Origin of the sequence: Longitalea arenae (assembly GCF_016924755.1) — a bacterium.
Classification (GTDB): Bacteria; Bacteroidota; Bacteroidia; order Chitinophagales; family Chitinophagaceae; genus Niastella; species Niastella arenae.
In genome coordinates, this window is the sequence record NZ_JAFFJX010000002.1 from 519,042 (window position 1) to 749,727 (window position 230,686).

Annotated in this window: 154 protein-coding genes and 1 riboswitch (1 of these 155 running past the window's edge); of the genes, 81 read left to right on the forward strand and 73 right to left on the reverse strand. The window is 47.1% G+C overall.

The features are described 5' to 3' along the window. Both JT717_RS07065 and JT717_RS07070 read left to right on the forward strand, forming a co-directional pair. Nucleotides 1-1,305 carry the 3' portion of a DUF1800 domain-containing protein gene (locus tag JT717_RS07065; protein WP_205509497.1) on the forward strand. It extends 150 nt beyond the left edge of the window, so 1,305 of the gene's 1,455 nt are visible here — the last part of the coding sequence; its start codon lies off the left edge, out of view; it ends in the stop codon at nt 1,303-1,305. A 140-nt stretch (nt 1,306-1,445) separates the two neighbouring features. Continuing rightward, a complete protein-coding gene (locus JT717_RS07070; RefSeq protein WP_205509498.1) occupies nt 1,446-2,645 on the forward strand; it encodes a DUF1501 domain-containing protein in 1,200 nt (399 codons plus the stop codon). Nucleotides 2,646-2,718: 73 nt separating this feature from the next. Here the strand turns inward: JT717_RS07070 and JT717_RS07075 are convergent, their stop codons facing one another. Next, nucleotides 2,719-2,925: a hypothetical protein gene (locus JT717_RS07075; RefSeq protein ID WP_081145914.1), complete on the reverse strand. Its 207-nt coding sequence runs from the start codon at nt 2,923-2,925 to the stop codon at nt 2,719-2,721. 299 nt (nt 2,926-3,224) lie between these two features. Then, entirely contained in the window at nt 3,225-5,204 is a 1,980-nt protein-coding gene (gyrB, locus tag JT717_RS07080) for a DNA topoisomerase (ATP-hydrolyzing) subunit B (protein ID WP_205509499.1), read from the reverse strand. 278 nt (nt 5,205-5,482) lie between these two features. Here gyrB and JT717_RS07085 point away from each other — a divergent pair, with 278 nt between their 5' ends. Together JT717_RS07085 and JT717_RS07090 are read left to right on the forward strand one after the other, a co-directional pair. Continuing rightward, nucleotides 5,483-6,079 (forward strand): MerR family transcriptional regulator, encoded by a 597-nt coding sequence (locus JT717_RS07085; RefSeq protein ID WP_205509500.1) that lies wholly within the window; start codon nt 5,483-5,485, stop codon nt 6,077-6,079. 108 nt (nt 6,080-6,187) lie between these two features. Further along, nucleotides 6,188-6,715: a hypothetical protein gene (locus JT717_RS07090; RefSeq protein ID WP_205509501.1), complete on the forward strand. Its 528-nt coding sequence runs from the start codon at nt 6,188-6,190 to the stop codon at nt 6,713-6,715. Nucleotides 6,716-6,730: 15 nt separating this feature from the next. On the opposite strand, the gene JT717_RS07095 is transcribed toward JT717_RS07090, so the two are convergent. The 7 genes from JT717_RS07095 to rsfS all read right to left on the reverse strand — a co-directional run bounded on the left by JT717_RS07095 (nt 6,731) and on the right by rsfS (nt 13,431). Continuing rightward, a complete protein-coding gene (locus JT717_RS07095; RefSeq protein WP_205509502.1) occupies nt 6,731-7,831 on the reverse strand; it encodes a mechanosensitive ion channel family protein in 1,101 nt (366 codons plus the stop codon). 90 nt (nt 7,832-7,921) lie between these two features. Beyond that, on the reverse strand, nt 7,922-8,749 hold the full coding sequence (locus JT717_RS07100; protein ID WP_205509503.1) for a hypothetical protein: 828 nt from the start codon (nt 8,747-8,749) through the stop codon (nt 7,922-7,924). Further along, nucleotides 8,749-9,528, reverse strand: a complete 780-nt coding sequence (locus JT717_RS07105) for a UDP-2,3-diacylglucosamine diphosphatase (RefSeq protein WP_205509504.1) — start codon at nt 9,526-9,528, stop codon at nt 8,749-8,751. Before JT717_RS07105 ends, JT717_RS07100 begins: the two co-directional genes overlap by 1 nt. A 163-nt stretch (nt 9,529-9,691) precedes the next feature. Then, nucleotides 9,692-10,117, reverse strand: a complete 426-nt coding sequence (locus JT717_RS07110; protein WP_205509505.1) for a gamma-glutamylcyclotransferase family protein — start codon at nt 10,115-10,117, stop codon at nt 9,692-9,694. Between the two features lie 74 nt (nt 10,118-10,191). After that, nucleotides 10,192-10,827, reverse strand: a complete 636-nt coding sequence (locus JT717_RS07115; RefSeq protein WP_205509506.1) for a LutC/YkgG family protein — start codon at nt 10,825-10,827, stop codon at nt 10,192-10,194. Between the two features lie 5 nt (nt 10,828-10,832). Beyond that, on the reverse strand, nt 10,833-12,893 hold the full coding sequence (gene ftsH, locus JT717_RS07120; RefSeq protein WP_205509507.1) for an ATP-dependent zinc metalloprotease FtsH: 2,061 nt from the start codon (nt 12,891-12,893) through the stop codon (nt 10,833-10,835). Nucleotides 12,894-13,029: 136 nt separating this feature from the next. Next, nucleotides 13,030-13,431, reverse strand: a complete 402-nt coding sequence (gene rsfS / locus JT717_RS07125; RefSeq protein ID WP_205509508.1) for a ribosome silencing factor — start codon at nt 13,429-13,431, stop codon at nt 13,030-13,032. A 193-nt stretch (nt 13,432-13,624) separates the two neighbouring features. Here rsfS and JT717_RS07130 point away from each other — a divergent pair, with 193 nt between their 5' ends. Beyond that, nucleotides 13,625-14,383 carry a biotin--[acetyl-CoA-carboxylase] ligase gene (locus JT717_RS07130; protein WP_240347875.1) on the forward strand — a complete coding sequence of 253 codons (759 nt, stop codon included), beginning with the start codon at nt 13,625-13,627 and terminating at the stop codon, nt 14,381-14,383. Between the two features lie 92 nt (nt 14,384-14,475). Here JT717_RS07130 and JT717_RS07135 read toward each other — a convergent pair whose 3' ends face one another. The 4 genes from JT717_RS07135 to JT717_RS07150 are packed head-to-tail and all read right to left on the reverse strand — an operon-like array spanning nt 14,476 to nt 16,797. Then, the gene (locus JT717_RS07135; protein WP_205509509.1) at nt 14,476-15,366 is read right to left on the reverse strand and encodes a DUF5777 family beta-barrel protein; all 891 of its coding nucleotides are present in this window, start codon (nt 15,364-15,366) and stop codon (nt 14,476-14,478) included. 34 nt (nt 15,367-15,400) lie between these two features. After that, the gene (locus JT717_RS07140; RefSeq protein WP_205509510.1) at nt 15,401-15,967 is read right to left on the reverse strand and encodes a YceI family protein; all 567 of its coding nucleotides are present in this window, start codon (nt 15,965-15,967) and stop codon (nt 15,401-15,403) included. 28 nt (nt 15,968-15,995) lie between these two features. After that, nucleotides 15,996-16,439, reverse strand: coding sequence for an OB-fold protein (locus tag JT717_RS07145; RefSeq protein WP_205509511.1), 444 nt, complete (start codon nt 16,437-16,439; stop codon nt 15,996-15,998). A 13-nt stretch (nt 16,440-16,452) separates the two neighbouring features. After that, nucleotides 16,453-16,797, reverse strand: coding sequence for a hypothetical protein (locus tag JT717_RS07150; RefSeq protein ID WP_205509512.1), 345 nt, complete (start codon nt 16,795-16,797; stop codon nt 16,453-16,455). Between the two features lie 733 nt (nt 16,798-17,530). Here JT717_RS07150 and JT717_RS07155 point away from each other — a divergent pair. Further along, complete coding sequence (locus JT717_RS07155; protein ID WP_205509513.1) at nt 17,531-18,748, forward strand: ROK family transcriptional regulator; 1,218 nt, start codon at nt 17,531-17,533, stop codon at nt 18,746-18,748. A 130-nt stretch (nt 18,749-18,878) separates the two neighbouring features. Here JT717_RS07155 and bcp read toward each other — a convergent pair whose 3' ends face one another. After that, complete coding sequence (bcp, locus tag JT717_RS07160) at nt 18,879-19,340, reverse strand: thioredoxin-dependent thiol peroxidase (protein ID WP_205509514.1); 462 nt, start codon at nt 19,338-19,340, stop codon at nt 18,879-18,881. 12 nt (nt 19,341-19,352) lie between these two features. Further along, on the reverse strand, nt 19,353-21,059 hold the full coding sequence (locus JT717_RS07165; RefSeq protein ID WP_205509515.1) for a M23 family metallopeptidase: 1,707 nt from the start codon (nt 21,057-21,059) through the stop codon (nt 19,353-19,355). A gap of 369 nt (nt 21,060-21,428) precedes the next feature. On the opposite strand from JT717_RS07165, the gene JT717_RS07170 reads away from it, so the two are divergent. Together JT717_RS07170 and carB are read left to right on the forward strand one after the other, a co-directional pair. Next, nucleotides 21,429-21,644, forward strand: a complete 216-nt coding sequence (locus JT717_RS07170) for a hypothetical protein (protein WP_205509516.1) — start codon at nt 21,429-21,431, stop codon at nt 21,642-21,644. Between the two features lie 563 nt (nt 21,645-22,207). Then, entirely contained in the window at nt 22,208-25,030 is a 2,823-nt protein-coding gene (gene carB / locus JT717_RS07175; RefSeq protein ID WP_205509517.1) for a carbamoyl-phosphate synthase large subunit, read from the forward strand. A gap of 98 nt (nt 25,031-25,128) precedes the next feature. Here carB and JT717_RS07180 read toward each other — a convergent pair whose 3' ends face one another. The 5 genes from JT717_RS07180 to JT717_RS07200 all read right to left on the reverse strand — a co-directional run bounded on the left by JT717_RS07180 (nt 25,129) and on the right by JT717_RS07200 (nt 28,561). After that, nucleotides 25,129-25,785, reverse strand: a complete 657-nt coding sequence (locus JT717_RS07180) for a response regulator transcription factor (RefSeq protein WP_205509518.1) — start codon at nt 25,783-25,785, stop codon at nt 25,129-25,131. Further along, complete coding sequence (locus JT717_RS07185; RefSeq protein WP_205509519.1) at nt 25,775-26,581, reverse strand: sensor histidine kinase; 807 nt, start codon at nt 26,579-26,581, stop codon at nt 25,775-25,777. The genes JT717_RS07180 and JT717_RS07185 overlap by 11 nt, the downstream gene beginning before the upstream one ends. 87 nt (nt 26,582-26,668) lie before the next feature. Then, on the reverse strand, nt 26,669-27,334 hold the full coding sequence (locus JT717_RS07190; RefSeq protein WP_205509520.1) for a hypothetical protein: 666 nt from the start codon (nt 27,332-27,334) through the stop codon (nt 26,669-26,671). Nucleotides 27,335-27,343: 9 nt separating this feature from the next. Then, on the reverse strand, nt 27,344-27,997 hold the full coding sequence (locus JT717_RS07195; RefSeq protein WP_205509521.1) for a hypothetical protein: 654 nt from the start codon (nt 27,995-27,997) through the stop codon (nt 27,344-27,346). A 90-nt stretch (nt 27,998-28,087) separates the two neighbouring features. After that, nucleotides 28,088-28,561 carry a hypothetical protein gene (locus JT717_RS07200; RefSeq protein ID WP_205509522.1) on the reverse strand — a complete coding sequence of 158 codons (474 nt, stop codon included), beginning with the start codon at nt 28,559-28,561 and terminating at the stop codon, nt 28,088-28,090. 590 nt (nt 28,562-29,151) lie between these two features. Here JT717_RS07200 and JT717_RS07205 point away from each other — a divergent pair. From JT717_RS07205 to JT717_RS07275, 16 genes are all read left to right on the forward strand, one after another. Continuing rightward, nucleotides 29,152-31,251 carry a ComEC/Rec2 family competence protein gene (locus JT717_RS07205; protein WP_205509523.1) on the forward strand — a complete coding sequence of 700 codons (2,100 nt, stop codon included), beginning with the start codon at nt 29,152-29,154 and terminating at the stop codon, nt 31,249-31,251. Between the two features lie 30 nt (nt 31,252-31,281). After that, entirely contained in the window at nt 31,282-31,404 is a 123-nt protein-coding gene (locus JT717_RS28570; RefSeq protein ID WP_255552923.1) for a hypothetical protein, read from the forward strand. 135 nt (nt 31,405-31,539) lie between these two features. Beyond that, nucleotides 31,540-34,626: a SusC/RagA family TonB-linked outer membrane protein gene (locus tag JT717_RS07210; protein ID WP_205509524.1), complete on the forward strand. Its 3,087-nt coding sequence runs from the start codon at nt 31,540-31,542 to the stop codon at nt 34,624-34,626. 15 nt (nt 34,627-34,641) lie between these two features. Then, nucleotides 34,642-36,411 carry a RagB/SusD family nutrient uptake outer membrane protein gene (locus JT717_RS07215; protein ID WP_205509525.1) on the forward strand — a complete coding sequence of 590 codons (1,770 nt, stop codon included), beginning with the start codon at nt 34,642-34,644 and terminating at the stop codon, nt 36,409-36,411. Between the two features lie 156 nt (nt 36,412-36,567). Further along, nucleotides 36,568-37,053, forward strand: a complete 486-nt coding sequence (locus JT717_RS07220) for a CHRD domain-containing protein (protein ID WP_205509526.1) — start codon at nt 36,568-36,570, stop codon at nt 37,051-37,053. Between the two features lie 26 nt (nt 37,054-37,079). Beyond that, nucleotides 37,080-38,561 (forward strand): glycosyl hydrolase family 28 protein, encoded by a 1,482-nt coding sequence (locus tag JT717_RS07225; RefSeq protein ID WP_205509527.1) that lies wholly within the window; start codon nt 37,080-37,082, stop codon nt 38,559-38,561. Then, nucleotides 38,509-41,319: an RICIN domain-containing protein gene (locus tag JT717_RS07230; protein ID WP_205509528.1), complete on the forward strand. Its 2,811-nt coding sequence runs from the start codon at nt 38,509-38,511 to the stop codon at nt 41,317-41,319. The genes JT717_RS07225 and JT717_RS07230 overlap by 53 nt, the downstream gene beginning before the upstream one ends. Nucleotides 41,320-41,386: 67 nt before the next feature. Continuing rightward, nucleotides 41,387-46,348 (forward strand): LamG-like jellyroll fold domain-containing protein, encoded by a 4,962-nt coding sequence (locus JT717_RS07235; protein ID WP_205509529.1) that lies wholly within the window; start codon nt 41,387-41,389, stop codon nt 46,346-46,348. 127 nt (nt 46,349-46,475) lie between these two features. After that, a complete protein-coding gene (locus tag JT717_RS07240) occupies nt 46,476-47,864 on the forward strand; it encodes a family 43 glycosylhydrolase (RefSeq protein WP_205509530.1) in 1,389 nt (462 codons plus the stop codon). Between the two features lie 12 nt (nt 47,865-47,876). Then, entirely contained in the window at nt 47,877-49,484 is a 1,608-nt protein-coding gene (locus JT717_RS07245) for a glycoside hydrolase family 43 protein (protein ID WP_205509531.1), read from the forward strand. Between the two features lie 138 nt (nt 49,485-49,622). After that, a complete protein-coding gene (locus tag JT717_RS07250) occupies nt 49,623-52,043 on the forward strand; it encodes a glycoside hydrolase family 31 protein (RefSeq protein WP_205509532.1) in 2,421 nt (806 codons plus the stop codon). A gap of 19 nt (nt 52,044-52,062) precedes the next feature. Next, on the forward strand, nt 52,063-52,257 hold the full coding sequence (locus tag JT717_RS07255; protein ID WP_205509533.1) for a glycoside hydrolase family 97 C-terminal domain-containing protein: 195 nt from the start codon (nt 52,063-52,065) through the stop codon (nt 52,255-52,257). A gap of 100 nt (nt 52,258-52,357) precedes the next feature. After that, complete coding sequence (locus JT717_RS07260) at nt 52,358-54,829, forward strand: glycoside hydrolase family 95 protein (protein WP_205509534.1); 2,472 nt, start codon at nt 52,358-52,360, stop codon at nt 54,827-54,829. Nucleotides 54,830-54,970: 141 nt separating this feature from the next. Then, nucleotides 54,971-56,764 (forward strand): glycoside hydrolase family 2 protein, encoded by a 1,794-nt coding sequence (locus JT717_RS07265; protein WP_240347876.1) that lies wholly within the window; start codon nt 54,971-54,973, stop codon nt 56,762-56,764. Between the two features lie 434 nt (nt 56,765-57,198). After that, nucleotides 57,199-57,732, forward strand: a complete 534-nt coding sequence (locus JT717_RS07270) for a MauE/DoxX family redox-associated membrane protein (RefSeq protein WP_205509535.1) — start codon at nt 57,199-57,201, stop codon at nt 57,730-57,732. A gap of 136 nt (nt 57,733-57,868) precedes the next feature. Continuing rightward, nucleotides 57,869-58,252 carry a DUF6520 family protein gene (locus JT717_RS07275; protein WP_205509536.1) on the forward strand — a complete coding sequence of 128 codons (384 nt, stop codon included), beginning with the start codon at nt 57,869-57,871 and terminating at the stop codon, nt 58,250-58,252. 66 nt (nt 58,253-58,318) lie between these two features. Here JT717_RS07275 and JT717_RS07280 read toward each other — a convergent pair whose 3' ends face one another. Next, on the reverse strand, nt 58,319-59,974 hold the full coding sequence (locus JT717_RS07280; RefSeq protein WP_205509537.1) for a T9SS type A sorting domain-containing protein: 1,656 nt from the start codon (nt 59,972-59,974) through the stop codon (nt 58,319-58,321). Nucleotides 59,975-60,332: 358 nt separating this feature from the next. Between JT717_RS07280 and JT717_RS07285 the strand changes: the two genes are divergently transcribed. Beyond that, entirely contained in the window at nt 60,333-61,061 is a 729-nt protein-coding gene (locus JT717_RS07285; RefSeq protein WP_205509538.1) for an FRG domain-containing protein, read from the forward strand. Between the two features lie 93 nt (nt 61,062-61,154). On the opposite strand, the gene JT717_RS07290 is transcribed toward JT717_RS07285, so the two are convergent. Beyond that, nucleotides 61,155-62,387 carry a polysaccharide lyase family 20 protein gene (locus JT717_RS07290; protein WP_205509539.1) on the reverse strand — a complete coding sequence of 411 codons (1,233 nt, stop codon included), beginning with the start codon at nt 62,385-62,387 and terminating at the stop codon, nt 61,155-61,157. 560 nt (nt 62,388-62,947) lie between these two features. Between JT717_RS07290 and JT717_RS07295 the strand changes: the two genes are divergently transcribed. Continuing rightward, nucleotides 62,948-63,709, forward strand: a complete 762-nt coding sequence (locus JT717_RS07295) for an SDR family NAD(P)-dependent oxidoreductase (RefSeq protein ID WP_205509540.1) — start codon at nt 62,948-62,950, stop codon at nt 63,707-63,709. A 91-nt stretch (nt 63,710-63,800) separates the two neighbouring features. Here JT717_RS07295 and ligD read toward each other — a convergent pair whose 3' ends face one another. After that, nucleotides 63,801-65,882: a DNA ligase D gene (gene ligD / locus JT717_RS07300; RefSeq protein WP_205509541.1), complete on the reverse strand. Its 2,082-nt coding sequence runs from the start codon at nt 65,880-65,882 to the stop codon at nt 63,801-63,803. 90 nt (nt 65,883-65,972) lie between these two features. Here ligD and JT717_RS07305 point away from each other — a divergent pair, with 90 nt between their 5' ends. After that, nucleotides 65,973-66,788, forward strand: a complete 816-nt coding sequence (locus JT717_RS07305) for an ion transporter (protein ID WP_205509542.1) — start codon at nt 65,973-65,975, stop codon at nt 66,786-66,788. Between the two features lie 26 nt (nt 66,789-66,814). Here the strand turns inward: JT717_RS07305 and JT717_RS07310 are convergent, their stop codons facing one another. Further along, nucleotides 66,815-67,435, reverse strand: a complete 621-nt coding sequence (locus JT717_RS07310) for a hypothetical protein (protein ID WP_205509543.1) — start codon at nt 67,433-67,435, stop codon at nt 66,815-66,817. Nucleotides 67,436-67,672: 237 nt separating this feature from the next. Here JT717_RS07310 and JT717_RS28770 point away from each other — a divergent pair, with 237 nt between their 5' ends. Both JT717_RS28770 and JT717_RS07320 read left to right on the forward strand, forming a co-directional pair. Continuing rightward, nucleotides 67,673-68,365: a response regulator transcription factor gene (locus tag JT717_RS28770; protein ID WP_205509544.1), complete on the forward strand. Its 693-nt coding sequence runs from the start codon at nt 67,673-67,675 to the stop codon at nt 68,363-68,365. 11 nt (nt 68,366-68,376) lie between these two features. Next, nucleotides 68,377-69,759: a HAMP domain-containing sensor histidine kinase gene (locus tag JT717_RS07320; protein ID WP_205509545.1), complete on the forward strand. Its 1,383-nt coding sequence runs from the start codon at nt 68,377-68,379 to the stop codon at nt 69,757-69,759. A gap of 38 nt (nt 69,760-69,797) precedes the next feature. On the opposite strand, the gene JT717_RS07325 is transcribed toward JT717_RS07320, so the two are convergent. After that, nucleotides 69,798-70,328, reverse strand: coding sequence for a YciE/YciF ferroxidase family protein (locus tag JT717_RS07325; RefSeq protein ID WP_205509546.1), 531 nt, complete (start codon nt 70,326-70,328; stop codon nt 69,798-69,800). Between the two features lie 172 nt (nt 70,329-70,500). On the opposite strand from JT717_RS07325, the gene JT717_RS07330 reads away from it, so the two are divergent. Then, complete coding sequence (locus tag JT717_RS07330; protein ID WP_240347877.1) at nt 70,501-70,758, forward strand: hypothetical protein; 258 nt, start codon at nt 70,501-70,503, stop codon at nt 70,756-70,758. 75 nt (nt 70,759-70,833) lie between these two features. Here the strand turns inward: JT717_RS07330 and glgX are convergent, their stop codons facing one another. Together glgX and JT717_RS28585 are read right to left on the reverse strand one after the other, a co-directional pair. Next, nucleotides 70,834-73,020, reverse strand: coding sequence for a glycogen debranching protein GlgX (gene glgX, locus JT717_RS07335; RefSeq protein ID WP_205509547.1), 2,187 nt, complete (start codon nt 73,018-73,020; stop codon nt 70,834-70,836). Nucleotides 73,021-73,332: 312 nt separating this feature from the next. Beyond that, entirely contained in the window at nt 73,333-73,464 is a 132-nt protein-coding gene (locus JT717_RS28585) for a hypothetical protein (protein WP_255552924.1), read from the reverse strand. 169 nt (nt 73,465-73,633) lie between these two features. Between JT717_RS28585 and JT717_RS07340 the strand changes: the two genes are divergently transcribed. Both JT717_RS07340 and JT717_RS07345 read left to right on the forward strand, forming a co-directional pair. Beyond that, entirely contained in the window at nt 73,634-73,981 is a 348-nt protein-coding gene (locus JT717_RS07340; RefSeq protein WP_205509548.1) for a hypothetical protein, read from the forward strand. A gap of 4 nt (nt 73,982-73,985) precedes the next feature. Beyond that, nucleotides 73,986-74,777, forward strand: coding sequence for an OBAP family protein (locus JT717_RS07345; protein WP_205509549.1), 792 nt, complete (start codon nt 73,986-73,988; stop codon nt 74,775-74,777). Nucleotides 74,778-74,796: 19 nt separating this feature from the next. On the opposite strand, the gene JT717_RS07350 is transcribed toward JT717_RS07345, so the two are convergent. Next, entirely contained in the window at nt 74,797-75,660 is an 864-nt protein-coding gene (locus JT717_RS07350; protein WP_205509550.1) for a cyanophycinase, read from the reverse strand. A 106-nt stretch (nt 75,661-75,766) separates the two neighbouring features. On the opposite strand from JT717_RS07350, the gene JT717_RS07355 reads away from it, so the two are divergent. Next, nucleotides 75,767-76,681: an isoaspartyl peptidase/L-asparaginase family protein gene (locus JT717_RS07355; RefSeq protein ID WP_205509551.1), complete on the forward strand. Its 915-nt coding sequence runs from the start codon at nt 75,767-75,769 to the stop codon at nt 76,679-76,681. A 180-nt stretch (nt 76,682-76,861) separates the two neighbouring features. Continuing rightward, entirely contained in the window at nt 76,862-79,492 is a 2,631-nt protein-coding gene (gene cphA / locus JT717_RS07360; protein WP_205509552.1) for a cyanophycin synthetase, read from the forward strand. Between the two features lie 24 nt (nt 79,493-79,516). On the opposite strand, the gene JT717_RS07365 is transcribed toward cphA, so the two are convergent. The 3 genes from JT717_RS07365 to JT717_RS07375 all read right to left on the reverse strand — a co-directional run bounded on the left by JT717_RS07365 (nt 79,517) and on the right by JT717_RS07375 (nt 82,172). Then, nucleotides 79,517-80,422 carry a cyanophycinase gene (locus JT717_RS07365; RefSeq protein ID WP_205509553.1) on the reverse strand — a complete coding sequence of 302 codons (906 nt, stop codon included), beginning with the start codon at nt 80,420-80,422 and terminating at the stop codon, nt 79,517-79,519. Between the two features lie 72 nt (nt 80,423-80,494). Beyond that, on the reverse strand, nt 80,495-81,088 hold the full coding sequence (locus JT717_RS07370; protein WP_205509554.1) for a YciE/YciF ferroxidase family protein: 594 nt from the start codon (nt 81,086-81,088) through the stop codon (nt 80,495-80,497). 85 nt (nt 81,089-81,173) lie between these two features. After that, nucleotides 81,174-82,172, reverse strand: a complete 999-nt coding sequence (locus tag JT717_RS07375; protein ID WP_205509555.1) for a Gfo/Idh/MocA family protein — start codon at nt 82,170-82,172, stop codon at nt 81,174-81,176. Between the two features lie 177 nt (nt 82,173-82,349). Between JT717_RS07375 and JT717_RS07380 the strand changes: the two genes are divergently transcribed. The 6 genes from JT717_RS07380 (at nt 82,350) to JT717_RS07405 (ending at nt 86,634) form a co-directional block, all read left to right on the forward strand. Continuing rightward, on the forward strand, nt 82,350-83,069 hold the full coding sequence (locus JT717_RS07380) for a DUF421 domain-containing protein (protein ID WP_205509556.1): 720 nt from the start codon (nt 82,350-82,352) through the stop codon (nt 83,067-83,069). A gap of 15 nt (nt 83,070-83,084) precedes the next feature. Then, nucleotides 83,085-83,780 (forward strand): DUF421 domain-containing protein, encoded by a 696-nt coding sequence (locus JT717_RS07385; protein ID WP_205509557.1) that lies wholly within the window; start codon nt 83,085-83,087, stop codon nt 83,778-83,780. Between the two features lie 107 nt (nt 83,781-83,887). Then, nucleotides 83,888-84,409 carry a DUF4142 domain-containing protein gene (locus JT717_RS07390; protein WP_205509558.1) on the forward strand — a complete coding sequence of 174 codons (522 nt, stop codon included), beginning with the start codon at nt 83,888-83,890 and terminating at the stop codon, nt 84,407-84,409. 250 nt (nt 84,410-84,659) lie between these two features. Next, nucleotides 84,660-85,646: a manganese catalase family protein gene (locus tag JT717_RS07395; RefSeq protein ID WP_205509559.1), complete on the forward strand. Its 987-nt coding sequence runs from the start codon at nt 84,660-84,662 to the stop codon at nt 85,644-85,646. A gap of 5 nt (nt 85,647-85,651) precedes the next feature. Further along, nucleotides 85,652-86,347 (forward strand): DsbA family oxidoreductase, encoded by a 696-nt coding sequence (locus JT717_RS07400; protein WP_205509560.1) that lies wholly within the window; start codon nt 85,652-85,654, stop codon nt 86,345-86,347. Between the two features lie 5 nt (nt 86,348-86,352). Beyond that, nucleotides 86,353-86,634 (forward strand): hypothetical protein, encoded by a 282-nt coding sequence (locus JT717_RS07405; RefSeq protein WP_205509561.1) that lies wholly within the window; start codon nt 86,353-86,355, stop codon nt 86,632-86,634. 80 nt (nt 86,635-86,714) lie between these two features. Here the strand turns inward: JT717_RS07405 and otsB are convergent, their stop codons facing one another. Next, nucleotides 86,715-87,485 (reverse strand): trehalose-phosphatase, encoded by a 771-nt coding sequence (otsB, locus tag JT717_RS07410; protein WP_205509562.1) that lies wholly within the window; start codon nt 87,483-87,485, stop codon nt 86,715-86,717. A gap of 279 nt (nt 87,486-87,764) precedes the next feature. Between otsB and JT717_RS07415 the strand changes: the two genes are divergently transcribed. Next, complete coding sequence (locus tag JT717_RS07415; protein WP_205509563.1) at nt 87,765-89,993, forward strand: trehalose-6-phosphate synthase; 2,229 nt, start codon at nt 87,765-87,767, stop codon at nt 89,991-89,993. Between the two features lie 34 nt (nt 89,994-90,027). On the opposite strand, the gene JT717_RS07420 is transcribed toward JT717_RS07415, so the two are convergent. The 7 genes from JT717_RS07420 to JT717_RS07450 all read right to left on the reverse strand — a co-directional run bounded on the left by JT717_RS07420 (nt 90,028) and on the right by JT717_RS07450 (nt 102,481). Continuing rightward, nucleotides 90,028-91,047, reverse strand: a complete 1,020-nt coding sequence (locus tag JT717_RS07420; protein ID WP_205509564.1) for a T9SS type A sorting domain-containing protein — start codon at nt 91,045-91,047, stop codon at nt 90,028-90,030. A gap of 639 nt (nt 91,048-91,686) precedes the next feature. Next, complete coding sequence (locus JT717_RS07425; protein ID WP_205509565.1) at nt 91,687-92,700, reverse strand: ABC transporter ATP-binding protein; 1,014 nt, start codon at nt 92,698-92,700, stop codon at nt 91,687-91,689. Continuing rightward, the gene (locus tag JT717_RS07430) at nt 92,700-93,776 is read right to left on the reverse strand and encodes a FecCD family ABC transporter permease (protein ID WP_205509566.1); all 1,077 of its coding nucleotides are present in this window, start codon (nt 93,774-93,776) and stop codon (nt 92,700-92,702) included. Before JT717_RS07430 ends, JT717_RS07425 begins: the two co-directional genes overlap by 1 nt. Nucleotides 93,777-93,815: 39 nt before the next feature. Then, a complete protein-coding gene (locus JT717_RS07435) occupies nt 93,816-95,033 on the reverse strand; it encodes an ABC transporter substrate-binding protein (RefSeq protein ID WP_205509567.1) in 1,218 nt (405 codons plus the stop codon). 32 nt (nt 95,034-95,065) lie between these two features. Further along, a riboswitch (cobalamin riboswitch) is annotated at nt 95,066-95,309 on the reverse strand. Between the two features lie 79 nt (nt 95,310-95,388). Continuing rightward, nucleotides 95,389-96,858: a cobyric acid synthase gene (locus tag JT717_RS07440; protein ID WP_240347879.1), complete on the reverse strand. Its 1,470-nt coding sequence runs from the start codon at nt 96,856-96,858 to the stop codon at nt 95,389-95,391. Nucleotides 96,859-97,030: 172 nt separating this feature from the next. Further along, nucleotides 97,031-98,254 (reverse strand): hypothetical protein, encoded by a 1,224-nt coding sequence (locus JT717_RS07445; RefSeq protein WP_205509568.1) that lies wholly within the window; start codon nt 98,252-98,254, stop codon nt 97,031-97,033. Between the two features lie 123 nt (nt 98,255-98,377). Further along, the gene (locus tag JT717_RS07450; protein WP_205509569.1) at nt 98,378-102,481 is read right to left on the reverse strand and encodes a hybrid sensor histidine kinase/response regulator transcription factor; all 4,104 of its coding nucleotides are present in this window, start codon (nt 102,479-102,481) and stop codon (nt 98,378-98,380) included. A gap of 357 nt (nt 102,482-102,838) precedes the next feature. Here JT717_RS07450 and JT717_RS07455 point away from each other — a divergent pair, with 357 nt between their 5' ends. The 8 genes from JT717_RS07455 (at nt 102,839) to JT717_RS07490 (ending at nt 117,645) form a co-directional block, all read left to right on the forward strand. Continuing rightward, the gene (locus JT717_RS07455) at nt 102,839-104,395 is read left to right on the forward strand and encodes a fasciclin domain-containing protein (protein ID WP_205509570.1); all 1,557 of its coding nucleotides are present in this window, start codon (nt 102,839-102,841) and stop codon (nt 104,393-104,395) included. 41 nt (nt 104,396-104,436) lie between these two features. After that, nucleotides 104,437-107,703 (forward strand): SusC/RagA family TonB-linked outer membrane protein, encoded by a 3,267-nt coding sequence (locus JT717_RS07460; RefSeq protein WP_205509571.1) that lies wholly within the window; start codon nt 104,437-104,439, stop codon nt 107,701-107,703. Between the two features lie 34 nt (nt 107,704-107,737). Next, nucleotides 107,738-109,183, forward strand: a complete 1,446-nt coding sequence (locus JT717_RS07465; RefSeq protein WP_205509572.1) for a RagB/SusD family nutrient uptake outer membrane protein — start codon at nt 107,738-107,740, stop codon at nt 109,181-109,183. A 44-nt stretch (nt 109,184-109,227) separates the two neighbouring features. Further along, nucleotides 109,228-110,712: a fasciclin domain-containing protein gene (locus tag JT717_RS07470; protein WP_205509573.1), complete on the forward strand. Its 1,485-nt coding sequence runs from the start codon at nt 109,228-109,230 to the stop codon at nt 110,710-110,712. A 64-nt stretch (nt 110,713-110,776) separates the two neighbouring features. Continuing rightward, nucleotides 110,777-113,707 carry a SusC/RagA family TonB-linked outer membrane protein gene (locus tag JT717_RS07475; RefSeq protein WP_205509574.1) on the forward strand — a complete coding sequence of 977 codons (2,931 nt, stop codon included), beginning with the start codon at nt 110,777-110,779 and terminating at the stop codon, nt 113,705-113,707. A gap of 85 nt (nt 113,708-113,792) precedes the next feature. Further along, nucleotides 113,793-115,364, forward strand: coding sequence for a RagB/SusD family nutrient uptake outer membrane protein (locus tag JT717_RS07480; protein ID WP_205509575.1), 1,572 nt, complete (start codon nt 113,793-113,795; stop codon nt 115,362-115,364). A 65-nt stretch (nt 115,365-115,429) separates the two neighbouring features. Beyond that, entirely contained in the window at nt 115,430-117,004 is a 1,575-nt protein-coding gene (locus JT717_RS07485) for a glycoside hydrolase family 43 protein (protein WP_205509576.1), read from the forward strand. A 41-nt stretch (nt 117,005-117,045) separates the two neighbouring features. Beyond that, nucleotides 117,046-117,645: a helix-turn-helix domain-containing protein gene (locus tag JT717_RS07490; protein ID WP_205509577.1), complete on the forward strand. Its 600-nt coding sequence runs from the start codon at nt 117,046-117,048 to the stop codon at nt 117,643-117,645. On the opposite strand, the gene JT717_RS07495 is transcribed toward JT717_RS07490, so the two are convergent. Next, the gene (locus JT717_RS07495) at nt 117,646-119,604 is read right to left on the reverse strand and encodes a family 43 glycosylhydrolase (protein ID WP_205509578.1); all 1,959 of its coding nucleotides are present in this window, start codon (nt 119,602-119,604) and stop codon (nt 117,646-117,648) included. Nucleotides 119,605-119,807: 203 nt separating this feature from the next. Here JT717_RS07495 and JT717_RS07500 point away from each other — a divergent pair, with 203 nt between their 5' ends. After that, nucleotides 119,808-120,194, forward strand: coding sequence for a winged helix-turn-helix transcriptional regulator (locus JT717_RS07500; RefSeq protein ID WP_205509579.1), 387 nt, complete (start codon nt 119,808-119,810; stop codon nt 120,192-120,194). A gap of 152 nt (nt 120,195-120,346) precedes the next feature. Here JT717_RS07500 and JT717_RS07505 read toward each other — a convergent pair whose 3' ends face one another. Continuing rightward, nucleotides 120,347-121,237 carry an NAD(P)-dependent oxidoreductase gene (locus tag JT717_RS07505; protein WP_205509580.1) on the reverse strand — a complete coding sequence of 297 codons (891 nt, stop codon included), beginning with the start codon at nt 121,235-121,237 and terminating at the stop codon, nt 120,347-120,349. A 179-nt stretch (nt 121,238-121,416) separates the two neighbouring features. Here JT717_RS07505 and JT717_RS07510 point away from each other — a divergent pair, with 179 nt between their 5' ends. Then, nucleotides 121,417-122,235, forward strand: a complete 819-nt coding sequence (locus tag JT717_RS07510; protein WP_205509581.1) for a helix-turn-helix domain-containing protein — start codon at nt 121,417-121,419, stop codon at nt 122,233-122,235. Between the two features lie 78 nt (nt 122,236-122,313). Continuing rightward, on the forward strand, nt 122,314-123,183 hold the full coding sequence (locus JT717_RS07515) for an SDR family oxidoreductase (RefSeq protein ID WP_205509582.1): 870 nt from the start codon (nt 122,314-122,316) through the stop codon (nt 123,181-123,183). Between the two features lie 633 nt (nt 123,184-123,816). Here JT717_RS07515 and JT717_RS07520 read toward each other — a convergent pair. The 3 genes from JT717_RS07520 to JT717_RS07530 form a co-directional block, all read right to left on the reverse strand. Beyond that, the gene (locus JT717_RS07520; RefSeq protein ID WP_205509583.1) at nt 123,817-125,538 is read right to left on the reverse strand and encodes an IlvD/Edd family dehydratase; all 1,722 of its coding nucleotides are present in this window, start codon (nt 125,536-125,538) and stop codon (nt 123,817-123,819) included. A 355-nt stretch (nt 125,539-125,893) separates the two neighbouring features. Then, nucleotides 125,894-127,432 (reverse strand): SusD/RagB family nutrient-binding outer membrane lipoprotein, encoded by a 1,539-nt coding sequence (locus JT717_RS07525; RefSeq protein WP_205509584.1) that lies wholly within the window; start codon nt 127,430-127,432, stop codon nt 125,894-125,896. 11 nt (nt 127,433-127,443) lie between these two features. Further along, entirely contained in the window at nt 127,444-130,614 is a 3,171-nt protein-coding gene (locus tag JT717_RS07530; protein ID WP_205509585.1) for a SusC/RagA family TonB-linked outer membrane protein, read from the reverse strand. A gap of 176 nt (nt 130,615-130,790) precedes the next feature. On the opposite strand from JT717_RS07530, the gene JT717_RS07535 reads away from it, so the two are divergent. From JT717_RS07535 to JT717_RS07630, 20 genes are all read left to right on the forward strand, one after another. Beyond that, on the forward strand, nt 130,791-131,678 hold the full coding sequence (locus tag JT717_RS07535; RefSeq protein WP_205509586.1) for a helix-turn-helix domain-containing protein: 888 nt from the start codon (nt 130,791-130,793) through the stop codon (nt 131,676-131,678). Nucleotides 131,679-131,689: 11 nt separating this feature from the next. Then, nucleotides 131,690-133,219, forward strand: coding sequence for a gluconokinase (locus JT717_RS07540; RefSeq protein WP_205509587.1), 1,530 nt, complete (start codon nt 131,690-131,692; stop codon nt 133,217-133,219). Between the two features lie 110 nt (nt 133,220-133,329). Further along, the gene (locus tag JT717_RS07545) at nt 133,330-134,253 is read left to right on the forward strand and encodes an RraA family protein (protein ID WP_205509588.1); all 924 of its coding nucleotides are present in this window, start codon (nt 133,330-133,332) and stop codon (nt 134,251-134,253) included. A 101-nt stretch (nt 134,254-134,354) separates the two neighbouring features. Beyond that, on the forward strand, nt 134,355-135,833 hold the full coding sequence (locus JT717_RS07550; protein WP_205509589.1) for a mandelate racemase/muconate lactonizing enzyme family protein: 1,479 nt from the start codon (nt 134,355-134,357) through the stop codon (nt 135,831-135,833). 159 nt (nt 135,834-135,992) lie between these two features. After that, nucleotides 135,993-137,072, forward strand: a complete 1,080-nt coding sequence (locus JT717_RS07555; protein ID WP_240347880.1) for a bile acid:sodium symporter family protein — start codon at nt 135,993-135,995, stop codon at nt 137,070-137,072. A 97-nt stretch (nt 137,073-137,169) separates the two neighbouring features. Further along, the gene (locus JT717_RS07560) at nt 137,170-138,108 is read left to right on the forward strand and encodes an RraA family protein (protein ID WP_205509590.1); all 939 of its coding nucleotides are present in this window, start codon (nt 137,170-137,172) and stop codon (nt 138,106-138,108) included. A gap of 135 nt (nt 138,109-138,243) precedes the next feature. Continuing rightward, a complete protein-coding gene (locus JT717_RS07565; protein WP_205509591.1) occupies nt 138,244-139,524 on the forward strand; it encodes a mandelate racemase/muconate lactonizing enzyme family protein in 1,281 nt (426 codons plus the stop codon). Between the two features lie 197 nt (nt 139,525-139,721). Beyond that, nucleotides 139,722-140,612 (forward strand): hypothetical protein, encoded by an 891-nt coding sequence (locus JT717_RS07570; protein ID WP_205509592.1) that lies wholly within the window; start codon nt 139,722-139,724, stop codon nt 140,610-140,612. 144 nt (nt 140,613-140,756) lie between these two features. Then, nucleotides 140,757-141,332, forward strand: coding sequence for an RNA polymerase sigma factor (locus JT717_RS07575; RefSeq protein WP_205509593.1), 576 nt, complete (start codon nt 140,757-140,759; stop codon nt 141,330-141,332). Between the two features lie 64 nt (nt 141,333-141,396). Next, on the forward strand, nt 141,397-142,623 hold the full coding sequence (locus JT717_RS07580) for a FecR family protein (RefSeq protein ID WP_205509594.1): 1,227 nt from the start codon (nt 141,397-141,399) through the stop codon (nt 142,621-142,623). 309 nt (nt 142,624-142,932) lie between these two features. Then, nucleotides 142,933-146,466, forward strand: a complete 3,534-nt coding sequence (locus JT717_RS07585) for a SusC/RagA family TonB-linked outer membrane protein (RefSeq protein ID WP_205509595.1) — start codon at nt 142,933-142,935, stop codon at nt 146,464-146,466. A gap of 55 nt (nt 146,467-146,521) precedes the next feature. Further along, on the forward strand, nt 146,522-148,672 hold the full coding sequence (locus JT717_RS07590; protein WP_205509596.1) for a RagB/SusD family nutrient uptake outer membrane protein: 2,151 nt from the start codon (nt 146,522-146,524) through the stop codon (nt 148,670-148,672). Nucleotides 148,673-148,894: 222 nt separating this feature from the next. After that, nucleotides 148,895-151,132 carry a fasciclin domain-containing protein gene (locus JT717_RS07595; protein ID WP_205509597.1) on the forward strand — a complete coding sequence of 746 codons (2,238 nt, stop codon included), beginning with the start codon at nt 148,895-148,897 and terminating at the stop codon, nt 151,130-151,132. Nucleotides 151,133-151,141: 9 nt separating this feature from the next. Continuing rightward, nucleotides 151,142-154,420, forward strand: a complete 3,279-nt coding sequence (locus JT717_RS07600) for a SusC/RagA family TonB-linked outer membrane protein (protein WP_205509598.1) — start codon at nt 151,142-151,144, stop codon at nt 154,418-154,420. Between the two features lie 39 nt (nt 154,421-154,459). Beyond that, a complete protein-coding gene (locus JT717_RS07605; protein ID WP_205509599.1) occupies nt 154,460-155,929 on the forward strand; it encodes a RagB/SusD family nutrient uptake outer membrane protein in 1,470 nt (489 codons plus the stop codon). Nucleotides 155,930-155,945: 16 nt separating this feature from the next. After that, nucleotides 155,946-157,604: a fasciclin domain-containing protein gene (locus tag JT717_RS07610; RefSeq protein ID WP_205509600.1), complete on the forward strand. Its 1,659-nt coding sequence runs from the start codon at nt 155,946-155,948 to the stop codon at nt 157,602-157,604. Nucleotides 157,605-157,628: 24 nt separating this feature from the next. Next, entirely contained in the window at nt 157,629-158,996 is a 1,368-nt protein-coding gene (locus JT717_RS07615) for a fasciclin domain-containing protein (RefSeq protein WP_205509601.1), read from the forward strand. Nucleotides 158,997-159,023: 27 nt separating this feature from the next. After that, the gene (locus tag JT717_RS07620) at nt 159,024-162,197 is read left to right on the forward strand and encodes a SusC/RagA family TonB-linked outer membrane protein (protein WP_205509602.1); all 3,174 of its coding nucleotides are present in this window, start codon (nt 159,024-159,026) and stop codon (nt 162,195-162,197) included. 26 nt (nt 162,198-162,223) lie between these two features. Next, nucleotides 162,224-163,996 (forward strand): RagB/SusD family nutrient uptake outer membrane protein, encoded by a 1,773-nt coding sequence (locus JT717_RS07625; RefSeq protein ID WP_205509603.1) that lies wholly within the window; start codon nt 162,224-162,226, stop codon nt 163,994-163,996. Between the two features lie 57 nt (nt 163,997-164,053). Next, nucleotides 164,054-166,150 carry a rhamnogalacturonan lyase family protein gene (locus JT717_RS07630; RefSeq protein WP_205509604.1) on the forward strand — a complete coding sequence of 699 codons (2,097 nt, stop codon included), beginning with the start codon at nt 164,054-164,056 and terminating at the stop codon, nt 166,148-166,150. A 222-nt stretch (nt 166,151-166,372) separates the two neighbouring features. Here JT717_RS07630 and JT717_RS07635 read toward each other — a convergent pair whose 3' ends face one another. The 5 genes from JT717_RS07635 to JT717_RS07655 all read right to left on the reverse strand — a co-directional run bounded on the left by JT717_RS07635 (nt 166,373) and on the right by JT717_RS07655 (nt 173,027). Next, the gene (locus JT717_RS07635; protein WP_205509605.1) at nt 166,373-167,389 is read right to left on the reverse strand and encodes a pectate lyase family protein; all 1,017 of its coding nucleotides are present in this window, start codon (nt 167,387-167,389) and stop codon (nt 166,373-166,375) included. A gap of 430 nt (nt 167,390-167,819) precedes the next feature. After that, complete coding sequence (locus tag JT717_RS07640) at nt 167,820-168,803, reverse strand: GlxA family transcriptional regulator (protein WP_205509606.1); 984 nt, start codon at nt 168,801-168,803, stop codon at nt 167,820-167,822. A 172-nt stretch (nt 168,804-168,975) separates the two neighbouring features. Beyond that, nucleotides 168,976-170,064 (reverse strand): glycoside hydrolase family 43 protein, encoded by a 1,089-nt coding sequence (locus JT717_RS07645; protein ID WP_205509607.1) that lies wholly within the window; start codon nt 170,062-170,064, stop codon nt 168,976-168,978. 30 nt (nt 170,065-170,094) lie between these two features. Next, a complete protein-coding gene (gene galB, locus JT717_RS07650) occupies nt 170,095-172,848 on the reverse strand; it encodes a beta-galactosidase GalB (protein ID WP_205509608.1) in 2,754 nt (917 codons plus the stop codon). Continuing rightward, nucleotides 172,839-173,027 carry a hypothetical protein gene (locus tag JT717_RS07655; protein WP_205509609.1) on the reverse strand — a complete coding sequence of 63 codons (189 nt, stop codon included), beginning with the start codon at nt 173,025-173,027 and terminating at the stop codon, nt 172,839-172,841. The genes galB and JT717_RS07655 overlap by 10 nt, the downstream gene beginning before the upstream one ends. A 382-nt stretch (nt 173,028-173,409) precedes the next feature. Here JT717_RS07655 and JT717_RS07660 point away from each other — a divergent pair, with 382 nt between their 5' ends. Both JT717_RS07660 and JT717_RS07665 read left to right on the forward strand, forming a co-directional pair. Further along, nucleotides 173,410-174,876, forward strand: coding sequence for an RICIN domain-containing protein (locus JT717_RS07660; protein ID WP_205509610.1), 1,467 nt, complete (start codon nt 173,410-173,412; stop codon nt 174,874-174,876). Nucleotides 174,877-174,992: 116 nt separating this feature from the next. Continuing rightward, nucleotides 174,993-175,673 carry a hypothetical protein gene (locus JT717_RS07665; RefSeq protein ID WP_205509611.1) on the forward strand — a complete coding sequence of 227 codons (681 nt, stop codon included), beginning with the start codon at nt 174,993-174,995 and terminating at the stop codon, nt 175,671-175,673. A gap of 148 nt (nt 175,674-175,821) precedes the next feature. Here the strand turns inward: JT717_RS07665 and JT717_RS07670 are convergent, their stop codons facing one another. From JT717_RS07670 to JT717_RS07705, 8 genes are all read right to left on the reverse strand, one after another. Continuing rightward, entirely contained in the window at nt 175,822-178,983 is a 3,162-nt protein-coding gene (locus JT717_RS07670) for an efflux RND transporter permease subunit (RefSeq protein ID WP_205509612.1), read from the reverse strand. A 25-nt stretch (nt 178,984-179,008) separates the two neighbouring features. Next, nucleotides 179,009-180,094: an efflux RND transporter periplasmic adaptor subunit gene (locus JT717_RS07675; RefSeq protein WP_205509613.1), complete on the reverse strand. Its 1,086-nt coding sequence runs from the start codon at nt 180,092-180,094 to the stop codon at nt 179,009-179,011. A 217-nt stretch (nt 180,095-180,311) separates the two neighbouring features. Next, nucleotides 180,312-182,747: a TonB-dependent receptor gene (locus JT717_RS07680; RefSeq protein WP_205509614.1), complete on the reverse strand. Its 2,436-nt coding sequence runs from the start codon at nt 182,745-182,747 to the stop codon at nt 180,312-180,314. Nucleotides 182,748-182,897: 150 nt separating this feature from the next. Further along, on the reverse strand, nt 182,898-183,764 hold the full coding sequence (bla, locus tag JT717_RS07685; protein ID WP_439650910.1) for a subclass B3 metallo-beta-lactamase: 867 nt from the start codon (nt 183,762-183,764) through the stop codon (nt 182,898-182,900). Nucleotides 183,765-183,892: 128 nt separating this feature from the next. Next, nucleotides 183,893-186,316, reverse strand: coding sequence for a glycoside hydrolase family 2 TIM barrel-domain containing protein (locus JT717_RS07690; RefSeq protein WP_205509616.1), 2,424 nt, complete (start codon nt 186,314-186,316; stop codon nt 183,893-183,895). 130 nt (nt 186,317-186,446) lie between these two features. After that, nucleotides 186,447-188,141, reverse strand: coding sequence for a RagB/SusD family nutrient uptake outer membrane protein (locus tag JT717_RS07695; RefSeq protein ID WP_205509617.1), 1,695 nt, complete (start codon nt 188,139-188,141; stop codon nt 186,447-186,449). A gap of 19 nt (nt 188,142-188,160) precedes the next feature. Beyond that, a complete protein-coding gene (locus JT717_RS07700; protein ID WP_205509618.1) occupies nt 188,161-191,268 on the reverse strand; it encodes a SusC/RagA family TonB-linked outer membrane protein in 3,108 nt (1,035 codons plus the stop codon). 356 nt (nt 191,269-191,624) lie between these two features. Continuing rightward, nucleotides 191,625-195,701 carry a two-component regulator propeller domain-containing protein gene (locus tag JT717_RS07705; protein WP_205509619.1) on the reverse strand — a complete coding sequence of 1,359 codons (4,077 nt, stop codon included), beginning with the start codon at nt 195,699-195,701 and terminating at the stop codon, nt 191,625-191,627. A 124-nt stretch (nt 195,702-195,825) separates the two neighbouring features. Here JT717_RS07705 and JT717_RS28590 point away from each other — a divergent pair, with 124 nt between their 5' ends. From JT717_RS28590 to JT717_RS07730, 6 genes are all read left to right on the forward strand, one after another. After that, nucleotides 195,826-195,948, forward strand: a complete 123-nt coding sequence (locus JT717_RS28590) for a hypothetical protein (RefSeq protein WP_255552926.1) — start codon at nt 195,826-195,828, stop codon at nt 195,946-195,948. A 1,049-nt stretch (nt 195,949-196,997) separates the two neighbouring features. After that, on the forward strand, nt 196,998-197,561 hold the full coding sequence (locus JT717_RS07710; protein WP_205509620.1) for a hypothetical protein: 564 nt from the start codon (nt 196,998-197,000) through the stop codon (nt 197,559-197,561). Between the two features lie 322 nt (nt 197,562-197,883). Continuing rightward, nucleotides 197,884-198,441 (forward strand): hypothetical protein, encoded by a 558-nt coding sequence (locus tag JT717_RS07715; protein WP_205509621.1) that lies wholly within the window; start codon nt 197,884-197,886, stop codon nt 198,439-198,441. Nucleotides 198,442-198,866: 425 nt separating this feature from the next. After that, nucleotides 198,867-201,992: a SusC/RagA family TonB-linked outer membrane protein gene (locus tag JT717_RS07720; RefSeq protein ID WP_205509622.1), complete on the forward strand. Its 3,126-nt coding sequence runs from the start codon at nt 198,867-198,869 to the stop codon at nt 201,990-201,992. A gap of 59 nt (nt 201,993-202,051) precedes the next feature. After that, a complete protein-coding gene (locus tag JT717_RS07725; RefSeq protein ID WP_205509623.1) occupies nt 202,052-203,866 on the forward strand; it encodes a RagB/SusD family nutrient uptake outer membrane protein in 1,815 nt (604 codons plus the stop codon). A 101-nt stretch (nt 203,867-203,967) separates the two neighbouring features. Then, entirely contained in the window at nt 203,968-205,590 is a 1,623-nt protein-coding gene (locus JT717_RS07730; RefSeq protein ID WP_240347909.1) for a sialidase family protein, read from the forward strand. A 74-nt stretch (nt 205,591-205,664) separates the two neighbouring features. Here the strand turns inward: JT717_RS07730 and JT717_RS07735 are convergent, their stop codons facing one another. The 11 genes from JT717_RS07735 to JT717_RS07785 form a co-directional block, all read right to left on the reverse strand. Next, a complete protein-coding gene (locus tag JT717_RS07735) occupies nt 205,665-207,008 on the reverse strand; it encodes an alkaline phosphatase family protein (RefSeq protein ID WP_205509625.1) in 1,344 nt (447 codons plus the stop codon). A 168-nt stretch (nt 207,009-207,176) separates the two neighbouring features. Then, complete coding sequence (locus JT717_RS07740) at nt 207,177-207,548, reverse strand: DUF4870 domain-containing protein (RefSeq protein WP_205509626.1); 372 nt, start codon at nt 207,546-207,548, stop codon at nt 207,177-207,179. A gap of 202 nt (nt 207,549-207,750) precedes the next feature. Then, complete coding sequence (locus JT717_RS07745) at nt 207,751-209,121, reverse strand: AMP-binding protein (protein ID WP_205509627.1); 1,371 nt, start codon at nt 209,119-209,121, stop codon at nt 207,751-207,753. Nucleotides 209,122-209,145: 24 nt separating this feature from the next. After that, nucleotides 209,146-209,391 (reverse strand): acyl carrier protein, encoded by a 246-nt coding sequence (locus JT717_RS07750; RefSeq protein ID WP_205509628.1) that lies wholly within the window; start codon nt 209,389-209,391, stop codon nt 209,146-209,148. Between the two features lie 32 nt (nt 209,392-209,423). Continuing rightward, on the reverse strand, nt 209,424-210,851 hold the full coding sequence (locus JT717_RS07755; protein ID WP_240347881.1) for an MATE family efflux transporter: 1,428 nt from the start codon (nt 210,849-210,851) through the stop codon (nt 209,424-209,426). 13 nt (nt 210,852-210,864) lie between these two features. Continuing rightward, nucleotides 210,865-212,682: an IucA/IucC family protein gene (locus tag JT717_RS07760; RefSeq protein WP_205509629.1), complete on the reverse strand. Its 1,818-nt coding sequence runs from the start codon at nt 212,680-212,682 to the stop codon at nt 210,865-210,867. Nucleotides 212,683-212,701: 19 nt separating this feature from the next. Further along, entirely contained in the window at nt 212,702-214,024 is a 1,323-nt protein-coding gene (locus tag JT717_RS07765) for a lysine N(6)-hydroxylase/L-ornithine N(5)-oxygenase family protein (protein WP_205509630.1), read from the reverse strand. Between the two features lie 22 nt (nt 214,025-214,046). Further along, the gene (locus tag JT717_RS07770; RefSeq protein WP_205509631.1) at nt 214,047-216,470 is read right to left on the reverse strand and encodes a GNAT family N-acetyltransferase; all 2,424 of its coding nucleotides are present in this window, start codon (nt 216,468-216,470) and stop codon (nt 214,047-214,049) included. Further along, complete coding sequence (locus JT717_RS07775) at nt 216,424-217,974, reverse strand: pyridoxal phosphate-dependent decarboxylase family protein (RefSeq protein ID WP_205509632.1); 1,551 nt, start codon at nt 217,972-217,974, stop codon at nt 216,424-216,426. Before JT717_RS07775 ends, JT717_RS07770 begins: the two co-directional genes overlap by 47 nt. A 9-nt stretch (nt 217,975-217,983) precedes the next feature. Further along, nucleotides 217,984-219,144 carry a Fe(II)-2OG oxygenase family protein gene (locus JT717_RS07780; RefSeq protein ID WP_240347882.1) on the reverse strand — a complete coding sequence of 387 codons (1,161 nt, stop codon included), beginning with the start codon at nt 219,142-219,144 and terminating at the stop codon, nt 217,984-217,986. Nucleotides 219,145-219,666: 522 nt separating this feature from the next. Next, the gene (locus JT717_RS07785) at nt 219,667-222,084 is read right to left on the reverse strand and encodes a TonB-dependent receptor (protein ID WP_205509633.1); all 2,418 of its coding nucleotides are present in this window, start codon (nt 222,082-222,084) and stop codon (nt 219,667-219,669) included. 574 nt (nt 222,085-222,658) lie between these two features. On the opposite strand from JT717_RS07785, the gene JT717_RS07790 reads away from it, so the two are divergent. Then, a complete protein-coding gene (locus JT717_RS07790; RefSeq protein WP_205509634.1) occupies nt 222,659-223,564 on the forward strand; it encodes an NAD(P)/FAD-dependent oxidoreductase in 906 nt (301 codons plus the stop codon). Between the two features lie 52 nt (nt 223,565-223,616). On the opposite strand, the gene JT717_RS07795 is transcribed toward JT717_RS07790, so the two are convergent. The 5 genes from JT717_RS07795 to JT717_RS07815 are packed head-to-tail and all read right to left on the reverse strand — an operon-like array spanning nt 223,617 to nt 230,382. Then, the gene (locus JT717_RS07795) at nt 223,617-224,207 is read right to left on the reverse strand and encodes a chemotaxis protein CheB (protein ID WP_205509635.1); all 591 of its coding nucleotides are present in this window, start codon (nt 224,205-224,207) and stop codon (nt 223,617-223,619) included. Next, the gene (locus JT717_RS07800) at nt 224,189-225,001 is read right to left on the reverse strand and encodes a CheR family methyltransferase (protein ID WP_205509636.1); all 813 of its coding nucleotides are present in this window, start codon (nt 224,999-225,001) and stop codon (nt 224,189-224,191) included. The genes JT717_RS07795 and JT717_RS07800 overlap by 19 nt, the downstream gene beginning before the upstream one ends. Before the next feature lie 32 nt (nt 225,002-225,033). Beyond that, a complete protein-coding gene (locus tag JT717_RS07805) occupies nt 225,034-228,624 on the reverse strand; it encodes a response regulator (protein WP_205509637.1) in 3,591 nt (1,196 codons plus the stop codon). Nucleotides 228,625-228,654: 30 nt separating this feature from the next. Continuing rightward, complete coding sequence (locus tag JT717_RS07810; protein ID WP_205509638.1) at nt 228,655-229,902, reverse strand: sensor histidine kinase; 1,248 nt, start codon at nt 229,900-229,902, stop codon at nt 228,655-228,657. Between the two features lie 24 nt (nt 229,903-229,926). Continuing rightward, the gene (locus JT717_RS07815; RefSeq protein ID WP_205509639.1) at nt 229,927-230,382 is read right to left on the reverse strand and encodes a response regulator; all 456 of its coding nucleotides are present in this window, start codon (nt 230,380-230,382) and stop codon (nt 229,927-229,929) included. Between the last annotated feature and the right edge of the window lie 304 nt (nt 230,383-230,686).

A 230,686-nucleotide genomic window follows, 5' to 3' on the forward strand; every position in this document is an offset into this window, starting at 1 on the left:
ATCGATGTGGCCGATAATGCCATTAAAGGACTGGTTATGGGCATTCAGGAAGTGGGGAAAACAAACCGTAATCCCGATGAAAACCAGCGCAGAAAGATCCGCCAGCAGTCACGCGAAGACCTGAAAAGCCTCAATATTACCTGGCTGAACCTGATGGTGAACAGTGAACAGCAATTACGAGAAAAAATGGCCTTGTTCTGGCACGGACACTTCGCCAGCCGCAACCTTAATATCCTGTATCAGCAACAGCTATTGGATATCATCCGGCAAAATGCGCTGGGCAATTTTAGAGACCTGCTCAGGGAAGTGAGTAAAAGCGCTGCCATGATCAACTTCCTCAACAATAATCAAAACAGGAAAGGCCATCCCAATGAGAACTTTGCCCGTGAAGTGATGGAACTATTTACAATGGGCCGCGGCAATTATACCGAGAACGACATTAAAGAAGCCGCCCGGGCTTTTACCGGCTGGAGCGCTAACCTGGCCGGTGAATTTATTTTCAGAAAAAACCAGCACGACGAAGGGCAAAAGACAGTGCTGGGTAAAACAGGCAACTTCGATGGCGATGATGTTTTAAATATTTTACTTGAACACAAAGAAACAGCTATCTATATCACCCGTAAAATATATCGTTTTTACGTAAACGATGTACCCGATGAAGCACAGGTAAGCCGGCTGGCCGAACGCTTCTATCAAAGCGGCTATGATATTAAGGAATTAATGAAAGAGATCTTCACCAGCGACTGGTTCTATGATGCAAAAAATATTGGCTGCCGGATAAAATCACCCGTAGAACTGCTCGTCGGCATCCGCCGGGCTCTGCCCATGCAACTTGACAATGAACAAGTGCAGCTCTTGTTACAGAGATTGCTGGGCCAGGTCTTGTTTTACCCACCCAATGTAGCAGGATGGCCGGGCGGTAAAAACTGGATCGACAGCTCTTCTCTGATGTTCCGCCTGCGTATACCGCAATTAATTGTCGACAACCATGAAGTTGCTCTCACGCCCAAAGATGATGATGACCAGATGATGGGCATGAAAGAGATGGACAGGATGAAAATGAAGATGGGTAAAAAAGGCGGTCAGCTTATTTCGGCTGCAGTGGATTGGGAAAGCTACCAGAAAAAATTTGAGAAGGTCCCGCGTGAAAAATTACTGAACGCGATTGCGGGCATCCTGATCCAGGGCGGAACGGCGGTCGATGAAAAAATACTGAATAAATACATCGATGCATCGAGCCGTGAAAACTATATTAAGACTGCTACCATTCAATTAATGAGTACTCCCGAATATCAATTATGTTAAACGGCAGCGGCAATCTGTTTCAGACAGCGCCAGATCAGTTATTAACTGTAAAATTCGCGAGCTGTTCACCATCGACCAGGTAAACGGTACCTGCAACGAAGAATCCAAAACGGAACATGTAGAATTAAAGATCTTCTTATATGTACATAAAACGTAAAGAATTTTTACAGATAGGTTCGCTGGCAACCGCATCGATGATGCTGCCCAAATTTTTAAAAGCGTTTGAAAGACCAGCCTTTGTGCCGCCTGGCAACAAAGTACTCGTGGTACTACAATTAAGCGGCGGCAATGACGGTTTGAATACGGTAATACCGGTTCGAAACGATATCTATTACAGGTCGAGGCCCCGCTTAGGTATTACCAAAGAGCAGGCTTTGTTATTAACAGATGAAGTGGGTTTACACCCGGCATTAACCGGTTTAAAAGACCTGTATGCCGACGGCAGCCTGGGCATTTTGAACAGCGTAGGATACCCGAATCCCGACAGATCGCATTTCAGAAGCATGGACATCTGGCACAGCGCCAGCAAGAGCAATGAGTATGTATACACCGGTTGGGTAGGCCGCTATCTCGATGCGCAATGTGCCGGTTGTGATAAACCAACACAGGCATTGGAAATAGATGATGTATTGAGCCTGGCCATGAAAGGCGAACATGTAAAAGGCCTGGCGATGAAAGACCCCAGGCGATTGTTCAATTCTTCGAATGATAAATATTTTAAGGAAGTGGCAGCCAGCCACCGTATACATGGGGATGAAAAACCGGTTGATTATCTATATAAAACAATGGCCGAAACCGTTAGCAGCGCAGATTATATCTTCAAACAAAGCCGTGTTCATCCAACGAGTACAGAATACCCGAAAACAGAGATCGGCAACAGCCTGAAAACAATTGCGAGCCTCATCTTCTCTGACATCAACACCAAGGTATACTATTTGTCATTAGGCAGTTTTGATACGCATGTAGCGCAGGAAGGGCAACAAAAAAGATTGTTTACGGAAATGAATGCGGCTATTACGGCTTTTGTAAAAGACCTCAAAAGCAACAATAGGTTTCAGGATGTAATGTTGATGAGCTTTTCAGAATTCGGCCGGCGTGTATCGCAAAATGCCAGCGGTGGCACCGATCATGGAACAGCTAACAATATGTTTTTAATAAGTGGTGGTTTGCAACAAAAAGGCGTGTTGAACGCTATGCCTGATCTGGCAGATCTTCAGGAAGGTGATCTGAAATATAAAGTAGATTTTAAAAGTGTGTACGCTACTATCCTCAATAAATGGCTGCAGGCAGATGACAAAAAAATATTAGGCAGCCAGTACGATCATCTCAATTTCATTTAGGTGATAGATCAATCAGTCAAATGAATCAACTAACCTCGATGAGTAATTGATGCATTTGACTGATTGACTGAATTTATTCCCAACCTTGTTTGGCAACACCGGCTTTAATTGCGGCCAGCGCTTTTTCTTCGCCCAATAAAGTAGTTAATTTATTTCCCTTCCCATCATGCCCCTGTGCCATATAAGCTCCTTTTGCAGTTTTAGTGATTACCGCATCCTGAATAGGCACATTCTTTTCTTTTGTTTTTACGTTGTATGCTGTAAGTGTGATTTCAGACATAATTAGTTCGTTTATGTGGTTAGTAGATTTAAAAATTGCAACTTGTCTTACAAAATCTTAGCCAGAACATTGAAATGGCGTTTAAATATACGAAAATCCAATGTGCTAATGTGATAATGTGCTAATATGCTAATTGAAATGTTATAATTCCCATCAACAATGAGATATGTTGTGATTATTACATAGTAAAATACAATCGCTTAAACAGTAAAGGCACATTAAAAAAAATGTGCTAATGCAAATCCTGATCTGATTTCCATTAGCACATTAACTAATTAGCAAATTATCACATTATGCTTTTATACATCCAGTCGTGCATATTTCGCATGACTTTCTATGAATTCGCGGCGCGGAGCTACTTCATCACCCATCAGCATGCTGAAGATGCGATCGGCTTCAGCAGCGCTTTCAATAGTAACTCTCTTCAACGTGCGGCTATCAGGATTCATGGTTGTTTCCCATAGTTGTTCTGCGTTCATTTCACCCAAACCTTTGTATCGTTGTACAGTAACGCTTTCATCTTTTCCGGCGCCGATTCTTTCTACCAAAGCTTTGCGTTGTTCTTCATTCCATGCATAAGCCTGTTCCTTCCCTTTCTTAACGAGGTACAGGGGTGGTTGTGCAATGTAAACATATCCCTGCTCAACCATTTCTTTCATGTAACGGTAAATGAAAGTAAGGATCAGTGTGGCGATATGGCTACCATCCACATCGGCATCGGTCATGATGATAAGTTTGTGATAGCGGAGCTTGGTTAAATTGAGTGCTTTCGGATCATCTGGCGTGCCCACGGTTACACCCAGCGCCGTATACATATTCCTGATCTCTTCGTTCTCATAGATCTTGTGTTCCATGGCTTTTTCTACGTTCAGGATCTTTCCCCTAAGCGGCAGAATAGCCTGGAAGCTGCGTTCACGGCCTTGTTTGGCAGTACCACCGGCCGAGTCACCCTCAACCAGGAAGAGCTCGCAACGCTCCGGATCGCGGTCGCTACAGTCGGCCAGTTTACCAGGTAAACCACCACCGGTCAACACCGATTTACGTTGCACCAGCTCGCGGGCTTTACGGGCAGCAGCCCTTGCCTGTGCGGCCAGAATAACTTTAGAGATGATATTTTTAGCTTCCTTGGGATTCTCTTCCAGGAATGCTTCGAGTACTTTCGAAACCGTTGAATCAACAACCCCACTTACCTCACTGTTACCCAGTTTGGTTTTTGTTTGTCCTTCAAACTGCGGCTCAGGTACCTTTACCGATACAATAGCGCTTAACCCTTCCCGGAAATCATCGCCTTCAATTTCAACCTTTGCTTTTTCAAAGAGGTTCTGACGGTCGCCATATCCTTTGAATACACGGGTCAATGCCCTGCGAAAACCAGCCACGTGTGTACCACCTTCGATAGTGTTAATGTTATTCACATACGAATAGATATGTTCACTATAACTATCATTGTAGGTGAGTGCAACTTCCACCGCAACGTTGGTAGCCTCATCCCTTCCCTCCACATAAATTATGTTGGGAATTAAAGCGGTGCGGCCGGCATTCTTATCAAGCATCTCTACAAACTCGGTAATACCGCCTTCGCTGTAGAATGTTTTGCTGTAAGTAGTATCGTCTTCCCCTTTTTCACGCAGATCGTTCAGGGTAATCCGGATACCGCGGTTGAGGTATGCCAGTTCGCGCAAACGGCCTTCCAGAATATCTGTTTTATAAACCGATGTAGTAAAAATGGTTGTATCGGGCCAGAAATGCGTGAGTGTACCGGTTGTAGAGCTGGCGCCAATTTCACGTACAGGATATTGTGGTATACCGATATGATATTCCTGTTCGAAGATCTTTCCTTCACGTTGTACAGTAACATGCAGTTTTGTACTTAATGCGTTTACGCAACTCACACCCACCCCGTGCAAACCACCGGAAACTTTGTAGGTATTTTTATCGAATTTACCACCGGCGTGCAGTACTGTCATTACCACCTCCAAAGCACTTTTTTTCTCTTTAGGATGAATACCGGTAGGAATACCGCGTCCATCATCCTGAACAGAAATAGAGTTGTCTTCATGGATGGTAACCACAATGTTTTTACAGTAACCTGCCAGGGCTTCGTCAATTGAGTTATCTACAACCTCATATACCAGGTGATGCAGACCTTTCTCGCCAATGTCACCAATATACATCGCAGGACGCTTGCGTACTGCTTCCAAACCTTCTAAAACCTGAATGCTATCTGCTCCGTAACCGTTACTGGCAGTGATAGGGATTTCCGTAGTTTCTGTAGCCATAGATTCGTGTGGAATGCTCTTGCAGTTTATAAAAAATTAATCCCGCAAATTTACTAAAAATTAAAGGGTTTGCCGTCATTTAAGGCCCCTTTTTATGAACTTTTTTCCCTGGCTGAAAAGCCCCAACAGCCTGGCTTTTAAGGCATAAAGTAATAGGTTTTCCACATTATTCAACAGATGGTTAATAAGTTGTCAAAACAGCCCTTTTCCACCCTTTGTATCTTTACTGCACGATATTTGATAGCTTAAAGAATTTTCACCAGGTTATCAGTTGAATTATGGACAACCGCAATTACTCCCAGATCACTTTTGAGTTCAATGATACGCCTTCCTCACCCGAAAATGAGGCAGCTATCGGAATTCGAATAAAATCGATCAAATCAGAAACAGAGCAGGTTAAAAACGACATTCCGGAAACGGCTGTAGTGGAAGAACCATTGACGGAAAAAGCCATCACGGAAGCAGTAACTGCGCCGGCTAAAAAATCGACGCGGGGCCGAAAATCATTGAAAGCCCTGGATGCCGAAGCCGACCTGGTAAACATTCCCGACGATGAAACATTGTTTCAACGCCAGTACTACTCTATTGGTGAAGTAGCCGACATGTTTGGCGTAAATCAATCCTTACTGCGTTTTTGGGAAAATGAATTTGATATCATTCAACCCCGCAAAAACCGAAAAGGCGACCGCCATTTCCGGCCTGTAGATATCAAAAACCTGGAACTGATCTACGACCTGCTGCGTCGCCGCAAGCTCACCATCGAAGGCGCAAAAGATTTTTTGAAGAAGAACTCCAAAGCAGCTGCACATTTCGAAATGATCCAGTCGCTGCAATCACTGAAAGGATTTTTACTGGAAATAAAAGCCGCATTGTAGGGCAAAAAATCATTATGTAACTGGTACTCTTTGGTACTGCTTTGGTGCGGAAAGTTTTATTTCACTTGTTTGAAAAATCTGTAAATTCCATGTAACAATTCTACTCCTATGTGGAAATATATGTCCATAGCTCTTTGCCTCATCTCTCAGTATCACACGCATGCACAAACTGTAAATGAAAGCAGCTTAACCGGCAACTGGTATGTGGTTCGCTGGGAAACAACCGATCGCCTGCTCGATTTTCAGGATACGCTCGCCAGCCTTAAATACATGGTAGAAAATTTTAAACAGAAGAACAAACTGCAGGCAGTTCTAAGAGAAGACAGTTTACGCATCCGCCATGAATTGAGAAAAGTAATGTCTATAGCAGACGCCATTCGCTTTAATTTATTATTGAATAAAGACAAATCCTTCGTCTGGAGCGGCAATGGCCAAAACAGTGCCCAGTTCAAAGGCACCTATTCCCTGGGCGCCAGCAATCAAACATTGGTGTTAACTTCTTTCGATGGGCTTACCAAAGCTTATCGTACCATGGTTCTAAAAGTGCATGCGCTGCAGCCCACTTCAATGACGATAGAGATCCCTTCTGATGAACCGGGTTTCAAACAAAGCAAGTTTACCCTCAAAAAGATCTAAGAAAGCAGTTGACCATTACACGATCTGTTTGGTTTCTACCTTGCCGCTGTCTTCTTTGGTGGCCAGCTTGATATTCATGTCTTCCATGAGATTGATGAGTGATAAATTCACCTGTTGGCGCAGCTCATTAAAATCAGCTACAGGAATGGGCGCAGTAAAGAACTCAACGTGAATGATAAACGCATTCTTAAGAATATCTGAAAGGAATACGGTATTACTTTCTATATGCTCTTTTCTTTGGCTCAATATATTCTTGACCCGTTGTACGAACTGGTTCACCACATCGTGTGGCGTTTCGGCATGCAGCTCCAACTGAACAAATGCCCGCCGCTGGGTACGCAGGGATAAATTGTCGAGGATGCTGTCTACCATTTGTTTATTAGGCACCGTAACATAAGTTTTGTGATCGGTGCGAATGCGTGTGCTCCTCAATCCTATACGTTCTACAGTGCCGGTAATATCATGCACTTTTACCTGGTCGCCCATCGTAAATGGCCTGTCGAAAAATATAATGAAAGAAGCGATCAGGTTTTCCAGGCTTTCGCGGGTAGCCAGCGCAATGGCAGCTGTTGCGATACTTAGCCCGGTCAACAAATTACTGATATTGTAATGGAAGGCAAACTTGAGGATCAGCAGGATGCCAAAGATCACCAGTACTACTTTAAAGAAGTCTTTAAAGAACACGACCAGCTGGTTATCGGCCGGGTCGGCTGTTTGATCGGCACGATGGTGCAAGATCATAGCAATAAAATCCATGATGCGAAGCAAGAGCCATATAAATACAATGATCAATATGATAACCGAAATGGCATCTACAAACTCACGTACATTGGCTTTATAAATAACCACATTCAGTATCCGCGGAAAAGTAAGTTTGTCCAGCGCAATGATACTCGTTAATACCAGCAGGAACACTTCGAGGGGAGAAACAACCAGTTTAATAAACGATTTTTTATCAACGCCACGTACTCCGCGCTTTATAATGGCAAACAATAAACCCGCTACATACCGTGATAGTAAGCGCTTCAATAAAAAGATCAGCAATAAAGTACCGGCTACTATGAGATAGCTTCTAATCGTATTGTCAAGAAAAATCTTATCTAAAAAAGATCCCATTCTAAAAGATTCAGTGGCTTTGAACTTTTCAAAGTTATAAACTTTAAAAAAGTAAGGTCTATAAAAAAGTTTAAATCTAATGTTAAGCGATCATCGATAGGAAAACACTTCGAGCCGGTGCGCACGCAACACATACAGGTTACCCGGTGTGATCTTAATTTTTTGTGCATCCTGCATCCCAACAGGGATCGGATAGTTCTGCAAATTCAGTGTACCCGGCTCATATCGATACAACATATCAGCATCTCTGCCATACATGGCATTACCGATCACCGTAAAATCTGTCCAGCCTTTCAACTGAATACGGTTCTTGAATGCACCGTAATAATCGAACATATAAACGCCTTTCAATGAATCGTATATATATACCAACCGGTTCTGATCAACGATGAATTGCGGAGAAGGCGCCGTATCTACGATTAATCTGAAATCGGTTGTTTGATCGATCACGCGGCCATCTTCCCCTACCCGTTTTAATTTGCTCTCCAGCTCGTCATACACCCAGATATTATTATCATATGCCTGCCCAATGGCATTTACCTGGAACAACTGTTGTTTTCGAAGATCGATGGTTGCCCGCGTGTTCAAAAACCGGTCCAAAACAACGATGGTACCAAAGTCGCGGTAGTATAACAACACGCGTAGCGGATTGGTAACATCCATTAAATACAGTTTTCCATATTGCCGAATATTGTTGAATACGGCAATGGAATCACCTGCAGGGCCCATCTTCTTTATTTGCCCTGTATTATTTAAGATATAAAGGTTGCCCAGGTTATCAACCGTAAAATCGGTGATCTGCTCACCGGCGAGTCTATTGAACCTGAAAAAAGTGTCCACAGCAGGCGCAACGCTTTGTGCACTGCCATGTATATAGCAATAAATAAATACGATCAATATAATACCACGGCGAACCACTAATAACGAATGATTTTGCTTTCCAGGTCAGGATAACGGGTACAGAGGGATAAATGTTGTCCATCAAAAACAGCATACGTATAATACCGGATCCAGTCGCCCAGGTTGATATACCGGCTGCCGCCTTTTAAAGAGAAATCGATAGGCAGATGCCGGTGCCCAAACACCAGGTAATCATAGTACTGTTCTTTCAGAATGTCTTTGCAATAGGTAATAAGCCACTCCCCTTCTTCCCCATAAAATTTGTCATCGGCTGAGCCTGTTACAGTGCGGCTTCTCCGGCTGAGGTAATTGGCCAATCCCATGCCGATATAGGGGGGTAATATACCGAATAACCACTGGCAAACCGGACTGCGGAAGATCTTCTTCATGAATTTATATCCATGATCTCCGGGCCCTAATCCATCACCATGGCCTATCCAGAATTTTTTATGATTGAATTCAAAAGCGCGGGGTTCAAAATAAACCGGAATATTCAGCTCCTGCTGAAAATAGTTCTTCATCCACATATCGTGGTTGCCTACAAAGAAATGAATGGGAATGCCAGAATCGGTTATTTCACCAAGCTTGCCCAGTAAGCGTACATATCCGCGGGGTACTACCGTACGGTATTCGTACCAGAAATCGAACATATCGCCCACGATAAATATGACAGCAGCATCTTTCCTGATCTCTTCCAGGAATGCAACAATGCGCTTTTCGCGATCCAGGCTCGATGCATGGTCCGGAACGCCTAAGTGAAAGTCGGAAAGGAAGTATATCTTTTTATCGGGATTCAATTTTTTTTAAGTTCTGCGTTTTCGGTTTTTTGGGTAGGTTACCGTCACCGGTTACCCGTTTCCAGTTAAGGTTATAAGTTCCGGTTTAGAGGCCTTCATGTTTCAGCGCACTTTCACTGTATTTCACTATCACAACTTGTCCTGCTCTGCAGGGTTATCACATTCACTTGCCAATTTTCATCTTATACGCAACATAGTCACCCGATTCAATACGCGGCCGGTTGGTGATCGGTCTGTTGTACCAGTACATCCACGCAACAACGGTCGTATTCTTGAAGAATACATGAACCGGTTCCCTTCTGAACAAAGGCACTTCGCCGGGCTCCACGATCAGGCCCTCGTAATCATCGATCACTTCCATGGCCTGCTCAAACTCTTCTATGTTTGCAATATGGTATACTTCGCCAATGATCAAATGGTCTTCGGTACAGGGAATAGCACCCGGATACTGGCCCATGTCATACAGGTTACCCTGAATAGCGCCCATTCCATCAAATACGAAATACCGGGTTATATGTGATAAAATGGGATTGAGCAGCCCGCTTCTGAGCGAGCCATAAACAAATAGCCGGTAAATGTTCGATTGCATGCGTCGTAAAGCGTGAAACGTAAAACGGCAAACGATCGATTCAATCTGTTTGCCGCCTTATACCTCACAATTATTTATTGATCTACAAGAAATACATATACTTCTTTGGGACCATGCACTCCTACTACCAGCATTTTTTCAATATCGGCGGTGCGGCTCGGACCTGTTGCAAAAGTGATCAACGAAGGAAGATTACCAGCGTATTTTTCCCTGGCTTTTGCCAATGCATCTTTTACATCGTATACCAGCTGACTGGCATGGCCTATACAAATGTGCACAGGGGCATATACGCTGACTGTACGGCCACTTTCCTGGGCAGCCGTCATTACGATACTACCGGTGCGGGCTACCAGCCATTCGCAGCTGGTGATGGCAGTATCGCAGGTTGACAGGTCGTTGTAGGAGTAATTATTGAATTGATTTTCTGCCAGTGTTTTCCGCAAGCCTTCCTCTTTACAGAATATTTTATCCCACTTGTTGCTGGCGATCACCTGGTTCAGCTGGCTGGCAAGCTCTTTGTAATTTTCACAAAAAACGAATTTCCCCTGCAGTTTGGTAAAACGCTCGGCAAATTCAAGTCCCAGGTCCTGGGTTGAAGGTTGATATACAGAATTGTTGCCTTCACTTTGCGGAAAAGGGAGAGGCGTTGAGTTACCCAACGCCTTTCTTATTTTTTTTAAAATATTTTCTTTAGCCGGAGAAACGTTCATACTATTTATGTAGCTGGATGATTGGTTACATTACTGTCGTAAGGAGGCACTCCTTCGCTGATGGCGCCTTCTGTATGGCCTTCCCCATCAACATCGAGTGTTTTTTTATCGGTGAAGGGCCGCTTACCGATCAGCGCCTCAACATCACTTTGGAACAATACTTCTTTTTCGAGCAGGGCTTCGGCCAGTTTTTCTACCTGTACCTTTTTCTCGGTAAGTAATTGTTTTGTCTTTTCATACGCCTCATCGATCAGCTTACGTACCTCTTCATCTATCAGTTTGGAAGTTTCCTCAGAATATGGTTTGGTAAATGAATTCTCCTGGGCAGGATCGTAAAAACTTACATTACCCACTTTTTCATTCATACCATATATGGTAACCATCGAATAGGCTATCCGGGTGATCTGCTGCAGGTCGTTCTGTGCGCCGGTTGAGATCTTATGGAAGAAAATATCTTCACTGGCGCGGCCTCCCAATGTCATACAGATCTGGTCCATTAGCTGATCGGTATTGTACAGGTACTGCTCTTTCGGCGTATACTGTGCATACCCTAAGGCGGCAACGCCTCGTGGTACGATCGTTACCTTCAGCAATGGATACGCATGCTCCAGGAACCAGCCGCAAATGGCGTGACCGGCTTCATGGTAAGCAATGATGCGTTTCTCGTCGGGAGAAATGATCTTGTTCTTCTTTTCCAAACCACCGATCACGCGGTCAACGGCATCCTGGAAGTCGTCCATTTCCACGGATTGTTTGCCTTTACGGGCGGCAATCAGGGCGGCTTCATTACATACGTTGGCGATGTCGGCGCCGGCAAAACCCGGTGTTTGTTCTGCGAGCTTATGAATATCTACTTTTTCAGAGATCTTGATCGGTTTCAGGTGCACTTTGAAGATGTGCTCACGGCCTTTCAGATCGGGTTTATCGATAGAGATCTGCCGGTCGAAACGGCCGGGGCGCAGCAATGCGCTGTCCAGCACATCGGGCCGGTTGGTGGCAGCCAGTACGATGATCCCGCTTTCGCCGCTGAAACCATCCATTTCAACCAGTAACTGGTTCAAGGTGCTTTCCCTTTCGTCGTTGCTCATGATCGCATTTTTACCGCGTGCACGGCCAATAGCATCAATTTCATCGATAAAAATGATACAGGGCGATTTTTCACGGGCCTGTTTGAACAGGTCACGAACACGGCTGGCGCCTACCCCAACGAACAGTTCCACAAAATCACTACCACTCATGCTGAAGAAAGGAACCTGAGCTTCACCGGCCATGGCTTTTGCCAGCAGGGTTTTACCGGTTCCCGGAGGACCTACCAGCAATGCCCCTTTAGGTATTTTACCGCCGAGCGAAGTGTATTTTTTGGGATTCTTTAAAAAGTCAACGATCTCCATAACCTCTACCTTGGCTTCATCGAGACCAGCCACATCGGCAAAGGTGATGTTCACTTTAGTGCCTTTATCGAACAGGGTAGCTCTCGATTTCCCGATATTGAAGATACCGCCGGGACCACTGCCGCCGGAAGCACCACCACCCATTTTTCGCATTAACATTACCCAGATCAGCACTATTACTACAAGGGGTAATAAGAATTGAATGATAGAACCGAACCACTCTCCTTCCTGTATTGGAATATTTGGTACCCGGTTTAGTTCTGGATGTTTATCGAAATATGCATTCAGTTCTTTGTTGAAATCGTCGGCCTTTATAACCTTGAATTCAAAATGAGGCCCTTTATCACCAACACTTGTCCAGTTGTTTTTTGAAAGCTGGTCTTTGTACTTTTCTAACCGGTCCTTCTTTATAAAAACGCGAACTGTATTTTTATTGGTAACTGTATTAAGCTTGTCTACATCCCCATTATCCAACATTTTGTAAAATTCCAGGTCGGTAATGGTTTTAGCATCCGGAGCAAAGGAACCAAATAACTGAAAGCCTACTAAAACAGCGAAAATGATTGCCCAAACCCAGTAAATATTGAATTTAGGACCTTTACGCTGGCCACCGTCGTCGCGGGGACGTAAGCGAGGGAAGTTGCGGTCGTTCTGTCTTGACTCGTCCTGTGACATATATTGTTGCTTGTCCTTGGTTTTTCTATTTAATATAATTAATGATCGATGGCCTCCAATTGTTCGCCTAAAAAGCTGTTAGTTAATGATTATTTCGCACAAAGCCGCATTTTAACATTAATTTTTGCAGAGGAGTTTAATATTCTTCGCCTTCAGCATCGTTCCACATTTCTTCCAGCTTATAGAATTTGCGGGTTTCAGGTTGCATAACGTGTACTACGACATTAACATAATCGATTAGTACCCAGTGAGCTGTCTGGTGTCCTTCACTATGATAGGGGGTTTCTTGCACTGTTTTTTTAACATGTTCCTCCACAAAGTCAGCAATGGCTTTAACCTGTGTAGTGCTGCTGGCTTCGCAGATAATAAAAAAGTCGGCAACAGCTTCGGGAATTTTACGCAGATCCAACGAAACGATATTGTCTCCTTTCTTTTCCTTTATGGCGTGAATGATTGCTTTAAAAATCTTAGAATTTTTTGTTAACCTGGCTACACTTTTTCGCTTACGACGGGTAGCTAACAATGAAACTTGTTCCAATAATCCTGTGTTTTAATGATCAATTGTGTTTATTCTTTCGGTAGTGAGGAGGCTGTTTTCAGACTCGATCTTCCCTGACCAGGGAAAGTGACTACAGGTATTTAAAATACGAATAAATCCGCTTATAACAACATTCTCTCCTAAACGCTCATCGGTAATTCCTAATTTCGCACATCCCAAAAATAATAATCTTTTGTCACATCCTGGTCACAGAAGCCCCATTGGTCACTCTTATATAATATTATCAACTATAGACAGCACCAACAACTATGCCATGCGGCAAATACAAGCCGGATTGGCAACTCATGGCACTGCCTGGTTCGCCCTTGAACAAACTGCCGGTAAAGGACAGCGCGGAAAAAGCTGGTTAACAACCCCTAATCAAAACATTATGCTGAGCGTGGTAATTACTCCCGGCTTATTGCCTTCCCGCCAGTTTTGCCTGTCTGCAACAGTGGCCCTCGCCTGTTATGACTTTTATAAAAAATATGCCGGGGAAGAAACCCGCATCAAATGGCCCAATGATCTGTATTGGCGTGACAGAAAGGCAGGAGGTATTCTGATAGAAAATGTGTTCCGTGGGTCAGATTGGCTATACGCCGTAGTAGGTGTTGGTATTAATCTCAACCAGGTTGTTTTTGACCCGGCCCTGCCCAACCCGGTTTCATTGAAGCAGATCACAGGCAGGGATTTTGACCCCTCTGAGATGGGAAAGGAATTGTGCCTTGCCCTGGAAAACCGCTACCAGCTGCTGCAGGCGGGAGAAACCGCTGCCATTATGCAGGAATATCAGCAAGTGTTATACAAAATCCATCAGCCGGTTACGTTGAAAAAAGGCGCCGTTTTATTTGAAACCACGATTACGGGTGTTTCCGATAATGGGCAGCTGCTTACAAAGGATGTTATTGATCGCAGCTTTGATTTTGGCGAGGTTGAGTTCCTGATTCGATAATTAGCTAATATGCGAATGAAAGATCCGGAGTTTGCTCCGGATCTTTCTATTGGCCAGGGTTCTAACTATTAGCACAGCATCACATTAAAACACTAGTGTTTTTTCCCTACCTGGAATACCCGCGACAGGTTGAATCCAAACCGGATATCTCCTTTCCAGAAATCGTCATACGTGCCGGTAAGGAATGCTTTTTCATTCATGCCGGTGCTGTTACTAAAGTGTAACTGAAATACGTGGCCGCCGGTTTCAATGTCGAACCCCACTGATAACGGATCTTTCGTTCCAGGTTCGCGCCCCGAAAGAATAGGGTGATAATCTACCACAAAAGCCGTGCGCTTCGAGAGTTTCAACCGGCCGCCGATACCCAACGCCCAGGTATTATTTTCATCATCGGCATTGGTAACCAGGTTCCGGTGCACAAAAATGGGGCTCAGCTGCAGGCTGAAAGCATTGCTGAACTTGCGGCCAATGATCACTTCGTGATAGTAGGCAACGCGGGAAGAGAACTTGTTCTTCCGGGTAGTATCTGCCCAGGGCATGGTATGAACCGTAACACCCGATACCCAAATTACTGAAACGGGCGAACCGCCATTAACGCTCTGGCGTATGGGCCGCCACTTCACAAAACCGTCCAGCTCTTTATTAAGCGTGCTTCTGCCTGCTCCTACCGTTAAATTGCTGGTGATTCCGTAATCCAATCCTATTCGCATACTCGCCTGGTCTAAACCAAAGAGTTCTTTTGCGCCGTCATTGATCAGGCCAAAGCGGTGCAGGATACGCACGTCAAGCACGCCTTTGCCCAAAAGCTCCATCGACTGGCCATTAATTACGCGAGTCGATTTGAAGGCAGCAGCAGCCCATGCAGGTTCAGTACCTTTTGATGAATCAACCAGCTTTAGCAGGTCCTGGTCCTGTGCTTTTATAACATTGCCCGTTAACAAACTAACACAGGCAAAAAATAAGATCCGGGTTATTGTAGTCATATCTTGGGTGGTTATTTGAATTGTTAGTGGTTGCTTAACTCTTTAAGGGATCCAGGGTGCAGTTTACGGTAATGGTCACCGTATTCGACATATTCTCTTTCACGAGATTGGGAATGGAGATATTATAATCCGACATCAGTATGGTAAATACCGAATTGGCCACCAGTTTACCGTTCTTCACATTGATCTTTCCATCTGCTTCCACGTCTTTGGTTTGTCCGTGCAGGGTTAGTTTACCTTTCACATGCGCTTTGTATTCGCCGTCTTTGGTATAGGCGATATCGCTGTTGTTCACTACCTGCCCGCGGAACTCCGCTTTCGGATATTTATCACTCTCTACATAATTTTCATTGAAGTGTTCCTGCATCAATGCTTTTTTGAATTCAAATCCTTTCATCAGAACGGCAAACTGCAAGGCACCGGTCCTGGAGTCGAGCACACAGGTAACGCTGCGGTGATTGGCCTGGATAGTTTCAATATTGCCTTTTGATACAAAACCTATTGACCCGCTTTTGGTGAAGTATTTGTCTTGCGCCAAGAGCGGGGCGGTAACCAATAAGAAACTGAAAGCAATGATGCCTTTCCTTATCCGTTGATTCATTGTAACAATATTTGGTTTTTATGAATGGCTACTCGGAAATAACGCAGCGGTTCAGTTGAACGTCTGAACCCAGCAGCCCGGTTTCATCTTTTGAAAAGCCGGTGATGGCGCCCTTAATGGTTATCAGCGCCCCGCGTTGCAAAGAAGCTGTTTTTGAATGGGCGCTACTATCCAACACACACCGAACGCCCGACAGATCGGTTGAATCGCCCAATACGATGGTACCTGCACCTTCCCCGGATTCAATATTTTTTATCACTCCCTTTACGGCCAGTATCCTGTTCAGGTATTTTTTATTGGCCGAATCTTCGTTACTGATGAATTCATTGATCAGTGCGGTGGCATTTACTGAATAATCGGCGCGCACATCATGGAGCCCCTTCACCGTTCTGTTATATTGATACCATCCATAAGTGGCGAGGGCCAGTATAACAACTACTATACCACCAATGATTATCCTCTTTTTACTCATGAAAAAATGTTCTTTAATTGTTAGGAGCGCCTGCATCTACCCAGCAGCGGATGGCTTTTATCTGGCTTTCGGTAAGCGTGCGATCCTTGGGCATAAAACGTGAAACGACCGCCGATTTTATTTCTCCCGCAACATTTTTAATTTGTGCATATGAGGTGAGGGCGCCTGGACCGTTCGAACTTCCTGGTGCATGACAATCGGGAATAGCGCAATTGGTTTCAATTATAGGGTTTACAACTGCTGCAAACGATGGCGTAGGACCATCACAGCTGTTACCATATAAGATCTCTTCTTTATCATTTACACATCCCAAAAACAAGATTGTACCGGTTAAAACGACCGTTATTTTTTTTATCATAGTAAACAATTAATTCAGCTTTGGTACCTGCCGAACCGCAAAGGATATTGTCAAATACACAATTGCATTTCTATACAGGGCATATCACAAATACTATGGAGTTGTACGATGAACCATAAGATTTGGTTGCCTGTACTCATTTTCATAGTTGTCTTAACCGCTACAACAAGCTTCAATACATGAAAAACCCTGTCCTTAAAAGGACAGGGTAACCAAACCCTAAAACTAAAAAATAACCCATATAGAAGCACGCCGTTATACAGCGTACTTACTTAGTTGGCAGCCGGAGCATGCTGAACGCCAAGCCCGGCCTTTATTATGTGCTGATGTATGTGTTGCTGTACATTTTAAACATAAGATGAACCACTGCCGCTATTGGAAATAAGAATTTGCGTCGTAAACAGCCTTTGCATACCATATCCCGACGAGGTATCCGCCTATCGTTGAAGACCTTTTACAAAGCGGTAGGCTAATCCGGGCGGAACAGGTAGTGATCCCTCTTGAGGTTATAAAATGCAATACGGCAAAGTAGGAAAGAGAGTTGCCCCGGTTCTTTTATTTGGCAGCAGCCATGTTCAGAATGGCTTGTGAAAGAAGCGTAATACAGCCAAAGAAAAATACCGGGAATGGGTCAAAATTGGTCAGGCGGACATTGTAACCGGCGTGCTTTTGTGAATTGCTTTAAAGTTCTGGTACTTAACAGTAAATTTGGTAAAAGTTTTACTAACTGTACATGACGGAAAAGAATCAATTGTATAGGAAAAAGATCATCAAGCATCTTTATTTTTCTAATATGCTTTCCTGCGCCGACCTGAGCGAGAAGATCAATAAAAGTTTACCGGTTACAACCAAAATGCTGGGAAAACTTATTGAAGAAGGCTGGGTGGTGGAAACCGGATTTGCTGCCTCCACCGGTGGCAGACGGGCCGTAATGTATTCACTAAAACCGGATGTTCTGTATATCGTATCGGTGGCCATGGACCAGTTGATCACCCGCATTGCCATTTTAAACATGCAAAACAGCCAGGTGACCGCTACGGAGATCTTTGAATTGCCATTACCACGAAACACCGGGGCTTTAGCCGCGCTTACTGAAAAGATCGATGAAGTGATAAACCGCTCGGGTATATGCAGGACCAACATAGCGGGCGTAGGTATTGGCATGCCTGGTTTTGTTGATGCGAATAAAGGGCAGAACTATACCTTTCTAGAGCCGGAACAAGGTACGGTTACACAATACATTTCAGCCAGGATAAAGCTGCCGGTATTTATTGATAACGACTCCCGGCTGATTGCGCTCGCCGAACTGATGTTCGGATCTGCCCGTGGTAAAAAAAATGCCATGGTCATAAACGTAGGCTGGGGCGTAGGGTTAGGTATGATATTGAATGGCGAACTGTTCAGAGGACACAATGGATTCGCCGGTGAATTCAGCCATATTCCCCTTTTTCTGAATAATAAATTATGCAGCTGCGGTAAAAGCGGCTGTCTTGAAACCGAAACTTCGCTGTTGGTAGTTATTGAAAAAGCCAACAAGGGGTTAAAAGATGGGAAAATCTCGCTGTTGAAAGAATTGTCAGCAGAGCATGCAGAAGAAGCATTTCAGGAAATTATAAAGGCGGCTGGCAAAGGCGACAAATTCGCTGTAGAAATATTATCTGAATCGGGTTATAATATAGGCAGGGGGGTGGCTATTTTAATCCATTTACTTAATCCGGAAGTGGTAATACTGAGTGGACGTGGTTCATCGGCTGGAAAAATATGGCAGGCCCCTATTCAACAGGCGTTGAACGAACATTGCATTCCCCGGCTGGCGTCCAATACCGAAATTGAGATCTCCTCCCTGGGTTACCAGGCTGAAATAACCGGTGCAGCCGCCCTGGTTATGGAAAATTTTGAAAGAAGCGATTTTAGAAAGGAACTGACCCAGCCAGGAGCTATAGCCAAGTAAGATCACGGTTTAGTAGAAACTGCTCTTAGCATTTGCCCATCGTAACGGTAGGTATAAAAGTTAATGGCTGATGAATTCAGCCATTGACACTAATCGTTTTGTTCACCTTAATTTATTGATATTAATTGGGTTATTTACCCGCCTCAACAATTTCCTCCGCATGCTGTTTATTCTTCGGGCGCAGAAATATTTTCGTAATTATGCCCTTTTCATTGATGACGAATGTAGTGCGATGAACGCCCATATATTTATTACCAAACATTTGCTTTTCGCCCCAGACCCCGTATTTATCAATGATCGTATGATCTGGATCTGCCAGCAAGATGAACGGCAGATGGAACTTGGTCTCAAACTTCTTATGGCTTTTTTCATCATTCGGACTAACACCTACCACTTCAAAGCCATTTTTCTTCAGTAATGCATAATTATCACGCAGATTGCAGGCCTGTACCGTGCAGGTTGGCGTATCGTCTTCCGGATAAAAATACAGTACTACTTTCTTTCCTTTAAATGCGCTAAGCGATACTTTCTTACCATTCTGATCCTTGCCGCTAAACGCAGGTGCTTTATCGCCCTCCTTTAATGTGATCATGCAAATGGATCTTTAGCGGGTAAAATTAAAGCTTCTTTCGGTCACATTGCCCGCTTCATCCTCTGCACGGATCAACAGCTCATGCGGGCCCGCCATACACTTTTCGTCAAAAAAATACAGGAAGGTTTTGCCCTTGTCATTCGTAAACCGCAGCCATTGGCCATCCAGTTCGGCACGAACGTTCTTAAACCTGTCTAAATTATCATTCACTGTAAATGCAATACGGGTCGCCTTGCTCAGGTTCGATCCATCGGTGAAACCAACAGGCGTGATCACAGGGGGCTGTGTATCCAAAACCAGCTGGTAATTCCCGAAATCCCTGAAGCGGGCCGAAGCCCAATCGCCCTGCCACTGCACTTTTTGCACATCTTCCTTGGTACCGGTAAACCACTGCATGACTGTGCGCGAGCGCTCAGCATCGCTTAGGGGCCGCGTTGGTTGTATGCGTACAAGCATCGAATCCCGCAAAGGAATATAGGGTGCTCCGATCGTATGGATGGATGAAACCACCTGGCTATTGGTATTTGCCGCTTTATTATACCGGATGTGCACTGAGTCGTATAAACAGCGTTCGCCAATGTAAAACTCACATTCCTGGCTTTCGTAGCCATCCATCATCAACGGGTAGAATTTTTTTCCTGACGGTTCCGCCGCTTTCACTTCAGCCCCATTGTATTGAACTTTGTAATTAAGCCTGCTGGTATTGCCGCTGGCATCTTTTACCTCAATGGAAACCGAATGTACAGCCCCGTCACTGATATCAATAGCCCCCTTATTCCGGTTATGCCGGTAGATCGCATTCGGATAGCCGGGCAACTCGGTTAAATGCTGCAGGTAGGGGCCGCCCTGGTGTTTGGTCTTATAATCAATATGTGCGTTCAGATCGCGGGTATCATTGTAACTGATATTATCCATTCTAAACCCGATCACCGGTTCTTCATCAACCAGTAACGTAGATTCATAAATACCGTTCAGGTTGGTAGATCCGGTTTGGGTGTCATAAGCGCCAATGGCAAAACTCACCAAAGGCGAAGAAACCGTAATTACCGTAGGGGTGGGCAGATAAGTAGTGGCTGAAATAGCTCTTAGAGGAAAGATCCGTGGAGATTGTTCATAAATGCTGCGCGTTCTGTCGTACACCGCCAACCGCAGCAGTTTTGGAGGAACATTATCAGCAACCGGAAATCCGAACAGAAAAGGATTCACATTTATGTCGCCGGCAGTACGCCTGATCTCAAAGTGAAGGTGTGGCGCTTGCGAGCCACCGGTATTACCGCTATAAGCCAGAAAATCTCCTTTTTTGACCGGAAAAAGGTCAGCAGGCAGTTCGAGTAAAACCTTCCACGATTGCTGCTGGTATTGCTGGTCTTTTACCCATTTTTCAAGCGTGGGATTGAATGTATTCAAATGTGCATACAATGTCGTAAATCCATTGGGGTGAGTTACGTAAATAGCGCGGCCAAAACCATAAGGTTCTATTTTAATACGGCTCACATATCCATCTGCCGCCGCATATACCGGCAGGTTCTCGCGGGCATTTGTTTTAATATCGAAACCCATGTGATAGTGGTTCGGCCGCAATTCGCCAAAATTCCCGGCTAACCGCATAGGAATTGCGAGGGGATTACGGAAATATCCCTGCGGATAAATGGCAGGGGGAAACAACTGGGCAACCAGGGTAGAGCTTTTCAACAACAATAGCAGTGTTACTATTCTCATGGGTTTTTGACTTAAATGATCACAAACAGTTTACAGCGCTTATCCCGGCAAAAACCGGGCTTTAAGGCTGCAAAACTAAGTGGTTGGTAATAACCGGTAAAATGTTATAAAAAATAAGTGTCATAAAAGGCAGCGCTTCGGCGCTGTGAAAACGTGCAGAAAATGCAATATTAAAAAAACATTAAGGAGGGTTACCTGCATTGTAAAACCAGAATAAAAAAGAAATGAGAACCTCCAGGTATTGTGATGTGTTAATATTTAAAAAATACCCACATAGTGGTACGATTTTTATAAACATTGGAACAGCATTTGGCGTATATATGTTGTCTTAAAAAGAATAGTATTCGATAATTCTACAAACTCGGTATTATGAAAACGCTCAGGAATAAGGTGATCTTGGTATTGGCTCTGTCGATCGGCACGATAGTAGGCATCTTCCGTGGAAATGAAGCTAAACAAAAATGGGTATTCCGTATCAAAAGTCGTTTTGATGAGAAACGTCAGATAGCCGAACAGAAAAAACTGGTACGGGGTGGCGGAGTTGCACTTGACGATATTGAGTTAGCCGCTTTTCACAACAACTGAATTAATATAAATTTCAGCCAGCAATTCGAAGCCTTTGCCGGATGGTAGAGGCTTTTTTGTTGCCTGAAAGGTAACAAGGCAGCGCTCAACGGCTTTAAAGGCAACGAGCCATTCTATTACTCGCGAATTTATTTCCTCTCTGTTACGTTGCCTTTCGTACTTCTACCTTTCGCGCTTCTAATGTCCCACTGTCAACTTTTCAACGCTTCACACTTACCACTTCGGGCTACTGACCGCTGGCTTCTGGCTTCCGGTTGAATTTTAACAAACGACCGTTCTAAATGATGAAGCGTACTAACGGTACTCCGTTTCTACCTCATTCTGACCCATTTGTCCACCTTGCACTATCTTAACTGCCAGAACAGGGCTGAGCCTCCCAGGTTCTCCCTGCCGGCCGCTGACATCCTGCATTCCGCTTCTTTTAAAAATAATCCGTAAAATTCCCCCCACTGCCTTACTTTTGCGCAATTTATCCCGCCGAAATCGCTGCAGAATTGCGGCAAAAACGGCCCAGGAGGAAGGTTCAACAAGGTTTAACTAAAAAAAATCGCTCTTTACTCAAAATGCCAAAAGACACTTCTATCAAGTCAGTACTGATTATCGGTTCAGGTCCCATTGTTATCGGCCAGGCGTGTGAATTTGATTATTCCGGTTCACAGGCGGCCCGTAGTATCCGGGAAGAAGGAATTAAAGTAATTCTCATCAACAGTAACCCTGCTACTATCATGACCGACCCTATGATGGCCGACCAGGTTTACCTGTTGCCACTGACGGTAGAGAGCATTGAGCAAATACTGGAAGAAAACCAGATTGATGCGGTGCTACCGACCATGGGGGGACAAACAGCCTTAAACCTGGCTAAAGAAGCTGCTGAACTCGGTGTGTGGGAAAAATACAACGTTCGAATGATCGGGGTTGATATTGACGCCATCGATACTGCAGAAGACCGCGAAAAATTCCGCCAGTTAATGTTCAAGATTGGCGTACCGGTCGCTCCTTCCAGAGTTGCTAACTCCCTGCTCGAAGGAAAGGAATTTGCACAGGAGATCGGTTTCCCGCTCGTAATTCGCCCTTCATTCACCCTGGGTGGAACAGGTGGCGGATTCGTGCATGACAAATCTGAGCTGGAAGCCGCACTCGACAGAGGTTTGAAGGCTTCTCCAATTCATGAAGTACTGGTGGAAAAAGCCGTATTGGGATGGAAAGAATATGAGCTGGAACTCCTGCGCGACAAAAATGACAACGTAGCCATCATCTGTACGGTTGAAAACCTTGATCCCATGGGCGTGCACACCGGCGACTCCATCACCGTAGCACCGGCCATGACATTAAGTGACACCGCCTTCCAGGATATGCGCAACAAAGCCATTCTCATGATGCGCAGCCTGGGTAATTTCGCCGGCGGTTGTAACGTACAGTTTGCATTGAATCCAGATACGGAAGAATTGATCTCCGTTGAGATCAATCCCCGCGTTAGCCGCTCATCGGCCCTGGCTTCCAAAGCCACCGGTTACCCCATTGCCAAGATAGCCGCCAAACTGGCGATCGGTTATACGCTCGACGAACTGAAAAACCAGATCACCAAAACCACTTCCGCTTATTTTGAGCCGGCGCTGGATTACGTGATCGTTAAGATGCCCCGCTGGAACTTTGATAAATTCAAAGGCGCCAACGATACCCTCGGCTTACAAATGAAAAGTGTGGGCGAGGTAATGGCCATCGGCAGAAGCTTCGGCGAAGCCATCCAGAAAGCCTGTCAAAGTTTGGAGAACAACGCAGTTGGTCTCGGCTATTACGGAAAAAGCCAGATGCATGCAGAAGAGCTGATCGAATATATAAAGACCCCGAAATGGGACCGCATTTTCCGCATAAAAGATGCGCTCATGGGTGGTGTTTCTGTGGGAACCATTGCCAAAGCCACCGGCATCGACCGCTGGTTCATCAATGAGATCAAAAAGATCGTTGACCTCGAGAAAGAGATCGCGAAATATAAAACAGCTACCCTGCCCGTCGAATTATTGAAGGAAGCCAAATTCCAGGGCTTTAGCGATGAGCAGATCTGCCGCATTATGCAGGATGGCAACGATGAAGAAATATATGCCAAAAGAAAAGCAGCCGGCATCACCCGCGTGTACAAGATGGTAGATACCTGCAGCGCCGAGTTTGAAGCCAAAACACCTTACTTCTACTCTACTTTCGAATCGGGCAATTACACGGAAAGCAAACCAAGCAACCGCAAAAAAGTGATCGTTCTCGGCTCCGGCCCCAACCGTATTGGCCAGGGTATCGAGTTTGACTATTGCTGCGTGCACGGCTTGCTCGCGCTGAAAGAATGCGGTTATGAGGCCATCATGATGAACTGTAACCCCGAAACCGTGTCTACCGACTTCGACATGGCCGATAAACTGTATTTTGAACCTGTATTCTGGGAGCACCTGTGGGAACTGATTGAACATGAAAAACCGGAAGGTGTAATTGTTCAGCTAGGCGGACAAACAGCCCTGAAACTGGCAGAAAGACTGACCAAGAAAGGCGTAAAGATCATAGGTACTTCTTTCGATAATATGGATATCGCCGAAGACCGCGGCCGTTTCAGCGATATGCTGAAAGAGCTGAATATTCCTTACCCCAACTATGGCACGGCCTACACCGTTGATGAAGCCGTTGAAGTGGCCAACAAAGTTGGCTACCCGGTGCTGGTGCGCCCCAGTTATGTACTGGGAGGGCAACGGATGCGGATCGTGATCAATGACGAAGAGGTGGAAAAAGCAGTAGTGAGCCTGCTGAAACACATCCCGGGCAATAAGATCCTGATCGATCACTTCCTCGATCGTTGCCAGGAGGCCGAAATAGACGCCATTTGCGACGGAGAAGAATTTCACGTAATGGGTGTCATGGAGCATATAGAACCCGCTGGGATCCATAGCGGTGATAGTAATGCCGTGTTACCACAGTTCAACCTCAGCCCGCTGATCGTTGAGACCATGGAAGAATACGCGCGTAAGATCGCCTTCAAATTAAATATCAAAGGCCTCATCAACATTCAGTTCGCCATTAAAGATGGCAAAGTGTATGTGATCGAAGCCAACCCAAGGGCATCGCGTACCACACCGTTTATTGCCAAGGCCTACCAGATCCCCTACCTGAATGTAGCTACCAAGATCATGTTGGGCGCCAATAAACTGCGCGACTTTAAATTCGTGAAACGCCTGAAGGGCTATGCGATCAAAGAGCCGGTGTTCAGCTTCGAAAAATTCCCTGGCGTTAGTAAAGAGCTGGGACCTGAAATGAAAAGTACCGGTGAAGCCATTCGCTTTATAAAAGACCTGCGCGATCCGTACTTCCGTCAGCTGTATAAAGACAGAAGTATGTATCTGAGTAAATAGTTAAGCAGTTAACAAGCAAAAGGGAGATACGGTTAAAAACCTTATCTCCCTTTCTATTTTAGATGCTGTGATATCCTGGTCAATTCGTGAACCTGCTCCTATATTTCCACCATGTTATGCTTGATGGCATAGATCACCAGTCCCACCCGCGTTTTCACACCCAGCTTTTCAAACAGGGAATTACGATAATCGTCTACTGTACGCGGGCTCACAAACATTTTGCCGGCGATATCCTTATAGGTTAATTCAGTACAAACCCATTTCAGGAATTCTTTTTCTTTTTCAGTAAGATGAACGGGTTCGTGCGGCTTATCCATGTCTTTATGCAGGCCGCTGATGATCTTACCGGATATTAGTTCTGACAGATAGAAGTCCTTGTGCAAGACGGAATCCAGCGCCATTTTCAATTCCTCGGGCTCTGCATTCTTCATGATATAACCTTTGGCACCCAGGCGCAGCATGCGAATGATGATATTCTCATCGCTGAACATAGAAAGGGCCAGTATCTTGACCTGTGGAAAGTTCTTGTATATCCACTTGGCCGTTTCATAGCCGTCAATATCAGGCATGTTTACATCCAGCAGAATAATGTCGGGGATAACATGCTTGTTAAGCTTTTCCTTCACATCCTGCCCGTTACTGGCTTCAAACAGCACTTTATAGCCTTCAAAAGAATTTATCAATCGCGCAAGCGCGTTTCGAAGTAAGGTGTGGTCATCAGCAACTGCTACCTGTATGTTTTTATTAACAGTCATTATCGGAATGGGGTAATGGCAACTGGATGGTAACTATGGTACCCTGCCCTGGTTCACTTTGCATATCAATATCTGCACCGATCAACTTTGCACGGTTGAAAATACTCTTTAATCCAACACCAGCCGCAGACGACGTGGAATTTTTCTTTTCCCTTACATTGAATCCAATGCCATCGTCGGTTATTTTCATTATAAACTTATCGTCAAGATAGGTAAGGTTTACCAGTATCTTTTTGGCTTTGGAATGTTTTAGAATGTTGTTCAGGTTTTCCTGGAAGATCCTGAATAATACGATCGATTTCTGATCGTCGAGGCTTTCCTCAATCCCTGAAATAGAGAACTCAATTTCCAGTAAGCCTGTCTTGTTTATATTTTCCAACTCAAAATGGATGGATTCCGCCAAACCGATCTGGGTTATGCGATCGGTATGGAGGCTTTTGGTCAGGTTGGCCAGATCGACCATTGCTTTATTCAAGACCTGGCGGGCGCCCTGCACCGGTTCCCAGGCCTCGTGTTTATCATCCATGGGTAATACAGCTAAAGACAATTTTACCACCGATAGCATCTGACCGATATTATCATGTAGCTCCTGGCCAATATTCTTAAAGGTCTCTTCCTGGATCTCCAGTTGTGATTTCAGTGCTTCCCGTTCATACTCCTCCTTCATGCGGTTGATCTCTAATTCCTGCCGGTGCTGCCTGCGCTGGTACAGGAATAGGATGGTAACAATAAAGCCTACCAGCATTACCGCCAGAATTGCACCAATTATGATTACAACGTATATCTCCGATTTCATATTAGGATCCTTGGAGCCAGCAATTTAGCATAAAGTTCAACGCTGTACGGGGGAAGCTCAGAGTTTTTATACCGGATTGAAATACCACTATAACAGCTTATGCGCTTTTTGCGACCGCCGGTAAAAACAGAATCCTATCACAAACATCGCATAGGCGATACAATACATTATCAGCAGAATAATATACAATATTTTTATTTCGAACGGAGTGGCATTCAACAGTAATGTCCAGGGCAGGATCAGCGGCATGGTACAGCAATAATAGAACAGGATGCTGCACGCGATCCAGAAGCCTGCTTTAAAAAAGGGATTTGTGTCGCCCGTGCCACGAAAGAGGGTAAAGAGATAATACCCGCTGAAAACCAACATCATTAAACCACCCATAAAATACACGCCTGAATTATAATAATTAATGCCCTGAATAAAAAAGATGAGCGGTATGGCCAGGAGCAGATACATGCCCGCAGCGTATATGATCCATTTTCTGATGGCAGATGTGCGCAGCAGCTGGTATAAGGTGAAACTGTAAAACAGGAACTCTATGATCAGAAATATATTACAGATAGCGTGGTCATTGCCGTATTTCCTCGACCAGTATTGTGCAAACCGCTCTTCCCCGAATTTAAGAAGCAGGAACCAGGGCAAATACCTGACATACAAAGCTGCCGGCTTGTTTTTATATACGGCCAATATGCCGGCGGCAAAACCAGTTAGTAAGATGATAAGATAGGTTTCAAATAAGAATGTGATCATGTGATATAATCAGGATACATTTTTTTGCAGGGATTTTCCAAAGCGGAGCCTGCATAAGAAAGCAATGGAAAACAGAGAATATAATAAAATATTGAGCAGTTGCAGGATAGCGTTCAGATTTTTCAGGATAATATGCGACAAGCCGCTCAGTTGATTCCATAAACCGATCAGCGGGAATGTACAACAGTAAAAGAACAAAAGCCCCGAACATATCCAGAATGGCGGTTCTTTAATGAGGTTGACTGAATGCTTGGATTGAAATATTTCAAAAAAGTAATAAATGCAGGCGGCTACTACCAGCAAACAACCCAGTGAATAAGTTATGGTATGAAATTTACCGGGTTGTATATACAGCATATTGATCAGCACCAGCAGCGGGTAAATGGCCAGCGCCCAGGAAATGGCCGTCTTGGCCTTAGGTTTATAGATACTATATCTGATAATTAGTAAATAATACTCAAATTCGAAAGCTGTGAAAATGGTGAATAAAAGCGACATATCGATCTTATACTTCATAAACTGCATCCCCGTGATCTCTACAGCGATCGTTATTAACATATAGGGTGGGAAGGTCTTCAGGTACTGCGGTATGGATGCCTGAAAATACAGGGTGATAGACGCTAAAAAGCAGATGACCTCAATTATCAGAAAAAGTATATTCATCTCAGGCGCTAATGTAGATATAAACATTAAAAAAAATCCGTCCGGGCTAAACCTGGACGGATTTTTTTAATATGATCTGCTACAAATTTCTTATACGATCACCATGCCCTTTTGGCCCTTGTCAATGATAGTGATGCCAAATCCATCATCGCCATTGCCAACACCGCTTCCGGGAGGCCATGAACCCATATTGTAAGCCAGCAATTGTTTGCCGTTATTGGTTTCATGGTAAACGCTTTTATGGGTAACGCCATTTGCTGTTTCCTGGCGGTCGGTAGCTACAAACACGGTGGTCTGGCGGCCGGCATACTCGGGTCTTTCATTAAAATGCTCAGGGTACACACCAAAGTGGATGCTGATGGCATTCGCTCCCGCCTCTTTTGACCTTTTCAAAAATTCTTCCAGTTCCTCGATCGTATAATAAAGACTCAATGAATCTTCCTGACCAATGCGCTCAGAATTCTGCTTCCAACGTTCTTGTTTATAGGTACGGATAAGCGTATCTACATGGTTAGTATCCACGTATTTTCCTACCCTTACGGATTTTTTTTCAATAGTAGTCATAGCTTGTGAGTTTTGATATGAGTGATTGTGTTGTCGATGTAAAAGTAGCCGCGAGACGGCAGCAATCTTCGGTTAGAACTAGGTGTTAGTCAACTGATTACAAATTACTTTTATTCGTAAACTGAAGAAGTTCAATTAGTCACGTGAAAAAGACGGTGCAAATACCGTGAAACGAGGGAGATTTTACCGTTAAAACAGCAAGCTTTACCCCCGTCTTTTTACGGGGGTCGTCGGGCCGTTATTTACCCGTACAAAAAACCGTAGTTAATAAATCGCGCTTTTCTGGCATGTATCCGGTTTTTGTCAGAAATTAGACATGGAGAGTTGCTATCATCCCGTTTTAGAAATCCAATGGTCCTGTGAAAACCCGCCGACAGATTTCCTCAAGGCTTTTGTTATCCTACAAATCCTCTTGAGGAAATTTTATTCTGATAACAGAATTTTCCTTTTTCAAACTACCTGCTTTATCTTTTTACCATTAGCCTTGTCCTTTTTTGATAAAGTAGGTAGTTTGTTTTTCCCGCCCCGCTCATCATTCTCAAAGATTCCTTTCTTATTATCAATGCTATAGTTGTAAACGCCTTGTTGGTATGTCATCGTCCCCGCCTGCCTGGCCCATTTGGAAAGGAGCTCCTTTTATCCGGCTTGTTATTCCGCTCATAGTTGGTATTACGTACCAATGGTATTTGCCTTTTTCTGCGTTGTTCTTATGGCTGTTCTTTACCGCCAGTGCTGCTGCAGGCTGGCTATTTTCTTTTTTACCACTGTTTCGCCAATACCGTGCCCAATGGTATAACGGCGCATGGCTGCACGCGCTGTTATTCGCCACAGGAGGTTTAGTTTTATATTACAATGACATACGACTTCAGGAAACGAGTATCAGCAGGAGATACTCACTAGGAAAGGCTGTTCTGGTAACCATTGAAGAACCCCTGGCTGAAAAGAAACAATCCTATAAGACCATTGCATCCGTTCAGGCTGTTCTCTTTGATCATTCGATCAGTAAAGCCAGTGGCAGGATCCTTCTGTACTTTCAGAAAGACAGTGCTGTTCAGCATCTTCAATATGGCAATCAGTTGTTACTTTTCAAGGCATTGCAACCGGTAAAAAACACAGGCAACCCCGGCTGCTTTGATTATCAGCAGTATTGCACTTTTCAGGGTATCTCATACCAGGTATACCTCAAGAAAGACGAGTTCGTTGCGCTCAAAATAGAAAATGAAAATCTGTTTCGGAAATTTCTTTTATCCACAAGGGCTAAAATTATTGCCCTGCTTCAAAAATACATCCCGGGCCAAAGAGAAAGTGGCCTGGCCGAAGCTATGCTTATCGGTTATAAAGAGGACCTTGACAAAAGCCTGGTTCAATCTTACTCCAATACAGGCGTAGTGCATATCATAGCCATTTCCGGCTTACACCTGGGCCTCATTTACTGGCTATTAATGCTATTTTGCCGGCCGCTGGTCAAACATGCCAGCGGCCGGATCCTGCGGCCCATAATCATTATTGCCGGCCTTTGGATCTTCAGCTGTATTGCCGGCGGCTCCCCATCCGTTTTGCGCTCTGCGGTTATGTTCACCTGCCTGGTCATTGGCGAACATATGAACAGGAAAACAAGCGTATATAACAGCCTAGCAGCTTCTGCTTTCCTGCTTCTTTGCTATAATCCCTTCTGGTTGTGGGATGCAGGCTTTCAACTCTCCTATGCCGCGGTGCTTAGTCTTGCGATTTTCTATAAGCCCATTTACCATTGCCTGTTTGTGCGTAATAAACTCTTTGACCTTTTATGGAAATCTACCGCTGTTACCTTGGCCGCTCAAATCCTCACGGTACCGGTTTCTGTATTTCACTTTCATCAGTTCCCCAACTTATTTCTGCTCGCCAACCTGTTGGCAGTACCCTTATCGAGCCTGATTATCATTGGTGAAATACTCTTATGCGCAGCATACCTCGTTCCATACATGGCAGCGGCCATCGGTTATTGCTTACATTACGCGATCTACGGTTTAAATACTTTTATTGAAACGGTAAGCAGCCTGCCCTTTGCCACTATGAACAATCTGCTGATCAGTTGGCCGCAGCTCGGGTGTTTGTACCTGTTTATCAGCGCTATGGCATGGTGGTTATTTTATTGCAACAGAAAAGCTTTTATAATTTCCTTAACGGCCCTGTTTCTTTTTGTGACCTTTGGGGTGATTGATGAATGGAAAGCTTTGCTGCAAAGGAAACTGATCGTTTATAATGTGCCGCGGCATAGCGCCATTGACGTTATAATAGGCAAGCAATACTTCTTTTCAGCTGATAGCGCCTTGCTGGCAAATGAGCCATTACAAAAATTTCACCTGCAACCGGCTCGGTTAATGCACCGCGTAATCACCCCGTTCTATACCGGAAAATTACCGGGTAAAAAAAACTTTTACCGGTATGGTAACACCACTTTTTTGGTCATCGGCCAATCCCCTGCCCCAGCCCCGCACACTTCAAAAACACCGGTTGATATTATTATTATTTTCAATAACCCATCCCTTAAAATCGCCCAACTGACCAGTGTTTTTCCCTGCCGCCGCTTCGTTTTTGACGCATCCAACGCTCCCTGGAAAACAGCAAAATGGCTGCAGGAATGTGATCAATTGGGGCTTTCCGGCTTTTCGGTGGCCGACAGCGGCGCTTTTGTTTTCAACCTGTATTAACCTACCTTTGCGCCCTTAAATCAATGGGCAATGGGCAATGGGCAATGGGCAATGGGCAATGGGCAATGGGCAATGGGCAATGGGCAATGGGCAATGGGCAATGGGCAATGGGCAATGGGCAATGGGCAATGGGCAATGGGCAATGGGCAATGAATTTTGAAGGCGCAAGATAATTATTAATCCGAATAGTCGCGAGCTATTCACCATTCACCATTCACTATTCACCATTCACGATTGACGATTCACGACAAAAATCACGACGATGTTTGACATAATAAATAACATACAATGAAAATAAAGCTATTCATATTATTGTGGTTCTCGCTGCTGTCAATTGCTGCATGGTCTCAAAATACGACTATAAGAGGCCGTATAGTAAATGATAAAAATGAAGCAGTAAGCGGGGCTACTATTTCAGAACCTGGTAACGAAAAGAATGCAACCGTCGCTGATGAAGAGGGAAATTTTGTTATCTCTTTAAAAGCCGGCAGTGGTAAAAAACTGAAGATCGCAAACGTCGGTTATCAGCCTCAAACTGTTGCTGCGGTATCTGGCGCCCCAATGCTGATCCGTTTGGTGACTGATGTAAAAGGCCTAGAAGATGTGATAGTAATTGGTTATGGACGTCAAAAAAGGATCACAAGTACCGGAGCGGTCAGCTCTGTAAAGGGTGAAGAGATCAGGACGGTGCCTACGGCAAATATTCAAAATACGCTTGTAGGCCGGTTACCGGGTTTTTTCAGCCAGCAAAGAAGCGGCCAGCCGGGATCTGATGCTGCCGATTTTTTTATCAGAGGAATTAACTCTCTCAATGGAGATAATCAACCGCTGATCATTGTAGATGACATTGAGTACGATTATACCCAGCTTTCACAGTTGAACGTAAATGAAGTAGAATCGATCTCCATTCTGAAAGATGCCGCTACGACGTCTATTTACGGATTAAAAGGCGCCAATGGTGTTTTAGTTGTTACTACTACCAGGGGGCGCATGGGAAGACCACGTATTAATTTAACGGCGGAAAGTGGAATTAATAAAGTGATCAGAATGCCGACCTTTCTCGATGCGTATACTGTTGCCTTGCTTCGGAATGAAGCAACTATAAACGATGCCTACGGTCAGTCTCAAACACCTGTGCTTCCTTTTACTGCCGACGATCTGCAAAAGTTTAAAGACGGCTCCGACCCGTATGGCCATCCGAATGTTAACTGGGCGGATGTTTTATTTAATAAAACAGCTACGCAGTCCCGTTACAATGTGGATATATCAGGAGGAAATTCTTTTGTAAAGTATTTTACATCGTTGGGTTATTTTTCTCAGAATGGTATTTTAAAAGAGTTTGAGCCTGTGGGAGACTATGTGAACACCAATTATTTTTACCGGCGCTTTAATTACCGTTCAAATTTAGATATCACCCCCACAAAAACCCTGAAGATCCGGTTCGATGTCAATGGCCGCTTTGAAACGGTTAACAACCCAAGCGGCAGTGTGGAAGCATCCGGGCTTTTTCATGAATTGAATTCATTTCGTTATATGGCTCCATATGCCATGCCGGTAATAAATCCTGACGGCAGTTATGGTTATGCATCTCATGCGGGCGCCGCAACCAATAACGGCGCCATTAACCCGGTTTTCCGCCTGGCTAATGGCGGGTACATAAGAAGGTTCAATAATAACTATAATATTGTTGTAGGCGCCGACCAGAAGCTTGATTTTATAACTGCAGGCTTATCTGCTAAAGTAAATATTTCCTATGCCGGCAATAATAATGAGGGCCGCAACCTTAACCGTAGTGGCTTGCCAGCTTACAAATATAATCCTGTTACGAACACGTATGCGATCAGGGATGCGGGTCAATACCGCATGCTGCCCTATTCAATTGCAATTCCAGCTGGCGCTTTTACTTCTAAAACTGTTGTTCAGGCGTCTCTCAATTATGATCGCACATTTGACCAGCATCATGTCAACGCAATTTTGTTGGTAAATCAGAATAGTGATATCGATGGCGCAAAAATTCCTATTAACTACCGCGGCACTACCGCCCGGCTGGATTATGATTTTAAGCGTAAATACCTCTTTGGGATATCCGCTGCCCGTAATGGCAATGATCTGTTCCGCAAAGAGAAGCGGTATGGGATCTTTCCGGCAGTTTCCTGGGGATATAACCTGTCGGAAGAAAGGTTCTTCAAAAACCTGTTTCCATTTATTGATATGTTTAAGATCAGGGGTTCTTATGGTTTTGTTGGGTCTGACTTCAGCTATCGTAAAGAACCACCTGTAGCTGCTGTTATCCAATATGCCACAACAGGTTCGAACTACTATGGTAATACCACCGTAGAAGGCTCCTTCGTAAATCCTGATATTACCTGGGAAAAAGAAAGGAAAACCGACCTCGGGTTGGAAATGAATATGTTCCAGGGCAGGGTTATATTTAGTGGCAGCTATTATTATAACTACCGTTATGACCAGTTGATCGCGCAAGGAGATGTTCCCTTGTTAATCGGTCAGGATCTTCCAAAGAAGAATATTGGCAGATCAGAGAACAGGGGCTTTGATGGAGTGATCACCTACAGGAATACCCATGGTAAGCTCAGTTATTCAATCAGCGCAAATGCTTCTTATGCGATAAACCGTATCGTTTATATAAGTGAGGCGCCGGATTATCCTTACCAGGCAAAGACAGGAACCAGGATGGGTTTGGTACTGGGATATCATAACCTTGGATTCTACCAGCCTGATGATTTTGAAGCGAACGGAAAAGTAAAGAAAGGAATTGCCGTCCCGCTATGGAGTGTTATACAACCGGGAGACCTGAAGTATGCTGATATGAACGGGGACGGCGTTATCACCGATGCCGATAAAACCTGGTTGTCGAAACCTAATTTACCCACCACCAATCTGGGTGCTGAATTTACAATTGGTTATGGAGGATTGACATTGAGAGCATTGCTGCAGGGCGCTTATGGTTATGCAGTACAGGTATTCGGGGAAGGCGCCGGTGATGCCTTCGGCAGCAATCTGAGTCCCTGGCACCTGGAGCGCTGGACGCCGGCAACGGCAGCTACCGCTACCTATCCGCGCATAAGTTTAAACTCAAGCGTGAACAATAGCTCCTGGCAAACGGTCTCTGATTTTTGGTTTGCCAACACCTGGTATGTCAGGTTAAAGTCACTGGACCTGGCTTACCAGATTCCCGGCAGCTGGTTAAAAAGCGCCAGGATAGTACAGAATGCGCGGGTGTATGTTTCAGGGTATAACCTTGTGAATATACAGGAAATGGGTAAGTTTCAGCAGGACGCTGAAATTGCAAATAGCAACGGTAGTGCTTATCCCAACACTGCAAACTTCATCTTTGGATTGCAACTCGGTTTTTAATCCTAAAAATTACTTATGACCAACCATAAAATATATTGGAGGATCTTATTTGCCGGGCTGGTTACAGCTTCAGGTTTTATTTCTGCATGCAAAAAAGATTTTATTGACCAAAAGCCTTTATCAGCTATTGATGAAGCGGGAGTATTTGCCGATAGCATCAGGTCACTGGGAGTAATTAATGAGCTTTATTCGAGGCTGGGGATATCATTTAACCCCAGAAGATTCAACAATACCGGATTGGATGCTGCCTGCGATGAATCCGAGTTGGTCGTCGATCCTACCATTTACACATATAAGATTTCAAGTGGTGGCATAAACCCGAATAATGCCGACAGAACGCTGTGGACAAGCACCTTCGAGATGGTTCGGGCTGCGAATATCTTTTTGAAGAACAAAGACAGCATTCCGGTATCGAATGCAACGAGAGACTACTGGACAGGGCAGGTACGGTTTTTAAGGGCCTGGTATCTTTTCACGCTGTTAAAACACTATGGCGGCATACCATTGATTGGCGACGAAATATTTGCCGATAATAAAAAAATAGATGTGCCGCGCAGCTCATTTGAGGACTGTATTAACTATCTGACCGAAGAACTGGATGCGGCGGCTGCAGCACTTCCGCTGTCTTACCGCTCGGGCGATGCAAATCAGCTGAGAGTGACAAAGGGGTCTGCATTGGCCGTAAAAGCGCGGATGCTTTTATATGCAGCCAGTCCGCTGTTCAATAACGGGCCAAGGGCCGATGATCCTGAACATTTGCTCACTTTTCCGGATGCCAATCCCGAACGTTGGAAGCAGGCTTCAGATGCTGCAAAAGCTGTCATTAATCTGGGTGTTTACAGCTTATATACCGCTTCTGCTACGCCCCTTTATACGCTCTTTTTGCAAAACACCCCGCAACCGGAGCATGTGCTCGTTTACTGGCAGCCGTGGACAACTGCCAATAATTTTTATATTGAAGCCAGTGCTAATCCTACTTCAAGGGGAGGTATGAATGGTTGGGCTGGGGTAAAATATTTTCCAACGCAGGAGTTAGTAGATGAATTTGACATGATCAACGGGCTGCGGATCAAGGACCCTGCTTCCGGTTATCCCGGTATAGGCAATGATATGTATAAGAACAGGGATCCCCGGCTCACATATACAGTTCATTATAATGGCGCCATCCGTCTGATGGGCTCATTTGGCAACCAGCCCGTCAATACCTACACAGGCGTAATCCCAACTGGAAATGCAGCGGCAACCAGTGCCAGTGTCGACGGCATCTATACACCTACCGGCACATTAACGGGTTATTTCAGGTATAAGATGTGTAATGGTGGCGCCGGCGAGCTGTATCGTCCCTGGGTAGTGATGCGTTATGCGGAAGTGCTGTTAAATGCAGCCGAGGCAACGAATGAATATTATGGTGCAACCACAGAAGTATATGACTGGTTGAAGATGATACGCAGCCGTGCAGGTATCACTGCGGGTACGAACGGCTTGTATGGTTTGAAGGCAGGGATGACCAAAGAAGAAATGCGGGAAGCCATCTGGCATGAGCGCCGGGTGGAGCTGGCTTTTGAGGAACACCGCTTCTGGGATGTGCGCCGCTGGAAGATCGCTCCGCAAACAGAGAATGCAGAAACACACGGCATGGAAATTACGAGAGCGGGGGATGGAAGTTTTTCTTACCGGGTGATCGTGATACGAAAGCATGTATTTACCGATGCCATGTATTTCTGGCCGATACCGCAAAGTGAACTGACGAAGTCGCCCGCCTTACAACAAAACCCGGGCTACTGATGGTGAATGGTGAATGGTGAATGGTGAATGGTCAACGGTCAATGGGCCGTTGAATTTTGAGCTTCGCTATTATTTTTGAAGCCTTCCCAGTCGGATTTTATTCACCATTCACCATTGACCATTGACGATTTCGATCAATTAATTAAAAAAACATTTATGAAAATATTGACAACAATAATCGTTGTAATCTCCATAGCCATCGCCTGTACCAAAGGAGGAAAGCTGGAAAGGATCAGCGGCGATCAATACACGATCACTTCAAATGCGAGCAGTAAACAACTGGTGCCGGTTATTGATACTACTTCCAGCGGAACATTCACCGGTTTTTATGATGAGCAATCCAATACTTTGAGCTTCACTATAACATGGAATGACCTGTGGCGTACAGCCAGCAAAGACACCATTACTTCCGTAGCCTTCTACGGTCCTGCGAATGCAGCAACAAACGGCGTCTTGGTACGGTTGCTGCCCTTTGTAAGCACAAACAATGCGGCTAGCGCCAATTTAGGCCTGGCAGGCATAAAAGGGTTTACAATGAGTGAAGCTGCAGCGCTCCTGGAAGGGGCTTATTACTTTACCATCAACACAAAAAAATTTCCCAACGGTATCATCAGAGGGCAATTGGCCGCAACAAAACAATAAACATATTCATTTTGATTCGTAAGCTTATGCAAAAGTTTCTATCCCTGATCATTTTTCTTTGTTTTTATGGTTTCCATACAAATGCACAACAACTTATTACTTACCCGGTACCGCAAGCTGTTGTTTACTCAATGCACAACGATGATTATACGGTGAAAGTACGCAAGCCCGGGGGCGAATGGCAGGACCTGTATGAATACAATGTAAAAGTCGATCTTGATAAGCCGCAGGATGCATCGATGGTGTACTTCGATTTTTCCGGAACGGTGGAAGTGTTTGTTCGAAAGAATAATGGCAATGTGCAGTCGGTGAAGATCCGTCCTTCTTCTTATGAAATAAAACCGGTCCTCGATGGCAACAGTATCACTTTCACTTTAACCGATCCCAAAAAAATATCCGTAGAGTTTGATGGCGATAAACTGCACAACCTGCATGTATTTGCCAACCCCATTGAAGCCGACCGTCCCGATCCCAATGATCCTAACGTGGTGTATTTCGGTCCGGGTGTTCACCTGCCGAAAGACCTTCCCGGTGATGCATTTAACATTCCTTCGGGAAAAACGGTTTACATAGCCGGAGGCGCCATAGTAAGAGGTAAATTACTATGTGATAAAGTGCAAAATGTTCGCGTCACCGGGCGGGGAATTATTGACCAGCCGCAGCGGGGAGTAGAGATCAGGCACTCTAACAATGTTACCGTAGACGGGATCATTGTAGTGAATCCAAAACACTATACGATTTTTGCCGGGGGGTCGGATCATATTACGATCCGCAACCTGAAATCATTCAGCGCCAATCCCTGGAGCGACGGGCTCGACTTTATGAGTTGCAGCGATGTCACTGTTGATGACGTGTTCATGCGCAATTCCGACGATTGTATTGCCGTGTATGCCCATCGCTGGGAATTTTATGGTGACGCAAAAAATTATTCGGTCACCAATTCCACTCTTTGGGCCGATGTAGCACATACCATTAATATTGGCGTACATGGGAACACCGAAAAAACGGGGGAGGTAATTGAGAATTTATTATTTAAAAATATCGAGGTACTGGAGCTCGATGAAGACGATCCTTCTGCCGAAGGCTGCATGGCCATTCAGGCAGCCGATTTGAACCTGGTTCGTAACGTTCGCTTTGAAGATATCCGGGTAGATGATTTTCAGGAAGGAAAGCTTCTGCAGTTAACAGTAGCCTTCTTTCAGAAATACAACGCAGCTCCGGGCCGGGGAGTGGAAAATATCTATTTCAAGAACATAAGTTACAACGGCATTAATAATTCTCCGTCGATCATTAATGGTTTAGACAAAGAACATCTTGTTCAGGGAGTAACGTTTGAAAATCTTCGCATAAACGGCAAACTGATCAACAGCATTGAAGAGGCAAATATTAAAGTAGGCGAGTTTGGAAAAAATATAACGTTCCGGAATTTACAGCCGGTAAAACTGAGTTTGACTAATGCAAAAGCAAAAGGCGATGGAAAACTATCAACAGTTCGAAATAATCAATAACAGTAAAACCATTCTTTCTATGAAGCAGACGAAACACGTGTTATTTTTCCTGTTGTTTTTTTACAGTATTACCGCAACAGCGCAAACATTTGTGCATCCGGGCGGCTTGCATACACAAGCCGATCTGGACCGGATGAAAACGCAGGTGGCAGCCGGAGCACATCCGTGGATCGATAGCTGGAATGCATTGATCGCTCACCCAAAAGCACAAAAGACTTACACTGCAGCGCCGCAGGCAAACATGGGCGTCAACCGCCAACGGGCTTCTGCCGATGCCGTTGCCGCTTATCTCAACGCGTTGCGTTGGTACATCTCCGGTGATACGTCTTATGCAGCCTGTTCGCGAAGAATTTTAAACGCCTGGGCTTATACTGTCAACCAGGTGCCGGCCGGGCAGGATATTCCCGGTTTAATGGGAATAGCGGTTTATGAATTTGCGGTGGCAGCAGAAATACTGCGTCTTTATCCTAACTGGTCGGCAGCGGATTTCAATCAGTTCAAAAGCATGATGACCACTTACCTGTATCCTAATTGCCATGATTTTTTAACGCGTCACAATAATGCTTGTATCAGTCACTATTGGGCGAATTGGGATATCTGTAACATGACCGCCATCTTAAGTATCGGGGTGTTATGTGATGATACGGCCAAGTTCAACGAAGCCATCACTTATTTTAAATCCGGCGCAGGCAACGGCAGCATCACCAAGGCAATTCCTTTTTTACATCCGGGAGGTTTGGGCCAGTGGCAGGAGACGGGCCGCGACCAGGAGCATGCGCTGTTAGGGGTGGGTATGCTTGGAAGCTTTTGCCAGATAGCCTGGAACCAGGGACAGGATATGTATGGTTATGACAATAACCGCCTGTTGGCGGGAGCTGAATACACAGCCAAATACAACTTATGGAAAGATGTTCCTTATACCACTTACAATAATTGTGATAACGTGCAGAACTATTGGGCTTCTGAACAAAACGCTTTCGGCAGGGGAAGATTACAGCGACCGATCTGGGAAATGATCTATAACCATTACGTGGTGAGAAAAGGCCTTAGCGCTCCCCATGTAAAAGCCATGGCAGAAATAAACCGGCCCGAAGGATTCGAGCATGATGATAACCTTGGATTTGGCACGCTCTGTTATACCCTCAATGCTGCTGCATCGCCTTATCCTGCATCGCCTGCTCCTTCGGCGCCTGCAGGGTTGAAAGCAACAGCCAGCGTAGGAAAAGTATGGTTAAGATGGCTTCCTGTCGCTACCGCAAATGGATATAATGTGCTTCGTTCAACAACAAGCGGTGGGCCCTATACTACGGTCGCTACTTACAAAGGCACTCACCCTTTATACGAAGACGCCGGCGTAACCAACGGCACTACGTATTATTATGTAGTGTCTGCTATCAATCAGGCGGGAACCAGTAGTAATTCCTTAGAAGTAAATGCAACGCCAACTGTTGCCGGTGTTTTGCCCGCTGGCTGGGCCTGGCAGGATATTGGAACGGTTGCCACCGCAGGCAGCGCCGGTTATGCGAATGTGAGCAATGGAACTTTTGTAGTGAGTGGTTCAGGCGCCGGCATAGGCGGCACAGCAGATGGTTTGAGTTATGTATATAAAGCTGTGACCGGTGATGCAACGATCACTGCCCGGGTTGCAGCCAATACATGGGCCGGCGGTGGTGCACAGAAAACGGGCATCATGATCCGCGAATCGCTTGCTGACAATGCCATTGCTTTTAGTATGACATCAGGAGATGGAGGTGTTCGTGAAGCACGGTTTGGACGCCGCACTGCTGCAGGCGGCGCTATGAGTTTTCAAACAGGTAATTTGTATACCCGTGCGCCCGGCTGGTTTCGCCTGCAAAGAGCAGGTAATACGATAACTGCCTATCAATCTACAGATGGCAGAACCTGGTTTACGGTAGGCGCTCCTGTTACAGTATCGATGGGCGCCGCTTATTATATTGGATTGGCTGTTTCCTCGAACAGTTCCAGTATAAACACTGCTACATACGATAGCGTAACCGTAACCAGTGGTGCTATCCCAAATGGCACTTACCGCATCATCAACCGTAATAGTGGCAAAGTACTGGATGTGGCCAGTAAATCAACAGCCAACGGCGCCAATGTGCATCAATGGACCTGGCTCAATGGCGCCAATCAGCAATGGAATGTAACGGATATTGGCAATGGTCAATACAATATTGTTGGGGTGCAAAGCGGAAAGTACCTGGATGTTGCCAGTGGTTCTACCGCCGATGGAGCCAACGTTCAGATCTGGCAGAATACCGGTGGCAACAATCAGAAGTTCACCTTCACGGTTACCGACAGCAATTACTTCCGCATAACAACGGTGCACAGTGGTAAAGTGTTGGAAGTAGCCAGCGGTTCTACGGCAGATGGCGCTAATGTGCAGCAATGGACATGGAATGGCGCCTACAATAAACAATGGAAGCTGGTGCCGGTAAGCAATGCAACGGTTGCAAGGAAGGCAGAAAGCCTACCTGAAGCGCAAACACTTGTTTCAACCAAAGATTTAACGCTGTATCCGAACCCCGTAACCAATCAACTGGTGCTTCAATTGCAAAACGCTTTTGCCAGTGGAGCTACACTTAAATTAAGTGATGTTTCAGGCAAAATGATCTATAGATTGAGAATAAAAGGCAGCCAATACGAACTTTCCACTGGCAAACTGCCTTCAGGTGTTTACCTGCTGGAGGTGAGTAATGGAACCAAGACCATAACCGAAAAGATCATTAAGAAATGATCAGGATACCAGCCGGTAAGCCAACTATCTAACGATAGCATTTTTAATACCTGACCAAAACAACCATATGATGAAATTTTTAACAGCTTTACCAAAGATCAGAATGCTTAACGGCCTTTGGGCAATGATCTTAATATTTTTGCTTTCCTCTGATGCACGGGCGCAAACCTTTACGCATCCCGGTATTCCTCTCTCAGGTTCCGACCTGGGCACTTTGAAGGCGCATGTGCAGGCTGGTGATTATCCATGGAAACAGGCTTACGATATCCTGGCAGCTGATGGCAGGTCACAGTTGACCTACCAAATGCAGGGGCCTTTTGACTCTGTTGCCCGAAATATCAATTATAACCTTAACCAGTGGAGAAGCGATATGGCCGCTTCATTCAACCTGTCTATGATGTGGTATTTTACAGGTAATGAAGCCTACGCTGCAAAGGCGAGGGATATTTTAGTGGCATGGGCAAATAAGCAGACCGGATTTGGGGGACAGGAGGCAAACCTGGATTTAGGAGATTACGCTTATGCATTTGGCGGTGCAGCCTCCATCCTGCGGGGAACATGGACTGGTTGGACTGCTTCCAACACAGCAGACGTAAAAAAACTTTTTAATAACGTATACTGGAAGGCTTCCGGCTGCGCTGGTTATGCATTGGGCCCGGCAAATAAAGGCACCTTGAGTATTGCAGCAGGCGCCGCCATCGCCGCATTTTCTGACGACCCGGCCAAAGTCGCACATGTAATTGAGCTGATGAGATATATAGGTTCCACCGGGTTTAAAAATACGCTGCCCAGCGGAGAACATGGGGAAAGCGGAAGAGACCAGGGCCATTCGCATGGCATGTGGAGTTCCCTGGCCTTTGCCGCAGAAGTGTTCTGGAAGCAGGGGCTGGACCTGTATTCTGAACTGGATAACCGGCTGCTTGCCTTAGGAGAATATTTTGCCAGAAGAAACGCTGAGGGGTCTATCGGGTTCATCCCTTATGGTACTACCGATTGGTATTATTTAACCGATCCTCCCGGGGTTTGGGATGGCGGCAGATGGGGCTTAACCCTGGTACACGGTGCATATAGCGTTCGTAAAAAGCTAAATACCCCTTATATATCCAGGCGGCTAACAGAGATACCAAGACGATTTGATCCGGTATATACCTGGTTTTATAAGTCTGAAGACAATTCCACGGCAGTTGTTCCACCGCAAACCCAAATCGTTCCTGAACCTGGAAAAGTGGGAACAGGCGGCTTAACCGATCTCGATATTGGAACAAGTTCCCCCGCAGGAAGCAGTTCCTATGCCAATAATGTGTGGACGGTAACCGGTGGTGGCACCGAAATATTAACGCATGCAGCCGATGGTTTTCACTTCGTTTACAAAGAAGTGACCGGAAACTGCTCTATTATTGCGAAAGTGGAAACGGTTGGCGGAACTGCGTTGAATGCAAGGGCTGGCCTCATGCTCCGTTCTGATCTGACAGCTACAGCTGCGCAACGGGCATGGATAGCCATTAAATCCGGTAAAAGGGCGCAAAGTTTTATGCATGGATGGACGGAGATGCGGGGCGGCTCGAACTGGGAAAAGCCTGAAAGGACGATCCCTGAGGATTCGTATTGGGTGAAGATCGACAGGGTAGGGGATGTGATCGCAACGTACTATTCACCAGATGGCGTAAGCTGGGCTGCGGAATGTCAGGGAAGGTATGCAGGTTTTACCGGCAAGGCCTATATTGGCTTGGCAGTTTGCTCCAATGCCGATGGTACCCCAATGACTTCTACCTTTAGTAATGTATCCGTTACAGGAGGCGAGGGAGGAATGGTGATCATACCCGAAGCGCCACATTCAGTATATGCATACGCCGGAGATAACCACGTGCAGCTTCGATGGCTTTCTTCGTTCGGCGCCGAAAGCTATACACTGAAACGGGCAGGCTCCGAAACTGGCCCTTACACAACAATTGCGGCTAACCTTTCCGGCAACAGTTTTTTAGATAACAATGTAATGAATGGGCAGACCTATTATTATAAGGTTTGTGCTGTGAATACTGCGGGCACAAGTGGTGATTCTCCTGCCGATGCCGGCACGCCAAAAGCGCCATATGTTGCAAAAACCTTAGAAGCCGGCCTTTACCGTATTCTGGTAACACATAGCGGTAAAGCAGTGGAGGTAAAAAATGGTTCAACGGCTGATAGCGCGCTCGTGGCGCAAAACACCTATTCTTATTTAAGTAACCAGCATTGGATAATAAGCCGCATCTCCGGTAACGATTATAAGATAACTAATCTGCTTAGTGGAAAAGTTATGGATGTAGTGGGTAACGCAATAACGGATGGGGCAAAAATCGAACAACGAACTTACTCGGATACGGATGAAGCCCAGGTTTGGTTTATTAAAGACAGGGAAAATGGAACTTACAATATTGTTGGAAAACAAAGTCAGAAATCGCTTCAGGTGCCAGGTTCCAATATTTCCGACGGTGTTGCAATGGATCTTTTCAGATGGACGGATGGGCCAAATCAGATCTTCAGAATAGAACCTGTTACCGCATCGGAAGTGGACTCCACTTATCATAAAAAGCTGGCTGAAGCGTTCAAATTACGCGATACCACAGAGACGAGCACAACAAATGAGCTGGGTAAATTTCCGGTAGCCGCCAAAGCCCGGTTAAATGATAGCATTACCTACGTGCAGTCACTGTACAATTCACAATCGACGGTTATTGAGGTGGGTGGCTACGTTACTATACTGGAGAACGCCATAAAACGGTATAAAGCGTCTATGTATTACGGGATGAATACCCTTGCCGATGGAAATTACTATATTAAGCCCCTTGACAGTGATTCATTATGGACTAAGAACAGCACCAACACACCCTTATTTGAAGGAGTAAATGCCGATCCCTTTCTGCAGGTTTGGAATGTTACAAAGCAAGGCAACGGCAGGTACAAAATTACCTGTCTCAGTCCGCCGGCAGCCTTTAGCAATTATATCAATGAGAGTGCGGTTTTTGGCCGTACTGTTTCTCCCTACCAGGATGTTTGGAATTCAATGAATATCTACTTTAACGGCGCCTCGCATGCGGTTCAGCGGGCGCAATTAGCCGGGAACGGCTTCTGGTATGTAAGCGATAATAAAATACTTACTAACGGAGGAAGTGATAACGATCCGGTTCCCTATAGCTTTCCCTTACGTTTTGTGCCTGTGGAAAATCGTGCGGCAAACGTGATAGTTGCCGCAGGCGACGCTAAGAACATCCTGGAATGGACCCCCAGTCATAATCTTACCTATAATGTAAAACGTTCTACTGCATCAGGCGGGCCTTATACAACTATTGCACACCTGAGCACCACTAAGTTCACCGACACCGCTGTTAGTAATGGAACCGTTTATTATTACGTAGTTGCTTCGGTAGATAGTGTTGGGGAAGCGTTTTCCAGCACAGAGGTGACGGCCTCGCCGGATCTTGGGCAGATGACTTACCTGAAATTTGATGAGCCAAACGGAACCCGTGCTCTTGATAGCTGGGGAGCTATGCATGGTACATTGGCCGCCACAGCAACCCGCCATGCGGGGAGATCAGGAAATTCACTTAAACTGGATGGTACGGCTGCTTCCTATGCCAGCTTGCCAGCCGGCATAGTAAGGTCTTTAACTGACTTTACCATTTCAACCTGGGTAAAAATGGACGCACTTGCAAACTGGATGCGGGTATTTGATTTTGGCAACAGTACTACACAATATATGTTCCTTACATTACAGGCAGGAACGACTACTGTAAATGGGGTAAGGTCATCAATAGTTCGTTATGCCATTAAAAACGGCGGCACAGAGTTGAACGTAAGTGCTCCCTATGCCTTCCCGTTAAATACATGGGTGCACCTGGCCGTTACCCAGGCAGGCAATACCGCCCGCCTGTATATAAACGGAGCGTTGGTATCGAGCAATACAGCGCTTACTATTAAGCCTTCGCAATTGACTCCTGCGGGCGCTACAACAGGCACCAATTTAAATTACCTGGGTAAATCCCAGTTTAATGATCCGGTCTTCAACGGTTCTATTGACGAATTTAAGATCTACAGCAGGGCTTTAAGCGATGCCGAAATTGATGATCAAAAACCAGTACTTACCGCACCCGCCGGCCAGTTCTTCTGTTACGGCCAATCTGGTTCTTACCCTGTTCCTTTATTGACTGCCTCAGATAATTGTGGCGTTGCTTCGATAAATTATGCTGTGAGCGGAGCTACTTCAAGGAATGGGATAGGAACAGATGCCAGTGGTGTATTCAATACTGGTCAATCAACCATTACCTGGACGGTAACCGACATTCACGGTAACGTCGATACCGCCACAACTATTGTAAACGTGAATGCAGCAGTTAGTGCAAACATTCCTGATGTGTATGCAATGAACCCTGCAGTAGATGCTAAGAACACCATTTACATCGGCTACGGCCCCGCATCACTTACCATCTCTGCAAATGCATCCGGTGGCTCAGCGCCTTATGCCTATTCATGGAGCGAGGGATCAACCACTCAATCCATTAGTGTAACTGCGGCAGGAACATACTCTGTTATCGTTACAGATAGCATGGGTTGTACTACCTCCGGTTCTATTGTGATGAAAACATTGGATGTGCGTTGTGGCAATAATTACAATAAGGTGATGATCTGTCATAACAATAAAAGGATCTGCATTTCGTCGGAAGACGTACAGGATCATTTAGACCATGGCGATCACCTGGGTGATTGTGCTGCATCCGTTGCCCGGATCAACACAGAAACCAGAACAGCGGAAGAAAGCACCGGAAAGGTTATTGTTTATCCAAATCCTGTTACAGAAGAGTGGAATATACAGGTAAGTGGAGTGGAGGCCGGTTCTGTTGTGAAAATGTACAATCAGAACGGAGTGCAGGTAAAAACTTTGTTGGTTACCAAAGCAACCGAGCTTATTCCGGTTCGCGGATTGCCCGCAGGCATGTATTATTTACAGATAAAGAGCCGCGGGGTGCTCATTACTAAAAAGATCGTGAAGCTATAATGCAATGGCAGATAAAGTTTTCTATTAAAGTATAGCCAGGAGTTATTTCCGGTACGGACGGTAGTATTCCTGCTACCGTCCCCTTTTTTTAAAAATTTTCTGTAAATTAATTTTTACCGTATCGTTTATGATTAAATCATTATTGAACTGTCTTTTATTCCTTATTGCTTTTACTGCTGAAGCCCAAAGCGTAAATCCCTTTGGCAATGCCCTGGTTCCTGATATGATCGCTGATGCCAGTATCCAGGAGATCGACGGAACTTTTTATTGTTATGCCACAACAGATGGTTATGATCAGGGCTTGAAGACATCCGGTCCGCCGGTTGTATGGAAGTCGAAGGATTTTGTGCACTGGAGTTTTTCGGGTTTTTATTTTCCATCTGCGGTGCAACAAAAATACTGGGCGCCCAGCAAGGCTGTTGCAGCCAATGGCAGATACTATATTTATCCAACGGTGAATGGTTTTATGTATCCGGCTATTGCCAATTCTCCTGACGGACCATTTAAACTGGCAAAAGGTGTTGATAGTTTTTTCCTGCCCTTTACTCCGGCGACCTTGTTACAATCTAACAATCCCAAAGGCCCTGTGGGTATCGATGCGGAGGTTTTTATTGACGATGATGGGCAGGGCTATGTTTTCTGGCAGCGCCGGTATGCGGCCAAATTAAACCGCGATATGGTTTCTATCGATACCGCTTCTGTCATTCAAATTTCTACCAGGCGGCAAGGTTATTCTGAGGGGCCGGTCTTCTTTAAGCGAAAAGGGATCTATTATTACCTGTACACGCTTGGTGGTAATGAAAAATACCAATACGCTTACGGGATGAGCAAAACATCACCGCTGGGTCCATTCAACTTTCCTGACGATGACATTATTTCCACTACCAATTATGAACGGCAGATCTTTGGTCCGGGCCATGGTTGTGTATTCAATGTGCCAGGCACCGATGATTACTATTTTGCTTACCTGGAATTTGGCCGCGGAAGCACCAACAGGCAAACCTATGTGAACAGGTTGGAATTTAACGAAGATGGAACCATTCGTCCCGTTGAGCTGACGCTGAACGGAGTAGGTGCTCTCCGTTCTGTACCACGGGAAAAACGGATCAGGATCATCAACTCACAGGCATCAGGTGTTCGCTCCGATCTGATCATTAAACGAAACCAGGATTCGTTGTTTAAAAGAACAGAATCGTTTTCTTCCCAGTTTGCTTTCGATGATGCAAATGGCTCGAGGTGGATGGCTGCTGCGGAAGATTCAACAGCCTGGATCCTAGCTGATTTGGGCAAGTTGCAAGCTATTAAACGCAGTGAAGTGTATTTTGTTCGCCCCACTGCAGGACATGCTTATGTGTTAGAGTATTCTACTAATGGTAAAATATGGAAACCATGCGGCGGCCATCAGCCGGTTATTGTTCAGTCGCCACACAAGGACAATTTGAGTATTAAAGCCCGCTATTTACGGGTGAAAATTTTGAGTGGTGTCAGGGGCGTTTGGGAGTGGCATATTTTTTAAAAAAATTTTCAGATGATTCGTCGCAGATTTTTAAGGCTCTTGTTTTGCTGGCAACTGGCAGGTTTATGTTCGCACGCTCAAATGAATGGAAACTGGGGCGACCAGGGAAATGGCACTTATGTGAACCCCGTTCTTCCGGCCGATTTCAGCGACCTGGATGCCATACGGGTAGGGGATGATTATTACGCTATATCTTCTACCATGCAGTTTTCGCCGGGCATGGTAGTGATCCGTTCCAAAAACCTCGTACACTGGGAAATTATCGGTCATGTGGTTGATGACCTTACACGCATTAGCCCGCAATTGAACTGGGACCGGATGAATTGTTATGGCAAAGGCATTTGGGCAGGTTCCATCAGGTATTATAAGAACAAATTTTGGGTGTATTTCGGTACACCTGATGATGGCTTTTTTATGAGTTCGGCAACCAATCCTGCAGGGCCCTGGGAGCCTGTTCATCACTTATGGAAAGTAAAAGGTTGGGACGACTGCTGTTCGTTTTGTGATGACGATGGCCAGCTCTATTTTATTGCTACCAATTTTGCCCTTGACCCTAAAAACAATAAAAAGTACAACATTCATTTATTTAAAATGGCGCCTGATGGCAGAAGCCTCATCATGGAGTCTGATTCCATCATACATCAATCCCACGGTAGTGAAGCAAATAAGTTGTATAAGATCAATGGACTTTATTACCACTATTTCAGCGAAGTGAAAGCGGAAGGCCGCGTGATCATGATGGAACGTTCAAGGAACATTTATGGCCCCTGGGAGATCAAACAATTAAACCATGTTGACAAGAAACTTGACAGGGAACCGAATCAGGGTGGATTGATGCAGGTGCCAACGGGCAAATGGTATTTTTTCACCCACCATGGTAGTGGTGATTGGGAAGGACGCCCCGCCAGTTTGTTGCCTGTTCACTGGATCGATGGTTGGCCCATCATTGGCGAGCCAGGCGCCGACACAATAGGCGGCATGGTTTGGCGGGGTGCAAAACCTATATCCCATAAAAGAAAGATTTTCATTCAAAGCAGTGATGCCTTTAATACCGGAAATCTAAATGTTCAATGGGAATGGAATTATCAACCACGAGCCGGCAAATGGTCCTTAACGGAACGCACCGGTTTTCTCCGGTTGTATGCTTTTACACCCATTCCTTCAAACAAACAAGGAAGCATTATACTTCGGGCAGGAAATACACTCACCCAACGCAGCATGCGTACAGCAGCCAATGTAGCAACCGTAAAAATAGACATCAGCTATATGGCCGATGGTCAGTTTGCAGGCCTCACACATTTTTCAACTACCAGCAATAGCCTGTTTGGGATCAGGCAGGGAAATGGGATACGCAGCCTGGTTTATTCGCATAATGGTAAGGATTCTATAATTGTCGCCATTGCCGGGAAGTCCATCTGGCTTCGCTCCACCTGGGATGCCAACGGAACATGCCGTTATGCTTTTAGTACAGACGGAAAATTGTATACAAACCTGGAAAGTACTTATCAACTCACCTGGGGCAGCTACCGGGGAGACCGTATCGGCATCTTTAATTTTAATACCAAAGAAGATAAGGGATACGTGGATGTGGACTGGTTTCGATATGATTATAAGAAGTGAGGCGGGAAAAGGTATAAAAAGGTCGGATTAAAGACAAAAAAAGTCTGTTTTGTACAATAATAGCGGCGGGCTTTTGGGTTAGGTTTGACAATTTGATTGCATAACCAATACTTCTTAAGCAAAATTAAAAGGCTTGTCATGATTAAATGGAGCACATTTTTCTTTTTGTTAACTGCTTTATCCATAAGTAATACTAGCAAAGCACAATCCTGCCAAAAAACAGATCTTGGAATTAAGGCAGTGATCAATTCCACTGCGATCGAAGTTCAGTATTATAGTCCTTCAACTGTACGGGTGCTTAAATCTCCTGATGGTCGCCCTTTCACTAAAGAAAGTCTTTCTGTTATTAAGAAGCCGCAAAAAACAGCCTTCAATGTTAAGCAGCAGGGTGATTTGGTAAACGTAAGAACGACAGCACTCAATGTTGCGCTTAACCTGAAAACCGGTGACATAATATATTCAACAGTAAAAGGTGAATTATTGCTGAAAGAAAAACAACACGGTGTAAAGTTCAGCCCTTTCAATGATGCAGGCAATACAACTTTAACCGTGCAGCAATTATTTGAATTGGACAAAGATGAACCCATATATGGACTTGGTCAACAGCAGGAAGGCAGGATGAGTCAGCGTAATGTAACGCTGAACATGGTGCAGGGAAACCTGGATGATTACGTTCCTTTCTTCCAGTCGGTAAAAGGATATGGTGTTTTTTGGGACAATTATTCTCCCACGGTGTTTACTGATAATGCCGAAGGCGCCTCGTTTAAATCAGAGGTTGGAGACGGTGTAGATTATTATTTCATGTACGGTGGCAATGCTGATGGTGTTATTGCACGCATGCGTGAATTGACGGGGCAGGCGCCCATGTTCCCATTGTGGACTTTTGGCTTTTGGCAAAGTAAAGAAAGGTATAAAAGCCAGGATGAATTAGTAGATGTAGTAAGGCAATATCGCAAGCTGGGTGTTCCTCTTGATGGTATTATCCAGGACTGGCAATATTGGGGAAGCAACTATTTGTGGAATGCAATGGACTTTTTAAATCCTGAATTTCCTAACCCGCAAAAAATGGTGAGCGATGTGCACAGTATGAATGCACACATGATCATTTCTATCTGGAATTCGTTTGGCCCCCATACAAAACAATACAAAGAGTTGGATAAGATAGGGGCCTTGATGGATTTTACAACATGGCCGCAATCAGGTTCAGAAAAATGGCCGCTAAGACGTGATTATCCTTCTGGTGTTCGGGTGTATGATCCATACAATCCTGCCGCCCGTGATATATACTGGAAATATTTGAGAGACATGTATGTACTCGGGCTGGATGGCTGGTGGATGGATTCATCAGAACCAGATCATCTTGATGTTAAACCCTCAGATTTTGATAATAAAACATATTTGGGATCATTCAGGAAAGTTCGCAATGCATTTCCTCTGATGACTGTGGGCGGGGTGTCAACGCATCAACGTGCCGTCGATTCGGGCAAGAGGGTGTTTATCCTCACACGCTCAGCATTTGCCGGTCAGCAACGGTATGGAGCTAACACCTGGTCGGGTGATGTGACCTCATCCTGGAGCGCTTTGAGGAACCAGATCTCTGCAGGCTTGAATTTTTCACTTACTGGGATCCCTTATTGGAATGCTGATATTGGAGGATTCTTTCTTTCAAGGTTTAAAAGAAAGTTAGACGACCCGGAATATCGTGAATTATATGTTCGCTGGATGGAGTTTGGAGCTTTCACTCCCATGATGCGTTCGCATGGAGCAGATGCACCAAGGGAAATTTATCAATTTGGACAGAAAGGAAGTAAATATTACGATGCCATTGAAAAATACATCAACCTGCGCTATCATTTATTGCCTTATATCTATTCCACATCATGGGATGTGACAGCCAATCAATCGAGCATGATGCGGGGCCTGGTAATGGATTTTCAAAAAGACAAAAATGCTTTGGATATTAACGATGAATATATGTTCGGTAAGTCCCTGTTGGTAAGTCCGGTCACCAATGCGATGTATGTAAAGCCGGGGGTTAGCGAAAAAGAAACGATACAGGTAGAAGACTTCAGCACGATCAGGGCAAAAGAAACCTATCTGCCTGCCGGGATTGACTGGTATGATTTCTGGACTGCTGAAAGATTTTCCGGCGGTACTAAAGTGAGCAGGCAAACGCCCCTCGATATCATTCCGCTTTATGTGAAAGCAGGTGCTGTCATTCCTGTAGGTCCTTCCGTTCAATATGCAGCAGAAAAAAAATGGGACAACCTGGAAATACGAATTTATCCCGGTGCAAACGGGAAATTTGTTTTGTACGAAGACGAGAACGATAATTACAATTATGAGAAAGGCGTTTATTCAACGATCACTTTCACCTGGAATGATGCAAAAAAGACGCTAAGCATAGGTGATAGAACTGGTTCGTTCCCGGGAATGCTTAATGAAAGAAAATTCAACATAGTGATCGTTGGTATGAATAAAGGTGTTGGAGAAAATGTAACGCGCCAGGCAGACAAGGTGATCACCTATACAGGAAAAAAAATGGTGGTAAAATTATAAGAAGCAAACAAAGGCAGATATGGCCCGCCGCAAAGGAAATGATTGGTATATAGGGAGCATTAATGGAGAGCAAAAGGAAAAAAGGAAAATAATTAATTTTGATTTTTTACCGGATGGCGTAAAATATAAACTGACTTTGATTGCCGATGGAAAACACGATAAAGCTTTGCAACGCAATACATGGTTGTGGACAGAGCAGCTTCCGTTGATGTAAAGTTGCTTCGCAGGGGTGGGTTTGCTATGTCGTTGATCCCAATGCAATAAGACAGTCAAAGTAATAATAGAATTATTCAAGTATAAAAGACTTCTACTCTATGCATATCATTGTTTTGCCGCTTATTATCCTCCTGTTTACTGTGTCCCAACAAACAAGTGCACAGTCCGGTCTCAGCTTATGGTACGATAAGCCGGCTGAACAGTGGGTGGAGGCACTGCCCGTTGGGAACGGTCATATAGGTGGAATGGTTTTCGGACGGGTGGAGGAAGAGCTTATCCAATTGAATGAAAGTACGCTCTACAGCGGCGGCCCGGTAAAACAAGAGATCAATCCCAACGCCTGGCAATATCTTTCCCCGGTGCGGGAAGCGTTGCTGAAAGAACAGGATTATTCAAAGGCAAACGAGCTGGCCAAAAAGATGCAGGGTTATTTTACCGAATCCTATATGCCGCTGGGCGACCTGCTCCTGAAGCAATTGTTCAATGGACATACGCCATCTGCTTACCACCGCGAACTGGATCTTCGAACCGCTATTGCCACTACCCGTTTCACTGTTAATGGTGTGCGATATACGCGGGAAGTTTTCTGCGCAGCGCCTGCCAACGTAATGGTGATCCGTATTCGCTCCAGCGTTGCCGGCGCTATCGATCTTTCTGTGGCATTGAAAAGCCCCTTGCATTACACACTATCAGCAAAAGGGAATAATGAAGTGATCATGCGTGGTAAGGCGCCCGCCCATGTAGACCCCAACTATTACAATCCTAAAGACCGGCAGCATATTGTCTATGAAGATACTACCGGCTGCAACGGCATGCGCTTTCAGTGCCGGGTAAAAGCCCTTACCCAAACAGGCCGCATTACTGCAGATACTTCGGGCCTCCGGGTGCGCCATGCGACAGAACTCGTATTGATCGTATCCGCTGCCACCAGCTTCAATGGTATTGATAAATGCCCCGACAGCCAGGGAAAAGATGAACAGGCTATTGCTGCTACATTGATCAACGAGGCCGCAAAAAGGTCTTATGCTGATTTGCGACAGCAGCATGTGAAAGATTTTCAACGCTATTTTAACCGCGTTTCGTTTATACTTAAGGATACTGGCGTTGCAGCCAATAGCTCCAGTTTGTTGCCTACAGACAAACGATTAAAAGCGTATTCTGAAGGTGCGTATGATCCTGCATTGGAGACCCTATACTACCAGTTCGGGCGTTACCTGCTGATCTCTTCATCGCGGCCGGGAGGGCCACCGGCTAATTTACAGGGCATCTGGAACAAAGAATTGAGAGCACCCTGGAGCTCCAACTATACGATCAACATCAATACGCAGATGAATTACTGGCCGGCAGAAAGCACCAATCTGTCTGAAATGCATATGCCGCTGCTGCAGTGGTTGAAGGCGCTTTCTGTAACCGGCGCCCGGGTAGCCCGTGAGTTTTATCATGCCAATGGCTGGGTGGCGCATCATAATTCCGATATCTGGGCTTGCGCCAACCCGGTAGGAGACCTTGGGGCCGGAGATCCCGTGTGGGCCAACTGGTATATGGGCGGCAACTGGCTTTGCCAGCATTTGTGGGAGCATTACGCATTTACAGGGGATAAAAAATTTCTGGCAGAAGCGTATCCACTCATGAAGCAGGCTGCTTTATTCAGCCTTGACTGGCTGGTGAAGGACAGCAGTGGTTATTGGGTAACGGCGCCTTCTACCTCTCCGGAAAATAAATTCCGCGATGAAAAAGGACGGGCACAGGCGGTATCTGTTGCTACAACGATGGATATGTCCATCATCTGGGACCTTTTTACTAATGTAATTGAAGCGTCCGAAGCGTTGAATACAGATCTGTCATTCCGCAACCGGCTGATCGAAGTAAAAAAGGATCTATATCCACTAAAAAAAGGAAGCCAGGGCGAATTGCTGGAATGGTATAAAGAGTTTGCAGAAACGGATCCGCAGCACCGCCATGTATCGCACCTGTTTGGTTTGCATCCTGGCCGGCAGATATCGAAGAACAATACGCCTGATTTTTTTGCCGCAGCAAAGAAAACGCTGGAGATAAGAGGAGATGCCGGTACCGGCTGGAGCCGCGGATGGAAGATCAACTGGTGGGCGCGTTTGCTGGATGGCGACCATGCCTACAAACTCATCCGTCAGCTGCTGAACTATTCCGGCGCCGATGGAAAAGGCGGAGGCGGCACTTACCCAAACCTGTTTGATGCGCATCCGCCGTTCCAGATAGATGGCAACTTTGCCGGAACCGCCGGTATGACGGAAATGCTGTTGCAAAGCCATTTGGGAGAAATACATCTTTTACCCGCCCTGCCAGCTGCATGGAAAGAAGGAGCCGTAAGAGGACTGAAAGCCCGTGGCGGATTTACTATAGATATACAATGGGCAGGAGGGAAACTGATGAAAGCCACGGTCACGGCAGCCAATGATGGCATATGCCGGATCAGGAACAACAGGGATTTCATTGTTAATGCAGCCAGGGCAAAACAGGAAGGTGATGCGTTCGTACTTTCAATAAAAATGAAGAAAGGGCAGCAATACAATATTCGACCGATTGCCCTTTAATGGTAACGATAGCGGATACAACTTACCTTTTGTGTGTAATGATAATTCGCGACAGCATTAAACAGCGCCTTCTCATGTAAGTTAAAGCTTGATACAGACAAATGGAAGGGAATTACTCAAATATAAAGGAAGATCATTATAATGAATAAAAACAAAAGAACGAAAGAATGGGTATTGGCTCTTTTGTTCATTTTTCATATCGCAGAGATTGTTAGCGCCCAGACCGCAATGATAAATATCCAATCCAGGAATTTAACGAGTTTAAATGGTGAATGGAGCGTTATTATAGACCCAACCGGAAGTGGTCAATGGCAACAGGTTTGGTTAGAAAAAAAACCACAAAAGAAAACCGACTTTTTTGAGTATTCGTTTCAGGGCGCTCCGGTATTGAAAGTGCCCGGTGATTTTAATTCCCAATTGTGCGAACTGACTTATTATGAAGGAACAGTCTGGTACAAAAAAGAATTTAATTATACCATCCAAACGGGGAGGAGACTCTTTCTTCATTTCGGGGCTATTAATTATTCGGCCGATGTGTATTTGAATGGTGAAAAAATAGGAAGCCATGAAGGTGGATTTACTCCTTTTCAGTTTGAAATTACCGGCAAAGTAAAAGCGGGATCAAATGCCATAGTTGTTAAAGTAAATAATATGCGTCACAAGAACGGACTGCCGGGCCTTGGGTACGATTGGTTAAACTATGGCGGCATGACACGTGATGTTCATCTTATTGAAACCGGCAACACGTATATTGAAGATTATAGCATTCAATTAAAAAAGGGCAGTTTAAATACTGTTTTGGGTTGGGTACGATTGAATGGAATGCGATCAGCGCAGAATATCAGAATCAAGATTCCCGAACTCAAGATCCTTTATAAAGCAAGAACAGACAATGAAGGCGTGGCAAAGGTGGAATTTTCATCCGCTTTTGAGTTATGGTCTCCTGAATCTCCCAAACGGTATATGGTAATTATCGAAACTGAAACGGATACCGTTGTAGATAATATAGGGTTCAGATCTATTGAAGTGAAAGGAAGCAAAGTACTGCTAAACGGAAAACAGATCTTTTTGAAAGCGGTTAATATTCATGAAGAAAATCCAAACAAAGGAACCCGTGCATTTTCAAAAGAGGATGCTGTTTTATTATTGAATACAGCCAAAGAGTTAGGGTGTAATCTCGTTCGGTTGGCGCACTATCCGCACAACGAGCATATGGTTAAAGAAGCTGAAAAGATGGGGTTGATGGTATGGAGCGAAATGCCGGTATACCAGCATATTGAATTTGCCGATAGTTCAGTTGTACCTAAAATGGAGATAATGCTTCAGGAGATGATCCGCAGAGACAGAAATCGCTGCGCGGTCACCATTTGGAGCCTTTCGAACGAAACCTATCCGGGAACGCCGGGCCGTAATAAAGCACTTGCTGAACTTACAAAAAAATGCAAAGCCATTGATTCTGCACGATTGACCACGCATGTTATAAATACCCAGCGATACGAAAACAATTCCTTCGATGTATGGGATACACTTCACCGGCATGCCGACATTATTTCCATCAATGAATATATTGGATGGTACATTCCCTGGCAGGGTTTACCCGCAGCCGCAAAATGGAAATTGGTCTGTCCCGAAAAACCGGTATTTATTGCTGAGTTTGGCGGTGAAGCTTTATATGGCAACCGGCATGAGCCACCCGATGAAGCCGCTTATTGGACTGAAGACTACCAGGCAAAAATATATACTGATCAAATAGAAATGTTCAATACGATCCCCAACTTATGCGGAGTATGTCCCTGGCTGTTGTTTGACTACCGGTCATTAGGGAGAATGCACCCTGTTTATCAGAAAGGCTACAACCGGAAAGGGTTGTTGTCTGATAAAGGCGATAAGAAGAAGGCCTGGTATATAATGAAAGCGTATTATAAAGGCAAATAAATGGGCTCCGGCAGGGCGACTGGTATGGACGGTTCATGTGACCCCATTACGGACATCCATTCAAAGCCGGGTTTAAGGAAGTGATCAATGATTGGAAGGCTCAGCATGACATGCCTCGACGGTGCGCCCAGAGTGCTACAGGAATGGGTGTCAAGTGCTCTAAGTGGGTTTTGAGACTTGTCTGAGTCCAGGTTACACATGCCTTCCATGTGCTATAACCCATCAATTCAACCGAAAATCACCCGCAGGCTGCTTTACCGTACACACTTCTATGTACCTGCCAATCGGGATTAGCAAGCAGTCCCTTAACTTAACCCCTGTAATATTATTTTTTCGTTTGATATGATCTTAGCTTTGACATGAAATACGATAGCAAAAAGCTCAGCTACTGTATAGTGTTAGTTAACCTTGTAATTTACCATTAAACCCTTATTATGACATATCTGCACTGGTTAAAGAACATGGGAAAACCAGGATCCGCTACCCGGGTTTCAATGATGTATAACTGGGTAACCAGGAATATCAGGATCAACTACTTTCTCATCTTTCTCTTTGCATATACGGCTGCCAGTAAATTACACCTCTTTTCTTACGGCGCCTCCTTTACCTGGGAAAGCTTTCAATTCGTTGACCTGACTGCATTTAAGGAAGCCATGGCTAAATCGCCTGTGTTACGCCCTTATTTACATGTGCTTGCCTGGATGATACCTGTAAGTGAAATAGCAGCCTGCCTGCTGTTGCTGTTCAATAAAACAAAACTGGCAGGTTATTATCTTTCCCTTCTTTTGCTCACTTTATTTACGGCATATATTATTTACATCCTGAACGCTTATTCGCACAATCTGCCTTGTGTTTGTGGTGGGGTTATTTCCTTAATGTCATGGACCCAGCACCTCGTATTCAACTACTTCTTTATTGCTATAACAATAAGAGCTATTTACATCATGCTCAGGTTATACCGGAATTAATCAGCCAGGCAGTCACTGCATAAATTTGTGGCGATGCCGGTTATCAATAGATTTTTGTTGCAACAAAAAGGGTAAAGTCTGCGCCCGCCGATGCAGGCATGTTTATACATTTAATAACTAAAAATTCATTTAAACTATGAAACGCTTCAAAATGGGTATGTCCGTTATGGTATTTGTGCTTGCTATTACTGCATCTTTTGCATTCCGTACCGTGGAATCAAAAAACATGGCAAATTTCACCTGTACCTGGTTCGATTTTACGGGCACACCGGGTGAGGAGTATGATCCCACCAAGTATGTGTTGTCTGCCGGAACAGCTTCCTGCCCCGATCAGGGCGGCGATCTGTGCGGCGCCTGTGTAGACCCAAGTGATATTTACAGCTCAGGCCCTTATGCGGGGAAGCCAAAGGTTGATGATATTACTTCCGCCATTTCGAATGTAGTTACTTATGCGTTGATGACCGGCGAAGATAATCCGCAATCAGACTTCAATGAAATTGCTGAATTGAAAGCGCCTTAATATTTTAAAAAAAATAAAGCCTGCCACACTAGAAGTGTAGCAGGCTTTATTTTTTAATGACCCTGTTTATTTAACAAGCTTTGTAGTAGTAAGTTTGTCATTGATCTTTACCAGCAGAAAATAGATCCCTTTTGGCAATTGGGCCGGCAGCGATAAAGAAATGGTATTTTCTCCTGAGGGCAGGAAGGTATTTTTAGCAATAATGAGCCGCCCCCACACATCAGCAAGCGACAGTTCGATCTTACCACCCGTTGCAATGGCTGCTTTCACAAATATTTCATGGATGAAAGGATCGGGGTATACGCTGATCAGGCGGGACGGGTTTTCATCAACCGTTACCCGCACGATCTTTGAATAGTCAATCTTACCATCGATATCGACCATTCTTAAGCGGTAGTACAATGTATTGTTCACTGCAGCCTGTAGAATGCCAAAATCTGTGAAGGTATACGAACTATTGCCATTGTCGGCCTGTTGTAATTGTACTTTTCCAATAACGGAAAATTGGAGCCCATCCATTGAACGTTCCACTTCAAAATGACTGAACGCCCTTGCTTCGGTGGCTGTCCAGTTCAATCGTACGTCTTTATTTATTTTGCCTGCAGTGAAACCGCTTAAAGTTATCGGCAATACATTAAACACCGGTGCAGCTGCAACCCCTCTGAACGCGGTTTGGTTGGTAATGGCATTGGCCAGCACGACCGGCGTGGGGGAAAAGGCCCCGTTATAGCCGCTTGCATCGGTAAGGCTCACCAACTGTCCGCCCTTTATAGTGGTGTTATTGCCCCCTCTTCTTGTTGCATAGAGGGTAACGGTATTGCCAGCCGTCTTCGTCGTAAACGCCCGGTAATCATCAGCGCTGGAGCCCACCGTCCCGTTCAGCACCCAGCTCCCTGCCACCAGGCTGTATTTTTCTATACCTGTATTATCGTTTGTGTAATACAATACATCAGGCCCCGCAACGCCCGGGTTTATGTCAAGTAATACAAAATGCCCGGGTGTAACGGTATCGGGAAAGTCGCCTAAATTACTGATCGTTTGCCCCGGGGTAGTGGGTAGCCCGGTACCCACCAGCCCGATCCGGGGCTCATTGGCATTACCGGATACATATAACTGGCCACCGGTTATGGACAAACTTCTCGGTAAGGCGGTGCTCGTTGTGGGATCGGTTAGCTGCGTAGAGGTTGCTGCCCCCACCGTTGCATACCGCACGCCGCCCGTAGTGTTGAAACTTCCGGCGCCAATGGCCCAAAGATCAGTGCCATTGGTTGACACTGCACATCGTACAAAGTTGGCGGAAGAAAGATCGGTAAGCGCTGTGGACGTGTTGATGGAGGCATCGTATTTCACCAGGCCGATGGTTCTTGGCCGGCTGGTACTGGAAGTACCTCCGATGCCGACGATGCCCACCGGTGCATTATAACCGGTCAGCACAAGATACTGGCCATCGGAAGATAAGGTAAGTATGCCTTCGGTATCACCTCTGCCTGTTGCTGTTAAGGCCTTGTTGGAACCGCTGGTTGTGGTGGGCATGGCAATTGATTGAACGAGGGTGCCGGTAGTGGTATATTCATCGAGGAAAACGGCCGCTGAGGCATTGCCCAAGGTTGCAGGACCTGTGCCTACCCGGTATACAACAATATTTCCTGCCGTAAATGGAGCCTGGGCGCTTCCGTTCTGCAAAGCCAATACTGCCAATGCGATGCTGATTGTTCTTTTCATAAGTAGATGGGTGATTTATCTGGTAATTATATGGACAATAGTATTTCCTGCTGGTTGAGTTACCAGCTCAGCATTCGTCACGTACATTCAATTGCGCAGATAATCGACTACAAAAAAGTGCTTCAACCTGAACGGCAGAGAGGGGTTGTAACTACATAAATATCAGGATTAACTAATTCGTATAGGATACACCTTGGTATGGTGGGAATAAAACTTATTTTAAAGATACGAAAAATCAAATTGCAACAGTAATACCTGCCATCGGCCCTTGCTTATACAATTTATGCCGGCAGGCCTGGCACAAATTATGGATACTGATACCTGTGACAAGCCTGGCATTGCGCCATAACACAGCATTATGAAAGAAGTTACCGTTGAAACGATAGGAGATTATCTTTCTTTTATCAAACAGCATAAAAGCGATTACCAGTCTGGCAACGAATTGCAGGACGTTGTATTCCGTGGCCAGGCAGGCGATTTTCCGCTCATGCCGAAACTTGCCCGGTTAAAAGCAAAAGAAAACATCCTGGAGGCGGAACAGAAAATGCTCGATGAGTTCAAGCGCAGCAATCCATTGCTGATCCAGCCGCATGGCGCATTGGACGATTGGGATTATCTGACCCTGGGCCAGCACTTTGGCCTGCCAACCCGGTTGCTCGACTGGTCGAACAATGCATTGACGGCGCTGTGGTTTGCCGTTTTTTCGCATGTGGAAGGGTATGGACGGGAATATCCCTCGGGCATTGTATGGATGCTGATGGCCGGGGAAGACGATTTTGTGAAGGATATGAATACTTTACACCCCTTTGAGGTGCCGGAAACGAAAATTTTCAGGCCAAGGCTTATCAAACAACGCATCAATAACCAGTCTGGCGTTTTCAGCATTCATTCTTCCTCTGACATCGTAGATAAACGCCTGCTGAATGATAATAGCCGGTTTCAGAAAAAACTGTTGAAATTGAAAGTCCCGCCGGAAAGGATCCCCGATCTGCGAAACGACCTGAACACACTCGGAGTAAACGCATTTTCTATCTTTCCCGAGCTGGAAGGATTATGCAGGTACCTGCAGTGGCGTTTCTTTGAATGATCATTCCATTATTGATCCCGCATAAAGAAGAACCCGCCTCAATGATGAAGCGGGTTCATTTGTTGTTCATGTGCTAACACCTGGTGATCAGTTCTACCTTACAAAGGTAAAAGTGATGGTCTTGGCCGTACCGGCAGTGCCACTGGCTTTATCCGAAGAGTAAGGGGTCGCTTTCAGGGTATAGGTGCCCAGGGCCGGTGGATTCCAGTTACCATAGTAAAAGTTGCCGTCACCATCATCGCCATGTAATGCAAAAGGTGCCGAATTGTCTATATAATAGTCGCTTTGCTGGCCACTTAATTCCAGCTTCACGCTGCCTGCATCGCTCGAGGTAACGGCGCGGATATTCACTTTATCGAGGTCAAGCGCTGAAAGGCTGATCGTTTGTCCGTTTGTGATCGACATTACATCTCTTTCTGTAGCAGCGTTCACCAGTTTAAAGTCGGTAACGCTCAGGCCACTGGTTGTGGAACCAGACGAAGAACTGGATGGTTTAATGCCACTGGGTTCGGGCACCATGTCTTCATATGTAGCGTATTGGTTACCTAATTTGATATCATCATAGTAAAGTACGCGGGTACTGGTAGAGGAAGTGCCGCTGCCATTCCAGGTAGATTTATATATGCCGAATTTCATATTCGGTACATCGAAATCATCGCCTACCTTATACATGTTAGCACCAACGTAGTGCATGACCTTTGTGCCGTCGCACCACAATTCAATTAAACCATCAGAGTAGGCCGAGTGTTTGACGTGAATGACAAAGGACCGCCATCTGTCCTTAACAAAAGGCCCGATATCATTCCATTTGCCGAGTATTCTTATATAGAGCCGGTCTTCTTTTACCCGCAGGCAGAGCGCCGGTGTTTCGCCGCCTCCCTGGTGCCATTGGGTGATCACATCGTCTTCATCATCGTATTTAAATTTATCGGAGGGTGCATATAATGCATATGCATACCACCGGTTGAGGCTGGCCGAAAAGGGAAAGAAACTGATCTCTGCTCTTGTTCCGCCATTTGTTTCCGGGTCGCTGCTTCTTAATTCAAAGCGGGCTGATCTAAGCCCCTGGTAGCAATGCGTAGTAGCAGAGGTGATTCCATAAGAGGTGGATTTCTGAACGCTTACATGGTTACTGAAGTAAGTGGAGCCATCAATATCGTCTGTCCAAAGAAGATTGCTGAGGGATTCGGTTCTGACGGTCCTGTTCAGGTCATCGTCGTTGAGTGTCTCATCGGATGAATTTGATAATTCTTTTTGACACGATACAATAGAGGCCAGTAATAAGGAGGCTGTCAGCCAACGCTGAAGAGTGTTTGATTTGTACATTAGTCTTTCATTTGAGGTTAATAATGAATGGTAATAACTACCTCATCGCAATCCAGGGAGTATTTGCCTGGATACGTTAGAGTATTTTTTAAAAATGTAATTGCTGCATAACAGCCGCGGGTGCCAACAGATCATAGGAAACCTGCTTTACCCGGGAGTTATGAATGGTTCTTGCCGTACCGTGGGAAACTCATTATGATCTCCGGAAAAGAAATCTTTTCGGCCCGTTTAGCCGTTTTCGTAACTGTTGTTGTAAAATGTAGCCGGTTGGGCATGTCGAATTGACGTGCCTGTTATTCTTACGGTAGGTGAGGGGGTGGTTATCGTTAGCCTGGATTAACTTTCTTTAGCTAAAGTAAAGAACGCGGAAAAGGTACGTATTAAATGCAAATAAGACCAAAAGAAAAAATAAAAAAAACTTATTTAGGGGGGAAAAGGACCGTTCTGGGGAAAGGGAACAAAATCTTAAATAGTCACCATTTATACTTATATGCTCACCATGATCAACTTCTTGATCGTGGTCATCTTTGCGTTGAAAAATAAACGCAATTACAAAAGATATGAAAAGTACAAACAAGATCGCACTGATCACCGGCGGTAGCCGCGGACTGGGAAAAAACGCAGCACTAACCCTGGCCAAACAGGGCCATGATGTAATTATTACCTACAATAACCGAAAAGATGAAGCCGATAAAGTGGTGGCCGAGATCACTGGCCTGAACCGTAAGGCGGCAGCGCTGCAGCTAAATACCGGTAAAGCACAGACATTTGACACATTTAAGGGCCAACTGACCGAACTCTTGCAAAAAAGCTGGAATACAAACCGGTTCCATTTCCTGATCAATAACGCTGGCATCGATTGGGCCGCACCTTTTGGCCAAAACACAGAAGAACAACTGGATACACTTTATAATATTCACTTCAAAGGCGTATTCCTCTTAAGCCAGACCCTGGCGCCGCTGCTGCATGATGGCGGCCGCATCGTTAACACCTCCACAGGCCTGGCAAGATTTACTACGCCCGGTTATGCAGCCTATGCTTCTATGAAAGGCGCCATTGAAACGCTTACCCGGTATATGGCCAAGGAACTGGGCCAGCGCAGGATCAATGTGAATATGGTGGCGCCGGGCATCATAGAGACCGACTTTACGGCTGCTGCCCGGTCACACGAAGGACTGGTGGAATTTATTTCCAGCCAAACCGCACTGGGCCGTATTGGTAAACCGGATGATATTGGTGGGGTAGTAGCCTTCCTCTGCTCTGAGGAAGCCCGCTGGGTGACTGCACAGCGCATAGAAGCCTCCGGTGGTATGTTCCTGTGATCAATTTTACAACCAGGTCATTGTTGAGTGTATGCCGTAAGGATTGCATCAGGCACTTACAAATAAGGCTTACCGGTAGCACCGGCGCGCCTTATTTGCCTGTTTGTTGAAGGGCCTTATTATTGGCTGTAATGATTGGCTGGTGCTGCAGCTCTTTCCACAGATCGCCTTTTTTGAGCAGCCTGGCGCTTATGCTGTCCATGGTAAAAGCATAGCGGTCCAGTCCTTTTTTCACTTCCTTCCATTGCAGCGGCGTACTTACCAATGGCTGATGATAAGGGCGGATGGAGTAGGGAGCCGCCAGGGTATCTGCATAATCATTCTGACCGGCATCAATATATACTTTATCGCCGCGGTTACTGACGGATTCCTGCCTGGTACTGATATCGGGTACCTGTTCATGTATTTCGTCGGCCAGTTTATAAGCCAGGGCACGGGCCTGCTGAAAGTGTATGCCACTGCAGGGGATATATATATGTAAACCGGTCTTGCCGCTGGTTTTTATAAAACCGGTGAGCTTTCGCTTATCCAGCAGCTTTTTGGCCGCGATGGCCACTTCAATGGCCTTTTCAAATCCATTGGTTTCTGCTTTTAGAAGCGCTTCTTTTTTCAATGCTGTTTCAATCGTTGGATCCAGGTCGAGCCATATATAATCTGGCTCTTCAATATGGCTTGTTCGCGATGCCCACACATTTACATCTACACAACCCAGGTTAACCAGGTAGATCAGGGTCTCCAGGTTGTTGCATACCAGGTAATCAATTTGGGTGCGTTTGCCGGCTTTTTTCACACGCCGTTGGTCTGTATAAATATCGGCACAATCCGGCTGCCGGTTCTCCATGTCCTTGATAAAAATACGCGGCCCGCCGGCATGGGTGAGTTTCAGGTTCAATGACTGTGGACGGTCTTTCAGGTAGGGCAGAATATAACCGGCCATCTGGCTGTAATAGATCAATAGTTTTCCCTTTGGAACGCCTTCCCACAGTTCCCGTTCCAGGTTGTGAACCGGGATGGTGCAATGGGGCATGTCAAAAGGCTGCCAGCTGGCGCCTGCCTGTTCCTTATCCACTTTCTCCCAGCCGCTGTCTTTATTGAGGTAGGGCTGCTTTTTTTGAGCGGGGCGCTGCCGCTTTCCCGGTTTTTTCTTTTTTGCTGTTTTGGTGCTGGCGGGACTTACCTTCGCGACTTCCGCTGAGGCGGTTTCATTAAGCGTTTTTACCACGGGAATAATTACATCTTTGGGATCCTTATCTTCCCGGAAGCCCTTCCAGGTAGCTGGTTTGCGGATCCTGCCCGACTCGGTCATTTCAGCATACTCGAAATTGGCCACCAGCTCGGGTTTCACCCAATGGATCACTGCTCCTTTTGTATCGAGCACTTTATTGACAAAGGGTGAGTTTTCGATCTCCCGGGCCTTTAACTGCTTTAAAATGCCCGGCATTTCTTTTTCTTTGAAACCACCGCCGCTGCGTCCCAGCCAAATCAATTTTCCCTTGTCATAAGCGCCAAATAAGATGGAGCGGAAAGACCGGGCTTTATCGCTTTCTGCCCAGCCGCCGATCACAAATTCATCTAACTTTTTAACCGGGAATTTCAACCACAAGTAGCTGCGGTCATTTTCTATATACGCACTGTCTTTTCTTTTGGCAATGATACCTTCCCATTCTTTTTCTTTCATCAGCTGGTACAGGGCTTCGCCATCATCAAAGGAATCACTGAGTTTAATGAGGTCGTTATCTTTGACTAATTCCTGTAAGATCGTTTTGCGGGTGGTCAGGGGCAGCTTTTTGAGGTCATACCCGTTGAGGTATAAAATATCGAACACAAAATAATGGATGGGTGTATCATGTTCATTGTATAACTGCACCAGGTTGAAGCGGGGTTTACCGGAAGCATCGAAGACCACTACTTCGCCGTCGAGCACCATATTCCGGTTCAATGCTTTCAGGGCCTTTACCAGCAGGGGATACCGGCTGGTATAGTTCAGTCCGCCCCGCGACTCCAGGCGCACTTTGTTCTTTTGCACATAGGCGGTGATGCGGTACCCATCCCATTTCACTTCGTAGAGGTATTGCTCGTTATTTATAACGCCTTCAGACAGCGTAGCCAGCATCGGCCGGATGGAATGGGGCATGGCCGCTTTTTTGCCTTGTTTGTAAACTGGAACTGCCATACTGGTATTCCCTGCTAAAAATACGCCAGGCGGTCGTGATATTGTTCCATCAATTCACGAACTTGTCTGTCGTCCTAATTTCAATTGAATATGGAAAAAGCCCGGAGATCCTGGCGGAACAGCCTGCATAATACGATCTACGAATCGAACACCAGGGCCGGCAAGGCTTTCGATATTGCCTTGCTGTTCCTGATCATCTCAAGCATTGTGGTGGTCATGCTCGACAGTATTGAAAGCTATCATGCCCGGTATGGGCGGATCTTTTATGTGATGGAATGGATCTTCACCGGTTTGTTCACCCTGGAATACCTGCTGCGTTTAATAAGTATTAAAAGACCCGTGCGGTATATGTTCTCATTTTTCGGTTTCATCGACGTGCTGGCCATTATTCCTTCTTACCTGAGTATCTTTTTTGTGGGTGCGCAATCTTTACTGGTGCTTCGTGCCTTACGACTGCTGCGGGTATTCCGTATTTTCAAGCTTACCCATTTTTTAACGGAAATGGAATTCCTGAAAATAGCCCTGGCCACCAGTTTGAAAAAGATCACCATCTTCATGCTGGTCGTATTGAGCCTGGTGATCATCATGGGCTCTGTGATGTACCTGGTTGAAAATGGTGAGAACGGGTTCCACAGCATTCCCGACAGTATTTACTGGGCGATTGTAACGGTTACCACCGTAGGGTATGGCGATATTGCCCCTGTGACCCCGGTAGGCAAGTTCATTGCCTCTTTGATGATGTTCATTGGTTATGGCATTATTGCAGTGCCTACCGGTATCATCACCACAGAAATGGCCAATGCCGCCCGAAAGAGAACACATGGCCATGAAACCTGCCCGGGTTGTGGCCGGGAAGGACATGACAAGGATGCCGTTTTTTGCAAGTTCTGCGGTACCTTGCTGTAGGCGTGCGCACCTCACTCATCTAGCCATCACTGTAAGACCTTTCCGCTTACTCTTTTCGAAGCTTTTTCGGGGATGCAGGGAAATAACAGTTCGCGAACGGCTAACGTTACCGGAGTATTTTGCCCAAAATATTTTTTTATAAGGAAGACTTCCTGTTCATCCCGCGCATGAAAATAGATGGCAGACTGTGAGCGAAAACGGGCATGGAGAAATGTAAAAGCGCTCTTTTTGAGCGCATTAACGCCAAAATGCCTTTGCTGCAGCGTTCCTCCCGGCGCAATAATTATTTTACCGGTAAACCCCGTTTTCTGAAGCAGGTAGAGCGGCATCAGCGAAAAGCGCAGGGACAGCATCGTGTTGATATAGATGGCGTGCGGGTTTATTTTCCTGATGATCTGCTTTAACCCAGCTGCATTCATGTTTTTACCGGGCACGTACCTTATCACGCTTTTATGGGTAAGGTTAGTCCACTGGTTCGTCACAATGCCTGTAAGCGGGGTTTTGTCGCCCTTATCGTGGTCAGAGGTTAATACGTAAAAGCAATGGTGCGGCGAGAGTTCATGGATGAACTTGCTGCAGGGGCTTATTAGTGCTTCGGCTTTAAACGCCGGATAGAACCATTCGGTAAGAACCAGAATACGTTTCATATCGTGTGGGTAGAGGTTAGGAATGTTTTACCAATGTAAGTGCCATTTTTATTGGAACCGCCTGTGTTATTTTTTTCAGGCTAATATCAAATTACCAAAACACTCCTTAAAAAGGGCTTAAAGCCATGCATTTAATCTGCTGCTTACAGGGATTCCCTTATGGCTGCCGGAAAGCCTGATATTGATCATTTTTTTTAGTGCCTGTCATTATGTAGTTTGTATAACTAAAATGGATAAGTGGATACCAATAAATGCATCATTGTTATTGAAGATGAAGCGGCCGTTCAACAAAACCTGGTTGAAAGCCTTATCCGGAATGGTTTTGATGTATTTGCCTACAAAAAAGCGGAAGACGCTATCGCTTCGGAGACTTTACATATTGCCGATGCTGTTATTATGGACATCGGCCTGCCCGGTATCAATGGCTGGCAGGCCACTGCTATCGTAAAAAAGAATCATTCCGGTTTGCCTGTTCTGATGTTGACCGCTTACAGCGATGTGAACTACCGCTTGCAGGGTTTTGAAACAGGCGCGGATGATTATATCATCAAACCTTTTTTTATGGAGGAATTAATTGCCCGGCTGAGAACAGTACTGAAACGATACGAAATGGCGCCGGGTGGAAAAAGATTTTACCAGGTGGGTGATCTGAATATAGACTTGAAGGGAAAAGAGGTTTTCAGGGGCCGGGAAATGATCAGGTTAAGCCAGACCGAATTCAATTTGCTGGTGCTGCTGGCTGAAGGAAATGGTTTGCCTGTTTCAAAAGAAGAAATGTTAAAGAAGGTATGGAAGGGAAAATACAGGGTTGGCGATAATACCGTCGAAGTGTATATAAATTTATTGCGGAATAAGATCGACAAGGCATTTCCCCACAAATTGATCCACACAAAACCTGGCTTTGGTTATTATCTTTCTGCAGAACAGTAAACGGTTGATGTATGAAAAGCTTACGGGTACGGTTCGCCATTGGGTTTTCAGTGCTTTTTACCGTTTTTCTGGCTATAGCGCTTTTAATAGTTTATTTTTCTTTTGCAGACTTTCGCAAAGATGAGTTTTACCGCAGGTTACAGGACCGTGCGCTTACCACCTTTAAATTATTGACCGAAGTGGAGCAGGTTGACGAAGATCTGTTGAAGGTGATCGACCGGAATACCTTAAACAGCTTATACAATGAAAAGGTGATCATTTTTGAAGGCCGGCAGATGATTTACACGAGTATCGATGATATAAAACTGCAGTATGATAATGCGTTATTGGCAATGGCAAAACTCCATGGCCACATCTTTACAACAAAAGGCGCCGATGAACTGGTTGCTATGCATATATACCAGAATAATAAAGAATATACCATTCTGGCCGAAGCGTTTGATAAATATGGGCGCCGCAAGATGACCTTTCTGAAATGGGTGATGTTCATTGTATACTTTGCGGGCGTGATCATCGGGTGGACGGCCACTTATTTCTTTGTAAAAAAAGTAATTGCTCCCCTTGAATCCTTAAAAAGCAATCTTCAGAAAATTAACTCCGCGAATCTTGGCATCCGTTTAAAGGAAGAAGGGCAGGGCGAAGAAGTGAGCAGCCTTGCCGCCAATTTTAACCAGATGCTGGAAAGGCTGCAGCAATCCTTCAGCATTCAGAAAGATTTTGTGCATTATGCTTCCCATGAGCTCAGAACGCCGCTGACGGCCATGATCGGGATCACTGAGAATGCGCTTGGACAATCTTTACATCCTAAACAATACCGGCATGCATTGGAACAATTATACCAGCAGCAAAGGAATTTAACCGGTATAACCAATTCGCTGTTGTTATTGTCTGACAATAAGATCATAACGGAGCGCGATTATCCGAGGGTGCGGCTCGATGAATTATTGTTCACGTCGGTAGAGATCATTCAAACCCTGTTTCCCGATGCTTTGGTAGAAGTGAACCTGGAAGGGTCTGCCTCCTCGGAAGAATTGTTGATGGTGAATGCCAATGAGCCCTTGCTGTCAATGGCATTCAATAACCTGTTGAAAAATGCCTTGCAGTACTCAAAAGACAATAAGGCCATAGTGACTGTGCGGTTTACCGAGAGCGAAAAAGCGGTGATCTTTATGAACAGGGGAGAAGCCCTGTCGGCGGAAGAGATACGATTGATCTTTACACCCTTTTACAGGGCATCCAATGCCTCGATGATCAAGGGAAGCGGGCTTGGCTTAGCCCTGGTAAAACAGATCGCAAAACTGCATAAGGCATCCATAGATTATGCGCGGGACAATGGGTTCACCGTTTTTCGTTTTTCATTTGCGGCGAACGGCCGTGATATTCAGGTACATTAAAAAAGCCCGTCGTGGCTTAACCAGGACGGGCTTTGGCGCTAGGTCAGCGGAGCCGGCTCTTTGCTGGCTTCGGTATTGATCCCTGATTTTGCAATAGAACTCAAAATAGCATCTGTTTCTTTTTCCTCTTTCAGTATGGGTTCCAGTAACTCAACGATCTCTTTATGACCTAAGGTATTTGCCAGTGTCATGAGGCTGCCATAGGTAGCTATTTCATAATGTTCCACTTTTTGAGCTGCAATGATGAGTGCAACGTCCCGTTGCGCACTGCCTTTTGCTGATTCGTCGATCACCTGCCAGCCCTCATCAAACAGTCCCTGCAGGCCAACGCAGGGTTCGGCCTGTGGCGGAATGCCAAGCAAAGTAAACACCTCTTCGAGGGTCTTTGCATGTTTTTCCGTTTGCTCACGGTGCAATTGAAATGCCTTCTTCAATTTCACGGTAGTTGCTTCTTCTGTCATCGTAGCTAAGGTATTGCGCAGATTAAGTTCCGACCAGTACATTTCCTGCAGGGATGTTATAAAAAATTCCTGCAGCGCTGAATTCAGGGTCGTTGTATCGGTTTGCATAGTGAATAGTTTATTAAGTAATTGAAGTGATACCAATGATTTGTATTACATAAAAAACTATTCCACCCTGTGCCTGTCTTAATGTTTTGCCGCTGAAAAGCAGGGGTGCCGGGAGCTGCGGTGGCATAGAATTTACAGCGATTTCAGTATTAAGAACTTTAAATTACATAATATGGAAACGATGTTTAAAACGCAGGACAAGCGGGAAGGTAAAGTTGCCAAGGCTATTGAAGAACAAACATCAAAACTGCCAAGTGATGTGTTCCTTTGGGCATCGATCGGCGCTATGACAGCTGCTGCAATACTGCAGATCGCCCGTCAGAAACACATGAGCTTATTTATCGGCCAGTGGGCAGCTCCTTTCCTGTTATTTGGTCTTTATAACAAGTTGGTAAAACAACGCGGGCACGACAGCATGGATACGGAATAATACCCGGCAGTATTAGAAAAGGCTTCGGGATCGCTTACAAGCGGTCCTTTTTTTATTGCCACCTCCACATTATTATTATGGCTCTGACAATTCGGGCAATGTTTGCGGAGGATTGCTATCCGGCCTGATATGCTGTCCCTGCAACAAAATTATACTTCTGCCGGTGACCTTTAGTTTTTCACCGGCTTTGAAACTGGCTTCAGGTTCCTTTAGCAAATCGTCATCTGTTGCCGTATCCAGTACTTTAAGCCATTGCTGCCCAAATTTTTCAGGTGGCAGTGAAAAATCGATCGCATCATCATGCGCATTGAATAAGAGGTAGAAATCCTTGTCGGTAAGTTTTCTTCCTTTTTCATCGAGGCACCGGAGGCCAAGCCCGTTCAAATACACGCCTAACGATTTGGCATAACCTTCATTCCATTGTTCATCTTTCATCTCGCTGCCATCCGGTGCAAACCAGACGATATCCTCCAGGCCAATGCCCCGAATGGGCTGTTCCTGGAACCAGCGCCGGCGGCTGAAAGCAGGATGTGATTTACGGAACCAGATCAATTGCCTTACAAAGTTTATAAAGATGTCATCTTTTTCATTCCATTTTAACCAGGAAATTTCATTATCCTGGCAGTAGGCATTGTTATTGCCGAACTGCGAATTGCCCATTTCGTCGCCACTTAATAACATGGGCACACCCTGTGATAATAAAAGGGTGGTCAGCAGGTTCTTTTTTTGGCGCTTTCTGGTCTCCAGGATATTTTTGTCTTTGGTAGGCCCTTCTACGCCATAATTACAGGAGTGATTATTATCATCGCCGTCATTGTTATGCTCGCCGTTGGCTTCATTGTGCTTTGCGTTAAAGCTTACCAGGTCCTGGAGGGTAAATCCATCGTGGGCTGTAATAAAATTGATGCTGGCGCCAGGGCTCCGGTAATCATTTTTGTACAGGTCGGCGCTGCCGGTAATACGCTGGGCGAATTCTGCCAGCCTGCTTTCCCCGCCGCGCCAGTAATCGCGTATGCAATCCCGGTACAGCCCGTTCCATTCTGCCCAGCCTACCGGGAATTTGCCTACCTGGTAACCGCCTTCCCCGATATCCCATGGTTCGGCGATCAGTTTTACCCGCGATATAACGGGGTCCTGGTGAATGATATCGAAAAAAGCGCCCAGTTTATTCACTTCGTGCAATTCACGCGCAAGCGTAGCCGCCAGGTCGAAGCGGAAGCCGTCGACATGCATTTCCTGGATCCAGTAACGAAGGCTGTCCATAATAAGTTGCAGTACATAGGGCATTCTTGTATTCAGCGTATTACCTGTGCCGGTATAATCCATATAATACCGTTTGTCATCTGTTAACCGGTAATAGGAAGCATTATCGATGCCCCTGAAACAGAGTGTGGGTCCGAGATGACTTCCTTCCGCCGTATGGTTGTACACCACGTCTATGATCAATTCGATCCCCGCTTTGTGTAATGCTTTTACCATGCTTTTGAATTCATTCACCTGCTGCCCCAGGATGCCCGTTGCGGCATATCTTGCATCAGGCGCAAAAAAACCAATGGTATTATATCCCCAGTAGTTGGTAAGGCCTTTTTCTTTCAAATGCCGGTCTTCAATAAAATGGTGAATAGGCATCAGTTCAATGGCCGTAATACCCAGGTCTTTGAGGTAATCGATCATCACCGGGTGCGCAACAGCGGAATATGTTCCCCGGATCTGCTCCGGAATGCCGGGATGTAAAAAAGTGAGTCCTTTTACATGTGCCTCGTAAATGACCGTTTCATGATAGGGAATGTTAAGGGGTTTATCATCTTCCCAATCGAACTGGTCGTTCACCACAACAGATTTGGGCATATAAGGGGCGCTGTCTGTAGTATTGAAGCTGAGATCTTCATCTTCATTTCCTATCTCATAGCCGAACAGGGCATCGTGCCATTGCAGGGTTCCTGAAATGGCTTTGGCATAAGGATCAAGCAATAATTTATAAGCATTAAAGCGATGGCCCTCGGAAGGTTTATAGGGGCCCGACACGCGATATCCGTATAACTGGCCGGGTTGTATACCGGGCAGATAGGTATGCCAGATGTGATGTGTACGTTCCCTGAGCCGTACCTTGATCGTTTCTATGTCGTCTTCAATTGAATTGAATAGACACAGATCGACCCCTTCGGCATTTTCGGCATAGATCGCAAAATTCACTCCATTACCATCCCAGGTAGCGCCTAATGGATAGGGCTTCCCGGTGTAAAATTCTTGTGTTTTTATCATAAAGAAAAAGGTTCAGCAAATGCATTATTCGCAATGTTCCTGCTGTTTTAATATTCACAATATCAGATCCGTTAATTCAGCGCTTGCAAGTAGTGGCAATGGTCTGTTGGTAATAAAAGAAGCAGAAGGCAGAATTTGTATGATCAAACGGCGAAGTATTTACCGTTAGTGTCATGAAGTTAAAACAAGCCGTTGACGTAAAAAAATATTTATGTTTGATCATTCCCCTGCTTTTACTATTATCTTGTTTCAAATACATTTAATGATAGGTTGTAGAGCTTTCTCCCCATGAACGGTATCTTTTTCCTACTGTTACTGTCGATGCGTACCCCGTTGCCGGGTTGCATGGCGGGTATCACCGCTTGTATTTTTCCGGTGGCTTTTCACTGTTCCTTTACTGCCGGGTTTAATGACTTTGGTGGCTGTTTTTTTACTCTTTTTCATACTAATACTTATTAAAAGCAATGATCTTTTACAGCTGAAATATTGATGCCATACAGGCCTGCTGCCCGGTCAAAGGGCATTCCATACAGGCAGCGGCAAAGCAGGGTATGATTATTTTGCATTTTCAATGCGGTTGCATACACGATTATATTTCATTTAAATGTTTTTTATGATAAAGAATGCGAATGACAGAACTACTTATATGGCTGAGCTGGGACGTTGCCTGGAAAAGCTCAGTGCAAAAGGATTTAATGATCAATATAAGGTAATAGAGGATAAACTTTATTGTTTAACAAGCGGACATACATTTAACCCCGAAGATATCAAGGCAGTTAATTTTTACCGGTTCGAAGGGGTGTCGAATCCTGATGATATGGCTATTTTATATGCGATTGAAACCAACGACGGCCGCAGGGGAACCCTCATAGACGCTTATGGCTTTTATGCAGATACGCAATTAGGTGATTTTATGAAGAAGGTGGAAATACATAAAAAAGTTACAGACGAAATCCTATAGTTCTATGAAGAATATCCATGTTACCATCCTGATCTTTAACTTCTTTTTAATGGGCGTTTTGCTTTCCTGTGGTGGCAGGAACACGGGTTCGAATGTAGAGGCGCCGGGCGCTGACAAAAATGTTAAATCAGAATCCCTGGAAGCAGGCGCCGATCTGCTGCAAAACAAAACGCCTTTGTCGAAGATCAATGTGTATCTCGACGGCTTTCATTTTTACAATGGCAATATCAATGCACAAATGGAAGCGCATCATTATGTGTCACAGATCAATGAAGATCTGTACCAGGCGATCATGTATGACGGCAATGGACCCGATGCAAAGATCATGGGCGTAGAGTATATCGTTTCCGAGAAGCTGTTCAAAACACTTCCCGAAGAAGAAAAGAAATTATGGCATTCACATCACCATGAGGTAAAATCGGGTACGCTGGTGGCGCCCGGTATACCGCAGCTGGCAGAGCATGAATTGATGGAGAAACTTGTTTCCACCTATGGGAAAATAATCCATACCTGGCATACCGACCAAAACCGCACCTTGCCGGTGGGCGCACCGATGATCATGATGGGATTCACTAAAGACGGCCAGCTGAAACAGCAACTGATCGAGGACCGGGATAAACGCTTCAATATTTCAACGGCTGAAAGGAAAAAAGACCGCGCAAATATCCCGGTGCCCGCCATAGATCCTATGGCCAATGCCTGGGAAAAGGGTGAGATAAGGCAGTTGGTCATTACTGATAAAGCAGATAGCGCGCTTCACAAACACCAGGGCGTAATGAAGAAAGAACCCAGATAACTTATAAGGCTTATGGTGGTTATTGTTTGCCGGGCCGCACAGGTTCATGCGTGATCAGATCATATTTTTCTCCCTGCGAGAGAATATGAACTACAATGTTCTCAACCGAAATCGGCATTCTTTCACTGATGTCTATAAGGTTTGTATAGGTAATGTTTTTACCATCTAAAATAGTGATGATACCTGAACCGATGACTTCCAGATAATGGCCTCCGGTAATGATCATTCCCGTGTCTTCTGCGAGGCCGATGCCTAAGATACCCGGTTGAACGGCAACTGCCTGCGCCAGGCGGTTAAAGCGGCCCCTTTTCTCAAAATGCGTGTCGATAATAACATTTGAAATGAATTCGAAGCCGGTGCTGAACTTTATTTCTCCTTTTAAATGTGCTTTGATAGCGTTGCCATCATAGATCATGGTTCCGCCCATAGCCATGGCGCCTGCACTTGTACCGGCTACTACAATGCGTTCTTCCTGGTAACGTCTTTTGATGCAGGCCAGCAATTCGGTACCACCAAGAATGGATGTCAATCGTAGTTGATCGCCGCCGGTAAAAATGATGCAATTACAGGCTTCGATCCTTTCCAGGTGTTCTTCCGTGTCTACCTGGTCGCGGTGCGTAATAAAAAGATGGCCCATATTGTCACAACCTAGTTTTCCAAAAGCCTTGCAATAGGTTTCCTCCATCTTTTCGGGGAAAGAAGAAGCAGTGGTGATCAATTCGATCCTGGGGCTGCCCACTTGTTCTACCAGCTTAACGATCTGCCGCAAAATGCCTGCTTCAAAAAAGTCGAACCTTGCTTTTTCCGAGGCCGTTTTTATATAATCAATGCCCTTATCCTCAGCACCTCCGATGGGCACGAGAAAACCCTTTACGTCAATCATCCTTGTATGTATTAAAAATGGTCACAATCATGGTTACCAGTATACAACACTACAACCATGGCAAAGTTATTGAACGACTACCTCAATACCGTTAAATTATATGTATATGAATGATCTGTTTGCTATAGCCATTCATGGCGGCGCCGGCACCCTCAGCAGGGAACGCTTTTCAACAAGTGTACGTCAACAATATGAAAATGCGTTGCAGCAGGCGCTGCAGGCTGGTTTACATGTCCTGCAAAACGGGGGCCGCAGTTTGGATGCTGTGGAGGCCAGTGTTATAGCATTGGAGGATTGTCCGCTTTTTAATGCAGGCTGCGGGGCCGTTTTCGATGCCTTGGGCGGGCATTCAATGGATGCAGCCATCATGAACGGAAGCACGCTGGAAGCAGGTGCGGTGGCTGGTATCAGTGGTTTCAAAAATCCCATCCGGGTGGCCAGGGCTGTAATGGAAAAAAGCAGGTATGTGTTCCTTAGTGGCCAGGGAGCCAGTGATTTTGCCCGGGAACATGGATGTGCCGAAGCCGCAGCCGATTATTTTTATACCGAGTTCCGTTATAATGAATGGAAGCAAGTGCAGGAGAAAGAACAGCAAAATATAGTGGAAAAAAGATTCGGAACGGTAGGTGCTGTAGCGTTAGACCGGGATGGTACCCTGGCTGCTGCTACCAGTACCGGTGGCCTCACCAATAAGAAATACGGCAGGGTGGGCGATAGCCCGGTGATCGGCAGCGGCACCTATGCAAATAACAATAGCTGTGCAGTGTCCTGTACGGGCGACGGAGAACAGTTCATTCAGGCGGTAACCGCTTACGATATTTCCTGCCAGTTAGAATATAAACAACTAACGTTGCAGGATGCCTGTGTTCATACAATGGAAAGGCTCGGCAGCATAAAAGGCAGCGGTGGGCTGATCGCCGTTGACCGGTTCGGGAACATACAAATGCCATTCAATACCGAAGGCATGTACAGGGCTTGCGCCTCGTCCAATGCACCCACTCAGGTAAAAATATTCGATTAGTGTAGAAAAGCTTTCGCCATCGAAATCGTTTTCCGGAGCGGTTCCCCAGCCAGACACAGGGTGATATATTATTATAGCCATGTAATGCCGTTCCGGCAAAAGTTTCATGCTTTCAGGTGGTATAAGAATTTTATTGGTAACCACAAATTCAAATAACCCTGACAACAAATTGGCATCCATATGAAAGTAATTGACATCAAAGCAACACAGGGACCAAATTACTGGTCGGTGCGAAGAAAAGAGCTTATTGTGATGTTGCTTGATCTGGAAGAAATGGAAGATCAGCCAACGAACCTTATTCCCGGCTTTTACGACAGGTTGGTCACATTAATGCCTTCCCTGCAGGAACACCGGTGTTCAAAAGGCGTGAAAGGCGGATTTTTTAAGCGGGTACAGGAAGGCACCTGGATGGGACATGTGATTGAGCATATTGCATTGGAGCTGCAAAACCTTGCCGGCATGAAAACCGGTTTCGGGCGTACCCGGGATGCAGGTCAAAGAGGGTTATACCATATTGTATTCGCTTACGAAGATCTGGAGTCAGGAAAATACAGCGCCGAGGCGGCCGTACGGATCGCAGAAGCGCTCATTAAAGGCATGCCTTATAACATCCAGCAGGACGTGAACGCCATCAAGGAGCTGGCAGCCAAACGACATGCAGGTCCCAGCACTTCTGCCATCCTGCAGGAAGCGGTCAAAAGAAATATTCCTGTGATCCGGCACAATGACGATTCGTTCATTCAATTGGGTTATGGTTGCGAACAACAAAGGATCCAGGCTACCATCGCTTCCACTACCAGTTGTTTGGCGGTAGACATTGCAGGCGATAAAAGTGCCACGAAAGAATTATTGCAATCGAATTACATACCGGTACCGGAAGGTAGGACCCTTACCCACGAAGCAGAGCTGCTGCCGGTCATCGAGCAGATAGGCTATCCAGTGGTTATTAAACCATTAAATGGGAACCAGGGCAAGGGCGCTACCACCAACATCAGAAATTACAATGATGCGCTTGCTGCCTTCAGGCTGGCCAAAGAATTCGGGCCAAACCTGATCTGCGAAAAACATATCAGCGGTTCAGATTACCGCATCCTGGTCATAAACTACCGGTTCTGCGCAGCAGCGCTTCGTACGCCGGCCTCGGTTACCGGCGATGGGATCCATACTATCCGGGAACTGATCGACCTGGAAAATGAAGACCCCCGCAGAGGCAACGACCATGAAAATGTGCTTACCAGGATCAGGATCGATGAAGGAACGGTGGAGTTGATAAATAAACAGGGCTATAGCCTGGACGGCGTGCCTGCAAAGAATGACTATATACTGTTGAAAACAACGGCCAACCTCAGTACCGGAGGTACAGCAGAAGATGTAACAGGCGACGTACATCCTCACAATATTGCTTTGTTCGAGCGCATAGCCAGGTTGGTAGGCCTTAATATTTGCGGGATCGATATCATGGCGACTGATATAAGTGTTCCCATAACAGATACAGGCGGCGCGGTACTGGAAGTGAATGCAGCGCCAGGTTTCCGCATGCATATATCACCGTCGAAAGGCCAGCCGCAAAATGTAGGTAAAGCGGTCATTGATATGTTATTCCCGCAGCAGAAAGATGGCCGTATTCCTATTATGGCGGTTACAGGCACGAATGGCAAAACAACCACGACCAGGCTCCTGGCCCATATTACAAAGCAGGCGGGCTACAAAGTAGGTTTTACAACAACAGACGGTGTTTATATTCACGATCAAATGATCCTCAAAGGCGATTGTACCGGGCCGGAATCTGCAAAAACAGTATTGAAAGATCCCGGTGTGAACATGGCTGTGCTGGAGTGCGCCCGCGGTGGTATTTTACGTGCCGGCCTGGGTTTTGACCAATGTGATATTGCGATCGTTACCAATATTGCAGAAGATCACCTGGGTTTACAGGGCATCGATTCGCTTGAAAAACTGGCCAGGGTGAAATCGGTCGTGCCCGAATCGGTACATGCCGGTGGTTATGCGATCCTGAATGCAGATGACGAGCTGGTGTACAAAATGAGGGAAAGACTACACTGTAAACTGGCCTATTTTACCATGAACCCTGATAATATGCGGGTGCAGCAACATTTGCTGCAGGGCGGACTGGCAGCGGTGTATGAGAATGGTTTTATTACGATCAGGAAGGGGCAGCTGGTGCCCCTGGTCATTACAGCGAAAGACATACCGATCACTTTTTCCGGAGCCGCCGAATTCAATATCAGTAATATTTTGCCGGCCGCACTGGCTGCTTATATCCAGGGCGTTTCCGCCCGGTGTATTGAGGCAGCACTGATCTCATTTATCCCATGCCCTGAAACTATACCAGGCAGAATGAATGTATTTGATTTCAATTATTTCAAACTGATCGTTGATTACGCGCATAACAGCCATGGAGTGAAAGCCATTGCGTCTTTTATCAGGTCGCTGCAGGCATCCACGAAGATAGGCGTCATAGCAGGTATCGGCGACCGAAGAGATGAAGATATCACTTCATTAGGGGCCGAAGCAGCGGCTATTTTTGATGAATTGATCATCAGGCACGATGATGATCTGCGTGGCCGGGATCCGCAGGAGATCGATCAGTTGATCTGCAAGGGTATACACAAAGTGGCTCCCGGAAAAAAGATCACGATCGTTTCCAGTGAACTAAAGGCCGTTGAAGTAGCCATTAAGAATGCCGTTGAAAATTCAATAACGGTGTTCTTTGCCGACAATATAAAAGCGGTGATCGGCCAGATCCGGCAATTCCTTTCGCCGGAGATGCCGCAGGCCAGGGCGGTGGCATAAACTATTTACATTATTATTGGGAGATCATTTATGGGGCGGGTTTACCTGGGGGATCTTGTAGGTATCTTTCCTGCCCAGCATATGCACTTTGAGATCGCGGATAGCAACCGCTTTTCTGTCTGAGAACTCGGTGATGTTCGATTCGGTGATCTCAGATCCGTCTATGATGATCACGGTGCCACTTCCTATCACTTCCATCTCCACACCATTACGGATAATTATGGCTGTATCTTCTTCAATACCGATACCTATGCTTGTAGGATTGGTCACTATTACCTGCGCCATTCTTACAAAGCGGCCCCGGTGCACGAAATGGGTGTCGATGCAAACATCTTTCAGAAACTCCAGCCCGGTAGTGATCTTGATCTCGCCGCTGATCTGTTCCACGTCCTTGTTACCGGCATAGATCATGGGAGTGGAAAGGGCCATGGCGCCAGCGCTCGATCCGGCTATTACAAGGGGATCGTTTATGTATCGCAGTTTCATGGCTGTAAGAAAAGGGGTGCCTCCATATACAGTAGTGATCTTAAGCTGGTCGCCCCCGGTAAAGAAAAATGCATCCGCCTCCTGGACCCTTTCTGCAAGGCCGTCGGTTAACGCATCTTTTCTTGAATTATGATGGATATGTCGAACTTGCGATATGTTAAGCTCTTTGAACAGCTTTTGGTATTGTTTGAAGGATTCTTCACCTTCACTGCTAGATGTAGTGATCACTTCAACGACCGGATTTTTTTTTCTGATATAACTTGCAAATGATTTTAAGACCTCCAGCGGGATAACATTTTCTGGTTGGCCTTCGGTATCTGGTTGCTCGCCTTTATTTTCTTTTCCTCCGATGATCACAAGTATTCCCTTGGGAACAGGGCATTCCTGCTGCTGTTTTTTTTCGGTTATCTGGTCTGTCATAGCAGATCTCGATGCAAATGTCATTCCTTCCGGTTCATAAATAAAAAAAGGATAGCTAAACTATCCTTTTATTCGATGCTTATAGCTGGTATATTACTATTCATCTTCCTCTTCTTCTTCTTCCGTTTCCTGTTCCGCTTCCCAGTTGATATTATTCTCTGCGATGCCGGTCAGGAGCTGGTCTGTCTCTTTTTCCTCTTCCAAAGTTTGTTCCAGTACCTTCGCTGCATCTTCATAGCCGAGGGTATGGGCAAGTTGCACCAGGCTGCCATAAGTGGCAATTTCATAGTGTTCTACTTTCTGGCAGGAAACTATGATAGCAGCGTCGCGGGTCATACTGCCATCCTCTGTTTCTTCAAGCGCAGACTCCGCTTCCTTAACAAGACCTTCCATGGCTTCGCATTTTTTGGCCTGTGGTCTTTGTCCGATAATTTCAAATACTTCTTCCACCCGCGATACCTGTTCTTCCGTTTGGCCGATATGTTCTTCAATAGCCGATCTGAGTTCTTCGGTGGTAGCTTTTTTCATCAGCTTGGGAAGTGCTTTCATCAGCGCTTTTTCTGCCCAGTAAATATCCTTCAGGGAATGATGAAAGAATTTTTCCAGTTGACTGTTCCCGGCTCCGGCTCCGCTGGAGGTGGATGTTTTTTTCTTTGCCTTTTTTACAGGTTTAGATCTTGTCGTTGGCATAATATCGTTTTTTATATGATTAAATAGTTATGCTATGCTATGCTCGATACAAAGCGCATGCCACGGGGCTGCGTCGCTTTCCTGATCAACCGATCTCAATTCTTTGTCCGGTAGCCATTGCCTTGTAAATAGCTTGCAGGATTATAACATCCTGCCGGCCCATTTCACCGGGTACCGGGCTGGGGCGCTTGTCTTTGATGGCCTGCGCAAAATCATCCATTTGTTTAGCCTGTTGATTGATCTCCGGAAATTCCATTTTCCCTTGCGAGCTTTGCCCTTTAATGCCGCTGTATTCATAAGCCGGGCCCAGTTCTGCCCAGCCGTTTTCTGCTTCTGCCCGCAGTTTGTTCATTTCTTTTGAGTAGCTCGTAGTGCAGGCTGCTTTGATATTATCCGGAAATTCCATCACCCAGGAAAGTCCTTCTTCCACGCTCCTGAATTTTTCAGGATCCGTTTTGGCCGCTTCTTTTGCGGTAACTGCTATGGGTTCCATGCCGGTGGTATAACGGCAGCCCTGTACGCAGTAGATGCCCAGATCCATTAAAGGCCCGCCGCCTGCCAATGACTTATCGAGGCGCCAGCCCGATGTACCCTGTATACCATTCTCTGCAGTGATGCTTAGCCAATTGCCAAAAGGTTTCTCTTTTCCGAGGCGCATCATTTCCAGGTTATAGGGTTCAAAATGCAGGCGATAGCCAAGGGATAACATGACACCGGCTTCCTCGCAGGCGGTGATCATCTGATCGCATTCTTCCACGGTGATGGCCATAGGTTTTTCACAGATCACATGTTTGCCGGCCCTCGCTGCCCTGATCACATATTCGGCGTGCAGGGCGTTCGGCAATACGATATAAACGATATCGATATCCGGATTCTCTTTAATGGCATCGAAGCTTTTATAGTTGTAAATATTTTTATCAGGGATCTTGTATTTCCCTTTCCATTTGTCAACTTTACCCGGAGTGCCGGTAACGATTGCTGCCAGGTAACAATGGTTGGTTTCCTGCAAGGCAGGCGCCAGTTGCTTTTCACTATATTCTCCCAGTCCAACCAGCGCAATGCCCAATTTACCTTGTGCGTTCATAACATTTCATTTTATCCGTTCTTTAATAGTTGCAGTATTGCCATTTCTATACCACTGAGGTTTAAAATGCTTATGGAACGAAGCAGGAGCAGGTAGCAATTAAATACTCATTTTGGGATTCGTTGAACAGCCGCTGATAGGAATAAATTTTGCATGATTGTTAATCTCTTATGCACTTTGCGAAGTTATATTATGGAAAAAGAGGATATTCATTTAGACGATGTCTACCGCATTTTATTTGGTAACGCTCCTGTATTGTTCCTGGTAGAAATTATAATAAGGTCTGTTATTACATACATTATACTGCTTGCTGTTATTAAAGGTTTGGGCAAGCGAATGAGCGGCCAGCTCAGTTTCACCGAAATGGGGGTGATGCTGATGCTTGGCGCCATTGTATCATCTGCCATGCAAATTCCCGAGCGGGGCATCATCGAGGGTTGTTTTGTGCTGGTTTTGGTATTGATCATTCAACGTGTACTTACCAGGTTCATGTTCAAAAGCCCTAAACTGGAAGATAAGGTATTAGGGCAGATGTATGTGTTGGTGAAGGACGGCATCCTGCAAACAAATGAGCTTTCGAAAGAATATGTTTCCCGCAACCAGATCTTCAGCATTCTGCGTGCGAAGAATGTGATCAACCTGGGCATGGTGAAAAGGTTATACCTCGAAACCAGCGGAGCTTTTACCATGTATATGTATAATAAAGAAAGGCCCGGCTTATCGCTTTTGCCAAGGGAAGATGAGGACCTGTTCAATGCCCAGTACCTCGTCACCGATAAGAAGGTTTGTAATATCTGCGGGCAATTGTACGAACAAACAAAGGTGCCGGATGCATGCGGCAATTGTCACAGCAAAGAGTTTGTACAACCTGTTTCGGGAAACAGCTTACATAAATAATGCAATTCTACAATCATGGAAAAAGACGAGATCCGTTTAGACGATTTTTACCGGATTTTCATAGGGCAGGTGCCGCCTGAATTTTATATCGAGCTGATCATAAGAACCGTGTGTATATATGCCATTATCATGTTTGGTATGAAGTACATGGGCAAACGTATTGCCGGCGATCTCAGCAGGAGTGAGCTGGCTGCCCTTTCAACCCTGGCTTCTGCAACGGGCCTGGTATTGCTTTCACCTGAAATGGGCCTTGTTTCTACAGTGATCGTACTGGGCGTTATATATCTTATACGCCTGTTTGTGCTCAAAAGAAGTTATTCCAGTAAAGGTTTTGAAGAAGCCACGGAAGGAAAAAGAAGTACATTGATCATGGACGGAGAGATGCAATGGCAGGAAATGGAAAAGGTGCGGATCAGCAAAGGACAACTGATGGCGCAGCTGCGGGAATTAGGGGTCGTACACCTGGGCGTAGTAAGGCGCTTTTGTATGGAAGCCAATGGCGCTTTTACATTAACAAGAGATCCAAATCCGCAGCCCGGCCTGCCGGCCATTCCTGAATGTGATACGGATTTTTTAAAGGAACAATCTTACGTACTTGAGATGAAAGTATGCAGTAATTGCGGACATCGCCAGCAAAAACAGGAAGCTTATTGTCCCTGCTGTAAAAGTGTGTTGTGGACCGCTCCGATAAAAGAAGCAGAAGAAAATTAAATGCAATCCATTCTTACGCTCACCATCGATATACAAACACCAAAAGCAAGCACATATTTTGCAGCAATTCAATATTCAATATTTATTCACCATTAAAATCGAGGAGTATGAAAAAGAGTTTTATAGGCATGTTGTGCCTGTTTGCAGTTGTAGGTTTTCTGGCGTGTGAGAAAGAGGATGACAGGGATAATGACCCGTCGAAATTTGACAGGGATTTTATTATCCAGGCGTCTTATGCGAACAATGCCGAAATAGCAGCCGGGGCAGTGGCTGCTGTAAAAGGCAGTGATACATCCGTTCGCAATTACGGAACACATATGGTAACTGACCATACCACGGCGCAGGCAGAACTGGAAACATTGGCCGACAAGTGGGGCATTGACACACCTGTTACCCCTGATTCCATGCACATTGTACTGGTACAAAGACTGAGCACCCTGCAGGGCCGTACATTCGACACGGCGTATATCAGGAGCCAGGTAATTGATCACATTGCAGCCATCGAGCTCTTTCAACGGGAAGCCACCGCTGGCGAGAACCGGAAACTGAGAGCATATGCAAACAAATACCTGCCGCATATCAGGATGCACAAAGTAAGAGCGGATAGTATTCTTGCCAGGTTGCAGTAATAAAGCAACAACCAGGAACTTGTTGTTGCAGTTGCTTCTCAATTTTGATCCACTCCCCCGGAAAAGTCGCAGGCATGATTTTTTCATACTGTGACCATACTGATCTCCTTCAGGCTTTTTTTAGCAGTCATACATAATGGAAAAATCATCTGGAAACAGGGCGCATTCGCCGGTTTCCCACGGGGCACGTACGCCGCCGGACTGCTTCTTCATGTTCAAGTTTTCCTGAAAAATATTAAAATGAATTTCTATGTTCTATCATGTAAAAGAATTACAATTCAATGCGCGGGTATCTAAACCTGATCCTGCATTTGCATCGCTTTTGCTCGAGCAATTCGGCGGTGCAAACGGTGAACTGGCGGCAGCGCTGCGCTATTTTGGCCAGGCATTTGGCGCCAGGAAACCATTCCCCGACAAATACGACGTACTCATGGATATTGCCACCGAAGAGTTCAGCCATCTTGAGATCGTAGGGGCTACCATTCAAATGTTGCTCACCGGTATAAACGGTGATCTGAAGAATGCGGCAGAACGATCAGAGATCATGCGATTACTCGATGGCAAGGCGGCCAAAGAACAGATGATACATGAAGGTATCGTAGCGCCGCAATTCCTGGTAGGCAGCGCCGGTACGCCTGCTTACACGAATTCACAGGGTGTACCCTGGACGGCGGCCTATATCAACGGCGACTGTACGGGCGACCTTACCGCTGATCTTCGCAGCGATATTGCTGCCGAGTCACGCGCCAAGATGGTGTATGAATATCTCCTGCAGTTTACCGACGATCCATATGTAAAAGAAACACTCACTTTCTTAATGACAAGGGAAGTAGCCCATTTCCAGATGTTTGAAGCAGCCCTGGAAAGCATCAAGCCTAATTTCCCGCCGGGTGTTTTACAAAGTGATCCGCGGTACAGCAACCTGTATTTCAACATGTCTACCGGTAATGATTTTTCAGGCCCCTGGAATAGCGGCGAAACAAGTGAAATGAGGGAGACCTACCAGTACATTGAAGATCCGATCAGGTACGTGATGGAGTCGCACGGTTTAAGCGGCCAGCAGCCACAGGGAACACACCGCACAATGGAAACAGTGGAACAGCTCGACCGCGACATGAGCGAGTTGCGCAGCAGGGAGATCAATATGGCAGCACCGATCAATGAAGAACAGCAATGGAATATGCCGGCCACCGGCGGCATGACCGGGATGTCAGGAACAGAAAAAGATACTATATAATTACTATGATAAGCTATAGCCAGGAAAATGCCTCTCCGGAATTACAAAGCGGACCTTCTATAGACATTGTCTATTATACAGATCCGCTTTGTTGCTGGAGCTGGGCATTGGAATCACAATTGACAAGAATGGAAAAAGAATGGCCGGGCACTATAAATTGGCGTTATTGTATGGGCGGATTATTGCCAGGCTGGGATCATTACGTTGATCATCAAAACAGCATTCAAAGGCCGGCGCAAATGGGACCGCTCTGGATGCATGCCAGTGAAGTAATGGATGTGCCGATTGCACATCGCATTTGGGTAGAGGATCCACCGGCATCATCTTATCCCGCCTGCATAGCGGTAAAATGTGCGGCATTGCAATCGGCTGAAACGGGCAGGTTATACTTGTATCACGTACGGAAAGCCGTTATGTTCCATGGATTGAACATTGCCCGGCAGGAAGTATTACTGCAGGTAGCCCGCTGTATCGCTGTTACGAACAAACAGTTTTCGCTGGCGCAATTTGAAGAAGACATGAAGAACGACCGGGGACTGGAAGCTTTTCGCGAGGATCTGAAAGAGGTGAAATACCGGGGTATCAGCCGCTTTCCTACACTGCTGATCAAACAGGCAGCGGCGTCCCGTGGCTTATTGGTAACCGGATTCAGGTCAGCGGACGACTTGTTGCATATTATCAACGAAGCAAATGGAAAATGATGCGTATGGAACAGATAATATCTATTGAGTTTGAATTTAAACAAAAGACCTATTTCGCGCTGGTGCGCATTAAAGAAAAAGGCGCCCACAATGAATACCATATCACTATCATGAATGGTGCACTGGAGCAAAAATTATACGGCAACCATATTTTCATTGAGGAAAACGGACGTTTTATAATAGACCCGGTGCCGGAAAAGGAAACCGGCCGCTTGCGGCTGGTAGTTGGACTTGCCTTATGCAAACATTATAATAAACCCTACTATTCAACGGGTAAAATGGTATAAAGCGAACAGGTCGATGGTTTCATGTAGTCTGCCGCTTTCTGTTTGAGGGCGGCAGATTTTTTTTGACAGGCTGCCAGCGCTTATGGGATATAACTGATGGCTTCCAGCAGCGACATTACCATCTGCGGCGTATATACATTGAACCGGGCAAAAGAATTGTCGATCCCCACCTTGATCGTATAGGTATTGGCAGTGCCCGAAAGAGCCCTGAACATGTCTTCATCCGTATAATCATCGCCAATGCTCAGGATGAAATCATAATTGTCTTTATTGAATAATTTTCCAATAGCGTTGCCTTTATTGATGCCGCTATGTTTTATCTCTATGATCTTATTGCCCCTGGAAACCTGGAGTTTTTTATTGAGTGCAAAATGGCTCAGGTGTTCATATAGTTTTTCCGCCTGCTTTTTGATCTGGTTATTACCCGCTTTCCGGTAATGCCATACAATGGAGAATTCTTTTTCTTCAATAAAAGTATGCTCGGCGGTAAGCACAAAAAGCTGCATGATCTCTTTAGCGCCTTCCTTCCAGCTGGTATCTGCATTTGGTTCTTTCAGCCAGTCTTTCTCTGTTTTATAGTAAGCGCCATGTTCCGCAATGATACTGATGTTCAGCCCGGCAAACCATTTATCGAACCACTGATGCGCTCTGCCACTTACGAGGCAGAGATCGTTTTTTACTGTATTCAGCCTTTCCAGCGTCTCTATCAAATGCTGTCCCGGCACAGCTTCCGACGGGTTTGGATAAAAGGGCACGAGGGTGCCATCATAATCGAGCAGGATCAATCTTCTGTTAGCTGCACCATACTTGTTTAAAAGGTCAAATTTTATGTTATAATCAAGAAATTCCACGTCGGCCATTTCCAATAAAAGTAAATTGTTAATGCATGCAACCGGCTAAAAACGCATTAGAAATGGATTAACTGTTCATTTGATCGCATCCGGCACCCGGCATTTGCGTTAAGTGCTTAACCCTGATATGTTTGTATTAGAAGGCTATTAGAAATGGCCGGGGGTGGCTACCCTCGGTAATTTCAGGTAACTTTGATTTGTTTCACTCATCACTGCTTATTGTTGAACATGGTTTGGCCTGATGAATTTTTCGAGTATCGTTCAGTCATAAAATAGTGTATGAAAATTAACTTAGCTTTAATCGCCTCCATCATCATCGGCATTGGGTTGGTTGCCTTTGGTTTCACTGCCTTTCAGATCGCGAGTGACCGGACGCAGCTGAAAAATGAATTGGAAAGCAAAACGGTTCGGGTCGCCGAAGATTTTTATAAAGCTTATTTTATCGGCCTGGAAAGCGGGGATAGTTTGGCTACCGCAAAAATTACCGACAGCCTCCTCGATCAGTACCGGTTTACAGGAATTAAGATCTACTTCAACCAGGATAGCATTATTTCGATCAGGGATTCAGCCAGATCACTGGCGGCATCTTCCCTGGATTTTATTGCCCAGGCCATTTCGGCAGATTCATCGATGGGGCGGCTGGTAAAAATGGATGGGCGCCGCTACTATGAATACGTGCGGCTTATTAAAAGGGTCGATCTGCCTGCGGCTGCCGTCGTTTATTATACAGATGCAGCGTACATCGAAAATATCCTGAACAGTATCTGGTTCCGGAATTTCTGGCGCTGGTTCTTCCAGGCGCTGGTGATCTCGGTAGTTACCCTTTTAATTGTCCGATGGGGTATTTTGTCCCCTATTAATAAGGTCATTGAATGGGCGCGGGCAGCCCGCTCGGGCGACCTGGAAACATTGCAAAAAAGGCCGTCCGTGCCTTTTCTGGAACCTTTGTACAAAGAGATCACAGGTATCGCCAAAGCAATGCAGGAAGCAAAAGCGGTAGCCCAGGAAGAAGCCAGGTTGAGAACGACGGCTGAATCGGTGTGGACACCCGAAAGATTGAATGAAGAGATGAAAGTGCTCCTGCAGAACAAGATGATGGTGGTCGTATCTAACCGGGAGCCCTATATGCATATCAGGGTGGGGAAGGAAATACAATGTATTGTGCCTGCCAGTGGAATGGTCACTGCTATGGAACCCATTCTGAAAGCATGTGGTGGTTTATGGATCGCCTCAGGCAGCGGAGATGCCGACAGGGAAACCGTTGACAAATATGATAAGGTGTCGGTTCCTCCTTATGAGAATAAATACACCCTACGGCGTGTATGGTTAAGCAAAGAGCAGGAAGATCATTTTTATTATGGTTTTTCCAACGAAGGCTTGTGGCCGCTTTGCCACATCGCCCATACGCGGCCGGTGTTCCGGCAGCTGGACTGGGAATATTATACGCAGGTGAATCAACTCTATGCGAAGGCGGTGCTCGAAGAGATAAAGAACGAAGAAGAGCCCTTTATCCTGGTGCAGGATTATCATTTTGCCCTTTTGCCTGCCTTTATCAAAAAAGAGCGGCCCGATGCGAAGGTGGCCATCTTCTGGCATATTCCCTGGCCTAACCCCGAATCATTCGGCATCTGTCCCTGGCAAAAAGAATTGTTGACAGGTATGCTGGGCGCCGACCTCATCGGTTTTCATACCCAATATCATTGCAATAATTTCCTGGAAACTGTCAATAATGCGCTCGAATCGCGGGTGATCTGGGAAAGCTTTTCAGTTAAGGTGGGAAACCATTTCACCATGGTTAAACCATTTCCCATCAGCATTGCCTTTACTTTAAAAGATTATGAAACCAGGATGGCCACACGGCTCAGTCCGGCAGAACTATTGAAGCAGCACGGGATCAATGCCGCGTATATGTGTATTGGCGTGGAGCGAATAGATTATACCAAAGGATTGATCGAAAAATTTTTGGCCATCGAAAGATTCCTCGATAAATATCCGAATTACCGCGAAAAGTTTACGCTGGTTCAGATCGGGGCGGTAAGCCGTTCGCTGTTGAAGACCTATGCAGATACGGTAAGTGCTGTTGAGAACGAGGTGAACCGGATCAACTGGAAATTCAAGACCAAGAACTGGCAACCGATCTTATTCCTGAAACGGCATCACAGCCACGAGGAAATAATGCCTTTTTACCGATCTGCCAATCTTTGTATGGTAACCTCCCTGCACGATGGGATGAACCTGGTGGCCAAGGAATTTATTGCGGCCCGCGATCAAAACGACGGAGTGCTGATCCTCAGCCGCTTTGCAGGCGCTTCGCATGAGCTGCCGGGCGCCTTGATCGTAAACCCATACGACACAGAGCAGATGGCTGACTCTATTAAACTGGCATTGGAAATGCCTAAGGAGCAGCAAACGCAAAAAATGAAGCAAATGCGCAGAATGATCATGAATCATAACGTGTATGCATGGGCTTCCGGCATTTTACGAACAATGGCTTCCATTCAGAATTGATCGTGTGCCAGTGGCAGGGGCGGTTGGCTACCCGCTAGCGCTTCAACAGGGGCTGGATATATCTTGTATTATCCTGGGTGATCATGGCTATATACTGACCGGCGGCAAGATCGCCCCAGTTATTTATGCCGAACTGGTTATTGCCTTCCTGCATGTACAGGGTTTGCTGTTTAACTATACTGCCTGCGAGATTGGCCAGTTGTAATAAGGCGGCACCTTTGCGGGCAGCGCGGAATTTTATTTTCACTGCGTTGTTAAAGAGAGAGGGAAATACGTTGAAAGCAGTCGCATTATTGGAATTGTTATTCCTGTCGGCCGGTATTACCCGCATTGTTAGTATAGAATGGGGATAGGTAAATTTTTTAAAATAGAGGCTGCGCAAGCGTTGGTCTGAAGTGTGATTCTCTTTATTATCGGCGCCTACCCGCACCACGATAGCGCTGATACTGGCACTTATCACCGAAAACATACAGTCTTTGGCAGTTGTGTCCACCCCATTGTAGGTGATGCCTCCTATATTTGTGCCTACCACCCGGTTGGCGGCAGGAAAGGTAAGCGCTATGGCCGAGCCCAGCATATTGAAATCTACATAACTGCTATTGGCCAGAAAAATTTCATCGAACTCATAAATATCACCGGCGATGCCGTCAATATCGATGGGGGTAATGGCAACTTCTGTTTGAACCATCGGGTTGGTGGTGCCGGCTGTTACAAACTGGATATTGAACTCAGCGTAGCCCCTGGACCGGGCCGGCAATGTAATGATCGGCTGGAATGCTTCGTCGAAACCGGAAGAAGTGCCATCGAGGGTATTGATGATGAGTCCGCCTGTAATGGCGGTAATAGTTACCAGCGCATCTACACCGCTTTGAACATTGGGGAAACGGTACTTCGCACCTACCTGGCGGTCAGTTCCCGTAATTTTTACCCCATTGCGGAAACTGTACCTGGCTTGCCCATGAGCGGCCATTGTGAAGAGGAGGAAAAGCAACGGCAGGATCAGCGGGAAAAAAATGATACGCAGGCCATTCGATTTCATATGTTGGTTTTTCATAGGTTACATAAATAGGATACGAATGGGATTCCTGTTGTGGAATGTTCCATTGCAAGGTTGTCGGAGGCTTATGGATTTTACCCTATGAAATTAATAACAGTAACGTGGGTGTAAAAATGAACTGCTTTCAAAAAGCATGTTTTATAAGAAAGTACTTAGAGCGGTAAAATAATCCTATTAACATCGTGCAGTACTTGATGTAAATCAAAAGAAGCGTAAGTTGAAGAATTTTTTTTGCAGTAAGAATGAATTGTATTAACTTAACATTAATAGGATAAGGTTTAATGGTTAATGGTATTTGATTAGTGGACCTCCCCTCCGGGGAGGTTTTTTTATTTGAATACCTTGCGCTTTTAGTATTCAGCATCGAGCATTATGCTTAGGCCTCCGGCTCCTGTTTTTTGAAACGCTTGTATAAAAACGGCTGCCATTTTTCTTCGGCTACCCCTGCTTTATCCATCTCGCTTTTGATACGTTGCACTTCTGTGCAAGTGGCCGTTATCAGTACCTGTCCCAGTGTTGTTCCTTTACCGTGTCTGTGGGTGCCTGCTGCGCCATAACAGCAGTGGCCGGCAGCGGAGCGGCCAGTAAAAATTGTTTCATGATCTAATACCTATATCATGTAGTTTGTGAAGGATGTTATTCCGGGGTAGTGCCATAGCGGTTGCGCAAGGCGTTCAGCAAAGCGGCTATAGTATCATAAGATATCTTCCTGTACACCCAAACCACAAGGTTTTCTTTGTTAACGATGTGAATGTTCTCTGCTGCATTTTCCGTAATGGTAAAACCTTCCCGCATCAAAGCTCTTTTCGTCCAGAACAGGGCGGCGCCTTCGCCGCTCAGACGGATCGTTTTTCCATTACCGTGGTGAATGGTAAAAGTACCGCTGTTCTTGTCGAACATAAATCCTTCCCGGTGAAAAGCCGCTTCAAAAGCGCCTGTCAACACAATATCTTCCGGGGCTCCCTGCGTAAATACGCCGTCATTGCGCAGCAGCCAAACCTGGTCGGCAGATTGCAGGGCAAGATCGAGATCATGGGTGGAAAGCAGGATTCCTTTGCCGGTTGTTTTTGCCAGCTGGTGAAGCAGGTGCATCAGTGATATACGGTTAGGCAGGTCAAGGTGTGCCGTCGGTTCATCGAGGATGATGAGCGGCGTGTCCTGCGCCAATGCTCTGGCCAGCATTACTTTTTGCGATTCGCCATCGCTCAGCTCGCTGAGTTTTCGATGCGCGAAACCCGTGGTGCCCGTAATGTCCATCGCCCAAGCTACTATCTTGTGATCCCCGGGCTGCATGGTGCCCAGCCAGTTGGTATAAGGAAAGCGGCCCAGGGCGATGATGGAGTACACATTCAGGTTGCCGGTGCGCACTTTTTCGGTGAGCACCATACTGAGGCGTTTGGCTCTTTCCAGTGGCTTCAGCCGGGTAATGTTCTTACCACCGGTTTCTACGGAGCCGGCGATTGCCGGCTGCAGACCGGCCAGGGTTCGGATGAGGGTGGATTTACCGGCGCCATTGGGGCCCAGCAAACAGATGAGCTCGCCGGCATGGATTTGCAGGTCAAGCGGTCCCGCAAGGGTCTTCTCTTCTTTTTTGCCCTTGCTATAACCGATGCACAAGCGGCCTGTTTTTAAGAGTGCTGTGTTATGCATCAGAAAGAATTTTTTAAGTTATTCCGGCTCATGATGATCCAGATGACGACCGGTGAGCCTACCAGTGCTGTGATCACATTGATAGGCAATACCGCATTACTACCCGGTAATTGCGCAATGATATCGCAGAGCAGCATTAAGGAAGTGCCCATTAAACAACAGGCAGGAATGAGCAGGCGATGGTCGGAGGTATTGAAGAGGGTGCGTGCCAGGTGGGGTACGGCGATCCCAATAAAAGCAATAGGGCCGCAAAACGCAGTGATGCTGCCTGCCAGCAAACTGGTGCTGCCAATGATGAGGAAACGGGCGCGGTTCACCGTTAGTCCCATCGTACTGGCATAGTGTTCCCCGAGTAATAAAGTGTCGAGCATTTTCGAGGAAGCAAAAGCGATGAGCAGGCCTGCAGCTACCACGATGCCGAGCAGGTAGAGCTGGTTGCCGGAAACACCACCCAGCGAACCGAAGGTCCATAACAAATAATCCTTCACCTGTTCAGGGGCGCTGAAGTATTGCCAGATGCTCACAATGGCCAGGGTAATATTGCCGATCATTACACCTACGATAAGCATGATCACATTATCTCTTATGCGGGCAGAAATGGCGATGATCAGGAACATGATCATCGCGGCGCCCAAAGAAGCGGCGAGCAGGATGAGTGAGCTTCCTGAAAAGCCCAGTTCTTTAATGGCATAGAGGGTGGTAATACTGCCGGCTGATAACATCACCAGGGCAACGCCTAAACTGGCGCCGGCCGTGATGCCCAGGATAGAGGGGCCGGCGAGCGGATTGCGGAAAAGCGTTTGCATTTGTAAACCGCTAACCGGTAACCCGCAGCCTACCATAACAGCTGTAATGGCCTTGGGGATGCGGATCTTCTCTATAATGTAGATCCATGCATCATTCTCCGCCTTTCCCGATACAATAATATCCCACACGGCGGGCAGGGGTATGGATACAGAGCCAAAAGCGATATCGGTGAAAAAAGCGATCAGCAGCAGCAGGAACAAAAGACCCAGCTTCAGCAGGGAAGCCGGCGTTGAGAATCGCGGGGTAGCAGGATGTATTGCTACATTCATTGTTTCTGTTTTTAACTGTGGCAAGGTGCTGGCCCCCGTTTATTGTAATTGTTGGTAATAATAGAGTTGGTGATCAGGCATTAATTCCGGGTGAAAGATCTTCACCAGGTCGGCCAGGATACGGGCCGGGTTTACAGCGCCGGATTCCCAATAGTCGTTGGCGCCAATGTCGTTGGTGCGTTTGTTGTTGTTGTACAGTGCGCCTTGCTGGTAGGCCCTGAACGCTGTATAACGGGGATCAGCAGCGGCAATTTCCGCTTTCGACTGCACCGTGCCCATGTTTATCCAGAAATCGGCGTTCAGTGCTACGGGCGCTACCGTCTCGAAATTAAGCGCCAGGCTGCCGGTGCTAATGACATCTGACCAATGGTACCGGGCGCCCGCATCTTCCAGGAAGCGGGTGAGGTAGCTGTCACCATCGGGCACATGCCATGTACCCTTGAATGGCATACCCACCACTACCGCGGGGTGCCGGCTGGCTTTGGCGCCCAGTTCTTTTAAACGGTTATATTCTTTTTCCATCGCTTCAAATTGCTCGTTCACGGTTTCTTCTTTATTCAACAGGGCGGCCATCAGCTTCACCCATTCTGAACGGCCCAGCGGATCCGTTTCCAGCCATTCGGCATTCATCATCACGGGAATGCCGGCGCTGGTCAATGGTTCGTAGCGGCTGAAAGGCGCTATAACACTGCCCATGGTCATTACCAGGTCGGGTTTCATGGCAATGATCATTTCATAATTCATTTCGCTGCCATTACCTACTTCAGCCACTTTGCCGGCTGCCAGGTTTTTACGCACCGTTGAACAGGTAACATATTTTGCTTCGGCCAGTCCTGCTATTACATCGGCAGAACCCATGAAATCGGCCATGCCTACGTGCATGGAAGAAGTGACCACTATCTTCTGAATGGGAATTTGTATTACCTGTGCATTGGCATAACCGGAAGGGGGCGGGGTGCCTCTCGGCACCAGCACATATTGCAGGGTGTCGGTTTTGTCGGAAAAGCGGTTGATGATCCTGACCAGCTTGTAGTGCTCGAAGTAATCTATCGTAAATCCTTTGGAGTGCACCAGTTTGGTTTTGGCCGCAGCAGCCGCTTCCTTTGATGCCGGAGACGCTGATCTGGCCGCCTGTTTACAGGAGCCAAGCCCTAAAAACCACATGCTGATGAGGAAAATGCCCAGTGAAGATAAACCGGTGGTAGATGGCCCAAAAAACTCTTTTCTGCCCTGGTGAAGGAGCCTGTTCTTTTTCATGTCTGCTCTTTGCCTTTCTGCCGAAAGCGGTGAGTAAATAAAGTTATAAGGCAGGTCTTCTGACTTGTTCACTGTTACAGACCTTCCCATTGATGCGGCTTTTTACCAGGATCAATAGTGGTATGCAGTTGCAACAGTCGCGAAACGGGGACTATGAAGGTGCTTCAGGTTTGCCGTTTCACGCATTTGAACTTACAGCAGCGGAGACTGTTCCGGACTTACACCGGATTCCCTATTAAAGCAGCAAATGCTGCTACCTTCGGCGGCGAAAGTAATAATAATTTTGTTTACATGGGATTTTTAAATGTAAGGATCATGTGACTGGCCGGTAATGTTTGCCATCGTTCGGCATCGTTTACATATTTTGGTAAACGAGGCTCATGTCAACATGCCCGCGAATCAGATTTGCGAGCTTATCATATTGGTCTTCTTTGTATTGGCGGTAATCGAAGGATGCTGCCGTAGTATCGGCGAATTTTGATAACAGGTCGTTCACTACAGCATCGTTATCCAGGATGCCATGCACATAAGTGCCCCAGCAGGTATCGGACAGATAACAGCCATCGGTGCTGCCATCGGAAAAACGGAGCAATCGTTCAGGGCCTGAACGGGTAAAAGATGTTTGTCCCATATGGATCTCATACCCTGTACAGGCAGCTGCATAGTGACGATAGGTAAAGCTTCTTTGCAGGGTTGTTTTTTCCTTTACAATAGTCGTATGTACGGGTAGCAGGCCCAGCCCGGCCACTTTAGCCGTATTGCTTTCAATGGCAAATGGGTCTTCGATGGTTTCGCCCATCATCTGGTAGCCGCCGCAAATGCCAATGACGGTTTTGCCGTTTTTATACGCTTCAATGATGGCGGCGGCAACCCCATTGTTCTTTAATACGATCAGGTCTTCAATGGTATTTTTACTGCCAGGCAAAATGATGATCTCGCTTTTTGCAATTTCTGCGGGATCAATGGTGTAGAATAAATGTACGGCCGGGTCTTTCTCCAGCCGGTCGAAGTCGGTAAAATTAGAGAGGCGATTGAGCAGAATGACTGCTATATTTATTTTGTTGGTCACTGTCCTGCGCTTCTTTAATTGCAGTTGAACCGAATCTTCTTCTTCAATAAAAATATCCCTGAAATAAGGCAGCACCCCTATGACCGGCACACCGCAGAGGTCTTCGATCATTTTCCGGCCGTCCTCGAAGAGGCGGCTGTCGCCCCGGAATTTATTGATGATAATGCCTTTGATGCAGGCTTTTTCCTCCGGTGTAAGCAACGCCATGGTGCCATAGAGGCTGGCGAATATACCGCCACGGTCAATATCGCCGATCAGGTAGGTGGCCGCATTGGCATGGATGGCCACCCGCATATTGGTTATGTCGCGCTGCTTTAGATTCAGCTCCGAGATGCTGCCGGCTCCTTCGATAACAACCGGTGTATAGCGGGCCGCTAATCTATCATATGCTTTCAATACTTCTGCAAACAATTCCTGGTTGTTATTGCCCATAAAATATTCCCAGGCCGATTGGGTGCCGATGGGCTTGCCATTGAGGATCACCTGCGCGTTTTTATCATTGGTAGGCTTTAGCAGCACAGGGTTCATATCGGTGTGACAGGGAATGCCGGCTGCTTCGGCCTGTACTGCCTGCGCCCTGCCTATTTCAAAACCTTCCGGTGTAGCATAGCTGTTGAGCGACATGTTCTGTCCTTTGAAAGGAGCCGGGTGGTAGCCATCCTGCTTCAATATCCTGCAGAAGCCGGCCGTAATGATGCTTTTGCCCACATCACTGGCTGTGCCCACAAACATTAAAGGGCGGAGCGGTGTATTCATCAGGCCGCAAATATAGGATTGGCCCGGGAATATACCAGTGTCGGAGACGCTCCCGTTTCCCGCAAACGCCTGCGGTTGTGGCGCTGCCAAACATCGCTTTCTATTAAAATGCACAGGGTGCATTGTCTTTCGACAAGCACCCTGTTCTTTTATTTGTAATGCATCATCGTCATCAATACGATACCAGTGTCGTTACGCTTGAAGCGGGCAGGTTGATGCCGAAGCTGCCGTTCGAGATGGTAAAGCTGTCGGCCGCAAGGTTTGCCGAACTGGTGGTCCGGTAGCGGTTAAAGCCGGCCACCGTAACGCCGCTGATGCTGAAGGTTTGATAGGTGATGGCGCTGTTCTGGTTGATGGCAACCACCACCACGCGCGATCCGCTCTTATAGGCAGTTACATAAACGCCGGGGGTGGGATTGGCGGTGCACGAGATCTTGGTATAACCGGGACGTATATATCTTGCATAATGCGCCATTACATAACCCAGCTTGGTAATATTGCTGTTCTCATCAATAGGGCCGTAAGACCGGCGGATATACCACCATACATACGCTGACCAGCCGGCATTCATGCAATCATGGATCTCTTTGGCTGCATTCATGGCATTCGGCCAGTCATTACCGCTGATAGAGGAATTGGTATAGTGTTCCGTCATCCAGACCGGTTTACCAATATTGCCCAGATTATAAGGCGTTTTGCCGTAAATATGTCCGCATACCGCCAATGTTTTGCTTTTGGCCGTAGCATTGCTCAGATACGTGTTAATGTAATTCTGATCCATATTAAAAGGTTCAGGCGCCATAATGGGCGCACCACAGTTGCTGCCTTCGGCCGCGACAAAAGCGGCCACTTCCGACGCTGTTAATTCCATCGATTCATAAGATACCCTGATGTTCGGTTCATTAATGGGGCTGATGGCCGTTACACCGCCTACCGTAGTGCAGAAGTTTCGCAAATGAGCGGCATAACTTGCATAATCGCTTGTTTTAAGTTTGCCACCGACCAGGTTGTTGTTATCCTTCATGGAAGCGGGGGCCGTCCAGGCAGAGGCGATGACACTGGCGCCAAAAGATTTCGCGGCATCGATGGTTGGTTTTTCCGCTGCAAAATCCGCTGCATTGGGCGATACACGCACCCGCAGGATACTCAAGCCAATACCACTGCCTGGCGAGAATGCTTTGGTTCGCTGATCCGCAGTGAGATCGGCTATCCATCCGCGAATGCTGGCGCCGCCAAAACCCTGCAGGGTCTGTTGAACGGTGCCGGCATTAATGACAGCTGTTGCTTCTGTTCCCGGCTGCCGGTTCGGTTCGTCGCTTGTCTGGTGGTTTGCTCTTTTGGTGCATGCGGTGACCAGCAGGGCCATCGCCAACAAATTGAAGACATTTTTTTTCATAGACAGTTTAATTTTTAATCGTTAGTTGTATCCTGTCTAAGTTAGCGATACTTCATAGAACGACAGGTGCTGTCAATATGCTGATCGTATCAAAATGTAGTCGGATCGTCTCAATTTGTTATGTTATTTCGGATTGCCGGCATTGCCTTTTCGCTTTTGTGCGATATATTCCGAAGGAAGCATATTATACTTTCCCTTGAAAGCCCTGGCAAAATAATTGGGCGTGGTGAACCCAACCTGGTAGGCGATCTCTGCGATGGTCATATTGCTTTTCTCCATCAGTGCCGCTGCTTTCGCAAGCCGGAACGAGCGGATGTACTCGACCGGTGATTCGCCGGTCAGTTGCAGGAGTTTTGAGTACAGGGTGCTGCGGCTCATGCCCACTTCTTTGCTTAATGCTTCAACCGATAGTTGGGAATTAGTGAGGTTTTTTTCCAGGTAGTTCACAATATCCTGTATAAGTTTTTCATCGGCCGATGTTATTTCAATTTCAGGCGTGGTTACTTTTATTTGTTTGCGGTAAGTGCTCTGCATGGTCTGCTGCAGATCGAGCAGGCTCTTGATCCTGGCATGCAGTACTTCCACATTGAAAGGTTTGGTAATATAGTCGTTGGCGCCGGTGCCCAGGCCCCGGATCTGTTGTTCTTCATCTGTCATTGCCGTAAGCAGGATCACCGGAATATGACTGGTCCTTTTGTCGCTCTTCAACTTTTTCACCAGTGCCATGCCATCCATCTCAGGCATGCTGATATCACTTACGATCAACTGGGGATGATTGGCCAGCGCCTGCTGCCAGCCTTCTTTTCCATTCACCGCTTCCAGCACTTTGTAACTGTTCCTGAGATTGTCTTTTAAATAAAAGCGGAAATCTTCATTGTCCTCTACCAGCAGGATAGATGATTTCAGGCCTGTGACTGTTTCGTTGGCAGCCAGGGGCGCCACCGTTTCATCCGGGGCGACCGGGAGCTGTGGCACAGCTTCGTTAATACCTAATACCGGAAATGGAATTTGTATCGAGAAGCTGCTTCCTCTGCCGGGTTCACTTTCTACGGTAATGGTGCCCCCATGCATTTTAATGAACTCTTTGGTGATCGACAGGCCAATGCCGGTGCCCTGGTTCAGGATATGGGCCGGCGAATTGTTTTGAATGAAGCGGTCGAAGATCTTTTCCTGTTCCGCTGCAGGGATGCCGATACCGGTATCCGTTACCTTAATACAGACCCATCGATCATTGGAAGCAGCCGGTTGATCTTTCAAGGCGCTTATTGAAACTCCAATGGCGCCATCGGCCAGGGTGAATTTAAAGGCATTGGAAAGCAGGTTGAATAAGATCCGTTCGATCTTGTCGCGATCGAACAAGGTGTTGAGCTGCGGAATAGCTGAATCAAAGGTGAAATGAATATGTTTTCTTTCCGAAAGGTCGCGGAAAGATTCGGTCACTTCCCTGATATAAGAGATCAATTCGCCTTTCGATAATTGCAGTTTCAGCTCATGTTCTTCCATTTTCCGGAAGTCAAGCAATTGGTTCACCAGGTTCAGCAGTCTGCGGGCATTGCGCCTGATCATCTGCAGCTTGTTGAGCCGGCCGGGTATATGTTCTTCAGCGATCAACTGTTCAACCGGGCCCATGATCAGCGAGATGGGCGTTCTGAAATCATGGCTGAGGTTGGTAAGAAATTTGATCTTTAAGCGGTCCAGTTCCTGTGCCCGTTGTACTTCCTGCCTTTCCTGTTCCAGCGCAAACTTTTTTCTGATCCTGCTAATGCCTTTATACCGGCTGTATAACAGCAGGCCGGCTATAACCAGGAAGTAAAAGATATAGGCATAGGTGGTAGCCCAGAAGGGCGGTTTTACATATATTTTTATAAGCGTTTCTTTCCTGCTCCAGATGCCGTCGTTATTGCTTGCTTTTACGCGGAAAGTATAATGTCCCGGATCGAGATTGGTATAAGAAGCCGTATTGAATGTGCCGGTATAGTTCCAGTCCTTATCAAAACCTTCCAGTTTATACGCATACTGGTTTTGTTTTGGAATGGTATAATTCAGGGCTACAAAACTCAGGGCGAAATTCTGTTTAAAGTCGAGCCTGATCTCCCTTGCTATTGAAATATGTTCTTTGATCGGCGAATCATCGCCCGCATTTACCGATTTGTTGGAGATCTTGAGGTCGGTTAACAATACGGTAGGAACATTGGGATTGACGGTTAAACGGGCAGGATCGAAATAATTGAATCCCTGCAGGCCACCGAAGTACAATTGTCCGTCAGCCGTGCGTACCCCGGATCCATGAACGAAGTTATTGGGTTGAACGCCATGCTGGCTGTTGAAGTTGCGAAAGGTTTTGGTGCGCTGATCGAAACAACATAAGCCGGTATTGGTAGAAAGCCAGATCCGCCCCTGCAGGTCTTCGAGGATCTGGTAAATGGTCATATTCTGCAGGCCATCTTTTTCCGAGAAATTGATAAACTGGTTTTTTGTTTTATCAAACAAACTCAGGCCGCCCCCGTAAGTGCCAACCCATAGTTTGCCCTCGCGGTCACATAAAAGCGATTCCACTTTATCGCTGGGTAAATGACTGTTGGCCTGGTTGTATAGCGACCAGCCGCGGGTAGCCGCATGATACAGCGCCAGTCCGGCCCCATGCGAGCCCACCCACATATTTCCATTCCTGTCTTCTGCAAAAGCACGGATATAGCCATTCACCGGTAAGCTCATTTCATCGCGGCCATTGGGATTGGGCGTGTACTTCGCGATCACTTTTTTATTCATCAACACGTTCACGCCATCGCCGTTGGTGCCTACCCAGATAGCGCCCTTGCTGTCTTCTTTTATACAAAAGATGAGATCGCTGTTCAGGTCCTGCGGCCTGGTTCCTTTCCTTAGATTTTCCATATGACCGGTGGCCTGGTCCCTGATAAATAGTCCCTGTGAATAAGAACCAATGTATAATTGTTTAGTACGGGTAAAATAGAGGCTGATGATCGGGATGGGCCTGTTGCCTTTTTGCGGGAAGGGAATACGCCGCATGGCTTCTGTTCGAGGATCGAACTCATAGAGCCCGTCATCATCGGTGCCTGCAAATACATGGCCATTGCTGCTTTCGGCCAGGGCGCTTACAATGGCTGCTTTATTGCTGTTCTCCTGGAATGTATTACTCAGTTTCACATTGAAGAGGTTCAGGTGCCGGTCATATTTATTAATGCCGCCCCGGAAAGTGCCAAACCAGTAAATACCCTCGCGGTCAATATAGGCGCATTTGATATCTTTTGTGGTAATGCTGTAGATATTATCAGGATCGGGAACGAAGGAGCTCACCTGCCTCGTGGCAGGATCCAGTTTGTGCAGGCCCGCATTGGTGCCGATCCATAACTGCCCCGCCGGGTCGGTCGCAATACAATTGATCTCATTATTGTTGAGCCCACTGGCCTGGGCACCGCTGTTCTTATAGCGTTCAAAACCGGTTAGGTCAGGCAGCAGGCGGTTCAATCCCTCGATGGTGCCAACCCAGATATTGCCGCTGCTGTCTTCTGCGATCGCTTTTACCAGTCCGTTGCTTAAGCTCGAAGCATCCGCGCTATTGTGGGTGAAGCGCCGAAAGGAGTTGGCACCTCTTCTATACAGGTACAGCCCGTAATCGGTTCCGATCCAGATCCGCTGTTTGCTGTCCTCAAATATGCAGGTAAGTGTTATTTTGACACGACTTCGGTCATGGGCTTTGCCGAGATCGAGGTGTTTGATATTTTTTGTTTGCGGATCCAGGATATGCAGGCCATCGTATTGGGCGATCCATAATTTGCCCTCGTAGTCGCATACAAGTCCACGGATCACCGCATTGGTGGAAAAACCGCCATGATTGTTACGGGCGGGAAAATTGGTAAAATTATCGGTACGGCGGTTATACAGGCTCAGGCCGCCGCCGCTGGTGCCGATCCAGAGATTGCCCGCTTTGTCTTCGCACAAAGCCAATACCTCATTCACCCGTAAGCTGTTGCTGTCACCGGCATTGTTGCGGTAGACGGTAAAATGAGTGCCGTCGAACTTGTTCAGTCCATCGTCGGTGGCGAACCACATCAGGCCGAGCCGGTCCTTCAGGATGGCGTTCACCGAATTGGATAACAGGCCGTCTTTGGAAGAAATGGAAGTAAAATGGATGGAAGCTTTCTGAGCAGCAGCTTCCCATAACAGGAAAGTACAAAGGCCAATAAGTACATATCTGATATATGACATACGCAAAGCAATCGGGCTGTTCACCAGGTCTGCCACAATTCTTTCTTGGTCGCCGGGAACTGCGGCACATGGCTGCACCTTTCACGAAGTTAAATGTTCGCAGGACAATTTAGTATACAAAACCGGCCTGCCGCATTCCGTCCTGAACATTTTTGACAGTAAAAGAAACATTTGTGCCATTCCCCGGCTTTCATTTTGGCGAATTTTACCCATGTACGATGGAAACCGCCGAATGCAGGGATCATTAAGGCATCATATATTAAAAACAGAATAATGTTTGATCCCGGCGATCACGGGTATTTCATGTACAGCCTATAGCCTAACCATCATTGCTTAACCAAACTAACTGATTGCTGAATGGCCAAATTGAATTTGGGTACAGGGAGGCCTGTGCCCATCCGAACGATCTTCTTCCTGCTCGTCTGTTTCACCATTGGTTGTAAGAAAGGGTTTAACGACTACTACGGTGACAAAAGTCCCAAAGGAGGATTCTTATTCGAAAAGATCCGGGACGATCCCCATTTTAGTATTTTTTCAAAAGCGCTTGAACGGGCCGGCCTGGTCCAGTACATCAGCCAGGGTGGGTTGTATACCGTTTTTGCGCCCACCGATGAAGCATTCCTGGCTTTCCTGAACAGGAACGGTTATGCTTCCGTGGATGATCTTCCGGTTGACAGGCTGTTCAGCATCCTGAGCTTCCACATTGTAAACAATATGTGGTATCACTACGACCTGAAAGTAAGGTTCGCTACCTACCAGCAAAAGCTCTATCTCACCAGGAACAAAAAATTTGTGAACATAGATGTTACGTCGGCAGACAGTATAAAAATAAACGGCGTGGCCGTCATCCATTCGTTGCGCGATATCGATGCGGCCAATGGTGTGATCCATGGCATCGGTGAGGTATTGCTGCCATTGCCCAACCTTGAAGAAGTATTACGTAACGACCCCGCACTGGCCAACAGTACTTTTTACCGGCTTATGCAACTGACTGCCGACAGCGCCTATGACCGTTTTAACAGCTACGACCGTGACCGGGATGGCCGCATGGATTCGGTATTCTTTAAAACCTATCCGCTGCTGAGCAATGTGTATACGTCTATAGAATTCCGGCAGAACACAGCGCCGGCCAACCAGGGTGGTGATCCGTTGTTCACTACTTTGTTGATCCCCACGAACCAGGTGCTCGATGCATTCATTGCACCGGCATTGGCCCGTATCGATAACAGCGTGCCTGATAAGATCGCTGCCTTGTCGCCTTCCTATGCCGAAGCCGTGCTGGAAGCCTATTTCATTGGCGATACCATTGTTACGGCCAATGAATTGATCAACCGCACGCGGGTACTGCGATCGGTGAACAGTGAAATAATACCCGTTACGCCTGATAATATTTTTATTCAGAAAAATATCGTGGCCAGTAACGGCACCATTCAACTGATCAATACGGTCTTCCCCGCTTCGCCGGCTTTACGAAGTGCGTTGGGACAAGCCATGCTCGATCCTGAACTAAGCAGTTTCATGGCTGCGATCCAGGCAGCGGGCCTTATGGGAAACCTGGCCACCACCACGCGCACGGGTACCTACCTGGCGCCTACGAATGCCGCCTTCCAGGAAATAGGACTCGATGTTAAAAAGAGAACACTGAATGGCGCCTTGCTCACTTCCACCCAATTCAACAATATCGTACGCCATCATATTATCAATGAAAATCTTGCCCCTGCCGGGCTAACAGGCACCAAGAACAGCGACCTGGGCAATACACAAACACTGGTGTTCAGTAATAATGGCACCAGGGTAATCAGTGCCGGCGGGGTAATAGCTGACATTCTGCAACCTGAGATCAGCAAGGGACCAGGCAATCCACCGGTCGGTTATGTATATAAGGTGAATAAGGTGCTGCTTCCGCTTCAATAAAAAGGATGAAGTAAACAATTCTAAAAAAGTAACTGCTTAATATGAGTATTCTTCATACAATCAAACGGCTGCTGCTGCCGGTCATTCTCCTGTTGCTGATACACCTATCAGCAAATGCCCAGACGCCGGTAACCATAAAAGGCCGGGTCACCGAAAGAGGCACCGGCCATGCCCTTGATGGCATCACCGTCGTAGAGGTAAATGAAAATGACCGGCAGGTAAATGGCGCCAATACCGACGTAAACGGTACTTATACGATCCGCGTGAGCAATACCGCCAACCGCTTGCGATTTTCCTTTATCGGTTATGAAACCAGAACGGAACCTATCGGTACACGTGCAGTCATCAATATACAGCTGGCCCGCGATACGGGTCAAAGTATGTCAGATGTAATTGTACTGGCCAGAAAAGCTGACCAGGTGAGCAATGGGTTTGGGAACACATCGCGGCGCGACCTTATCGGGGCCGTGAGTTCGGTAAAAGGCGAGGTACTGGCCGATCAGCCTGCTACTTCCATCGATCAGATGCTGCAGGGCCGGGCAGCCGGGGTGCAGATCGTTACCAATTCAGGCGATCCCGGCGCCGGCGTAGATATCCGCATCCGCGGCGCCGGTTCCATTTCCGGGGGCAATGAACCATTATACATTATCGATGGGGTTCCCATCATCTCATCGCCTTTTGATAATTCAGCGAATGGACAAAATGCCGCAAGGATCAATCCCATTGCCGATATCAATCCCAGCGACATCGAGCGCTTCGACATTTTAAAAGATGCGAATGCGGCGGCGATCTATGGCGCGCGTGCTGCCAATGGGGTCATCATCATTACCACCAAAAGAGGCCGTAAGGGTATCACGAATATTACCTTGAATTCCCAGCTAAGTATGCAGGAAGCGCCGCCTTCCATCCCGGTGCTCAGTGGTTCCGAATACAAGATCATGCGGCTGGAAGCATTGCAGAATGCGGGCAATATAAACCCTTCCAGTCCTGACCTGCAGCCCCTGGTCGATGACCCTGCGTATGCGGCTTATCAATATTACCAGCATAATACCGACTGGCTGAAAGCGCTGAAACAAACCGGCTTTGCGCAGGTGTATAACCTGTCGGTGTCTGGCGGGGGAGAAGCGATGCGGTATAATTTCAGTACATCCTATACCGATAGAAAGGGCTCATTTATCAATACCGGCAATAAACGCTTCACCACCCGCTTTAACCTCGATTATAAAGTGTCGGACAAGCTGAAGTTCTCGGCCAATATCTCCTTTGCGCGAAGCAAGGTGAATAACCATGCGAACTATGGCCAGGGTACGGTCTATTTTCTTGGCCATGTGCGTTCCTCGGCCCTGCCCATATACGATATTGACGTTAATGGCGATCCGCTGCCTAATTATTTCTCCCTGCCCGGCGTGCATTTCAATGGTATGGATAATCCCGTTGCTTTTGCCAAATCGGTAAGCAACGATGCATTCAGCACCAACCTGAAACCCAATATCCGCGCGGAACTGGATATCATTAAAGGTTTGAAATACATCAGTAATGCGTCGCTTGATTTTATCGGCGAGAATGGACTGACCTATTTTCCGCCGGAAGCGACCGGCCTGATCTGGAACGATCGCAGTTTTAACCGGGTGGATACGCGGGATTATGAAAGAATGCAAATGATCCTGGATAATCTCCTGACGTATAACCGCAACCTTACAGATAAACTCAAAGGGAGCTTTGTGCTGGGCAACACCTTCAACACCTTTACCTCGAGCCAGTTGATCGCCAGCGCTTATGCCAGTGCCTCGGGTTCACTGCGAACGATCGGTACTACCGGGGGCAACCGCCAACTGGTATCCAACAAAACCACAGAAACCATCCTGAGCGTGTTTGCCAAGGCAGACCTGATCTATAATGACCGGTATGGATTCAATATCACGGTGCGCCGGGACGGTTCTTCGAAATTCGGCGGTGCGAATAAATATGCCAATTTCCCATCAGTAGGTGCTTACTGGCGGGCATCCGGCGAACGGTTCCTGGCAAACCTGCCCTGGCTCACCGATCTGAAGTTCAGGGCCTCCTGGGGGCAACTGGGCAATAGCGGCATTCCCAACTATGCATATATTAGCCAGTTTACCGCCGGCACCAATTACATGGGCTACAGCGGCGTGAGCCAAAGCAATCCCGAACTGAACAACCTACGGTGGGAGACCAGTGAAAGCTCCAATTTGGGTATGGACCTCGACCTGTTCAAAAGCCGGTTGGTGCTTACGGTAGATCTGTATGACAAGATCACCAAGGACCTTTTATTCAATCTGCCCCTGCCGGCTTCGAGCGGCATCGAGCGGAATGGTTTCACCAACTGGAATGGCAGCATATTGACCAACCTGGGCAATATCAGTAACCGCGGTATTGAAGTGGATCTGCTCCTGAACGCCATTCGCGCCAAAAAAGCCGGCGATTTTGAATGGACCATGTCCTTTAACCTCGGCCGCAATATCAATAAAGTGACCTCATTACCCGGTGGTACCCTGAAGCTCACAGAGAACTACGCGAATTTCGGTTCGCAGGTAAAACAGGGCGATGCGCTGGGAACTTATTATGGCCTCGTATTTAAAGGCGTGTATGCCACAGATGGCGATGCCGTGGTAAGAGATGCCAAAGGCAATGTGGTGTACGAGCTGGATGGCGTAAACCCGCGCAAAATGCGGATTCTGAGTGAAGCCGGCGATACCCTGAAAGGCGGTGATGCCATTTATGAAGACTTTAATAGCGATGGTATTATCAATGACCAGGACCGGGTGCTGATCGGTAATGCCAATGCCGACTTTTTTGGCGGCTTCAGTAATGAATTCCGGTACAGGAATTTCGGCTTTAAATTTTTCATCCAGTTCCAGTATGGTAACGATGTCATCAATGGTATGCGGTATTATCTCGAAAGAATGATGACCCAGGACAACCAGGCCATCACTACCATGAAGCGCTGGCGCAAACAGGGTGATATAACCGATATGCCCCGGGCATTGAACAATGATCAGCGGAACAGCCAGGCATCCACCCGCTGGATCGAAGACGGTTCTTATCTGCGTTTGAAATTCATTACCCTGAACTATTCTTTTCCCAGGGCCCTGGTGCAAAAAATAAAGTTGAAAGGCGTGGATGCTTTTTTTACGGCCAATGATCTGTTCACGTGGACCAATTATACCGGCGCTGATCCCGAGATCTCGATTTCCTCTTTCGGGAACAATCCGGCTTTGATCGGCGTCGACCGGGGGTTGACCCCACGCAGCAGAGGTTATACCATCGGTATAAATGCGCGGTTTTAACAACCATCATTCTTTTCATCAACGATTACCCAAAATGAACAATATAAAAAACAAATGGCTGGTGCCATGTTGCGTTGCCGGACTGGTGCTGCTCACTGTAAGCAGCTGTAAAAAATACCTCAACCAGGCGCCGGAGAACGCATTGACCCGCGATGATTTTTTTAAGACCGAGGTGGACGCGAATGCAGCCATCATGGGCGTGTATGATGCTTTACAGGGCTGTGCCGACGAATTTATTACCTGGGGCGAATTCAGGGCCGACCTGGTATCGCCGCTCACGAATAACGATATCACGTATCCCTACTTTCAATTGTTCGAGCATACACGGCCGGCATCGGTATGGTCGCAACCCTACAATCTTATAGCCCGGGCGAATACCGTCATCGAGCGGGTGCCTGAGATCCCGGCCCTCGACAACCGGTTCACCGAGGAAGAAAGTAAGGCCATCGTGGGCGAAGCGCTCTTCCTTCGTTCGCTGGCCTATTTTTACCTCGTACGAACATTTAAGGAAGTGCCGCTGGTCTTGCAACCACCCAGTAACGATGCCGTGAATTACCTGGTGCCAAAAGCCACTGCCGATTCTATCCTGAACCAGGTGGAGGCCGACCTGGCCATTGCCGAAAGCAGCGTACCTGCAGCATATGGCAAACCTGCTGAAACAAGAGGGCGGGTGACCAAAGGCGCCGTGAATGCTTTACAGGCAGATGTATTCCTGTGGCGGGCAAAATACGAAGCTGCTGCAGCAGCCGCGAAAAAGGTGATCGATAATGCCGGATATACATTGGTGCCCGGTGTGGATTGGTTCAATATCTTCTCACAGAAAAATGCAACCGAAAGCATCTTTGAAATCCAATACGATTACCAGCTGTCAGAAACAAATAGCTTAAGAGGCATCTCCGGGAATTTCCTGATGAATCCAGTTCTGTTCGGGTATTTTGAGAGTGAAAAAGACCAGTTACGCGGTTTGAACAGAACCTTCCGCGAAGCAGGTTCCCGCACCTACTGGAAATACACTGGTCTGAACACCGATAATATCGAGCGTCCTACCAATGATCCCAACTTTATTCTTTACCGGCTTCCCGACCTCATGTTGTTAAGAGCAGAAGCACTGGTGCACCTGCGTGCGGAAGACAAAGCAGAAGCTGCCAGCCTACTTAACCAGGTGCGGGAGCGCGTAGGCCTGTCTCCATATGATTTCCTCGATGCTGCAGCACCCAGGGAATTGTTTATTGAGCTCATTCTGAAAGAAAGGGCCATGGAACTGGCCATGGAAGGCAAGCGCTGGTTCGACCTGGTACGCGTTGCCACCAATGAAGAGCAACCCGATCTTCTCATCAGCCGGGTAGTGGCCGGGCGTACGGTGGCCGAACGGTCACAAATACGCGCCCGCATCATCGATCCCCGCGGCTGGTATTTACCCATCCACCGCGACGAGCTGAACAGGAATCCCAACCTGGTACAGAATCCTTATTACAGGTAATGCTTTCAGGAAGCTGATTATTTCATTCATCAACGGTATGTTATATGAAAAATAATAAATTACACAAGGCCGGTTCACAGGGCGCTTTAGGGCTGATCGTTGTTTGTATATCGATGCTTGCATCTATGCCGGCTTGTAAAAAAGATGGTTTCTCCTACCAGGAACAAGTAAGGCAGGTACTTGCCTTTGATATGATCAGGGAAGATTCATCGCTGAGTATTGCCGTGGAGGCGCTGGAAAGAACCAATATGTCGGCCACCCTGAACACCTATGGGCCTTTTACTTTTTTTATACCCGATAATAATGCTTTCCGGAAATTATTTGCCAGCCGGGCGAAAAAAACACTGGAAGATTTCAGCGACGAAGAACTGAAGACCATGCTGGTCTATCACATTCTGCCTGCGCGCATCAAATCGGCCGAGTTCATCCAGGGGCCGCAGGCTACGCCTACCGGCAGGGGCGATTTCATTACGCTGGATATCTCGAAAGGATTCAAGTATAATACCATTGCCAATGGTATTGCCAAAGTGTATGAGACCGATATCGAATATTCCAATGCGCTGGTGCATAAGATCGATGCCGTGCTCAATCCACCCACGCTAACGATCGGTGAATTTCTACAACAGAATAAAGACCTGTACAGTATCATGATCGGTGGACTGCAACGGGCCGGTTTGATGGATACCCTTACTCATCTTACAGACCGGTTTGGGCAGCGGATCAGGCTAACCCTCTTTGCAGAGACCAATGAGGTGCTGCAGGCTGCGGGCATCCACAACTTCGATGGCATGCCGGTAGAAGAACTGCAGCAGCTGATGCGGTACCACATTATTCCCGGCGCCAATTTCAGCGCCAGCTATACCCAGTTCAGGCCCGCTATGAAAGCATTGAATGTGCAGGAGCGCTGGGACAGCACCCTGTTGAGCATCAACAACAATGACTATATCTATTTTAACCTGGCGGCTAAAAAGCTGATCAATGATACGGCCGATTTTGCAGCCACTGATATCATCATGCGCAACGGGGTGATCCACAATATTGACAAACATATCGCTTTTCATCCCGGCATCAGGCGTACCCAGATCTATCATATCTTTTGGAAGAACACCAATTTTGCATATGGTATTCCCGGCGTATCGTCATCCCAGGCGCCGGTTCTCTCAACCAGCGGTACGGTGTATTGGCGCTATTACCTGGAAGGTGCTGTGAATGGCCGCAGCGAATACTTTTTATTCATGGCGCCGGATGGTATCAACGACTCCCTGGTGACCATAGTAAAGAATGTGCGGCGCGGAAAGTATAAGATTGAGGTCAATTATAAAGGCGGTGGCCGGGGCGATTACCAGTTGAAACATGGCGATGACCTGATCGGCGTACCGTTGAATTATGGCCTTGGTGCTACCTGGGAACAAAAAGTGGTCATAGGCACCTACGATTTCAAGACCAGCGGCGACAAGCGCCTGAATTTTGTTTGCACGCGGGTTGGGGGCATCAATCTCGAAGCTTTGGTGTTAACGCCGGTGTATTGAATTGTTCAACCATGACCGGGCAAACGTCTAAAAACATTCTTCCTCTATCATTTATAATTCGCATATGTTCAAACTTTTTAAATATACACTGGGCTGCCTTGTTTTGATAACTGGCACAGCAGCGATAAACAAGGTCCTGGCGCAACAGGGCGTACAGCCGGCAAGGGCAGCCCTGGATTCCATAATAAATATCAAACCTCTTGAATCGGTTCACCTTGGTTATACGATGCCTAAAAGAACAGCGGTGACAGGCGCCGTTTCGGTGGTGCCTGAAAGCCGGATCAAAGAGCTGGCGCCGGTGAGCATCGATGCCCTTTTGCAGGGACAGGCTGCCGGTGTGCGCGTCGTAAATATCTCCGGAGCACCGGGGGCTGGCGCATTGGTGAATATCCGCGGTGTTAGTACCGTTAATGGTGGCTCGCAACCGCTGTATATTGTGGATGGCATACCGGTAAAATCGTACCGGTTTGCGGGAGCACTGGCAAGGAATGCCGATAACAATCCGCTCGCCGATCTCAACCCCGACGATATTGCTTCCATAACTGTTTTAAAAGACGGCCATGCCACTGCCTTGTATGGTATGCGCGGCGCCAATGGCGTGGTGATTATTAATGCTTATGGCGGTACTTCGGGTAAGACCTACCTTGATTTTTCAGGTTATACAGGGGTGATGCAGGCGCCTGAACCACTACCGGTGCTGGATGCAGCTTCATACCGGGAGTATACGCTCGAAAAAGAAAGGGCCAAAGGATTGTCGCAAGCCGACATCGACAATGGCATTGGCCGTTATTTATTGCTTAACACCCCCGCGAGCCAGCTCGAACGCTATAACAACAATACCCACTGGCAAAAACAGGCATTGCAAACGGGCAGGTTCAATAATTACCATCTTACTTTGCGGGGCGGTGATGCAGTGGCTAAATATTCCCTGCAGGTTGGCTATACCAATCAAACCGGTATTATAAAGAACAGCGGCTTCGAACGGTTCAGTACCCGTTTTAACCTCGATTATAAAGTGGGCCGGAAATTAAGTTTCCTGAATACCCTTTCCTACACCCGCACCAATAGAAAGCTCAAAGAAGAGGGGAATGCTTTTAATACGAACCCGCTTTACCTGTCAGCGCTGAAAAGTCCTACCCTCACTGCTTTTCAACAGAGCCCGGAAGGAGAAGACCTGCGCGATGTGGACAGTGCAGATTATGCCGGCCGCAATAACCCGTATGCAGTTATCAACCGGTTGAATAATGAAAGCAATACCAATCGTATCCTGGGAAGAATAACCGGCCAATACACATTTTCGCCAAACCTGAATCTTCGGATAGCCATTGCGGGAGATTACTTCCGCCTGGATGAAACGCGTTTCCGGCCAGCGGCCGGTTTTGCACCCGAAGCTTATATTATCCGTAGTTCATCGGCCGGAAAAAGTTATGAGCTGATGTTGATGAATGAGAATACCCTGAATTATACAAAGGCGTCTGCTTCGGGCGACCATGTGATCGATGCGGTGCTGGGCAGCGCCTTTCAGTCTACAGCGCAGGATGCCAAGGTGGGGGTCTATGTGAATGCCACCTCCGATCAGTTTTCCGGTATCGGCTCTGCCAATGAAACGGATCCCAATCTTGATTCACTGGGAAGTTCTTCGCCCGCCTGGAAGCTATTGTCCTTTTTTGGAACAGCGCGGTATAAATATAAGAACCGGTATATCCTGGAAGCCAATCTCAGGGCTGATGGTTCAAGCCGTTTTGCCCGGGGAAAGCGCTGGGGTTATTTTCCTTCGGTAGCTGCTGCCTGGCGGATAGGGCAGGAGTCTTTTTTGCAAAACAGTAAGACCATCAGTGAACTAAAACTGCGCACCAGTTATGGCATAACAGGCAACCAGGAAGTTGGTTACTACCATGCATTCAATGCATTTCTGCCTTCGCCCTATAATAATTATTCGGCGGTGCGCTTAGGTGTTTTAGGCAATCCAGATTTTCAATGGGAGAGAAGCAAACAATTCAACGCGGGACTGGACGCTGCCTTCTTTTCCGATCGTATCGGTTTTACCCTCGATCTGTATGTAAAGGAAACAGATCATTTGTTTCATACCATAAAGGTGCCGGGCATCAGTGGTTTTGAAAGATATGCGGTGAGTGAAGGTTCCATCCGCAACAAAGGGGTGGAGTTGACGCTGTCTGGAAAGATCTTAAGCGGAAAATTCTCCTGGCAAAGCAACCTGAGCGCTGCTTATAACAGGAATGAAATCCTGTCTGTACCGGATAAGCTGGATGCAGTGATCAGTTATGGCGATCATAGCAGTGTGGTACAGGCCGGTGGCGCAGTTGGCGCTTTTTACGGGTACAACGCATTGGGGGTATATGCTAACAGCAGTGATGTAAGCCTCCGGAATGGCGTTCATAATACCAATCCGTTCCAGGGCGGCGATCTCATCTTTGAAGATGTAGACCAGAATGGCATTATTGATGAGGGCGACAGAAAGCTGATCGGCAACACGAACCCCGACTGGTATGGCGGATGGTACAATGTCTTTGCCTATAAAAGTTTTGATCTCACCGTTTTTGTTGATTTTGCCGCAGGGAATGAGGTCTACAATGCGCAACGCGCTGCACTCGAATCGATGTCTACCTACGATAATCAGTCTACCGCCGTGCTGGGGCATTGGAGGAATGAAGGGGATATTACCAGTATGCCCCGTTTATTGCATGGAGATGCGGTTGGCAATACCCGTTTCTCAACGCGGTGGATCGAAGATGGTTCCTATGCCCGGCTAAAGGCGGTGACCCTGGGATATAATTTCCCATTGAAGGGCATTTTCAAAAATGTATTTAAAACGGCAAGGGTGCTGGTGACTGCACAGAACCTGCATACATTTTCGAACTATTCGGGCTTTAGTCCCGAAGTGGGCAGCATTACCAATCCCATGGTATACGGCGCCGACTATGGCAATGCGCCGCCGTTAAAGACTTTTATGGCAGGCATCAAATTAGGACTCTAGTGAATGCGGCTGGTACCTACTCGCCATCAGTCACTCGCCACCCGCTCTTACTAACCATTAAATAACCAATACTAAACTTTTAATAATGAAGCTGCATATTAATAAGCTGTTGATCTTTGTTGCTTTCGTATTAGCCCTGGCAACAGCATCGTGTAAAAAGATCCTGGACCCTGATCCCAAAGATGTAATTCCCGCTGATGAATTCCCGAAAGACTTCTGGGATGCCGAGTTTATGTTACGTGGTGCATACCAGGCATTACAACCCATTGTTGAATACCGGTTCATATTGGGCGAAATGCGCGCCGATTGGGTGAAACCCGGGCCGGGCGCTGACAAAGACCTGCTGGAGCTGGCGAATCATTCGGTAACACCCGGTAACCGGTTCACGAACTGGAAGGTATTTTATGACCTGATCAACCGCGCCAATTATGTAATAGAAAATGTGCCGCGTGTGCCTGCCGATGCCAACAATTTTTCTCAATTTGAAAAGAACCAATATGTAGGGGAGGCCCGTTTCCTGCGGTCATGGGCTTATTTCAATCTCGTGATGAATTTCGACTCGGTGCCGCTGGTGCTTACGGCCACCGACAATATCAGTAAAGTGCCTTATCTCTCCGCTACCCCGCAGGAAGTGATCCTGGACACCATTGAAGCCGACCTCATAAATGCATTGGCCACTACAGATATCATGGTATCGGTGCCAAACAGTTTTGAAGTGGGAAAACGGGTCAGTGAAGAACAAAGCCGTTTACGGGTGACCAAAAAAACAGTCTGTGCATTACAGGCAGAAGTGTATTTATGGCGAGGAAAATATGCCCAGGCCGCAGCCGCCTGCAGCACCTATGAAACCGTGAATGGCGCCGGACCAGGCAACAGGGGCGACTGGTTCTCGATGTATCTTGGCGTATCGAACCAAAACCTGTTTGGTGAACCGATGTTTTTTGTTGCTTTCAATTTTCTGGGTCGCGAAATAAGTCCCTTGATGAAATATACATCCAATGATCCCGCATCGGGTGGCCTATATATGGTGGCGCCTTCCGATTCGGCCATCAAAACATACAATCCGAATTATCCGAACAGCGTAAGCACCAATAATGCCATTGATGAAATAGACAGGGGATTTGGGCGCTCCTATGCAGGCAGTGCGCCTTATTATAACCGGCTTAAAAGCAGTCCGGTCATCTGGAAGTACCTTGGCCTGGGCACGGTAACGCCCAGTACCATCGATGTGCCACCGAATGTACGGGCGCCTTATCAAAGTGAAGCCAAATACCATATTTATCGCTTTGCAGATGTGTACTTGTTGTGGGCAGAAGCGCTTAACCGCCTGGGTGATAAAACAAATGCGATTGCCCGCATCAATGCGGTGCGCGACCGGGCGCGTATGCCGGCGCCGGCGGTAACAGTTAATTCAACCACGGAACAGATTGAAGATTATATTCTGCGCGAACGCGGGCTGGAGCTTGGTTTTGAAGGTAGACGCTGGTACGACCTCATGCGTTTTGCGCGGCGGGGCCGGCCCGAACTGCTGGTGAATGCAGTTAAAAAGCGGGCGCCCCTGCCGTTACATGCACATATAGAATCAACGCTAATAAATCCGAAGAACTGGTATTTGCCTTATAATGCGGAAGAGAAAAGGTTGAATCCTAATTTATAAGGTCATTTTTACAATTAACAGCCGGGTCTTGCAGCCAGGCTGGCAAAAAATCAGTAGATTGAAATATGAAAATAACAATTGCCTGCTTATTGCTATTTACCATGCCAGCCCTGTTTGCACAATTACCGGCCCAGCGCAAACAGGCAGAGAACCCGGTCATTTTTGCCGATGTGCCCGATATGGCTATGATCCGTGCAGGGGACTCTTATTATATGAGCAGTACCACCATGCATATGAGTCCGGGCGTACCCATTATGCGATCAAAAGACCTCGTAAACTGGACCCTGGTAAATTATGCATACGATACCCTGGCCAATGTAGATGAGCTGAACCTGGAAAACGGTAAAAGCACTTATGGCCGCGGTTCCTGGGCCAGCAGCCTCCGCTATCATAACGGTATGTACTATGTGACCACCTTTGCCCAAACAACCGGCAAAACCTATATCTATACAACGAAAGATATAGAAAAGGGCCCCTGGAAAGCAGCTGCTTTCAAACCTTCCTATCACGATCATTCTTTGTTCTTTGATGACGATGGCCGCGTGTACCTGGTCTATGGCGGTGGCAAATTGAAATTGGTAGAGCTCAATGCCGATCTGTCCGGGGTTAAGCCGGGTACAAGCGAACAGGTGATCATTGAGAATGCCAGTGCGCCCGCAGGAAATAATATCGGGCTTCATGCAGAAGGCTCCCAATTGTTTAAAGTGAACGGCAAGTACTATTTATTTAATATAACCTGGCCCAAAGGTGGCATGCGCACGGTTGTCATTCACCGGGCGGATAAGATCACTGGTCCCTATGAAGGCCGCCTGGCGCTGCAGGATCTGGGGGTTGCCCAGGGCGGATTGATCGATACAAAAGAAGGTAACTGGTTTGCCTATTTGTTCCGGGATTATGGCGCTGTTGGCCGTATTCCCTACCTGGTTCCGGTACAATGGGTGGATGGCTGGCCGGTGCTGGGAACAGCCGGTAAGGTGCCGGCAACACTCGATCTGCCTGCCAGCAAAGGCCTGATACCCGGTATTGTTGCCTCTGATGAATTCACCCGCAGGAAAGGCGACCGCCCATTACCGTTGGTTTGGCAATGGAACCACAATCCAGATAACAGGAACTGGTCGCTTAAGGCCCGAAAAGGATTTTTGCGCCTGACTACCAGCCGCACCGATACTTCCTTTTTGCTGGCGAGGAATACGCTCACCCAACGTACAATAGGGCCGGCGTGCACCGGTTCAACGCTGATTGATGTAACTAATTGTAAAGACGGTGATTTTGCCGGATTGGCATTGTTGCAAAAAAGATACGGGCTGGTGGGTGTTAAAAATGATAATGGAGCAAAATCCATTGTAATGGTCAGCGCCGGATCGGATCAACCGGTAGAGGTACAGCGTATACCACTTAAGCAAAATACAGTGTGGTTAAAAGCGGTTTGCAATTTCAGGGATCTGAAAGATATCGCTACTTTTTATTACAGTCTCGATGGAGCCAACTGGACACCCATTGGTTCTGCCCTGAAAATGACCTATACCTTACCTCATTTCATGGGTTACCGCTTTGGGCTGTTCAATTATGCCACGAAGGAAGCAGGCGGTTATGCCGATTTTGACTATTTCCGTATAACGGACAGTATTTCAGACCGGTGATGGCGCGAAACAAATGTGCTATTCTTTTCAGGAAATGAGCCATGGGTACCGTAACTGCGCCGGTTATTTTTGTGCGGTATGCTTCTTATACCGGCAACATGAGAAATAATGTATTATTGGTTGTGCACACCGACAAAGAGCTGGTTCCTCTGTTGAACAAGTACCGGGGTACATACAATATTTATGTAGCCCGGAACATTACAGAAATGCAGCATGCGCTCGATCATGTAGCTATTCAACTGATCATCTGCAGTGAATGTGTGCCCTTCATTAAATTATCTGCCAGCGTTCAACCGGCGATGGCATTGCCAGCCATTGACTTCCGCAAGCAACTCGACGATTGTATTCTAAATAACCTGCACAGGCATATGCTGAATGCAGATCTGCTGGCCAGGTTCATGAATATGAGCCGCCCTACCTTGTACCGGAAAATAAAAAACAGTACCGGCCGCACGCCCAATGAACTGATCGCACGGGCCCGCCTGAACCAGGCAGCCATGTTATTGGCTGCGGGCGACTACCGGGTATTTGAAGTTGCTAAAATGGTAGGGTTCAGTTCGGCCGGTACTTTTGGCAAAGCATTTCTCAAACTATTTAAGGTAACGCCTACGGAATATAAGCGGAAGCATTACAAGGTTTGATCATTTAAACCGGATATGGCTGATATGAATATCACGCGGTGCAGCTGCCGGGAACTTCACGAATACATCGTGCCGCCCGCTTGCTTTTTTGATCTTACTGCTGAATGACTTCCAGGTATTCTTTTCTCCGGTTGCTGTTACAGGTATGGTAGCGATCAATTGACCGCTTTTGAGATCATCGAGCCAGATCTCCAGTTTTCCACCTTTGCTGGCAGTGGCCAGCACCTCAACCTGTGCCGGGCCGTTTTTCCCATGGCCCAGCTCAACGCCTGCGATCATCAGCCAGCCACCATGGGTTGAGTTATTGGTGACCGTATTGTTGCCGGTTTTCACGATCCCATAGTAATTGCTGTAACCGGTAGCAGGCAGGGCAGAAAACCCATCCTTGCAAATGAATTGGTCAAAATACGCTGATCTGCCTTCGGCAAACAAGCCAATACTTGTGCCCACCCAGGAATTATAGGCTGGCTGTACTTTGTCTAAAGCCACGGAATTGATGGCTGCACCGAGGGATGACCAGCTTTTGCCGTCCCGGCTATAATAGCCTGTTAGAGCATGCTCCTGTCTTTCCAGTTTCAACCAAACGGTATTTCCCAGGGTATTAGGAATGCTGCGAACAGCGGTGTCGAACCGGAAGATGATCTTTTTACCATTGTCATAACCACTATATAATTGAACGGTCAGTTTTTGATTTCCATTCGTGAGGTAGATCCCTGCTTTGCTTGCCGTGTCCCTTGCATCCAGCTCCACTTTCGTGACGGCAGCATAAAAATGATCTGTTTCTTTTTGAACCAGGTGGGCGCGGCTGGTATCGGGAATCAGTTGCAACCAGCCTTTCTTTGCCGTTAATGAATATTGGGTGGCTGCTTTTTTAGTCAGGAAATGCCACCATAATTGCAGGCTGTCTGTATCGAAAAGATCGGAATGAACGCTTCGCCATAAAATGCCTGTATTCAGGAGAGCCGGCCTTTGCAAGGGCGTGCTTACAGGCGCCAGGCCCCAGGGCCGGTCGCCTTCCCAGATCACGGGGTATAAAGAAGATTGCCGGCCCATGCCCGACCAGTCGTTGTCGCCCAGCCGCTCATAACTCTGTCCGATCGTCCACCAGCTGCCGTCGGCCAGTTGAAAAGGGGCCGAGATATGATTGGGGCTTCTGAAGCGTGCATGCGGGTCGGTGATGGGTTTAAAGAAATGACCGAGCCTTTCCCATTTGGTGGAATCGCTGGTTAAGGCGGATGCGCGTAAAACGTATTGACCGCCAGAAACGTCACCCGCCGGGAAGTAGTAATAGAAGCCATTGCGTTTGCACATCACAGGTCCTTCCGCCCAGCTGTATTGTAATTGCGCATTGATCCAGTCGAGGTTGATCACGGTGTCGGTGAGCTGCCCGTCTTTGCCCAATGCCTGTAAGCGATTGACTTTTTGTCCATTTTTGATCACCATATACGGCTTCCCGTCATCGTCTACAAAGATCGAATTGTCGTAACCCAGATTACCGGTAACCTCATTTGTTTTTACGGGTACGGGCTCCGACCATGGTCCATTGGGAGAATTCGCTTTGCAAAACCACTGACCGTGCGCGGAAAAATAGATCCAGTAAGAACCATAAAAGTAAGTGATGGCGCCCTGCCAGATGCCGGCCGATGGCCTGTCTGTTACCCAGGCTGCTTTTGCCGGGGGAAGAACCCGGCTGATCACTTCCCAATGCACCAGGTCTTTGGAATGATAGATGGGCAAATAGGGCGTAAAATGAAAACTGGATCCGCAATGGTAGAAATCATCGCCCACTTTTAAAACGGTGGGGTCGGGATGATCGCCCGGCAGCACGGGGTTGACATAGGTTGATACTTCATGATAATAAGCGGAGGAATCTACAGCGGTATTCTGTGCATAGGCCATCGAATTGTTGAATACACTGCCGAGAAGTAGAATCCGGAATAGCTTGATCTTTCCACGCATAGGAAGTTTGTAATTTTTTCATTTGTGATCCGGTAAAACTCCGAAGAAAAAGGCTTGTGTACATGGCACAATTCGACGAATCTATGCGGCAAATGTTCAGAGTGGATGCCGCGGCTGATGAACCATAGGGAAAATTTTTTCCCTGTTGGTGCTGATTTGCTGTGCGGTACATTATGTTTATTTTTGAGCCTAAATGTTTCTTTATGTACGAGAGAAAAATTCCTGAATTGCTGGATTGTGGTTTGGCGGTGTCTGTGAAGGTGATCGGCGGAAAATGGAAGGCCTGGATCATCGATTGCATCCGGCGGGGGGTGCGCCGTCCGAGTGCTATTCATAAGGAAATGCATGAGGTGGCGCCCCGCATCATCAATATGCACCTCAAAGAACTGGAAGAATACGGTCTCATCTATAAAAAGATCTATGCTGAAATTCCGGCGCGGGTAGAGTACTGTTTTACGGAAGTTGGTATTAGTATTTTACCGGTGGTAGATATCCTGGAAAAATGGGGCAATGAGAACAAGGAATATATTTACCGGAATAAAGAAAACTACCAGGCGGATACCTGTCCGTTCCACCGCAAAACAGCTTAGACAGTCCAATGAGTCAGTCGTCGTATAAGTCAGTAGTCAAATGAGTCAAATGAGTCAGTGGTCATATAAGTCATATTAGTTTAATGGCTCCTTTGACTGCTTTGACCCTTTTGACTCCTTTGACTCTTTTGACTTTTTTGACTGCCCCGGGGTTAAGAATCTTTTCTCATGACTTTAATGATCGCCGCATGTTCTTCCTGGTCATAACCCGCATCGATGGCGCGTTTAAAGAGCCTGGCGGCAAATGCAGGCAGTTCCTTGCTGATGCCTGCTTCTTCTGCCTGCTGTACGAGCAGTTGCAGATCTTCCCCGGTGGTTTTAACTGTGCTTTCCGGATTGGTAAAACGGTCATGCTGGATCACCTGGCCCATATGGCGTAATTCAGCGCCCAGGATGCCGGAGATCTGTTCCAGCAGTGTACCCAGATCTTCGGCACGCAAGCCTTCATTTTCACAGATAAGCGCGCCATGGCAGAAACCGATCCAGCTGCCTGCCAGGTAGGCGAGCACCGCATGAAAGAAAGCGCCTGAGGCTCCGGGTTCGCTACCGAGGTATTGCAGGTTGCCTGCCAGGGCACGTAATACATTTTCCTGCTCCTGGTAAGTAGCAGCAGCGCCTGAAACGGAAATAGTAGCTTCCTGGGTGCCCATTTGCCGGGGCCATGCCATAATATCTCCGTTCAAACAGTAGGCGCCCTGTTCTTTTGCCCAGGCGTCCATCGCACGGGCGTCTTTAGGGGTGCCTGTGCTGAGTTGTATCAATGTTTTGCCCTTTAGCGTGGCTGCCACACCGTTTGCTTCCAGGATATTGCGGGAAACTTTGTAATCAGACACGCAAATGACGATCACATTACTGGCCTTGATAGCTGCTGTAATGTCGGCCGCTGCAGATGCGCCGAGTGCCGTCAGCGCCTGCAGCTTCGATTGGTTCCTGTTCCAAACCGTTACGCTGAATCCATTTGAAATAAATGCACGGGAAAGTGCTGCTCCCATTGAACCTGCGCCGATCACTGTTACCGTACGCTCATTTTTTGTTGTTGTCATCTTTTTCGTTTTTATGAATAGGATGGCAAATTAGCGCTGATCATCGCCGGGGCCAATACGGGAAAAAAGATTCCTGTAGGGGAAAATTTATTGATCGATGGACTCCTGCATGTCATGTAGACCGGCACCGGCATGGGCGCTTATAGGGGGAAATTTTATTTTTAGTAAGTTTGTTTCCTATGGATCAACCCGAATTAAATACAGGTTACAGGATCGCAGTGCCACCGGCTTTCGGAGAAGTGTTTACGCATTTTTATGTGGCAGCGAACAGCTCCGCAGCTGTCATTAAAAGAACGCTGCTTCCATCATTCCAGACGATCCTGGTTTTCAGTTTTGGGGCACCGGTTACCATGATCACGCGGCATAACAATACAATGGAAATAGACAAGTGTATCGTTATTGGTCCGATCAAACAGGCATTTGATTATAGCTTATCGCCGGGTGCTGAGATCCTGGTGGCTAATTTTAAGGAAGATGCTTTTTTCCGGTTCTTCGGTGAGGCGGCTATCGCTGAAAAATTTCCGGTTCATCCCGACGATCTCTTACAGGAGAACTGTTTTACTGCATTATGGCAGGCGCTCAGCAAGATAAATGATATGAAGGACCGGGTAAACTATATACTCGATTTCTGCCAGCCCTATTTACAAGACCGTGATCCCGTTGCCCGGCAACTTGTCGATTTTAAAGGCGGTAACATGAGCGCTATCAAGGCAATTGCAGAAAAGAATGCACTGTCGGAAAGGGCAGTACAATTGACGCATAAAAAACACCTGGGCTTTTCTGCCAAAGAATTGAACCGGTACCAGCGTTTTCTGAAAGCTGTTCAATGGATACAAGCGGTTGCCGCCAAGGACAGAACGATCGACTGGTTCGAGATCATCAGTGAATGCGGGTACTACGACCAAAGTCAGCTGATCCACGACTTCACTCATTTTTTGAATCTCAGTCCAACCAAATACCTGCGCTTTCAACAGGATATATGTTACGCGAGGTCCTGAGTTTCGTTTTCTTACAATTTCAGGTGATGGATGCCTGCCATCTTTGTGTCATCAAATAACAACAACAAAAATAATTGTATGACACAGGCAAAAATCCTGCTTACAGGCGCCACCGGCACTGTAGGTTCCGAACTGGTTAAAAGACTCGCAGCTATAGAAGTTCCTTTCAAGGCATTGGTACGTTCCGCTAACAAAGCGGCCTTCCTGAAAAGTATTCCACAGGCTACCGTTATAACCGGAGATCTGGCCGATACACCCGGACTGGAACATGCATTAAAGGGCATTGAAAAGGTTTTTTTACTGACCGATTCATCTGCAGAGGCCGAGGAATTACAATTGAACCTGGTAAATGCTGCGCACCGGGCAGGTGTTTCACACATAGTGAAATTGTCACAATTTGCGGCTGCTGCCGATTCACCGGTTCGCTTCCTGCGTTACCATGCCAGGGTGGAAAACAGGATCAAAGAGCTGGGCATCACCTACACTTTTCTTCGCCCTAATTTATATATGCAGGGACTGATCGCATTGAAAGACTATATAAAACAGGATGCGAAATTTTATGCAGCAGTGGGTAATGCCAGCATCAGCCTGGTAGATGTACGGGATATTGCCGCTGTGGCAGCTGCTGCGCTGACAGCACCCGGCCATGAAAACAAAACCTACAATATTACAGGCGGTGAATCCCTTACGCATGATGCCCTGGCTGCTATTTTCTCGGAGGTCTTAGGCAGAAAGATCTCATTCATTGATGTAAGCGCCGAAGAAATGGAAGGTGCTTTACGGGCAGCCGGCTTCCCGGAATGGCAGGTGGGCGGATTGATCGAAGACTATGCGCATTATGCCAGGGGCGAGGCCGCCGCTGTCTACAACACGGTAAAAGCGGTTACCGGCAGCGATCCTGTTTCCTTCAGGCAGTTCGTACAGGATCATACAGTTTTGTTCTCATAGAAAAGAACCCCGGCGCCAAGGCCGGGGTCACTATTCCAGGATATTATGGTCCTTCGACCAGCAGTAAGGGTGCTTTTATTGAATTCAACCGTACTTTTTTCGAATATCTCCATCCTTTTGTTAAATGCTGTTTTACTTTGATCAAATTCAACAATGCTTTTTGCAAATGTTACCATCCTTTGGTTGTATTGAACATTCAATGTTATGATTCTACTCACACAATTGCAGGATTGGCTGCTGTTTTGTTGAAAGTATAAACACATTTTCAAAATGATGAAAGCATTTGAACGAATGAGGCGGAACTATTTTCATAATACAGTATTTTATTACTGTTGAGCCGCGACTAATTACGAATAACTTGAAATAATTGCCCAATGAGCGGCTTAATAATATCAAGCACCTGCTATAATTTAAAAAAACAGATGGATATCGAACCATAGGGCGTCGAGATTTTAAAAAAGTAAAGATCAAAGCCTGCCATTAATGGTGACATTTTAACAATGTGCTATTGAATATTGAAAAAGCACTGCGAAATAGCAAAATTGACGATGACAAATAAAAATAAAATCCATGCGATCAATAAAAGGTGAATGCAGTCTGGATAAAGAAGAACCGGATCTTATAAAAATAATGTCAATGCAGATCCCGGGTCACCTCAGATCCCGAACCGCCGCGTAACACATCGAGGTCCGCGCCGAGATGGGCCTGCTGTACATGGTCTATATAGAATTTTACATAACCGCGGCTGGCCATCGGAGCGGGCGCCTGCCACCGGGCCTTGCGGGCAGCCAATTCTTCTTCCGTTACGTCGAGATGCAGTTTGCGGGCAGCTACATCCAGTTCGATCATGTCGCCATTCTGTACCAGGGCCAGGGTACCGCCAATAGACGATTCCGGCGATACATGTAAGATGACGGTACCGCCTGCTGTACCACTCATCCGGCCATCCGAGATGCGCACCATATCTTTAATACCTTTTTGCAGCAGTTTCATCGGCAGATCTACATTGCCCACTTCGGGCATGCCCGGATAACCAACGGGGCCAACGCCTTTCAGAACGATCACACAATCTTCGTCGATATCCAGATCGGGATCGTCTATCCGTGCATGATAATCCTCTATGTTTTCAAAGACCACGGCGCGCCCGCGGTGTTTTAATAAATGCGGGGATGCAGCAGACGGCTTTACGATGGCGCCCTGTTCACAGAGGTTGCCTTTCAGTACGGCCATGCCCGCTTCTGTTTTCAGGGGTTGCTGTAAAGTGGCAATGATATCGGTGTTATAACAGGTGGATTGGGCGCTGTTGGCGCAGATGCTTTTTCCATTCACCGTAAGCGCGTTTTTATGCAGCCAGGATTCCATTTCCCGGATAACGACGGGCAAACCGCCGGCATAAAAGAAATCTTCCATCAGGTATTTACCCGATGGTTTCAGGTTCAGCAATAAAGGCACTTTACTGCCCACCTGGTCGAAATCTTCGAGTGACAACGGAACACCGATGCGGCCGGCAATGGCCAGTAAATGGATAATGAAATTGGATGAACCGCCAATGGCTGAATTGATCACGATCGCATTGTCAAATGCTTCGCGGGTGAGGATGCGGGAGATTTTCAGATCTTCTTTCACCATTTCCACAATGCGGCGGCCACTCAGTTGCGCCAGTTGTTTCTTGCGGGCATCCACGGCGGGAATGGCGGCGGCGCCCGGTAAAGTGAGGCCAAGCGCTTCGGCCATACAGGCCATGGAGCTGGCCGTGCCCATGGTCATACAATGACCCTGGCTGCGGGCTACGCCGGTTTCCACTTCATAAATATCCTGCAGGCTGTAATTCTCCACGCCTTGTTTTTCTTTGATAAGCCAGTTAAATGTGCCACTGCCGATACACTCCCCGCGAAACCGGCCGTTCAGCATGGGGCCGCCGGGCACTACTATCGTGGGCAGGTCAACGCTGCAGGCGCCCATGATGGTAGCGGGCGTGGTCTTATCGCAGCCGGTAAGCAATACTACGCCATCGATGGGATTGGCGCGAATGCTTTCCTCCACATCCATGCTGGCCAGGTTGCGGAAGAGCATGGTGGTAGGTCGCATGACCGTTTCACCGAGTGAAGTAACGGGGAACTCTAATGGAAAACCGCCGGCTTCTATTACGCCCCGTTTTACCACTTCGGCCAGATCGCGTAAGTGGTTATTGCAGGGCGTTAGTTCGCTCCAGGTATTGCAGATGCCGATCACCGGCCTGTTCACAAAATAGTCATCGGGATAACCCTGGGTACGGAACCATGACCGGTGCACAAATCCCATCTTGTCTGATTTACCGAACCAGTCGGCGCTTCTTAGTTTTTTATTGGTAGCCATTCTTACGTAGTTATATTTCCTTACAAGTATTGTCAGGTTTATCTGGAAAGTGTTGCAGGGTACAAGTGGCAGGTTCCAGGGAAGCTAAACACTGTTGCCGGTCGCCGGTTACCAGAGGCGCGGCCTCCACTGTTTTCGAACAAACAACCGCTAACCTGTAACCCGCATTTTGCATTTCATTATCACATTATCAAATTATCACATTGTCATTAGCACAACTTGTCCCCACTTCAGCCGGGATCAGCAAATCAGTCCATTAGCAAACCAGCCCATTAGCAAATCAGCACATTAGCACATCAGCACATTAGCACATCAGCACATTAGCACATCAGCACATTAGCACATCAGCACATTGTTATTTGTCCCACCACACCCTTGTGCTCAGTTTATCCGCTCCCTGGCGGCTGATGGCTTCATTCACATTTTCGGTATTCACACTAAGTTCGGAGGTAGGGTAGGTGAGCCGCCTGATAAAAGTTCCATTGGGCACATCCGGATTGTTCGGCTGCCCGTAAGGGTTCGGCGTGAGCTCAGGATAACCGCTTCGCCTGAAGTTAGCAAAAGCTTCCGGACCATTCAAAAAAGAAGCGATCCAGTATTGGGTGTTGATCTGTTTTAATTCATTACCCGCCATGAGGGGATTGGCTGCTACATAGACATCGCGGTCGGTGGCGCTAACAGCGGAACCGATGTCATAGGCGGCCATTTGATCCATATGCGCTTTAATGCCTTCTGAAAAATATTGTTCGGCAGTCCCGGTTGTGATCCATCCGCGGAAGCGGGCTTCTGCCAGCAATAAGTTGGTTTGCGCCGCTGTTACCAGGAACACGGGGGATGATATTTTGACCATCCGGCGGCGGTCTACCTGGCTGTATTCATAAAAGCTGGCGAGTCCATCAGCGGTAGCGGCGGCGCCAACGGTGCCATTGTCTTTTCCGATCGGCATGCCGATCTGTTTCGCAGGATCGGTGGTGCCTGCCGCCACTGTTTGTCCGGCCCCACTGGTAGCGCCAACATAGCGGATGGCAATCGAACGCAAGCGCGGGTCATTGGTGCTCTTTAATGCATCTACAAACGGTTTGGTAAGATAAAAGTTGGCGGCCTCGCTTCCATTAAGCGTACCTCCAATGGGCTGGGTAAAATTCGCATCGTGGCGGATATAAGCATTGTCGGCATTGTCGGTAATGACGCCGCCGGCCACAGCTGCCTGCACGGTGGCTTGCGCTTTGGCGGGATCTATTTTACTTAGGCGCATGCCCGCGCGCAGCAGGAGGGAGTAGGCAAATTTTTTCCATTTGGCCACATTGCCGGCATATAGTACATCGCCTGTTTCGATGGTGGCGGTTGTCGAAAGAGCTGCTGCCGCCTCCGTGAGCTCCTGGATGATCTTTGGATAGATATCCTGCTGCCGGTCGTATTCCGGGAACAATACCCGTTCTGCCAAACCAGCTCCACCCTGGGTGTAAGGGATATCGCCGTATTCATCGGTAAGGATCATAAATACGTAGGATTGATAAATGCGGGCCATATGATACATGTTGCTTCGCACGGTATTGTCTCTGGCGCGGGTGAGCGCATCATAGGTGTTCTTGATCACGCTTTGATAATAGGCCGTCCATAATGGCTGCGTGGTTACATCGCGGCTGTCCTGGTTGAAATTGGCGCCAGCCAGCACGCCGCCATTGGGTGTTACCAGTTGCTGCACAATGCCCAGGTCGAAGACCATTGATTTCACCGGAAAAGAGGTATTGATGATCGCCTGGTTCAATAATAAAGCCGGATCCAGTGAAGTGGGATTTGTTTCGTTCACATTCAGTTCAGACAATCCTTTTTCGCAGGACGCTGAGAAAAGCAAGAGAACGAACAGGTATATATTGATGCTTATCTTTTTCATGATCGACAGTGTTAGAATTTAATATTCAGGTTAAATCCAATGCTGCGCGTGGTGGGCAAACCGGGCGATTCAAGTCCTACCTGGTTATCGGAACCGAAGCCAAATGTTTCCGGATCGATATTATCCACCCACTTTTTCAACAGCAATACGTTATTGGCCACCAGGTCGAGCTTCAGTCCTTTAACCGGCCATTTAGCCGGTATGTGTTTGGTGAGATCATAACCCAGGGACAACTGGCGCAATTTCCAGTAGCCGCCATTATAAATGACCGCTTCCACGATCTGCTGCGAGCGAAGGTGTTCCCAATAGGTTTGTACCGGTGCTACGGCCGAGTTGGTATTCCCACTGGCATCCACACCAATGCCTTTTACGCCTCCTACGCGGCCTTCCAGCGTCATTTTATGCAGGCCATGCCGCACGGCATTGAAGTTAGTGCCCGACAACATTTTATTGCCCAGCTTATAATCTATAAATACAGACAGGTTAATTCCCTTGTAATTGACCGTATTCAGGAAGCCGCCCACCCATTTGGGAAGGGCGCTGCCAAACAGTACCAGGTCTGCAGTACGTTGTGGCAAACCGTTAGACTGGAAGATCTGCTGTCCTTTCGCATCTTTGGCATAACCATAACCGGCGATCTGTCCCATTTCCTCGCCCACCACATGGCGGGTTTCGCCATTAAATACGTGGGTGCCGGTGGTGATGCGTTCGCCGGGTTTGTCGGAGATAATGCTCAATACTTTTGTGATATTATAAGAAGTATTGGCGGTGAATTCCCAGGTCCAGTCGGCGGTTCTTACCGGTGTAAAGTTCAGCATGGCTTCAAAACCATAGTTCCGGCTTTTGCCGCTGTTGATAGGCGTATTGAGATAACCGGATGCATCGGAGATCTGCACCAGTACGATCTGGTCGCTGGTGATCTTGCGGTAGGCTGCCAGGTCAAGGATCACGCGATTATTGAACATACGTAATTCCAGGCCGGCTTCGGTTTCTGCTACCCGGCTGGGTTTCAGGTTAGGGTTGGGTAAAGTTGTGCCGGTGACATTATTGCTGATATTGCTGGTGCCAACCGGTACGGCCTGCCCGTTGGGATTATTGATGAAATTCGCATTGGGCGTATAGAACAGTTGATCTGAATAGGGGGCTACATCACCGTCACTGCCTACTTCGGCATAACCCAGCCGCACCTTCCCAAAATTCAACCAGCTGAGATTGGGCAAATGTTCCGAAAAAACATAACTACCCGAAACAGACGGGTACAGGATGCTTCTGTTAGCCGGCGCCAGGGTAGAGAACCAGTCATTACGCACTGTACCGGTCACATAAAATGTCTGCTTCCAGTTGAGTTCCGCTGATCCATACAGCGAGTTAACGCCCTGTTCAATACGCGTATAAACCGGGTCTTTGGCTCTTCCATTCTGAACGGTATAAATACCGCGGGTGATAAAATCGGTTACAACCACATTGTTGATGTCTGACCGTTTGCGCATGCGGTTACCGCCGGCATTAATAGTTACCCCGAGGTCATTGAACTGGCGATTGGCATTCAACAGGAAATCGAGGTTGGTTTCGCGGAAGCGGCGGGATTCCTGGGTGTACACCCCGTTCACGAATCCGGGCGGCGCTGCAGTACGGGAAGCCTGGCCGGTAGGGAAATTATTGACTTCCATATCGCGCGACCAGTAGTCCTGCCCAAAACGGCCCTGCAGGCTCAACCACGGCAGGATATTATACTTCAGCGCCACGTTGCCGAACAAACGATCCCGTTTTATAGTATTGAATTGTTCTGCCAGTACCCAATACGGATTGGTGCGGTTGGTAAACCTCGACCAGCTGTATTCATTCCCCGCGGCATTGTATTTATTCTCATCGAGCACCTGCAGCGGCATGGAGGTGGATAAGGCCATTAATGTGGTTGGAATGGAATTATCCTGGTTGGTGATATTGGGCGGGTTCTTATTGATCTCGCGGGAATAGTTCATATTGCCGGAAAGCAGGAACTGCTCGGATAAATTATAGCTGAAGCCGAGGTTCATCGATTTGCGGTTAAATGAATTATTCGGCATAATGCCTTTGTTATCGGTATTGTTCAGCGACAGGCGCAGGCCGCCTTTGTCGTTACTGCTTTCGAAGGCCAGGGTATTGGAAAAGTTCTGCCCGTTGCGGTAGAATTCCTTTATGCGGCTGCCCTGTGCCTGGTAGGGAACAGTGAGGTTATTGAACAGGATATGCGTCATACCCGGTTCAAACTTTTCACCGAATGACCATTGTCCGGAAGTAGGGTTGGGGGTCGTAGGCCTTACGCCATTCTCGCCCTGCCCGTATTCCTGCTGATAGTCGGTAAAGTCGAGCGGCGTATCATTGGTATAGTTCATGTTATAGGTAACGCCGATGCCTTTTGTTTTTCCTTTCGTTTTTGTGGTGATCATGATCACCCCGTCCTTGGCCCGTGAACCATACAGGGCCGATGCCGGTGCTCCTTTTAATATGGTCATGCTTTCTATATCATCGGGGTTAATGCTTGACAGACCATCACCGCCGTCGGAAAACACACCGCCGCCTTTTACGCTTATCGTATTGTCGTTAAAATTGGTATTGTCAACCGGTACGCCGTTGATAACGATCAGGGGATTGTTCTGTCCTGAAATAGACGATTGCCCGCGAATGCGGATCTTGGAGGTGCCGCCGGGCCCCGTGCCCAGGGATGAGATATTAACGCCTGCCACTTTGCCCTGGAGGGCATTCATGACATTGGTGGTGCGGTTCACACTCAATTCTTCCGGTTTCACATTCGTAGCAGAATAGCCAAGGCCCCGCGCCTGTTTTTTAATGCCCAGCGCTGTTACGATCACTTCGCCCAGGTGCTGGTTATCGGCCTGCAGGGTAACATTCAGGGTGCTGTTGCCCGCTACTTCCACTTCGGTGCTTTTAAATCCTACGGAGGTAAAAACAAGGGTGGCATTGCCTGGGGCTGCAAGCGTGAACTTACCGTCGTTGTCGGTAGTAGTTCCCTGGGAACTGCCTTTTACCATAACGGAAACCCGGGAAAGCTTCGTACCTTTTTCGTCGGAAACTGTTCCTGATACTGTTTGTGCATGGGTAACGGAAAGGAGTAACTGAAAGAACAGGAGCAGCCATAACCCTAAAAAGCGGGTTGGCCAGCCATGAACATGCTTTTTCATACCGGCAAGTTGTTTTGGTGAGGAATCGTTGAATCCAAATTATCCGGTATTAGGGGTAAAAACTTCCAAAATAAAACTGTGTTGAATTTTGTACATGCAGGCGAAATAAATTTCCTTATTTTATACTACCGTCCGGAAAGGAGAAGATTGGGTTTCCAATAAGTACATAAAGCCATATGAATCAATTTGTGCTACAACATGGTAAATCGGCCGAACTGCTGCTGTTCCCGCATATCCTGGAAGTGGGCATAAGAAAAAATGGCGCCATCCAGCTCAATGCTTTTCCTGCCACCGTTACACAATGTTTGCGCATATATTATATAATGGACGGCCGTTTTGAATGGCTTGTCGATCAGCAGCCTTATATCTTTTATCCCGGCGATGCCGCCCTGATCCTGCCGGGTACGCCCTTTGGCAGTGATAACGGCGTGTTGGAGATCGGTTCTTTTTCCTGGATACATTTAAACATCCAACAACTTGATAACGGCCATTTACAGCCAGGCGCCTGGAGCGGCCTGTCGGAAAGCGAAAGCGCGGCCCTCGGTAAGATCCTGTCGTTGAATGGCTCTCCGGTAATATCCAAATGCCCGGAGATCGGGAAGATACTCAGGTGTATACATACGGAATTATTTGGGAATGAAGTAGGCTACCAGGCAAGCATCAATCACCAGGTGGATGAACTGTTGATCCAGATCGGCCGTAAAATGACCCGGCAAAGCCATTCCGCCCGTGACTTTCCGAAATCATTCATGAAGCTCGAGGCGGCACTGCGCCAGGACCTGGCGCATCAGTGGACGGTGGAAGAAATGGCTGCCCTGGTGGGCATGGGCACTACCTTGTTCAACGAACGGGTAAAAAGTTATTCGGGTTTTTCACCCATCAATTACCTGATCAATATCAGGATTTCGGAAGCCATCAAATTATTGAAGCGGCCCGAGATCACTGTAACTGACATTGCACTGGATACCGGCTTTTATTCGTCGCAGCATTTTTCCACGACGTTCAAAAAGCTGACCGGTTACAGGCCGAGTGAATTCAGAAAAAATCATTTGCGTAATAAATAATGAGAGTACACATGAAATGCATCATTACAATTGAGTTAGGAACAAACGGGGTAAGGGTCTTTGCCTTCGACCTCAATGGCCGCGTCATCGGGTCGATGAAAGGCTATTTTCCTACATTTCATACGGAACCAGATCACAGTGAGCAGGATCCGGAGCAGATATTTATTACTACGCTGTATGTACTGAAGAACTTACTCAACGAACATATACACCCGAAAAAACATGAGGTAGCCTGTATCTGTTTCAGCGCCTCCATGCACAGCGTGCTGGCGGTAGATAAAAGCGGTAACCCATTGGGCAATGCCATTACCTGGGCCGATAACCGTGCCAAAAAGGATGCGCAGGAATTACGCACTACTGCCTTCGGCAAAAAGATCTATGCTGCAACCGGCACACCCATCCATCCCATGTCGCCATTACTGAAGATAACCTGGATGAAGAACCGCGATAAGGAACGTTTCCGCATGGCCAGCAAATTCCTGTCCATTAAAAGTTATATCATTCACCAGCTGACGGGGGAGCTATTGATGGATTACAGCATTGCATCTGCCACCGGGTTGATGAATATCCATACGCTGGATTGGGAAGCCGATGCCTTGAAATATGCCGGCATCACTACTGCCCGCCTGCCCGAACTGGCGCCGGTATTTACCACTGCCGGCAAATTGAAAAAAGCCTACCTGCAATCGCTGCGCCTGCCGCCGGAAACAAAAATACTCATTGGTTCCAGCGACGGCTGCCTGGCAACACTGGGAGATGGGGTGAAAGGAGAAGGCAAAGCCACGATCACAATCGAAGACAGCGGCGCCGTACGGGTGATGGGGCCTTCGGTATTGAAAGACGAACAAATGCGCTTTTTCAACTACCTGCTCACTGAAAATTGCTATGTCTCCGGCGGACCTACCAATAACGGTGGGAATATTTTCGAATGGTTCAGCCGGCAGTTTGGCGATTTTACCAATGCATTCGATATTGAGACCAGCATGCAGCAATTGATGGAAGAAGCGTCGAAAGTACCCCTGGGATCGGATGGTTTGTTATTCCTTCCTTATTTGCTGGGAGAGCGGGCGCCCATCTGGAATGCGCATGCGCGCGGCGCTTATTTCGGATTGAACATTAAACATGAACGTAAACATTTTATCAGGGCAACGATCGAAGGCATCCTGTATGAGATCTACAGTATCGGAAAGATCCTGGCCGAACAACGCGCTATTAAAAGTCTCTCGGTGAATGGCAGTTTTGGCACCATTCCCTTCTGCACCCAGATCATTGCCGATATGTTCAATAAACCGGTTAAGCTCCGGCCACAATTGCATAGTGTAAGTTTTGGCGCCTATTTGTTAAGCGCCACGGAAATGGGCATCTATAAATCGCTTGATGCAGCCGCGCAAACAGTAGAACTGCCCGGTGTGTATAAACCCAGGAAACAAAACCATGCCGTGTATGCTGATTACTTCAACATTTTTGAAAAACTGAGCGTGAAATTGTTTGATGAGTTTGAGGCGATCGGTTCACTGCAGCAGAAGTATTCGGTAAAGTAGTTTATGGTTTATGGTATATAGTTTATAGTAATTCAGTTTAGCCTCGCGACTTAACTTAATAACTTATGAACTGAATAACTCATGAACTCAGTAACTTAAAAAGCAGCCATATGAAAAAAGGATCATTGTTATTACTGCTAACATTGTTTTGTATACACCCGTATGCCCAACAGGTGACGCTAACGCCTGATCAGATCAAAGCTTTAACGCCAGAATGGAAAGGAGAACGATCAGCAGATGGCCGTCCGCGTGTACCGGATAAATTACTTACGCGCCTGAAAGCGATCCGGCTGGAAGAAGCCTGGGGCGTCTTGCGCAACAAAGGATATATGAATCAGTTTGAGGGCGAGTGGATGGTTTTGCATCCCGACTCGGCCATGACAGGCCGCGTGGTAACCGCCCAATACTGGCCCATGCGTCCCGATCTTGACAAACTTGTCAAAGATAAAGGCAAGGCCGAAGGCCGCATCGGCGCTCCCAATTCCTGGCCCATCGATGTGTTACAAAAAGGCGACATATACATAGCCGATAGTTATGGTAAGGTAGTAGACGGTACCCTGATCGGCGATAACCTCGGAAACGCCATTTACGCCCGTTCCGCCCGGGGTGTGATCTTTTATGGCGCCGTAAGGGATATCGAAGGACTGGGAGAAATCTCAGGTTTCAATGCCTGGATCAAAGGATATGATCCCTCATTCATTCAACAGATGATGCTCGGTGGCATCAATGTGCCGGTACGTATTGGCCGGGCTACTGTTTTGCCTGGTGATGCGGTGCTCGCAAAAAAAGGGGGCGTGGTGTTCATTCCTGCGCATCTGCTGGAGGAAGTGGTATTGAATTCGGAATTCATTGCCCTGCGCGATGCCTTTGGCCACCAGCGTTTGCGGGAAGGAAAATATACGCCCGGACAAATAGATACCCAATGGACGGATGAGATCAAAAAGGATTTTTTGAAATGGCTGGATGATAATCCGGGTAAGCTGCCTATGTCGCGTAAGGAACTGGATCAGTTTATGAAAGACAGGACATGGTAATGTGATAATGTGATAATTTGATAATGTGATAATGTAATAATGTGATAATGGAATACAGGTTAGCGATTATCGAAGTAATTAAGTAATAAAAAATAACAACCATGACACCATCACAACGATTTCTTGCCAAACTGGGCTTAAAGGACCCGGTGCCTGAATCACATGAAGATCAGCAGCCTGAGAGCACCGGGCACAACAGCCGCCGCTCTTTTTTGAAAAGGACCACCCTCGGCGGGATCGCCCTGGGCACAGCCAGCGCATTATGGCCGGTAGAAGACCTGATTGCGCAAACCACCCAGAAGGTCAGCCGCTATTCCAATCCATCTGATCTCAGGATCACCGACATGCGGTATTGTATTATCCAGAATGTAGGCCGTACGCCCATCATCCGCATCGATACCAACCAGGGAATTTATGGATTGGGCGAAGTGCGTGATGGCGCCGATGAACGGTATGCACTGATGCTGAAAAGCCGCATCCTGAACCAGAATCCCTGCAATGTGGAGATGCTGTTCAAGACCGTGAAACAGTTCGGCGGTCATGCCCGGCAGGGCGGCGGCGTGAGTGCCGTGGAAATGGCACTGTGGGATCTCTGCGGCAAAGCATACAATGTTCCTGTGTGGCAATTACTGGGTGGCCGTTACCGTGATAAAGTGAGATTATATGCCGACACGCCGGAAGCGCCCAATTTTGAAGAATTCAAAAAAAGAGTGAAACACCGCATTGAAGACCAGGGCATGACCTGGCTGAAAATGGATATCTCCATTGGGGAAGTAAAAGCACTGGAAGGCGCCCTGGTGAACAGCAAATTCTGGGGCAGCAACCTGGCGCAATGGCAGGGTGGTTATATGGACTATGCAAATATCAAACATCCTTTTACGGCGATCCAGATCACCGAAAAAGGATTGGATGGAATGGCACAGATCGTAAGCGATGTACGTTCTGCCGTGGGATACGAGATCCCTATTTCGAGTGATCATTATGGTCATTTCGATCTGAACAATGCCATTCGCTGGGGCAAAAAAGTAGAACCTTTCCGCCTTGCCTGGTTGGAAGATATGGTTCCCTGGGAGTTCACCGATCAATATAAAAAGATGTCTGACGCGCTCGAAACACCCGTGCTCACCGGCGAAGACATATACCTGCTCAGTGGTTTCAAACCTTTGATCGATACCGGTTCGGTAGATATTGTACATCCCGATCTGGCCACTGCCGGCGGCATCCTCGAAACAAAACGCATCGGGGATTATGCCGAAGAAAAGGGGGTGGCCATGGCAATGCATTTTGCCGGGAGCCCTGTTTCTTTTATGGCCAATGTGCATTGTGCAGCGGCCACGCAGAATTTCCTGGCGCTGGAACATCACTCGCTCGATAATCCCTGGTGGGAATCGCTGGTGAAAACCCTGGATGGCAAAAAGCTGTTTGAGAAGGGATATGCACAAGTGCCCAACACACCGGGACTGGGCATTGAGCTCGTGGAAGAAGAGGTCAAAAAACATTTGTTGCCCACGAATAAAACCTATTTCGCGCCTACGCCTGAATGGAATGATATACGATCGCACGACAGGTTGTGGAGCTAAGGGAAGGCTCAGGTTGCAGGGTGGCGTGACATCAGTTACCGGTAGCCCGTTCCCGTTCCCAGGAGCGCGGCCTCCAATGTAATGGCATTACCTGCAACTGGCGACCGGCAGCCCATTGCTGGTTCGCGGGATTCATTTTATTATACCATATCATATCATATGAAGCGATCAACGATATTTTACGGGGCTTCGGCTGTTTTCCTTATCGTGTATGCTGTAATGGCTATGCAGAAACAAAATGCCTGGGGCGGCTGGTTATTGCTGTTGTTCTTTGTAAGTCTGGCCCTTGCGTTCAGGCAGCATGTGCGGTTGAAAGGCCTTTCTTTTACGCTGGTGATCATGGCTGTGGTAAGCCTGGCCATGTATCATCCGCAATATTTCAAGACCATTGGCGACTTTAAGCTGTCTGCCCTGATCATTCCCTTGTTACAGATCATCATGTTTGGCATGGGCACCGAATTAAGCCTGAAAGATTTTGCCAATGTGATCCGCATGCCCAAAGGCATTATCGTAGGGGTGGTATGTCATTATGTGATCATGCCGCTGGTAGGTTTTGCCCTGGCCAACCTGTTCCGGTTTCCGGCAGAGATCGCCGCCGGCATTATACTGGTGGGATGTTGTCCGAGCGGATTAGCTTCTAACGTCATGTGTTACCTGGCCAAAGCGAACCTGGCGCTGTCGGTCTCCGTAACCACCATTTCTACCATGCTGGCGCCATTTTTAACACCGCTCCTGATGCGATTGCTGGGTGGCAGTTTTGTCGCTATTGACTTTTGGGCGATGGTATGGGATATCACCAAGATCGTGATCATTCCGGTTACGGCCGGACTGGCCTTTCACTACCTCGTACATGGCAAATTCAAATGGCTCGATAAGGCCATGCCCCTGCTGTCTATGGCGGGCATTGCCCTGATCATCATCGTGATCACGGCGGCGGGCCGGGATAATTTATTGAAGGTGGGCGCTCTGCTGCTGCTGGCCACTATTCTTCATAATGTCCTGGGTTATTTCTTTGGTTACTGGTCGGCCCGGCTGCTTCGTTTTCATGAACGGGATTGCCGCACGATCGCCCTGGAAGTTGGGATGCAGAATGCCGGCCTGGCATCGGGGCTTGCCCTGGCAATGGGCAAACTGGCCACTGCCGGACTGGCGCCTGCTATTTTCGGACCTGTTATGAATATCTCTGGTTCTACTTTGGCAAGCTGGTGGCATAACCATCCGCCGGAGAAAAGTTCATAGTTCACAGTTTAAAGTGTATAGTTCTGTATTCTTTAACCTGTATTTCATTAGCACATCAGCAAATCAGCACATTAGCACATTGATAAAAAGCTTTCATATGAAAACGAATTGCATAATACCAGTGTTGTTGTTCTTATGCACCATGGTGCATGCACAGCAGATCACTCGTGATCAACTGCTTGCCTTAACCCCCGACTGGAAAGGCGAGCGCTTTGCCGACGGAAGACCTAAGGTGCCCGACAGTATTCTCGACCGCATGAAGCTGGTGAGCCTGGAAGAAGCCTGGGCTGTGCTGCGTAATGAAAATTTCAAACATCAGTTCGATGGTGAATGGAAAACGATCAACCCGGATAGTGTACTCGTAGGGCGTGCCGTTACCGCTATCTTCATGCCCGGCCGGCCCGACATTCACCGCGTGATCGACAAGTTCGGCCAGCGCGACAAACGCGTGAAATCACAGAACTCCTGGCCCATCGATCTGCTGGTGAAACGCGACGTATATGTGGTAGACCAGTTCGATGCCTACGAAGATGGACCCACCATCGGCGATAACCTGGGCAATTCCATTTATGCAAAGACCGGCAATGGCATTGTATATGATGGCGCCATCCGCGACATCAGGGGATTAAAGGAGATCGGTTCCTTTACGTCTTTCTTCCGCAGCTATCATCCTTCGCATCACCTTAATAACCCGGATGGTGATCTGAATACCACGCTCACCGGTATCAACCAGCCCACCCGCATCGGCAAGGCGACAGTTATGCCCGGCGATGTGGTGCTGGGGCGTGATGGCGGCGTGATCTTTATTCCGCCCCACCTGGCCGAGAAAGTGGTAAAAACCTCGGAGATCGTGCGCCTGCGCGATATGTTCGGGCATCAGCGCTTACGCGAAGGGAAATACACGCCCGGACAAATAGATTCCCGCTGGAGCGAAGACATAGAAAAGGATTTTTCCAAATGGCTGAACGATCACATGAATGAGCTGCCCGTTCCAAAGAGCCAGATCCAGGAGTTCCTGAAGGGCAGGACCTGGTAATGCCACTTCAAAGTACATAGTTAAAAGTTCATCGTTAAAAGTTTATAGTTATTCAGTTCTAAAAGCTGTAGCGGGTTATGAAATAAGGATCCTGCCAGCCACTTGCTTCTCACTGACGTAAACCCATAATAAAAAATGAAAAACAATCATTCAAGAAGATCTTTCTTAACAAAGGCTGCGATCGCTGCTGCCATGAGCCCGATTGCCTCGCTCACTTCGTTCGGCCAAAGCTATGAGCAGGCGATAGACCGCACGCCAAAAGCGTCGCCCCCTTCGAACCTGAAGATCACGGAAGTGAAATGCGGTTACATCCGGGGCAGCCTCTTTGTAAAAATATATACCAACCAGGATATCTGGGGATGCGGTGAAGGCGTGGATGCGATTCCGGGTACCTATTACCTCGTGAAGAATTTTGGCGAGCGCATCAAGGGACAAAGTCCGCTAAACGTACATCGGTTGTTTGAAGATATCCGGCGCTCCGGCTTTTTCCAGGGCGCCCAGTCGGGCATGTACGTGGCGGTTTTGTCGGCCATTGAAACCGCCTTGTGGGACCTGGCAGGCAAAGCACTGCAATTACCCGTATACCAGTTGCTGGGCGGGAAGTTCCGCGACAAAGTGCGGGTGTATTGCGATACCGCTTTATACCAGCATAACCTGCCAAAACCGGCTGACTTTGCCGAGGCAGCCAGCAAGGCCAAGCAGATGGGCTTCAATGCCATTAAGTTCGACCTTGATCAGGCAAATGATCCCAATAAATATGACCGGTATAACTGGACTGCCAGTCCGGCCGAACTCCAACGGATGTACGATCAGCTGGCTGCCGCGCGGGAGGCAGTAGGGCCGGGCATCGATATCTGCGCCGATATGCATGGACGATACGATGCCGTAACGGCGCAGACCATTGCAAAAAGAGTAGAGCCATTGAACCTGATGTGGCTGGAAGAACCGATCCCGGCCGAGAATGTAGAAGCATATAAGCTGATCTCTGAATCTACCAGCACGCCCATTTGTGCCGGTGAGAATCATTACCTGGCCCATGGCTTCAGAAGATTGCTCGAGATCGGTGCGGTGGATATTGTTATGCCTGACCTGCAGAAATGTGGTGGGCTGGGCGAGGGGCAACGCATCGCCAACCTGGCCAATTTATATTATGTACCCTTTGCGCCGCATATGGTGGCCTCGTTCCTGGGCGCTATGGCATCAGCGCATGTATGTGCTTCTGTGCCTAATTTTATGATCCTGGAGTGGCAGTCTTATTTTCATACCCAGCCCATGTTCAAGGAAATCATCAGTTATGATGGCGAATGGGTGAATAAAAGTTTCATCACAGTGTCGGAAAAACCAGGCATTGGGGTTGAGATCAATGAAGCGGGTATGAAAAAATATGCGATCCCCGGTGTGCCTTTTTTTGCGTAAATGTTTGTTTGTTTGTTTTCACAAGCCGCATAACCGATCCTTAGCCGCCTCATTTTTCGGTGGCCATTTTTAATATAAGGTATTCTTTCCCAAAGTAAGTCAATGATGTTCAGCAGGTCTGCAGCCGGTTTCTCATTGTTGGTTCAAATACCTAAATTGTTGATCCCTTGGTATTTTAACTGCTAAATTTTTTACATATGACCATAACGGTTAAGTCACCTGAGTCTCTTTGGCCATGCTTGTTTATACTGGTATTGCTTTGTCCGCTTGCCGGCCTTTCCCAGCTCCGCAAATACAAAGCCGGCGACAGCTACAGATACAAACTCACCACCGATGTTTATCGTAATGGTAAATATGCCGGCAAGACCATTGCCGTTTCTGAACACAGGGTGGTCAATGAGAACGGTGTATTGGGCGAGGAGATCAAATGGGTAAGCAAAATGTCGATCGACGGTAAAGATACCATTCGCCTGGACAGTATCGCCAGGTCAGTGGCTCCTTACCGCATCTCGCTGCTGCCCGGGGGAAAAGTACTACTGCCGAAATTATCCATTCCGCAAATGGTGGGTGAAGTGACCGATCTGAATACTTTTTTTGTAGCCATTGCTCCGGCGCTGCATGCCTGGAAGTTAAATGTAAAAGACACTATTATAAGAATGGCTGAATTACAGCGGGGCGACTTTACCGACAGTATCACTATCTTATATGGGAACGACTGTACCCAGGTAAGCCAGCACCTCCTTGCCGCAAATAAAAAGCAAACGGTTATTCGAACTGATTTTTCCCCGCCGGATTCTTTTTCGCTCACACCGATACTCGATACGGTTGCCAGGCAAAGCTTCGATCGTCCGAATAATTTTCAGATGATACAAAAGGGCCAGGGTGACAAGGTGAATGTTTTCTGGGGTGTTGAATCATTTGTCATCAATACGAAGCTCAATAACGGCACCGGCGCAATACTGGAGGCTTCAATGGATAATCTGCTGAACCTGCGAATGCGTTATAATGCAAGCCCCGACCTGAAAACATATGCCGTAGAAATGCCTGTTACCATCAAACGCAGCCTGCGGCTTGAATTGTTGCCGTAAATCTGGCGCTGCGACCGGCAAGGGGTAACCAGTAACGGCGCCGGCAACTGGTCATAATAGTACAGGACAGCTCATTTTTCGCGATTGTTTAATTTGGATTTCCACTACAGCTTGCTGTAGCAGGTTTTTATAAATTAACGATCCTTGCCGACCGAGCTGCCATATGAGGAAAAGGAACTGCTGTTATTGATTGCCCAGGGTGATGAAAAAGCGTTCCATGCCATTTACCAGCAATATTTTGGTAAAGTATATGCCATGGCATTAAGTTACCTGCCCAACGCATTGATGGCGCAGGATATGGTGCAGGAAGTATTTGTCCGTATCTGGCAGAACCGGGCAGAACTGCATAGCATCCGTCATTTTGAATCCTGGCTCATCGTCATTACCAGGAATTTACTGATCAATGAGCTCCGCAAAATTTATCCGCCTGGCTGGGATCCCCAGCAGGTAACCACCACCGATCTTCAGGAAACATTAAATTACCGGGAACTGGAAAGATTGCTGGCAGCAGCTGTTGAAAAGCTGAGCACCCGGCAGCGACAGGTATACCGGTTGAGCAGGGTTGAAGGGTATTCACACCGCGAGATCGCCCTGCAATTAGGCATTTCCGTTGATGTAAGCCGTGAGCATCTTAGCAAGGCGCTCCATAATATCAGATCTTTCCTCATTAATAACTACGGAGTTATGGGTCTTTCTGCCTGTGTCATCCTGCTGAAATAATTTTTTTGCACCCACCCCCACATCTGTATTGCGATTGGGTCTACTATTAAATATATAAGTTTCTATGGACTTGAAACAATTACTGGAAGATTACCGGAATGGTAAACTAACTGCCGCGCAAAAGGAAGCATTTGAGCAGTTACTGCATAGCGAAGCGTCGGAGGAGCAGTTGCAGCAGTTATTAGACGAGTCCCTGGAAAAAACGGTTGCAGTGGAAGCGGAAGAAACGCAAAAATTTATTTACCAGCGCATCCGCGATCAGTATATCAAAGAAGATGGGCGTAACCGTGGTTTACTGGTTACTTATTTATCGAAGCACTGGCTGCGTTATGCGGCGATACTTTTGATAGTGCTGGGCGCAGGTACTTATTTTTTACTGTTGAATAAGAACAAGGCGGAACCAGCGGTAGCGGTTAGGGATCAGCCGGTATCAAAAGATATTGCGCCCGGACACGACGGCGCTATGCTCACCTTAGCCGATGGTACGATCGTAAACCTGGATTCATTAGGCAATGGGGTGATCGCCCGCCAGAACGGGGCTGAGGTGGTATTGAACAACGGCTCGGTGGCCTATCATACAGCAGGGCAGGCAAACCATGAGATCACTTATAATACGATCAGCACGCCCAGGGGCCGCCAGTTCCGGGTCGTATTGCCCGATGGATCAAAAGTGTGGTTGAATGCAGCCAGTTCTATCAAGTATCCTACAGTTTTTACCGGTGCAGAGCGCCTCGTTGAGATCGATGGAGAAGCTTATTTTGAAGTGGTGAAAGTTCAGTTGCCCGGCGGCAAAAAAATGCCTTTCCGCGTGCTTGTAGATGATGCCACAGCAGTGGAAGTGCTGGGAACGAGTTTCAATATCAATGCTTATGACGACGACGGCGCAACAAAAACTACATTGTTGGAAGGCGCTGTAAAAGTGGTCAATGGTCAGGGGGCAATGGCCAATAACAGATCGACTGCTGAAGTAAATGCAGCCGTCCTGAAGCCAGGGCAGCAGGCGGTAGCAAGTTCCCGCTCGTCGCTGGTTATCAATTACGCGCCCGATGTAGAGCAGGTAATGGCCTGGAAGAACGGCCTGTTCAATTTCAATGGCTACGATCTGAAAATGGTGATGCGGGAATTAGGACGCTGGTACGATCTCGATATTGTATATGAAGGCGAACCGGAACCGGTGGAAGTGATGGGGGAGATCCAGCGCAACCTTAGCTTATCGCAGGTGATGAAGATCCTGCAGCGTTTACATATCAACTATAGGGTTGAAGGGAAAAAACTTATTATTATGAAATAAACCATTACATCAGCCAACGATTTTAATTAAGTCTTTACTGGTGTGGCTGTTTAATAACCACATCAGTTGGTATCCAAAAAAGCAGGACCAAAAAGGGCTCCGACTACACCCGGAACCCTGCCATTGGTTTAAGCAAATTATGGATACCATCAGGCCGCTATTTGTCTGTAAGCCGGCGGTATTGTACATATTTAACCAAACAGCTTGTTGAAGATGAAAATCATTGCTTGCAAGCGCCTGCATTTCCCTGCCGTAGCCCCCTATGGTAAGCGATCCGGAAAACGGCGTATGAACCAAACGATCTTAGTTATGAAACTAACTTTGATTTTACTAACTGCTGCCTTTTGCACTGCTGCCGCAAATGGCCTTTCCCAAACCGTCACTTTATCAGCCAATAATGCTACTGTACAGGAGATCATGGCTGCCGTTCGAAAGCAGACCGGCTATGTTTTCTTCTATCAGAAGAACACGCTCAACGGCGCGAAAAAAGTGACCGTAACTGCGCGGCAACTGCCCGTCAGTGAATTCCTCAGCCTTGCATTTAAAGAGCAGCCATTCAACTGGTCTATCGAAAACCAAACGATCATTCTCGAGAGCAAACCCATTACGCCGCCCAGGCCGGCCATGCAGCTGCATCTTGAAAATCCTTTAGCGCCCATCAAAATTCAGGTGCTCGATGAAAATGGGAAGCAGTTATCCGGCGCTTCTGTTTCTGTGGATAAGACAAGCAAAATGGGGCTTACCAATAAAGAGGGTATAGCAACCCTGGATGTTTCTGCCGGGGATGTGGTGATCATATCCTATGTAGGATTCGAGAACAGGCAGGTGCGCATCACAGAAGAAACGATCAAAGGACAGCTATTAACGGTGACACTGCAGCTAAAGCAATCTACGCTGGATGATATTGTGGTGATCGGTTATGGCACCCAGCGTAAAAGCGATGTAACGGGTTCGCTCACCCGGGTCACTGAACAAACCATCAGGGAGCGCCCTGTAATGAACGTTGCCCAGGCGCTGCAAGGTAAGGCGTCGGGCCTGAACGTTTCTTCCAATATCAAACCCGGTGAAATGCCGGCTATCCGTATCCGCGGTACCCGTTCCGCCAATGCTTCGAACGATCCCTTATATGTGGTAGATGGTATTCCCATCGTATCGCAATTGGGTGTTTCTTCTTTTTCGGTGAATGACCTCAATCCAAACGATATTGCATCCGTGGAGATCCTCAAGGATGCTTCCGCCACCGCAATCTATGGTTCGCGGGGCGCCAACGGGGTCGTGCTGATCACCACCCGGAAAGGCGCAAAAGGAAAAGTGACCCTTGGTTTTAATTCGAACCTGACCCTCGACAGCTATAAAGACCTGGCCGATCGCCTCACCGGTGGTGCGTATATCGACAGGTTGCGCTATGCCTTGATCAATGGCCGCAGATACCAGGCGGGCAATCCCGGCGACCTGAATGTGGCGCCCGTGTTTTGGTATCCCGATCCGCGTTTAGACAGCGCCAATTTCCCTGCTTCGCAGATCACCAACAACTATTCGGAACTGTTAGCCGCAACCATGAAGGGCTATGCCTGGAATCCGGATGGAACGGTAGCCATGCGGCCTACTACGGAAGATGAACGCGCCATGGGCTGGCCCGATCTGGTGCCCGATTATAATTCCAGCCGCATTCCTACTTATGACTGGATCGGCGCCGCTACCCGCACCGGTGTAACGCATACTCACCAATTGTCGATTTCCGCCGGAAACGACATATCCAAACTCTATATGTCACTCGGTTATAACAAACAGTCGGGTGTACAACGCGACCAGGATTTTAACCGCTTCAACCTGAACCTGAATGGCGAGGTAGCTGCTACAAAATGGTTTACGTTGGGCTTGTCGATGCTCGCTTCGCTGGCGAAGCAGAACTTTGGCATGAACGATAACATGACCAATACAGGAGCGAAAGACCTGTTTGGCAGGGCTACCAATATGTTTCCCTGGGCTTCTCCTACAGACAGTACCGGCGCCTTTGTAAGGAACCCGGGCGGTAATCTCAGTAACTGGAACCCGCTGATAGATATCGGCCAGTCGATCAATGAACGGCGCGCTGCTGCCGCTTTCTCGAACCTGCATGCAGAGATCAAATTCACGCCCTGGTTAAAGTACCGCGTGAATTTCGGCGCGCAGCTCAGAAATACGCGCAATGGTTCCTGGACGGGCCCCGAGGTTACTTCGCATTTGAGCGCAAGGGCCAACACGGCCAGTTATGAACGGGAGGAACATTTTTCCTGGATCGTAGAGAACCTCTTGTATTTCGACAAGTCATTCGGTAATGCGCATAAGCTGGGCGTAACCTTGTTGCAATCTTCCCAGCATTCGCGCAGGGAACGCACCAGCACCAGCGTAAGCGGCACCGTGATCCCGCTGAGCAGGTGGTATGATCTCGGCTCCAATACGGCAGGCAATCCCAGCATTGGGACCGGGTTCACCGAAAACAAATTAAGCTCCTTTATGGGCCGGGTGAATTATACCTTGTTCAACAAATACCTGCTTACTGCATCGGGCCGTTATGACGGATCGTCGGTTTTGGCGCCAGGCCATAAATGGGCATTCTTCCCATCTTTTGCCCTTGCCTGGAAAATGCAGGAAGAGCGTTTCCTGGAAAAGATCAGCTGGTTGAATGAATTGAAACCACGCATAGGCTATGGCGTAACCGGCAACTCCTCTGTGGATCCCTATACTACTTCAGGTCCCTTAAGCCGTAATAATTATGCTTTTGGTGCTGTGCCTGCCATCGGTTTTCTGCCGCAATCGGCAAAGAACCCTGACCTCGGCTGGGAGAAGACCGCCCAAACCAATATCGGTATTGATTTCACTGTGCTGGACAACCGCATCTCCGGTTCTGTTGAATATTATACGCAAAACACTTCAGACCTGATCTTTGAGCGAAGTTTACCAGCTGTTTCCGGTTATGTGACCAAGCTCATGAACATTGGCAAATCGAAGAACCGCGGTGTTGAAGTAACGCTGAACACAGTGAATGTGAAGAAGGGTGATTTTACCTGGAGCACTGAAATGAACTGGAGCCGCAATAGAGAAGAGATCGTAGAGTTGATCAATGGTAAAGAAGACATGCTGGCGGCACGCCGGTTCATCGGCCAGCCCTGGCAGGTATTCTATCAGCTGCAAAGTGATGGCATCTGGGGCAGTAACAACAAAGACCTGGCTGAAATGGCCCAGTTCAAAACGATAGGCGGATTGGATTTCAGGCCAGGTACCGTGAAAGTAGTTGATCAGAACGGCGACTATAAAATAACTGCTGAAGATTATGTGATCAGGGGAACGCCCCGCCCAAAATGGTATGGTGGCATTACCAACACTTTCAGGTATAAAGGCTTTGCCCTGAGTTCGTTTATTTATGCCCGGGTGGGACAAACCTATTTTGGCGGCTTTCAGGGTGTCTTCGGCCAGGATTTCGGCAATATGTGGAGCTGGAACAACCAGCAGGGGAAATGGCCGTTGCCGGTCTTGGGCGCCAGCGCTATCACCAATATTTCCGCTGCTACGCAATACCAGGATGGTTCCTTTGCCATCGTGCGCAATATCTCTTTACTCTACGATGTGCCGGCTAAAGTGCTCAATTTAGTAAAGATGAAAAGCCTGCAACTGAATGTACAGGTATTGAACCCCTTCATTATCGGCGGCAAACTGGTAAAGCTGGGCATCAATCCTGATGATGAAACCGAATGGACAGACGAATCTTCACCCAATTCATTTACCACATCACCCAACGGTGGCATGAATAACAACAGTGTTCTGCCCCGCAGCATTGTATTTGGAGTCAGAGCCTCTTTCTAAACAGGCGTGGCCCACCTTACGCGTGTGCCGCAGCTCATAAATAGCGAACAAGCATATGAAAAAATTATTCATCATATCTATTATAGCGATACCTGCCATATTAGGGTCCTGCAAGAAATTTCTAAATGAAAAACAGGTATCAAATCTCACCCAGGATTATTACAATACCGAGGAAGGGTTGAATGCACTTATCAATGGATTATACATCTATGCCCGGATAAAACATGAGTGGGATGGCAGTGGAGTTCGCCTCACCCAGGCCGAAACAGATGCCTATATGGCGGCGAACAATACCTTCGCCACCATGACTGCGGCGCGTTATGGTTCAAATATCAGTACGATCGCCGGTAATACCAATAGTTACATTGGCGCCACCAACAGCACATTTGCGCCCATGGGAGCTTACCCGCATATCAATAATTGCAATATTGCATTGGAAGTGATCGATGAGCTGAAACCGGGTAAGTTTGCTTCAGATGAAACCTACCGGAAAACAAGAAGGGCTGAGATCCTTGTATTGCGGGCCTGGGCCTATTATCTTATTTCGAATCAGCTCGGCGATGTGCCCATGTCGCTTACGGCCAAACGCGAGGATAATGGCATTTACTATTATCCGAAGGTGAAGCTGGAGGAGATCTACAAACAGATCATCAGCGATATGCGCGAAGCCTACGCAACCCTGCCGGTGAATGTGCAGGACAGGGGACGCATCTCAAAACTCGCAGCAGGGCATTTCCTGGCCAAATTGTATTTGAACAGGGCACAGGCAGCCGGCTTTAATAACAGCGGAGAGCCACACCTTAAAACGTTGTATAAAGGTACCGTAGCTACCGACCTCGATTCCTGTATTGCTATTGCTACAGAAGTGATCAATGCCGCCGGTGGAGTGGCCGGGCTGGCCCCTGATTACTGGACGCTTTTCGACCCCAAGGTGTCGGAAACAAATCCGCATAAAGAAGTATTATGGGCTGCCCAGTTCGATGTGAATACCTCCCTGCATGCCCGCTTTGGCAACCGCTCGGTGAACTATCATACGGGTAATTATACCGATGCCACCGGGGTGGCCCGTTCGATGGCCTATGGCCGCCCGTTCGGTACTTTCAAGGCGACTGATTTCGGGTATGATGTCTTTGCTGATAAAGTGAATGATTCGCGCTACTATAAAACATTTCAGTACGAATACATCAGTAATGCAAACACGTCGTTCACCTGGAGCCCCGCTGCCGCTGCCTGGTGGAATGCCAATAAACCGGCGGGGGAGCCTGCGGTCACAGCCGGCAGCCGGAGGGCCGTGCCCGGTAAAAGAGCCCTGATCTACCTGGAGAATCAAATGCATGAAGCGCTCGATTCTACCATGGTAATGAGCCAGCCTTACCAGTTCATAGTGCGGTGGATAAAGTCGGCGCTTACCGGCCGCCTCTATTACCGGCTTAATTACAATCAGAATTCGCTCGGGCTGAACACCGGGGTGCCGGCGCCTTACCTGTCGGTAAAAAAGTATGTAGACCCATTACGCGGCGGCAGTGCCGACGAAAGTAATTTCGATAGTGAGCTGGGAACAAGGGATGCCATTCTGATGCGCCTGGGTGAAACCTATCTGATCCGGGCTGAAGCGTATGGCCGTAAAGGTATGTATGCCGATGCACTCGCCGATATCAATGTACTCCGGCAGCGCGCTGCTTATAAAAATGGCGAGAACCGCCCTGCAGTGCTCGTGGAATGGGAACCCAAAGCGGCTGCACTCTCAGCACCGGAAAAAGCAGCCCCATACCCGGCAAGCGGAAATTCGTACAATGCCATCCGGGCTACGGAAGACCATTTTACGCCGGGCACTCCCCAGGCGCTGGCCGAGCATTATATTCCTACCGTTAGCAGCAAGCAGGACATGTTCATTCATTTTATCTATAATGAAAAGACAAGGGAAATGCTGGCCGAAGGCACCCTGTGGGAAGACCTGCACAATGCCGGTATTTTATATGAACGCACTATTTACCTGAACCAGATGGCATCGCCATTGACCGGTCTCTGGCCCGTGGCCTACAATACGGTTAATGGTAATGGTCAGAACGGCAATGGGAAAGGACAAATGAAAAAGGAATTTACCTTCCGGCCATGGCCCAGCGATTACCTGCAACTGCTTACCGATGCCGAAGGTGATCCGCTGGATGCTGCTGCCATGCAGGCCTATCAGAACCCGGGGTACTAAAGCTCCAATCTAATAAAGGGGCAGGAAGACCTGTAGTGCACCACAGCGTTCCTGCCCGATCAGTATGATATGTGCACCTGACAGGCCGGTATTAATTCCATGGAACCGTCGGGTAGACTTTGCCATTGAGTGTTTAAATAGCTGTAGCCACCGTACAGGCTGCAGGTGGGCATCCTTTGTCCTGAACACCTATTAATTGCTTAAGAGAAAAACGATTGCTATATGAGATATGCTGTGTACCTGGTGACAGCATGGCTGCTGCTGGCTGCCTGTAAAAAACAGTTCAATGATTATTATGACCGTCCCGGCTCGCTGGAGCCTCCAGTATACCAGCAACTGGAAGCAAGAGGAAATTTCAAACACTTACTGGCTGCCATAGATAAAGCCGGGTATAAAGAAATTCTGTCGGCCGCCGGCTATTGGACCTTTTTTGCGCCGCATGATTCCGCTTTCCAGCTTTATCTAACATCAAAGAACCTGAGCAGTGTTGAGGAGCTGGATGCAGAGAGCTGCCGCCAGATCGTCACCTATAGCCTTGTGTATAATGCCTTCCGCAAAGAAAGGCTCGATGATTACCAGGGTGCAACAGGTTGGGTGCCTTCCGCAGCATTCAAGCGGCGCACGGCCAATTACACGTTTGTTTATAATGGAACCGATACCAGCGGAAAGGCGATCAAGGTAATTGCTTCGAACCGGAATGGCGTCAGCTATTCGGATATAGATAATAATAACAAGTACCTGCCTTATTTCACCGATGCGTTCATGGCGAGCAATAATCTCACCGCGGCAGATTATAATTACTTTTATCCCAAAACGCCCTATACCGGTTTTAATGTAGCGGATGCCATTGTTACCGAACAGGATATACCGGCAGAGAATGGGATCATTCATGTAGTGAATAAGGTGATCACCGTACTGCCTTCCATCGATCAGTACCTCCGGGGTAAACCGGAATACAGCCTCTTCAAAACGTTGTTTGATAAATTCCTGGTGCAATATGTGTTGAACCAGGCCGTCACCCGGCGTTACCGGGCCACTACAGGAAGCACCGATAACGTATATACCAAGATCTATTCCGCGCCATTCGGTTCCCTGGCCTTTTCGCTGAACAATGAAAATCATCTGATCCCCGGCAACGATGCACAAAAGGAAGGGTATACGATATTCGCGCCTGAGAACGAGGTATTGGAAAAATATATCCGGGAGGTACTGCTGGAACATTATCCGCCCGGCACCAGCCTGAACGATGTGCCGGTGAGTATTGTATATGACTTCATCAATGCCCACTTATGGCAAAAAGCGGTTTGGCCAAGCAAATTCAATGCAACCACCAATTATTTGGGCGAAGAAGCGCGCTTTGATCCGGCAACCAATATCACCGACCGGCAATTGCTAAGTAATGGCATTTTCTATGGCACCAACAAAGTGCAGGAATCGAATGTATTTACCAGTGTTTATGGAAGGGCATACCTGGATCCGGCTTACTCGATGATGACGAAACTCCTGAATTTCGAAATGAAGTCTGTAGTAGCTGATATCGGCCGCGACTTTACCGTTTTCATGATCAGTGATACGATGTTACGCGCGGCTGGTTATACGAATGAACCTGCTGCGAGCAATAATATCTATGAACAATACAGGTTTACACCGCCGCCTGGTTCCACCATTCCTGCCGCAATCGGCGCTACCGCAAGAAACCGTTTGTTGCGGATCCTGAATATGCATATAGTGCCGGCCAAAGTATTGAATGATTTTTCCGGAGAAGGGATGGCCATGACTTTAGGTGGCGAGTTTATCGGTTTTAAGAATAATACCCTGTTTGCTTCCGGTAATGTAGAAGCTGCTGAAACGGTAACCGTGGGCAGTTCCAAAACAGCCAGGAATGGCCGCGTATATTATATAAATAAACCATTGCTTTTTAGCGAAAGCATGGCGGGGGCGCCGCTTGAAAAACTGGCTGCCACACCAACACCGTCCACTTCACCGTACAATTATTTTTTTGAATTCCTCAAAAGTTCCAGCATCTGGAACAGTGCCACCAAAGAGATCACAGGGATTGCCAATGGCAGTTTTTATACATTGTTCGTTCCAACCAATGCCGCCATCCGGCAGGCGGTGCGCGACCGGATGCTGCCCGGCGATGCAGTGACCGGTGCGCCCAATTTCAATGCCGCTACCCAAACCAATTTTGATAAAGAGTTAGTAGTACGTTTTATTCATCACCATTTTCTCGACCGGCGAACGGTGGCAGCCGATGGCGAAGAAAGCGGTTCCATGCCAACCGTGCTGCGCACGAACCTTGGCGATCCTACCACGGTATTTGTAAACAATTTACCGGGTCACCTGCAATTGAAAGATATGAACGATCGTACCGCCACGGTGATCTCTTCTGCCAGCACTTACCTTGGCAACAGGATCGTGATACACCTTATTGACAATTATCTAAAATACACCTTTTAATACGCTGCTATGAAAAAGCTTTATAAACGATACTGCTTACTGTTATTCCTGCTGCCTTTGGGGTGTATGGGCTTGCAGGCGCAAAGTGCTGGCGCCGCCGGCGACCAGCTGGTGATCCGCGGTAAGGTAACCGATAAAAAGACCAAAGAAGCCATGCAGGGTGTATCTGTATCTGAAATGGATAAGGACGGCCGATTTGTTAAAGGTGCGGTAACGGATATCGAAGGGAACTATATTTTGAAGATCACCAATCCCAAAAACAGGATCTCTGTATCCTACGTCGGTTACAGATCAGTGTCGGTTAATATCAATGGAAGAACGACCATCCATTTCCAACTGGAAATCGGCGGGGCCGATTTTGAGGAAGTGATCGTTACCGCCAGCCGCGGCGTTGATAATGGCCTGGGTAATACTTCCCAGCGCAAATTGACCACATCCGTAGCCACGATTGCCGCCAAACAGATGGAAGAAATGCAGGCGGTAAGTATCGACCAGGCATTACAGGGCCGGCTGGCAGGGGTTGATATTACAGCCAGCAGCGGCGATCCCGGCGCTGCCATGAATATCCGCATCCGCGGGGTATCTTCCATTAACTCAACCGGTAATCCTTTGATCGTTGTGGATGGCATGCCTTATGAAACGGAGATCCCGAGCGACTTCAATTTCGGCACGGCCGACGAACAGGGTTATGCGCAGTTGCTGAACATTTCACCGGCCGATATCAATACCATCACCGTGTTGAAAGATGCGGCAGCTACAGCAGTATGGGGAAGCCGGGCGGCCAATGGCGTGCTGGTCATTACTACCAAAAGAGGTTCGCGGGGCAGGCCAAGTCTTTCTTACACCTTTAAAGGATCTGCGGCCATTCTGCCCAATGCCATTCCCATGCTCAATGGCGATCAGTATTCAACCCTGATCCCCGAAGCCTATATGAACCGTAACGGACTTTCGCTGAATACGCAGAGCGCCCGTGAATTCAATTATGATCCCAACGATCCCTACTGGTTCTATAATTACAGCAATAATATCAACTGGGTAGATGCCATCAGCCGCCAGGGATTCCTGCATGATCATACATTGTCGATGAGCGGCGGCGGTGAAAAAGCGCGCTATTATGCATCCATTGGTTATTTCGATCAGAAAGGAACGACCATCGGCACTGCTCTCAATCGCATCAACACGCGTATCAATCTCGACTATACGATCTCTGACCGCATAAAAACCTTTACCAGCATTTCTTATACCCATACCAACCAGCGCCGCAATTACCTGAGCTCGAACGATGGCGCCATCCGCGGCGTTGCTTACCTAAAGATGCCGAATATGAGCGTATTTGAATATGATGAACTGGGCAATCTTACACCTAATTATTTTTCGCCATCGTCGAATGTACAGGGATCATACAGCCGTATCTACAACCCGGTGGCCATGGCATCGGAAGCGAAATACAATGTTCTGGGCGAACGGATTGTACCGCGTTTCCAGGTGGAGTACGCGCTTGTCAGGAATTTATTGCGGGCCACGTTTGATGTCTTGTTCGATATCAATAATACGCAGAACAGCAGTTTTCTGCCGCAGGTAGCTACCGGCAGGCCCAATACCGAAACAGTCGTTAACCGTGCCTACAATGGCGATATTGATATGTTTGGGGTAACCACCCGTACCAGCCTCTCATACACCCCTATACTTAAAAATACAGATCATAACCTCGCCGCCTCCCTGAACATTTTTACGAATGATTTCAAATCGGTGAACCAGGAGCTCATGACCTCCAATACCGCATCTTCCTTACTGGTTGATCCTGCCGTGCCATCGCGTACCCAGAATGCAGAATTGCAGGCTGTATCGGGCAGCAGCCAGACCCGCTCCATAGGCACTGTAGTGGAAGTGCGGTATGATTACAAGGATAAGTACCTGTTTTCGGCTACCCTGCGGGGCGATGGCAACTCCCGGTTCGGACCGGCCTACCGTTATGGCTTATTCCCCGGCGGTTCTTTTGCCTGGCGGATCTCCGATGAATCGTTCATGAAAAGCTTTAAATACCTCGATGATCTGCGTTTCAGGCTCAGTTATGCGCTGGCCGGTAATGCACCCCGGCGGGATTATAGTTTCTATAATACCTACAGTACCTATGGCACCAGTTACCTGGGCAGCAACGGCGTGTATCCATCATCCATGGAATTGCAGAACCTGCGCTGGGAAACGGTGCATGGCTTCAATACCGGTTTTAATATCTCCCTGTTCAAAGGCCGTTTACGCGCCGATGTTGACCTGTACCGTAACAGAACAAAAGACCTTTTTTTCGATAACCTGCAGATCGCTTCATTCACCGGTTTCAGTACCGTGAACATGAACGTGGGCACCATGGATAACCAGGGCTGGGAACTGGCTGTATGGACGCAGCCTTATAAAAAAGGCGATCTCACCATCGGCTTCGATCTTAATATCAGCAATAACCAGAATATCATTCGCGCTATCTCGGAATTCTACCCCAGTACCAAAGGAGATGTGGGTAATAATGGCGAATACATGCGCAAGCTGCAGATCGATAATCCATTTGGTTCTTTCTATGGCTTCAGGTATAAAGGGGTTTATGCAGACCAGGCGGCTACCATTGCCCGGGGCGCCGATGGCAAACCGGTGATCAGTCCGAACGGCCAGGAAGTGTACATGCGTTTCAATTACCCCTCGGCCGATTATATCTTTCAGCCGGGTGATGCCATCTATGAAGATATCAATCACGATGGTAATATCAATTATATGGATGTGGTTTACCTCGGTAACAGCAATCCAAAACTTGCAGGTGGTTTTGGTCTGTCCATCACGTACAGGAAGATCAAAATATCATCGTTCTTCAGTTTCCGCTACGATTATGATATCGTGAATGCCACCAAGATGAACACCAGCAGCATGCATGATTTCGATAACCAGAGCACGGCGGTGCTGCGCCGCTGGCGTAAGCCGGGCGACATAACCGACATTCCGCGCGGCATCATTGGCGGCGGTTATAACTGGCTGGGCAGCGACCGCTATGTGGAAGACGCTTCTTATCTCCGCTTCCGCACCGTTAGTGTTCGTTATACGTTCGATGATAAATTCCTGAAGAAAGCAAAAATGAAAAGCCTCAGCGCCTTCTTTACGATGGAGAACCTGTATACCTGGACCGCCTACACCGGCCAGGATCCCGAGGTGAGCAGCCGTGGTTCCGATCCGTTTCGCGTGGCTTTTGATAATTCAATGACGCCGCCTTCCAAAATGTTCACTATCGGGTTACAGGCTGGTTTCTAAGCGAATGATCATTGTGTCGATACTTTTAAATAGCAACATATGAAAAAAGCACCTTTCTATATACTGTTGATCTGGGTGGCTGCCGGTTCTGGCTCGTGTAAAAAATGGCTCAACCTGAAACCGGAGAACGGGATCGTGGGCGATGAGTTCTGGAATACCAAGGAACAGGTGGATGCAGCCGTAACGGGCATCTACACTTCTCTACAGCTCAATACCGAACTCTTTTTTATCTGGGGCGAAGCACGGGCCGATATGGTGACGCCAGCCGTAAGGGCCAGCCAGGACGAACTGGATATGGTGAACCTCAATATGCTGCCCAATAACAGCTTTGTGAACTGGCGCAGTTTTTATCAGTCCATCAATTACTGCAATACCGTTATACAAATGGCGCCCGGCGTGTTGCAAAAAGACAATACCTTTACGCGGGAGCACCTGAACCGGGCGGTGGGCGAAGCGCAGGCAATCAGAGCCCTGTTATATTTTTACCTCGTTCGCAGTTTTGGCGAAGTGCCCCTGAAATTAGATGCTACGCTGAGTGATAAGAATATTCAGAATCTTCCAAAAAGCAGTAGCGCCGAAGTACTGGAACAGATCGTTAGCGATCTCAGGAATGCAGAAGCAGGCCTGCCAATGACCTATGGCGCCATTGACCAGGACAAGGGCCGCGTTACCAGGTATGCCGTGAATGCCATCCTGGCCGATGTTTACTTATGGATGGACCGCTATGAAGATGCCATCAGGGAATGCGACAAGATCATAACATCGAATAAATTCTCCCTGGTCAGCGGCTTTAATTTCTTCACAAGCATTTTCTACCTGGGAAATTCTCCGGAAAGTATTTTCGAGCTGCAATTCGATCTCCAGCGGTTAAATCCCTTCTATACCATGCACCACCCCGATAACCGGCGGTGGAGCGCTTCACAGCTCTTGCCGGAGAATGTATATGGCATCGATATGGTGAGCCCTGTGCCGCAGGCCGATGCCCGGGGAGATGAGCGTTCTTTCCGCAGTACTGATTTTACCATCTGGAAATATATAGGCGCCGACGACAATGGCGACAATTTCCGCGAAAGGGATCAGTCATTCGCTCATTGGATCTTTTACCGGTATGCAGATATCCTGTTGTTGAAAGCAGAGGCGATGAATGAAATGAACCAGCCGCTGGAAGCTTCCCGGATAGTTAAGACGATCCGTAACAGGGCCAATGCCATCGATTTTAAGATCATGGATAGCCTCAATAAAGAACCCATGTCGGTTTATATCCTGGAAGAAAGGCAACGCGAGCTGGCCTTCGAAGGAAAACGCTGGTACGATGTATTGCGGAATGCCAAAAGGAATGATTACCGGCGGCGGCAATTGTTGCTCGATCTGGCCGCCCGGAGTATGCCGGCCGATCGCAAACAAGCTGCCTTCAATCGCCTGCTCGATAACAACAGCCATTATTTTCCTGTGTACTTCTACGAGCTGCAAACAAACAAATTGCTTGAACAAAATCCCTTTTACAAATAGCTAAAGCGATTGCTGTATGAAAACGAAACTGACTGCATTGCTGATCACGATACTGGCTGCGTTATGCGCCGGCAGTTGTAAAAAGCATGACCTGCGGCTTACCACTACCGACGATGTGAATATCAGCAGCTATCTCGCGAAATATCCCGACTCGTTTTCGCTCTGGTCCGGGATCCTGCAACGAACGGAGATCAGCAATTTCCTGGACATGTATGGTTCCTACACGGTATTTGCACCAACCAATTCGGGGGTGCAGGCCTGGCTGAATGCCAATAATATTGTGGATGTAGGCTCGGCCGATGTCGACCTCTTAAAGGATATCGTGAAGTTCCATATCCTGGAAGATACCCTTACAACACCGTCGTTCAAAGATGGCAAGTTGCCGGTGCCCACGATGCACGGACAGTTCATCATTACCGGCGCCACCAATGAAGGCGGCGTTTCCAGGTACCGCATCAACCGCCAGGCCCTGGTGACAGCATCCAATATCAGGCTGGGAAACGGTTATGTACATGTGATCAACCAGGTGCTGGAGCCGGCCAGGCAAACCGTGGCGCAACAATTAGCCGCCAATCCCGATTACTCCATCTTCGTGGAGGCATTAAAAGAAACCGGCTTTTACAGGGTATTAGACAGCATCTATAGCGATTCCAGCAGGCGGTGGAAAACGGTCCTGGCCGAAACGAACCAGGCGCTGGCCGATAGTGGTATTCACTCATACGCTGCGCTGAAGGCCAAATATTCAAACACCCATCCCGCAGATCCGTCAGACAGTCTCAACCTCTATATCGCATATCATATAATACCGGGTATTCAGTTCCTGGGAGATATTATCAATGCACCTTCTTACCTCACCATGCAGCCGCAGGAAGTGATCAGTACGAAACTCATCAATAACGAAGTGGTGATCAATGAAGATGAATTCAACGGAGTGGTAGAAAAGGGCGTATTGTTACTGCGGAACAAAAGCGACAATGCCGCCACCAATGGCGTATGGCACACTGCCCATGCCCATTTTGCCGCCAAACTGCGCAAACCCACAGCGGTTTACTGGGACCTGGCCACTTTTCCCGAGATCATGAAGCAACCGGCATATTATGGAAAACAGGGATTTACTTTTAACAAGAGCAGCCAGGAAGACCGCCCCATCAGGGATATCGACTGGCATTACAATGGAGAGAACTATGTAAGTTATATCTATAACACAACGCATTCTTTTACGAATTACGCCTGCAAGACCGATGCCCTGCAAATTCCCCTCGGCGCTCCTTCCAACAACAATCGCGCGCAATGGGTTGAGTTTAGCACACCGCCTATCATCAAAGGCAGGTATAAAGTATGGATCTGCTATCGCAACCGGAATTCAGTGACGATCAATGTGCGGGTAAATGGTGAGCTCATGCAAAGACCAATCAATGTAGGCCAGGGATACCCGGGTGGAAACGATACGGAACTTGAATCCCTGGGCTGGAAGAAATATACATTGGGCGGATCTTTTGCCGGCAGGCTGGCAGGCACTGTTGAGCTGAGAACCACGGAAAGGCATAAGCTGCGGTTCGAAGCTGTATCCGGTTCAAACCGCGAGATCATTTTTGATATGGTGCATTTTATTCCGGTTGACCAGGTGCAGTACCTGCCGCGTTTTGCACCCGACGGGTCTATGGTATGGCAATAATCATTCAAGCAATAATTCATGATCATGAAACAATATTTATATAAAGCAGGGATGATGGTTGGGCTGGCCTGTACCATACTGCAGGGTTGTAATAAATGGAAAGATCATACAGCCATTACTGACCCTGAGCTCAATAAGAACCTGTTACAGCAGATAGAGGAAGTGCCGGAACTCAGCCGGTTTGCAGATTTGCTGGTGAAGTCAGGCTACGGCCAGTTGATCGCCGGTTCGAAAAATTATACGGTATTTGCACCGGTGAATGCCGCTTTGGCTTCGCTCGATCCCTCTATTGAAGCAGATACTGCCCGGCTGCGGCTTTTTGTGGGCAATCATATCAGTAACCAGCTGTTTAAGGTTACAGGTAACGAGCCCTTGCGCCTGCTGATGATCAATAACAAATATAACAACCTGCAGGGGCATACGATAGAAGAGGCATCGATCACTGTGGCCAACCGCTATGGAAAAAATGGATACCTGAATATCATCGATAAGGTGGTGCCTGCTTTATCAAACGCCTGGGAATTTGTGAATAAGGATCCGCAAATGCCGGCCCGGCAGAAAGCATTTTTACTTTCGCAAAAAGATTCCACCGGTACAAATACCTACCTGGCCACGATCGCTGATCTGAGGGATGAAAAAAAGCAGTACACTTTTTTTGTATTGGCCGACACGGCCTGGGATGCAGAGCTTAACAACTTTAAACCCTTTTTTGTATTGGAAAGCGGCAATACCGACAGTACCCTCGATGCTGCAGGCAGGGCAGTGGCCCGCGACCTGGTTCTGGATACCGTGTATCGGCCTGCGTTCATTCCTGACACCGTTTTATCGCGGTATAATACAAAGCTGGGCATTGCCAAAAATGACATTGCGCAAACCATAAAACTGAGTAATGGTATTGTTTATATCATGCGCCGTTTGCCGGTGCTGCCTAAGCACAAATTTCAGCCCTATGTTATCCAGGGCGAAGATTACCAGTTTTACCGGGTCGACAGAAGGAATGTTACTTATCTCAGGGATAAATTCAATCCGGTCACCGGCAGGGATATGCGTGATGTGCTCGTATGGGACCATAATGTTGCCCAGTTTTACCTGGGTTACCACCTGCCAAACGTACCAGCCATGAAATATAAAGCTTACTGGGTGGCGCTGCATGATAATATCAACAGTAATACCGGCAGTTTTAAACAGCTGTTGGGAATAGGGACTTTCAATTCAAGCAGGTTAGCGTATACAACGGTGAACCCGAATAATTTCAATGAAGTATACCTGGGGGAATTTACCCTTCCCTATTACAATGCCATGCTGAACCTGTATTTGACGGCAGATAACAACACCAACGACGATGCCAATAAGATCACGGTAGATTATATCAGACTGGAACCTGTATTATAAGCTTTTCATTCGATTTATACCAAAACAATGCGTACAACAAAAATATTGAAACTGCTTATCCTGGTGCCCCTGCTGGCAGCCTGTACCCGCACCGCTTCTGCACAGGATACCACGGGGAATAAAGACATAATTGTTATCAGCCGGCCCGGAATGCCTTTCAGTGGTACGATAACCGATGCCGCTACGAAAAAGGGATTAGCCGGCATCCGCGTACAGGTTCCGAATTTTTCCGCGGCCATTACCGATAGTACCGGGCAATTTGCGCTGAAAGTGCCTTCTTATAAAAGCACAATCGTAGTGGAAGGGGAAGGATATAATTCCCGGAGTATTCCACTAAAAGGCCGTAGAACGGTCATGGTGGCATTACTTGACGAAAGCCATACATCTTACAATGAAGAGCTGACCCTGCCAATTGGCCCGAAAAGCCGGTTGGCGGTTACAGAAGCAGTGAACCACTATCATGTAAATGCCGCCTGGGACAGGCCCATGGAAATGGCAGATGCCCTGCTGCAGGGTAAAGCGCCCGGCTTACACGTGATCCGGCGTTCAGGCGCACAGGGTGTAGGCGCCAATATGTATATAAGAGGTTTCAATTCATTGTATGCGACCAATAAACCGCTCATCGTTATCGACAACATGTTGTTCGATGCCAACGAATACGGGGAAAGCATCATTGCCAATAATTACACGAATCCGATGGCGCTGATCGATGTGAAGGATATTGACCACGTAACGGTATTGAAAGACGCCAGCAGTATTTATGGCACAAAAGGCGCAAATGGCGCGATCATCATTACCACGGAAAGGCCCAGGACTCATGCTACGCATATCGACTTTGTGCTGAACAGTGGATTTAACCAGGCGCCATCTGAGCTGCCGGTGATGAATGCGGGAGATTACCGGCTCTACCTCGAAGAAGTGCTGCAAAGTAAAGGACTTAACCAGGAACAGATCAAAGCCCAGCCATACATGAATGATGATCCTGCCAATCCCTTATATGCCCAGTATCATTTTAATACCAACTGGCAGCGGCGTGTACTGGCGAACAGCTTCGATCAGAACTGTTTTGTAAAGATCAGGGGTGGCGATAACATTGCCATGTACGGATTGAGCATGGGCTTTACAAAGAATAATGGCATTGTTAAACAAACGGATCTTACGCGTTACAATACCCGCTTTAATGCCGAATTCAATTTTACCAAACGTTTTGCCGGCAGAACCAATTTGTCGTTCAGTTACAATGAACAGCAGTTGAAAGACCAGGGTATGGCCGACAGAACGGCGCCCCTGTACCTTTCGCTGATCAAAGCGCCTTTCCTGAACGATCGCGAGGTGAATGATAAAGGGGTGGAATCTCCCAATTTGGCTGAACGTGACACCCTTGGTGTTACGAACCCCTCGGCCATCATTGAGCATATGCGGGCATCGAACAAATATTATCGCTTTTATGGTTCTTTCGATTTCGGCTATGAATTGTTCCGGAATGTAAAAGCAAGCACCCTGGTTGGCCTGGTATTCGATAAGATGCGCGAAAACTTTTTCATTCCGCGCAAAGGGATCACCAATGATACCTTGTCGAATGCAATTGCCGACAGCCGTATGGGCACCCAGGTAAAGCGCTTGTTCACTATCTATAACGATACCCGTATCGAATACAAAAAGGGCTACAAAGACATCCATCAGGGAGCGGCCAGGCTGGGCATGCGCTTTCAGCAAAACAAAGCGGGGCAACATTATGCCCTGGGTTTCAATTCTGCTACCGACGATCTTACCAGTGTGCAGAATGGAGTAAATGCGCTGCGCCAGGTGGGCGGCGGGATCGGCGACTGGAACTGGTTGAACTTTTATTTCAACACGGAATATGCGTTCCGGAATAAAATATTCCTTTCCCTGAATGCCGCTATGGATGGTTCATCGAGGTTTGGACCAGAAGCGCCGAACGGCATAAGACTGGCCGGGCGCCGTTTTCCGGTGATGCCTGCTGTGGGCGTTTCCTGGCTTCTTTCATCGGAGGATTTTATGGCCAATGTGCCCATCGACCTCCTGAAGCTTAGGGCTGGCTGGAGTATTACGGGTAATGATGATATTGGAAATTATAATAGCGGCCATACCTATATTTCGCAAAACCTGCTGGGCGCGCAGGGGCTTGTTCGGCGTGGTTTGGCAAATCCTGCTTTGCAATGGGAAACGGTAAGCAAAGGCAATCTTGGATTGGATCTTGCTTTGTGGCACGATAGAGTATATATCAGCCTGGATGCCTACCAGCATAGAACAAGCAATATGCTGGTTTACCACCCATTAGCTCCGCTCAGTGGTTTCGAATATGCCCTCACGAATGATGGCAGTATGGAGAACAGGGGGCTGGAAGCCAGTGTACATGTGCGGCTGGTTAACCGGCAGCAATTTACCTGGGATATTGGGATCAATGCGGCCATGAACAAGAATAAAATAGGCACGGTGCCCGACAGCCAATTGTTTACTGCTTATGCAGGCGCTACTATCCTAACGGCTGCCGGTAAACCGGCCAGCCAATTCTATGGGCATCTTACCAATGGCGTTTTTGCCAGTGATGCAGAAGCGGCTGCCCTGGCCAAACGTAATCCCGATGGTTCTGTCTCTTCATTTAAAGGAGGTGATGTTCGCTTTCTTGACCTGGACGATAATAAGGTCATCGACGATGGCGATCGTAGCGTTATTGGCGATCCCAATCCGGATTATACAGGAGCTTTCAGCAACCGTATAAAATGGAAGCGCTTCGAATTGAATGCGCTCTTCACTTTCAGTAAGGGCGGTGACATCTACAATTATCTGCGCTACCGGCTGGAAGCTGCCAGCGGTACCGGAAACCAGTTGGCAAGTGTGAACAACCGGTGGCGGGGCGAAGGGCATATTACTGATATGCCCAGGGCCAGTTGGGGCGACCCTACGGGCAATAACCGGTTCAGCGATCGCTGGATAGAAGATGGTTCTTACCTGCGGTTACGCCATCTGTCACTGCAGTATGATCTCCCGGTACATCCCAATGGTTTTGTAAAAAACTTTACCCTTTATGGCTCCGCGGTAAATGTATTTACACTTACCCGGTACAAGGGTTACGATCCCGAATTCAGTGCCAGCCCCGCTGTATTTACCCAGGGCATTGATACCGGTTTGGATCCTTTGTATCGCACAGTTACGCTGGGTGTAAGACTGGGTCTATAAGCTAATACGACAAACATTATTGCATTATGAAATTGACAATAAAAACAGCATTGCTCGCCAGCCTGATGATCGGTCTTTTTACCTCCTGTAAAAAGATCCTGGAGCTAAACCCGGGCACGGAATTAACGGCCGGTCAAATGTACCGCGATGTATATGATGCCAACGCAGCGGTAATGGGCATCTATGGCAAGTTCATGGCGCTTGCCGACCGGTACATTATTCTGAATGAACTGCGCGGCGATCTCATGGATTTTACGCATAATGCCGATGAATACCTTCGTCAGTTAAGCCATCACAATGTAACGCCTGATAACCCCTATATCAATCCACGGCCTTTTTATGAACTGATCCTGAATTGCAACGATGCGCTTCACCACTTCCGCCAGATGCGAGCAACGAATAAATTGTCGGAAGACGATTTTAACCAGCGTTATTCCGATCTTGGCTGCCTGCGTTCCTTTTTATACCTGCAGCTGGGCATTCATTATGGCGAATTGCCCTATGTAACAGAAGCGTTGGAAAATATCAATGATGTAGCAGATCCTTCCCGCTTTCCCCGTTTGCCTTTACAGGTGCTGGTCGACAGCCTGATCAGTTTTACAGAACCGCTTCCGCATAAAGAATTGTATACAACGAATATCAGCGGCAGTACCGGCACTGCTTTGAATATTACGCTGGATGGTTACCAGACCGAAAAGTTCTTTATCAATAAAAAAGTATTATTGGGCGATCTGTATCTGTGGAAAGGCGATTACCGGAAAGCCGCCTTATACTATAAAGCGATGATGGATTTTTCTACATCCAGCACCAACCTCGATAACCGTTACCTGCAATACAAGATCGGCTGGGGCGGGGGTGATGAAAGCACGGAGGTGATCTACAGTAAATATGGCGATGCCAGCAGTTTGAGTTATACGTCAGGCTGGGGAACGATCTTCGAAGCATCGGATGATCGTTTCAGCTGGGAAATACTCTGGGCATTGCCGTACGATAATAAATTCAAACCCGAAAACCCGTTGATTAAACTGTTTTCACCCATTGGTGGCAATTACCTGGTGAAACCCTCGCAGGTCATCATCGATAGCTGGAACCAGCAGCTGCAAAATCCCATGGGTGTTCCCGGCGCTACCAACGGGGTGCCCTATGATGCCCGGGGTTTGCTGAGCGTACGTACGATTGGCGGCCAGCCAACTATTACGAAATTTATTTCCAATTATATCAGCCAGAGTGCTTCGGTGCCATTGAATCCCCTGGTAAAGAATGGACGATGGTTCCTGTTCAGGACGGCCCATTTACACCTGCGCTTTGCCGAAGCGGCCAATCGCGACGGCTACCCCAGGCTTGGCTATGCGCTATTCAATAATGGCATACCTGCCGTGTACGCACCACCGGCCGGGGTCACTGATGTTACCAATTATCAAAATACATTAGACCTGGATGAACCATATAAATTCGATGCAAGAATGGGCGAGATCCCGAATTACAGAAGTCCCTGGTACAGGAATATTGGTATTCGCCGCCGGGCCCTGCTGCAACCGATTACGCTAACGGCCACGAATTTCACCGACAGTATTTACCAGGTAGAAGAAGGGCTGATCAATGAGCAGGCTTTGGAAACAGCCTTTGAGGGTACGCGTTGGCCCGATCTGTTGCGGGTGGCCATCAGGAGGAATCAGCCCGCTTTTATTGCAGACAGGATCTATAACAAGCTGATGAAGTCTGGTATGTCGGTGGGAGAAGCAGCCCGCGCAAGGCATAAACTCATGCAAAAAGACTGGTTCCTGCCTTTCAAATTTTAAAGATCTATAGCTATGTGATCACTGTCAGATTCATTCACCATTTAAACGATTGTTCATATGAAAAAAACAAGATCCTTAATAACAGCCTGCCTGTTATTACTGGCAACGCATGCCGTTGCCCAACGGGTCATGGAAAGACTCGATCGCGGCGTAGTTGCCGTAAGAACCGGTAACAGTGTTTTTATCAGCTGGCGTTTACTGGGTTTAGACCCGCAGAACATTGGCTTCAATCTTTATCGCTCGGCCAATGGTGCCGCTGCTGTCAAACTGAATACATCGGTCTTGACCGGGGGAACGAACTATACCGACAATTCCGCCAATTTAACCGTGCGTAATGCCTACTATGTTCGGCCGGTAGTAAACGGAGCCGAGCAGGCAGCCAGTTTATCGTATACGCTTATTGCCAATGCAGCCGACAAACCCTGCTTTACCGTACCCCTGCGCACCGGCAGCCTTATTCATTTTGTTTGGGTGGGCGACCTGGACGGTGATGGCGAATATGACTATGTGGTAGACCGCCTCGACTGGAATGGCGGTGGTTGTAAAATAGAAGCATATAAACGCGACGGTACTTTTTTGTGGGATGTAGATTATGGACCCAATAGTGTGAATATGGATAATATCTCGCCAGGTTCTGCCGCCATCGATGTAGGTAACTGGGATGGTGTAACTGTTTATGACCTTGACCTCGATGGAAAAGCAGAAGTGATCACTAAAATTGCCAATGGTGTACGCTTTGGTGATGGCTCAACCTGGAGCAACAGCAGCAATACGCGGCAATGGCTCGCTATTCTGAACGGACAAACAGGGGCGCTCAAAAGTTATGTGACCATACCACAGGATTACAGCAGTGCTGGTTCCCTGGCCGGCAGCCTGGGCATCGGTTACCTGGATGGCGCTACACCGAGTGTGATCGGCAAGTTCAAGAACAGGAATGCAGACGGTTCTTTTAACCTTATGGTATGTGCCTTTAAATATGCAGGCAACAATACGACCCTGCAATGGAAATGGCTCAGGGGTTCTTCTAATGCAGCAGATGGCCACCAGATCAGGATCATAGATGTTGATGGAAATGGTACCGATGAGATCTGTGATATCGGGTATTGCCTCAATGGCAATGGAACATTACGCTATTCACTGGGCGCGCAGGGCATTGTTCATGGCGACCGCACGCATATTGGCAAATTCGATCGTAACAGGGCCGGTATGCAGGGCTATGGTGTGCAGCAAAACAATCCCAGCGGATTGCTGGAATATTACTATGACGCCAATACCGGTTCAGTGCTGTGGAAACATATGGGAGCGGTGAGTGATGTAGGCCGTGGCGCTGCCGGCGATATTGATCCCCGTTATAATGGATTTGAAGTATGGTCTTTCTCGGGCGTATATAATGCGCCGGGCAATACTAAGTTAACGGATGAACCGGCAAGGCCTTATCCGAATTTCCGCCTCTGGTGGGACGGGGATCTGCTCAGTGAGAACCTCAATGATGAAAAGATCGAAAAATGGAATTATACGGCTTCTACTGTTTCCCGCCTCGTCACCATGTGGAATTTCGATGGGGCGGGGGGCAGTGATCGCGGGGCGCCTATGTTCTATGGAGATATCCTGGGCGACTGGCGCGAGGAAGTGATACTGGTTACAGACAATTATTCAAAGCTCGTAGTATTTACTACCAATGTGCCAACCAGTACCAGGCTTTACACGCTGGCGCATAACCCGGCTTACCGCAATTGCATGACGATAAAAGGGTATATGCAGTCGCACCACACGGATTATTATTTAGGCAACGGCATGAGCACGCCGCCGGCCCCCAATATCAGTTATGCTGGAACGCCCATGGCTGCAGCCGGGATCGCCTCTGTTGCCACAGCAGCCGATGCCGCCCTTGCCAAAGGATTTGAGATCAGTCCAAACCCGGTAGGCGAAACGTTTATAAATCTCCAGTGGCAAACAGCAGAAAAAGCAGATCATGTATTTACGATCACCAACGGGCATGGACAGATGTTATTTGAAAAGAAACTGGGAATGATGCCGGCAGGGCAGTTCAATACCCGCATAAATATCAGTAAAGCGAAATTAGCACCAGGAACTTATATCGGCAGCCTTCGTTCTGCCGGCAGCATTCAATCGAAAGTGTTTGTAAAACTTTAGGTATAGCAGCAGTTGTGCGTCATTTTTACAAGGTGAGAAACGAGACTGACCGGTTGTAAAATGATGAACAAGCCAGGGTTATCATAATAGCATTCTTTGGGATCATCATTGGGTTTTTACCCGGAGCTCTTCCCGGAGAATTCCCTGGTGGCAGCCGATACAAGACAGTAAGCCGCTCATGAATTTCGTGAGCGGCTTACTCTTTTAATCGGTTATTACCTTTTACCGGTTACCCGCGCCTCCGCTTACGGTGCTGGGAACCGTACTTCCCGCGTTCATCGAGTAAGAATAGGGAGGGGTGAAGACACTTGAGTTAGGCGCCCAGGTTGGAATGCTGGTGCCGGAAAATACGTTGCCGCTGTTCCAGCTGATCCTGCCCTGTGCGCTGCTGCTGCTGTAATTGGCCCATGCACGCGCCTGATTCTGGAAATAGCAGTTCTCCACCTTGATCTGGCTTTCATTGCCAACACCAATGCAATAATTGCTGCCAGCGGCCGCATAATAATTATTGTAGCAGTGCACCTGGCCGAATCGTACACGCGGCATTCTTTCCACACAACCGGCATCATACCAGTTATGGTGCATGGTCACATGCAGTTTGCCCCGGTCACCGGTAGCATCATCGCCATTGCCAATTAAGTTCACGAACTTATGTGAGCTTTGGCTGGCATAGCGGAAACGGCACCAGGATACGGTAACATTGTCTGAAGCCCGAACGATATCACACTCGCCATCCGAGCAATCGGTAAACGTACATTTATGTACGAATACGCGGGTGCTTCCCGAGATCTCTATGCCGTCTCCCGTACCTGCACCCGATGGATTGGTGATATTCAGGTTTTGAATAATTACATTGCTTACGCCGGAAAGCCGCAGGCAACCGATGATACCGGAGCTGGAATTTGCGCCGATAATCGTTTTATTCGACTTTACATTAACCTGGCTGGACCCAAGATTCAGATTACCCGAGACTGTAATGAGTTGACTGGTGCTCGATTCGGCCGCAGTTCTGAAAGCGGCTGCTGTAGTAACGGTGATCGGTGTTGTTCCACCCGTTGTGCCGGCTGCAAAGCCGTTGGCGGTAGCAACCGTGAAGTCTGATGAGGGTGCCCGCTCGGGGCCGGCAGTTTCATCAGTGGGTGCGGTTGCAGTATCATTTTTGTTGCAGCCTGCGATCAGCAGGCAGGAAAAGACGGCGCCGCTTATAAGCGCGCCGATCGGTGGCATTGTTTTTTTCATAATGGCAATCGTGTTTTAAAGATGAATGTAACTGTTTATAATAGAGCGCTCTAAGCAATAGGTATCTGTCTCTGCCTACAGGTGGCAGTGATGTTCATGAATTAAATCGTTATGATCTTCTGTCTGGGGAATGTGAGCAGCTAACGGTGAATGATCATCAGGCTGTTTGCGTGTACCCGGCTACGTATTAATATTTTTCTGCTGCCTTTCTGTGTCTATAAAGTTAACTTGGTTTTTTTCGTTTGCGGAACCGGGATAGTGTTTTTATTTACGCAATCGTTCCCGGACTAACGGTGCATATATCCCAAATAAAAAACAGGTGTGCCATCAGTTATTAAGAGATGACACACCTGCCTGATAAAATAAATGTCCTTGTTACACTGTATGAGCCTGTACCTCAGCTGGTATAAGCCGGGATTTGTATATCTTCTCAGGCTAGCTTCCCTTCTTTATTGTATTTGGCCTTATAATCCAGCGGCGATAAACCGGTGATCCTTTTAAAGACTTCCCGGAAGGCTTTGTCGTCTGAGTACCCTACTTCGCTCATGACCTCAAAAACTGTTTTGCGGCCATTTTCGAGAGCGCGTTTGGCAACTTCTACTTTTACGCGTTGCAGGTATTCCACGGGGGTATTACCGGTAGCTTTAATAAAGCGCCTGTCGAAATTTCTCCGGCTTACAGCCAGTTTGGTGGCCAGCTCTTCAAAGGAGATCTTCTCGGTCATGTTCTTTTCGATGAATGTTTGCGCCTGGGTCACCACATCGTCGCCATGATTCTTTTGTATCTGAAAAATTAAGAAGGGTGATTGTGAGGTTCTTTCAATATCTATCTGGAAGATCTTTGAACAGAAGATAGCCGTTTGGCGGTTAAAGTATTTCTCTACCAGAAAAAGCACCAGGTTCAGAAAGGAGAAGGCGCCGCCATTGGAGTAGATGCCTGGTTCTTCTGCGATCAGTTTATCGATGTGTAAGTCGATATTGGGAAAGAGCCGCCTGAAATCGGATGCTACATTCCAGTGGGTAGAGCAGGTCTTTCCATCGAGCAGGCCGGTAGCGGCCAGCAGGAAAGCGCCGGAACAAATGCTGGCAATTTCAGCGCCGTTTTTATACTGATCCCTGATCCAGTCGATCATTGCTTTATTATCTTCCAGCAGGTTGTCGAAATTTTCATTGGCAATCGAAGGAATGATCACCAGGTCGGCTTTTTTAATTTGCTGCAGCGGTATTGGGTGTATAGAGAACAGGCCATGCTCCAATTGTAGTTCCTGCTCAAAACCTGCCACCTGCACCTTCATCATCGATTTGTTGCCCAGCCTTTGCCAGTAGGCATTGGCCCTGGTAAGGATCTCGTAAGTGCCGGCGACACTGCTCAGATTGACATAGGTGTTTGGAACAAGTATGATCACCTGCTTCATGGTATAAGTTTGCTATAAAGGTACTGGATTAGTTTGTCCAGATCAACCCGGCAGTTTGTCTATTTTGCACCCCATGAGAGGTCAGATCATAAGATCACAGTTCAAAGTTTGATTTGCGAAGCCGGGGCTGCATAAACTTTGAACTGTGAACTTTGAAGTGTTAAATGTTAGCTCATTTTTGCGAATGGATCGTTTGTATACTTCCATCTGCATTATAGGTGAGCGGCGCCACTTTTACATTGCGTAAATGCGTTTTGCCGGAGAGCTGTACATCGTGATAGAACAAATACCATTTGCCATCTTTCTCAATGATGCTGTGGTGATTCGTCCAGCCCTCAACCGGTGCGAGTAACACGCCGCGGTAAGTGAAGGGGCCGTAGGGGCTGTCGCCCGTTGCATAACAAATGTTATGGGTGTCGCCGGTGGAGTAGGAGAAATAATACTTGCCATTGTATTTATGCATCCAGGCCGCTTCGAAGAAGCGTTTGTCGTTGTCCTTTTCTTTGAACAGGTTGCCGGCGCTGTCGACGATCCTGATCTCTTTTACAGGTTCCGCAAAACTTTTCATATCTGCCCCCAGTTTGGCTACCCTTGGTAAGATGGCCAGCTGGTCTCCCTGTTTTAATTTGCCGGCGCTGTCGTATTTATTCTTTTCCCAGCGTTGCAATTGTCCGCCCCAGATACCCCCAAAATACATGTAAAACGAACCGTTATCGTCTTTAAATACACAGGGATCGATGCTATAGCTGCCTTTGATCGGCTCTTTTTCAGGGGTAAAAGGACCTTCGGGGTTTTTGGCCGTAGCAACGCCAATTTTAAAGACATCGTTCTTGTCCTTCAATGGAAAATACAGGTAATAGGTGCCGTTGGCAAAAGCGGCATCCGGCGCCCATAACTGGCGGCCGGCCCAGGGGATATCCTTCACGTGCAGGGCAACACCATGATCGGTTACCTTTCCACCCACGGAATCCATGGAAAGGACATGATAATCCATCATATTGAAATGGTCGCCATTGTCGTTTTCCGGCGTGCCGGTGGCCGTATCGTGCGAAGGATAAATGTATATGCGGCCATTAAATACATGCGCCGAAGGATCGGCTGTATAAATATGCGATACCAGTGGCTGCGATAGATACTTGTTGCCGGTTGTTCCCTTGTTTACCTCGCTTGAATCGCTTGTTGGCGCCTGGCCGCTTCCTGCATCATTGCAACTGCAGATGGCAGCTACCGCAGATGCCAGTAAAAAGACGTTTTTGATCATATTGTCAGTGTTTATATTGTTATTATGGTTCTAATGGCTTGTAATGGTTATGGTGGCTGATGATAATCCCTCTGCCGAAGCCCTTATAATGATCGTACCCGTTGATCCGCTTATTCCGCTTATTATTGCCAATGCCAGGCCGTTGAAGGCATTTCTTTCTTTCGATGGAAATGGTTCCAGGCTGGCCGCATCCCCGTTATCGGTGGCTACCAATTCACCTGCGCCGCTAACCTCAAAACTTATCAGTTGGGCTGCTTCGGGCACCAGCCTGCCATGGGCATCCAGCACTTTCACGGTGATAAACGACAGGTCTTTGCTGTTTGCTTTAATGACTGTTCTATCTGCTTCCAGCTGCAGACGGGTAGCGGCGCCGGCTGTTTGTACGGTGTCATTCGCCCAGGGTTTGCCGTTCTTATACGTTACTACATGTACAATACCAGGCTCATATATTACGCTGTCCCAGCGAAGCCGGTATTCGAATGGCGCTTTCTTTTTTCGGCCTAATGACTTTTCGTTTACAAACAGTTCAGCTTCCTCGCCCGATGTAAACACATGTACGGGTGTTATTTTACCAATGCGACCAGGCCATGTCCAGTGGGGCAGAAGATGCGCCATGGGCAGATCGGAACGCCAGCGGGATTGATACAGGTAGAAGCGGTCTTTTTTAAATCCGGCCAGATCTACAATGCCGGAATAGGAACTGCGCGCTGAATAATAGGGGGTTGGTTCGCCCAAATAATCCCAGCCCGACCAAACAAATTCACCGGCAACATAGGGATGTTTGTCCTGCGAAGCAAAGACCTTATCGGGGGAGGCGCCGAAAGCAGCGCTATACAATTCATAAGCGCTTATGAATTTATTTACCGGATCACCGCCGGTGCTATCGCTCACCGGTGCGCTAATGCCATTGTATACCGGGAATAGATAGGTGCCGCGTGAGCTTAATGCCGACGCGGTTTCACTGCTAAAGATCAGTTTACCGGGAAATTTGCTATGGAATGCAGGGTATAACGGGGATGTTCTGATGCCCTTCAGGTGTGCATAAGCCGGTGCATCCCGGATGCCTTCGCCCTGGTAATTCAGGCTGAGGATGTCCATCTGGCGCGGAAACGGCATATCGGGTTTGGCATAGTTCATTGAGGCCGTGGCAGGCCGGGTATCATCTTCTTCACGAACGATGTTGTAAAGTTTTCTGGCTATGGCAGCGCCCGTGTCTTTGGTATATTGTTCGCCCACTTCGTTGCCAAAGCTCCAGGCAAAGATCGATGGATGATTGCGGTCGCGCCGGATAAATGCACGGGTATCGGCTTCATACCAATCAGGGAAGATCAGGTGAAAATCATGCGGTGTCTTTTTTCTTTCCCAGCTGTCGAAGATCTCATCGATCACCAGGAAGCCCATACTGTCGGTAAGATCGAGCAGTTCAGGCGCCGGTGGATTATGCGACAGCCGGATGGCATTACAGCCCATCTCCCGCAGGATTTCCAATTGTCTTTCTGCGGCGCGGGTATTGAAGGCAGCGCCTAATGCGCCCAGGTCGTGGTGCTGGTTAACGCCCTGGATACGCAGGGCTCTGCCATTTACAAATAAACCTTTTTCCGCATCGAATGCCAGGGAACGGATGCCGAATCGGGTCTCATATTCATCAACGGTTTTGCCATTGACCATTAAGCGGGTAACAGCCAGGTATAAGTTGGGATGCTGTAATGGCGGCGGGCCCCACAACACGGGATCTTTTATGATAAGGGAATTGGTAACCGGCAGTTGTTTGCCGGCCGCGATGGTATTGGTTGCACGCGGAAATGTTGCCACTTTATCTCCTTTTAAACCGGTGCCTGAATCAATAATAAAAATATCGGTCACCACTTCTACCCGCTGATCGGTGCTGGCATTGTTCTTCACATGAACCGTCAGAGCAACAGTTGCCGAGGAGACAGATACATTGCTTGTTTTAATGAAGCTGCCCCATTGCGCTACGTGTACCGGTGCTACCTTGGTGAGCCACACATTGCGGTAAAGGCCGCCACCCGGGTACCAGCGGGCGGAATTCGCGGGATTATCCAACCGGATGGCTAACTGGTTATCACTGCCCGGTTGCAGGTAAGGCGTGAGGTCTAGGCGGAATGAATTATAGCCATAGGGCCAGCCACCGATCAGTTTGCCGTTGAGCCAAACCATGGCATAGGACATGGCGCCGTCTATATCAAGGTAAATGGTCTTACCCTTATCTGTAGCCGGAATATTCAGTTTACGGCGATACCAGGCTACGCCCGGACTGGGTAAGCGGCCCATACCACCGCCCACTTCAGCAGCTTCGCCTTTGTAGAAAGGGCCCTTGATGGCCCAGTCATGCGGCAGGTTAACCGACTCCCAACCGGCATCATTGAAACTGTTTTGTACAAAAGGAAAATGACTGCCCGGATTACCTGCCGGCCGTTTATGATGTTTGTTTGCGTCTTTGATAAAATCATTGGCAGTAGGCAGGATCCAGCGCTTTAAGACCTTTGATGATGCCGTGGGTACAAGCGCTTCTGTTGGTTTTGCATCTGCCACCACATTGTCGTTCCTGTCGGTAACTGCGGGCCGCAGATCGTATATCAGCGTGTCAGGTGCCGAGCTGTATTTCATGAACTTCCAACCATCATTGATCAGGATCCGTTCCCGGGTACTGCTATTTTTAGCTGACTGGCTTTTACCGGTAGTTACCAGGCCAAAATGCAGTAGCGTGCAGACACCGATGAGCCGGCCCGGAAAACGAAAAAAGGCTGCTGGCATTAACCGCATGGATACATGTTTTTGTTGATAGTCGTATTGGCTGCGGCCAGGCGATGATCTGTGTCCTCCATAATTGCCGGCGATTGTTGAAGCAGGAAGATCTTATCTGGAAACAGATCAGGCTGAATGGCTTTTGAAGCAGGAAACAGCCTTGCTTTTTTGATCGCAAAATGTGCAGCAGCTTTCATACAGCAGTTGTATTGTTCAAATGCTTAATTGTTGTCAATCGTTCATAGCTCAAAGGCTATCCGGCAAACGAAAGTAGCTATTTTCAGCAAAAATGTAACCGATTACAAGAGATTTTCATTTTTGGTATGTAAGTGCATGGTTCAATGATTTACAATCGTTTGGGAAAGGCAGATCCCTGTTGATACTATTTTCATCAAAACTGGTAATAAATTAATCAAAAAGCAGCTGTTGGGGCTTGGTGGAACGATGTTGGAGATGGCCGGTCCCTGCACTTAGATTCGTTTTCACCCCCCTTCTTATATGATTTTCTCCCCCATGCACGCTTTCACCGCCGGTTAATTTTATACATCCTTACAATTAACCTTCATAAAAACGATTGCAATGAAACAACTATTAACCTTATTTGGCTTTGTGCTGGCAATGGCCTGTACAAAAAAGCAAAGCGCATCCACCAGCGAAACGCAAGCCTCATCACCCGAACGGCTGCTGCTGACCGTTAATGCCACCAACAATTTCAAAGGCGTGAACTGGGCTGACCCCGCCGATAATTTCAAAGATGACCTCGTTGTGGTGAGCGGACTGGCATCTACCGACAATTACGCTACGGTGCAATCAAAAGCGGGCAGTATATTGACAGCTTTCCAGGAAAGAGGCGCCAATACCGTCCGCCTGCCTGTGAATCCGCCGACTGTGTCACAGTCATGGTGGAATGCTTATACCGGCGCCATTGACCTGGCTGCAAGCCGGGGCATGAACGTTATACTTGCTTACTGGGAAGGCAGCAGCTCCCGGGACGGTTTGGTTGATAATAGCACCCAGTTCTGGAATATGTGGCAGACGATCGTTAACAAGTATGGTTCCAACAGCCGTATTTATTTTGAGCCCTTTAATGAACCGCATGGCTACAGCGCAGCTGACCTCAATAACCTGTATGCAAGCTGGTTGAATAATTATCCCGCTGTTCCGCGTGGGCGCATTATACTCGACGGCCAGGGATATGCGCAAAACGTAAATGTGGTAGGGGCGGATAGCCGCTTAAGCAGCTGCCTGTTGTCGTATCACAATTATACCTGGTTCGACAATAATAAGACCACTACCGGCGACTGGGTAGCAGCCATTCAGTCCATTGCTTATCCCGACAGGACCATTGTAACAGAGTTCGGTATTCCCATGACCAATGGAAAAAATTATTTGGGTGCACCCGGTACTGATCGGGAGATCGCTTATTTCCAGGGAATGACGCAAGGCATACTGGCCCGCTCTATGGGCTGTATCTATTGGCCCGGACTGCGAAATGGCGATTCCTATAGTTTACTTACGCTGAACGGCAGCTCTTTGACGACCAACAATGCATCCGGCTTATCGCGTTTACAATATGCCTGGGGCAATGCTTCCATCGCACTTCCAAATGGCAGCTTTAATAGTTCGGCCTGGTACCGCATCGTTTGCCGGCAAAGTAATAAAGCGCTGGATGTAAACGGTTCTTCCACGGCCAATGGCGGCGCCATTGTGCAATGGGATTACTGGGGCGGAAATAACCAGCAATGGAAGATCACCAACCTGGGAAATGGATATTTCAGCATCATTAACCGGAACAGCAACAAGGCGCTTGACGTAAATGGCGCATCTACCGCTGCAGGCGCCGGCATTATACAATGGGATTATACCGGTGGCAACAACCAACAATGGCGGATCGTAGATATGGGATTTGGGTATTACGAGATCATTAACCGCAACAGCAACCAGTCGCTTGACGTAAATGGCGGTTCTACCGCAAATGGCGCTTCAGCCATCCAATGGTATTACAACGGCGGCCGTAACCAGCAATGGCAGATCGTACAATTATAACTGGTTCGCCCAATGATTTCCGCTTTCCTGAAAGGTCGCAGTCACAAAGCGAAAAATAATCATAGAATAATAAACCAATATATACTATCTGTTCGTTTCTATGGAAACCAAAATCCATGACCCTGGAACAGGTAATCAGTGACATTAACCGGGAATTGCGGGCGCAGCTGGAAAAATATCATTGCGTTCACGGACAGCTTCATTATCAGGCGCCTTCCATGGTGTCGCTGAATGGCACCAGGAAAGATGGGAAACCGGTCCTGATCTGGCAAAACACATCCCGCTTACCCTACCTGCTGTCATTGTATGTTGAGCAATTGCCGGGTTGCGGCGGTCTTAGCATTGACATAGATCTGACTGCAGACCGCTTTGAATACAAAGCTGTGTCGATGGCGCAGTTAAAGCAGGCTGAAAAAGACCGGGAAGAACAGGAGCTTGCAGATGAAAAGCAGCGCCGGCAGGAGTACCGGAAAATGCTGCAACAGCAAACCGAAAGCTATGGGATTGCGCTGGCAGCTGCAGTAGCCGAGGCCCTGACGCATAATTCAATCGGTTATGGCCATCGCGATTATTGTGGCATGGGCCTGGAGTTTCGCGATGGAATCTATTACTATGGTGAATTGTGGGATGGTTTTATGATGGAACCCACCCTGCAATGGCCATCGAAGCAGGATTTTGTAGAATGGCTGGCTCAACAGTCTGATGCTTCCCTGGCCCGGCTCGAAGCCGCTGATGCTTTTTACTGGGGCAATCAAACGATCACCCGAAAACGACTATTGGAATTGCTTAACGCTTAATGCTGAACGCCGAACGCAAATGGCTGTCGGATGGATCTCCTTCGATAAGTTTACGCACGCGAGTTATAAATAAAAGCGAGTGGCTGGTAGAAAATGGCTAACAGGAATGTATCCCACCAGCCACTCGCTACCAGCCACTGGCTATTTACTATTCACTCATCTGTTCCGTTAATGGATTCTCCTCTTCATTCTTTACCAGTTGTTTTTTTTCAGCCAGTTTGCCAAAGATGTAATAGAGGCCGGGTATAATCAATACGCCGAATACCGTCCCGAATAACATCCCGCCGGCAGAAGCCGTTCCAATGGTCCTGTTGCCCATTGCGCCGGGACCATGGGCAAATACCAATGGGATCAATCCGGCAATAAAGGCGAAAGAGGTCATCAGGATGGGGCGGAACCGGACCCTGGCGCCTTCCATTGCCGCTTTCAATACCGAAGCGCCCTCCCGGTGTTTTTGCACGGCAAATTCCACGATCAGAACCGCATTTTTACCCAACAGTCCGATCAGCATTACCATCGCTACCTGTGCATAGATGTTATTCTCAAGGCCCAAACCATTCAAAAAAAGAAAAGAGCCGAAAATACCGGTAGGTAATGATAGGATCACCGCTAATGGCAAAATAAAGCTTTCGTATTGCGCTGACAGGATCAGGTATACGAAACCAAGACAAATAAGAAAGATATAGATCGCCTGGTTACCCTGCGCTACTTCGTCTTTCGAAATGCCGGCCCAATCGATGCCGAATCCCCGGGGCAGTGTTTTTTGCGCCACTTCCGTGATGGCCTTAATGGCCTCACCGCTGCTGTGCCCGGGAGCGGCAGCGCCGCTGATCTGCGATGAATTGTACATATTGTGACGGGTGATCTCTGATAAACCATACACTTTCTCCATTTTCATAAAAGCGGAGAAAGGCACCATCTCATCTTTGTTATTCTTTACATACAGCTTCAGGATATCTTCCGGTAGGGCCCGGTATTGCGGCGCCGCCTGCACCATCACCTTATATGGCCGGCCGAAGCGGATAAAGCTGATCTCATAATTACTTCCCACGAGGGTGGAAAGGGTGTTCATGGCATTTTCAATGGTAACCCCTTTTTGCTGCGCAATATCATTGTCGACCCGAAGCAGATATTGCGGAAAGCTGGAACTGTAAAAACTGAACACTGATGACAATTCCTTTCGTTTGCTGAGTGCTGCAACAAATTCACTGCTTACCGTTTCCATCTTTTTATAATCGCCGGATCCTGCCTTGTCGAGCAGGCGCAATTCAAAACCACCGGCGGCGCCATAACCCGGCACAGCAGGCGGTTGAAAGAATTCTATATTAGCGCCGGTTATATCCTTTGATCTTTCTTCCAGTTCCTTAATGATCTCCTGCACCGAATGCTTCCGTTCTTCCCAATTCTTTAAATTGATGAGACAGGTGCCGGTATTGGCGCCGGTACCTTCGGATAGGATCTCATAACCCGCCAGGGCTGAAACAGACTGGATGCCGTCAATGCCCTCAGCGATCTTTTGTAATTTTTCTGCCACTTGATTGGTACGCTCCAGGGATGAACCGGGTGGCGTTTGAATGATGGCATAGAACATACCCTGGTCTTCTGTGGGAATGAAACCCGATGGCACCTGGCCGTTCAGGTACCAGATGCCCGCGCAAAAAACGCCTAATACGAGAAAGGTGAGCAATCGCCTGCTTACAATAATACCCAGTATCTGCATGTATTTACCCTGGCCGCGGCCAAATGCGTTGTTGAAGCCGTCGAGGAAACGGCTGACAGGTGTTTTCTTCCTTTGTTTACCATGATTGTTCTTTAAGATCATGGCGCAAAGGGCCGGTGTGAGGGTAAGCGCCACCACACCCGACAAAATAATGGCTGTAGCCATAGTGATTGAAAACTGCCGGTAGAAAATGCCTACGGGTCCGCTCATAAATGCTACCGGAATAAATACAGCCGCCATGAGGAATGTAATGGCAATGATCGCTCCGCTGATCTCATGCATGGCTTTCTGCGTAGCCTGTAAGGGCGACAAATGTTCCTCTTCCATTTTGGCATGCACCGCCTCAATCACTACAATGGCATCGTCTACAACCACGCCGATCGCCATGACCAACGCAAACAGCGTTATCAGGTTCAGCGTAATATTGAAGAATTGCATGAACATGAATGTTCCGATCAACGACACCGGTACGGCCATGGCCGGGATCAGTGTTGAACGCCAGTCGCCCAGGAAGAGGAATACCACTATGCCCACGAGTATAAACGCTTCCACCAGGGTATGGATCACTTTGTCGATAGATGCGTCGAGAAATTTGGAAACGTCGTAACTGATCTCGTAATTCATTCCTTTGGGAAAGGAGCTGGCCTTTATCTCTTTGAGCTTCTCCTTTACATTTTTGATCACCTGGCTGGCATTGCTGCCGTAGGATTGTTTCAATACAATGGCTGCAGAAGCTTTGCCATTGAGGCTGGAATAAATATCATACATCGAGCTGCCGAACTCGATATCCGCCACATCTTTCAATCGCAATATTTCACCGTTGGGATTCGATCGTAACACAACATTCTCATATTGTTCTTTTGTATTGAACCGGCCTGTATATTTCAAAACGTATTCAAATGATTGGGACCGTTTACCGGAGCTTTCACCGGTTTTACCGGGCGACGCTTCGAGGCTTTGTGAGCTCAGCGCCTCCATCACCTCATCGGCCGAGATCTTGTAGGCCAGCATCCTGTCTGGTTTCAGCCAGATGCGCATGGAATATTCGCGGTTACCAAGAATATCGGCGAAACCAACACCGTCTACCCGCTTCAATTCAGATAACACATTTATATCGGCGAAATTGAACAGGAATTTCTGATCGGTATTGGGATCGTCGCTATAAAGGTTCACGTACATCAGCATATTGCTTTCTTCGCGCGTGATCTTAACGCCTTCCCGGACAACCAGGGGCGGCAGCTTGTTCACCACCGAAGCAACACGGTTCTGTACGTTGAGCGATGCTACATTGGGATCGGTGCCCAGGTTAAATACTACCTGTATATTGGCTTCGCCGTCGTTTCCGGCGTCGGATGTCATGTACTTTAAACCCGGAACTCCATTAATGGCCCGTTCAAGCGGAATGATCACCGATTTGATCATCAACTCACCATTGGCGCCCGGATAATCTGCAGTTACATTTACCTTGGGTGGCGATATGGCCGGAAATTGGGTTACGGGTAACCCGATGATGGCCAGCACACCCAGAAAAACTATAATGAGTGAGATAACAATTGACAGTACCGGCCTTTGTATAAACTTATTGAACATTCTTGCAGGATTAGATATTGAATTACTATTCTGCCTTCAGTCGCAGGTGGTTGATCACTTCTTCCGGTCGCTGGTATTCATAGGCGATCTTATCATCGTCCTTCACTTTCTGAACACCTTCAAGCAGGATCCTTTCATCAGCAGAAAGTCCGCCGCTCACTACATACAGATCAGGTAACTGACCACTAACGCTGATATTCCGCGATCTAACCACATTATTCCTGTCTATGACAAATACATACTTCTTGTCCTGGATTTCGTAAGTCGTTTTTTGCGGAATGACCAACGCTTTGGAAACAGGTATCGTCATCAACACTTTACCGGTTTCACCGTGTTTTAACAGCCTGTCGGGATTTGGAAACTTTGCGCGGAAGGCAATATTGCCGGTTTCATTATCGAATTCACTTTCGATGGTTTCAACAACACCTTTATAGGGAAGGGGACGGTTATTGGCTAAGAGCAGGTTTACCTTGCTTTTGTTTAGATGGCCCCTGGTATTCGCCTGGTACTCGAGGTATTCGGGTTCCGATACATTAAAATAAGCGAACATTTCGCTATTGTCTGAGAGGCTGGTGAGCAGTTCACCTTCATCGATCAGGCTGCCCAATTTTTTAGGAATGCGGTCGATGGTGCCGTCGAATGGGGCCCTGATCTCGGTAAAGGACAGGTGCAGTTTTGCCAACGCCATTTCAGCCTTTGCCTGATCGAGTTTCGCCTCGGCCATGGCCTGTTCATTTTTAGAGACGATATTTTTTTCGGCCAGGGACCTTGCATTCTGCAGTTCTATTTCTGCCGCTTTGGTTTCCGCCTGTGTTTTCAGCACCTCTGCTTCGTATACTTTAGGCATTATCCTGAATAACAATTGGCCTGCTTTTACAAACTGGCCTTCATCAACGTAAATGTTTTGCAGAAAACCTTTTTCCTGTGCCCTGATCTCGATGTTCCTGACAGACCGGATCTGTGAAACATATTCCTTCGTAAAGGAGGTGTCAATTACTGCCGGACTGGTAACTGTATACTTACCGGGTTCTTCTTTTTCTTCTTTGGCAGATTTACAGCCGGTCTGGCATAAGAATGCCACCAGGCTTGTGAACAAGACAGTACGCTTCATGATAAAAAATGGGTGATTATTCGGTTTCCAATAGCGGGCTATAACCTCGGTTAGGTTATAAGCGGCTTTGCGCTCATCTGCAAACAAAACTAGGGAAAGTTTGAGCGCAGCAAAGCAGAAACGGGCTCATTAGCAATTCAACAACATAATTTGTTGCCCTGAACTGTATATATACGCCGTTCTTTATGCGAAACAGCCCGCTTTTGTTATCCGCTTGTTAATTGCCAGCAGGCGATGCCGGTTTGTTGAGCAGATCGTCGTTACTGACACCTTTCTTTTTAGATACACTTTCTGTGAGCTTTCCAAAATTCCAGGTGAGGGCCAGTACACCGGCGCGCCGGGGAGGAGTTGTGATATTCGTGTTATAAAAGTTCTTGTCTTTGGTGATGCTCCTGAAGTCACGCGTTCTTTCGTAATAGTTCACGGCTCTTAAAGAAATGAGGAGTTTGTCTTTGAAGACCTTATAGTTGAATGAAACGTTGTGCCAGGGATTTAACGGATAGTTAGTTTGGATAGACCTGATCTCCTGCCATAAACCAAAAAAGCTGCTCACGGTAAATTTTTCGGTGAACTTATAACTGGTGCTCAGGTTGAAATTGCCGCCAAAACCGTTGTTTGATTGAGAAGCATCTGCATTGTTTGTGACCCTGGCATACCGGAGGGAGCCATTCACATTCAAATTCCATTTTGGCGTGATCTTCGTACTGAAATTCAGGTTCACTCCTGCAGTATATTCCTTTCCAATGTTCAGGCTGGTGGTAGTAGTAATACCGGTTTGGGGATCAAAGCTGGCATACCGCAGGATCTTATTGCCGCTATAACTTCCTTCGAGATTGATGCCGGCAAATGTTTTGCCATCGCTATACCGGAATTGTGCTGAAAGCGCATGCATTGTTTGCGGGCCCAGATCCGGATTGCCGGTTGAGATATTAAGCGAGTCGTTGTTATTTACAAATGGGTTCAGGTCATTAATGAATGGCCTTTGCAATCTTTTTGTATAAGCAAGCACCAGTGTGAGGTCCTTACTTAGCTTATTCGTAAATTGAATATTCGGGAGCAGGGTAGTATAATTATTTTTGACGTTTGTTTTTGATACCACAAAGTCTCCATTTATATTGGTGTATTCAACCCGGGCGCCCACCCGAACACTTGATCTTTTGACTTTAAAATTGTACATGCCGTACACACTGAGTACATCCTGGGCATATTTGAAATAATCTGTATTGGATAAATTCGTTTTATAGTTCTCCGTTTCTCCATATTTGATCTGGCTTTGAAAGTCAGAACTCGCACGGCGTAAGATGGCTTTCAATCCACCTTCCAGCTTTCCTGTTTTGCTGACCGGGATGCTGTTATCGGCCTGGATGGTATATTGATTGTTCACGGCATAACTGTTATTGATCAGGTAACGGTCTGTACCGGGGTTATCCTGGAAACTGCTAAGCCTGGAATCCGTTTTACCGAATTCTCCCAGGAAGCGAAGGCTGAACTCCCTTTCTTTATTGCGCTTGAACTTTTTTATATAATCACTGCCCACATTCACACCGGGATTTTTGCTGATATTGTTCAACTGATAATTGCTCACTATTGAAGGGTCATTCAAAAAATCTGTGGTGATGGTTTGGTTGCTCACCGTTTTCTGTGACCAGCTGTCAATATTGGTATACAAACTGATGGTGTTCAGGCTATCCGCTTCAAAACTTAATTCTGCATTCCCAAAGCTCCAGTCTTCACTGGCGTATTGTCCGCCGTCGAGGGTTCTTTTAGTATATACGTTTTGCGCAGTTGGAATGGTAATATTGGTATTATGCTGCTGAACAGGATCTGAGAAGCCCCGGTTAAAGAAAACGCTGAGGCCGAACTTGCCAACTTTTGCGTTTCCGTTCAATGCCAAATTGTGCACCTTGTCGCTTGTTCTTGAGAAAGTGGAAAGTGAACCATTATAGCCAACTACTTTTTTCTTTGTGATAATATTGATCAGTCCGCCTATGCCTTCACCGTCGTATTTGGCAGATGGGGTAGTTATTACTTCTATTTTCGAAATGAGTGTGCCGGGAAATGCTCTTAAAGCTTCTTTGATATTCCGGGCAAACATGGAAGTTTCCCTGCCATTCAACAGCACCTTAAAATTTGATTTTCCATTCACCTTTATATTATCTTCCCCATCTATTGTAATAAACGGTGTTTTTCGCAGGATGTCGATGGCTGTTTCCGTTTTGTTGGCCGGGTCATCTTCCACATTTAATACGACCTTATCGTCTGATTGCTCTACCATCGGGCGCTGAGCCCTTACTACGACATCTTGTAAAAGGCCTGCCGTTTTGGATAAGACGACAGGATCGAGTTGTATGTCGCCACTCAGCGCAGTCACAGAAATATCGATCTTTTTTTCTACATAACCGGTGTGGGTGATCGAGAGCAGGTACTGGCCGGTATCTGGCTTATTTAACAGGAAGGCGCCCTGTTCATTTGTTAAAACCGTTTGCAGGGGCTTCGTGTTATTTAATTTAAAAAGACGTACGGTTGTAAAAGCAAGCGGTTTACTGCTGTCTGCCACGGTTCCTGATAACTTGCTAATTGTTTGGGAAAACAAATAGCCGGGCATAATGAATGAACATGCCGGCAGAATGACAAACAGGACAATTTTCTTCATGAATGGTTGGTTGGGCTAACGCATGCAAGATTAACGAATATATTCGTAGAGGGTGGTGTTAAATATGATGAGCGGCGGATCTTACGAGTTGTTAGCATAAAAAAGCCCATCCGGCCAAAGGCGGACAGGCTCTTACGATCTTATTAATTGCTACTGTTGCTCCTTTAATTTCAGGTAATTTGCTTCTATGGCTGATAAACTTTTGTCATATCCATCCCGGTTAGCGAAAGTTTCAGGGTTATAAGGATCACCCGCTTTTCTTTTTTCATGCAGTTTGAACTGGCTGGCATGAGAGGCTACCCAAAGATCGAATGTTATTTTTTTCATTGCGTCCAGGGTATAGGCAAAATCCTTGCTGATATCCGGGTAACCAGGCATGCCCGTCATCTTCGTATCGGGCAAAATGGTGGGGATATTTGCAATTAGTACCGTGTAATTTTTCTTTTCGTCGTTTACGGTAACAAGGTAACTGCAGGAGCCTTGTGTATGTCCGGGATGATGTAACAATTCGAGCCTGGTTCCGCCTAAACTGATGGTATCATGGTCTTTCAACAATCTATCTGCTTTTACAGGCAGGAACAACATACCCTTTCCGCCCATATAATAATCGGAATTGCCGCCGTCTGCCAGCACTTTCGCATCTTTTTCATTGACCCACATCTTTGCTTTGGTTTGTTTTTTTATGTCGGCCATGCCCGCCACATGATCAAAGTGCGCCTGGGTGGTAAGCAGGATCCTGATGTCAGAAAATTGAAAGCCCAGCTGCTCTATGCTTTTCCTGATCAGCGGTACCGACTCTGCCAGGCCGGTATTAATAAGTATATGTCCTTTGGGGGTGGCGATCAGGTAACAGGCGAGGTCATAGGTGCCAACATAATACAGGTTGCCCGCAATACGGAATGGTTCTGTGGGTTCATTCCAGCTTTTATCATTCATTGGTAATGGCCTTAGCTTTTGCGCAAGGGTCAATGAATGTGCGATCAATACCAGGAGAGCAGTTATTACAAATTTTCTTATCATTTGAGTACTGTTTGACAGGTTTGTAAAATTGCGTCATTTAAACAAAATTCAGACCATAAAAATGATAAAGGTGTGCCTTCCGCCTGAGAGCGGATGACACACCTTTATTTCTAGCTGTCACTTGCTCAGTTAAATTTCAGGACCACCGCTTGTAACCCGGGTGATTCCAGTTTCACCTCATACGCGCCGCCTTTGGCAGGTGGCTGCACATACACGATCAGTTGGCCCTGTCTTGCTTTGCGTGTACTGGCTTTATAATCGCCCACATCGTTCGCGTCGCTGTTCTCTATGCCCAGGAAGCTCGCTTTGTTGGTAACGCTTACGGTTATGGCGTTATCTGCGGCGTACACTTTATGACCTTTTTCGTCGGTAAGAAAAATGGCTATTTGTTGTACACCGGTCCGTCGATCGATCAGGGGGTCTTTATACACTTCTGCCTTAATCATTTTTACCGCACCGGTAGTGTTAAGCACATCTTTTACCACTTCTTTTCCGTTGGTATATCCTCTAACAACCAGTTGGCCCGGATGATATACGGTATTCCAGAACAGCATCCGGTTCTTTGCTCCGGCCATTGATCTTTTGCCCAATGACTGGCCGTTCAGGAATAATTCGGCTTCGTCACAATTAGTAAAACAGTTCACGCGAATGGAGTCGCCATCGACGCCGTTCCAGGCAGGCGCTGCCTGCCGGTGACTCCAGATGCCGTTGTCCTCCGATTTTGGAATTGAGGTTGTGCCTATGTAGATCATCGGTTTTGTCGTCCAGATGCTTTGCCGGAAATAGTATTCCGGTTTGGGGAATCCGCCGAGGTCCAGGAGGCCTGCCTGGTTGCTGCGGTTAGGCCAGGCGCCTGCTTCACCGAGATAATCGACACCTGTCCATAAATATTGACCTGCCACATAGCTATTGCTTTCAACTGCATGCCACGCGCTGAGCCGCATACCATTCTCACTGTCGTAAATGACGCGATCGGGATAATTTTTATGGTCCTCGGCAAAGCGGTACTCCTGGTAGTTATAACCAACGATATCCAGGTTGCCGGGATAAGTGGTGGTATTCGACATGACCACACCGGCCAATGCCGCCGTTATGGGGCGGGTGGTATCGTATTGTTTCGCTACCTGCACCAGGTGTTTAGATATTTCACCTAACCGGGCAGCCGGTGGATGCGTGGAGTCGTAACCCCGGCCATAGATCTGCGGGTTGTTACCAGAGTTCAGGATCTCATGCGTGTACGGATCATTGGGATAGTCTATTTCATTGCCGATGCTCCACATAATGATCGAAGGGCGGTTCCGGTTGCGTAAGATCATATCGCGGAGATCCTGGTCGGCCCAGGCTGCAAAATCAGTATTGTAACCATCCTTGCCCGGCTGCCCTTTGTTCCAGCCCTGGATCCATTTGTTCTTGCCAACTTCCCATTCGTCAAAGGCTTCATCCATCACTACAAAACCCATTTCATCGCAGAGGCGGTATAAATAATCTGCATGCGGATTATGGCTCAGGCGAATGGAATTGCATCCGGCTGCTTTGAGGGTACGGAATCTTCTGATCCATACTTCCTGCGGCACCGCCACGCCCAGTACGCCGGCATCATCATGTATACATACGCCAAGCAGTTTGGTGTTCACTTCATTGAGGAAAAAACCATTGTTGGCATCATACCGGATCGAGCGAATGCCTACCTTATCCGTCCATTCATCCGTTTTTTGTCCGCCTGAAAAAAGGGTCACTTTCAAAGTGTACAAATACGGGTTTGCGATCGACCACAATACGGGGTTGGCAATGGCAAACGTACAGTTTGCCTCTGTAGCGGCGTTGGTGTCGGCGGTAATTTGTTGTTGTGCAGTAGCTACCGGTTTGCCGTTTTTGTCGGTAAGGGTACATTGTACCGTCACTGCTTTGCCTGTACTTGTGTTATTGACAACTGAAACATTTACCCTGGCATTGGCTTTTGCTGCGGAAACAAGCGGCGTACTGAATGCTACGCCCCATTGGTCAATATGCACTGGATTGGTTGCAATGAGGTAAACATTGCGATAAATGCCCGAACCAGTGTACCATCTTGAATCGGCAAAACTGCTATGATCTACTTTAACAGCTACTGTATTCTTAGCGCCGGGTTGAAGATACCTGGTGAGCTCATACTGAAAAGGAATGAACCCATTTGGCCGCTTTCCCAGGTAATGTCCATTGATCCATACCTCGCTGTTCTTATACACGCCATCGAAGTAAATGTAAAGTTGTTTGCCGGTCATAGTCGGTGGCACGGTAAAGGTTTTGCGGTACCAGCCGATGCCGCCGGGTAAATAACCGGTGCCGCTGGCCCATTCCTTACTGAAGGGGCCTTCAATACCCCAGTCGTGCGGCAGGTTCAGCGTGCGCCAGCCGGCATCACTAAACGCCGGTTGCGCTGCGCCTGACTGCTCGCCTTTTTGAAATTTCCAATCTGCATTGAACAAAACCTGTTGTCTGACACCCTGAGCCGGCAACAGAACCGGCGCCAGGAGAAAGAATAAAATAAAATAATTTAGCTTTCGCTTCATATAGCACAGTTTAAAAATAATTCCCAACATTCGTTAAGTACCTGTTACCGGTTCCCGTTCAGGCAGCATGCCTGCCAATGTTCAAACTGTCGATGACTGGCGACCGGTAACTGGTAACAGGTAACTACTATTAGTATCCGCTGTTTTGTTGGATCTTGTTGTTACTGGCCTGAATTTCGGCACGGGGTATTGGCAGCCAATAATGTTTGGTCTCGAATTTACGGCCGTCGAGGGCCACTTTGGGGGCATAGCTTAAGGTGCTGCCATTTTTTGTGATCGTAATTCCGCCGGCTGGTTTGTTTTCCGTGATCTCGGCGATCTTCCATCTTCTTACATCATAAAAACGATGCTCTTCAAATGCGAGTTCCACGCGCCGTTCATAACGGATCGCATCACGCATTTGCGTTTGCGACAAACCTGCAGGCAGGGCCGGCATATTAACGCCTGCTCTTTGCCGCACCAGGTTCAGGGCTGTGCGGGCCGACAGTGTTGAACCGGGGGGCACGACGTCTGCACCATAGGCTTCGTTGGCAGCTTCAGCGAAATTCAATAATACTTCAGCATAGCGGATATAATACCAGGGTTGAAAGCCGGCATTGCCCCAGGGATTCTGTAATGGATAAGCGTCGTTCATGAACTTCTTTAAGTAATAGCCGGTTTTGGAAGTGTTCCAGTTGTCGGGACCATCCTTGCTATCCTTACCACCAGGCACAAAGGTTTCAATAGTACTGCCGCGATAGCTGGCGCCATTGTACAGTATGGTAGCATAAAAACGTTTGTCACGCCCAAAATAAGGATTGTTGGGATCATAGCCGGAAGTAGGATCGGTGATCGCTTTGCCATTGTCCATCTGGTAATCGTCTACCAGGTTTTGCAAAGGCAGGTTACCGCCCCAGCCGCCATAACTGTTAGGCCCGTTGGCTATTTCGAGGTGGGTATGACCGGCGTTTTTTGTATACAGGCGCACAAAGATAGATTCGTTATTGTCGCCATTGAGGAACAGGTTGCCATAACCGCCGGAATAAATGCTGTATTTGTTCAACCCGATCACGGCCTGCGCAGCGGTAACCGCTGCCTGCCAGCTGCCGGCGGCGTATAAGGGGCTGGCCGCATATAACAGCAATCTTGATTTAAGCGCCAGGGCAGCGCCTTTGGTGGCCCGGCCCAGCAGCCAGCTGCCATCGTTGTTCAAAGGCAATAATGCAGCCGCCTCGTCGAGTTGCGCAACGGCATAATCGATCGATTCTTTCAGGGAAGCTCTGTTGAACAGGGATTCTTCCTGCAGGTTATCGGTGAGATTATATACGTTATCGCCCATCAATATCACACCGCCATAATTTCTGATAAGGTCATGGTAGCGGAAAGCCCTGATGAATTTCAATTCGCCCAACAATTTGTCTTTATGCGGACCGCTCATGGTTACTTTTTCAATATTGTTGATGGCAAAATTGCAATCGCGAATACCGCGGTAACTGCGCCCCCAGATGGTGCCGGCGATGCCGGTATTCTCCGGCGCCAGTAGTCCTTTCTGCACGAGCCAGGTGTTGTCATCGTTATTATACATTGATTCATCGGTAAGCGAGCTCCACATGGCGTATTCAAAACCACGGCCGAAGCCGGGATTGGTGCCGTCGCCCTCCTTATCCTGTAAGCGGATGCCTACATAGCGGGCGTACACATAATCTTCGAACAGCGCAGAGTCTGCCAGGATAGCATCTTCCGAAACGCGGTCTGTTGGCTGTACATCCAGGAAATTTTTTTTGCACGAGGTGATCGCTGTTGCAAGAACAGCGCTATATATGATATTTCTGAATATTCTTTGCATTGCTGACAATTGATGGTTTTTAAAATCTTAATCCGAGCCCCACGTTTATAATCCTTTGTTGCGGGTAGAACTGGCCGCTGTAATTGTCTCCTTCCGGATCATAGTCTTTCACTTTGGTGATGGTGAACAGGTTGAAAGCGCTTATGTATAACCGGAGCGATTGCATCTTCATTTTGGTCAACAGAGGACTGTTTACATTATACCCCAGCTGGATATTCTTCAGCCGCAGGAAGGCTGCGTTATTCAGCCAGAAGGTGCTGGGATAACGGCCGCCATTCACCGAGGCAGAGGTCCTGGTATCTACCCGGGGATAGGAACCATTCGGATTGTTAGGGCTCCAGCGGTTATCCGCCCAGCTGCTGTAAAAATTGCCAACCGTGCCAGCCTCCGGCAGCACGAACTGGCTTACGTGCGCTTGTCCGGCAAATACAATAGAGATGTCAAATGCCTTATAATCGGCGAATAATACGGCGCCATAAGTGATCTCGGGAATATTACCATATTTGGTACGTACCTGGTCATCGGCCGTGATCTGGCCATCGTTGTTATAATCCTGCAATATCAGGTCTCCGGGTTGTGCGCCGCTCAGGTGCGGATACTTGGCGATCTCTTCGGTGCTGCGGAATACCCCAAGTGAATTGTACAACAGTTGAGTGCCCAAAGGACGGCCGGTTTGTTTTTGATAAGCCAGTACGGCTGCAGCTTCGTCCATGAATACGATCTTGCTTTTGGCAAAAGTGAAATTACCGCTGGCGCCATAATGGAATGTTCCTTTGCGATTGTAATAACCAAGGGTTGCTTCCATTCCATTGCTGTTTACTTTACCAATGTTCTCAGAAGGTACCAATGGGTCGGAACCAAAAGCATTCACGATACCGGTTACATTGGGAATAGAGGCATTACGGGTAGTAAGAATATTGCTTCGTTGCTGGCGGAACCAGATGAACTCAAAGAAGATATCGTTGAACAGCACCGCTTCCAGCCCGATATCTGCTTTGCGGGCTACTTCCCAATGAACCTGTTTGTTGGCCAGTTTGGTAAGATCGATGCCCGGCACAATGGACGAACCCAATACCACCTGGCTGTTGAATGAATAGTTATTAAAGTACTGGAAGGGATTTATATTGTCGTTACCCAGGGTACCATAAGAGGCTCGTAGTTTCAGATCGCTTATGAAAGAAACATCCTGCAGGAAAGATTCCCTCGACAGGCGCCAGCCTGCCGAAAAAGAAGGGAAATAACCGAACCGTTTATCTGGCGGAAAAGTCGTTGACCCGTCAATACGCATCTGCACGTCGAAGAGGTATTTTTCGTCGTAGTTATAAGAGATCTTTCCCAGATAACTCTTACGGGTAAAATGATAACTGCTGCCCGAGTTGTCGCGGTCGGTGGCAGCGGTTCCCCCCTGTGATAATTCAGGTGTTTGTGTGGTGGGGAAGTTGATGCGGGTAGCGCCAAATGTTTCCCGCCGCAATTCACTTTGCTCATAAGCCACGAATGAGTTTACATTATGTTTGCCAAAGCTTCTTACATAATTCAATCGCAGGTGGGAAGTGAGCTGGGTGTAATTTTCCTGGCTTTCGCTGAGGGAGGCTGCATTGTTTGATCCGCCTACGATCCTGGAATTGTATGTATTGGCGTTTTTGTCGTACGAATACAAGAGGTAAGGGGTTGAAAACGTTTTGCCGAAATACCATGACTTGTCTACAGCCAGGAATCCTTCTACTGACAGCCCTTTTAGTGCAGCAATATTATAATTGCCCTTCAGGATGCCGTTGAATACCGACCCCGGATTTTTGTTGAGGCCGCCAATACCCGTTGCCATCATCGCCGGATTATTTCCTTCAATGCCACTCGAGGGCAGTCCATTAGGGTAAAAAGCCGGACTGGTTGGATATGCCCGGTAAATGGAGCGGAAAATATTGCCTGCGGTAGATGTTGGAAATTGCCGATCTTCCTGGCGACCTGATAAATACACACTTACTTTAAGGTCTTTTGAAATGGTAGCATCGAGATTGGAGCGGAAGCTGTATTGATTGTATTTCGCAGCGCCGTTCTTATACAAACCATCCTGGCTCAGCAGGCCGGCGCCCACATAGTATCGCACATTTTCCGATCCTCCAGCGATGGAAAGGTTCAGATTGTCCTGCCCGGTTGAACTTTTAAGCGTGGTCTTTGCCCAATCGGTATTGGGATAATTCAGTGGATCGGAACCATCGGCAAATTTTTCAATTTCGGCAGCCGAGTATTGCTGGTTCAAACCACCTGCGGGGTTATTATAATAGGCGATCTCGTTGGCGATGGCGGCATAGGTAGGTGCATCGGCCATTTTGGGTAACCGGGTGGGAGAGGAGAAGCCATGATCATAAGTTACCGCCAGCGAGGTTTTACCAGCTTTACCGCGTTTGGTAGTAACCAGGATAACCCCGTTGGCTGCACGGCTTCCATAGATGGCAGCCGATGCATCTTTTAATACGGAGATATTATCAATATCCATCGGGTTTAATCTTTCCAGGCCACCGATCTGCCCGGGCACCCCGTCTACCACGATCAGCACATCATTATTTCCCATGGTGGCCAGGCCGCGGATCCTTATCGATGAGCCGTCATAACCCGGCTCGCCGCTCCGGTTATTCAGCATCACGCCTGAAAAACGGCCGGCGAGGGAGTTGGATACGTTTACCTGTGGGCTTTTGGTAAGGTCACTTCCTTTTACTACCGAAACCGAACCGGTGAGCGTGGCTTTCTTTTGGGTGTTATAACCTACTACCACCACTTCCGACATGTCGATCTGGGAAGTTACTAATGTAATATCCATGTTGCCGCTTTTTACCGCCGTTTCCAGGGTAGCGTAATTAACATGGGTAAACACCAGGGTAGCTTTTGCGGGCGCCTGAAGCGAAAATTTACCATTTTCATCGGTAATGGTACTTGTTTGGGTGCCTTTAATTGTAACAGTGACACCAGGTACCGGGGCGTCAGCTGCGGTGACCCGGCCCTGAACCGCAGTTTGCGCAAAAAGCGCGTTTCCTGAAAATAATATGAAACCAAGGAAGAGAAGCTGACGGGCGGTCCTGTGGAAAAGCGTACAGGCTGCCCCTTTTTTCAAGTGCAGAAATTGTCTCATACGAACAAGCTCGTTTGGTTAAAAAATCGGAATAAGCTGAAGGCTTAAGGCTTAATGCTGAAGGCGAACGGCAGATCCTTATGGTTTTTGGGTGCCGGACATGGCGCTTAAGGTTCGGAATGTCGCTTCCCGCTGTTAGCGGTTTGCCTTGTCCTTCCGCTCTTCGCTATTGCAAAGTAGGCTTCCGGCGAGGGGCGGAGAGGGGGTAAATCGCTAAAATGAGGGGGGTAAAATCTAATTTGCTAATTAGCTAATGTGCCAATTAGGAAATTGAAATACAGCTTTTAGAATAGTGTATTTTGAAGGAAAGGTTATAGTCTGTATGGTCCCGTTTTAGGGCTTGGGTATGCTGCCCTTTAGGGTGCAGGGGGGCTAATGACATTATGATCACGGTTGAAGGAGTGCCGATATTTCTTTATATATTCAGAAGGCGTCATATGAAAGACCTTAACGAACTGTTCGCGGAAGTAGCGCACATCGTTGATGCCAACCTGGAAGGCGGCCTGCCGGATATTCATATTTTCCGTTAACAGGAGCACCGCTGCCCGCCGTAACCGGATGGAACGGATGAAGGCATTCAGCGACTGTCCCGAGATACTTTTGACCTTATTATATAAAGCCGGATGGCTCATGCCCATGGCTTTTGAGAATTTTTTGATGGTGAAATCCTCGGTGTCGATATGCTGTTCAACCACCGCAATGCATTTCCGCAGGAACTCCTGGTATTCTGCCGGTACTTTTGTGGTGGTTTCCCTGAGCGTGATGCTGTCGAAGAAAAACCGCTGCAGCAGGTTCCGGTTCCGCAAAATAGTTTCCACCTTTGCCTGTAAAAGGATTTTATCAAAGGGTTTGGTAATATAATCGTCGGCGCCGCCTTCAATTCCTTTCAATTTTACATCTGTGGCTGTTGCAGCCGTTAACAGGATCACCGGAATATGACCGAGGATCTCACTCTGCTTAAGCTTTGAGCAAAGCTCCAATCCATCCATACCCTGCATATTGATATCGCTGATGACGAGGTCGGGAATGTGTTTCAAGGCCAGTTTGTAACCATCGTCGCCATTGTTAGCGCAATACACCAGGTAGCTGTTACCGAAGATCTGTTGCAGGTATTGGGTGATCTCCCGGTTATCGTCTATCAGGAGGATCGATTTCTTTCCGGTAACTACTTCCTCGGCCTGCTTGCCGTCCTGTATGGCAGCCAGGGGTTCGGAAATCTCTTCGGGTTGCTGTTCTACCTCCGCAGCCAGTTCTTTGAGGAGGTGGTTTTGTTCGAAACGCTCACTGCTTACATATTCATAATGGGCAGGCAGGTGAGAAATTCCCTTGAACAGGGTAATGGTAAAAGTGGTGCCTTCGTTCAATCTGCTTTCACAGGTAACTGATCCTTTATGACTTTCAATATACTGTTTCACCAGGAAGAGACCGATTCCGAAACCAGATTGCCGTTTCCCTTGCCCGGCCTGCTGGAATTTCTCAAAAATGCGCTGGCTGTCAGCTGCAGGAATGCCGCATCCGGTATCCTTCACAGCCAGCATCACCGAATTATTTGTTTCTTCTACACTAAAAAGGATGGTCCCCTTTTCCGGCGTGAACTTAAAAGCGTTGGAAAGCAGGTTGAACAGGGCGATCTCAATTTTTTCGTAATCGGCGTAAATGGTCAGCGAAGGCGTGCTGGTGGTGAACCGGTAATCGATACCCCTGCTTTTGGCCTGGTGTACAAAACATTGGTATACTTCATCGCATAACTGTATAATGTCAATGGCGGCGATCGTGCAGGTGTCTGACCCTTTATCAGCTTTCCTGAACAATAGCAATTGATCCACCAGGCTCAGCAGCCGGCGCGCATTGCGGTAGGCGATCTTCAGATCATTGCGGGGATCTATTTGCAGCACTTCCCTGATCGGATTGATAATCAGGGAAAGCGGCGTTCTGAATTCATGGGAGATATTCGTGAAGAAAGTGAGCTTTCTTTCCATCAGTTCTTTTTCCTTTTCATTTTCCACGTGGGCGAGCTTGATCTCATACTTTAACCGTTCCTGCGTTCTTGTATACCGGATGTACAGGTAAATAGCGGCGGCAAAACAAACCCCATATAATAAATATGCCCATAGGGTGCGATACCAGGGTGGCAATACAATGATCTGCAATAATTGCGTTTCCCGGCCCCAGGTGCCACCGGGGGTCATGATCTTTACTTTAAACTGGTATTTTCCTTCCTGCAGGCGGGAATAGTTAGCCGTTCTGATCTGGTTCACATAATTCCAGCCCTTATCCCAGCCCTGTAAATAATAGGCGTAATTGATCTTGTCGGCCCCGGCGTACTTCAGTGCGAGGTAGTCGAGCGACAAAACCGCCTGGTCAAAAGGAATGGTGATCTGTTCAATATTGTCACCGGTTCTTGCTGTAATAAATTGATTGCACCCTTCGGTGATGGTATTGTTTATTTTCAGGCCGGTTAAAAACAGGGCCGGTTGTTCCTGTTCTTCCTGAACACTATCGGGATAGAAGACATTAAAACCTTTAATGCCACCGAACAAAAATTCACCTGATGACAACGCAAGCGCTGCATTAAAGCTGAACTGGTTGCTTTGTAAGCCGTCGGACTGAGAAAAATTGCGGCCGGTCTTTGTTTGCGGATTGAAGCGGCACAAACCATTGTAGGTGCTTAGCCATAAGTTGCCTGCGCCATCTTCCAGTATACGCAGGATAGTGTTGCCGGGCAGGCCATCCGTAGTGGTGAATCGTTTGTATTTGCCGGTTTTGCGGTCGAACAACAAAAGGCCGCCTTCCTGGGTGCCGATCCAGAAATTATGGTTGCGGTCTTCCAGCAAACAGCGCAGCGTATAGCCGATATTGAATTGTTGATGTTTTTTATGCGCCCGGTCTATATGAAAAAGGGTAGCATAATTGCCGCCCCAGAAACCGCCCTGCCGGTCTTCTGCCAGGCATTGCAGGTTTTTGATGCTGTTATCGAAGAGTTCGAACCGGTCCTTTTCTCTGTTGAGCAGGTACAAACTGCCTTCGTTGGTAGCGCTGGCCCATAACCTGTTCTGCGCATCCTGGTATAACATCCAAACGTTATTCTCTTTTTCCCGGCTGACCGGGTTATAACAATCGTAGCGGGTAAAGGCGCCGGTTGAGCGATTAAAGCGGTTGATAGCGCCCAGCCAGGTGGATACCCAAATTTCATCGTACTGATCCTTAACGATACTGGTAATGAAGTTGCTGCTGATGGCATTTTTATCATTGCTGTTGCTCGTGAATTGAGAGAACTGGTTCTTTTTTCTGTCCCAGTACCGAAGTCCTGCGCCGTCGGTACCGATCCATACATTATTCTTTTCATCTTCACAAAATGACAAAATGAAATTGTTGACCAGGTTGTCATTTCCCGGCGGATTATACGTTATATGCTGAAAGGAGCTGGTTTTGGCTTCTATAATATTGATGCCGCCGCGTAGTGTACCGATCCATTTACGGCCATCGGCATCTTCATAGATCGAATACACGGCATTACTGTTTACCACCGATCTGCCGCTGGCCGAGGTAAAGGGAGTGGCGCTGATGGCGCCCGGTGGTAATTTCAGTAAACCATTGCCGTCGGAGCCGATCCATAATACCTGTTGTTTATCGAAATACAGGTGAACGATCTTGCCGCGCCAGGGCAGATAGTTAGCGGAAAACTGGCCGCTGGCGATATTATAGCGGAATAATCCGTTCTCATTGCCCAGCCAAAGATTTCCCAGTTTATCCGCTTTTAAACAATTGGCCTGCCTGATACTGCTGGTGATCAGGCGCAGCTGCCGTTTGCTTTGATCATACTGGCAGAGACCTACATGTTGAATAAAAACCCATACCGTTTTGTGTTGGGCATCGGGCTCAATGGCGGTCACATCATAATTCACTGCTACGGAATTGTTGTGGAGCATCGGGATTTGCATACCTGCTGCCTGTTTATTGGTGAACACCAGTAAACCGCTTTGCTGAGAACCGATCAGCATTTCTCCATTGCCGGCCGCCTTAATAGTATGAATGTTATCCTGCAAATACTGGTGACCGGTTTTTTTCCAGCGAGTGTATTGTAAGCGGGAAAAGCGGGCGGAGACAGGATCGAAGACACAGGCGCCTTTTAGGCCACCCACCCAGATATTATGTTCGGGATCTCCTTCGATGGTGTAGATGGTATTGTTGTAAAGGGAAGTACTGTCGCTAATGACGTTCCGGAAGGTTTTGAAGCCATAGCCATCGTAGCGATTGAGGCCGTCGTAGGTGCCAAACCACATAAAGCCTTTATGATCCTGGTAGATGGTAATGACAACGTTATTACTCAGGCCCTGTTCAATACCGAGGTATTTGACCGGGTAATTATCGGCAAGCGTATGCATGGCCAGCAGGACCAGTAATGTGAAGATGGCAATGGCTTTATGACCCATGAAATTCCCCCCTTTCAGAAATCGTTAGGGCTTAAAAGTAGGGAAAAACATTGATCGAGCTGGCTTTCCGGTACTGCCCTGGCATAGTTTTTTTACCTGTTATTGTGAACTAAAACGTTTAATTATGGATAATCCTAACAAGAAGAAAGCTGATAGCAAACGCGTCAGTAAGCAGTCGCATGAGCAGGCTTATCAAAGACGTAAAAAGACAGCTAAGAAATCAAGCAGTAAAGCAAAAAGTAAATAATTGTCATCTTTTCTGTTTACTGGCCTCCCGATGTTTCGGGAGGCTTTTTTATTTGGGGGGAGCGAAGAACTGCGCCCTTATATCCAAAAATTATTTACTCGCCGTTGGCTCGGAATTACCAGCTCATGTAGCGATCGAACAATTATTGAACCATAAAAACCAAAATCCAAACCTTTAACCAGGAAGTAGATAATAGGTTTGCAATAAGGCCGCAAACGGAATTCAGCAGCGAAAAAGACAGGAGTCCGCACTTCATTCAGCAATTACCATTTCGCGTTCCATCTGGGAATCTTTCCCTGATGGCACTTTTTAAAAGTTGCATTTTATTTCGTACAGGATGATCGTTCAGCTGTGAATATTTATTCTAAGTACAAACTGATTATCCCTAACTCCGGCATTTCCATGCCGGAGTTTCGAAATTTACACCAACTGCAGTGCAGGACCGGCGCTGGTTGCAGCGATTTAAAGCGATTACATTCAACAGTTATTTATAGCTGTTACAAACTGCCTTTATCACATAGATCCGCGTTTGTTTATAAAAATTTTCAGACGGCGCTTGTTTATATTGACTCATTAGTGTAATTTTGACAATTATAAATATTTGCCATCCCTGATAATCATAATCCCACCGATTGCAGGAAATAATATCCAGGTTTGCCACGAGAAATTTGATCTACATCTGCAAAACGCTTGTCATTTCTATTGCAGAAACGATGAGATGCCTTTACTAACACAATTAACGCTTGCAGCACCCTAACTGCCGAGGAAAATGAAGGTGTAAAACCTTTATTATTTACTATTAGCGAAGCTTTAGCCCGGAAGAATTGTGAATGGACGCATTCTATGCGGCTGTATTGGCCGGCGTATGTGCGCCAAACGGCAAAATAATGTATTCTATAAAAACTATAATAAAAAACGCGATGAAGTACAAAATCCTGCTCCCTTTGTTAGTTTCTGGTTTATTCCTGTATTCTTGTTCAAAAGACGATTCGGGATCAACTAATAAACCCGGAGAGACTATCCTTGAAACGTATTACCCCGGGTCGGCTATGGAAATTAAAGAACTGTCGATCCGTACCAGCACTGGAACCATTACCGATCCGGCTTTTATCCAGGATTTCATAAACCGGAATGTGGCTGAAGAGGTAAAAAGTAAATTTATTGTGGGCGCGTCTTCTGTTCCGGTTTCCGGATCGAACCAGATCCTCTACTTCCTGGAAAATAACCGGGTAAATGTGGGTGGCGTAAATATGCAGATCACCGGTTACGGAGACTCTACAATGATCGTTTCTGAGTATACACCTACACCGTTCCCATCTATAAATTCATATTGCGATTCATTATTGGCCGTCGTTCCCGATCAGAATCCGCTCGTAGGTTGCCCTGATGGCGATTGTAAAGAGTATCGTAAATCTTTTACCCTGATCACCTCTGGTCCTAACTATTATGCGCCGTTGTTGACTTATGCCGTTGTAACGAAAAGCTGCATAAAAACAGCATCAGGTACTCCCGTGATCAGCGTTATCAGCCGTGATCTGAACCAAGCACTGACAGCTGGCGACTCCGTACTGATCCAATATGCTAAATTGCCATTAATAAAAGACATGAAATAATGTTTTATATAAAGTTGAATAAAAGGGCTGCCTGCAAATTATATATGCAGCAGCCCTTTCTCTTTTTTATGATCGACCGTGTTTTGGTTTCGTAGTTTTCATACGCGTCAATAGTACATTTACTTGCGTAATAAAGTGATCAATGACGGCTATTATAAAAAGAATGATAGCAGCAAGCCTCAGCGTAACTATTTTCACCTGCAATAATGGGTCATACACATACAAAAAACCGAGATTCACCCCATTTTACTATCACATACATACTAATTGGGATATATTTGTACGTTTATTACTAACCACAATTTAACCCAAAATCAGTATCATGAAAATTATGTTCAGATCTCTTGGTTTAGTAGCCGTATTAGCCATGAGTACCCTTTTACCTTCTTGCGACAAGGTTAAAGATGCTATTTCCATCAACATTGGTACGCAAACGGTAACTGCAGACTTTTACATCACTGCTCAACCGCAAGGAACACAGGAGTTGGCTATGTTTCAATATGGGATCAATATTGATTCTCTTATTAAGATTAAAAGTCCGGACCTCGGCATAGGCAACATCAAGAAAGCAAATATCCAAAGCGTTCATCTGACTTTATCCAATGCTACACAGACGGATAATTTTGGTGCTTTTTCTGCTTGTGAACTCGGCCTCGCTTCCAGCTCCAAACCTGAGTACACCGTAGTGGCAGCATTGACCGCTAACCCTGATACCTATGCCACTTCCCTGGATATTCCAGTGAATACTAATCTCGACGTGAAAGATTATTTTAAATCGTCTGTATACTATTTTAAATTTTCCGGTACTACCCGCCGTGCAACTAGCACCACACTGCAGGGTAAGGCTACCATCAAATTCGACGTTGAAGCAGGCCTGTAATTGCCGCACTCTGTAGTTCGAAACTTAGCGCCAGGGGCGCTCCGACCAGGTCGGGGCGCCCCTTTTTTGCATTTCTGCCCTATCCGGTGCGCTCTTCGAACTCCGGTTCTTTTGATACCAATGTTAGCCTGCATTGCCTGGCTGCAAAAATAAGACCTACATATTCTGTCGCTAATGATCGGTGCCTTCTATCGGTTTTGCGTTCGGAATGAACATCTTACAAGCGAATATTGAAGAAAACATACAATTTTTTTGGAATTCCGGAATTTCTTTTCATTTTTGTTATGTAGAACATAATGCTACGCTAACGACTAAAACGCTTGTCATGAAAACGAACCGCCAACCCGGGTGGACCAGCTTCCACCGTTCCTGCAATTTTTCATTTTTTCCAACATACTGATAACTACCAGCCAAAAACTAACGCTATGACCCTAAAAAAATCGCCATTGCGTGCGCGCAAATGGTGTTCGCTTTTGCCGTTTTTTACGCTATTGTTCCTGGCCTCCCATACCGTAGCCCAGGATCGTATTTTAACGGTTACCGGAAAGGTGACAGATGAGCTGGATAAGCCCCTGAGTGGTGTAACCATCCAGATCATGCAAACCACCATCGCGACGGCTACCAACAAGGATGGTTTTTACAAGATCAATGTAAACCCTGCAGATTCCCTCGATTTTTCTTATACAGGCTACCGCCTGGAACGTTTACCGGTTAAGAACCGGGTCGATTTGAATGTAAAACTGACACCCATCGCCGGTAGTATGAATGAAGTGACTGTGATCGGTTATGGCCAACAGAAAAAAGTGAGTGTTGTAGGTTCACAGGCCACAGTAACCCCTGAAGACCTTAAATTACCAGCCAGAGACATTGCAAGCATGCTGGCCGGACGAATTTCCGGTGTAATAACGACATCGCGTGGTGGCGGACCAGGCGCCGATAATGCCAGCGTGCTGGTGCGTGGGGTATCCACTTTTGGTACCGGCAGCAGAACGCCCCTGATCATTATTGATGGAGTGCCCGACAGAAGTTTTAACGATGTAGACCCCGAAGACATTCAAACCTTCACCGTATTAAAAGACGCGACGTCAACCTCGGTGTATGGTACCCGGGGCGCTAATGGCGTAATTCTCATCAATACCAAACGGGGCGTAGCTGGCAAACCCCAGATCAATGTTGAGTTGAACCAGGGCATCACCCAATTCGTTCAACTGCCCAAGTTGCTGGATGCGCCTACCTGGATGGGATTGTATAATGAAGCGCTGGAAACAAGGGGCCGCGACCCGTTTTATTCAGAAGAAAGAATTGCGCTGCACCGCGATGGTGTTGATCAGGACCTGTACCCGAATACTAACTGGTACAAAGAGTTGTTCCGGGATCATGGCTTAACCCAACGCGCGAATTTTAATGTAAGCGGTGGCGCCGACAAAGCCAATTATTATATCTCTGGCGGTTATTATAATGAAACCGGTTTAATAAAACCTTACTCTGACGAAAGCTATGATACGAAATCGTATTACCGCCGTTACAATTTTACCGCCAACATAGGAGTGAACATGACCGGTACCACCAAGCTGGATCTCGGCATTGCAGCCATTATTGATAAACGCAACGGACCCTACGATGGTGCCGTAACCAATGTATCGAACAACCTGTTTGAACAGGCGTTACGTGTGCCGCCGCATATCATTCCGGCCAAATACTCCAATGGTCAATGGGCCGGCACGCCGGATGGCCGAAGCAGTCCAGCCCGCTTTGCCTTCGGATTCGGCGCAGGGTATAATTATTCTGCCACCATTCGTCCGAACATCAGGGTCAAGCAGGATCTGGGTATGCTCCTAAAAGGGCTGTCGGTATCAGGACTGTTTTCCTTTGATGTGTATACAGATGCTACTGTGGCCACCGTGCGCTCTGCCCGCATGTATTATGCAGAAGGACGTGATGCTGCCGGCAATCTCATTACCCGGCAGTTAAATACCAGCAACGACCTGCTTTCTTATGCTTCAGCACGGTCTACCGAACGCCGGATGTATTCTGAAGCATCATTGAATTACCAGGCCAGTTTTGGACGGAAGCATGAGGTGGGCGCTTTGTTATTGTTCAATCAGTCGGAATTCGTTGATGGAAATGCCACCACTTTTACCACTGCCACACCTACCCGCAACCGCGGTTTAACAGGCCGTGCCACCTATGGCTTCAATAACCGGTATTTTGTTGAAGGAAATTTTGGTTACACAGGGTCTGAAAACTTCAGTCCGGCAAACCGGTACGGATTCTTTCCCTCCTTTGGCGTCGGCTGGGTAGTTTCCAGTGAGCCGTTCTTCCAGCCGGTCACCGATGTGCTTTCCTATTTCAAACTACGTTACAGTTATGGGCTTACCGGTAATGCTGGTTATAATAACAACCGCTTTTTGTACCTGGACATGCTTACCAAAACTTCTTCGGGGGTTTACCAGTTTGGTACGCCTACATCCCTGTCGCCCAATTATGGGGGTTATTCGCAAACGCAGATCGCTACTGATGCCAGCTGGGAAACCTCGTATCGGCATAACCTGGGGGTAGAAATGAATTTCCTGCATAATGATCTAAAACTGATCGCAGAAGTATTCAGGGAAAGAAGAGAGGATATTTTGCGCGCTGATCAAACGATACCTGGCATCTCTGGTTTCGACGATGTGAATCCCATCCGCAATATTGGCGTTGTATTGAATAAAGGCGTTGATGTAACGCTTTCCTACAACCGGCAATTTGCAAAATCCACCTGGTTTACTTTCACAGGAACCTTCACGTATAATAAAAACACCAACCTGCAGGATGGTTTGGCCCCACAACCTTACCCCTGGATGGAATGGAAAGGCAAAGAAGTGGATGCGAAAACATTATACAAAGCTGTTGGTTTGTTTGAAAGCCAGGAAGAGATCGATAAATGGGCAAAACAAACCGGTAATCCAAAAGTAGGTGACATTAAGTATGCAGACCTGAACGGTGATGGCGCTATCAACAATTTTGATATTGCCCGCGTAAATGTTTCCGGCACGCCAAAAATGATGTACGGACTGAACATGGCTTTTGGTTTTAAAGGCTTCGATATCGGCGCCTTTATACAGGGAACCGGTAAGGTGTACCTCCTGTATGGCAGCGGTGATGGCACCTTGCCTTTCAATAATGGAGCGAATAGTCCGAACCTCTACGCTGCTGTGGTAGATCGTTGGACGCCTGATAATACCAATCTGCATCCTTTCTATCCGCGCTTAAGTACCAACCAGGATCCTACGTCTAATTTCCTGGTCAGTGACTGGTGGCTGCATCCCGCCGATTTTATCCGCTTGAAGAGTGCTGAACTGGGTTACACCTTACCCGCTGGCGTCTTACGCAAACACAAGGTGAAGAACCTGCGGCTGTTTTTAAACGGCACCAACCTGATCACCATTTCAAGGTGGAAATACTGGGATCCTGAATTGAATGATACGGGAACCAGTTCTACCACGGTCACCAGGGGCGGATTCTATCCGAATATCAAGGCGTATAATTTCGGAGCAAGGGTTACTTTTTAAAATAAGGTGACTACTCGCATTTGCTCCATCAATCATCATTCACAAATGAATTATTTACAATGAAGTATTTACTCATCATCATACTGGGTGCAACACTTGTTGGTTGCAAAAAAGGGTACTTCGATAGTATTCCCCAGGACCTTGTTTCTATCGATGTTATTTTTAAAGACAAAACAGAAACAGAGAACTGGCTGGCTTCGGTGTACAGCTTCTTACCTGATCCCTGGTCAACCACTACCGGATCTGGCCGTTACTGGGCCGGCTTTACTGAAGAACTGGAGCTGAACAGCGCCACTGTACAGGCAAGCGGGCTGCTAAGCGGGGCCAATTCAATCAATACCTGGAATAACACCTACCAGGGCATCAGGATGGCCAATATATTTATGGCGAATGTCGAAAACAGTGAAACCAACCTGCTGAAAGAGCCCAACGGCCGGGAGTTGATTGAGCAGTATAAAGGAGAAGCGCGTTTTTTACGTGCCTATTATTACTGGACGCTTATGAAACTGTATGGACCCGTTATCCTCGTGGGTGATGAACCGGGGAAGTATAATGACGATTACCAATTGCCGCGTAACAGCTGGAGCGAATGTATCGATTATATTCTTGCCGAAATGGATGCTGCGCAGCAGATGGTGCCTGATAAACATCTAACATCATCCGGAGCAGAAGATGCTACCCAAACAGGCCGCATCAATAAATTGGTGATCAGTGCTGTAAGATCACAGGTATTGTTGTTCGATGCAAGCCCATTGTTCAATGGCAATCCGGATTATGCCAACTTCAGGAACAGTGATGGCAAGCAGTTGATGAATACAGGTTATGACGCCGGTAAATGGGCGAAGGCCGCTGCCGCCGCTAAAGCCGCTATTGATCATGCCAAAGCAAATGGCAGAAATATTTTCAGGGCAACCCATGCTGATCCTTTTGTGGCTGCATTCAATTCTTACCGCGATCTTTTCCTGTCGGGTTGGAGCACGGAAGGCATTTGGACACGCGCCGTTACGGCGTATTCCACCTGGGAAAACGATGCGGCGCCCCGCGCTGCGAATGGCAATTCGTTTAATGCGTCTTTGTCGGTGACCCAGGAAATGGTTGACAAATTTAGAATGACCAATGGCAAATCGATCGATGAAGCGGGCAGCAATTATAATCCCAACGGATTTAGTACTACTGCAAAAGCAGGATACTATGTAACAGGTACTGCCAATATGTATGTGAATCGCGAGCCGCGTTTTTATAATACGGTCACCTTTAATGGCGCTACTGTGCCTTTTGTTGCCAAGTCGGGTCAAACGCATGTGCAATATTGGCCAACAGGAAATTCAGGCAACGCAAATGGCAGCGAACCGAAATTTCCCAGAACAGGTTACCTGGTGCGTAAACATACCAATCCATCCAGGAATTTATCAAACAATGCAGGCAATGTGGTACGTCCTGCCATGTATATCCGTTTGGCGGAATTGTACCTGAACTATGCCGAGGCATTGAATGAAGCTGATCCCGGTAATCCGGAGATCCTGGTGCATTTGAACGCCATTCGCACAAGAGGCGGTATTCCTGCGTTGGCTGCCGGATTAAGCCAGGCAGAGATGCGCAAGCAGATCCAGCTGGAAAGGTGTATTGAGCTGGCGTATGAAGGCCACCGTTTTTTTGATGTTCGCCGTTGGAAAATTGCCAACACGAACGAGGGCAGACAGGGCGGCGATTTTACCGGCATGAATGTGTATGCGGGCAATGGATTGACCGATGCGGCATTTTATGCAAGAACCAGGATGTCTACCAGGGTATGGGATAACAAGTATTATATTTTCCCTATCCCGCAAAGTGAATTAAACAAGAATTTTGCCATGGTGCAGGCGCCGGGGTATTAACCGCGCGCTCAGCCGTTTATCCGTAATGTAGAAATAAATCTTAAAGACCGGAGATGCGAATTACAAAGATCATATTTTATTGCTTGCTCGGTGTAATGCCAATGTTTAGTGTGGCAAATGCAAGACCAGGGGCTGATATTAGTATCTCTCAACAGCATTACCAGGTGCCTGTATTAATTCAGAAAAAAGACAACCCGGTTTTGCAGGTCCATATACACATCGCTTCGAACCACCACAAGGTGCAGTTCACCGAAATGGGATTAAGCACGAGCGGAAGCACTGACCGTAGTGATATTAAACAAGTAAGCCTATATTATGCAGGAGCTGATGCCGGCCGGAAAAATCTCGCCAATGTAGATAAGTTGACATGGGTGGGCAGTACAACCAGTATCAGCGGGAGCTTGTTGATCAAAGGCGATCTCTCGCTATCTCCGGGTGATCATTATTTCTGGGTATCTGTTGAGTTGTTTGAACATGCTTCTTTGTTGAACCGTATTACGGTAAATGCCAGCAGCGCCGTTTTAAATGGTAAAAAGACCAGGATCCCGGGCGCGTCAAAAACGCAACAGCGTATAGGCATGGCATTACGGCAGCAAAACCAGGATAACGTGCATACCTACCGCATTCCCGGCCTGGCAACCGCCAAAGACGGCAGTTTGCTGGCTGTATATGATGTGCGGCGCGAAAGTGCCCGGGATCTGCAGGGCAATATCGACATTGGAGTAAGCCGCAGTACCGATGGGGGCAAAACCTGGCTTCCCATGCAGATCGCCATTGATATGGAGCAATGGGGTGGTTTACCGGAAAAATTTAACGGCGTTTCTGACGCAAATATCCTGGTAGATAAAAATACCGGTACCATTTTTATTGCCGGGTTATGGATGCATGGGGTGTTGGATTCTACTACCGGTAAATGGATAGAAGGCCTTACAGATACCAGTACCTACTGGAATCACCAATGGAGAAAAAAGGGCTCACAACCGGGATTTGATGTGAAGCAAACCGCCCAATTCCTGATCGTGAAAAGTGAAGACAATGGCAGGACCTGGAGCAAGCCGGTGAACATAACTAAACAATGCAAGCAGGAAGCCTGGTGGTTATGGGCGCCAGCCCCGGGGCAAGGTATTACTTTACGCGATGGCACCCTGGTCTTTCCTACACAGGGGCGAGATAAGTCAGGAAGATCTTTTTCGAATATAACCTACAGCAAAGATGGTGGTCTTACATGGCATACCAGTAACCGGGCATCCAAAGAAAACACTACCGAGAACATGGCGGTCGAACTGTCAGACGGCACCATTATGCTGAATATGCGTTGCAGTAAAAATAAAGATACTGGTGACACCAACGGCCGGGTAATTGCCATAACCAGCAACCTGGGAATGGATTGGACTGAACATCCAACCAGCCGTGGTGCTTTGCACGAACCGGTTTGTATGGCCAGCATTATACGGCATGACTATGTTTCGAAAGGTCAAAAAAGATCGGTTTTGTTATTTGCAAACCCAGATTCAAAAACGACCAGGCATCACATGACCATTAAGGTAAGCTATGATGACGGGCGCACCTGGGCTGCTGATAAAAAAATACTGCTCGACGAATGGAAGAGCAGGGGATACTCCTGCTTAACCAGTATTGATGCGGAAACCATAGGAATTGTGTATGAAAGCAGTCAGTGCGACCTGGTTTTCCAAAAAATAAAATTAAAGGAGTTCTTGCCATAATTACAAGCCATGCTTTCATTAAAATAGGGCTGATCCAACGGGTCAGCCCTATTGTATTTTCATGAGTAATATGCTTATTTCAACACACCTTCCAGCAGTACGCCGTCGCCGGCAGGCAGATCAAGTTTTAATATCTTACTGATCAGCGGAGCAATATCCACCAGTCCCATTTGCGGTATTACCACCCCTTTTTTAATGCGGTGGCCAAAAGCTACAAAACCGGTTTGTATTTCCTTAAAGTCTGGAAAAAATCCATGGGTGCCGCCTTTCGCTGCGCGAATGAATTCACCGGTGGCAGCGCCATTGAACGTATAGCCCTGTTGGCCGGCCAGGGCAAAAGATGCCGATCCGTCGGCGCCAACAGCATCCAGCTCTTCGCGGCTTTTAATGATAAATGTTTTCTGTTGTGCAGCGGGCAGGCTTTTTAGCAACTGCAAGACCTTATCTCTCGTTTGTTTGTCGTTTTTGTCTTTCAGCTGTAAAAATGCAGCACCGCCGGATGGGTGGAAATAGGCTTTCCAGTTCTCCGGTTTTTGTGGATCATACAACCCGGCTTTCGCGAGCAGTACATTGGGCGCAATGCTGGCATGGATATCCACAAAACCATGATCACCGGTAACAATAAAGGTGGTTTTATCGGCAATGCCTGCTTTTTGTACGGCTTCCCTGATGGTTTTGATAGCCCTGTCGACCCCGGCAATGGCTGCCCTTACTTTATCTCCGTCACGGCCCTGTTCATGCTCAAAATGGTCTACAGTGACCAGGTGAACTGCCAGCAGCGATGGTTTATACTTGCGAATGAGATAAGCGCTCATTCGGGCGAAATTTTCATCCATGCCCAGGTAGTCGCCATTAAAATCAAGCTCATCCATTTTTCCGGTAGCATGTTGTTCCAGCTCTTCGTACAGGCCGGGTGGGTTGGCATTTTCCTGCAAGGCTTTGCTCATAACCCGTTCCTGGCCTTTTTCTTTAGGCAGGTACCAGTATTCCGGAATGTTATAGGTAGCCGGACCGCCTACTGATACGGGCCAGAATACCGAAGCACTTGTAAGGCCTCTTTCTTTGGCCAGGCTGAAGAGGGTAGGCACTTTTATATTTTCATAATTCCAGATCCATTTACCGGTAACGCCGTTGGGCTCGGATGGGGTGTTATAATAAACGCCGTGCTTCAATGGTTTTACCCCGCTGATCATGGTGGTGTGAGAGGGATAGGTAACAGTGGGAAAAACACCATCAACGCCATCGGCATAAGCGCCAGTTTCCATGGCCTGCCTCAGGTGCACCATATTCCAGGAAGGATCTTTGTAAAATTCAGGACGCAAGCCGTCTATGCTGATAAGGATCACATGCGATTCCTGCGCAATAATGGTTGACTGGCACACCAACAAGGTACCAATTGCTAATATTAGTTTCTTCATATTAAGGATAGAATAAAAGCGCGAAATTAAAATCGGGTGTTTTAGAACAATATGAATTTTGTGTTAGGTTTTAGTGTCGCTGGACAATAAACCTACCAATAGACTAATACTGTAGCAGAATGGTACTATTGCTGAAAATAATTTTTTGACAGATGAAGGGGCGTTGAATTATTTAATAAGTCTTAAGGTGAAAGGGTAACGATATAATTTGCTTTCACTGGCTTTAATGGTTGCGATAATAACCAGTACCAGCACTATGATCCCTACCATCCATAACAACAGGATGCCAATGATTGTGAGCAAAAGAACAATGGCAACGATGCTGAAGGTGATCTGGAAATTGAGAGACTCTTTGGCGTGATCTGTTACAAATGTGGATTCGTTCTTCTTAATAAGGTAGATGATCAGCGGCGGGAAGATCCAGAAAAAGATGGTCAATACATGGCACAGAATGGCCAGGGTTCTCTCATCGCTAGTTGGCGTATACAGAGGCGTTTGCTCTGAACCGGTAAATGAACCGGAAGGATTGGAGCTTGTCATGGTATTCCGTTTTCATGAAATTATTAAAATTAACGCAATTAAAATAAAGAAAGTCGAAGGCGCAGCGGGAAGCTATCGCCGGTCTTCGACTTAGATCATATATTTAATATTATAATTTACTCACTGCCGGCGCAGATCGCTGCCATACATTGCTTCCTGGCCGCACAACAAGATTATGATTTACATTGTATTGATTGTTATTTCAAGCACTCTGCATTATAGAGGTATAATCTACTTTTCCATTGGGTGTTAGCGGCATGGCAGGAATGTATTTTACCTGCACTACCGTAGGGTGGATGTTCAGCTTTTCTTTTAATACCTGCTTGATAGTGCTTTCTTCCAGCTGTTCGTTTATATGGGCTACCTGCAAAAATTTGTCGTTAATGCCGGTGCACACAACAGTTTGTCCACCCAATCCGTTCTTTAAGATCAACTCCACCTCGTCGAGATTCAGGCGCGAACCAAACAGTTTTATAATGCGTTTGATTCTTCCTGTTATATAATAGTAGCCATCTTCATCACAGCGCGCTATATCGCCCGTGTATAATTTATTGGTTTCATGCCAGGTACTCAGGTCGGCCGGACTATTGGCATAACCGCCAAATACATTCGGGCCAAAGTAAATGAGCTCGCTGGTATCAGCATCGATCTCAAACCGCCCGTTCTTGATGGGTAGCCCAATGGAAGCTGCTTTCGTTAGCAGGGCTTCCTGGGGAAGAAATGCCATGCGGCCGGCAGCTTCTGTTTGTCCGTATTGAGCTATGAATTGTTTATTGTAAGTGGTGATATACCGAACGATCTCCTGCCGCAAAGCCTGGTTCAGGATACCGCCTGTTTGGGTCATATACCGCAGGGACGGATGATCCTTTTTGAAAAAACCAATGCGGAGCAGCGCTTCATACACATACGGCACGCCGCCAATCGTGCTACATTTGTACCTGGCAAAATCTGTCCAGAACTCAGGCTGCAGAATGTCTTTGTTGGTGCAAACAATAGTACCGGCCGCCATACAATTGGTAGTGAATATAGATAAGCCGTACACAAAAATAAGCGGCACATTTAATGGCACCACATCATCACTTTTAACAGGCATGTAATCAAGTATAGAGCAGGCGTTTTGTACGAGGTTATAGTCGCTTAACTTTACAAATTTGGGTGAACCGGTAGTACCCGAGGTACTTAACAACATTTTTATGTTCGAGTGAATGAGATAATCCGCCGGCTTCTTTCGTTTCAATAATTTAATGGAGGCAGAAGCTGCTATGGTGTTGTATCCGTATGCAGCCGGTCTTTCCGGATCATAGATGTAATAGGGCGTGTAAAGGTTTTCCAGGTTTTGTTTGAAAGCGGCATGCAGTTGCGTACTTAACAGCACGACCGTGAAACGGCTGTTCAGGAAATTCAGTAATACTTCTACTGCTCCGATGCTGTTATCGCTATAAACGAACACCAGTCCCTGCCGGTTGTCGATCGACAGGGATTGATGAAATGACCGTACAGAAACAGCATGCCCTGTTTGTGCATCAATAAAAAACAGGCCGCTGTTCTTTCGAATGAGCTCGTATAGTGACATGTTTAATGGTTAATGGTGAAAAGATCAGGCTATTGGTTCTACATGGTATTTCTTCAATAACTCTTTTATTTTCGGTACACTGCCCATAGTAAGTACATCTTCCATTTCAATGGTGATGCTATAGGCATTTTCCAGTTCTGTTACCAGTACCAGGTGTGATACCGAATCCCATTCGGGTATGCTCTGGTATTCCAGTTCATCGGTTATCTCATTGGGTGTTATTCCAAATGCTTTGGCGATCACTTCCTGTAAATTCGGTTGTGTTTGCATAATAATTGTTTTGTAGATTAATAATGTGGATGTTACACTTTTATTTGTTTCCATTTTCCCTGTCTGAAAATGATAATACAGGCAACTGCCAGCACCAGTTCTGAGATTAGAATGGCTATAAAAATGCCCTTGGGTCCCCAGTTCAATCCAATGCCCAGCAACCAGGCCAGGGGTAGTTGCGTAATATAAAACATGAGAATGTACAAGAGAGATACCTGCCTAATATTTCCGGCGGCATTCAATGAACGCGAGATCACCATCGTGTAGCCAAGCAGGATATAAGCCATTGAAATAAACCGGATGTACATTATGCTGTAGCTGATCACTTCCGGCAAACCGGAAAATAACGACACCACCGGCCGCGCTGCAAAGAACCAGAAAAGGGCTACAGCTGTCAAGAAGCACATATTTACTGAACCGGCTTTCCATACGCTTTGGGCGGCCCGTTCCGGTTGCCTGGCGCCGAGGTTTTGTCCGGTTAGTACACCCGCTGCATTACCAATACCCCAGGCTGGCATGGTGGCTACAGAAGCGACCCGTTGCGCAATTATATAACCTGCCAAAGCGTTGGGGCCGAAATGCGACACGATCCTGATCATCAACATCCAGCTGGAAGCCGGGATCATATACTGCAAGGTGCCGCCGCTCGCTTGTTTCACGATCTTTTTAATGATAGCCGGCACCAATAATAACTGAGCTTTGCCGATAGTGATTATCGTTTTGCCCTGCAATAGGTACCAGGCCTGATAAGCAACACCAGCTACACGTGCTAAGGCCGTGGCCAGCGCTGCGCCGGTTAAACCCAGGCCGGGCATGGGACCCCAACCAAAGATCAGTAGGGGGCAGAGCAGGATATTAAGGCCGTTCGAGATCCAGAGTGTGCGCATGGCCAGGGCGGCATCGCCCGATCCCCGGAAGATGCCATTAACTGCGATACGCAGGATAATGAACAGGGTGCTGCCAAACATGATCTGGCAAAACAGGCTGCCTTCAGCGATGAGTGTTGGCTGCAAACCCATCCAGTGCAGGATTTCGCGGTAAAACACAACGGAGGCAATACTGATGGGCAGTGAAACGGCCAAACCGGTATAGATCACCTGCATTGCGGTGAGGCCTGCTGTTTTTGGTTTTTTCTCCCCGATACGCCGCGAAATGATCGAAGATGCCGAAACACTTAAACCAATGGATACGGAATAAGCAAAACTGATCACTGACTCGGTGGTTCCGGCAATGGAAATGGCATGGGCGCCCAGCCTGCTTATAAAGAACAGATTGGCGCAAACAAACAATGATTCCATTACCAGTTCCAGTACCATCGGTACTGCGAGCAATACGATGGCCCGGTTAATGCTGCCTGTGGTAAATTGCTTTTCCCTCCCTGAAATGGCAAGCTTCAACAGCACCACCATATTGCCGCCGTAAGCAAAGGCCGCTTTAATTCTTTCTTTATAAAATTTCATATTACTCCAAAGCTTATGAAGCCACAAGTGCCTGTTGTTTGATGACCGCCAAGGGATTTTGTAAAGTGCCGCCCTTGCGGGGAATGGCAAAGCTGGTCTTTTCTTCATATGCATTGCCCAATAGCCGTACACTGTTGATGTAAAACCGCTTGAACTCCGGTACGAACAGGTTGTATTTTTCGAATTTCCAGGCCAGCGACGGATGGGCCGACTGGTATTCGAGTATTACTGCAGCTACCAATTGCCAGAACCGGTTTTCATGATAGCCGGAATAGCTATGCAATACATTGCTCAGATAACGAAAGAATGCGTCAAAAACGCCCAGCAGAATAAATAAAGGCACATTTTCCTTGTTGGAAGAAGCGATCATTCCTTCTGCGAGATCTTTTGGCAGCGATTCTTTTGCTTCTTCGGTAAGTACTATATCATCTACGAAATCCTTGATGATGATGCGCACGGGCACATTATCCTTTAATACCAGGATGATATTTTCCCCATGCGGCGTCACACATAATGCATGCTGGTAGTAGATCTGCAGTAATGGCTTCAGGTAGGCCTGCAGATAGGCGAGCAGCCAGTCTTCTATGCTAAGTCCAGCGCTTTTTGCGAGTTCAGCTACCAGGGAATTCTTATCATCGTCAACATATAACAGCGATGCCATGGTGATAATGCGTTCGCCAGGTTGCAGGTATAACTCAGCGCTTTCGCGCCAAAGTACTCCGAGGAATTCCTTATACTGGTAAGGCGGATCAACGATGGCGTGATAGTAAGGATGTGAATAGCTAACCGTGGCCACTTCACCCAATAATACCAGTCCGAGTTGCTGCAGGTATATATCCTGTTGCAACATTTTCATCACCCAGCTCGTGACACGGGGCGCAATGGCCATTTGTTTGGGTGAAAGCCCCCTGATATTACCGGTACTTAAAATGGAAATGGCGGTTTTTACGTAATGCTTTTGAGGCTGACTGATATTATAAAAGGTGCGGATGCTTTGTTGGGGCAGGTAGCTGTCACCCGCTATCCCAAGCGGAATGATCAGGCGGCTGCTTATATCAGCGGCATACTGCATCAGCAGCTTGTTCTGCCATTGCCAGGGATGAACCGGAATGAATGTATAGTCAGCCGGATCTTCATCATAACTTCCAATGATCGCGTAAAATTCCTGGATGGTTGCTGCGCCCAATTCCCGTTCAAAAAAAGAGGACTGCTGAATATGATCCAGGCTGCGGAACGCTGAACGGCTTTTATGGGCGGCTATCCACCAAAGTTGCACAGGCTGCCTGGCTTCCGGAGCATAGCGGATATAATCTTCATAATTGAAACCTAGGCGGCTTTTGTTAACGATCACCCAGGGATGGCCGTCCATTTGATGTTCAACGGTCTGGTAATCGGCCTGCGCCAACGCGCCGGCCTGTAAACGGCCCTCCGTATGCAGATAGGCATCGGCATATAAAGTATGCATCAATTCTTCTAGATAATGCGCCAGGTTGAATGGCCTGATGCCAAAGGTGTTTTGCAGTTCAACAAAAAACAAAGGGGCGTCTATGGCTGCAGTGGATCTCCCATTTTCATGCCGCTGTATACTGTCGGGATCAATATGCCAGTAATCGAGCTGGCGGCGATACCCTGAATAAGTATAATGAATAAGCGCGTGGTCAGTTGTTAACTGAAAATGGGTGCGGCCATCGCTTTCCGATGACAGGATAACCGGCTGCGCGACCTGTTCGTGCATCAGTTCGGCCAGGCTTTTAGCCAGCAACCGCTTGTTCACTTTTTGCCACACAGCTTTATTTAGCGGGGCTGTGCCCGGTAATGCTTTAATGATCATGTTGTTTTGTATTCTGCTTTCAAATGGTGTTGCTTTCGGCTGCCACCAGTTCTTCCGCTTTTGCCGTTCCGAATGTCTGGAAAGCAATGCGTTTTTCGATATGGTACACCTGGCGGCCCGTAACCTTATTAATGATGTGTGCATTGCGATAGGCGCCCATGCCCAGGTCGGGTGTTACAAAACCATGGGTATGTAATTCGGCGTTCTGAACAAAGATCTCATCGCCATTCACATCGATCGTGTAATCACGCTCCACCTGGAATAAACCATCTTCCCGCCGGTTAATGCGTTCGGTTATGCCATGCAGAAATGCAGGCTCCCTGTATTTATAGCCGGTTGCCAGCACTACATAACTGGCCTGGCATTGATATGGCTCTTGTTGGTCGGTTTCAGTGAAGTGGAGGTCATAGCTGTTTCCGTCCTCAGCGGTACTGATCTTTTCCAGCCGCATATTCGATCTGATGTTTACGGGCAGGGAAATATTGCCGACACTCATTTCATATAACTGGTCAAATATGTCATTGATGAGATCATAATTAATGCCTTTATACAATGGGTTTTGCTTCGACAACAATTTCTTTCGCCTTTCCTCCGGCAGCTTGTAGAAATAATCTACGTATTCGGGTGATGTTAATTCAAGCGTGAGCTTTGAATATTCCATCGGGTAGAAGCGCGGTGATCTGGTGAGCCAGCTCAGTTGCAAACCCTGTTCTGTGGCCGGCAACAGATCCTGGAATATTTCGGCAGCACTTTGTCCAGACCCGATAATAGCCACTGAACCGCTGCCCAACAACTTATTTTTATTAGGCAGGTATTGTGAAGTATGTAAAACCCGTGGTAACTGGTTTCGATCAATAAATGATGGGATATAGGGTTGTGTACCTGTTCCAAGCACCAGGCGTTCTGCATAGTAAGTTTCAGATTTGCCTGAGCGCCGTACGGTTACTTCATACAGATTGTTCACATGATCGATGGCAATCACTTCATGCCCGAAACGGCAATTGGATAATTGTGCTGCTACCCACTGGCAATAGCCATTATATTCTTTGCGAAGGATATTGAAATTCTCCCGGATATAAAAAGGATAGATCCTGCCTGTATGTTTACAAAAATTCAGAAAGCTGTATTTGTTGGTAGGATCGGCCAGGGTCACCAGGTCGGCCATAAAAGGCACCTGCAAGGTAGCGTTGGGCAGCATTAATCCCGGATGCCAGTCAAAAGATTCCGACTGGTCGAAGAATAAAGCGCTTACACCTGCCACTGGTTCTATGAGGGCTGCCAGGCCCAGGTTGAACGGCCCAATGCCAATACCTATCAGCGAATATGTTTGTTGTGATTTCATTTACATTTTTTTTGATGGTGCGTTAGGCATTAGGCTTATTTTGAGGAAATTTAGCCCAGTACCATTCGCGGTAACAGAAATTGAGGTTGGCTTTTTTGTGCGGCATTTCTATCACTTTTTCTACTCTAAACCCTACATGCAATTTGTTCATCAGTGAAGCCAGCGAATCAACCGAGCCTTCGCCTACCATTTTTCCCACCTGCGGCTGCGCAAAAACGTAATCTACCATACATTGGGTAGAAGGGGAGACGTATTTCTTTTTGGGATCAACCGCTGCAATATACTGATGCGTACCATAGTCGGTGGGCAGCACATCATAGTATTCGCCTACCAGATCACGAACCGCCCAATACACTTCAAAATAAAAACTGGGTTCCCCATTGGCTTCACCGATATATGCATATAACAGATCACCAGGCAACAGCGTGCGGTAATATGTTTCAAGTTTGCCAATCGGCCAGTTCATTTGCCATATCTTAATAGCATGTTCGCGGTGAAACCATTCGTGCAACATGTCCAGGTCGCGGTCGAGGTCAATAGGCCGGAGGCTAATGGTAACATCTTCCCTGGGGAAATACCGGGTATATAAAATATCCTTCGAGCCGGGCCTGATCAAAGTATCGCTAAAGAAATATTTATGTAACGGATTGTAGTAGGAGCGATATACGGCCGGATTGGTGCGTGGCGCACTCGCTTCATCCATATTGTTGATGCTGGTAAGCAGATTTCCTTTGGTATTTAGTTTGGTGCTGGTAAGGAAATGATTCACCAGTCGGGTATTGTCTGTATCCCTTAACGATGATAACAATTCATAGGTCAGGCGTAGCAGTGTTAGTTCACTGGCCAGTTGGTTCCTGCCAAATGCACTGATGAGCCCGAATAGGTTGTTCGAAAGCAGGTAATGGTCCCAGTACCGGTACATTCGTTCTTCTGGAATAAATGAGCGGCTGTTTTCGCCAAAGTCGGGAATGGCCTTTAATAATTCGTTCACCTTTCCTTCCCGGAAAAAAAAGCCCTGGTTGTCGCGGAAATATATTTTTACAGGAAAACCATACTCATCCATTTCCAGCAGAACATTTTGCTGGTGATATTCGCTGCCCAGACCGAAATCATTAAAGATGCCGATCAACGGTTTTACACAAACCTGCAGGTATCGGGTAAACCAGTCAATCGCCGTTTCCTGTACAGACCGGTTACAACGCCTGGCGGCTTCCTGTATGATCTGCACGATGCGCGGTGAATCGCCTGTTACGTTATCCTGGCACAGGGCGGCCACCAGTGATACATTCTTTTGGGCATGCTGTCCTTTGAAAACATTGCGGCGCACACTGGTGGTAAAACCGTCAATGACCGCTCCATTCCAGGTGACCATGATATACGCAGGGTCGGTAATAAATTCCACCCCCGGGTATTGCTGTTTCAACGCGGCGCCCCAACTGGTTTTCATTAAACGGGCTGCGTCATGACCGCGGTACAATTCATGCGGATAATTCACCCGATAAGAGTTCGTGATCTTTACATGCAGCGACAGCTTATACATCCATTCACTGGCTGCGTGATAAACAGTACGAACCGAAGAAGTAGGCGCATATTCCATCCCGGCTTCACCTAGACTATATAACAATCCTTTCGCCTGCATTTCCTGAACGGCAGCCTCTTGTAACAGGTATTGCGCTTCCCAGGGATGGGTGGGCACGATCTTGTAATCATAATATTCCCGGATCTTTGTCTTAACCGGCTCCACTACATCGCCTGCGAGCAATTCCTGCTTCAGCCAATCACAGGGGCCGGTGGGTTCCGTACTTTTTTCTATCACATGATCTGGATGAATTAAAAAGTAATATAAGGGAAAGCGCGCCTGCACTTCGGGTGAATAATGCAGCAGGTCGTCAGTTGTAAATCCTTCTCTTGTTTTGGTGAGCGGATGCAGGCTGTGACCCGTTAAGAGGGATTGTTCCGCTTCGATAAAAGTTTGCCCTGCCTGGTTGATGCGGGGTTGATTGGTTTCAAACCGGTCAAGGAATATCTCCAGGTTATCTATGCTGTTCTGCATCAGCAAAGCGGTGCGGCTACCGTCTGCCTCCGGATAGCTGGTTTTTGCATATTGAGTCACCAGCTCCAGAAAGCGGTAGGCACTGATCTCATTAATGCAATTCGTTTGCAGCTCTTTTTCTGCCACTGGAAAATAAAACTGGTGATAGCCGGTCTCCGAATAATATTGCAAAGGAATGAATACTTCTGATCCAATGGTCGTAAAGTCGATCCGCAGATGATTGGTAAAACCGGTAAACCGGAACCAATCGGCCAGGCACTCATCGTATTTTGGAATGCCTTCATACCGGCTCCAATTACCGAACTCCCGGCAAAAACTATTGATGAGCGCCGTATAGTTGATTTGCTCAGCCTTTTGCCGGCATGTGGTGGCGTAACTCATAATCTTTTCCATGCTTCTTTATAACTGTTAGAATGTTTTGAATGTGTTGAATGGTGGTGAGTGGATTCAGGATGGTGAATTTCAAATAGAACTGTCCGTTCACCTTTGTGCTGGCCACCAGCACCTCACCGTTGAAGAACATTGTTTGTTTGATATACTGGTTCATGGCACAGGTATCGATGCCGCCTGCATGTTGAGGCAGATAGCGGAATACGAGTACGCCCAGATCGGAATGACTTAACAGTTCAAAATGTTGCGATGCTTCGATCATACAGGCTGCCTGTTCGGTGGTATCTATGATCCTGTCGGTGTATATGCCCAGTTTTTGTTTACCCAGTAACCGCAAGGTGAACCACAGCTTCAAGGCATCGAAGCGGCGGGTACTTTGGGTGATGGATTTATTGATCTGCGCCGGCAGTTCGTCATAATCCTGTTCTTTGGGATTAAGGTAATCAGCATGGTGTTTGATGATGTTCAGGTGAAGTTTGTTCTTTACCAGGAAAGCGCTGCTGCTGATGGGCTGAAAGAAGGATTTGTGATAATCGATCGTAACCGAATCAGCCAGTTCAATACCGTTCAGCAAGTACCGGTATTTTTCCGACAACAATAATCCACAGCCATAAGCTGCATCAACATGCATCCAGAGCTTGAACTCTTTGGCAATGCAAGCTATCTGCTGCAGGGGATCGATATTCCCGAAATCGGTAGTGCCTGCCGTTGCTACGATCGCAATGGGGATATTGCCTTCTGCCATCTCCCGGAGAATCGCCTGTTCCAGTAAGGAAGCATCCATGCGGAAGCGGTTGTCGGTGCCTACTTTTACGATGGCTTGCTCGCCAAGCCCCATTAATGACGCATTTTTCTGGTTGCTGAAATGCGCCTTTTCCGACATGAAGATGCGGAAGCGGTTTGCATTGGCCGGATGCCCCTGCAATTTAATATTATGTTTTAAGTAAGTCAACGCATAATAGTCCCGGGCCAGCAACAAGCCCATCAGGTTGCTTTGCGAGCCGCCGCCGGTAAAAACGCCATCACACTGGCTGCTATAACCGATCTGTTGGCCGGTCCAGCCGATCAGGCGGCGTTCAATAAAAGTGCCGCCTGCGCTCTGGTCATAGGTATCCTGTGACGAATTTATAGCGCTGATGATCACCTCTGCGGCCAAAGCGGGTATCACCACCGGGCAGTTTAAATGTGCAATATATTCTGGCAAATGGAAGGCCGTGGCATGTTGAATGTACAGGGCATTCACTTCTTCAAACAGGCTTTTATAATCGGGCAGCGGATGCTCAAGATCGATATTGTCGAATTCAGCCAGCAGGGTAGCCGGCCTGATACCACTGAACGGTTTTTTGGTATTCTTTAAAAAGCCCGACACCTGTTCAGCTGCTGCCCTGATGGCCAGCCGGTATTCTGTTTCCGTTCCTTCATAAAAAATATCATTACAGGTGGTATTGTCCATTTCCTGTTCGGGCAATTCAGTAGCATAAACAGAGATCAAGGTTTGTTTTTCCATGGGTGATGGTTATTGTTGTGAAGCATCATTGTTAAATAGTTTGCCGTAGTGTTCTTCCATGATAAAATACGGGTCATCGGTCTGTGTGACGGATCTGATATTAATGAGGCTGGTTTTACTCATCATGCGCAGCATCAGGCGGCGTTCACATTTCACCATTTGCCCGTTTTCATTGCGGTAACCGGCAATAAAGGAATTACGGCCATGCGCACAAAGGTGATTGTTTACAAAAATGAGGTCGCCCGAATCGGGAACGAAACTGTTGTTGATGAATTTTTTTGCCTCTTCCCAAAAGCGCACCAGGTTATGCATCGCTTCGGGCGACTGCCCGGCTTTTTCATTAAAGATCTGTTCAGCCGCATCGAAACGGATAAATGGTCTTTTCCGGTTGCCATATAATATAGAAGTAGTTACTTCTTCGGTATTTTCATCATCTGCATAGTTGGCGTCTTTTGGACATTTATAGATCGGTTTGAAAAGTTCTTCCATGATCTCATTTGTGTCGCCATGTGAACGGATCGAATACAATGTAGAAGGCACCTGTTCTTCATTACGCAGGAACAAAAAGCTCAGGAAATCGGCCTGGTTAAATAAAAATGCGTCTTCCGTGTGAACGAACAGGTCAGTCCTTGAGCCCGAACCGGTTTGGGTAAAGCTCATTTTTTCATCTGGGATAACAGCATGCAGCAGGCCGCCGCCTTTGCGTTGTGCATAATACTGTACCGGCTTGGAGGGAATAGCGCCATGCAGCAGTGAACAGATGAAGCCATATTTGATCAGCCTGCTGTAATCGGTTTCTTTCCAGGAGGGTGGGGTGGGACCAAGGGCATCCTGATCAACATCTGTGAGCCCTTTGAATACCAGGGCGCCGTACTGGCTGCGCGAGAAATCAGTACCGAAGCGGCTCAGTATTCCTGCAATGCGTTCCGGTAAAAGCTGAAACGCATTCAGATGCAATGAAGAGATGTAGTCGGGGTGTTCATAATGGCCAAACGCTTTTGTTAAAATATTGGCCACATTTGAAATAGCGGTTCTTTCTTTGGGGGTAACGTCAATGATCATCGGCCCCATTGGTGGCAGTACGCCGGAACCTGTAATTGCCGGTGCCGGCCGATCGGGATGAGTTGCAGTGGCAACGGATTGGCGCGCGGATGCGGTAATTGTTTCCATGTTTTAGGACTTTTTAATAGTTAATGGTTTTATATTTAAGCGGAACGTTTATGCTACGATGCATAACAAGCATAGCATATCTGTTTGCTGCAAATTGTTTTTATGCAGCATGAAGTGTTAAGTATTTGCTGTTTTCAGAATAAAAATTACTGATCGCAATGCACACTACGGTATGCACAGCGTTTGCGTGCGCTTTCGGCGCTTCGCATTGATCGTTATATTTTAACAGTGGAAATCAGGCAAAACCTGTTTGTTACATTACAGAACAAGTCAGTAGTGTAACAATAATGACGATAGCATTTGATTTGGAAGGAGAAGAAAAATGTCACGCAATTTAAAAACTAAATCAATTATTCGGTTACGCAATGAGGAAATAATTTTCACAATGGCACAATGATTACATTCCGATAACATACCTGTGTGTAATGTAATAATGATGTGGTCGTAATAAAAATGGTCCGGGTTATTCGCCCGGACCATTGACAATTAAAACTGCTGTATTCGTACACGGAAAAGAAGAGGCTAGAATTTAATGGTAACGTTTGCCGTAAAGCTGCGCGGCATTTGTACACTTAATACACCCTGGCCTGAAAAATAAGTTTCGTTGGTTGCGTTATCTACCTTTACACCCAGGCGGTACCAACGCGCATCATAATAAATTGTACCATTTAGTAAGGTATAAGCAGGAAGCGTAAATACACCGGTAGTCGCGGAGTTGGCTGTAAGGTGTTTATCAACATAATTGCCACCCACACCCAAACCGAATCCTTTTAGTTTACCAGCAGGGAATGCATAGCTGATCCAGGCATTAGCGAGGTTGGCAGGCCCTGCTGATGCCGGACGTCTTCCCTGCAGGGCAGTAGAGCCTTTGGTCAATTTGCTATCATTATAACTGTAACCCGCCAGCAGGTATAAGCCATCCATTGGCTGCGCCTGTAATTCTATTTCAAAACCTTTGCTTTTTTGCGTGCCGTCCTGAACGGTTATATTGTAATTACGGCCTTCTTTTACAAAAAGATCTATACGGGTCATATTGTCTACCTTAATGTCATAATAACTGGCTGTTACATTCAGTTTGTTTGCAAACAGATCTATTTTAACGCCAGCTTCAACCTGGTTGGCCTGTTGCGGTTTTAATACGCCCGATACTTCGGGCACAGGCTGCGTTACAGGGGCCAGGTTGCTGAAACCATTCATGTAATTGGCAAAGAGAGAAACCTTATTCTTCACCAGTTGATAAACAAGTCCGAATTTCGGCGATAGAGCCGTTTGCTGATATTTACTGTTTGCTAAAATAGTATCCGCGATATGGCTGCGGGTGCCCAGACTGCTAAAGCGGTCTACACGAAGACTTAACATCGCCATTAACTGATCGGTGATATTTACCACATCGGAAGCATAAGCACTGTACACTTCTGAGCTTGTATGGTTACGGGTAGGTTCAGCGGTGCTGGCGGCCAGTTTCTGGTCTACCGCATAGCGGGAGATTTTAGCATAATTTCGGTCATCAAAGTACTGACCGTTCACAAAGTCAAACACAATATAAGGGGAGTTGTCGTTGTTCACTTTGAAGCGAACATAATCTAATCCCAGTAACACGCGGTGTTTAATGGGGCCGGTGCTGAAATGACCGGTAAAGTTCTGTTGCAGGTCCAGAGCCGAATTAATGGTATTCTGCAGTGATATATTACGTTCCAGGGAATCGTCTGTTGCCTTACGGATGAACTGGTATTGATAATAACCATCCGATTTGCGGATGTTACTGGAAATAAGGGTTTGTGAGGTCCACTGGTTATTGAATGTATAAGTAGCAATGGCCCGCATATTGGTTGCAGGCGTTTTCAGCGTAAGGTCATTCGTAGAATAAGACCTTTTCCAGTTAAAGCCGAGCTCATCGGGCGTATGGGCAACAAATTGCCGCGTACGGTTCAGAAATATGGCTGATGAGTTCGTCATTTCTGCGTTATAAAATTCCGCATTCAGGTTTATTTTCAAATTTTCGCTGGCCCTGAATTCTATGGCTGGTGCAATGACCAAAGACCTTCTGAAACCGGCGTCCTGGAAACTTTGTTGATTTTGATAAGCGGCATTTAAACGGAAGAAAACATTTCCTTCTTTGTTGGCCGGACCGTAAATATCAGCGGAAACCCGGTTGAGATTATAGCTGCCGGTATAGTAGGAGATCTCGCCACCAAAGGTATCGACCGGTTTTTTCGAGACTATATTGATCAAACCGCCAAAAGAAGTAATGGCGCCTCCATATAAAGTGGCAGAGGGACCTTTCATGATCTCAATTCTTTCTACATTCACCGGGTCCATTTCGCCATTCGTTTGACCTGGCAGGCCATCGATCATAGATACTTCGGTACGAAAGCCACGGACTGCATAATAAGATGCGCCATCGAGGTTAATACCACGGTTGGCCTGTATCTTGTATAAGCCTGGTGTGTTTCGGAGCGCAAGGCCGAAATCGGTAATCATCTGTTCCCTGATGAGCTCTTTCGGGAGGGAAGTATATACCTGGGGATTCTCCAGCCGGCTCAATGGCATCTTGGCCACTGTTTCACTGCCATTCGCCGGTTTCTTCCTGCCGGCAGCGATCACCACTTCCTGCAGGGTTGCATGATCTTCGGTCAATATAAAATCGGTTACGATGATCTCGCCTTCGTTCACAGTAACGGTTTTGTCCACCGGTTTTACGCCTACGGCCGTTATACGAATCGTGTAACTGCCGGGTTTTATGCCGGTGAGTTTGTATTCGCCTTCTTGATTGGTGGCCGTGGCTATTCTTTTAGTGAGTAACCCTACCGTAATTCCTTCCGCTGGTTTGCCATCTGAAGTGCTTACTTTGCCCTGCAATACGCCTAACTGGGCGTGGAGGAAAACAGGTAAACAGGCAACAAAAAATAAAAACAGGGTAGTTTGGATGCTGCGTTTCATTTTGCTTTTCATTTATTAATGCTGGTTGCTATCTCTCGTATACTTATTATTTAATAGGTGTGTGTCGTTGGAAGGAGTTCGCATACTATTAATAAAAAGAACCTGTTTAGGCATACACTACACTGTATTTGGTTCTCCTTCCGTTACAGCGCAGGTACGATAAACAGGTAAATAGTTGGAAAAGGCATTAACAGTTTTTGGCATATACCCGGTCAACCGCACAGGTCAATTACAGCCAGGGTAGGCGTTCTAGTTACATGTACCTAAACAGTAACTGAGTATCAGGTACAAATTATTGTTATGGAAGGAGAATGAAATCGTGATGCAAAGAAAAGCGTTGCCTGCAAAAAGCCGCTTACGCGATCAGGAAATTGATTTACGAATTGGGAAACATAACGGATAGCCGAAGTACACAAACATGCTTTATGATCAGATTCGGTATATGCGCACTAAAATCAAGGCTTCCTTTGGAGAAAAGGATGCTGAATAAAATTATACTTGCAAATATATGCAACATTGTTGCAATTGAAAAAAACTTCCTTATTTTTGTGTATACAGACGAAAAACAAACATTATGAAAGGCAAAACATTCGATGTAATCATTGTCGGCGGCAGTTATGCAGGCTTGTCTGCAGCCATGTCATTAGGCAGGAGTTTACGCAAAGTATTGGTGATAGATGGGGGAGAGCCCTGTAACCGGCAAACACCCCATTCACACAATTTCATTACACATGATGGCGAAAAGCCGGCCGCTATAGCAGCGAAAGCCAAAGAACAGGTGTTGAAATATGAAACGGTGAGCTTTATGCAGGGCTTTGCTGTAAGCGCCATCAAAAATGAGGATGGGTTTGATGTAAAAACCGCCGCAGGGGAATTGTTTTCTGCCCGCAAGCTCTTATTTGCAACCGGTATAAAGGACCAGTTTCCGCCCATTCCGGGCCTGGCAGCATGCTGGGGCATAACGGTGATCCATTGTCCATACTGCCATGGGTATGAAGTGCGCCATGAGAAGACCGGCATTATCGCTAACGGAGATATAGGGTACGAGTTTACCAAATTGATCAGTAACCTCACCAAAGACCTCAGCTTGTTTACCAACGGAAAATCGACCCTGAATGCAGAGCAGGCAGCTAAATTAGAACAGCACAATATAAAGGTCATTGAAACGGAAATTGAGGCTTTTGAGCATACCAATGGGGAACTGAAGCTGGTTCATTTTAAAGACGGGTCAAGCATGGCCATGAAAGCGGTGTACGCAAAACTTCCATTTGTACAACACAGTGACATACCTGTACAACTGGGTTGTGCATTAACTGAAGCAGGTTATATTTCTGTAGATAATTTTTACAGGACCACGGTTCCGGGCGTATATGCGGCTGGCGACAATACCGTCATGATGCGTGCAGTTTCCCAGGCTATTGCAGCAGGTGGAATGGCCGGAGCAGCCATAAACAAGGAATTAGTTGACGAATCGTTTTGAGGCTCGATTTCCCGGGAAATTTGGTGGATCCGGAGGGAACACTGCTTTCACATTATGGCAAGCCGTTCACAAATTGAACGATGGCTGCAGTTATCTCTTCCGGGTCCACAATTTTGTCAACGATATTGCGGTTGATGGCCTGCCTGGGCATAATGTCAATTTCAGCGCTCTGGGGTGTTTGCACCAGGGTATAACCACCCAGCTCCTTGATGCGGGCAAGCCCTTCCGTGCCATCAAAATTGGCGCCGCTTAATAAAATGCCTATGACCCGGTTGGTAAAGGTTTCGGCTACCGATTCAAATGTTACATCAATACTGGGCCGGCAGAAATGCACCTTTTCAGCGGTATCTAATGAAAAGCATTCTTTATTCTCAATGAGTAAATGATAGTCGGGTGGCGCGATGTAAATATTACCGGGAATGATAGGGTCCTTATCTTCTACTTCCTTGACGGGGTATTGAGACCTGTGTGCGATCAGGTCTTCCAGGATGGAATCATTATCGATCTTTCGGTGAATGACAATGATGATCACCACCGTTGGCAGTAACGGTAACCTGTTGGCTATTTGCAGGATCACTTCCAGGCTGCCTGCTGAACCGCCAATGACGACAACAGCGCCCGGGCTTATTTCATCTTTCTCCATATCTTTTCTTTGTGCGCAAGCTGCGTGTATTGTGATGCAATGGATGAAAACCGCAGGTTTTCCTTAGAACCCAATATCAGGAAACCCAGCTTTTCGAGACTGTTGTCGAACAAGGTGAGTACTTTATCCTGCAGTATTTTATCGAAGTAGATCAAAACATTGCGGCAGAGGATGATCTGAAATTCGTTGAATGACCGGTCAGAGACCAGGTTATGGGTAGCCACCACCATTTTCTCCTTAAACCGGTCGTGGAACTTGGCCCATTCATATTTGGCGGTGTAATAATCCGAAAAATCTTTTTTACCACCGGCGGCAATGTAATTCTCTGAATATTGTTTCATTTGTGATAGCGGAAAGATGCCCCGTTTGATATTTTCTATTACGGTTGGGTTAAGATCTGTGGCGTACAACAGTGATTTATGTAATAAGTTCGCTTCTTCAAGCATGATCGCCATCGAGTATACTTCTTCGCCGGTTGAACAACCTGCATGCCAGATGCGGATGAAAGGATGTGTGGCCAGTCCCGGTAAAATTTCATCCCGGATCGTTTTGAACAATTGCGGATCCCTGAACATCTCCGTAACATTTACGGTGAGCTCCTGCACCACATGATTGGTATAACTGGCATCGCTTTTTATCCTGTATAACAGTTCTGCAAAACTGGGCAGCCGGTCTATTACCATTAACCTGTTCACTCTTCGTTTTAATGAAGCTTTCGCATAATTGCCGAAATCGTAACCATATTTTTCGAACAGCACAGCTACAAGAATATCCAGGTCCTCATCTTTGATCATATTTGCTTTTTTACAGCATGGAAAAGGTGTCTTTACTTATACAACCACACGCGCAGAAGGGAAATAAGCTGATCAACATCTACCGGTTTGGTGATGTAATCAGATGCACCTGCCGCAATGCATTTTTCCCGGTCGCCCGTCATGGCTTTGGCAGTAACGGCTATTACGGGTAAGTTACGATATTGTGGCATCTGGCGCAAACGTTTGGTGGTTTCATAACCATCCAGCTCGGGCATCATCATATCCATCAAGACCATATCGATCTTGGTATTGGCTTCCAGCTGCCGTAATGCTTCCTTCCCATCGATGGCCGAGAGCACATTCATGCCATAACTCTCCAGAGACTTGGTCAATGAAAAAATATTGCGCACGTCATCATCTACTACGAGCACGGTTCTTCCTTTCAATACTTCACCCGTCTCGATCTTGCGGCTGCGGCGATAGGCCGGTTTCTCCTGCTGGTTTTCTTCTACCAGGTGCAGGAACAATGATACTTCATCGAGAATACGCTGATAGGAGTGCGCCGTTTTTACAACGATTGAATCGGCATATTGCCTCAGTTTCAGTTCTTCGGTTTGCGACAGGTTCTTGCCTGTGAAAACAATAATGGGAATATCTTCCAGGCCTTCTGTTTTTTTCACCAGGTCCAGCGTGTCATAGGATTGTTGCGCAGGTATGCCCATATCCAAAATCACACAATCGATCTCTTTCTTGTTGAGCGCCTGAATGCCTTCATCAACAGAATTTTTTATTTCAGAAGCGACATTGTAATTGCTTAAAAAATAAGCGAGCGCCCTGGCGTGCTGGGCATTCTCTTCAACGATCAGTACTTTTTTAGGTTCGCGGTTGAGCGCATTCTCAATTTTTGAGAACATTTCGCCCAGCTTCTCAAAGGCCACCGGTTTGTTAATGAAATCAACTGCGCCTTTTGACAAACTTTTGGTTTTAACCTGGTAGGCCGACATCATATGTACCGGAATATGCCTGGTGCTGTGATTTGATTTCAATTCATCCATTACCTGCCAGCCGCTCATCACCGGCAACTGCAGATCGAGTAAAATACCCAGCGGGATGTATTGTTTGGCAAGGCTAATACCTTCATCGCCCCGTACGGCTACAATGCCTTTATATCCTTTTGTGCGCGTATAGTCGAGCAGCGAGCGGGCGAAGGCAGTATCGTCTTCAATGATGAGGATCACTTTGTCGCCAGCCTCTATGTTTGGCCGGTCGTCGTCAACCGGAGAAGGGATTACCGGAGACACAAACTGGTTTTCGCCCTGGCTTAGGGGGGCGCTCCTTTTTTCTTTGACGTCCCGGTAAACGGGTGGTGCTTCTGGTATCCCTGCCGGCTTTTCAATTTTAGCGTCTTTCGTCGATGGCAAAACGAGGGTGAACTCGCTGCCTTGTCCCGGCTCACTGTTCAACAGTATTTCGCCATTCAGCAATTGAGCCAGTTTGCGGCTAATGCTCAATCCGAGGCCGGTACCACCAAATTGCCGGCGGGTACTGCCATCTGCCTGTTGAAATGCTTCAAAAATGATCGCCTGTTTTTCTTTAGGAATGCCAATGCCGGTATCCTTTACAGAGAACCAGCAATCGTTCCCTTTTTTTGTAATGCTAAGCGTTACGGAACCTTTTTTGGTAAACTTCAGTGCATTAGAGATCAGGTTGCGTAAGATCTGGTTCAGCCGCATTCTGTCCGTCTCCATAGTAAGCGCGCTGTTGTTTTCGTGCTCAATGATAAAGGCGATGCCTTTTTCTGATGCCAGTGGTGAGAACAGGGAATCCAGCTCATTTACTATTTCACTGATCCGTACGTCGGTATACTCGAGTTCCATTTTACCGGCTTCTATTTTCGAGAGGTCGAGGATCTCATCGATCAACGAAAGTAATCCCTTGCCGGAGGTTTGGATCACATTGGCATATTCGATCTGGTCTTTGGTTAGGTTATTCGAATGGTTTTCGGTCAATAAACGCGATAAAAGCAGGATGGAATTAAGCGGTGTGCGCAGTTCGTGCGACATATTGGCCAGGAACTCCGATTTATACCGGGTGCTTTGGGCCAGGTCATCGGCCCGCTGTTGTATTTCCAGGTTTCTTTCCAGGATCATTTCATTCTTCTCTTCCAGCAAACGGCTTCTTTCTTCCAGCTCCTGGTTGGCATGTTGCAGTTCTTCCTGTTGAACCCTTAATTCTTCTTCACTGGTTTGCAATCTTTCTGCCTGTGCTTCCAGCTCGGCATTGATATTTTCCAGTTCAGTATGTTGTGCCTGTAATTCTTCTGATTGGGCCTGGGTCTCCGCCAGCAGTTCCTGCAGGCGCTGATGGTCACGGGCGCTATGAATGGCCATACCGATATTATACCCGGCGTCGCGTAAAAACTTGAGTTTGATCTTTGAAAAGTTCTCCAGTGCGGCGATCTCCATAACGCCTTTTAGCCGGCTTTCAAAATAGATGGGAATGGCAAGGATGGCAACCGGCTTAACCGAACCGCCTGAGAAATTAATGATCAATTGTGATTCAGAAATATTTTCGAGCAATACCTGCCGGCCTGCCTGGGCACATTGACCGGCAATGCCTTCGCCAAAGTAAATAGTTGTATTTTCGGCCCTGTTGCTGATGCCTATACCGGCGGCCAGTTGCAGGCTGTTCTCATCTTTTCGCAAATAGAAGGCGCCCAGGGCCGCACTGGTATAATTGGTGATAAAGTCAATGACATCATAAGTAAGGATCTCCAGTTCTTTCTTTCCGATCATGATCTCGTTCAGTTGCGCAATTCCCGCCTGCAACCATTGCTGATCTTTGAGCTCAGTAAAGGATTCATGCAGGGCATTGGTCATTTTATTGAGGGAGCCGGCAATGCTGGCAAGCGCATCGTTACCGGTATCTTCTACCTTTACATCATAATTGCCTCCGGATACTTCGGTAGCCACCTCGTTGATCATCTGTATCCGTTGTGAGATCTGCTCGTCTTTTTCCTGCAAGGCCTGTTGCAGGGCGGCCCTTTTCTGAAAATCGTTTAAAGTTCGTACAAAAGAAATAACTGTTACCACCAGGCCCAGCGCGCAGGCAATTAAGATCAGGGCAGGGGTGCTGGCAACAAAACGGTTCATGTTCTTCGTTCTCACGTTCAGCAGCGCTTCTTCCCGTTCCTGCATTCGTTTTACAATGGCTCTTATTACATCCATATGCCTTTTGCCCTCTACGAGCAGACTGTCGTCTATAGTTTCACCGTTGCGCTTCCGCTGAATGAGTGTTTCCAGGTAATTCAACCGTTTAATAACATGACTTTGTAAAAGCGCTACATCTTCCTTTTGTACTACATTGTCTGCAGTAAGCTTTTTTATGTCACTCAGCAGTATGTTCGTTCTGTCGGGAACGCCGTTATACTGTTCAAGAAATTCTTTTTTGCCGGTTAACAGGTAACCGCGCTGGCCGGTTTCGGCGTCTACCAAACCGGTCATTACCTTTTCTACTTTTTTGGCCACTTCATTGGTGTGATTGACCAGTCTTGCACTGAACAATAAGTTGTTGATGCTGATGTACGACGCAACGGCGCTTACGACCAGCAGTAACAACGAAATGCCATAACCAATAATGAGATTGCGCTTGAAAGCATGCATCTTATTCAGTATGTTTTTAGGTGATTATCGCTATTGCGGATTGTTGCCTTGTTTTACAGGAAGTACAATGGTAAAGGTAGCCCCTTCTCCTTCCTGGCTTTTTACCCCGATCACGCCGTTGTGCTTTTCTACTATTTTCTTTACAATCGCCAGGCCGATACCCGTTCCCTCATATTGCGTTTTGCCATGCAAGCGTTGAAAGATCACAAAGATCTTATCAATGTACGATTCATCGAGCCCAATGCCGTTGTCGCTGATATGGATCCGAATGTACCGGCCCTCGTTACAGGCAGGAGCATCGAGCGACAGTTCATTCACCAGCTCACTATAGATCTTAACTACCGGCCGCACCTCTTTTTTTGAGAATTTCAGGGCATTGCTCAGGAAATTCTGAAACAATTGTCGCATTTGTCCGGGTATTGCCTCAATCTCGGGCAGCTTGCAAACCTGGATATCAGCCTGCTTTTCTTTCACGGTTATTTCGAGGTCGGCGAGGGCGTCTTTTATCACTTCATTCAGGTTTACCGCCGTAAACAATGAGGCGGCCGAGAGTTTTGAATAGCTCAGCAGCGCATTGATCAAATTCCGCATTCTTTCGGAAGAGGTGATCACCTTCGATATCTCCTGTTTTGCTTCGGGGATATCAGCCAGGTATTTGTCTTCTATGATCTTAATGAAGGTAATGATCTTACGCAGCGGCTCCTGCAGGTCGTGACTGGCCAGATACGCATATTGCGCCAGCTCTGCGTTCCGGTTCTCCAGGTCTTTATTTAATTGCAAGAGGTCTTTTGTCCTTTCTTCAACTTTATATTCCAGCAGCGAATTGATCTGTTCTATTTCCTGTTGCGATTTTTTGCGCATTTCAATCTCTTTCCGGAGCGCCTCTTCCACTTTTTTCAGTTCCTTTTTTTGCTGGTAAAGCCGGTTAAAGGTCCTTACTTTTAGCAATAATAATTCATTGTCAAATGGTTTGGTGATATAGTCCACACCGCCGGAGTCATACCCTTTGGCAATAAAACGCTTGTCGATGTTCACCGCCGAAAGAAAAATGATCGGAATGTCCCTCGTTTTATTAAGTCCCGAAATGGCTTCGGCTACTTCATATCCATCCATATCCGGCATCTGCACATCGAGGATGATTACCGAATATTCATTCTTTAAGATTTTTTTCAGCGCTTCTTCTCCTGAAGAGGCAGTATCAGTTTCGTAAGCATATAATTGCAGCAGGGATCTTAATGAAAACAGGTTTTCATATTTATCATCAACGATAAGGATCATATGAACGACTACTAATAAGAATAACTAACAAACGATGAAACAACTTATATCTTTTTCCAGTGACTGCAAGGTTGATGGAAGTTTAGGTATAGGTGTATGTGCAATGGCCGATAACAGTATTTTTAATTCTTTAACGCCCCATGGCTTGGTAATAAAACACATGGCCCCCAGCATCATGGTTTCTTCAATGTCTGAAGATTGGGAAGATGTGGTGTACATAAGCACAGGAATATGTTTCAGCCTTTCATCCTGTTTAATGGTCTTCAAACACTCCTTGCCATCCATACGGGGCATGTTGATATCGAGAAATATCAGGGAAGGTAATTGATTGATATTGTCAGTGAGAAAGTCAATGGCTGCTTTACCATTCGTTGCAGAGAAAAACTGTATTTTTTCATCCACCTTTTTCAGGCTTTCCTGAAAAATAATTATATCGTCGATATCGTCATCAACGAGTAAAAAACTACGGGGCTGAATCATATGAACAATTCCTGATTTATGAGAATAAATGATTTTCTATGCCTGATCCCTCACATTATCGTTTTTCTCATTGATTGTCAACGTAAGGCATAGAAAATACATTTGCAATCCACAGACCACGGGAACTCGGGTAAAAAAATCCACAAATTTATCGGAAACCGTTCATTAAATCGTTCTTTTTCAAAATATTTGTACATGTATGGGTGATATTGGTAACAGTAATAAGTAAACCCTCACCGGTTATGGAATCGCCGTTTTAACCCCTAAGACCCTTATTCTCTATACCCGAGAACGAAGCGACCTT

Coding starts and splice junctions, on each gene's coding strand:
- JT717_RS07070 (WP_205509498.1), top strand. CDS start 1,446: ATGTACATAAAACGTAAAGAATTTTTACAGATAGGTTCGCTGGCAACC.
- JT717_RS07075 (WP_081145914.1), bottom strand. CDS start 2,925: ATGTCTGAAATCACACTTACAGCATACAACGTAAAAACAAAAGAAAAG.
- gyrB (WP_205509499.1), bottom strand. CDS start 5,204: ATGGCTACAGAAACTACGGAAATCCCTATCACTGCCAGTAACGGTTAC.
- JT717_RS07085 (WP_205509500.1), top strand. CDS start 5,483: ATGGACAACCGCAATTACTCCCAGATCACTTTTGAGTTCAATGATACG.
- JT717_RS07090 (WP_205509501.1), top strand. CDS start 6,188: ATGTGGAAATATATGTCCATAGCTCTTTGCCTCATCTCTCAGTATCAC.
- JT717_RS07095 (WP_205509502.1), bottom strand. CDS start 7,831: ATGGGATCTTTTTTAGATAAGATTTTTCTTGACAATACGATTAGAAGC.
- JT717_RS07110 (WP_205509505.1), bottom strand. CDS start 10,117: ATGCAATCGAACATTTACCGGCTATTTGTTTATGGCTCGCTCAGAAGC.
- JT717_RS07115 (WP_205509506.1), bottom strand. CDS start 10,827: ATGAACGTTTCTCCGGCTAAAGAAAATATTTTAAAAAAAATAAGAAAG.
- ftsH (WP_205509507.1), bottom strand. CDS start 12,893: ATGTCACAGGACGAGTCAAGACAGAACGACCGCAACTTCCCTCGCTTA.
- JT717_RS07135 (WP_205509509.1), bottom strand. CDS start 15,366: ATGACTACAATAACCCGGATCTTATTTTTTGCCTGTGTTAGTTTGTTA.
- JT717_RS07140 (WP_205509510.1), bottom strand. CDS start 15,967: ATGAATCAACGGATAAGGAAAGGCATCATTGCTTTCAGTTTCTTATTG.
- JT717_RS07145 (WP_205509511.1), bottom strand. CDS start 16,439: ATGAGTAAAAAGAGGATAATCATTGGTGGTATAGTAGTTGTTATACTG.
- JT717_RS07150 (WP_205509512.1), bottom strand. CDS start 16,797: ATGATAAAAAAAATAACGGTCGTTTTAACCGGTACAATCTTGTTTTTG.
- JT717_RS07155 (WP_205509513.1), top strand. CDS start 17,531: ATGACGGAAAAGAATCAATTGTATAGGAAAAAGATCATCAAGCATCTT.
- bcp (WP_205509514.1), bottom strand. CDS start 19,340: ATGATCACATTAAAGGAGGGCGATAAAGCACCTGCGTTTAGCGGCAAG.
- JT717_RS07165 (WP_205509515.1), bottom strand. CDS start 21,059: ATGAGAATAGTAACACTGCTATTGTTGTTGAAAAGCTCTACCCTGGTT.
- JT717_RS07170 (WP_205509516.1), top strand. CDS start 21,429: ATGAAAACGCTCAGGAATAAGGTGATCTTGGTATTGGCTCTGTCGATC.
- carB (WP_205509517.1), top strand. CDS start 22,208: ATGCCAAAAGACACTTCTATCAAGTCAGTACTGATTATCGGTTCAGGT.
- JT717_RS07180 (WP_205509518.1), bottom strand. CDS start 25,785: ATGACTGTTAATAAAAACATACAGGTAGCAGTTGCTGATGACCACACC.
- JT717_RS07185 (WP_205509519.1), bottom strand. CDS start 26,581: ATGAAATCGGAGATATACGTTGTAATCATAATTGGTGCAATTCTGGCG.
- JT717_RS07190 (WP_205509520.1), bottom strand. CDS start 27,334: ATGATCACATTCTTATTTGAAACCTATCTTATCATCTTACTAACTGGT.
- JT717_RS07195 (WP_205509521.1), bottom strand. CDS start 27,997: ATGAATATACTTTTTCTGATAATTGAGGTCATCTGCTTTTTAGCGTCT.
- JT717_RS07200 (WP_205509522.1), bottom strand. CDS start 28,561: ATGACTACTATTGAAAAAAAATCCGTAAGGGTAGGAAAATACGTGGAT.
- JT717_RS07205 (WP_205509523.1), top strand. CDS start 29,152: ATGTCATCGTCCCCGCCTGCCTGGCCCATTTGGAAAGGAGCTCCTTTT.
- JT717_RS28570 (WP_255552923.1), top strand. CDS start 31,282: ATGGGCAATGGGCAATGGGCAATGGGCAATGGGCAATGGGCAATGGGC.
- JT717_RS07210 (WP_205509524.1), top strand. CDS start 31,540: ATGAAAATAAAGCTATTCATATTATTGTGGTTCTCGCTGCTGTCAATT.
- JT717_RS07215 (WP_205509525.1), top strand. CDS start 34,642: ATGACCAACCATAAAATATATTGGAGGATCTTATTTGCCGGGCTGGTT.
- JT717_RS07220 (WP_205509526.1), top strand. CDS start 36,568: ATGAAAATATTGACAACAATAATCGTTGTAATCTCCATAGCCATCGCC.
- JT717_RS07225 (WP_205509527.1), top strand. CDS start 37,080: ATGCAAAAGTTTCTATCCCTGATCATTTTTCTTTGTTTTTATGGTTTC.
- JT717_RS07230 (WP_205509528.1), top strand. CDS start 38,509: ATGCAAAAGCAAAAGGCGATGGAAAACTATCAACAGTTCGAAATAATC.
- JT717_RS07235 (WP_205509529.1), top strand. CDS start 41,387: ATGATGAAATTTTTAACAGCTTTACCAAAGATCAGAATGCTTAACGGC.
- JT717_RS07240 (WP_205509530.1), top strand. CDS start 46,476: ATGATTAAATCATTATTGAACTGTCTTTTATTCCTTATTGCTTTTACT.
- JT717_RS07245 (WP_205509531.1), top strand. CDS start 47,877: ATGATTCGTCGCAGATTTTTAAGGCTCTTGTTTTGCTGGCAACTGGCA.
- JT717_RS07250 (WP_205509532.1), top strand. CDS start 49,623: ATGATTAAATGGAGCACATTTTTCTTTTTGTTAACTGCTTTATCCATA.
- JT717_RS07255 (WP_205509533.1), top strand. CDS start 52,063: ATGGCCCGCCGCAAAGGAAATGATTGGTATATAGGGAGCATTAATGGA.
- JT717_RS07260 (WP_205509534.1), top strand. CDS start 52,358: ATGCATATCATTGTTTTGCCGCTTATTATCCTCCTGTTTACTGTGTCC.
- JT717_RS07265 (WP_240347876.1), top strand. CDS start 54,971: ATGAATAAAAACAAAAGAACGAAAGAATGGGTATTGGCTCTTTTGTTC.
- JT717_RS07270 (WP_205509535.1), top strand. CDS start 57,199: ATGACATATCTGCACTGGTTAAAGAACATGGGAAAACCAGGATCCGCT.
- JT717_RS07275 (WP_205509536.1), top strand. CDS start 57,869: ATGAAACGCTTCAAAATGGGTATGTCCGTTATGGTATTTGTGCTTGCT.
- JT717_RS07280 (WP_205509537.1), bottom strand. CDS start 59,974: ATGAAAAGAACAATCAGCATCGCATTGGCAGTATTGGCTTTGCAGAAC.
- JT717_RS07285 (WP_205509538.1), top strand. CDS start 60,333: ATGAAAGAAGTTACCGTTGAAACGATAGGAGATTATCTTTCTTTTATC.
- JT717_RS07290 (WP_205509539.1), bottom strand. CDS start 62,387: ATGTACAAATCAAACACTCTTCAGCGTTGGCTGACAGCCTCCTTATTA.
- JT717_RS07295 (WP_205509540.1), top strand. CDS start 62,948: ATGAAAAGTACAAACAAGATCGCACTGATCACCGGCGGTAGCCGCGGA.
- ligD (WP_205509541.1), bottom strand. CDS start 65,882: ATGGCAGTTCCAGTTTACAAACAAGGCAAAAAAGCGGCCATGCCCCAT.
- JT717_RS07305 (WP_205509542.1), top strand. CDS start 65,973: ATGGAAAAAGCCCGGAGATCCTGGCGGAACAGCCTGCATAATACGATC.
- JT717_RS07310 (WP_205509543.1), bottom strand. CDS start 67,435: ATGAAACGTATTCTGGTTCTTACCGAATGGTTCTATCCGGCGTTTAAA.
- JT717_RS07320 (WP_205509545.1), top strand. CDS start 68,377: ATGAAAAGCTTACGGGTACGGTTCGCCATTGGGTTTTCAGTGCTTTTT.
- JT717_RS07325 (WP_205509546.1), bottom strand. CDS start 70,328: ATGCAAACCGATACAACGACCCTGAATTCAGCGCTGCAGGAATTTTTT.
- JT717_RS07330 (WP_240347877.1), top strand. CDS start 70,501: ATGGAAACGATGTTTAAAACGCAGGACAAGCGGGAAGGTAAAGTTGCC.
- glgX (WP_205509547.1), bottom strand. CDS start 73,020: ATGATAAAAACACAAGAATTTTACACCGGGAAGCCCTATCCATTAGGC.
- JT717_RS28585 (WP_255552924.1), bottom strand. CDS start 73,464: ATGAAAAAGAGTAAAAAAACAGCCACCAAAGTCATTAAACCCGGCAGT.
- JT717_RS07340 (WP_205509548.1), top strand. CDS start 73,634: ATGATAAAGAATGCGAATGACAGAACTACTTATATGGCTGAGCTGGGA.
- JT717_RS07345 (WP_205509549.1), top strand. CDS start 73,986: ATGAAGAATATCCATGTTACCATCCTGATCTTTAACTTCTTTTTAATG.
- JT717_RS07350 (WP_205509550.1), bottom strand. CDS start 75,660: ATGATTGACGTAAAGGGTTTTCTCGTGCCCATCGGAGGTGCTGAGGAT.
- JT717_RS07355 (WP_205509551.1), top strand. CDS start 75,767: ATGAATGATCTGTTTGCTATAGCCATTCATGGCGGCGCCGGCACCCTC.
- cphA (WP_205509552.1), top strand. CDS start 76,862: ATGAAAGTAATTGACATCAAAGCAACACAGGGACCAAATTACTGGTCG.
- JT717_RS07365 (WP_205509553.1), bottom strand. CDS start 80,422: ATGACATTTGCATCGAGATCTGCTATGACAGACCAGATAACCGAAAAA.
- JT717_RS07370 (WP_205509554.1), bottom strand. CDS start 81,088: ATGCCAACGACAAGATCTAAACCTGTAAAAAAGGCAAAGAAAAAAACA.
- JT717_RS07375 (WP_205509555.1), bottom strand. CDS start 82,172: ATGAACGCACAAGGTAAATTGGGCATTGCGCTGGTTGGACTGGGAGAA.
- JT717_RS07385 (WP_205509557.1), top strand. CDS start 83,085: ATGGAAAAAGACGAGATCCGTTTAGACGATTTTTACCGGATTTTCATA.
- JT717_RS07390 (WP_205509558.1), top strand. CDS start 83,888: ATGAAAAAGAGTTTTATAGGCATGTTGTGCCTGTTTGCAGTTGTAGGT.
- JT717_RS07395 (WP_205509559.1), top strand. CDS start 84,660: ATGTTCTATCATGTAAAAGAATTACAATTCAATGCGCGGGTATCTAAA.
- JT717_RS07400 (WP_205509560.1), top strand. CDS start 85,652: ATGATAAGCTATAGCCAGGAAAATGCCTCTCCGGAATTACAAAGCGGA.
- JT717_RS07405 (WP_205509561.1), top strand. CDS start 86,353: ATGGAACAGATAATATCTATTGAGTTTGAATTTAAACAAAAGACCTAT.
- JT717_RS07415 (WP_205509563.1), top strand. CDS start 87,765: ATGAAAATTAACTTAGCTTTAATCGCCTCCATCATCATCGGCATTGGG.
- JT717_RS07420 (WP_205509564.1), bottom strand. CDS start 91,047: ATGAAAAACCAACATATGAAATCGAATGGCCTGCGTATCATTTTTTTC.
- JT717_RS07425 (WP_205509565.1), bottom strand. CDS start 92,700: ATGCATAACACAGCACTCTTAAAAACAGGCCGCTTGTGCATCGGTTAT.
- JT717_RS07430 (WP_205509566.1), bottom strand. CDS start 93,776: ATGAATGTAGCAATACATCCTGCTACCCCGCGATTCTCAACGCCGGCT.
- JT717_RS07435 (WP_205509567.1), bottom strand. CDS start 95,033: ATGAAAAAGAACAGGCTCCTTCACCAGGGCAGAAAAGAGTTTTTTGGG.
- JT717_RS07440 (WP_240347879.1), bottom strand. CDS start 96,858: ATGAATACACCGCTCCGCCCTTTAATGTTTGTGGGCACAGCCAGTGAT.
- JT717_RS07445 (WP_205509568.1), bottom strand. CDS start 98,254: ATGAAAAAAAATGTCTTCAATTTGTTGGCGATGGCCCTGCTGGTCACC.
- JT717_RS07450 (WP_205509569.1), bottom strand. CDS start 102,481: ATGTCATATATCAGATATGTACTTATTGGCCTTTGTACTTTCCTGTTA.
- JT717_RS07455 (WP_205509570.1), top strand. CDS start 102,839: ATGGCCAAATTGAATTTGGGTACAGGGAGGCCTGTGCCCATCCGAACG.
- JT717_RS07460 (WP_205509571.1), top strand. CDS start 104,437: ATGAGTATTCTTCATACAATCAAACGGCTGCTGCTGCCGGTCATTCTC.
- JT717_RS07465 (WP_205509572.1), top strand. CDS start 107,738: ATGAACAATATAAAAAACAAATGGCTGGTGCCATGTTGCGTTGCCGGA.
- JT717_RS07470 (WP_205509573.1), top strand. CDS start 109,228: ATGAAAAATAATAAATTACACAAGGCCGGTTCACAGGGCGCTTTAGGG.
- JT717_RS07475 (WP_205509574.1), top strand. CDS start 110,777: ATGTTCAAACTTTTTAAATATACACTGGGCTGCCTTGTTTTGATAACT.
- JT717_RS07480 (WP_205509575.1), top strand. CDS start 113,793: ATGAAGCTGCATATTAATAAGCTGTTGATCTTTGTTGCTTTCGTATTA.
- JT717_RS07485 (WP_205509576.1), top strand. CDS start 115,430: ATGAAAATAACAATTGCCTGCTTATTGCTATTTACCATGCCAGCCCTG.
- JT717_RS07490 (WP_205509577.1), top strand. CDS start 117,046: ATGGGTACCGTAACTGCGCCGGTTATTTTTGTGCGGTATGCTTCTTAT.
- JT717_RS07495 (WP_205509578.1), bottom strand. CDS start 119,604: ATGCGTGGAAAGATCAAGCTATTCCGGATTCTACTTCTCGGCAGTGTA.
- JT717_RS07500 (WP_205509579.1), top strand. CDS start 119,808: ATGTACGAGAGAAAAATTCCTGAATTGCTGGATTGTGGTTTGGCGGTG.
- JT717_RS07505 (WP_205509580.1), bottom strand. CDS start 121,237: ATGACAACAACAAAAAATGAGCGTACGGTAACAGTGATCGGCGCAGGT.
- JT717_RS07510 (WP_205509581.1), top strand. CDS start 121,417: ATGGATCAACCCGAATTAAATACAGGTTACAGGATCGCAGTGCCACCG.
- JT717_RS07515 (WP_205509582.1), top strand. CDS start 122,314: ATGACACAGGCAAAAATCCTGCTTACAGGCGCCACCGGCACTGTAGGT.
- JT717_RS07520 (WP_205509583.1), bottom strand. CDS start 125,538: ATGGCTACCAATAAAAAACTAAGAAGCGCCGACTGGTTCGGTAAATCA.
- JT717_RS07525 (WP_205509584.1), bottom strand. CDS start 127,432: ATGAAAAAGATAAGCATCAATATATACCTGTTCGTTCTCTTGCTTTTC.
- JT717_RS07530 (WP_205509585.1), bottom strand. CDS start 130,614: ATGAAAAAGCATGTTCATGGCTGGCCAACCCGCTTTTTAGGGTTATGG.
- JT717_RS07535 (WP_205509586.1), top strand. CDS start 130,791: ATGAATCAATTTGTGCTACAACATGGTAAATCGGCCGAACTGCTGCTG.
- JT717_RS07540 (WP_205509587.1), top strand. CDS start 131,690: ATGAAATGCATCATTACAATTGAGTTAGGAACAAACGGGGTAAGGGTC.
- JT717_RS07545 (WP_205509588.1), top strand. CDS start 133,330: ATGAAAAAAGGATCATTGTTATTACTGCTAACATTGTTTTGTATACAC.
- JT717_RS07550 (WP_205509589.1), top strand. CDS start 134,355: ATGACACCATCACAACGATTTCTTGCCAAACTGGGCTTAAAGGACCCG.
- JT717_RS07555 (WP_240347880.1), top strand. CDS start 135,993: ATGAAGCGATCAACGATATTTTACGGGGCTTCGGCTGTTTTCCTTATC.
- JT717_RS07560 (WP_205509590.1), top strand. CDS start 137,170: ATGAAAACGAATTGCATAATACCAGTGTTGTTGTTCTTATGCACCATG.
- JT717_RS07565 (WP_205509591.1), top strand. CDS start 138,244: ATGAAAAACAATCATTCAAGAAGATCTTTCTTAACAAAGGCTGCGATC.
- JT717_RS07570 (WP_205509592.1), top strand. CDS start 139,722: ATGACCATAACGGTTAAGTCACCTGAGTCTCTTTGGCCATGCTTGTTT.
- JT717_RS07580 (WP_205509594.1), top strand. CDS start 141,397: ATGGACTTGAAACAATTACTGGAAGATTACCGGAATGGTAAACTAACT.
- JT717_RS07585 (WP_205509595.1), top strand. CDS start 142,933: ATGAAACTAACTTTGATTTTACTAACTGCTGCCTTTTGCACTGCTGCC.
- JT717_RS07590 (WP_205509596.1), top strand. CDS start 146,522: ATGAAAAAATTATTCATCATATCTATTATAGCGATACCTGCCATATTA.
- JT717_RS07595 (WP_205509597.1), top strand. CDS start 148,895: ATGAGATATGCTGTGTACCTGGTGACAGCATGGCTGCTGCTGGCTGCC.
- JT717_RS07600 (WP_205509598.1), top strand. CDS start 151,142: ATGAAAAAGCTTTATAAACGATACTGCTTACTGTTATTCCTGCTGCCT.
- JT717_RS07605 (WP_205509599.1), top strand. CDS start 154,460: ATGAAAAAAGCACCTTTCTATATACTGTTGATCTGGGTGGCTGCCGGT.
- JT717_RS07610 (WP_205509600.1), top strand. CDS start 155,946: ATGAAAACGAAACTGACTGCATTGCTGATCACGATACTGGCTGCGTTA.
- JT717_RS07615 (WP_205509601.1), top strand. CDS start 157,629: ATGAAACAATATTTATATAAAGCAGGGATGATGGTTGGGCTGGCCTGT.
- JT717_RS07620 (WP_205509602.1), top strand. CDS start 159,024: ATGCGTACAACAAAAATATTGAAACTGCTTATCCTGGTGCCCCTGCTG.
- JT717_RS07625 (WP_205509603.1), top strand. CDS start 162,224: ATGAAATTGACAATAAAAACAGCATTGCTCGCCAGCCTGATGATCGGT.
- JT717_RS07630 (WP_205509604.1), top strand. CDS start 164,054: ATGAAAAAAACAAGATCCTTAATAACAGCCTGCCTGTTATTACTGGCA.
- JT717_RS07635 (WP_205509605.1), bottom strand. CDS start 167,389: ATGAAAAAAACAATGCCACCGATCGGCGCGCTTATAAGCGGCGCCGTC.
- JT717_RS07640 (WP_205509606.1), bottom strand. CDS start 168,803: ATGAAGCAGGTGATCATACTTGTTCCAAACACCTATGTCAATCTGAGC.
- JT717_RS07645 (WP_205509607.1), bottom strand. CDS start 170,064: ATGATCAAAAACGTCTTTTTACTGGCATCTGCGGTAGCTGCCATCTGC.
- galB (WP_205509608.1), bottom strand. CDS start 172,848: ATGCGGTTAATGCCAGCAGCCTTTTTTCGTTTTCCGGGCCGGCTCATC.
- JT717_RS07655 (WP_205509609.1), bottom strand. CDS start 173,027: ATGAAAGCTGCTGCACATTTTGCGATCAAAAAAGCAAGGCTGTTTCCT.
- JT717_RS07660 (WP_205509610.1), top strand. CDS start 173,410: ATGAAACAACTATTAACCTTATTTGGCTTTGTGCTGGCAATGGCCTGT.
- JT717_RS07665 (WP_205509611.1), top strand. CDS start 174,993: ATGACCCTGGAACAGGTAATCAGTGACATTAACCGGGAATTGCGGGCG.
- JT717_RS07670 (WP_205509612.1), bottom strand. CDS start 178,983: ATGTTCAATAAGTTTATACAAAGGCCGGTACTGTCAATTGTTATCTCA.
- JT717_RS07675 (WP_205509613.1), bottom strand. CDS start 180,094: ATGAAGCGTACTGTCTTGTTCACAAGCCTGGTGGCATTCTTATGCCAG.
- JT717_RS07680 (WP_205509614.1), bottom strand. CDS start 182,747: ATGAAGAAAATTGTCCTGTTTGTCATTCTGCCGGCATGTTCATTCATT.
- JT717_RS07690 (WP_205509616.1), bottom strand. CDS start 186,316: ATGAAGCGAAAGCTAAATTATTTTATTTTATTCTTTCTCCTGGCGCCG.
- JT717_RS07695 (WP_205509617.1), bottom strand. CDS start 188,141: ATGCAAAGAATATTCAGAAATATCATATATAGCGCTGTTCTTGCAACA.
- JT717_RS07700 (WP_205509618.1), bottom strand. CDS start 191,268: ATGAGACAATTTCTGCACTTGAAAAAAGGGGCAGCCTGTACGCTTTTC.
- JT717_RS07705 (WP_205509619.1), bottom strand. CDS start 195,701: ATGGGTCATAAAGCCATTGCCATCTTCACATTACTGGTCCTGCTGGCC.
- JT717_RS28590 (WP_255552926.1), top strand. CDS start 195,826: ATGGATAATCCTAACAAGAAGAAAGCTGATAGCAAACGCGTCAGTAAG.
- JT717_RS07710 (WP_205509620.1), top strand. CDS start 196,998: ATGGAAATTAAAGAACTGTCGATCCGTACCAGCACTGGAACCATTACC.
- JT717_RS07715 (WP_205509621.1), top strand. CDS start 197,884: ATGAAAATTATGTTCAGATCTCTTGGTTTAGTAGCCGTATTAGCCATG.
- JT717_RS07720 (WP_205509622.1), top strand. CDS start 198,867: ATGACCCTAAAAAAATCGCCATTGCGTGCGCGCAAATGGTGTTCGCTT.
- JT717_RS07725 (WP_205509623.1), top strand. CDS start 202,052: ATGAAGTATTTACTCATCATCATACTGGGTGCAACACTTGTTGGTTGC.
- JT717_RS07730 (WP_240347909.1), top strand. CDS start 203,968: ATGTTTAGTGTGGCAAATGCAAGACCAGGGGCTGATATTAGTATCTCT.
- JT717_RS07735 (WP_205509625.1), bottom strand. CDS start 207,008: ATGAAGAAACTAATATTAGCAATTGGTACCTTGTTGGTGTGCCAGTCA.
- JT717_RS07740 (WP_205509626.1), bottom strand. CDS start 207,548: ATGACAAGCTCCAATCCTTCCGGTTCATTTACCGGTTCAGAGCAAACG.
- JT717_RS07745 (WP_205509627.1), bottom strand. CDS start 209,121: ATGTCACTATACGAGCTCATTCGAAAGAACAGCGGCCTGTTTTTTATT.
- JT717_RS07750 (WP_205509628.1), bottom strand. CDS start 209,391: ATGCAAACACAACCGAATTTACAGGAAGTGATCGCCAAAGCATTTGGA.
- JT717_RS07755 (WP_240347881.1), bottom strand. CDS start 210,851: ATGAAATTTTATAAAGAAAGAATTAAAGCGGCCTTTGCTTACGGCGGC.
- JT717_RS07760 (WP_205509629.1), bottom strand. CDS start 212,682: ATGATCATTAAAGCATTACCGGGCACAGCCCCGCTAAATAAAGCTGTG.
- JT717_RS07765 (WP_205509630.1), bottom strand. CDS start 214,024: ATGAAATCACAACAAACATATTCGCTGATAGGTATTGGCATTGGGCCG.
- JT717_RS07770 (WP_205509631.1), bottom strand. CDS start 216,470: ATGGAAAAGATTATGAGTTACGCCACCACATGCCGGCAAAAGGCTGAG.
- JT717_RS07775 (WP_205509632.1), bottom strand. CDS start 217,974: ATGGAAAAACAAACCTTGATCTCTGTTTATGCTACTGAATTGCCCGAA.
- JT717_RS07780 (WP_240347882.1), bottom strand. CDS start 219,144: ATGGAAACAATTACCGCATCCGCGCGCCAATCCGTTGCCACTGCAACT.
- JT717_RS07785 (WP_205509633.1), bottom strand. CDS start 222,084: ATGAAACGCAGCATCCAAACTACCCTGTTTTTATTTTTTGTTGCCTGT.
- JT717_RS07790 (WP_205509634.1), top strand. CDS start 222,659: ATGAAAGGCAAAACATTCGATGTAATCATTGTCGGCGGCAGTTATGCA.
- JT717_RS07795 (WP_205509635.1), bottom strand. CDS start 224,207: ATGGAGAAAGATGAAATAAGCCCGGGCGCTGTTGTCGTCATTGGCGGT.
- JT717_RS07800 (WP_205509636.1), bottom strand. CDS start 225,001: ATGATCAAAGATGAGGACCTGGATATTCTTGTAGCTGTGCTGTTCGAA.
- JT717_RS07805 (WP_205509637.1), bottom strand. CDS start 228,624: ATGCATGCTTTCAAGCGCAATCTCATTATTGGTTATGGCATTTCGTTG.
- JT717_RS07810 (WP_205509638.1), bottom strand. CDS start 229,902: ATGATCCTTATCGTTGATGATAAATATGAAAACCTGTTTTCATTAAGA.
- JT717_RS07815 (WP_205509639.1), bottom strand. CDS start 230,382: ATGATTCAGCCCCGTAGTTTTTTACTCGTTGATGACGATATCGACGAT.